The organism is Streptosporangium sp. NPDC002721, assembly GCF_042888905.1.
Lineage (GTDB): Bacteria > Actinomycetota > Actinomycetes > Streptosporangiales > Streptosporangiaceae > Streptosporangium.
In genome coordinates this window covers 192,665-385,130 of record NZ_JBIAQI010000004.1, presented here as the reverse complement: position 1 = coordinate 385,130, position 192,466 = coordinate 192,665, and the positions used below count along the sequence as shown (strand labels likewise).

Sequence of the window (192,466 nt, the reverse complement as noted above, 5' to 3'; positions counted from 1 at the left end):
GGCGCGGGGGGGTGGGGTGTGTTGGCGGGGTGGGTGTGTGGGGGGGGCCCCGCCGCGCCCGCCGGGTGCGGTGGCTGGTGGGGGGGGGGGGGGGGGGGGGGGGCGCCCCCCCCCCCCCCCCCCGCCTCCTGTGGCACGCTTCCCCGCTGTTTCGTGGTGCCGCCCGTCAGCTCGCGAAGACGATCACGTTGTCGCGGTAGCTGCGCCGCTTGCTGTCGAAGGACCCGCCGCAGGTGATGAGCCTCAGCTCGGCTCCCTTGGTGGAGCCGTACACCTGCCTGTCGGGGATCCGGCTCTTCGGGAAGCGGGCCAGGCGCCGGACGGTGAAGGTCACCGTGCTTCCGTCGGCCCTGTCGACGTGGACGCGGTGTCCGGGACGGAGTTTTCCGAGCCGGTAGAAGACGGCGGGCCCCGTCCTGGAGTCCACGTGCCCGGCGATGACCGCCGCACCGGCCTCGCCGGGCTCGGGACCGGCCTTGTTCCAGCCCACCCTGTCGAAGCGCACCGGGGCGACCAGCTTGTTCCTCGCGTCCAGCTTCAGCGCGATCACCGAGGTGGAGAGCCCGATCGCCGGGACGCGGAGCCGCACGGGGTTGGCGACCTCACCCCTGGCCGGGGGTCGTACGAACCGGGCGGCCGTGAAAGCCCCGGAGGCCGTGGCGGTCGTGGAAGTCGTGGAAGTCGTGAAGCTGGTGGAGGCTTCGGAGGCTGTGGAAACCGAGGGGGCGCTGTGCGCGGCCACCTCGGTGGAGCACGCGGTCATGGCCACGAGGGCGGAGAGAGCGGCCACGAGGGCACCGGGGGTCCGCACGGTCAGCTCCCCGAGGTGAATCGACGGCTGAACCAGAAGCCGCCACCCGCCAGCAGCCCGGCACCGGCCAATCCCACCGGCACCCAGAGCGGCACGCCCTCCTTCTCCGCCATCCCGCCGAACCCGGTCTCCACACCACCGGCGGGCGCCCGGTCATCGTCATCGTCGTCATCGTCACGCGACGCACCACCCTGACCGGTGTCCACACCACCGGCGGGCGCCCGGTCATCGTCGTCATCGTCGTCATCGCGCGACGTGCTGCCCTGGCCGGTTTCCACTCCGCCCCGGGGGAGGTCGTCGTCCCGGTCGTCACGGTCGTCACGGTCGTCACGGTCGTCGTCACGGTCGTCGTCACCGCCGTCGTCGTCGTCATCGTCACCCCCCTTGTCGTCGTCATCGTCGTCGTCCGCGACGTCGACCACCGACGTGGACGAAACCGGGAACGCGGACGCCTGGGCCGCCGGGACGCCGGCGAGGACGCCGGTGGTGCCGAGTCCGAGGGTGATCGCGATGGCGAGCAGGGTCCGCCGTAGTTCCAGGCTCATCTGGCCCTCCTGAAGGTCGTTCCTGAAGTCGTTCCGCACCTTCTGTGCGGATGACTCCAGATTTCCGGTGGCCGGTGGACCCACCATGAGCGCGGGATGAGAGGGCTCTCACTGAACCCGCAGGCGGTAGCCGGACCCCCTGACGGTCTCGATCCGCTGGTTTCCCAGCTTGCGGCGCAGGTAGCGGACGTAGACGTCCACCACGTTCGAGCCGGGGTCGAAGTCGAACCCCCACACGTGGCTGAGCAACTGCTGGCGGGTGAGAACCTGGTCCGGGTGGCGGCAGAAGATCTCCGCGAGGGCGAACTCGCGGGTGGACAGGTCGACGGAGCGCTCGCCCACGTGGGCCCGCCGGGTCCGCAGGTCCAGGGCGAGGTCGCCGACGCGCAGCACGGTCGTCTCCGGGACGCGTTCCGGACGCAGGCGAAGCCGTACGCGTGCCAGCAGTTCCTCGAAGGAGAAGGGCTTGGCGAGGTAGTCGTCGGCCCCGCCCTCAAGGCCCGCGACGGTGTCGGCGACGCTGTCCCGGGCGGTGAGGATGATCACTGGGATGGTCGCCATCTCCTGCCGGAGCCGTCGCAGGACCGTGAAGCCGTCGCTCAGCGGAAGCCCGATGTCCAGGATCATCAGGTCGAAGAGTCCGGCACGGGCGTACTCGTACGCCGCGAGCCCGTCCGCGACGACAGTCGTCGTGAACCCGTTGCCTCTCAGGCCCTTCTCCAGGAAGGACGCGATCCGGCCCTCGTCCTCGGCTATCAGGATGCGGTTCACCCTCGGCTCCTTCCTCGGGGATTGTCACGGTCGCGCCTTCTCCGCCGCGCGATATGGACTCGTACGGGATGTCAGTGCTCGTACGAGAGCGTCATGGGGATCTCCTCGTACGGGAAGGAGATCAGGAAGAGCGCCCCGCCCCCGTCGGCCGGGTGGACGCGCGCGGTGCCCCGGTGCGCCTCGGCGATGGAGCGGACGATGGCGAGGCCGAGTCCCGCGCCGTCGTGCGACCCGGTGCGGCCCGTGCCCCGGACGAAGCGGTTGAAGATGCGTTCGCGGTCCTGCTCGGGCACGCCGGGACCGGTGTCGCGCACCCACAGCTCCACCCGGCCGTCCCGTACGGCGGAACCGACCGCGATCAGGTCGCCGGGGCCGGTGTGCCGCACGGCGTTGGCCACGAGCTGGATCAGCGCCTGGGTGAGGCGCTGCCGGTCGGCCGTGACCCGTTCCTCGGCCACCTCGTCCACCCGCCAGCGGCGCTCCCCCAGGGCGCGGGCCTTGGCCACGACCTCGACGGTGAGGTCGGCGAGCTCGACCTCGCCGAGGGTGAGGAAGCCCGGTTGCTCCGACCTGGCGAGCATGATCAGGTCGTCGACGATCCGGTTCATCCGTCCCAGCTCGTCGGTGACCAGGGCCAGGGTGGCGGCTCGTTCCTCGGGGTCGTCCCCCATGAGTTCGAGGTGGCCTCGGACGACCGTGATCGGGGTGCGAAGCTCGTGCCCGGCGTCGTCGAGGAAGTCGCGCTGCACGGCGAAGGCGCGTTCCAGCCGGTCGAGCATGTGGTTGAAGGTCGCGGCCAGCGCGGAGACGTCGTCGTCGCCGGAGACGGTGAGGCGCCGGCTGAGGTCGCCGGAGCCGCCGATCCGTTCCGCCGTCTGGCGGACCAGCCGCACGGGGGCGAGGACCCGTCCCGCGACGAACCACCCGCCCGCCCCGGCCAGGAGCAGCGCCGCCAGCGCGGTGAGGCCCAGCACGCGCACCGCCTCGTCGACCTCACGGCGTTCGAGGTCGTAGAAGACGATGGCCACGAAGGCGCCCTCGACCTCACCGTCGGCGATCACCGGTGCGACCGCCCAGCGGACGAGCCCGGCGGTGCTGGGGGCCCAGTCCCAGGTGGGTTCGGTCGCGGCGGCCATCCGCGCGACCAGCGCCCGGTCGGTGTCCAGCACGGCCGGGGGTTCTGCGTACGTGCGCCAGCGGACCTTCCCGTCCAGGATCACGAAGAAGGTCTCGTGGCGGTCGGGGGCGTTGACCTTCAGGTACTCCTGGAGCAGCGCGGGCGGGGAGGCGGTCGAGTGCTTCGCGTACCAGTGGAGTTTCTCCACCTCGTTGGCGAGCTCGGCGTTCACCCGGTCCTCCAGCCTGACCAGCAGGATGGTCCAGGTGGCGAACACCGAGACGCTCAGGGCGAGGGCGACGACCGCGAGCGTCCACCCCACGATGCGGGTCCGTGCGCTCACCGCCAGGCCGTCGCCTCTGCCGCGGTCCCGGCCGTAGCCGTCGTCGCCGTCGCCGTCACCGTCATCGCGGTTTCAGTCGCCGTCATCGCCGTAGCCGTTGCCGCCGTCGTGCTCTCGGTCATCGCCGTCGTGGTCTTAGTCGTCGCCGTCATCGCCGCCGTCATCGTCATCGTCGTCGTCTCCCCCGCCTCGCGGCGGCGGTGGCGGTTGTACCCGTTCGGCCCGTTCCTTCCCGGTCAGGCTGGACGCGGCGGGCCCGCCCGAGGTCGCGGAGGCCGGTGGCGTCCGGTCGTCGTCCCGGCCCTTCGGATCGCCGGACGCCCCGGGATCGGCCGGTGCGGTGGAGCCCGTGGAGGGCCGTGGTTGCGCGGTGCCCGTCGTCGCGGCCGTCTCGCTCGCCCGGTCCCGGTCGACCACGACGGCCTCCCCGAGGCTGCCGGAGTTGCCCTGGACCAGCACCACGACCGCGAACATCGCGACCGCGGTGACGAGTATCCCGATCACCATGCTGACGGTTGACGTCCTGCGGCTCATGGCGTCCACGGTAGGCGCCGTCACAGGAGATCAGGCTGGGACGGAGATGAGAAGACTCTCATCATCGGGCGACACGGACATGTACTGTCAATAAACCGATCGCCTCCGCGCTCCGATCGGCCTCAGGCTAGGATCACCGAGTTAGGTTAGCCTTGCCTGATATCGGGGGTCCCTGCATTGCGGCTGTACCTCACCGCGCTCAAACCGACCGACTCGGTCACCGACGGATTCCTCCCGGCGGCACGCGCGCTCGGCTGTGAGGTCACGATCCTCACCGACCGCCCCGAGCGGCATCGCGACTCCGGGGCGGAGGTGCTCCACTGCGACGTACGCGACGCGCGGGCCGTGATCGACACCGTGGCGCACCACCACGTCCCGGACGCGATCTTCTCCAACTCCGACCACATCCAGGCGGAGACGGCGCTCGCCGCCGCCTACTTCGGCCTGCCCGGCAAGGACTGGCGGGCCTGCGTCGACACCAAGAACAAGGCGCTCACCCGGCGACGGCTCGCCGCCGCCGGGGTCGAGACCGTACGTTCCGCGCGGCTGGCACCGGCCGACCCGCCGCCCGCCGAGATGCCGTTCCCCGCGGTCGTGAAGCCGCGCGAGGGGGTGGCCAGCGAGGACGTCGTGCTGGTCCGCGACGCGGGCGAACTCGCGAGGGCCGTCGCGGCCATCCGGGACAGGCGGCCCGGAGAGACGCTGGTCGTGGAGGAGTATCTCGACGGCCCCCTGCACACGATGGAGACGCTCGGCGACGGCGAGCGGGTCAGGGTGCTCGGCGGGTTCCGCACCACCCTCGGGCCGCTGCCGCACTTCGTGGAGGAACGGCTCGACTGGGAGCCGCCACCGGGCCGTGAGCACGTGCTGCGGGCGCTGGAGGCGCTGCGGGTGGGGTTCGGGGCCTGCCACACCGAGTACGTGATGACCCCGGCCGGGCCTCGGATCGTCGAGGTCAACTACCGGGTGATCGGCGACCACTGCGACTTCCTGCTGGCGAGCGTGCTGGACGTGCCCCTGTTCGAGCTCATTCTGGGCGTGCATCTCGGGGCGGAGCCAAGACTCCCCGGCGTCGCGGAGGGGCACGCGACGGCGCTGAGCCTGGTCGCCGACCGCGCGGGGACCGTGGTGAGGTCTCCCGGGACGATCGTTCCCGAGCCCGGCGATCCGGTCCGGATCTGGCACCGGCCGCTGCGCGCGGTGGGTGACCGGATCGACCTGAGCAACACCAACCGCGACTACATGGGCGTCGTCCGCGCGATCGGGCCCGACCGGGCGCGCGTGGACGCGGCCGTCGCGGCGTTCACCGCGGAGAACCCGTGGGTGATCGCATGAGCCGCGAGTCCACGAACGAGCGCAGGGTCCGTGGACCCCGTGACCGCGCGAACCGGGGAACCATGAGCGACCGCGAGCGCGGGGAGTCCACGGGCGACCGTACGAACCGGGGAACCATGAGCGACCGCACGAACCGGAGACCCGCGGGTGACCGTACGAACCGGGGACCCGTGGGCGACCGCGCGCCCCTGGGAGCCGCAGGAGCCGCAGGAGCCGCAGGAGCCACGGGAGCCGCGGGTGACCGCGTGCGCGGTGGCGGTTCCGTGAGCGGGCGGGAGAGATACCTCGCCGGACGGGTGCTGAACGCGCTCCTGCGTGAGGACTACGGCGGCCTGGCCGGGCGGGTGACGCGCAGCAAGGACGGCGTCGCGCTCGTCCTGCCCGGGGGCAGGCGGGTCCGGCTGGTTCCCGGCTCGCTGTTCCAGGACTTCGTGGCGGCCCCTGAGGAGGCGCTCCGCCTGGAGGAGGTCCTGGGCGCCCTGCGGGAGATCTCCGCTCCCGCAGACGCCGCCGGGGTCGAGTCGTTCGTCACGGAGTGCCGCGAGGCGCTGCGCGCCCTCGACCTCCACGACGCCCACCGCGAGGAGGTGCTCGCCAGGCTGGACGCGACCGTCGCCCTCGGACGTGGGCGCGACGGCGTGTGGTACGAGACGCTGGCCGCGTTCGTCGACCACCCCGTCTACCCGACGGCCCGATCCCGGAGCGGCCTGTCCGACGAGGATCTGACCGCGTACGCGCCGGAGTTCGCGCCCGCCTTCGAGCTGCGCTGGGCCGCGGTGCCCCGGGAGCGGCTCGCCGGGGCGGAGCTGCCGGGGGCGCCCGGATTCCCCGCCGTCGGCCTGGCCGCGGACCTCGCGAAGACCCACACGCTGTTCCCCGTGCACCCGCTGACGGTCCCCGCGATCGAGGAGATCCCGTGGGCGGTCGTGGCCCCGATCGCGCGCCTGGAGGTAAGGCCCACGCTGTCGATGCGCACGGTCGAGATCGCCCCGGGCACCCACCTGAAGCTGCCGCTGACCACCAGCACCCTCGGGCTGCGCAACCGGAGGTCCCTCAAACCGGACACGCTCGCCGACGGGGCGCGGGCCGAGCTGCTGCTGCGAGCCATGCCCGACCCGGAGGTGCTCCTGGCCGACGAGCAGACGTACGGGCACGCCGGGCACGAGTACCTGGGCTGGCTCCTGCGCCGCCACCCGGTGGGTGAGGTCGTCCCGGTCGCGTCGTTGACGGCACCGCTGCCGGGGGGCGGGCTGGTCGTGGAGGGGCTCGCGGAGAGGTGGTCCGGCGGGGACGTCGCCCGGCTGCTCGGCCGGTACCTGCGGGTCCTGTTCCGCTTCCACGTGCGGCTCTTCGTCAGGTACGGCACGGCACTGGAGGCCCACCAGCAGAACCTCTCGCTGGCGTTCGGCACCGAGGCCGCCTTCGGGACCACCTTGAGTGACGGCGTCATGCGGCTGCTCGTCAAGGACAACGACGGCCTGCTGACCTCGCCCGACAGGTTGCGGGACGCCGGGCTCGCGGTGCCGGACTTCGCCGACGCGCGGATGTTCACCGACGACCCGCACGCGCTCGCCGACGTGTTCGTGACCATCACCCTGCACCTGGCCGCCGCCGCCGTGACGTTCGGCGCGCTGCCGCCGCCGACGGCCTTCGAGCTGGTCCGCGGCACGCTCGCCGAGGCGCTCGACGAGTACGGCGAGGACCCGATGGCCAGGCTCCTGCGGGCCAGGACCCTCGACGCCGCCCGGCTCGTCGGCAAGTCGATGATCACCGCTGGGACCCTGGTGGACAAGGCGCGCACCGGCGCGCGGGACGTGAACAAGTTCTACGGCACGAGCGGACCGAACTATCTCCGCCAGCCTCCCCAGATCACGCAAAGGACAACATGACGAGCCTCGCCCTCGACTCACCCTGCGCCGTCGCCATGGCCATCGCCGAGGAGGCCTCCGTGTCGGCGCTGCTGCGCTGCTGCGTGAGGGAGATCGCGGGACCTCGCGGACAGGTCAGGCACGAGGAGCCGTACGTGCTGCTGCGCCTCGGGGGTGCCCACCTGCGGGCGCGCACGCGCGGCGGGCTCGCGCTGCGCTTCGAGGGGCGGCCGGAGTGGCTGGAGGACGGCTCCTGGCAGCCGCTCTCGACGGACCTGCTCGTCCGGCTGGTGGAGGCCGAACTCGGCGACGGCGACGGCGACGGCGACGGCGACGGCGACAACGAGAGCGAGGGCAAGGGCGAGGGCAAGGGCGAGGGGAACGACGAGTTCGCCGCCCAGGTGGCCGCGAGCAGGGACGCCCTAGCGACGCTCGTCGCGGCCCGGCGGGAGGTCCCGCCGCCCGCCGACCCGTGGCTCGCCTCGGAGCAGGCGCTCGTCCTCGGGCACCCGTTCCATCCCAGCCCGAAGGCGCGCGGCGGCGAGGGCTGGCTGCGTTACGCGCCCGAGGCGCACGCGAGCTTCCCGCTGCGGCTGCTCGGGGTGAGGGACGACGTGCTGGCCGGGGCGGGTGACACCGGCGCGCTCGACGAGCTCGGCCAGGCGCCGCCCGGCTACTCGCTGCTGCCCGCGCACCCGTGGCAGCTGGAACTGCTCGCCTCGGACCTGGCCGCGCCGCTGGTCGACGGCCGCCTGATCGACCTGGGCGACAGCTCCCGGACGGCGGTTCCCACGTCGTCGGTCCGCACGGTCTACGAGCCGCTGACCGACCGGTGCCTGAAGTTCAGCCTGGATGTGCGGATCACCAACTGCGTGCGGAAGAACTCCTGGTACGAGCTGGCCGGCGCGGTCGAGCTGAGCCGTCGCCTCGAACCGGTGTTCCTCGACCTGGCCGCCGCCTTCCCCGGCACCCGCTGGCTGCCCGAACCGGGCTACCGCTCCGCGGAGCTGGGCACCCGGCTGCTGGAGGGGCTCGGCGTGATCGTCCGGATGAGCCCGTGGTCGGTCTGCAGGCCGGGGGTGACCCCCTTGCTGAGCGGCGCGCTCGCCGCCGGGCGGCAGGGTGCCGGGGCGGTGCCGGGCGATCTGCCGGACCTGGCGAATCCGGCACCGCGCCTGACGAATCCGGCACCGGGTTTGGCGGGTTCAGCTCCGGGTCGGGCGAATCCGGTGCCGGGGAGTGCGCCGCTCATGGCCGGGTGGCCGGTTGCCGATCCGGTGCGCTGGTGGCGGGCGTACGTGGAACGCGTGGCGCCGCCGGTGCTCGACGCCTACCTCGGCCACGGCGTGGTGCTGGAGCCCCACCTGCAGAACGTCCTGATCGGCGTGGACACGGAGGGGATGCCCGTGGAGGTCGTCTTCCGCGACCTGGAGGGCACGAAGCTCGTCGCCGGGCGGCACGACCTGTCCGGGCTGCCCGGCCGGGTCGCCGAGTCGCTCACCTACGACGCGGCCTCCGGCTGGAACCGGGTGGTCTACTGCCTGATGGTCAACCACCTCGCCGAGATCGCCGCCTCCCTGGCCGGGACCGGGTCCACCCGGGAGCTGTGGGCGGTGGCCGGGGAGGTCCTGGAGAAGTACGCGGCGTCGCGCGGATGGCCCCGGCCGCTGTCGGACCTGCTGTCGATGCCGTCGCTGCCCGCCAAGGCCAACCTGTCGGTCCGGTGGGCGCGCTCGGCGGACCGCTCCGCGGGGTACGTGACGGTCGCCAACCCGCTGGCCACGGCCTGACGTCCCTCGAAGTTCAGCTCCGACGTGACGACGGGAGACGAGAGACGAGAGACGGCGGCGATGGTGGGGCCGCCGTCTCCCGTCCGCTATGTCGAAGTGCTCGTCACCGGGGATAGACCTCCAGCTCGTAGAGGGAGTAGCCGTGCGACGTCCCGCGCGTTACACCCTGCATGCGGACGTAGCGCGCGCTGGTCGGGCTGAACCTCACGTTGTCCACACCCCCGTTCCCGGCGGTGGTGGAGTGGACGGTGGTCCAGGTGGAGCCGTTGGTCGAGGTCTGGATCGAGTACGCGGCCCCGTAGGCCGCCTCCCAGCGCAGCAGGACCCTGGACACGGTCGTGGCCGCCCCGAGATCGACCTGGAGATACTGGTTGTCGCTGGACGAGCTCCCCCACCGGGTGGTCGGGTCGCCGTCGACGGCCCTGCTCGCCGGGTAGAAGAGCTGGGTGCTCGACGCGCTGGCGCTCTTCCCCTGCGCCACGTTGGCGATCGCGTCCCCCCGGCGGGCGGGGAAGGACACGACCTGCTGGTAGGTGGGCCGGTTCTGCCAGGAGATCAGCGAGTGCTTGATCCCGCCGAGCGGCGACTGCTCGACGGCGTCGGAGCACCACTGGTCGCCCGCCGAGCACACGTCGTCGGCCGGGTAGGTCGTGGTCGCGGGCTCGGCGAGCGCCGCCGCCAGGCTCTCCAGCAGGACGGTACGGCAACCGGCCACCGTGCCGTTCCCGCAGTACTTGGCGGGCAGCGGCCCGGAGACCGGGTCGCCGAGGACGCTCCTGAGGTCCTTGCTCACGTAGCCCCACCAGCCGTACTGGAAGGCCGATCCCTTGTGCGCCTGGGCCTCGTTCGCGGAGGTGGGCAGGGTGGACTGGTCACCCTGCTGGTGGCCGGAGGGCGACTCGTTGATCTGGATGGCGTTCACCACCGACTGGTAGAGGCCGTCGCCCAGCCCCGGCCTGAACTGCGCGCGGACGAGCTTGGGCCACCACGCGTCGAACGCGCGGATCGCCTCGGCGTGGGCGTACGCCTTGCTGCCCGGCGTGGTCTCCAGCCTTCGCGAGCCCGCCGACGTCCAGGCCGACAGCTTGGCGACCGCCGAGGCGAGGGCCGGGTCGGTCACCGCCGCGCTGTTGATCACCCTGAGCAGGTCGGGCAGGACCTTCTTGCCGCGCAGGTCGGTCACCGCGGCGTCGGCCACGATCTTCGTGGTGCCCGCCCGGTCGAGCTTGCCGCTTCCCGACAGGGCCGCCTTGATCGGGGCGTCCAGCAGGTCGGCCCGGTGAACCGGCCCGAAGCTGAAGTTGCCGTCCGCCGAGCCGTAGTCCTTGGCCTGCTTGTTGTTCCAGCTGACGAAGTAGTCCTGGTTGACCGCCTGCGGGTGGGTGGCGGGGGCGGTGTAGGTCGCGGTGTTGGCGGCCGGGTCGTAACCCGCCCACTCGTGCGCTGCGTCGGCCGTCATCGGCAGGTTCGGGTCGGACACCGCGGACCTGACCGGGGTGTCGCCCGACATGAAGTACGCCGAGTCCCTGGAGTTGACGTAGAACCAGTTGAACGCGAAGCCGATGGTCGAGGCCGAGTTCGTGAACGCCGCCGGGTCGCCCATCGCCGACGGGTCGTTGAACATCTGGAAGCCGATCGCCGAGTCGACCTCGTGCCGGTACGTCGAGCGCAGCGTGGTGAAGGCGGTGGGCTGCCCGCCGACAGTGCCGCGCCAGCTCACCAGGCCGTACTTCGTGCGCTGGATGACGAGGTCGTACGAGCCGGCCGCGGTGGAGTCGGCGACGGTGGGCTTCCACCTGTTGGTCTTGCGCAGCGTCTCCATCTCCGTGCAGACGCCCCGGTAGAGGTAGTGGTTGGACGCGGTGGTCACCGCGCCGCCGCCGGGGGCGCAGAGCTGGAGGGCGTACGTGTCGGTGAGGTCCTGGCCGCTGGAGGTCGCGCTCCAGGCGTAGTCGGTGCCCCGGCCGAGCAGCACGTAGAGGTTGAGCCCGGCGAAGGCGGCGCCGCGCGCCCGGATGCCGGGTCCGGAGAGCTCCTGCAGCATGAGCAGCTGGGGAGCGAAGTAGCCCGTCTGCGGGCCGAACACCGCGACCGGGTTCCCGGTCGACGACTTGGCCGCCGACACCACCACGGCGTTGGACATGCCGGGCTTGGAGTTGTCGACGAGCAGTCCGTCGAGCACGCCCTTCTGGGCCGAGGCCGAGGCCGGGGAGGTGGCCGAGCCGGTCTCGTTCGCGGTGATGTCCACCGGCGCCGACGACGGGTCGGGCAGGACGACCCCGGTGGCCCCGGCGGGCGCGTTGCCGAACGGGAAGCTCTGGCCGTTGTGCAGGGTGAGCGTCGTCTCCGGGTCGTTCTGCGCCCGGAACGCCGACCAGACCTGGTCGCCGACCGCCGTGCCGTACTTGGCGCGGGCCGCGACCCGGACCAGGGCCGACTGCATCTCCGCCCCGCCACCGCCGCCGAACAGGCCGCCGATCACGCCGGAGATCGCCACCAGGTCGGTCATGGTGAAGTCCACCGGGCCGCCCGCGTTGGTGATCGCGTCGAGGTGGCCGGTCAGGACGTACTCGCCGGGGCAGTTGCGGTCCGCCATGCAGCGGTCGATGTAGGCGTTGACCCCGGCGATGTAGTTCTCCACGTCGGCGTAGAGCTGCGCGCCCCGGGGGCCTGAGTTCCTCACCCTGGTGATCTGCGCCTGGAGGTCCGCCTCGGTGTACGGGGAGTTGCGCCACGCGCTCTGCTCCAGCGCCCGGTTGCCCGGCGCGCCCCCGGCGAACGGGGTCAGCTCGCCGCGGCCCACGTGCCGCATCAGGTCCATCACCCACAGGCGGTCCTGCGCGCCCGCGTACCCGGCGCCGAACATCGTGCCCTCGCGGGTCGTCCCGGTGATGTGCGGGGTGCCGGTCGCCCGGTCGCGGACGATCGTCACGTCCGGGCGCGGGCTCGTGGTGCTCTCCACCTGTCCCGCGGGGACGCCGAACGAGGCGTCGTTGAAGAAGTCGGCGATCTGGTCGTTGGTCAGGCCGGTGTAGCCGGACAGGAGGTTGGCGTACCTGCCGAGCTGGTCGTCACTGTGTCTCGGCTTGGTGCCCAGGGTCTGGTGGGCGAGGATCCCGGCCAGGGTGGCGTTGCCGTTCTGCCCCGGGGGCAGGATGTCGGAGCACTCGCCGAGGCAGTAGTCGTCGGGAGGGAGAACGGCCGCCGCCGTGGTTCCAGACGTGGCTCTGGACGCGGTTTCGGACGCGGTCGCGGATGCGGGCACGACGGGGGATGCCAGCGCGAGGACCAGCGACAACCCGGAGGCCGCCGTGATCACCCGCCGGAGACGTGCATGCATTAGGAGGGTCCCCTAAACATGAGTCTTACTCGGATGGTGAGAGGAACATACGTTCCGGCCCACAACGAATCAATGGCCGCTGTGATAATCGCCCGTACCGCATGTGACTGCTTGTCAGAGTCGCCGGTCGACCCTCTCGTGAAGCCCGAGAGCCGGGATCGGGTCCGCACAACCGATAGCGACCCCGGAGCGGGAAACCTCCCACGCGGCCCACACCGTCTTGCCTTCACTGTTGGTACTGAGAGGAACGACACCCCACCGGTCGGCCAACGCCTCGACGATCGCGAGCCCCCTGCCGTGGGAGGCGTCCTCACCCAGGTCGAGCATGCGAGGCGCCCCGGACCCGTGATCGGTCACCCGCACGCAGACCCCCTGGGCCATGCCCCACAGCGACAGCCGGATCGGCTCCTCCCCGTACACCGTGGCGTTCGCCACCAGCTCGCCGACCACCAACACCGCGTCGTCGACGAACGCGGGCGGCAGGCCCCAGCCGGTGAGGGTGTCCCGCGTCACCCGACGAGCCTCACCGACGGCCGCCGGGTCACGGGGAATCCCGTAGCAGACGGTCCGGAGCCCGCTCATGCCGCCCTCCTTTGCCGCATCGCGCTCTGATACGGCCTTCGCCTGCTCAGGCCGTCCGGTGGTCGGCGCCCGTACGACGTGGACGGCTCGACGACCACCGGCTCCACAGGCCGGACGTGACGTCCGCGACCAAGAACCGCCCGCGTCTCCCCCTGCGGGCGTGCCTCCGCCACGCCGGACAACCGCCCCGCGAATCCCAGCCGCCACCACTCCGCCAGCCGCGCCCGGAACTGCGCGGGCGTCGGCCGCTCATAGGCGTGCGCCTGCCTATGGGGAAGGCATCGATCGTCATGCGCGTACGGCGAATACCCACACCACCGGCACCCCAACGGGGCCGGCGGCCGGTCACCACTGAAACGCATTCGAATGACTCGGATCGCTCTTGTAAGGTCAAGCACGGGATTGGACCTCCTACGTCCGATTCAAGAGGCCGTCACGGTGTTGCCGCACCGTGACGGCCTCGCCTTGTTTTCGGGCTTGCCAGGGATGCGATAACCATCCGGAACAGACATAAGGGGTGCAGTCGGCGCGAGGTAACACCAACTACCGGCTGATACTGCAATCCGGGTATATCTGCGCAGAGATTCAGGACAATAACCCTCATTGTCACATTGAGCTCACCGTTCACCCCTGAACCCATTAGCATGCTGGCACAGCAACACGGGAATCACAATGCACAGATAAAATCAAGATGAATTGTCCGATTAGACCTACCTGGCAATTCACAAAGGAGATTAAAAATGACAAGCAACAGCCCCACGGTCAAACGCCGGAAACTCTCCCAGACACTCCGGCAGCTCCGCAAAGAAGCCGGACTCTCGGTGACCGAGGCGGGCAGACGGCTGGAGTGGGACGCGTCAAAGGTCTCCCGGATGGAGCGCAACGAGTGGCGGCTCCCGAACGTCCACGACATTCGCCTGCTGCTCGACCTGTACGGCATCACCGACGATGACCAGCGCGAGGCGATGATCACCCTCGCCAGGGAGTCACGCCAGCGCGGCTGGTGGGAGAAGTACCAGGACGTCTTCCGGAGCAGCCTGCCCGACTTCGAGGCGGGCGCCAGTTCCATCCGCACCTGGGAGATCGTGCTGATCCCAGGGCTTCTCCAGACGGAAAGGTACGTGAGAGCGTTGTGGCGAGCCGCTCGAACGCTCGACGAGACGCTCGTCGATCGCCACGTCCAGGCGAGGCTCATGCGTCAGGAGATCCTCTTTCGGGAGAACCCGCCAACCCTGCTGGCACTCATCGACGAGGCCGCGCTACGCAAGTCGATCGGCGGCGCGGAGGTGATGCGCGAGCAGATCGGTCATCTCATCGAGATGGCCGCCAAGCCGAACATCACCGTCCAGGTGGTTCCCGATTCCGCCGGCGCGCATCCCGCCCTGGAAGGTTCGTTCGTCACTCTGGATTTCCCCAACGACCCGAGCCTCGTCTACACCGTGACCGCGACGGAAAGTCTCTGGCTTGAGCAGCCATTGGAATATCAGCGATACACCATTATTTTGGACTATGTGCTGAAATTGGCTCTGTCTCCGGATGAGTCGGTGCGGCACATGGCGAAGCTCGTGGAGCAGCTCAAGGAATAGGTGAAAACAGTGAACGAGAGCCCCTCGAATCTCACCTGGCGCAAGAGCACCCTCAGTGGGACCAACAATGACAACTGCGTTGAAGTAGCCACCCTGCCCAGCGGCGGCCGGGCCGTACGAGACAGCAAGGACCCCGACGGCCCCGTGCTGAGCTTCGCTCCCCGTGCGTGGTGGGCGTTCGTCGCCGAAGTGAAGGGCGGCGAGTTCGACCAGGGGCCGGAAGCGGGCGGAGACCTCAGGCGGACCCGCTGAGTGCCACGAAGACAGTCGGCGGCCTTGGCGAACATCTGTGCGGACATCCCACCCCATCCCGGGCGGATGACGGCCAGACAGGCATCGATCGCCCTATCTGGCTGCTAAAACGTGAAAGACTCTCTAAGATCAAACCCAGATGAACGCTGGAGAGTCTGGAGAGACCGTGGATGATCAGGCTTCGCCGGCCGGGGTTGACCCGAGCGTGCCCAACGTCGCCCGGATGTACGACTACTACCTGGACGGCAAGGACAACTTCGCCGCCGACCGGGACGCGGCCGAGCAGATTCTGAAGCTCTTTCCCGACACCCGCGACTCCGCGAAGGAGAACCGGGCGTTCCTCGCGCGTGCCGTACGCCACCTGGTCGAGTCGGGGGTGCGGCAGATCGTGGACCTGGGGTCCGGGCTGCCCACGCGGGGCAACACGCACGAGATCGCGCACGAGTTCGCGCCCGACACCCACGTGGTCTACGTGGACTACGACCCCGTCGTGTGCGCGCACAGCCGGGCGATCCTCGGCAAGGGCGACAACGTCACCGTCGTGCAGGCCGACGTGCGCAACCCGGAGGCGCTGCTGGCCGAGCTGCGCGAGCACGTCGACTTCGAGCGGCCCGTGGCGTTCCTGCTGCTCGCCATCCTGCACTTCGTCCCGGACGAGAACCCCGACGGCGCGGGCGCCTACGAGATCATCGAGCGGCTGCGCAAGGCGAGCGCGCCGGACAGTCACCTCGTCCTCAGTCACGCGATCGACGCCCGCCCCGACAGCACGCCGGAGGCGCTGGAGATCTACAAGCGGGCCACCGAGGCGCTGAGCCTGCGCACGCACGAGGAGATCGCCCGCTTCTTCGACGGCTACGAGCTGGCCGAGCCCGGCCTGGTGTTCCCCTCGGACTGGCGCCCCACCGACCCGCCCCTGTTCGAGCGGCGGAACGCCCCGATCGGTTACGTCGGGGTGGGGCGCAAGCTCTGACCGTCACCTCCCCCGGCAGCGGCGTGGTCAGCCCTTGACCGCGCCCGAGGTGAGGCCCTCCACGATGTAGCGGCGCGCGAAGGAGAACAGCACGAGCGTCGGGATGACCGAGACCACCGTCGCGGCCGCCATCGGGCCCCAGTCGATGTCGTACTGCGTGATGAACGAGTTCATCGCGACCGGGATGGTCTTGGTCTCCTCGCTGTCGATGAAGGCGATCGCGAGGAAGAGCTCGTTCCAGCACTGCACGAAGCCGAAGATGAAGGTCGCGGCGATCCCGGGCAGCATGACGGGCACGACCACCCGTACCATCGCCGTCAGCCGTGAGCAGCCGTCGACCATCGCGGCCTCCTCCAGCGCGGCGGGGACGCGTTCGTAGAAGCCGCGCATGATGATCGTCGAGAACGGGACGAGCATCGCGACGTAGACGACCATCAGCCCGCTCAGCCGGTTGAGCAGGTCGAACCCGGACATCATCAAATACAGCGGGCCCAGCGCGATGAACAGCGGGATCATCTGGGTGACCAGGTAGGCGAGCATGAGCGCCCCGCGCCCCGGGAAGTGGAAGCGCGCCAGCACGTAGCCGCCCAGCACGCCGGTCGCGGTGACCACCGCCGCCGAGACGAGCGAGACGACCAGGCTGTTGCCGAGGTACGTGCCGAACGAGGCGAAGGAGAACAGCTCGCGGTAGTGGTCCAGCGTGGCGTCGCCCGGGAGATAGCGCAGCGGCACCGCGAAGATCTCCGAGGTGGGCTTGAGCGAGGTGATGAGGATCCAGTAGAGCGGGAAGACGGTGATCAGCAGCCAGACGCCGAGGACCACGGCCTTCGCGATCCGGGCGGGCAGCGGGGCCGGACGGTTCACGGTTCAGTCCCTCGCCTTCTCGAACCGGGTCGCGTTGAGATAGAAGACGCTGAACGAGAGCAGGAGCCCGAGGACGAAGATCCCCACCGCCCCGGCCCTGCCGTAGTCGCCGTTCTGCACCTGCTCGATGAGGTAGGTCGTGGCGATGTGCGTGCTTCCCGCGGGGCCGCCACCGGTCATCGAGTAGATGAGGTCGGGGAAGTTCAGGATCCAGATGACCCGCAGCAGGACGATGAGCACCAGCGTCGTCCGGATGGACGGCAGCGTCACGTGGCGGAACTGCCGGAAGCGGGAGGCGCCGTCGACGTCGGCCGCCTCGTACAGCTCGCGGGGCACCGACTGGAGCGCGGCGATGATCATGATGGCGAAGAACGTCACGCCGTACCAGACGTTGGCGATGATGATCGAGGTCATCGCCCAGCCGGGTGAGGAGAGGAAGGGGATCGGCTCGTCGGCGAGGCCGGTCTTGATCAGCAGGTCGTTGACGACGCCGAACTCGCCGTTGAACATCCAGCGCCACAGCAGGCCGATGAGGAAGCCCGACATCGCCCAGGGGAAGAAGACCCACGCCTGGTAGAGCCCACGCCCCCGGAAGTATTTGCGCAGCAGCAGGGCGAGGCCGAAGCCGAGCACGAACTGGAACAGCACGGACACGAACACCCAGATCCCGGTGTTGGCCAGCGCGGTCCGGAACTGGTCGTCGCCGAGGACGGCCCGGAAGTTCTCCAGCCCGACGAACGGCGTGGAGGTCAGGTCGAACAGGTTGTAGCGCTGGAACGCGAGCACGCCGCCCCGGATCATCGGGTAGTACGTGAACACCGCGACGAACACGACTCCGGGCAGCAGGCAGAGCGCGATGAAGCGGGCCCGCCTCGCGTCGAAGACGGGCCGGGCCGCGCTGCCGGCGCCCGGCCCCGCCTTCCCGGCCACCGTCACGAGGGCTTCTTCGTCGCCTGGTCCGTCCAGAACGCGTCCCAGGCGCCCAGGACGTCCGCGGCCGTCTTGCCGCCGGTCAGCAGGGACTGGATGTCCTTGTCGGCGGCCTGCTGCCACTCGCTCCAGCCCGGGTAGTCGACCGGCCGGATCGTGATCACCTGCTTGTCGTCCCGCTGGGCGTCCAGGTACGCCTTCCAGGCCCCCTGGGAGAACTCGGGGTCCTGCTCGGCGGCCTTCGCGATCGGGATGAGCGAGTTGCCCTTGGCGAACCTGACGCTCTGCGCGCTCTCGCTGAGGAACTGGACCAGCTTGGTCGCCTCGTTCTTGTACGTGCTGAAGGACGTCACGCCCCAACCGGCGTACCCGACGGGCTGCAGGGCGTACCCGCCGGGGCCCTTCGGGATCGGGGCGGCGCTCCAGCCGTCCTTGGGAACGCCGCTCTCCTGGATCGTCTTGATCACTTCGGGGTCCTGGACGAGCATGCCGGTGACGTTGGAGGTGAAGCCCTGGACCATCTCCGGGAAGCTCCACGAGACCGAGTCGGCGGGGGAGGCGTCCTTGAACAGCCTGACGAACAGGTCCATGGCCTGCGCGGCCTCCGGCGTGGACCAGATCGTCTTACCGTCCTTGAGGAAGAACGACTTCTCCGTGTCCACCTTGTCGCCGTTGAAGGCGCTGACGATCAGGACGGCGTAGTCGAAGCCGCCCTTGCCGCCGCGGAAGGAGTATCCGTAGCGGCGCTTGCCCTTGTCGGTGAGCCGCTTGGCGGTGTCGTACAGCTCCTGCCAGGTGGCGGGCGGCTGCGCGACACCGGCCTCGCGCAGCCAGTCGGAGCGGTAGAAGAGCACCTTCTCGTAGAAGCCGTAGGGGATGAGGTACGGCTTGCCGCCCACCTCGACGGCCTTCTTCTGAGCGAGCTCGGTCAGCTCGTCCCAGCCGGGCCAGCCCTGCGTCGGGAGCTCGGCGAGCCAGCCGTTGTTGGAGAACGACTTGGCGGTGTGGTCGCGAACCTCCAGGACGTCGACGCCCTTCTTGGTCTGCAGCACCTGGGTGATCTTCTGGTCGGCGCTCTCCAGGGGCGGCGAGATCAGCTCGACCTTGACCCCCGGGTTCTGCCGCTCGAAGTCGGCGATCAGGCTTCGCAGGAGCTTGGTGCGGTCCGGGCTGGTCAGGCTCTCGATCATGCGCAGCCTCACCGTGCCCGCGGCGTCGTCGGCGCCGCAGGCGGCCAGCGTCACGGTCAGCACGCCGACCATCAGGGCGGCGAACCTGGGGGGTGTTTTCATGATTTCCCCAAAGGGGTCGGCTCAACGGAGGGCAGTGCCTTTGACAGCGCTGTCACAACTTTGGATGACGGGGATGCTACGGAGCCCCCAGTGGTCCGTCAAGACTTCTCCAGGGCGTTCGCGAGATCGGCGATCAGCGTGACGGGGTCCTCCAGGCCCACCGAGAGACGGACCAGTCCCACCGGGATCTCCATGGTCGCGCGCACGGAGTCGAGGGTGGTGAGCGCCGGGGCGTTGACCAGGCTCTCGTACCCGCCCCACGACACGCCGACGCGGAAGTGCCGCAGCGCGTCCACGAACCGGCCCACCTCGGCGACGTCCTCGGTGTCCAGCTCGACGCTGAAGACGCTGGAGAAGCCCGTCATCTGGGTGCTCGCGAGATCGTGCCCGGGGTGGTCGGGCAGGCCGGGGTGGTTGACCGCCCGGACCGCCGGGTGCCCGGCCAGGAACTCCGCCACCCGCAGCCCGCGCTCCTGGTGTGCCGCCATGCGGATCGGCAGGGTCCGCAGCCCCTTGATCGCCTTGCTCGCCTCGTGGGCGGACAGCGCGGCGCCGTACAGCTGGTACTCGGTCAGCGCCAGCGGCCTGACCAGGCGCGCGGGGCCCGCCACGACGCCGCCGACGAGGTCGCTGTGGCCGCCGATGTACTTCGACAGCGAGTGCACGACCAGGTCGACCCCCATCGTGAGGGGCTTCTGGAAGATCGGCGTCGCCCAGGTGTTGTCCATCACGGTGGTCAGCCCGCGACCGCGCGCCCACCCGGCGAAGGCGCGGATGTCGATGACCCCGTAGCGCATGTACGAGGGTGACTCCAGGTAGAGCACCCTGCTGTTCGGCTTGACAGCGCTATCAAGGGCGGCAGGATTACCGGTGTGCACAGTCGTATGCGACACCCCGAACTTCTCCAGATAGCGGAGGAACTGGGTGGTCGGCCCGTAGACCGCTCCGAGCACGATCACGTGGTCGCCCGCGGAGACCAGCGAGGAGATCGTCGCGGCGATGGCGCCCATGCCCGAGCCGAAGCACTTGGCCCGCTCCGCCCGCTCCAGCGCGGCGAGCTTGCGCTGGAGCAGGTCGACCGTGGGGTTGGTGCCGCGCGAGTAGACGTAGTTCTCGTCCTCGGCCGCCAGGCTCTCCGACAGCTTCCGCGCCGTGGGAAAGGTGAACAGGGAGCTCTCGAAGACCGGCGGGTTGACCGCGCCCAGCATCCAGGGCTCGTCCTCGCCGTACCGGCTGCAGATCCAGTTGTCGTCGATGTCTTCGTACATGACTGCGCAAGGTACAACATGTTCCGGAAGATCTGTCCGACCGCTCCGGGAAAAGGATGGGGATGAGTCCTCGCAGGACCACGATGGCCGACGTCGCGCGCCACGCGGGGGTGAGCCTCAAGACGGTCTCCCGGGTGGTGAACCAGGAGCCCCACGTGAAGCCGGACGTGGTACGGCGCGTCCAGGACTCGATCACGACGCTGGGCTTCCGGCGCAACGAGGCCGCCAGCCGGCTCGCCAGGGGCGGCTCGGTCCTCACCCTGGGCCTGGTGATCGAGAACATCTCCAACGAGTTCTACTCGCGGCTCGCCAAGGCCGTGGAGTCGGCCGCCTCCGCGCACGCGGCGCTGGTGGTGTTCGGCAGCTACGAGGAGCGCGCCGACCGCGAGGTCATGATCATCGAGACGATGTACGGGCGGGGCGTGGACGCGATGGTCGTCGTCCCGACCACCGGTGACCACACCTGGTTGGCGGAGTACGTCGCGAGCGGGCTCACCGCCGTCTTCGTCGACCGCGTGCCCGAAGGGCTGCCGGAGGTCGACGCCGTGCTCCTCGACGCCGACACGGGCGGCCGGATCGCCACCGAGCACCTGCTCGCGTACGGCCACCGGCGGATCGCCCTGATCTCGGACGACGACCCGCTGAGCTCGGTGCACGCCCGCGCCGAGGGGCACCGCGCGGCGATGCGCGCGGCCGGGGTCGCCGTGGACCCGGCGCTGTGCGTGACCGGCGTGTTCGACCCCTGGCGGGTCGAGCAGGAGGTGCGACGGCTGCTCGCGCTGCCCGACCCGCCGACCGCGTTCTTCGCGACCAACAACCGCGCCGCGCTCGGCATCGTACAGGCCCTGCGCGACCACACGGGTCCCCGCCCGGCCTTCGTCGGCTTCGACGACTTCGAGATGGCGGGGGTCCTCAACCCGGGGATCACCGTGGTCCGCTACGACGTCGGCCGCCTCGGCAGCGCGGCGGTGGAGCTCCTGCTCGCCCGGCTGTGTGATCCCGCGCGCCCGAAGCAGCGGGTGACCGTGCCGGTCGAGCTCGTCGTCCGGGGGTCGGGAGAGCTGCCACCGCCGGGGTGACGGCCGGGCGGGGGCCGAACCCCGGCGAGGGCCACGGTGAGGGCCACTGTGAGGGCCACGGTGAGGGCCGAGTCCCGGCGGGGGTCCCGGAGGCTCGGCGCGGCGGCCTCCGTCAGGCGCCGGAGGTGAGCAGCGGCAGTTTCCGTACGCCGGTCATGCTCGGGCTCGGGATGAAGCTCGGCGGCTCGTCGGGGTCGGTGCGCAGGTGGGGGAAGCGGTCGAGCAGCAGGTTGAGCGCGACCTTGCCCTCCAGGCGTGCCAGCGGCGCGCCGATGCAGAAGTGGACGCCCCGGCCGAAGCCGAGGTGGGGGTTGGGGTCACGGGAGGGATCGAAGACGTCGGGGTCGGCGAACTGCCTCGGGTCGCGGTTGGCCGCCGCGATCCACACCATGAGGAGCTGGTCGGCGGGGACGTGCTGCCCGCCGAGCTCGACGTCGGTGTTGGTGACCCGGCCGAGCGCCGCGAACGGGCTGAAGAAGCGCAGGGACTCCTCGATCGCGTCGGGGATGACCGACCGGTCCTCGCGAACCCGGGCGAGCTGCTCGGGATGGGCGTCCAGGCACACCACCGTGTTGCCCAGCAGCATGGTGGTGGTGATGTGCCCGGCCACGAGCAGGATGTTCGCGAAGTTCACCACCTCGGCCCGGGTGAGACGCTCGCCGTCGACCTCGGCCTCGACGAGTTTGGTGAGCAGGTCGGCGCGCGGGTGGCGCCTGCGCTCGTCGGCGTGCTCGCCGATGTAGTCGGCGAGGTTCTTGAACTGCTCCATGGCGACCGCGACGCTGCGCTCCTGCTCCTCGCTCTGGTCGACGAGCGAGAACTGCTGGGTGTTCACGAACATCTTGTCCACCCACTGCTTGAACAGGTGGCGGTCGCCGGGAGGCACGCCCAGGAGTTCCGCGATGACGATGACCGGCAGCGGGTAGGCGAGGTCGGTCACCAGCTCCAGGCGGTCGGGGTCGGCCACCTCGTCGAGCAGCTCGCCGGTCAGCGCGGCGATCCGCGGTTCGAGGTCGGCGACGACCTTCGGGGTGAAGGCGTGGCTGACGAGCTTGCGCAGCTTGCCGTGCTCGGGCGGGTCCATCTGCGTCAGCATGCCCTCGCTGCTCATCTCCAGGCTGGGCAGCACGCGGCCGGTGTCGGAGGAGAACGTTTTCGGATCACCCAGGATCCGCAGCGTCTCGGGGTAGCCGAAGACGTTCCACATGCCGGTGGCGGCGTCGAAGCTCACCGGCTGGTCCGGGTGGCGTCCGCGCAGCCAGAAGTGCCCCTCGTGCAGGCCCCATGTGTCGGCGATGGTGGTCATGGTCCGCCTTTCTCGTCGGGACGGGTCCGGCGTCAGCCGGGCTCGTGCGTGCGGTCGTACGCGTAGATCCAGATGCGGTAGGACGGGATCAAAGCCTCGAAGACGGCGATGACCTCCGAGGCCGCCTTGGCGAGCTCCTCCGGGCCCGGCGGCTCGGGCGTCTCGAAGGCGTACCGGACGACGTGCGCGAGCGCCTCCGCCTTGGCCCGCGTCCCCACCTCGATGCCCATCAGGTTCTCGGGCTCGTGGAGGTGGAACCCCGTCATCGTCGCGCTCAGCGTGTACGCCATGTTGGGCACGTCGTCGCGGAGCAGGCCGTGCCGGGTCATCAGGCCGTAGAACCGCTCGGAGGCGAGCAGCTCCTGGCTGTGCAGGAAGGCGTCGGTGAACCTGCTCTGCCTCCGCTCCAAGTACGCCTCGGACAGCGCCCGCAGCACCGGCTTGTCGCCGACGATGAGGAAGGACTCCGACACGAAACGGTGCGGCAGCAGCATCGCCGGATCCCGGCGCAGCCCGTCGAGGAGCTCCTCCACGTAGGCGATGGACTCGCGCAGCAGCACGGCCTCGAACAACTGCTGCTTGGTGCGCCAGTGCAGGTAGACCGTGCCCTTGCCGATCCCGGCCAGCTGGGCGATGTCGTCGATCGTCACCTTCCGGTAGCCGTGGCGCACGAGCAGCTCGGCCGCCGCGTCGAGGATCCGGTCGGCGCGCCCGTCGGCCTGCCCTGCTCGTTCCCGCACCTTACGTACCTTTCCTTCTGACTTCGTGACCAATTATGAAATCTGGTCAACAAGTCAGACGGTAGACCTCCGTACGGACACTGACAAGCCCGTTCTCCGGGGAATCTCGCGCGGGCCGTGGAGCCGGGTCAGCTGAGAGCCGGGACCGACTCGACGAGGGTGACGAGGCCGCGTTCGTCGAGGAGGTTGACGGGGCGGACCGTCTCGTTGAGCAGGACGTAGTGGAAGGCCGCGCTCACCCGGTCGAGGGGTACGCCGGCCAGGTGGGACCAGGCCAGCCGGTAGGCGGCGAGCTGGACGGAGGCCGCGGCCTCGGCCTTCTTGCCGTTCGGACGGCGGCCGGTCTTCCAGTCGACGACCTCGTAGCGGTCGTCGGAGACCTGGAAGACCGCGTCCATCCGGCCGCGGACCACCCGGTCGGCGATCATGGTTTCGAAGGGGACCTCGACGTCGAACGGTTCCCTGCCCGCCCACTCGCTCTCCTCGAAGCGGGCGCGCAGCTCGTCGAGGTGGGCGTCGGTCTCCTCGAAGTCGTCGGACGCGCCGGGCAACTCGAACTCGTCCATCAGCCGCTGCTGGCCCCAGCGCCCCTCCAGCCAGCGGTGGAAGGAGGTGCCCCTGCGCGCCAGGGGGGCGGGCTTCTTGGGCACCGGGCGGCGGATCTGCCGGGCCAGCGCCTTGGCGTCGGAGGCCAGCGTGACGAGGGAGGACACGGTCAGGTGGGTGGGCAGCTCCACCCGGCCGCTGCCGCGCCGCCGGTTCAGCTCCCGTTCCCTGAGCAGGAGCTCGATGTCGCGCTCCCACGCCTTCGCCCGCTCCCGGTCCCATCCCCGCAGGTCGGCCACGGGAGCCGTCCGCCGCGCGCCCTGCTCCTCGGCCCCGGACTCGAACCCGGCCCAGGGCTCGGCCTCGGCTTCCGTCCCTGTTCCTGTCGCCGCCTCGGACTCGGACTCGGACGCCGTCTCCGTTGCGGACACCGGCTCGGACACCGTTCCGGGCGTCGCCCCCGATTCGGGTACGGCCCTTGGAACGGGCACGGCCTCGGACCCTCCGGGAAAGGCACCCGCGTCCTCCGGGCCGGCGGGGAAGGGCACCTCCTCGTCCTCCGGGGCCTCGGGGAAGGGCTCGTCGTCCGGGAAGGACTCGTCCCACGGGTCACCGGGGAAGGGGACGTCCGCGTCTTCCGGGAAGGACGCGTTCGTTTGCTCGGGGGACTCCGGGAAGGGAACGTCCTCGTACGAGGACGAGGACGAGGACGAGGACGAGGACGAGGACGAGGACGCGGACGAGGAGCCGCTCCCGGGAGCCGTGGCACCTCCCGCCAGGGCCGCCAGAGCCGCCTCGACCATGGTGGCGCCGTCGAGGACCGCCGCGTAGCGGACGTCCTCCGGGGCGATCGGCCAGACGGACTCGGCGGGCTCGGCGAGGAGCGGGTTGGTCGCCCCCTCCTCCACCTCGGGGGCCCAAACGGCTACCCGGCCGCAGGTGTCGCGGATCTCCACCAGGAAGTCGGACGGCTCCAGCGGCTTGGCCGCGGTCCCCCAGCGGTAGCCGGAGGCGATCAGCAGGTAGTGGGCGCGGGTGACGGCGACGTACGCCAGGCGGCGCTCCTCCAGCAGGTCGCGGTCGCGGCAGCGCTCGTCGAAGTCGGCGAGTTCCTCCTTGGAGAGCCCGGTCAGCTCGGGCAGGTCCGAGGCGTCGCCGCGCAGCGGGTAGGGCAGCTTGCGAGGGTTCTCCGTCCACTTCGGGCTGGTCGTGGAGCGGGCGGGGAACATGGTGCCGACGGTGAGCGTCCCGGCCTTGGACAGCGCCTGGGACAGGCCGGGCACCACGACGACCGGCCACTCCAGGCCCTTGGAGGCGTGCACGGTCATCAGCTTCACGCTGTTGCTCTCGCCCACCCGCCCGGCGTCCAGCCCGTTCTCCTCCTCGTCGGCCGCCTTCAGGAACGCCAGGAAGGCACCCAGCGTCGGGTCCTCGGAGTCTCCGGCGAACCGGGCGGCGGCGTCCAGGAAGGCGTCGAGGTCGGCGCGGGCGGCGAACGGGCCGACGGCCGTCCCCCTGGCCGCCACCTCGATGTCCAGGCCGAGCCTGCGCTCGATCTCCAGGATCAGGTCGGGCAGCGGCTGGCCGGTGTGGGCACGCAGGAGGCGCAGCTCCTGGGCCATGGCCACCAGCCGCACCGCGGCCAGGGGGGAGAACAGGTCCTGCCACTCGGGGCGGTCGGGCAGCTCGTCGAGGGCGTCGATCAGGCTGCCGCGCTCCTCGGCCATGTCCGCCACGACCTGGTCCAGCGGGTCGGCCACCGGCGAGGAGCCCTCGCGGGTCTCCCGGTTCAGCTCGCGGGCCCGCTCGCCCAGCTCCTTGAGGTCGGCCGGGCCGATCCGCCAGCGGGGACCGGACAGCAGCCGCACCAGGGCGTCCCCGGCGCTCGGGTCGTAGACGACGCGCAGGGTGGAGACGATGTCGGCCACCTCGGGCACGGTGAGCAGCCCGCCCAGGCCGACGATCTCGACCGGGATGCCGCGCGCCTCCAGCGCCCTGCGCAGCGCGGGGAACTGCGAGCGCTTGCGCGCCAGGATCGCCACGTCGTGCGGCTGCAGGCACTGCGGGCCGCCCCAGGCGCTCTGCTTGGCCCGCTTGCGCTCGCCCTCGCCCCAGGGCATGCCGTCGGGCGCGCTCTCCGCGCCCAGCACCCTGGCGATCCCCGCGGCGACCCACTCCGCCTCGTCGTCGGCGGTCTCGTGGAAGGCGCACACCACCCGGCCGCGGTCGACCCGGTTGCCGCCGGGCACCAGGACGGGCACCTCCCTGGCCTCCATCCGCAGCGGCAGCTGGAGCCGGGCCGCGACGTCCAGCACGGCGTCGCCGTTGCGGAAGCTGACCGACAGGCGGTTGACCGGGGCGAGCTCCCCGGAGGCGGTCCTGAAGTCGCGGGGGAAGCGGGTCAGGTTGCCCGAGGAGGCACCGCGCCAGCCGTAGATGGACTGGCAGGGGTCGCCCACGGCCGTCACCGGGTGGCCCCCGCCGAACAGCGCGCGCAGCAGGACGAGCTGGGCGTGGCTGGTGTCCTGGTACTCGTCCAGGAGGACCACCGCGAACCGCCCGCGCTCGATCTCGCCGACGTCGGCGTGCTTGGCGGCGATCCGGGCCGCCAGCGCCATCTGGTCGCCGTGGTCGACGACCTCCCTGCCCCGCTTGAGCCGGGCGTACGACTCGACCAGCGGCAGCAGCTGCTCCCTGGCCCGCTGGACGGCGAGCGGCCTGCGCTGGTCCTTGATCGGCGTGCCGGGCAGCTCGGCGTACCGCTGGGCGAGCCAGGCGCCGACGTCGCGCACGTCCTGCGGGGTGCGCAGGTGCTCGGCCAGCTCACCGGACAGCTCCAGCACCGCCCGGGTGACGGTCGCCGGGCTCCACTCGACCTGCTCCATCGGCCCGTCGTACGCGCTGACCACCCGCCCCGCGAGCTGCCAGGAGACGGCCGGGGAGACCAGGCGCATGGTCGGCTCCAGCGCCTCGCGCAGGGCGTGGTCGGTGACCAGGCGGGCCGCGTAGGCGTGGTACGTCGAGATGGTCGGCTCGCCCTCCATCAGGTCGGCGGGCACCTGCTTGGTCTCCACCAGGCCGTTGAGCCGCTCGCGCACGCGCGCGGCCAGCTCCCCGGCGGCCTTCCTGGTGAAGGTGAGGCCGAGCACCTGCTCGGGGCGGACCAGCCCGTTGGCGACCAGCCAGACGACGCGCCCGGCCATGGTCTCGCTCTTGCCCGACCCGGCTCCGGCCATCACGACCATCGGTTCGAGACCGGCCTCGATCACGGCGGCCTGTTCGGGGGTCGGCGGCAGGATGCCCAGCTTGGCGGCCAGCTGGACCGGGCTCAGCACGTGGCGTTCCCCGGGATCGTGCGGCTCAGCACACCTGATCTCCGTTCTTGCTGACCGGGCAGCTCGTCCGCACGGCGCAGGTGCGGCAGCCGTCGTTCACCTTGGCCTGGAAGAACGGCCCCGACATGCCGACGGCGACGGTGCCGACCATGTCCTTGGCCCAGCCGGGGTCGGGGTCGTCCGCCAGGGGAGGTTGCGTCTGCTCCTTGGCGGCCTTCTTGCCCGCCGCGTCGCCCACCTGGACGAGGGCCGCGCCGCCCGGCTCGGTCATGCCGTGCCGCTGGAAGGCGCCCAGCAGCGCGGCGAGCTGGTAGACGCCGAGCTGGGGGTGGCGTTCGAGCTCACTGTCCTTGGCGCCGGTCTTGCCGGTCTTGATGTCGATGATCACGGCCCGGCCCTCGCCGTCGCGCTCGACCCGGTCGACCCTGCCCTTGATCTGCACTCCCTCGGAGACCATGGCCGTGAACGCCTCCTCCAGGCCGACCAGCTCCCGGGGGTTCTCCTCGTGCCAGCGGACGAACTTGGAGATCATCTCCTCGGCGACCCTGCGCTGCTTGCGGTTGTACCAGACGCCGCCGAAGTCGAGCTCGTGCCAGACGTCGTCCAGGCGCTTGCCGAGGGTCTCCTCGGTGGGCATGCCCGTCGCGGCGAGGACGGCGAGCGCGTGCACGACCGTGCCCAGGCCACGGGCCACGTCGGTGCCGCCCGCCCCCACGGAGGTCTCCAGCAGCCAGCGCAGGCCGCACTTGCTGAAGCTCTCCACCGCCGAGGGCGAGACGCGCACGATGTCGTCGGGCCAGCTCAGCGGGCGGTCGTCGGAGATGGGGGTGAGGGCGTACCACTCGTTGGGGTGGGCGCCGGGCACCCCGGAGGCGGCGAGCCTGGCCAGGTGCTCGGCCGCGGACCTGCGCAGCGGCTCCGGCCTGGTGGAGTCGGCGACCGCCGAGCGCAGGTCGGCCACGAGCGCGGACATGCTGAGCCAGCGGGACCGCTCGTCGACGCCCGCGGCGTCCTCGGCCGAGCCGGGGACCAGCTCGGTGAGGAAGCGGGAGGGCCGCTCCTCGGTGTCGTCGCCGCCCACGGCGGTGACGATGAGCCTCTTCCTCGCCCTGGTGGCGGCCACGTAGAACAGGCGGCGCTCCTCTGCCAGCAGCTGGGAGGCGAGGGCGGCGGAGACGGCCGCCGGGTTCTCGTGCTCGGAGCCCTCGGCCCTGGCGACCATGTCGTCGGTGCTCAGGATGGACCCGCGCAGCCGCAGGTCCGGCCAGGCGCCCTCCTGGACCCCCGCGACGACCACCACGTCCCACTCCAGGCCCTTGGAGCGGTGCGCGGTGAGGATGCGGACCGTGTCACCGTCGGGGGCCCGCTCGGCGAGGGAGTCGCCGGGGATCTCCTGGGCGACCAGGTCCTCGACGAACACGTCCACCCCGGCGTGCGGGAGCCGGTCGACGAACCTGGCCGTGTGGTCGAACAGCGCCACGACGGCGTCGAGGTCGCGGTCGGCCATGGTGCCCCTCACGCCGCCCCTGAGGCTGACGTCGGTCCACTTTTTGGCCAGGCCGGTGGCCTGCCAGACGGCCCACAGCACGTCCTCGGCGGTGCCGCCCTGGCGTACGGCCTCGGTGGCGGCGGTGATGAGACCGGCGAGCCGCTCGGCGGGCTTCGCGACGTGCTCGTCCACCCTCACCAGCTCCCGCGCGTCCTTCAGCGCCGCGACCATCAGCTCGCCCGAGGAACGCGGGCCGGGGCTCTCGCGCTCCACCACCTCGTCGGCGGCATCAGAGGCGTCGGCGGTGTTGTCCGTGTCGTGCTCGCCGGGAGCGGCGAGCGCCTCGTGCTCGGCGATCCGCAGGGCGCGGCGCAGGCGGCGCACCCCGATCATGTCGGTGCCGCCGAGCGCCCCGGTCAACAGCTCCTCCGCCACCCCCTCGTCGAGGGTCTCCGGGTGCAGCGCCACCTGGATGAGCCTGATCAGCGGCCGTACGCCCGGCTCCTGGAACAGCGGCACCTCGGCGCCGCCGACCACGACCGGCACCCCGGCGGTGACCAGGGCGCGGCGCAGCAGCGGCACCTGGCGCGTCGCCGACCGCACCAGGACGGCCATCCGCGACCAGGGGACGCCGTCCAGCAGGTGCGCCCTGCGGAGCGTGTCGGCCACGATCGCCGCCTCCTGGGTGGCGCCGTCGGCCACCAGCACCCGTACGTCACCGGGCTCGGCGTCCGGCAGGGCGCGCAGGTCGCGGTGCGCGGCGCCGCCGGGGGTGGCGGGCAGGCGGGCGGTGACGCGGCGGGTGGCCCTCAGCAGCTCCCGGCCGCTGCGGCGGCAGACGCGCAGCGCGACGACGGGGGCCTTCGCGCCGCCGGCGTCGCGGAACCGGTCGGGAAAGTTCATGATCCCCCGGACGTCGGCGCCGCGGAAACCGTAGATCGACTGGTCGGGGTCGCCGACCGCGACCAGGTCGCGGCCCTCCCCGGCCAGCTGCTGGAGCAGGAACTCCTGCGCGGGGTCGGTGTCCTGGTACTCGTCGACGAAGACGGCGTCGTACGCCGACCGCTCGCGGGTCCGCACCTCGGGGTCGGACAGCAGGGCCCCCGCCGCGCGGATCAGCTCCGCGTAGTCGAGCACCGGTTCGAGGTCGAGGTCGAACCTGGCCTGGTAGCGGTCGGCGAACCCCCCGGCGGCGACCCAGTCGGCGCGGCCGTGGCGGCGGCCCAGCTCCCGCAGCTCGGGCCCGTCGAGACCGCGCTCGGCGGCGCGGGCCAGGAAGTCGCGGAGCTCGGAGGCGAAACCGCGCGTCTTGAGCGCCTCGTGCATGTCGTCGGGCCAGTGCGTTGCGCCGTCCTCCAGTTCGCCGTGCAGCAGGCGGCGGATCTCCAGCAGCTGCTCGGGACCGGTCAGCAGGCGCGGCGGCAGCCCTCCGGCGAGCACGGCCTCGCGGCGCAGCAGCGCGTAGGCGTAGCTGTGGAAGGTGAGGGCGAGGGGAGTGCGGGTGGTGCGGCGCATCCGGGAGGTGATCCGCTCGCGCAGCTCCTCGGCGGCCTTGCGGCTGAAGGTGAGGACGAGCACCCGCTCGGGGTCGACGCCCCGGCGCTCGATCCTGTCGACGACGGTCTCGACGATCGTGGTGGTCTTGCCGGTGCCGGGCCCCGCGAGCACGAGGAGAGGGCCGCTCTCATGGGCCACCACCGCCCGCTGGTGCTCGTCGAGCACAGGGGCAACAGCCCTCCCCGCACCCTCACGACGTATCAGCCGCCAGTCCTGACCACTCACAACTCGCCATTCCACCAGATCCCGGACGATGATCGTGCCGAGTCGGCGGGTACGGCATGGCGGATTCTTCACCGGATACGGCGGGCGGCGCACGCTTTCCAGGAGATCGGAAGCCCGAAGCACCCTGCGGACCTGGGCGGGAACCCCGAAAGGGGCATCTGGGAAGAATTCACGGACGGGACGAGCATCACACGAACCACCGGAAACCGGCCGGATGTCACGGTTATCTGGGGCCCCCAGGCACGTCAGGCACGCGGGGGTTCAGGAACGTGCCTGAACAATATCCAGGGGTCCTCAGGCATGTCGGTCACGTCAGGCATGCTGCTTCCGGTGACGTTCGCGGGCTCAAACAGGAGTCCAGGAAACGTTTCGGCTCGAAACGTTTCCTGGTGCCCCGGGTCCGGGAAGGCTGCTCACGATCTGGGCGTCAGCATGCTCGCGCGACGTCGTCCAGAGGGGTTCGGTGAATCGATGCCGTGGGCCGACGAAGGAGGCCTGCGGCGCCGACCGCCCCGGTCCGTACGGCGTTCAGCCAACGCCGGCGATCGTCACGGCCTTCTTCCGTTCCCAGGGCGTTGCTCCCTGGACGAACCGCGAGGCGCGAACACGTAAGGTCCCGCCGTTGGTCTCCAGCCGTTGCCGTACGGCGACGGCTCCAGCTGTTTCGACCCGAAACAGCTGGACACATGTTCGAAGCAACACACCTACGAGCCTTACCAGATCGACAACGCGCTTACCTGCGGAGACCCCTCAACGGCCCCGGACAGGGCGCGGATCGGCGGCCAGGCCGGACATGTACCGGGGCGGAGGTCACGCCAGGCAACGGGCCTGCTCGGCGGCCTCCTGGCGTTCGCGGGCGGCCCAGGCGCGGGGCGCTCGGCCAACTCCGCGCGGGTGTCGGCCTCGGCCTGTTCACGGCGAGCCCGAGAGCCAGGCCGATCGGCCGGGCTCGCCGTTCCTCATGAGTGGCAGTAGATCCCGGACTGGATCCGGACCGGCTCCTGCGCGCTCCAGCCACGCAGACCCTCGCCGGGATGGAGCCACAAGTCCGAATACCGGTCCGGCAAGCCCAGGAGGTATCCGGCGATGATGTCCTGGTGGCCGTCACCGTCCCAGTCCGCGACCGCGCAGGGCCAGGGGAAGTCCGGCAACCAGTTCCAGCCGCCGCTGATCATGACGCCCGATTCTCGGCTCAGGCCGCGCACGCCTTCGCCGGGATAGAGCCACAGGAGCTTGGTGTCGTACTCCACGAGCAGCAGATCCTGGTGGCCGTCGCCGTCCCAGTCCGCGACGCCCCGCAGGTCGTGGTCCCCGAAGTTACGAGCGATCAGCACCCAGGGGGACGAGACCTCGTCGCGCTTGCCGTGCCCGGGGATCATGAAGATGTCGCCGGACTTCCTGTCGTAGACGATGAGATCCTGGAAGCCGTCGCGGTCCCAGTCGGCCGCGTCACGGACGTCGAAGTTGCCGCTACTGCTGCTGATCTTAATTGCGGCCGCCTGCGCCTTCACGCCGTCGCCTGGATGCAGATAGATGCCCCGCCCGTCCGCGGTGATCAGATCCTGGTGGCCGTCACGATCCCAGTCGGCCGCCGTGCGCACCTGGGCGTATTGCAACCAGCCTTCCACGATGGTGAACGGCGGCTTGTAGCTCCAGTCGCGGGCGCTGACGCCGGGGAACAGCCTCAGCGCGCCGCTGGAGTGCCACGTGAGGAGGTCCTGGTGGCCGTCGCCGTCCCAGTCCACGACCGCTTCGAGCCGGTCATTGCTCTCCGGCTGCGCCTGGGCGGCGGGTAAGGGAAAGGGAAAGGGAAAGGCTAGGGCGATGAGCGTCAGGAGCGCGGCGCCCATGACGCGGCGGCGATGCCACATGTGATCCTCCGATGCGTTGGCCCCATGATGATCCGGGGGCTGTGGGCGATCAAGGGCGGCGATCGCCCGCAGGAGTGGGGCACGGCTGCAGGGGCGGCCCGTTCCGGCAGTGCTCACACCCCACGGCCGGAACCCGAGGCCGGTCCGGGACCGCACACATCAGGTTCTGTCATGCCGAGCATGAGCGCTCCGGTCGCTCGCGAGCTGGACCAGGCGTCTTCTCCGGGAGGGTGGTCCGGGGCAGCACGCGGAAGGCCCGGTCACCGATCGGTCCGGGGCGTACAGGGCGGCCAGGATGACGGTCGCGGTCAGCGCCGCCTCCAGCGGGGTGAGGATGACCGCCACGGGTAACGAGCCCGCTGCGTCCGCCGAGCACCCCGGCAGGCAGGCGGTTCATGGACATCACCGCAGCCGGAGCACCTGACCACACGTTCGCCGCAATATGCCGTGAACACCAGCCCGTGCGCCTCACGTGCCCCGCAAGATCATATCCCTCTGACCTGCGGAAAGGTACCGACAACCCAAGATGACGGCAGGAGCGCCGAGACGGCCGGGAAAGGACCGGAAACGGCCGGAGCCCGCGAGAGGGACAGGAACGACCGGGAACCGCTCAGGGATCACGAGGCGACCGGGAGCCGGTCGAAGCCCCGAGACGGCTCCGGGGGCCGTTTCCCGTTGTGGGAAACGGCCCCCGGAGCCGGTCGGATCATCCTGACCCTCGCGAGGCGGTCAGGCGGGACGGTTCAAGCGGGACGGTTCAGGTCGGGAAGACGTGGTCGACGAGCCTCGCCGTCGCCTTGCCGTCGTCGCGGGGCGCGTAGGTGCGCTGGAAGAGGTCGTACTTCTCGGCGTGGGCGGCGACCACCTCGTCGATCGACCGCAGAGCCTTGATGACCTCGGCCCCGGTGGACAGCAGCGGCCCGGGGGCCTCGGCGGCCAGGTCGAGGTAGACGCCCCGCTTGGACGAGTAACGCTGCAGGTCGTGGGTGAAGAAGAGCATCGGCCTGCCGGTCGCCGCGAAGTCGAACATGACCGACGAGTAGTCCGTGATCAGCACGTCCGTGATCAGCAGCAGATCCGTAATATCCGGATATGTCGTGACGTCACGTCCGAACCCGGCGCGCACGTTCGGCGCCGCCTGCATCGAGTGGCCCCGGATCAGGAACTCATGGCCGGGACCGAGCACCCGGTGCGCCTCGGCCAGGTCCAGGCGGATCGAGGCGTTCTTGCGGTCGTAGTCGCGGTAGGTCGGCGCGTAGAGCACCACCCTGGCGTCCGCGGCGATGCCGAGCCGCGCGCGTACCGCCGCGGCCAGCTCGTCGCGGTCGGGGGCGACGAGCACGTCGTTGCGCGGGTAGCCGCTCTCCAGGACCTCGCCCTGGTAGCCGAACGCCTTGCGCAGCACGCGGGTCGCCCACGGGCTCTGGGAGACCAGCAGGTCCCAGCCGCGCACCTCGACGGCCTGCCGGTGCCAGGCCGGCGGCTTGGGGTCGCGGGACATGTGCGGCAGGTCGTTGCCCAGCCGCTTGACCGGGGTGCCGTGCCAGGTCTGCACGACGACCTGGTCCTCGCGGGAACGGAACCACGGCGGCAGGAAGCCGTTGGTCACCACGTAGCGCGAGCGGGCCAGCGCCGCGTAGTGCTCGCGGCTGCCCGCGCGCACCACGGTCGGGCCCGCGCCCGTGCCGAAACCGAGCGCCTCGGGACCCGGGGGCACGAACGCGCCGTCCTTGACCACCCAGATGTGCTCGCCGGCGTCGCCGCGCCGCACCCGCTCCTCGTAGACCGCGCGGACGCTGCCCTCGTACTGCCGCCCGTCGTAGGCGGCGTAGACGGTCGCGTCGTTCAGCTCGCGGGTCCGCTCGGCGGGGTAGAAGTGCCGGCGCAGGGCGAACAGGCTGCCGGCGCCCTTCTCGTCGTCGGGGAGGTGCTCGGCGACCGACAGCACCGGGATGTCGAAGCGGGTGGAGATCAGGCGGTACTCGCGGCCGTCGAGGATCTTCGTGTCCTCGTCCAGCCCGTCGAGGATGGCGTGGTCGACGCGGAACGGGACGATCTGCCCGGCCGCGTCGCGGACCGCCATGCTCCAGGTGCCGCTGCTCAGCGGGGCCGTGTCGCCGAAGCGGGGCATCGCGGCGGGCGCGACCCTGACCGTGAAGCGGGAGTCCTCGCGCTCCAGGGGGATGGCGTGGATCAGCCCGCTGCGGTGCTTGAGGGTGAGCGCGGCCTCCCCGGAGCCCGGGTAGGAGCCCTCCAGGGTGAGCACGCCCCGCTCGTCCCAGGTCGCCGCGTCGACGACCGGGCGGATCCGGTGCGCGGAGACGCTCACGCGGTCGCGCCGGTCGCGCAGCACGGTGATCTCCCGGTCGCCGACGACCGTACGGCTCTCCCGGGCCTTCCCGATCATGACGGAGGCCGCGGGGTCGCCCTTGGGCTCGATCCAGAGCCGTCCGCCGTCGCGCTCCTGCAGCAGGGACGCCGTCGCGAGCGGCACGACGACGGTGGTGCCGCCCTCGACGGGCGTGAAGTCGGCGGCGATCCGGTGGCCGTCCAGGCGGGCCTGACCCCTGGTCACGCCCTTGCCCGGCAGGAAGACCTCGACCTCCAGGCGCTCGCCCGCCAGCCGCACTCCGGCCAGCTCGGCCCGGGTGGGCTGCAGCACGATCTGCAGGGCGCGGTCGGAGGTCCAGACGGGACGGATCCACCAGCCCTTGCCGAGGTCCAGCCCGGCCGGGCGCTCGGTGCGGCCGGTGGAGGGGCCGCGCAGGAGACCGCCGGCGCGGGCGCCCCGGCTCCAGATCACGATCTCGGCCCGCCAGGTGGTCGTGTCCTGTACGGTCGCGCGGCGGCGCAGCAGCCGCTTGCCCCCGCGCACCACGGCCCGTACGGCCGAACGCCAGCGCAGCGGCCACGGGCTCATCTCGGCGGTGAAGCCGGACCAGTCGTAGTTGCAGCCCGCCTCCTCCGCGCCGTGGGTCGCCTCGGGGTGGAAGGTCCTGCGGGTGCGCAGCCGCACCGGCGGCAGCCAGCGCGGGCCGCGCAGCACCACGCTCGCCCTGTTGAAGCGGCGGCTTCGCACGGACAGCCCGGCCAGGTAGGCGTGGCCGCCGATGCGCAGCCGCCCGCCCGACCAGGAGATGTCCTCGATCTGGGTCACCGGGATGAGGTCGGCCGCCCGCAGGCGGTACAGGGCCTCGGGCAGCTCGTCCTGGAGCGGCAGGTCCGCGTACCAGCGGAGGCTCTTGCGGACGCGCTTGGACGGCTCGGCCGCGGCGGTCACGAGCTTCTGCAGCGCGTCGCCGTCGGCGAGGTCGTCGATCCCCCGATGCTCGATCAGGTGGAAGGCGATCCTGCGGGCGACCGGGAGGTCGCGCTTGACCTTCGCGTCGACACCGGTCACGTACGGCTTCAGGAGCGTGACGAACTCGCGGCGTTTGGCGGCACCCCGCTTGGCCGCGATCTCCAGCCGGGACCCCAGGGGGCCGGCCAGCGCGTCGGCGTCGAAGCGGCGCCGCTCAGCCGGTTTCAGCCCGTCCGCCAGCACCGCGGCCATGATCGAGTCGAGTGGTTCTCCCCGGTCGCAGAGATCCTGGACAGCCCGCAGACGATCAGCGACGGGGTCGCCGCTGGATCGTGCGGGAGTGGCGCCGGTGGCCATGGGGAAAGCACCGCCTTTCGGACAGAGCGCTGTCCTAGGCCATGGTAGTGCGCCGCGGCAGGGCCGGTTACGCCGCGATTTACGGGCTTGCGGGATTTACAGGCATTTGTGATCTGGCGGGTTTTCCGCGGGCCCGCCGCACGATCTACGGGTTCCCGTCCCATCTGGCCGCCCGCATGTCGGCTCGGGCGCCCCTCAGCGGGGTCCGCTCCTCGCGCCAGCTCACCAGGCAGCGCTGCTCGTGGCCGGGCGGCGGGGTGCCGTCGGCGTGCACGACGCGCCACCAGGGCACTCCCCCGCCCCAGGTGGACATCACCCGGCCGACCTGACGCGGACCGCCCTCGCCCAGGTACTCGGCGATGTCGCCGTAGGACATCACCATTCCCGGCGGGATGCGCTCGACCAGGTCGAGCACCCGCTCGGCGTACGGGGTGGGGTGGCCTACTGGCTCCATACGGTCGGTCCGGCGGAGAGGATCTCGTCGAGCTTGCCGAACTCGTAGGCCGCCGAGCCGTTCAGCTGCTCGACCAGGCCGCCGCGGATGGCGTAGGACTCGCCGTCCTCGCCCACCAGGCGCGCTCCCAGAAGGGCGGACACCCGCGCCAGCTGGGCGACCTGCCAGTCGGATCCGGGGGCGCCGGTGAGCCGGCCGTTCCACAGCGCTATGGCGTGGACCGCGCCGTTGTGGCGGGCCAGGATCTCCCCCGACTCCTGCGAGCCCCTGAATTCGAACCCCGCCTGCCCCAGCACAGTCGCGAGTTCCGCGAAGGCGAGAGGCGCAGGGCGCTCCACGCGCAACTCGTACCCCATAACGCGCGAGACTAGCGAACGTTCCAGGTTTTCCGTGGGGTGAATCCAGACATCCGGGCTACCGCATCCGAACGGTGTCCAAAACGCGTTCGAATCGCAGTCGAATTACGGTTACCTTCGCGATCTCCCGCGCCGGACCGGTTCGAAGACCGTCGTCATCGGCCCCTCCCTGCCGGAGTGCCGGTTGAGCATCGCCACGGCCCCCGCGAACGCCAGCAGGCCGCCCGCGAGGCCCACGCCGTACAGCCAGAGGCGCGCGGGCTCCGGGCCCGGCCTGCTGGGCTCGGTGGGCAGGGTGCCGTCGCCGAAGTGCTTGCCGTCGGGCACCGGGACCTCCGCGGCGCCTGACATCAGCCTGCCCGCCTCGGCCAGGGCCGCCGCGGCGTCGACGACACCGAACCCGAGGTGGTCGTCGTAGCCGGTGGCGGGCCCCGCCGTCGCCGTGGAGGTGAGGGCCTGCGACACCATCTGCGGCGATATATCGGGATATTTGGCTTTTATGAGGGCGGCGACCCCGGCCACCAGCGCGGTCGCCGAGCTCGTCCCCTCCGAGGATCCGTACTTCCCGCCGGGAACGACCACCGGCACGTCGACGCCCGGCGCCGAGACCAGGACCGACAGGTTGTCGCTGCTGAACATGGCCGGCTTGCCCAGCTCGTCCACCGCGCCCACCCCGATGACCCCGGAGTATCCGGCGGGGAAGTTCCAGAAGGAGGTGGCGTTGTCCATGGCGTACTGGGAGTCGCCGTCGTTGCCCACGGCGGCGACGAGCACCACGCCCCTGGACAGCGCGTAGGAGACCGCCTCCCGCTCGCTCTTGTGCGGCCCGTAGGCGCCCAGCGACATGCTGACGACCTTGGCCCCGTGGTCGGCGGCGTAACGGATCGCGCGGGCCAGCGGGCTGTCGTCGCGCGAGCGCAGGTCCTCCTGGGGCAGGGCGGTCCCGTCCTCGGGGCGCTCCTCGACGATCAGCGGCAGCGAGAGGATCCTGGCCTCGGGCGCGACGCCGAGAAGGCCTTCCTCGCCCCTGCCCGCCCCGGCGATGAGCGAGGCCATCGCGGTGCCGTGCCGCCCGGCGTCCGGGGTCTCCCTGTCGAACCTGATCGACCCCATGTCGGGCCCGGAGATCACCCGTCCCCGCAGCTCGGCGACCTGGTCGTCCACCCCGCTGTCGACCAGCGCCACGATGACGCCCGACCCCTTGGTGACCTTCCACGCCTCCTCGGCGTTGAGCATCTCCAGCACCCAGCGCTGGCCCTCGCGCACGTCCGCGGCACCCTCGGGAGGCGCCGACCCGGGCGGCGCCGACTCCGACGGCGCGGCCGACACGGCCGGCTCGGGCGGCGCGGTCGATTCCGGCGGCACGGCCTCCGGCGGCGCGATCCCGGGCGGCATGGCCGTCGGCGGCACGACCTCCGGCCGCGCGACCCCGGGCGGCGCGATCCCAGGTGGTGTGGCCACCGGTGGCGTGATCCCAGGTGGTACGGCCTCCGGTGGTACGGCCTCCGGTGGTACGGCCTCCCGTGGTGTGGCCTCCCGTGGCGTGGCCTCCCGTGGCGTGGTCGACGCGGGTCCCGCGAGTGTGTGGGCGGCCGTCGCCGGAGCGGCGACCGGGACCGGACCCGCCACCGAGAGCGCGACCAGCGCCCCCGCCGCCCAGAACCGCCGCCTCAGCACACGTTCCCCTGGGTGCACTGGGGCACGGCGCTGGGCTCGTCGCCCAGGGCGCGGGCGATGCGCCCCGCGACCGCCTGGGCCGCGGGCCACAGCTCGCTGTGCAGGATCTCCTCGGGGGCGACCGACTGCCGGGTGCGGCCGTCGGTGTATCCGGCGGTGGAGAAGACGATGTAGGGGCCGACGCCCACCCAGGCGTTGCGCTGGCGTTGCGCGGCCCCGAACAGCTCGGTCGCCGTGCCGGGGAAGGCCACCGGGCGCACTCCCACCCGGTCGTCCACGGCCAGCTGCGCGGAGGCGGCGATCCGCCGCTCCTCGTCGGCGAGCACGGCGATGCCCACGGTGAAGACGAACGAGGACGTCTGGTCGACGTAGGTGGCCCGCAGCAGGGTGCGGCAGCCGTACTCGGAGAGCACCGACCCCACCGACGCGTCCGTTCCCGCCGCGCAGGCCACCTCGGGGGCGAGACCGACCCTGCGGGCGTACTGCTGGACCCTGCCGAGGCCGATGTACTGCAGCTCGACGGGGAAGACCAGGTCGGCGGTCCAGGTGTGCCAGCGGCCGGCGATGTCGTCCTGGATGTAGCGGGCCTGCTCGGCGGAGGTCAGCGGGCGCGAGCTCGTCTCGCGCACCAGCCCGACCGTACCGGTCAGCACGTTGGTGGCGGCGATGGCGAGGATCGTGCCCATCAGGATGAGGAAGATCGTACGGAAGCGGATGCCCTGTTCCAAGGTCGCGATCTCGGCCCGCTTGACCGCCGCGCGGTCGCGGCCCGCCGCCGGCCAGGCTCGCACCCTGGACCGCCTGCCGGAGGATCCCGGCACGGGCGTCCGCCGGACCCGGCCTGCGCCGGACCCGCCGATGCCGCCCACCCGGGAACCTGACGGCGGCCAGCCACCGCGAGCGCGGGGGGCGGGGGTTCCCAGGGGCCGCTCCGGCTCCTGGGACCGCCCTTGCTGCGACATACTCCGATGCTACGTCGAAGGACCCCTCCGCCCTATCGGCGGCGGGCATTTTCGCGACACTCCCCAGGTCGAACCGGAGGTCGGGGCCGAGCTCGGGGGCCCACCCGGCACCGGGCGCTCACGACCAGGCTCACGGCCGGGATGCAGCGGCCGGGCTCACGGCCGGGCTAAGGCCAGGGTGACGCGACCGGGTCGGGCCCGGGTTTCTCGAAGGCCCCCGGCGAGCGCGTACGGCCGACGAACACCGCGAGCGCGATCAGGGAGACGACCGCGCCGAGCCCCGCGGCCACGGCCACGCCGCCGTACAGGGTGATCCGGTCCCGGTCGCGGTGGACGACCCGCACCGGCTCGACCGCCAGGCCCAGCGGGCGGGCGGGGTCGTGCCCACCGGCGCCCCCCGCCCCCTCGGCGGTGAGGGTGTGCCGGGAGATCCTGGCGGCGGCGGCGAGGGCCCGGGTCGCGTTGACGACGCCGAAGCCCGTGCCGGTGTCGTAGCCGCCGGTGGGCCGCCTGGTGGCTCCCACGGTGATCGCCTGCACGACCAGCGCGGGCGACATTTTCGGATATTTGGCTTTAATGAGGGCGACGACCCCCGACACCAGGGCGGTCGCCTGGGAGGTGCCCCGGCCGACCCAGTACTCGTCCCCCGGGCCGGCGCCGAGGATGTCCACCCCCGGCGCGGCCACCAGGACCGAGGGGTTGCGGTTGGAGAACGAGGCCCGGCGCAGCCCGCGGTCCGTCGCGGCGACCGAGACCACCCCGGGGAAGGCCGCCGGGTAGGAGTAGGGGGCGTAACCGCTGGCGTCCGTCTCCTCGGCGCCCTCGTTGCCCGCCGCCGCGACGAGCACGACCCCCTTGGAGATCGCGTAGCGGATCGCCGACCGCTCCTCCCTGGTCGCCAGCTCCTTGGAGATCGACATGTTGATCACGTCCGCGCCGCGGTCCACCGCGTGCCTGATGCCCCTGGCCACCACGTTCTCGTAGCGCTCGGCGGTGTTGAACTCCCGGAACCCCGGCTCCTCGTCCTCCAGGATGACCCGTACCGACAGCACCCTCGCGCGGGGCGCGACGCCGATCACCCCGTCGGCCCCGCCGGGCCCGTGCCCGTGCCCGGCGATCAGCGACGCCATGTACGTGCCGTGCAGCCTCAGGGGGCTCACCCCCGGCGGGTTGGCCCCGGCCGTGAAGTCCTTGCCCTCGGTCACCGAACCGACCAGGTCGCGGTGGTCGCGGTCCACCCCGGAGTCGAGCACGGCCACGGTCACCCCCCTGCCCTCGGAGATCCGCCAGGCGGCGGGCAGGTCGAGGGTGCGCAGCACCTCCCGCTGGCTGTCCCTGACGTCGTCGGCCCGCGCGGCCGGGACCGGGGCCAGGACCGCCGGTACCGCCACCGCCGCCAGCAGCACCGGCATCGCCCGCGCCACCGCGTCTCCCAGCGCCCTCAGTGCTCTGGATCCCCTCAGCGACACCGGCGCCCTCAGTGTCACCAGTGCCCTCAGTGTCACCAGGAGTCTCAGGGCCGCCAAGAGTCTCGGGGCCGTCGGCACCACCGGGGCCACCGGCCTCCTCGGCTCCGCCCTCGCGAGCGGTCCGGTGGCCGCGGGGAGACGCCTCGGCGTGGTCAGCATCGCCACTCCGTGGAGACGCAGTCGGGGCGGGCGGGCATGGACAGGTCGGCGAGGATGCGGTCGGCGATGTCCCCGGTGAACGCGAACAGGGTCGGCCGCTGCTCGCCGACCGCCCTGGCGGGCCGTCCGTCGATCTGCCCGACCGTGGCCATCACCACGTACGGGCCCGCCTGCCGGACGAGGCCCGCCTGGCGCCCGGCGGAGACGAACCGGTCGGTGACGGTGCCGCGGAAGGCCAGCGCCCGGAGCCCGGGTGAGGGGGCGCCCCCCTTGGGCAGCGCCGCCCTGGCCCTGGTGGCGCCGAGCTCGTCCGCGAAGGCCGCGACGCCGACGGTGACCACGATCCCCTGGAGCGCGTCGATGTAGGTGGCCCGCAGTACGCCCAGGCAGCCCGCCCGCCGCAGCGCCTTGCGCAACCTGGCGTCGACCGCGCCGTCACAGCGGGTCTCCGGCGAGATGCCCACCCGGCGGGCCTTCTCCTCGCCACCCTGCTCCGCCGCGTAGGGGACGGTCGCGGGGAAGACACGCCCGGCGGGCCAGGCCTGCCAGCGCCTGGCGACCTCGTCGAGGGCGGCCCGGTCGAGCTCCGCCTGGGTCGGCCCCCTGGTGAGTTCCGTCGCCGCGGCGCTGCTCGCCACCCCCGCCACGATGGCGCAGAGCAGCGTCAGGGCGGAGGCCACGACCAGCGTCGGCCACGGAGGCCGCCGCTGACGTGGGACTTCATTCACGATCCCGACCTTAATGCGGTGCGGCGGGTGTCATCCGCCGTTCCGTCCAGATCCGTCAGTGTGGAGAGCACTTGGTGACCTCGGCGGAACCCTTTAAGCCCATCGGCAGACCCCTTGTGGAATCCCTCCGAACGGCGAGCGCCCCGCGGAGCGGGTGCTCCACGGGGCGCAGGTCGCGCGGGGCCTTCGGGCCTGCCTCAGCAGGCCCTTGGCAGGCCCCTGGCAGGCCTCAGCAGGCCTTGGCAGACCTCAGTAGGCGGGCAGGCTCGGGTCGACCGTCTTGATCCAGCTGAGCACGCCGCCGCCCACGTGGACGGCGTCGGAGAAGCCGGCGCTCTTGACGACCGCCAGGACCTCGGCGGAACGGGCGCCGGACTTGCAGTGCAGGACGATCTTCTTGTCCTGCGGCAGCTTCTCCAGGGCGGAGCCGTTGAGGAACTCGCCCTTGGGGATGAGCACGGCGCCGGGGATGGAGACGATCTCGTACTCGTTCGGCTCGCGGACGTCGATCACGTAGATGTTCTCACCCTTGTCCTGCCAGGACTTGAGCTCGGCGGCGGTGATCGTGGAACCGGAGGCGGCCTCCTGGGCCTCTTCGGAGACCGCGCCGCAGAACGCCTCGTAGTCGTCGAGCAGCTGGGTGACCGTCGGGTTCTTGCCGCACAGCACGCACTCGGGGTCCCTGCGGACCTTGACCGAGCGGTAGTTCATCTCCAGGGCGTCGTAGATCATCAGACGGCCGACCAGCGGCTCGCCGATGCCCGCGAGGAGCTTGATGGCCTCGTTGACCTGGATGGAGCCGATCGACGCGCACAGCACGCCGAGCACGCCGCCCTCGGCGCACGAGGGGACCATGCCGGGCGGCGGGGGCTCGGGGTAGAGGCAGCGGTAGCAGGGGCCGTGCTCGGCCCAGAAGACGCTGGCCTGGCCGTCGAAGCGGTAGATCGAACCCCAGACGTAAGGCTTGCCGAGGAGGACGGCCGCGTCGTTGACCATGTAGCGGGTGGCGAAGTTGTCGGTGCCGTCGACGATCAGGTCGTAGGCGGCGAAGATCTCCATCACGTTGTCGGTGGTGAGCGCCTCGTTGTGGACGACCACCTTGACCAGCGGGTTGATCTCCTTGACGCTGTCGGCGGCGCTCTCGGCCTTGGGGCGCCCGACGTCGGACTGGCCGTGGATGACCTGCCGTTGCAGGTTGGACTCGTCGACCACGTCGAAGTCGATGACGCCGAGCGTGCCCACTCCCGCGGCCGCGAGATAGAGCAGCGCGGGGGAACCCAGGCCTCCGGCGCCCACACAGAGCACCTTGGCGTTCTTCAGGCGCTTCTGCCCGGCCATGCCGACGTCCGGGATGATCAGGTGGCGCGAGTAACGGCGCACCTCGTCGACGGTCAGTTCGGCTGCCGGCTCTACCAGCGGTGGCAACGACACAGTTCTGCTCCCGTTTCAGGGGTTCTCGATGCGGCTGGGCACAGCACGCTCCCCTCACAACCTAACCCGGTGCCCCCGTCATTCCCCAACCGGCGCGAGGACCGTCTCGGCGATCAGGAGCCGGGCCGCGCGGGCCACCCGCTCGGGGAACTCCATCTGGGCCACGTGCCCGGCGTCGGGCAGCAGCATCAGCCGCACGTTCTGGAACGTACGAACGGCGCGGGCGGCCATCCGGGGGTTGACGAGACGGTCGTGGCGGCCGTGGACGACCAGCGTGGGCGCGGTCACCATGGCCGCCTGCCGCCACAGGTTCGTCTCCCCGCGCCTGAAGTACTCGGCGACGATGCCCCGGGCCGAGTTGATCAGCGCGTCCACCGCGTACGGCAGGCCGTCCCTGCGGCGCAGCTCGTCGGCCGCCTCCCTGAGCCGGTCCGGGTGGATCCGCCCCGTGTCGGCGTAGCACATGGCGAGCGTGACGCCGAGCCTGCGCTCGGCGGGCACGAGGGTGAGCCGGCCCGCCGCCCACTCGCCGATCCGGGGCACGGTGGACAGCGCCACCCGCGCCGGGCCGTACCGGGGCAGGAGGTCGGGCAGGGCCGGTGAGATCAGGGTCAGCGAGCGGACCAGGTCGGGGCGGGTGGCGGCGACCCGCACCGAGACGGCGCCGCCCAGGGAGTTGCCGAACAGATGCACGGGGGTGTCGGAGACCCGCTCGATCAGGGCGGTGACGGTCCGGGCGTGGGCGTCGACGGAGTAGTCGCCACCGGGCGGCTCGGGCGAGTATCCGGCGCCGGGCAGGTCGACGGCGTGTCCGGTCACCACTCCGGACAGCTCGCTCATCAGGTCGGTCCAGTTGGTCGCCGAACCCGCGAGACCGTGCACGTAGACGGCGGTCTCGGCGGGCCCTCGCGGCGTCGACCGCACGTGGACCCGCCGGTCGCCGAGGTCGATCATCTCGCCCTGCCAGTTGGGGATTGGGCTGTTCACCACGCGTCCTCCTGTCATTCCACTGCCCTTCCACGATAGTTCGGCCCGTGCCGTGCCGGGGAGACAGCCTCCGGTTACCACAAAAGACACATAAGGTCGCTTTCCCCAGATGTCTTTTATTACACGATTTATCGGCATTAATTCGACGGCGCTTTCGACGGCACCCCGGCCTCGTCCGCGGCCGCCGGGCGCCGCTCCGGCGGCCGGATCCCGCTCGCCCCGCCGAACAAATACGACATTAGAGACATTTCACTTCAAAACAACTAATAAGAGTTCAACACCAGTCATAAATAGATAATAGGAGGGCAAAACCCCTCGATTCTCGTTTCTCACCAGACATGGGCGGAAATCATGACAAGCAGGGATGGCTCATCACCCGCCATCTCCGGCAATTCCGTCTTATACGGGAAACGCCGAAAAATCGGGGAACCGATCCTTTCAAGGGGGAAACGCAATGCCCAAGTTCAAGAGCGTCATCGCAGGGCTCGCGATCAGCACGGCGCTGACCGGTGGAGTCGTCGGCATGGGCGCGGCGACCACCGTCACGAGTGCCACCGCGATGACGACCGCGATCACCACCGCGGCCTTCCCGACCTGGGGCGGCGGCTGTGGCTGGCGTCGCGGTTGCGGACGCTGCTGCGGAGGCCACCGCCACCACCGCCGTAGCCACCACCGCTTCAGGCTGATCATCAACAACCACAACAACAACGACAACTACCTGCGGAACGACAGCCGCAGCGACCGCGTCCGTCCCCTGACCTTCGGCGCCGAATAGTTCGCCGAACCAGGGCCGCGCGTCCCCTGCGGAGGCGCGGTAACGCCAGAGGACGGAACCACTCACGGCTCGACCCGCGATTCCCGCGGCCTCGAAACCGTGATGGAGGGACAGGACCCCCGCATTCGCCGCAGCGGCGCTTCCCACCCAGGCGAGCCGGCCGAACGGTGACGGCGGAAACCTGACCCTCACCACAGTGCGAGTTCTCAATTCACGAAGTCACGGCGAGGCCCCGCGGTTTCCGGACCGCGGGGCCTTCGCGCGTCCCCGGCCCTCGTGCACCGCCTTTCCCGCCACCGTCCCACACTCCTCTGTCACCCCGCCCCGGTTCCCGCCCACCCCGGCACCGGCACGCGAGGACCGCACCGGCCCACCGGCCGGAGACGTCCCGTTCCATACTCCCGCTCCCTGAGAACAAATCCGACATTAAATACATTTCACTTCAAAGCGACCAATAAGCATCCAACATCGACGATAAATAGCTAAGAGGAGTGCAAAAGCCGTCGATCTCTGTTTGTCCGCAGACATGCGAGGAAACTATGACAACCAGGGATCGCCCATCACCGGCAATCTCTGACAATTTCCGGTTTATACGGAAGATGTCAAAAACAGGGGTAATTAGTCCTTTCAAGGGGGAAACGCAATGCCCAAGTTCAAGAGCGTCATCGCAGGGCTCGCGATCAGCACGGCAGTGGCCGGCGGGGTCGTCACCATGGGCGCGGCGACCACTGTCATGAGCGCCAACGCGATGACCACCACGGTCACCGCCGCCGCCTTCCCGACCTGCGGTGGCGGCGGCTACGGACGTCGCTGCTGCTGCTGCGGCGGCGGCGGCCACTGCCACCGTCACCACAGCCGCAAGCGCTTCAGGCTGATCATCAACAACCACAACAACAACGACAACGAGCTGATCAACGACAACCGCAGCGACCGCATCGTGCCGCTCCTCGGCGGAGGCCTCGCCGCTGCCGGCTAGTCGCCCGGCCGGGACCGCACGCCCTTGAAAGGGCGCGGCGCGGTCGAAGGATCAGATCACTCACGGCCGGATCCGCGATTTCCCGCGGCTTCGGGACCGTGACGGAGGTATCAGGATCCGCGCGTCCGCCACGGCCGGATTTCCCACCCGGAAACACCGGCGGAACGGCGACGGCGGGAACCCGATCCTCGACACAGTGCGAGTTCTCAATTCACGAAGTCACAGCGGGGCCCCGCGGCTTTCGAGCCGCGGGGCCCTCGTGTGTCGCACCCCGCTTCCGGCACACGGCCCTTCCCCGGGGCCGAAGTACGGCGGCGGGCCGCCTCCGGGAGACCCCTCGGAACCCCTGGACCACGACACCCGGCGCCGGGACCGCGGCGACACCGGCCGCGGCACCGGCCCGCCCCTCCAATACCCGTGCCCCTTTCGCCCTCGAAGACAAATCAGACATTAAATACATTTCACTTTAAAGCCATCAATAAGCATCCAACATCGACGATAAATAGCTAAGAGTAGAGTAAAAGCCCCCGATCTCCGTTTGTCGGCAGACATACAAGGAAACTATGACAACCAGGGATGGCTCAACACCGGTCATCTCTAGCCATCTCTGGCAATTTCCGACTCATACGGGAAATGCCAAAAATTGGTAAATCGATCCTTTCAAGGGGGAAACGCAATGCCCGAGTTCAAGAGTGTCCTCGCAGGGCTCGCGATCAGCACGGCACTGGCCGGCGGGATCGTCGCCATGGGCGCGGCGACCACCGTCACCAGCGCCAACGCGATGACCACCGCGGTCACCGCCGGCACCTTCACGACCTGGGGCGGCGGCGGCTGCTGCGGTCGCCGCCACCACTACCGTCGCACTCACCACCGCTTCAGGCTCACGCTCAACCAGGACAACTGCAACCGCAACCGCCTGGACAACAGGACCCGTTCCGACCGCCTCGTGCCGCTCTACGGCGGCCTCGGTGCCGCGGACGACGGCGCCGCGGGCGGTGGCGTGGTTCCGCCCGCGACCGCCGCTTCCTGATCCCCGCTTGACACGGGATCGGAATACGAGGCCGACAACGGCTGGGGCCGCTTTTCAGATCGGTTCCGGAACCGTTACGGAGAAGTAGGAATCCCGCGTTCGCCAGGACGGCGTCATTCCACGGAGAAACGCCTGTCCGGACGGTGAGCACGGAAAGCCGGGGGCAGATTCCCGGGATTCCGACTCTCAACACAGTGCGAATCATCATTTCTCACGAATCACGGGCGGGGGCTCCGCGGTTTTCCGACCGCGGGCCCCCGCCCCGTGATTTCCGGCCCCCGCCCCGTGATTTCCGGCGCCCGGCGCGAGAGCCCCCCGCCCGCACCGGCATCCCCCTCAGGCCCCTCGCCCCCCTCTCGCCCCGGCCTTCCCGCGCGGCCCCTCCACCGGGCTTCCACTCCGCATGTCGTACTCGTATCGGTGAACACCACCGGGCGGCCGCGAAACACCGTCGACGCGGCAGGTGCCGCCACACGTGATCCGACGCCGCGTCTTTCTCAGCGCGCGGCACCCGAGGTCGTACGCTGGGCCATGCCCGACGTTTGCAGGAACCGGGTCAGGAGAGGGAACGTGCCGAAGCCCGGATGACGACAGGGGATGTCACACATGAACGCGCGCGGCGACAGATCGTACGGGGAAACGGTCGACGACCTTCCCGAGGAGCTCTCCATCGAGACGCCCGAGGCCGACGCGGCCGAGCAACACCGGCCGGTGCGCGACAACGGCCCTGACGCGCCCGTCGACCTCCCGATCGAGGTCGACCCCGCCGACGCCGCCGAGCAGAGCCGCGCGGCGCGCGAGGAGGGGTCGGAGTGGCCCGACTCCATCCCCCTGGAGGCCGATCCCGCGGACGCCTTCGAGCAGCGGCGCACCGTCGAGCTCGACGAGGACGATTATCGCTGACCTCGGTTACCCACGCGTAGGATGGCCCCAGACGCCAGGAGCTTGACCCGAGGAGACCACGTGACCGCAACCCCGGACGCCAAGCCCCGGGGCACCCGGCTGCCCCGGACGGCCCGCCGCCGCCAGCTGCTCAGCGCGGCGCAGGAGGTGTTCGTGGAGAACGGCTACCACGCGGCCGCGATGGACGAGATCGCCGAGCGGGCGGGGGTCAGCAAGCCCGTCCTCTACCAGCACTTCCCCGGCAAGCAGGAGCTCTACCTTGCCCTGCTCGACCTGCACGTGGACGACATGATCGCCCGCTGTCGCGACGCCCTCGCCTCCACCACGGACAACAAGCAGCGCGTCCAGGCCGCGATCGGCGCCTTCTTCGACTTCGTCTCCAGCCAGGGTGAGGCGTTCCGGCTGGTGTTCGAGTCCGATCTCCGTAACGTCGCCCCGGTGCGCCAGCGCATGGAGCGCAACCTCCGCGAGAGCGCCGAGATGATCAGCCAGGTCATACAAGAGGACACCGGCTGCTCCAGCGACGAGGCGCGCCTGCTCGGTGTCGGGCTCGTCGGCATGGCCGAGGTGAGCGCCCGCTACTGGATCAGCAGCAACGGCTCCATCCCCAAGGACGCGGCCACCCAGCTCATCGCCCGCCTGTCGTGGCGCGGCATCTCCGGCTTCCCCCGCACCGTCACCGACCACTGAGCGGCTTCCGGGCCGCTCCCGGGCTCCCGCACCGGCTCGGGCCTGTTTCCCTCCCGCCCGTTCGCCCGCGATCACCTGTTCGCTTGGCGCGATCAACCGGCGCGTCGGATCCCCGTTGGGGTGACCATGGGACGAGCAACCCTCATCGAAAAGGGAGCACGATGGAAATCAAGATCGGCGTACGTTCCGTACACCGTGAACTCGTAGTGGAGACCGATCTCACGGCCGAGCAGCTCGAGAGCGAGGTCAGTGCCGCTCTCGCGTCCAGCAGCGGTGTTCTCACCATCACCGACGTCAACGGCCGCAAGATCATCGTTCCGGTCGCCTCACTCGGCTTCATCGAGATCGGCGAGGAGGAGGCGCGCCCCGTCGGCTTCGGCGGCACGCTCTGAGGGATTCCGGGCTCGCGCCAGGCCGTCTCTCACGGCATGGCGCGGTCCGTGGATCCCGCGCGAGCGCCCTCGGGCTCCCCGCGCCCGTCCGGCCGGAGGAGCACCGGCCCCGGGAACACCGGCCCCGGAAAACGCCGAGCTCACGAACGTCGAGCTCACGAACGCCGAGCGAAAACACCAGGCTCACGAACGCCGGTCCCACGAACACCGGTCTCATCGACACCGGGCGGGGACCCCGACCCCGGGTCACCTGACCCGATAACCCGAGCCATGGGAACGCCCGCGTCTCAGGTGCCCGAGCACTCGTCCCGCTCGCCGAGCCCGCAGCAGCGCGGGCGTCTGACACGGCGGAGATGCTCCCGCCCCCGGCTGATGGCCGGGCAGCCCGCGCCTCCCCTGCGCAGCACGGGACGCGAAGTCCAGCGGTTCGGCCCACATCTCGTCAAGGAACTGCCATAGCGGCGCGAGGCCCTCATGTCTCGCACGCTACCGGATTCGTCCGCACTGCTCCGGCGTTCACGCCAAAGGCGAAGCGGACCCTCCCACGCCGCGGGGCGGAGAACCCCGCTTCGCCGCCTCGGTGGACCGACCCTCGCCAGAGCGCCCACGCCGGACGCCACCCGGCAAAACCCGGGCAGGAACAAGGGGGGACGAGGCTGGAACCGGATTCGCGAGGGCCGGAGAGCCGGTGGAGACGATCACCCGTCATGGGCCCGGGGTCAGCCCCAGAAGAACCGATGAAGACAGCCCCCGGGAAGAGCCGGTGGGGATGGCCGCCCCGTCACGGCCCCGGGGTCAGCCCCAGGGCGGCCATCCGCAGGCCGTGCTTCTCGGTCAGGCGGGCGAACATCCGGCTGATGTCCTCCCCGGCCGCCTCCACCAGCAGGGCCGCGAGCTCGGGCCTGGCGGCGGCCACGTGCTGTCCCTGGCTCAACGCCTCCCCCACCAGGCGCCTGGCCCACAGCGCCAGCCGCCCGGCCTGCTTGGGGTCCTCCTGGAGCGCCGCGCGGACCCGCTCGACGGCGAACTGCGACCGCCCCTCGTCCGCGAGGACCTCGTCGACGAGGGCCCGCGTCCGGTCGTCCACGCCGATGGCCGCCTCGCGGTAGAAGTCGAGCGCGATCCCCGTACCGACGTACGCCTTGACCAGAGCCTCCAGCCAGTCTCCGGGGAAGGTGAGGGCGTGCCAGTCGTCCAGCGCCCCGGTGAACGGCTCCATCGCCTTCTCGGGGTCCACCCCGAGGGAGGCGATCCGGTCGCGGAGCAACTCGAAGTGGGCGTACTCGACCGCCGCGAGGCCGCCGAGAGCCGCCTGATCGGTCAGCGAGGGGGCGTACCGGGTGGCGTCCTCGGCGAGTCTGAGGAAGGCGGTCAGCTCGGCGTAGGCGAGGACGCCGAGCAGGTCGGAGACGCCGGGAGGGGAATCGTTCATGGACGCAGCCTACGAGCTGAGGGGCCTCGCGATTCACCGGGAATACGAAGAAATCGGTTCTCCGTTGTGGTATCGAGTACACTGCTCTGTGAAAGTGCGACCGCACCGTGTTAATCCGGGATATCCACGCCCGGACGCCCCCAAACTTTGCTCGGCGTGACGCCGCAGCGGTCGCTGATGACATGAGAGGGCTGGACCTTCCGCGAGGACCCGGCACGGGGAACACGTTTTCTGCCCGTGGTCCCGGCAGGCCTGCCTTCAACGGAGATTTAGGCAGGCCAAGCTGACGACGTTCCGAGACCTCGGAGTCACCCCAGAGATCGCCGATGCCCTTGAGACCGAGGGCATCATCGCGCCGTTCCCGATTCAGGAAATGGCACTCCCCCTGGCCCTCAACGGCCAGGACATCATCGGTCAGGCGCGCACCGGCACCGGCAAGACCTACGCCTTCGGCGTGGCGATGCTGCAGCGTGTCGGCAAGCCGAGGAAGAACCGCAAGAAGCCCCGCGGGCTGGTCGTCGTGCCGACCCGCGAGCTCGCCGTCCAGGTCACCGAGGACCTCGTGACGGCGGCCGGCAAGCTCGGCTCGCGGATCCTCACCGTGTACGGCGGGCGCGCCTACGAACCCCAGATCGAGGCGCTCAAGCAGGGCGTCGACGTCATCGTCGGCACCCCGGGCCGCCTGCTCGACCTGGTCAAGCAGAAGCACCTCGACCTCAGCCAGATCGGGACCCTCGTCCTGGACGAGGCCGACCGGATGCTCGACCTGGGCTTCCTGCCCGACATCGAGCGCATCATCAAGCTCATCCCCGCGGAGCGGCAGACGATGCTGTTCTCCGCGACCCTGCCGGGCGAGATCGTCGCCCTGTCCAGGCGTTACCTCACCCGCCCCACCCACGTGCGGGCCGAGAACAACGACGTCGAGGCCGAGGCGACCCCGCAGACGACGCAGTTCGTCTGGCGCACGCACCGGATGGACAAGATCGAGATCGTCGGCCGCCTGCTGCAGTGCGAGGGCCGCGGGCTCACGATGATCTTCTGTGAGACCAAGCGCGCCTGCGACATGGTCGTCGAGCAGCTCAAGGAGCGCGGCTTCGCCGCCGCGGCCGTGCACGGCGACCTCGGTCAGGGCCAGCGCGAGCAGGCCCTGCGGGCCTTCCGCAACGGCAAGATCGACGTGCTGGTCGCGACCGACGTCGCGGCGCGCGGCATCGACGTCGACGACGTCACCCACGTCGTCAACTACGACTGCCCGCAGGACGAGAAGGCGTACGTCCACCGGATCGGCCGCACCGGCCGGGCCGGCAAGACGGGCGTGGCGGTGACCTTCGTCGAGTGGGAGGACCTCACCCGCTGGAAGGTCATCAACAACGCGCTCTCGCTCCCCTTCCCCGAGCCGGTCGAGACCTACTCGACCTCCCCGCACGTCTTCAGCGACCTGGGCATCCCCGAGGGCACCAAGGGCGTGCTGCCGCGCGCCAACCGCTCCCGGGCGGGCCTGGCCGCCGAGGAGGTCGAGGATCTCGGCGAGACGGGCCGCATCCGCTCCCGCTCTCCCCGCAGGGGACGTGACGACGACTCCCGCAGGGGACGCGACGACGATCGCGAGGAGCGCCGCGAGCGCCCCGCGCGCACGTCCCGCGAGCGTCGCCGCACCCGCGGAGGCCGTACCGGCGAGGAGATCACCGCGCCGGTCGTGGCCGAGGAGGTCCAGCCCCCTGTCGTCGAGATCGCCGAGGTGGAGACGAACGTGGCACCCCGCAGGGACACCCGTGACGAGCAGCCCGCCGAGACCGCGCCCCGCAGGGGACGGGCTCGCAAGGCCGGTCTGAACCCCGAGGTGAGCCTCGTCGGCACGGCGGAGACCCCGGCGGCCCCGGTGGCCCCGGTTGACGCCGAGCCCCCGGCGGAGGAGCCGGTCCGCCGGCAGCGCCGTGGCAGGCGCGAGCAGGCGGCGGGCATCCCGGCGACCTCGGTGACCCCCGTGACCCCCGCGGTCCCGGAGGCTCCCGCGGCCCCGTCGTGGGCCGAGGAGCGGGTGTCGGAGTTCACGGATCACGGAGAGGACGACGACACCATGGCGGAGCGCTGGGACGACGAGCCCGTGGCGGAGGCTCCCAGGCCCCGGCCGCAGCCCGAGAAGATCATCCCGCCGAGTCCGTTCGCGGTGATCTTCCAGTCGCCGGACCTGGCGTCGGACGACGACGAGATCGCCCCCTCGGCGGCCTCGGAACGCGTACAGAGCCGCCGCCGCCCGCCGGTGCGCGGCGGCCAGCAGCAGCGGGGAACGCGTCGCCCCAACTAGCAAGTGTCACCATGAGAAGGGGCGCGACCATGTCGGTGGCGCCCCTTTTCACGCTCCCGGCCCCTCCCGGACGCACGGAGCGATGTCACCAAGAGAGGTATCGTGGGGCCACGTGAGTACGCCGCGTTTTCTGACCCTGCCTCCTGGCGTCCGCTCTCGCCAGGTCGAGACGGCGGTGGGCACCTTCGCCGTACTGGAGGCCCTGCCCGTCAGCGGCATCCCCGAGCGGTGGCCCGCCCTGCTGGTTCCCGGCCTGACCGGCAGCAAGGAGGACTTCATCGCGGTCCTGCAGACGCTCGCGCAGTCGGGCCGGCAGGTCGTCGCGGTCGACATGCGCGGCCAGTTCGAGACGAGCGGGCCTGACGACCGGAGCGCCTACACCTGCGCCGCGCTCGGCAACGACGTCGACGTGCTGGCCCAGGTGATCGGCCACGGCGGCCCGATCCACCTGGTCGGCCACTCGTTCGGCGGCCTGGTCACCCGGGAGGCGGTCATCGACGGCCGCACCCGGTTCGTGTCCTACACGCTCATGAGCTCCGGGCCCGCCGCGATCGTCGGGCCCCGCGAGCGCGCGGGCCGCTTCATGATCTCGGAGTTGCCCGGCGTCGGCCTGGAGCACCTGTGGCACACCCGGATGGAGCCCGAGGCCCTGGCCTCGGGGGTGTCCGACGAGATCATCGCCTTCCTGCGCAAGCGGCTGTTCGCCAACTCGCCGATCGGCATGGTCACCATGACCGAGGAGGTGCTCTCCGCGCCGGACCGGTGCGACGAGCTCACCCAGGTCGAGATCGACACCCTGGTCCTGTACGGCGAGCACGACGACGGCTGGCCGCCGCGCATGCAGTCGGAGATGGCCCACCGCCTGAACGCCGACTGCGTGGTCGTCCCCGGCGCGGCCCACTCCCCGGCGGTGGAGGCCCCGGAGACCACGGCCGCGGCCCTCATCCGCTTCTGGAACGCCGCCGAGAGCCGTCTGAGGAGCTGACCGTGGGAGGGGGTCCCGTTTGATGTCCGGGGCTCCCGGCTCGTCCGACGCCGGGGCGCCTCGTTGGACGGGTCCTCCACACCCGTGCGACCATGTGCCGACCATGGCGAGCATCGAGGAGATCGTCGTCCAGCCTCCGCACACCGCGACGTGGCTGGTGCACATCGACCGCTCCATGTGGGTCGGCGGGGTCGGCGGCCTCATGCTCCAGGCCCTGCACCCGCTCGCGATGCGCGGGGTCTGGCAGAACTCCGACTTCCGGCGGGATCCGTTCGGGAGGCTCCGCCGTACGGCGGACTTCGTGGGCAGGGTCACCTTCGGCAGTCCCGCCGAGGCCGACGAGGTCGGCCGCCGCGTCCGGGACATCCATCGGCGGCTGCGCTTCGACGACCCCGGCACCGGCCGGGTCCGCCGGGTGGACGAGCCGGAGCTGCTGCTCTGGGTGCACTGCGCGGAGGTCTCCTCCTACCTTTCCGTGGCGCGGCGGTCGGGCCTGGGGCTCGACGACCGCCAGGCCGACCGCTACCTGGCCGAGCAGCGCCGCAGCGCCACCTACGTCGGCCTGCACGCCGAGGACGTGCCCGGCTCCGTGGCGGAGCTGGACGACTACTTCGCCTCGGTCCGCCCGCTGCTGAGGGCCACCCCCGAGGCCGTGTCCACGGTCCGCTTCCTGATGTGGCCGCGCCTGCCCGCCGGGCTGCGCGCCCTCACCCCCGGCAAACCCGCCTACTTCCCCTTCGGGGCGCTCTGCTACTACTCGCTGCCGGGCTGGGCCAGGCGCATGTACGGCGTGCTGCCCGAGGTGCCGCCGGGTGCGGTGACCGCGGGGCTGAGGGCGTTCCGGCTGCTCATGGACACGCTTCCCGAACCCGTCCACGACCGGGCGTTCATGCCCGCCACCCGCCGGATGCTCGCCGCCTCGCGCGAGCGGCTCGGCGCGGCGGGCTACGACATGGCGGAGGGGCTCAGGGGGCTGACCGACCCGCGCCGCTGGCCGTCCCACCGCTCCTGACGACACCGGCGGCACGTGCCCCCGGCGGGTGCCGTACGTTCCCGCGGGCCGGTCCGTACGGCCCGGAGCGGGCCGGAGCGGCTCAGTCAGCGAGGGCGGCCCAGGGCTCGCGGTCCTCGCCGGCGGCCTGGCCCTCGGGGCAGTGGCGGCGGAAGTCGCACCACGAGCACAGCGGGCCCGTACGGGGCGGGAAGACCTCGTCGATCTCGGCGGGCACCTCGGGCGGGGTGCGGTCACCGCCACCGCGAGCCTTGGGCGGGGCGGCCCCCTCGGGCCGGGTGGTGGCCGACCACTCCCTGTAGCGCTCGTCGGCCTCGGAGGCCTCGACGGCGATCTCCTCGGCGTGGCCCAGGTGGCGGGCCAGCGACTCGTCGGTGTGCTCCCACTCCACGATCGAGGCGGTCGGCAGGTGGTGCAGCTCGACCCGGTGGCAGGGGCGGCGCATCATCCGGGAGGAGGCGATGGCGTAGACCGCCAGCGCGAGCGAGGAGCGGGCGTCGTCGGTGCTCAGCGGGCGGCGGCCGGTCTTGTAGTCGACCACGACCAGCTCCTCGCCGCGCCGGTCGAGCCGGTCCACCCGGCCGGAGAGCGCCACGACGGAGGTGCGGGTGGCGACCGTGCGCTCGACGCCGACCGGCTCGGCGGACGGGTCGAGGCTCGCCACGTATCCGGAGACCATCTGCCCGGCCCGGTCACGCCAGGTCCGCGACTGGTCGGCGTCGCGGAACCCCTCGTTGATCCATCCCCTGGCGAGCAGGCCGACCGCTACCTCGGGCGTGCGTCGCTCGTACGGCTCGCGCCACCAGGCGGCCAGGGCGTTGTGCACGCTGGCCCCCACGCTGTTGTGGGCCCAGGGCGGGCCCTTCTGCGGCGTGGGCCGGTCCATGTAGGTGAACCGGTAGCGGCGGGGGCAGTCGAGCCAGTTGTTCAGCCGCGACGGCGTGCAGGAGTAGAGCCGCCGCGGCATGCCCTCCAGGGGAAGCTGATCCATTTACAGCAGATCGTTCCGGGGGTTCAGCCGGATTCCCGCCGCGCGGGTGCCGTCGGTGAGCGGGCCCTCCTCTTCCGGCGCGCCGGCGGGGTCGCGGGTCAGCGAGCCGGAGAGCCAGGCGTCGAACTGGGGCTCCAGGTCGCCGACGGTCGTCTCCTCACCGTGCGCGGGCAGCACCCGGGTGCGGTGGGGCAGGGTGAACAGCCGCCCGCCGATGGCGGTCAGCTGGTCGGCCAGCGCGGGATACTCCCCGCCGATCCTGCCGGGGCCGTCGGCCTGGAGGGTCTTGCCGGTGAAGACCGCGTCCAGGGCCTCGCAGTACAGCGAGACGCCACCGTGGGAGATGCCCGGGGTGGACATGACCTCCAGCTGGACACCGCCGACCTCGAACAGGCCCTCGTCCTCCATGTCGATGTCCGGCCAGGTGTCGGGCCAGGTCAGCCGCCACAGCGGCCGGTCCTTCGGGTGGAGTGCGACCACCGCCTCGTCTCTGGCCGCGACCTCGATGGCCGCGCCCACGTGGTCGGGCAGGCCGTGGGTGCAGATGATCGCCAGCACCTCCCGGTCGCCGACCTTCTCCAGGATCTTCTCCGCGTCGCGCGCGGCGTCGATGACGATGACATCCTCGTCGTCACCCAGGATCCACGTGTTGTTCTCGACCTTGTGCTCGACGCCGTCGACATCGACGACGCCCTCGGTCACCACTCGCTCGATACGCGCTGTCACGCTTCCGAACTTTACTGCCTCCCCCCGCCCCCCGGTCCGGACAGAAGGGTCAAGGCTCCGGAGAAGGAGGGGGCGGGAAGGGCGATGAGGGCCCGGACGGGGACGCGGGCGCGCGGGCGGTGTCAGGGGGCCGGAACGTCCAGACGCGGGGAGAACGCCCCGAAGGGCAGGTCGAGGGCCTGGTCGTGGTCGCGCAGGTCGCGCAGGGACAGCTCGGCCAGGGTGATCAGGTAACCGGCCTCGGCGGGCCACACGACCGCCCAGAGCCAGTTTCCCAGCGCCTCGCCCGCGTAGACGGCCCGGTCGGGGGCGGCGGTGACGCACCACAGGGCGGCCGGATGGCCCCTGACGTCGATCTTGGCGTGCGGCGGGCCCTTGTCGAACCCGGTCCCGGGATCGGTGCCCTCCACCCCCGCGAACGCCGCGCCGAGCCCCACCCCGGGCTCCTCGGCGATGATCAGCAGGTCGGCGGGGCCGTGGGTCAGCGAGGGACCGGAGACCGCGACCACGGTGGCCCGCACGTCGCTGCGCTCGTCGCCCACCTCGCCGAACCCCGTGACCAGCCACCCCGTGGGCAGCGGCCAGGGAACCCAGACGGGCACGCGGGAATCTCGGGTGACGGCCTCCACGGCGGCGGCGGAGGGAGGTCTGGGTGGCTGGAACGGCAGGACATCGCCGTGCGGACCGCATCTCCAGGAGCTTGACCAAGCACTCGGCGGACGAAGCGGGCCGAAACACCGTGGGCACTTAGGGGCGGCTTTCACGCCTACCCACGCTGCTTCTTCGGCGGCCCATCCGTCAAGAGGCTCGGTCGTTATCACAACGTAATATTGTTCAGGTGCGCGTAAATTGTGTCGGGGCGATCATCCTCGACGGCTCGGGGCGGATGCTTCTGGTCCGCCGTGGCCGGCCGCCCGGCAAGGGGCTGTGGTCCATTCCCGGCGGGCGGGTCGAGCCCGGGGAGTCCGACCCCGAGGCGGTCGCCAGGGAGGTCCTGGAGGAGACCGGGCTGACGGTCGTCCCCGGGCCCCTGGCCGGGACCGTCGACCGCCCCGGTCCCGGCGGCGCCGTCTACGAGATCCGCGACTATCTCGCCGAGGTCTCCGGCGGCACGCTCGCCGCCGGGGACGACGCCGCGGACGCCCGCTGGTTCGCCCCCGAGGAGCTTCCGTGCCTCCCCCTCACCCCCGGCCTGCTGGACGCGCTGGTCGAGTGGGCGGTCATCGCGCCCGGGGAGCCTCATGAGACCTCGGCGGTGGAGTTCCCGCCGTAAGGAGACCGGCTGTGAGACCCCGGCAGCGAGGTCCCGGCCGCAGAACCCATGCCTCAGGCCCCCGCCGCGAGATCCCGGTTGTGAGACCCCGGCCGTGGAACCCACGCTGCGGGACCCCGGCAGAGGGGTCCCGGCCGCAGGGCCGGGGCGCGGCCCCGGTCAGCGTGAGGAGGGCGGCCCCGGTCAGCGTAAGGAGGGCGGCCCCGGTCAGCGTGAGGAGGGCGGCCCCGGTCAGCGTGAGGAGGGCGGTGACGATCAGCGTGAGGAGGTGAGCGTGGAGCGCCACAGGGTGAGGTGGTCCGCGCTGTAGGTGGTGGAGCGGCCCAGGGCCACGACCTGGTCGCCGGAGACCGCCACCGCGCCGAGCCACTGGGCGCCGTCGCCGTCCAGGCTGCCCTGGCTCGGGGCGTGGCGCTGCCACTTCAGCCCGTCCTCGGAGGTCCAGGCCGCGCTGTCGCCGGCCCCCGGCGCCCCGTGCCAGCCGACGGCCACCACGCCCTCCGGCGTCGCGGCGAGGTCCTGGACGGCGGACGCCCCGTCCGCGGGGAACCAGGAGAACTCCCAGCTCGCCCCGTTGTCGTCCGACACCGCGCCGAAGGCCCTCGTGCCGTCCTCGGTCCTGGCCGTGCCCGCCGCGACGACGTAGCCGCCGTACAGGACCACGTGCCGCAGGCCCGCGGACGTCGCCCCCGGGGGCAGGACCGGCTTGCGCGCGGTCCAGTTGACCCCGTCGGCCGACACCCAGACCACCCCGGTCTCGCGCTCGGCCGTGCCGGTGCCGCCGACCGCCACGTACCCGGACGAGGTCGCCGAGACGTCGTGCAGCCGCACCCCCGTACCGCCCGCGGGAAGCTTGGCCGCCCTGGAGTAGCGCTTGAGGTCGGCGGAGAACCACAGGACGGGCACGGTGGCGGCGGGCCCGCGGTCCTCGCCCGCGACGACGTAGCCGGACGGCCCCGCCGCCACCGCGTGCGGGGCGAGGAAGTCGTGGTCGCCCGCCGGGGCGAGGGGGCCGAGCACCGGCACCCTGCGCCAGCTCTGGCCGTCGGAGGAGGTGAGCATCAGCGGCTCGGTGGAGGAGGCGTCGGTCATCGTGCTGCCCGCGGCGAGCCAGCCCCGCCTGCCGTGCGCGACGTCGGCGAGCGCCTGCCGCCTGGGGCCGCCGAGGAGCTGCGCCGGGCCGCCGGCCTTCCAGCTCTCGCCGCTCGCGCTGCTCCAGATCCCGGCGTCGCCGGAGACGGCGCCCACCGCGACGAACCTGCCGTCGCCGGCGGCCACCCTGGCCGTCTCGCGGGCGGCCCTGGCGAGGCCCTGGATGCCTCCCAGGGACACCGGCTTCGGCTCGCCGCCCTTGGGCGCGGTGATGAGGACCACCCGGTTGTCCACGTCGGCCGCGCGCTCGTCGCCGCCGACGACGAGCGTGCCGTCGTCGGACAGCGCGAGGGCCCGCAGCGAGCCCGGTACCTCGCCGAGGTCGGTGGTCTTGCTCCAGTCGCGGCCGTCCTCGCTGGTGTGGACGGTGTAGCGCTCGAAGCCCGACTCGACGACCGCGGCCACCCCCGCCGAGGAGGAGGCGAGGCGCTTGACGCCCGTGCCCTCGGGCCCCAGGCCGGTGATGGCGCCGCAGGCCTTCCAGTCGGCGCCCTCGGGCGAGCAGTAGACGCGGACCTCGCCCTTGTCGCTGCGCTGCTGGGTCGGTACGAGCACGAAACCTCCGGCGGCCACGGCCAGCGCGCCCGGCTCCGGGACGACGTCGTTGAGCGCGGCGCCGGTCCGCTGCCAGCTCCTGCCCCCGTCGGCCGAGCGCAGGATGACCGAGGTGGACTGGCCCTGGGCCGGGTCGGCCAGCGCGACGACGGCGTCGCCCCTGGCGACGACGGCCTTGATGCCGCGCACCTTGTCCGGCATACCGATCTCCCGGGTCTCCACCCGGTCCCAGGCGCGCCCGTCCGCGGAGACCCAGGCGACCGCCCCGGTGGTGCCGTCGTCCAGGACGGCCGCGCCGACCGCGACGAACCCGGAGTCGGTCCTGGCCAGATCCATGATCTTGTCCCCGCGCGCGAAGGCGCCCAGCTCGCCGGGGTCGGCGGCGGTCCAGCCGTAGCCGTCGGAGCTGGTCCACAGACCGTGCCCGGAGCCGAGGGGGTCGTTCCCCGCGGCCAGCCAGAGGCCGTCGCCGCCCGCCACCCGGCCCACTGTGGTCGGCCCCGTCTCGTACCCCGCCGGGCCGGTCACCTTGCCCAGCTGCCAGGTCGTGCCGCCGTCGGGAGAGACCAGGAACAGCGGCCTGGGGACCGGGCTGGTGGTGTCGCTGCCGACCGCGACCATGACGGAGCCCACCGAGGCAACCGCGTTGAGCACCTGGTTGGACCCGTTGCCGCCGACACCGGCCTGCGGCACGAAGTTGTCGTCGCCCGAGACCACCTCGTCGCCGACCAGCCGGAGACCGGTGGCGAACGGGCTGCTCACCCAGCCCCACAGGACCAGGCCGCCGCCGACCGCGACGGTGAGGACCACGACCATCAGGAACGGGATCACCAGGCCCCGGCCGCGCCTGCGCCGGGTCGGGGTGGAGCGGCGCACGGCGGAGGGCGCGGTGGCCGTGCGGTGGTGCCGCCCGCCGTTCGGCCCGCGCCTGCCGGGCGGGCCCTGTGCGACGAGCAGGTCGGGCCTGGCGGGCCTGCCGCCGGGCGGGCGCCCCACCCGGCGTACGGGCTCGAAGTCGTCCTCGACCGGCACGGAGGACCGCTCGTACTCGGGGGACCGCTCGTACCCCGAAGGCCGCTCGTACTCAGGGGACCGCTCGTGCTCAGCGGGCCACTCGTGCTCGGAGGGCCGATCGGGTTCGGAGCCGGACGCACGTCCGGGTCCCTGACCGGCGTCCGGCCCGGGCGCGGGTCCGGGTTCCGGTTCGGGTGCCGGCTCCGGTGTCGCCACGATGCTCGGCTCGACCCTGATCCGGTCCTCGGTGGCGGGCTCCGCCCGCCCGTCCCTTCCCGGCTCGCGGGGCGGCGCCGCGGCGACCAGGAGGTCGGGGCGCTCGGCCCGCCTCCTGCCCCTGCGCTCGGGGGCCGGGCCTGAGGCGACGAGGAGGTCCGGACGGTCCACCAGGCGCGGCCGTCCCCGTTCGGGGGTGGCGTGGCGCCCCTGTCCCGTGGGTCTCTCCTCCTCGGGCGGGGGAGTCGCGGCGACGGGGTCTGTGGGAGGCCCCTGCGGGGGCGGGGGCCCCTGCGGAGGCGGGGGTCCCTGCGGGGGCGGGGGTCCCTGCGGGGGCGGGGGTCCCTGCGGGGGCGGGGGTCCCTGCGGGGGCGGGGGTCCCGCGGGCCGGGCCTCGGGGGGCTGGGGCGCGGGGCCGTAGGGGCGGGCGTACGGGCGGCGGCGCTCGCCTCCGAGGCCCTCGGGGCGGGCCTGGGGCGGCTCGCTGTCGTCGGGGGTGGGCGCCGCGAACGGCGGGAGCATCCACGGGGAGGCCATGGGGAGCCCTCGTGGCCCGTCGTCAGAAGGGCCCGGCGGTGAGTGCTGGATCGTCGGCGGGGACGGGTGGGACTCGTGGGACCTGCCCTCGCGGGCAGCATCGCCGTCAACGCCGTCGTCGTCCGCCGGCCACTCTCGCGAGCGCGGGTCGTGAGGGCCCGAGGCCACGCTCAGCACCTCCTCGCAGGAAGCCCGTTCCAGCCCGGGGTCACCACCCCGGACCGTTCCAGTCGTCTCCGTAACAGCAGGCCGCAACCCCTATGGATGCGGCAAATCGCACGCGACCCTACTACTACCCCGTTCTCCGGAAACGATCACCTCCCACGGCCGGATACCCGGCCGCCGTCCGTACACAGTCAAGAGCAACACGTCCGGGCCGCGATGACGAGACCTCTCTAGTCAGATTTATCAACTGAGCGCCGGAATTGTCAGCTTTTATCCTTTAAATTTCAAAAACATCAGCCACGGGAAGGTTCCCCTGAATCCCCAGTCGCGAGGACCCGGGGACCCGGGGACCGGCGAGCCGTGATCTTCACCTCGGCGCCGTCCGCTCGGCGTGCGGCCGCCCCGCCTCCACCCCCACCCCCGCCCTCGTCCCCGGAGGGTCGTTCACCCCCAGGTGATCTTCGTGACCTCGGACGATCATCAGCGGCGAGGGACGTTCCCCCTCTGCGTCACGTTCGCGCCACGCCGGTGTCGCGGGACGTCCCCGACATCGCCGGGCACCCCGTCTCCGGCTGGCGGTCACGGCTTTTCTCCTGCATTCTCCATGGATGACGCCCCGCTCCGCCTAGAGTCGCGAATCACCACGGTCGGCAGCGGCCCGCCTCCGGCGGGAATCCGGGTTCGTTCGCCCGTGTGCGGATTAGTTCACAGACTCCCGGAACGACGGCATGTACACCTGACTTCACAACCCACCACCCCAGGGAGCAGATATGACACGGCTGGGGCCCGTATACACACTGGCGGCGGGAGCGGTGATGGCCGTCGCCCTCGGCGTGGCCAGCGCCACCACCTCGCCCGCCACACAGACCGTCAACGCGCAGGACGACGTACCCGCCCCGGTGGCCCGGGCCACCACGGAGACGACGCCGGAACCCGAACCCGAGCCCGAGGCCGTCAAGACGGCCAGGCCCACCCCCGCCAAGGCCGACTACGCGGGACGGGTCACCGGTAACGGCGGGCTGATCGCCATCTCCATCAGGAACGGCAAGGCGGTCGGCTACTTCTGCGACGGCAAGATCGAAGCCTGGATGAAGGGCAAGGCGGCCGACGGCAAGGTCACCCTGTCCGGGCGTCACGGCGCCTCGCTCACCGCCCGGCTCGCCGGCGGCCGGGCCACGGGAGACCTCGGTTTCGACGGCAAGAAGTGGACCTTCAAGGCTCCGACCGTGAAGAAGCCCTCCGGCCTCTACCGGGCGACCGCGCTCGTGCGCGGCGCGAACGTCCGCGCCGGATGGATCTACCTCGACGACGGCACCAGGGTCGGCCTGACCCTCGTGGGCGACAAGGTCGCCGAGGTGCCGATCCCCGAGCCGGGCGAGAACGCCGTCGTGGACGGCGTGGAAGTCGATCCGCAGGACGTCGACGAGTTCATCGAGGGGTTCTGATGAGTGACACGCAGATCACGCCGGTCCAGCACCGGCAGCCGAACAACGTCGCGCCGCTCCTCGTCCCGCTCGTCGTCGGCGGGCTGGTCGCGGTCGGGCTGGGCGTCTACGGGCGGGTGCACGCGCCCACCGGGTACGCGATCGGCCTGGCCGGGTTCTCCGGCGCGCTGGCCATGAAGGCCTGGCTCACCACCGGCGCGTTCCTGCTGGCACTGGTCCAGCTCTTCTCGGCCCTGGTCATGTGGGGCCGGATCAAGCTGGACGTGCCGTGGATCGGGACCCTGCACCGCTGGTCGGGGCGGGTGGCGTTCCTGCTGACGATCCCGGTGGCGCTGCACTGCCTGTACGCGCTGGGCACCCAGTTCGACGTGCCGCGCGTGATGATCCACTCGCTGCTCGGCTGCTTCTTCTACGGTGTCTTCACCGCGAAGATGCTGTCGCTGCCCAAGCGGGGCCTGCCCGGCTGGACCCTCCCGGTCCTCGGCGGGCTCACCTTCGTCGCCCTCACCGGGCTCTGGCTGACCTCGTCGTTCTGGTTCTTCACCACCATCGGGATCAAGCTGTAGGCGGGGTGAAGGCCGTGGCGCGCCGCAGCCCGGCGGCCCGGCCCTTCGCCGCGACCACCAGCGCCATCTTCCTGGACGCCTCGTCGATCATCTCGTCGCCGAGCATGACCGCGCCGCGCCGCTCGACCGTCGTGTAGTACTCGTACGCGTCGAGGATCAGCTCGGCGTGGTCGTAGTCCTCCTGCGACGGCGAGAACACCTCGTTCGCGGCCTCGATCTGGGAGGGGTGCAGCACCCACTTCCCGTCGAACCCGAGCGCCGCGGCCCGCCCCGCCACGCGGCGGAACCCGTCGAGGTCCTTGATCGCGAGGTACGGACCGTCGACGGCCTGCAGGTCGTGCGTCCTGGCGGCCATCAGGATCCGCATCAGGATGTAGTGGTAGGCGTCGCCCTCGGTGTAGCCGGGCGGCTGCTCCCCGACCACCAGGGTCCGCATGTTGATCGAGGCCATGAAGTCGGCCGGGCCGAACACGAGTGTTTCCAACCGTGGGGACGCGCCGCCGATGGCGTCCACGTTGACCAGGCCCTTCGCGTTCTCGATCTGGGCCTCGATGCCGATCCGGCCGACCGGGAGGCCGTTCGCCCTCTCGATCTGGGTGAGCAGCGTGTCGAGCCACATCACCTGGGCCGCGTCCTCCACCTTGGGCAGCATCAGGCAGTCGACGAACTCCCCCGCGCCCTCCACGACCTCGATGACGTCCCGGTAGGTCCACTGGGTGCCGAGGTCGTTGACCCGGACGACCCTCGTCCTGCCCGACCAGTCGCCCTCGCGCAGGGCGGCCACGATGTTCTTGCGCGCGCCCTCCTTGGCGAGCGGCGCGACGGAGTCCTCCAGGTCGAGGAAGACCTCGTCCGCGGGGAGCCCCTGTGCCTTCTCCAGGAATCTGGGGTTGCTGCCGGGCACCGCGAGGCACGATCGTCGGGAACGCATGGGGACACGCTAACGCCCGCCGGGGGACGGGTGACAGACCGGACGGACGTTATGGCGTCCACACAAAGACCCCGCCGTGTTCTTGGCGGTGATCTCGTAGGACCCTTGCCGGAGATGTCAGAAGAATGGACATCAAGAATCTGCCAAAGGAGACACCCATCATGGCAAACGCTTCTTCGGTGGCCAGGCCCGCCGTGCTGTCGGACCTCATCCCGGCCTCCCGCGTCCGCGACGTCGCGCTCGTGGTCGGCGGCGCCGCCCTGACGGGCCTCGCGGCGCAGCTCAGCTTCCCGCTGCCCGGCTCGCCGGTGCCGGTCAGCGGCCAGACCTTCGCGGTCGTGCTGGTCGGCGCCGCCCTCGGCATGAACCGCGCGACGCTGAGCATGGCGCTCTACCTGCTGGCCGGTGTCGCGGGCGTGCCGTGGTTCGCCGACGGCGCCTCCGGCTTCGGCGGGGCGTCCTTCGGGTACGTCATCGGTTTCATCGCCGCGGCGGCCGTCGTCGGCAAGCTCGCCGAGCGCGGCGGCGACCGCACCGTCCCGCGCACGATCGGCACGATGATCCTCGGCAACCTGGTGATCTACTCCTTCGGCCTGCCGGTCCTCGTCGCCGTCGCCCAGGTGGATCTCGCCACCGGCCTGGCCCTGGGCGTGCTGCCCTTCCTGCTGGGCGACGCGCTCAAGATCGTCGTCGCGGCGGGGCTGCTCCCGGCGGCCTGGAAGATCTCGCGACGCTGACGCGACGGCGGCGTGTACGGCCTGTATCGCCATTCGGGGAGGCACAGGCCGTACATTCGTCTCATGGGCGTGATCGAGGAGGGCGCGAAGAAGTCGAGCGTCCTGTGGCTGTCGCTGGACCGGCCCCGGCTGGCCTGGCACACCTGGCACGACGGCGCGATCTACCTGGTCACCGGCGGGGGCGAGCAGCCGCTGCCGGGGCTGGCCGAGGCGGGGGAGGTACGGGTGACGCTGCGCAGCAAGGACAACGGCGGGCGCCTGGTGGCCTTCGAGGCCTCCGTGGAGGTGGTGGACCAGGCGAAGGCCCCCGACGCGGTGGCCGCGCTCGCCAAGGAGCGGCTCAACGCTCCCGACGGCACGAGGCTCCTGGAACGCTGGGCGGCGGCTTCCAAGGTGATACGCCTCGTCCCACGCGAACCCGCCTGACCGTGGGCCTGCCCGACCGTGAGCCTGCCCGAACCCGAGCCCGCTTGACCGTGAGCCTCCCTGACCACGGGCCCACCTGACCGCAAGCCCGCCGGAACCGCGAGCCCGCCTGACCGTGGGCCTGCCCGACCGTGAGCCTGCCTGAACCGCGAGCCCGCCTGACCACGGGCCGCCAGGCCTCGGGCCGCCCGGCACGGCTCCACCGGTCACCGGGACCGTCCGGTGGCACCCGCCCCGGTTCACTCGGGCCGGTTACTCGGGTTCACCCGTTCAGGCCCGGCCCGGCTCACCCGTTCAGGCTCGGCTCACCCCACGGGAGCCGGTTCCCCCGTTCAGGCTCGGCTCACCCCACGGGAGCCGGTTCCCCCGTCTCGCGCGCGGATGCGGGTGCGGGCAGCGCGGACGTCGCCCGCTGGGCCAGGTAGGCGCCGACCAGGACGATCGCGCCGCCCGCGATCTGGAAGGGCCCGAGCGCCTCGCCCAGCAGGATCCAGGCGACCACCGCCCCGGCGATCACCTCCAGCGAGGCGACCGTGGCGCCGATGGCGGCCGACAGGCGGCGGATCGCGAGGACGCCGAGGATGTAGGCGGCGGCCGTGGCGACCACGATCAGCCAGACCAGCGCCCCGACGACCGGCAGCGTGAGGCCGCCCTCGGGGGTGGCCGTCCCGCCGATCGCCCCCCAGGGGATGTTCCACGGCCGGGAGATCGGCAGGAGCACCGTGGCAGCGCCGAGCAGGCCCCAGGCGATCAGGCCGAGCGGGTCGATGTCGTCGCCGAAGCTGTCGCTGAGCAGGAAGTATCCGGCGCAGCCCGTCATCGCGGCGAAGGCGAGCAGCAGGCCGATCGGGTCGAGGGCGAGCCCCGACCAGACCTCCACCACGATGCCGAGCCCGACCACGGCGACGACGGCACCGGTGAAGGCCGCCCGGGGCAGCCGTACCCGCCTGACGAACCGCACCCAGAGCACCACCACCACCGGCGAGGTGTACTCGATCAGCAGGGTGACGCCGACCGGCAGCCGGGTGATCGCCGCGAAGAACAGCGCCTGCACACCGGCGACCGCGATCACCGCGTACGCCAGCAGGAACGGCAGCCGCGAGCGGGGGATGCGCAGGGCCGAGGGCCGGGCGACCGCGAGGATGCCGACGAGCAGCAGCCCGGCGCCCGCCATGCGGATCCAGACCGCCTCCAGCGGGGCCAGCCCGGCCGCGCCCAGATATTTGGCCATGGGCCCCGAGAAGGCGAAGCACAGGGACGACGCGAGCGCGATCAGCAGTCCTGCACGTCTCATGACCCACCGTTTCCGTAATTACCGTTAAGCACGTTTGATGCTGGCATGTCGGGATATCGGACAGCAACCCGGTTCCGGATCGTGAGCCGGGGAGCGTGGCAGGGGCCGGTCAGCCCGAGACGCGGCCTACGCTTCGGATGTGAGGATCTTCATCGCGCGTCTCGCCGGGACCCCGGTCTTCGACCCCGCCGGGGACCAGATCGGCCGGGTCCGCGACGTGGTGGTGGCCATCGCCGGCAGCGCGCCGCCGCACGTGCACGGGCTGGTCGTCGAGGTGCAGCCCCGGCGCAGGGTCTTCCTGCCGATCACCCGGATACGGTCCGTCAAGGCCGGTGCCGTCGTCTTCAGCGGCCAGCTCAACATGCGCAGGTTCGAGCAGCGGGCGACCGAGACCCTGGCCATCGCCGAGCTGCTCGACCTCCGCGTGGAGGTCGACGGCGAGCGGATGACGGTCCTGGACCTGGCCATGGAGGAGACGAGAGGCTCCGAGTGGCTGATCACCAAGGTGGCGGTGGTCGGGAGTCCCCCCGGCATCGGGCTGCGCCGACGCGGCGCGACCAAGATCGTCGACTGGGACGAGGTACGCGGCTTCGGCGCCGTCCAGAAGGACCAGGGCGCGGCCAACCTGCTGGTCGCCTTCGAGTCGATGCGCGCCGCCGACCTGGCCGGGGCCCTGCACGAGCTGCCCGACAAGCGGCGGGTCGAGGTGGCCGCGGCCCTCGACGACGTGCGGCTCGCGGACGTGCTGGAGGAGCTTCCCGAACGGGACCAGATCGGCATCCTGAGCAGGCTCGCCCCCGAGCGGGCCGCGGACGTGCTGGAGGAGATGAACCCCGACGACGCGGCCGACCTGCTCCAGGACCTCCCCGCCGAGCAGGCCGAGGCGCTGATGGCGCTGATGGAGCCCGAGGAGGCCGCGCCGGTCAGGCGGCTGCTGATCTACCCGGAGAACACCGCGGGCGGCATCATGACGAGCGAGCCGGTGGTCCTGCCCCCGAACGCGACGGTCGCCGAGGCGCTGGCCAGCATCCGCCAGCGCGACCTCACCCCGGCGGTGGCCGCGCAGGTCTACGTGGCCCGGCCGCCCGTCGAGACGCCCACCGGCCGCTTCCTCGGCCTGGCCCACTTCCAGCGGCTGCTGCGCGAGCCGCCCTCGACCCTGCTCGGCGGAATCCTGGACACCTCCCTGGACCCGATCAGGCCGGGGTTCAGCCTGAACCAGGTCACCTCCTACCTGGCCAACTACAACCTCGTCGCGGCCCCCGTGGTGAACGAGGCCGGCCGCCTGGTCGGCGCCGTCACCGTGGACGACGTGCTCGACCACCTGCTGCCGGACGACTGGCGCGAGCGCGACGACCACCCGCCCGTCGAGCGCGACGACCATCCGTCCAGCGAGCGCGACGTCCACCGATCCGGAGAGGGCGAGCGCGAGAGCGACCATCGGCCAGGAAAGGGAGAGAATGCCTGACCGTCTCGACCAGCCCAGGCAGCCCGGCCCGCGGTTGCGTCCCCACTACGACCCCGAGGCGTTCGGGCGGCTGTCGGAGCGGATCGCCCGCTTCCTCGGCACCGCGAGGTTCCTGGTCTACATGACGGGTTTCGTCGCCCTGTGGGTCCTGTGGAACGTCCTCGCCCCCCAGTCGCTGAAGTTCGACCCCTACCCGTTCATCTTCCTGACGCTGATCCTGTCGCTCCAGGCCTCGTACGCGGCACCGCTCATCCTGCTCGCCCAGAACCGGCAGGACGACCGCGACCGGGTCCAGAACGAGCACGACCGCAGGGCGGCCGAGCGCAACCAGGCCGACCTGGACTACCTCACCCGGGAGATCGCCGCCCTGCGGATGGCGCTCGGCGAGGTGGCGACTCGCGACTACATCCGCTCGGAGCTGCAACGCCTGCAGGAGGACCTCCAGGAGCCCCAGGAGTCCACGGAGGTGTGAGCCGGGTGTCCACAGACCCCCCGCCTCCCGTCCGGCGGACGCGCGGGCTGAGCGGCACCGCCGGTGAACGCGGAACGGGGTGTGAGCCGGGCGTCCGCCCCGCTCACACCCCGCGGACCCGCTGGGGGTCAGGGGCCTTCGGAGATCAGAAGAACGTGTTCTCCGGCTCCGGCAGGTCCAGCTGCTGCGGGCCCCTCCACCGGGTCGTGTCCTTCGGCACGTCGCCGCTCCGCAGTGTGCTGATCGCCAGCGGGAGGAGCACCTTGCTCCCGGCCAGGTCGACGGTGACGTTCGCGCCGGTGGCCGTCTCGTCGCTGTAGGTCGAGTCGGTGCCCGCGATCACGAGGGCCAGCCTGTGTCCCTTCTTGAAGACGTAGTCCTGCGGCAGCGTCTCCCAGCTGACCCTGCCGTAGGTGCCGGCGGGCAGCGGCGAGGGCGTCCTGAGCGAGTCGCGGTTCTGCACGTCGATCCAGCCCCGGGCGACGATCTCCAACGGGCGGGTGGCCCGGTTGGTGACGACCTGCCGGTAGCAGGCGTCGTCGGAGGCCGTGCTCTCGCCGTGGCAGCTCTCCTCGGTGACCGTGGTGATGCCCTGGCCGCGCCGCCAGTCGATCCGGGTGTCCTCGCCGAAGTCGACGAGGAGCGCGGTCAGGTTCGAGGTGGGCCTGTCGAGCGCGACGCGCAGGTCCACCACGGGCGTGCCGGACAGGCGCAGGTCCAGCGGCAGCTCGCCGGTGGTGAACGCCACCCTCCCCGGCTTGGCCGTGCCGACGTCGGCCACCATCGCCTCCTCCGACTGGCGGATGTCGGTGAACGTGGCGGTCTGCCCCTTCCGCGCCGGTACGAGGCCGAACGAGCCGTCGGCCGCGGGACGGAAGGGGATCTTCAGGGCGAGCGGGGCGGGCCAGTCGTACTGGGTGGTCCATCGGTCGAGGCTGCTCTGCACGTCGGCGCGGGGCTCGTACATGATGCCGTTGCGCACGCCGAGCAGCCAGTAGTCGAACCAGCGGTGCAGCGTGTCGACCCAGAGGTCGCGGCGTCCCTCGAAATCGAAGGGGTCCACGTGCTGGTACTGCCCGACCCAGATCTTGCGGGGCACGTTCCGGTCGGCGAGGGCCTTCCACCACTTGGAGAAGTTGTCGGGCATGACGTTGAGGTCGTTCACCGTGTGCACGGCGAAGACGCTGGCACGCACCTTGGAGACGTCGGCCAGCGAGCCCGCGATGTAGTCACGCTCGGCCCAGAAGTCGTTGTAGTCGCCGGTGTCGTCACCGTCCTGGGCGTCCAGGCGCGCCCAGGTGGCCGCGCACTTGGCCGTGGGGTCGGTGTCGACGTAGTTGCCCAGCCACGACATGTAGTCGTAGTTGTAGATCACCCCGTTGGAGCGCTGGTACTTGTACCAGGAGCTGATCGCCGAGATCGGGACGATCGTCTCCAGCCCCCGCACGCCGGTCGCCGCCACGGCGTTGGCCAGCGTGCCGTCGTACGACTTGCCGATCATCGCGGACTTGCCGGTGGTCCAGTCCGCGACCGCGGGCGTGCCGTCGGGGCGGTAGGCGGTGGCGCGGCCGTTCAGCCAGTCGATGACGGCCTTGCCGCCCAGCACGTCGGCCCGCCCGCCCACGTCGGGGCAGCCGTCGGACCTGGTGGTCCCGATCATGTCGACGTTGAGGACGGCGTAGCCGCGCGGCACGAAGTAGTTGTCGTAGTACAGCGGGAACTTCGTGACGTTCCCGGCCGCGTCGTAGACCTTTCGCTCGGCCTCGTTCCCCCGGCCGGAGTTGTCGTAGTACGGGCTCTCGTCGATGATCACCGGCACCTTGAGCCCGGGGCCGGACTCCTTCGGCCTGATGATGTCCACCCGGACCCGGTCCGGCTTCCCGTCGGAGTCGCTGTCGATGCTCGACTCGACGTAGACGTGCTCGCGGACGGCGTCGGCGTACGAGAAGACCGGCTGGGTCCGCCCCCGCTCGACGGTGAGAGAGGGTTGGGCGGCCGCGTGGGCCGGGGTGACACCCGCCGCGACCACGATGAGGGCGGTGAGGGCTGCTCGTAATTTCGGCATCGAGCCTCCGCACTAGTGGGGGAATATCCGCAATCTCAATGAATGTCCGTATCTCCGGCAAGATCCTTTATGCGTTCGACATCACTCTGGCGCTGGCATGTGACATGGCGCCCGACAGCTTTGTCCGAAAAGGCGTCAGAACGGGCCGGAGCGCGTCACGGCGCATCACGGCAAGACAGGGACAGCCTGCGGTACGGGACTCAGTACGGGTCGGTGTCCGTGCGAGGGTCGGGGAAGAGTTTGTCGAGCATCGCCGCGCACCGCCGCAGCTCGTCGGCGTCGAGCATGTCCAGGAACTGGGCGCGGACCCCGCGCAGGTAGGTGGGACCGGCCTCGGCCAGCCGCGCGGCGCCCGCGTCCGTCAGGACCGCGAACAGGCCGCGCGCGTCGCTGGCGCAGGCCTCGCGCTCGACCAGGCCGTCGCGCTGGAGGCGGTCGATGAGCCGGGTCAGGCCGCTGCGCGAGAGCAGCACCCGGTCGGCCAGGTCGTTCATCCTCAGCCGCCGCTCGGGCGCCTCGGACAGCTGCGACAGGACCTCGTACGAGGCCAGGGCCAGGTCGTGCTCGACCAGCAGGTCGGCCTCCAGCGCCCGGGTGATGCGAACCTGGGCCCGCTGGAGCATGCGCCAGACCATCAGCTCCGCCGAGCCGACGCTCTCTCTTGACTCGCCCGCCGTGAGGGTCACGGAGTAACCTTAGAACGTTGCACGCGCATCTACACAGCGAATTGTCCGAATTCAGTGATCGTCGCCGGATTCGGAATTCCTCCCGGTGTCCTCGGGTTTCATACCATGGGCTCCCGACTCCGACCGTTCCCTGACGGGATCGGCCTCCTGCCAAGCCACGACGGCGCCACGACGGGCAGGTCCCGCCGGTGAGACGCCTCATCGATAACAGACAAGGAGGGACGGCATCCCCCGTCGCCCCAGGGTGGCGTGATTGCCGACACTTCGATGGCACCTACCCCGGAACTGGTGATGGCCGCCCTCGCGACCGTCAACGACCCTGAGATCCGTCGGCCGATCACCGAACTCGACATGGTCAAGAGCGTCGACATCTCCCCCGAGGGGGCCGTACGTGTCGCGATCTTCCTGACGGTGTCGGGCTGTCCGATGAAGGACACCATCACCCGCGACGTCACCGGCGCGGTCTCCAAGGTCGGCGGTGTGACCGGCGTCTCCGTCGAGATGGACGTCATGAGCACCGAGCAGCGCAAGACGCTGCAGACCAAGCTGCGCGGCAACAAGGGACCCGAGAAGGAGATCCCCTTCGCCCAGCCCGGCTCGCTGACCCGCGTCTTCGCGGTCGCCTCCGGCAAGGGCGGCGTCGGCAAGTCGTCCGTCACCGTCAACCTCGCCGCCGCGATGGCCGCGAGCGGCCTGAAGGTCGGCGTGGTCGACGCCGACATCTACGGTCACAGCGTGCCCCGCATGCTCGGCGTCTCCGAGCGTCCCACCAAGGTCGAGGACATGATCATGCCCCCGGTGGCGCATGACATCAAGGTCATCTCGGTCGGCATGTTCAAGCCGGAGGGCAACACCCCGGTCGTGTGGCGCGGTCCGATGCTCGACCGGGCCCTGCACCAGTTCCTGGCCGACGTCTACTGGGGCGACCTGGACGTGCTGCTGATGGACCTGCCCCCGGGCACCGGCGACATCGCCATCTCCGTGGCGCAGCGGATGCCGTCGGCGGAGCTCCTGGTGGTGACCACCCCGCAGCAGGCCGCCGCCGAGGTCGCCGAGCGGGCCGGATCGATCGCCGTCCAGACCCACCAGCAGATCGCCGGTGTCATCGAGAACATGTCGTGGCTGCCCTGCCCGCACTGCGACGAGCGGATCTCGGTCTTCGGCGAGGGCGGCGGCCAGACCGTGGCCGACGCGCTGACCCGCACCCTCGGCGCACGCGTGCCGCTCCTGGGCCAGGTGCCCATCGACATGCGCCTGCGCGAGGGTGGCGACGAGGGCAAGCCGCTGGTGCTGACCGACCCGGACGCCCCCGCGGCGACCGAGCTGAGCCGCATCGCCGCCTCCCTGGGCAAGAGGTCGAGCAGCATCAAGGGCCTCCAGCTCGGCATCTCGCCCACCCGGCGCGGCTGAGCCCACCTCGGCGTGGACCCGAGCCCACCCGGCACGGCGACCCGCCTTGGCGCGGCTGAGCCCACCCGGCACGGTGAGCCCACCTTGGCAGGTGGGCTCACCCGGCACGGCTGAGGGCCCACCCGCACGACACGACGGCGGCGCCCCCTTCACCGGGGCGCCGCCGTCGTCGTGCGTGGCCTCTGTCAGCCGCAGGGAGCGTAAAAACTACACAAAACCCGAGATCAGGTCGCGTCGGAGTCGTACGGGGGAATCTCGCCGTAGCCCAGCTCGTCGACGCCGCTCCTCGTGTGGACGGCCGGCTCGGCGGTGGCGGTGGTGGCCGAGGTGGCGTTCCAGTCGTCCTCGAGGTCGGCGGTGAGGTGCTTGCGGACGAAGTTCTTCGGGTTGAGGTCGGCCGGGTCGAAGTCGGCGAACTCGGGCCCGAGGCCCGTCCGCAGGTCGTCCCTCGCGTTGTTGGCCATCCGGCGCAGGTTGCGCAGCGTCTTGCCCGCCTGCGAGGCGGCCTGGGGAAGCTTCTCCGGGCCGAAGACGAGAAGGGCGATCACCACCAGCGCCACGATCTCAGGCCAGCCGAGTCCGAACACGGTGATCTCCTACCGGGAGGATGTCAGAAGCTCCTCTCCGGCCGTACACCGGAGAGGTTCCACACTAACGCCCCCGCTCGTGAGCACGCGCCCCGCCCTCACGCTCAGGAGGGTTTGGGAGAGGGCAGGTCGGGGGCGGCGCCGACGGTCACCATCGCGGTGTTCTCCTGGCCGCCGCGCTGGTACTTGATCGAGAGCTTCTCGCCGGGGGCCCGGTTGCGGATCATGGCGATCAGCTCGTTGCCGTCCTGGAGCACGACGCCCTCGACCTCCAGGATGACGTCCCCGGGCTTGAGGCCCGCCTGGGCGGCCGGGCCGTTCGGCTCGACCGGCTGGGTGCCCTGCCTGGACTCGGTGGCGATGCGCACCCCGACGCCCTGGTAGGTCGGGTCGATGGCGACGCCGATCCGCGACTTCTTGGCCTTGCCCGTGGTGATCAGCTCCTGGGCGACCCGCCGGGCGTGGTTCACCGGGATGGCGAACCCGAGCCCGATGCTGCCGCTCTGGCCGCCGACCGACCTGCCGAGCGTGGCGATCGCCGAGTTGACGCCGATGACCTCGCCGTTCACGTTGACCAGCGGGCCCCCCGAGTTGCCGGGGTTGATGGCGGCGTCGGTCTGCACGGCGCTGAGCCAGGTCGCCTCGGAGCTGTTCTCCTCGCCCGCCTGGACGGGCCGGTTGAGCGAGCTGACGATGCCGGAGGTGACGGTGCCGGTCAGGCCCAGCGGGGACCCGATGGCGATCACCGGGTCGCCCACGACCACGTTGTCGGAGTTGCCGAGGGTGATCTCGGGGGCGCCGAAGGTCTCGGCCGGCTTGACCACGGCCAGGTCGGACTCGGGGTCGGTGCCCACGACGGTGGCCGAGGTGGACTTGCGGTTGTTGAACTGGATCTGGATCTGGCCGCTCGGCTCGGCGTTGGCCACCACGTGGTTGTTGGTCACCACGTAGCCGCCCTTGATCAGGAAGCCGGAGCCGGTGCTGGAACTCGCCCCGCCCTCGACGGCCAGCGACACCACGCTGGGCAGGACCTTGGAGGCCACGCCCGCGACGGAGTCGGGGGGCCGGACGTTGGAGCCCGTCGGCGCCCCGCCCAGGCTGAAGGAGGGGTCGCGCCCCGTGCCCGAGGGCTTGGTGAGGAGGTAGGTGCCGACGCTGCCCAGCCCGGAGGCGAGCAGCGCGATCACCAGGGCGAGGATCACCAGCGTCGGGGTGCGCGGCCCGCGCCGGGGGGGCGCGGGTGCGGGCGGCGGGCCGCCGAAGGTCCCCGGCCCCGCCAGGCCGCCGGGAGGCGGCGCCCAGCCCGGCCCCATGCCGAACGCCTGGGCGGGCGGCGGGGGCGGAGCGGGCTGGGAGGCGAAGACCGCCGTGTCGTGCCTGGGCCTGCCCGAGGGGTCGCCCCAGTGCTCGCCCGTGGGGCCGGGATCCTGGCCGCCCTCGCCGGGCGGCACGTCCCTGCCGCCGTATCCGCCGCCGTATCTGTCGTCGTGGCTGATCAGCTCGGGCTGGTCCTGGCGCCCGCCCCACCGGGCGGGCGGGGCGCCCAGCTGGCTCCAGCCGTCGTCGCGGGGCCGCTCAGCCGGGAGGGGCCCCTCACCGGCGGGCAGGAACTCCGGACGGGAGAACTCGGGGCCTGAGGAGTCGGCGCGACGAGACTCGGGAGTGCCGTGTCCGCCGTCGGTGAAGTCCGACGGCGTACGCCCCTCAGCATCGTTCGCCTCATGGGAAGTACGGGCATCGTCGGTCATCGAATACTCACTACTCCTTGCCTCGCGGGCGGCCGCTCACCGAGTCAACCCGGCAATCTTCCCCTGAGCGGCATACGAGATGTGTAAAGCACGCCCTATCCGAAGGGATTGACCCAGGAGAGCAGGCGGCTCGCGCCTCGGCCGAGCCGCGTCCAGAGATCGGGAACGGGCTCGTGCGGCAACGCCGCGACAGCGGCGTCGACCATGTCCGCCGGCGCGTCGGCAAAGACGGTGTAGACATGACCCCCACTCGCCCAGATCGTCTCCTGCCCAGCTGGGTCTCGAACCCAGATCGTATGCCCCTTACGTTGCTCCGCATGCCAACCACGGAGACGTTCTTCGTCAAGCATCCCAGACTGGACAAAAACCGACACGACCGACAGGCCGTCTGAGTAGCCCAGATACAAGTATCCGGGAGGGGTGTCGTGGGCGGCGAACAGTTCCAGACGCCCCGGCAGGGCCCGGGGGAACCGCCAGCCCTCGGCCTCCAGCCGGGGGGTCTCGGCCAGGTCGAAGCCTCCGGCGGCCATCACGGGCATCGCCCCCCTCACCACCGGGTCGAGCGTCAGGTCGACGAAGGCCCCGGCGCTGACGACCCGGCCCCCCGCGTCCATGAGCTCTCGGCGCAGCACCGGCCCCCCGGACTCGTCGAGCCAGTATCGGGCGGCGGCCGTGCCGTCGGCCCGCAGGACGTCCACGAGGCGGGCGGGGCGCCCGCAGGCGAACCCCTCCCCCGCGGCCACCACCCGGTAGTTGCGGGCCAGGACCTCCAGCATCACCTCCGACGGGCTGGACATGCCCCCCGCCGGGGTGCCGGGATCCGCGTGCCGTACGGAGCCCGAGGGCTCGGAACGGACCGTCAGCCCCCTCCCCGGGACGTTGCGCACCTCCAGCACCGAGGAGGAGGCGCCGGAGGCGCCCCAGGCGGTGACGTACTGGGTGCCGGAGTATCCGCGGGAGCGGCCCGCGACCGCCGCCTCGCGGAGCAGCTGCAGGCCGGTGTCCTCGCTCTCGACGTCGTCCGGCGGCACGGTGTGCGAGGACCGGACGGCGTGCGCCGGACCGCCCGCCACCAGCCCCAGCAGCAACATGGCGGCCAGGATGACCGTGGCGGGCAGCCGGATCACGGAGAGGGGGAGAGAATCGGCGTCGCCGAACCGCCGTAGGGCACGGTGTTCCTGTGCTGGTTGGCGAACATGTCGACCGGCGGCACGACGCGGGGGTTGGGGTCGGTCCCGCCTACCACGAACAGGGTCCCGATCGCCACGGCCGCCGAGGCGACGCCCACCGCGACATATCCAGCCCTCCGGGCGCGGCGGGGGCCCCCGGCACGGCCCCGGGGCCGGTTGTCGGGGGGAGCGACGCTGTGCATGCTCGGAATGGGTGCGCCGCCGAAGGTGCGTGAGGCCGGAAAGGGGCGCTCACGCGGGGGCAGCGGGCCGCCGGGCTCCGCCATCCGCAGCAGGGACATGGTCAGGTCCGTCGGCATCGCGGGACCGTCGAGGGAGCGCAACCGGCTCTTCAACGCCCGCATGGCGTCGACCTCGGCCCTGCAGGGGGCGCAGAAGGTCAGATGCGACAGGGCACGGTCGCGCTCGTGGTGGTTCAGCTCACCGTCGACCAGTGCGGAAACGCGTTCTCCAAGGTGACTCATGCGCACTCCTTGCCAAGTGGCTCGTCGTGACATTCGTCATGACTGTGGTTTCTCATGCGAATTCCTCCCCGTGGGTAACGCTCGGGGGGAATTGATCGTTCCGCGGCGCGCGATGCTCCAGCGCCTCACGCAGCTGCGCCCGCCCGCGATGGATGCGGCTGCGCACCGTGCCGAGCTTCACGCCCAGCGTCGCCGCGATCTCCTCGTAGGACAGCCCCTCGATGTCACACAGAACGACGGCCGCGCGGAACTCGGGCGCCAGGGCGTCGAGCGCCGCCTGGATGTCGGGCTCCAGGTGGGTGTCGTCGTACACCTGTGCGGGCGAAGGCTCGCGGCCGCGCAGCCTCTCGGCGGCGTCGTCGGCGAGCCCCTCGAACCTGATGCGCTGCTTGCGCCGCGCCATGTCGAGGAACAGGTTGGTGGTGATGCGGTGCAGCCAGCCCTCGAAAGTGCCTGGCGTGTAGTTCGACAACGACCTGAAGACCCGGACGAAGACCTCCTGTGTGAGATCTTCCGCATCGTGCACGTTGCCGGTCAGCCGATAGGCCAGCCGGTAGACGCGCGCCGAGTGCGTCCGGACCACCTCCTCCCATGTAGGAGGTGTCCAATCAGACACGGGAGCTTCGGCCTGGTGGTCGGACTCCTCCACCAGCACTCCTCTCTCCGGGACCACCGCTATCGCCATAGTGCCTGGTTTCGTCCCTTCGTGCGCACTGACTACCTTCAGGACCGGCAAAGGCCGCTTAAACCGTGCAACGCACCGGGGGTGACATGAGTTCCCGATCGGGCCTGCCTCCCTTAGGCTGCGACCCAGCGCCTATATGACTGTGTACGGAGAAAGCGGGAGGAGAGGCCGATGGCAGAGACGCCGACAAGTCCGTTGGAGGCCACTCTGGCCTATGCCGACGAGTTCCACAGGGAGGACGACATCCTGCGGGCCGCGCGCATGCGCGGCGCGGAGGTGGGGGCGCCCCCGATCCTGCCCGGTGGCGGCGCCGCCCTCTGCTTCCTCGCCACCGCCATCAACGCCCGCGCCGTCGTGGAGATCGGCACCGGCTGCGGCGTCTCGGGGCTGTGGCTGCTGCGCGGGATGCGCCAGGACGGCACGCTCACCAGCGTGGACGTGGAGCCGGAGCACCAGCGCCTGGCCAGGCAGAGCTTCGCCCAGGCCGGGTTCTCCGGCGGCCGGATCCGCCTCATCACCGGCCGCGCCCTCGACGTGCTCCCCCGCCTCTCCGACGGCGGCTACGACCTCGTCTTCTGCGACGGCGCCATGCACGAGTACGCCGACTATCTGGCCGAGTCCGTCCGGCTGCTGCGGGTCGGCGGCATCGTCGTCTTCGACAACGCCCTCTGGGGCAACAGGGTGGCCGACCCCGTGCAGCGGGACCCCGACACGGTCGCCATCAGGGAGCTGGGCAAGCTGGTCCGCTCCGACGAGCGGCTCCGCCCGCTGATGATGCCCCTGGGGGACGGCATCCTGGCGGCCGTCAAGCTCGCCGACTGAAACCGACTGAAACCGGCCGGCACCGGCTGACATCGGCTGACACCGTCCCCCGCCCGGCGTTCCCGGTCAGCGCTTCTGGAACCCCGACAGCCATTCGAGCAGCAGGCGCACGCCGTACCCGGTGGCCCCCTTGCTGAAGACGCCCTCGTCCGCGCCGCTGCGGCCGACACCCGCGATGTCCAGGTGCGCCCACGGCCGCTTGCCGGTGAACTCGCGCAGGAACAGCGCCGCGGTGACGGAGCCCGCGCCGTAGGTCGATCCGGTCTCGACGTTGGCCAGGTCGGCCACGGACGAGTGGAGCGCCGGGACGTAGTCGTCGATCAGCGGCATCCGCCAGAGCCGCTCCCCGCTGCTCCGCCCCGCCTCTATCAGCGCGCCGGCCAGCTCGTCGTCGGAGGCGAAGACCGCGCCGAGGTCCTTGCCCAGGGCGACGCCGATCGCCCCGGTCAGCGTGGCGACGTCGACCATGACGTCCGGGTCCAGCTCCGCGTCGGCGTAGGCCAGCGCGTCGGCCAGGACCAGGCGCCCCTCGGCGTCGGTGTTGAGCACCTCCACGGTCCGGCCGCCGTACTGCGTGATCACGTCCGAGGGGCGCTGGGCCGTGCCGGAGAAGGCGTTCTCCGCGGCGGCGACGAGGCCGGTGACCCGCACCCGCACGCCGAGCGCGGCCAGCGCGCCCAGGACCGCGATGACGACGGCCCCGCCGGCCATGTCGGTCTTCATGAACACCATGTTGCTCGTGGGCTTGAGCGAGATGCCGCCGGTGTCGTACGTGATGCCCTTGCCGACCAGGACCACGTGGCCGGTCGCGTCCTCGGGCTCGTAGGAGAGCTGGATCAGCCGGGGCGGGCTCGCCGAACCCTGCCCGACGGCGAGGATGCCGCCGAACCCGCCGGCCCGCAGCTCCTGCTCGTCCCACACCCGCACCGCGACCCCCTGCTCGGCGGCGCGCTCGGCGAGCCAGGCGGGGGTCTTCACCGAGGCGGGGGTGTTGGCCAGGTCCCTGGCGAGCGCCACGGCCCGGGCGACGACCCCGGCCTCGGCGACCTCCGCCTCGACCCCCTCGCCGACGAACTCCAGCGTCACCGGGGCGGACTTCGCCTCGCCGACCCTGAAGGTGTACGTGGCCAGCAGCGCGCCCTCCACGAGCGCGGCCACCGGCCCGTCCGGGAGCACGATCCTGATGGCGTCCCTGCCCTTGCCGCGCCGCGCCACCGCCGCGCCCGCCCTGCGCAGGGCGGTCGCCGAGCCGTCGCCGACCCCGTAGAGGAGCACCCGGCCGACGGCGTCGCCGTTCGCGACGGGAACCTCGACGATCTCGCCCGCCTCGCCCTTGGCCTTGTGGTGGGCGAGCAGCGCCGCCGCGGGCACCGGCAGCTCGATGTCGGGCGCGAGGTCCCCGTCGAAGGGGACGGCCAGCAGCTCGGCGTCGCCGGGGGGCACCGCCCCGGCCTCCTCCCCGGCGGCGGGCTCCGCGCCCCCGGGGGACGCGGCGGAGAGCCCCCGCGCGTACGGGACGCGAGGCAGGAGCAGGTAGGGGGAGATGGACATAGGGACAACTCCAGTCATCAGGCCCGGCCCAGTGGAGAGAACCGGGGAGAACACCGCGGCCCTGGCGCGAGCCGCCGTGAGGCGGTCCGGCGGCCAGGGCCGTGTTCGTCGTCGGTCGCGCGGGCCATCGCAGGTGTCATGCTCCCCGAGCAAGCTCAAATAGGGCCCGGCTCCACCACTTCTGTCTTAGATCGGGGTCAACCGACGATTTTCTTCAGTTCCTCACCGAGGGCGCTTGCCTCGTCCGCCGAGAGCTCGACGACAAGGCGGCCGCCACCCTCCAGAGGAACCCGCATGACGATCCCCCTGCCTTCCTTGACGACCTCCAGCGGACCATCACCGGTCCTCGGCTTCATAGCCGCCATGCGTGTATCCCTTCCTGCTTCGGGCTCCGGATCTCCGACTGACCCGAGGGTGGCCGACGCATTCACGTCTTCTGTGATGTCCTATTATCCCGCCTCCGCACGGAGAATGGGAACGATCAGTCTCAGCGTCGGCTCATCCGGCGATCAAGACCGTTGTCCGAGCCCCCTCGGACGACCAAACTTGTCCTCGTGAACGCCCGCGCCGCTCTCTTCGATCTGTACGGGGACCACCTCAGGTCCCGAGGCGGTCGCGCGTCCGTGGCCGCCCTCGTCCGGCTGCTCGCCCCGCTGGACATCGCGGCTCCCGCCGTGCGCACCGCCGTCTCGCGGATGGTGCGGCAGGGCTGGCTCGCGCCCGCCAGGCTCCCCAGGGGCCCCGGCTACGAGGTCACCCCCAAATGCGTGCACCGCCTCGACGAGGCCGCGCTGAGAATTTACCGAGTCGGAACGATCACCTGGAACGGCCGGTGGCACATCCTCGTGGTGGAACCCGTACGCGAGCGGTCCAGGCGGGAGCGCCTGCGCTCCGATCTGGCCTTCATCGGATACGCGCCGATGTCGGAGACGACCTGGATAGGGCCGCGCCCCTCCCCCGGGCTGGACGCGATCCTCGACGGCGAGGGCCTGTCCGCCGACCGGTTCGACGCGGTGCTCGACGGTGACCCCGCGGCGCTGGTCGCCAGGACATGGGACCTGGACGGCATCGGGGCCGCCTACGAGGAATGGACGGCCCAGGCGATGGACCTGGTCGGCGGCCTGCCCGACAACGCGAGCGGCGATCAGGTGTTCGCCACCCGGAGCAGGCTGCTGCACGGCTGGCGCAACTTCCTGTTTCGCGACCCCGGCCTCCCCGCCGAACTCCTGCCCAGGGGCTGGCCCGGGGAGAAGGCCAGGATCTACTTCGAGCGCGAGGCCGGGCGGCTGCTCCCGGCCGCCGCCGCCTTCGTCGACCGCCACCTCGCCGAGGCGTAGCCGACGCCGTGGCGAGCGCCTGCTGCGGCCACGAGCCTCGAATCCGCCGACAGAGCCACACAGAGAGCTACAGAACCGGCAGGGCAGCACAGACAGCCATAGACAGCCGCAGAGAGCCGCAGCCTCGGCAAGGCCGCACAGACAGGGTCTCGGTGAGCCCTCGGGCGAAGCCGGGAGTCCCGGAAGGAGCATCCGTTGAACGACGTTCTCTACTCCGTCGACGACGCCGTCGCCACCATCGTCATCAACCGGCCGGAGGCGATGAACGCGCTGACGGTCCGGGCGAAGACCGCCCTGCTGGAGGCGCTGGCCTCGGCGGCGCACGCCCCCTCCGTGCGGGCGGTGCTGCTGACCGGGTCGGGACGGGCCTTCTGCGCCGGCCAGGACCTGGCGGAACACGCCGCGAACCTGGAGGCGGGCCGGGGGCTGGACGGGACCATGCGCACCCACTACAACCCGATCGTCCAGACGATCACCGAGATGGGCAAGCCGGTCGTCGCGGCGGTGAACGGCGTCGCCGCGGGCGCGGGGGCCTCCCTGGCCCTCGCGTGCGACCTGCGGATCGCCTCGGAGAGGGCGAGGTTCGCGATGGCCTTCTCCGGGATCGCCCTGGCCCCCGACTCCGGCGCCTCCTGGACCCTCCAGCGGCTGGTCGGCACGGCCCGCGCGGCCGAGCTCCTGCTGCTCGGCGAGCCCTTCGGCGCGGACCGCGCGCTCGAACTCGGCCTCGTCTCGCGGGTCGTCCCGGCCGGCGAGCTGGACACCGAGGCCCGCGCCCTGGCCGTACGGCTGGCGCAGGGCCCCACGAGCGCCTACGCGGCGACCAAACGCGCCCTGCGCTTCGCCGCGACCGGCTCGCTGGCCGAGGCCCTGGAGCTGGAGGCCGACCTCCAGGACACCTGCGTCAAGACCGGCGACCACCTGAACGCGACCCGCGCCTTCCTCGCCAAGGAACGCCCCGTCTTCGAGGGGCACTGACCTCGCCGGGGGGCTTGAGGACCGCGGAGCCTGAGGGCACGGGCCCCGGGATCGCGGACCGCGCGAGACACCAGTTTTGGGGCCGCGAGTCGCCGAGGGCACCGGCCGGGGGGTCGCGGGCTTCCGGGAGCGGGATCGCGGGGTTCGCCGGGTTTGGAGGTCGTCGGCGGCTTCGGGGGCCGCCCCGGGCCGCTTTCCAGGTGAAGGCGTCAGGCCCGGCGGGTCCAGCAGTCGGCCAGGTGGTCGTTGACCAGGCCGATGGCCTGCATCAGCGCGTAGGCGGTGGTCGGGCCGATGAAGCGGAAGCCGTGCGCCTTGAGCTCCTTGGCCAGGGCCTTGGAACCGGCGGTCTGGGCGGGGACGTCCGCCGGGGTCGCCGGGACGGGCGCGTCGGGGTCCGCGTGCTTCCAGACGAGGTCGGACAGGCCGACGCCGAGCGCGGCCCGCGCGTTGGCGATCGTCGCCTCGATCTTGGCCCGGTTCCTGACGATGCCCGCGTCGCCGAGCAGCCGGGCGACGTCCGCGTCGCCGAACTCGGCCACGGCCGGGATGGAGAACCCCGCGAAGGCCGTCCGGAAGTTCTCCCGCTTGCGCAGGATGGTGATCCACGACAGGCCGGACTGGAACGACTCCAGCGCGATCCGTTCGAACACCCGGTCGTCACCGGTGACCGGACGGCCCCACTCCTCGTCGTGGTAGGCGACGTAGTCGGGGGCGGAGGTGGCCCAGCCGCAGCGCACGAGCTCCACGGACTCCACCGGCGTCACGGGGGTCACCGGGGTCACCGGGGTCACGGTCGTCGGGGTTTCGGTCATCGGGGATCCTCCGTCTCCCGGCGCTCCCCCGTGCGGAGGCCGACGGAGCCGGGAGACGGCTCCTTCGCGTCCGAGGCCCCGGAATCCGGGGCTCCCGAAGAGGACGGCGGCGAATCCGGCGCCGAGGAAGGCTCCGGCTTCTCGGACGGCCCGGCGAACCGCGACACGCCGGACACCGTGGCGCCCCCGGCCGTCCCGGTGGCCTCGGACCCGGTCGTCCCAGCGGCCCCGGTGACCTCAGTGCTCCCAGATGCTTCAGCGGGCCCGCTCGTCCCAGTGGTCCCGATGGACTCGGCGTCTTCGGCGGACTTGGCGGGCCCGGTCGGCCCGGTGCCCTCGGGGAGGCTGTCCGGCCCAGGACGCTCGTCGGACCCCTCGGGCTCGCGCGCGGCCCGCGACCAGCCGGAGGGTTCCCGGGACGCCTCCGAGGACCGGCCGGAGAGCTCCTCGGGCGTCCCCGGGCCGTCCTCGCCCGGGAGGCCGGGCGCCGTTCCGCGCTCGGCGCGTGAGACGGCCGGTGAACCGTTGGACAACTCCTCGGACGCCCCGAAGCCGTCCCCGCCGGGAAGCTCGTACGGCGCCTCGAGGCCGCGCGAGGGGGGCTGGGAGCCGGGGGTGAGCTCGTGGCGGGCCTGGAGCCTGCCGGCGAGCAGCTCCGACACCCGCTGCTCCAGCACGGCGATCCTGGTGTCGCGCTCGCTCAGGGCTCCGGCGACCCGGTTCAGGGTCTCGTCCACGCTCTGCGTGTTGTAGCCGACGAGGCTCACCGGGAGCTGGAGGGCCATGAAGTCGACCGCGCCGAGCTGCCCCGCCTGCGGCAGGTTCAGCGGAGGCACGTCGGGGGCGAACTCGCTCAGCTCGCCTCCCCGGCCCATGGCGACCACCGTGACACCGGCGATGACGGCTACGGCAGCGAAAGCTAATACGACCAGCACATACGAATCGTGCCACATCTCCGCTGGCCTAGGATCGGATCATGACGTTCGTCGTGCTCGGACCCGGTGACCGGAGCGAACCCGGCTGGGTCGAGGCCCGCTCGGTCAGTGAGGTCGAGGAGCTCGTCCGGGCCGGGCACACCGTGGTCGTCACCCCCGCCCGGCTCGCCGCCGCGTATCTCGAAGGCGCCGGGCACATCGCGGACACCGGAAACACCACGGACGACGGAAACACCACGGACGACGGGAGCGCCACGGACGACGGGAGCGCCACGGACGACGGGAGCGCCACGGACGACGGCGACGCCGTCGCGAGGGAGCGGGACGCCGAGGCCGCGGAGCTCACCGCGGCCTCGATCTGCGCCTGGGCCGGGGCCCGCGTCTTCCGTACGGACCGCGCCGAGCAGGTGCGGCTCGCGGTCGAGATGACCGACTCCCTCGCCGGGCGGCGCCCGCCCGCGCTAACCCGCCGTGGCCTCGCCTAGCTCCTCCGGGCTCGGCTCCAGGTGCCGGGTCGACTTCTCCAGCAGCCGGAACGCCTCGTCGACGGTGGTGGTCCAGGAGATGGCGTCGAAGACGTTCGGACGGGTGAAGCCCGCCGCGTCCATGCCCTCGACCAGTTCCCGCAGCGGCGCGTAGATCCCCCAGGGGTCGAGGACCACCAGCGGCTTGTCGTGCAGGCCGAGCGTGCGGGCCGTCCAGATCTCGAACAGCTCCTCCAGCGTCCCGATGCCGCCGGGCAGCACCAGGAAGGCGTCGGAGCGGGCGTCCATGATCCCCTTGCGCTCGCGCATGTCGTTGGTGACCACCAGCTCGTCGGCCTCCTCGTCCGCGAGCTCGATGTCCACCAGCGACTGGGGGATCACCCCGATGGTGCGGGCACCACCGGCGCGGGCCGCGCGGGCCACGGCTCCCATGCAGGAGACCCTGGCCCCGCCGCTCACCAGGGCGTGCCCGCGGCCGGCGAGCTCGGTCCCGACCTGCTCCGCCAGCTCCAGATACTTCTTGTCGATCTTCTGACTCGATGCGAGGAATACACAAATGAACACGTGCTGACCTTATTCGGCATCGCCGACCGTGGTCATGGCCGCCTTCCGTTCGTCCTCCAGCCGCCCGCCCCTGTTGCTGTCGGCCTCCACGATGATCCGGACCGCCTCGTCCACGTCGTCGGTGACGTGAATGAGATCCACGTCGGCCGGGGAGATCTTGCCCGTTCCCACGAGGGTGTTCTTGATCCAGTCGAGCAGGCCGCCCCAGAACTCCGTTCCCATGAGCACCACGGGAAAGGAGGTGACCTTCTGGGTCTGGACCAGGGTGAGCGCCTCGAAAAGCTCGTCCATGGTGCCGAAACCGCCGGGCAGCGTGACGAATCCGCAGGAGTACTTCACGAACATGGTCTTGCGGACGAAGAAGTAGCGGAACTCGATGCCGAGGTCGACGTACTCGTTCATGCTCTGCTCGAAGGGCAGCTCGATGCCCAGGCCCACCGAGACGCCCTCGGCCTCCACCGCCCCCTTGTTGGCGGCCTCCATGCAGCCGGGGCCGCCACCGGTGATCACGGCGTAGCCCGCCTCCGACAGCTTCCGGCCCAGCTGGATCCCCATCTCGTACTCGGGGCTGTCCACCGGGGTACGCGCGGAGCCGAAGACGGTGACCGCCTGGGGCAGCTCCGCGAGCTGGCCGAAGCCCTCGACGAACTCGGACTGGATGCGCATCACCCGCCACGGGTCCATGTGCAGCCAGTCGGCCGGGCCTCTTCGATCAAGAAGCCGCTGGTCGTGGGTGGAGTCGGAGAGCAGGTCGCCGCGAACCACCGCGGCTCCCTGGCGACGTTCCGGACGTTTTTTCTTCATGCGGGTCACCGTAGCGCCGTCCCAGAAAAATCTTGAAAAATCTCCATGAAAACATGGAACCGGACTTTGAACAGGGTGCGTCTAACTGCACGAGGGTGCTGCTCGGGACTGAAAGTGGCTTTCCCCGCCAAATGGCCGGCGAGGAAAGCCACTTTCATTTGTACCGGGTCTCTCCCGGTCCCCGCGCGCCGAGAACCTCGCGAACGGCGCGCGGACCCCGATGGGCCCGGCCTTTCAGGACAGCCAGCCGAGCATTCCGCGCTCGCAGTCGGCGATCTTCCGCAACGAGACGAACTCGTCCTTCTGGTGCGCCAGATTCGGGTCTCCCGGGCCGTAGTTGACCGCGGGCACGCCCAGGCCGGAGAAGAGCGAGACGTCGGTCCAGCCGAGCTTGGCCCGCGGCGTGCCGCCGACGGCGTCGACGAAGGCCGCCGCCACCGGGTGGGTCAGGCCGGGCCGCGCGGCGGCGGCGGCGTCGGTGAAGCGGACCTCGTACCCCTCGAACACCTCGCTCACGTGGGCGCGCGCGTCGTCCAGCGACAGGTCGGGGGCGAAGCGGTAGTTCACGGTCACCACGCACTCGTCGGGGATCACGTTGCCCGCGACGCCGCCGCCGATGCCCACCGCGTTCAGGCCCTCGTGGTACTCCAGCCCGTCCACGACGGGAAGCCTGGCCTCGTAGGCGTTCAGGATCGCGAGCACCGGCTGGGCCGCGTGGATGGCGTTCACCCCGAGCCAGGACCTGGCGCTGTGCGACCGCTTGCCCCGGGTGACGACCTGGGCCCTGAGCGTGCCCTGGCAGCCGCCCTCGATCACGCCGTCGGTGGGTTCCATGAGAACGGCGAAGTCGCCCGCGAGCCAGTCTGGATGGCTGCGGCTGAGCCGGAGCAGCCCGTTGCGCTCGGCCTCGATCTCCTCGCAGTCGTAGAAGACGTAGGTCACGTCCCTGCTGGGCTCGGGGAGCCCGGCCGCCAGTTTCAGGGCGACCGCGACGCCGGCCTTCATGTCCGAGGTGCCGCAGCCGTACAGCCGGTCGCCCTCGACCCGGCTGGGCAGGTTGCCGACGACGGGGACGGTGTCGAGGTGCCCGGCGATCACCACCCGCTCGCCCCGGCCCAGGTGGGTGCGGGCCACGACCGACTCGCCGTCGCGCTCGACGGTCAGGTGCCCGAGCGGCCGCAGTGCCTCCTCCACGGCGTCGGCCAGGGCCTTCTCGCCGCCGCTGACCGACTCGACGTCCACGATCGTGGCGGTGAGCTCCCCGACATCCTGCGTGAGGTCCAGACGCGTACTCATGCCCGCGACCCTAGTACTCGTACGGGAGGCGGCCCTACGCGCGGGAGCCGGCCCTACGCGCGGGAGCCGGTCTCACTCGGGCAGGAGGCGGTCTCACTCGTGCAGGAGGCGGTCGAGTTCGGCCCGGCCGGGCCGGTGGCCCTCGGCCAGGCGTTCGAGCACCAGGACGCAGCGCAGGCCGAAGCCGCCGCCGGGAAAGTCGCGCCACCGGGTGCCCCCGGTCGCCACGCACCAGTCGGGGACGCGCCCGCGGTCCAGTTCCTCGCCCGTCCGCACGTCGAAGACCGGGGTCGAGCCCGACAGGACCGTCCCGGCCCCGAGCACGGCGCCCCGGCCCACCCGGGCCCCGTCGACGATCACGGCCCGGCCGCCGATCAGCGCGCCGTCCTCGACGACCACGGGCGCCGTCCCCGGTGGCTCCCCGGCCGTGTGGGGGTCCTCCGCGCCGTCCCGGCCGCCGGTCTCGCCGACACCGGCTCCCCCGGACAGGACGACGTTCCTGCCGATCTGGACGCCCGCGCCGATCGAGACCCAGGTGCCCACCGTGCTTCCCTCGTCCACGTGGGCGCCGATGTCGACGAACGAGGGCATCAGCACGACGCCCGGCGCCAGGTAGGAGCCCCAGCGGGCGATCGCCCCCGGCACGACGCGCACCCCCTCGACGGAGGTCTTCAGCGGGACGCGGTCGTGGTGGTGGAAGTCGCCCACCTGGGACCTGGCCATGCCGAGCACCCGGAACGCGAGCATGACGGCCCGCCGGGCGCGCTCGTCCACGACCACCTCGCCGGTGCGGGAGACCTCGGCCACCCTGGCCTTGCCGCTGTCGAGCATGTCCACCGCGCCCACCACGACGGCACGGGCCTCGGTGTCGGCGGGGCTCAGCTCGGCCCTGCGCCACCACAGCTCGTCGACGGCCGCGGGCAACGGGCTGGCATCGCTCTGGGTCATGGCCCGGAGCCTACGATCGCCGGGTTCTACCAGACCGCGCAATCGCGGGGGACCTGTAGGTTCTTGACCGTGCGACGGCGCTTCTCAAAAGGGGTCATCGCGATCATCGTGATCGTGACCGTGCTCGCGGTGGCCATCACCGTGGGTCTCTTCACCCTGCTCCGGCGGGTGACACCACTCGTCGACTTCGGCGAGGGCTGCAAGATCACGACACCGGAGGGCTCGGTCGAGCTGGATCTCGAACAGGCCAAGGTGGCCGCGGTGATCGCGGCCGTGGCGGCCCGCAGGAAGCTGCCCGAGCGGGCCGTGGTGATCGCCTACGCCACCGCCATCCAGGAGTCCAAGCTGGAGAACCTGGTGGGCGGCGACCGCGACTCGGTCGGAGCGTTCCAGCAGCGCCCCTCCCAGGGGTGGGGGACTCCCAAGCAGCTCGTCGACCCCGTCTACGCCTCGGGCAGGTTCTTCGCCGCGCTGGTGAAGGTGAAGGGGTACCGGAAGATGCCGCTGCACGAGGCGGCCCAGGAGGTGCAGCGCTCGGCCGACGGATCGGCGTACGCCCAGCACGAGGACGACGGGAAGATCCTCGCCGCGGGGTTCACCGGGCGGGTGCCCGGGGCCGTGCACTGCTGGTTCCCCGCCCCGACGGGCAAGACCCCCCTCCCCGACGAGCCGGGGGCCGAGCGCGTGCTCGCCAGGGCCCTGGGTCCGGGGAAGTCGTTCGAGGCCCCCTCGCGCAGGCGCGGCTGGCTGGTGGCCGCCTGGTCGATCGCCCACGCCAAGACGTTCGGGCTCACCGGGATCCGCTACGACGGCCGGACGTGGGTCTCCGCGAAGGGCCACGACGGCTGGAAGGCCGACCCCGCCTCGTCCGCCAGGAGGGTCGAGATCTCCTGATCCCTCTTCCCCACGATCAGCCGCCCTTCGTCTCGATCCTGATCGTGCCGGGGGCCAGGGGCTGGGCGTGGAAGGAGGTCCAGCGCTTGCCCTGGAGGCGTTCGAAGCTGAGCAGGCGGCCGTCGGAGGCCCGGTAGTCGGCGAAGTCGAGCAGGCCCCGCTCGGGCATCGAGGTGACGCCCTCCCCGCGGAAGGCCGCGGTGCCCCGGTCGACGGGGAAGAAGTCGACCCCCTCGACGCTCAGCGTGGCCTTGGCGGGGATCATGCCCTCGGTGGGCACCGACGTCCACAGCAGCACCTCCAGGTGCGGCGGCTCACCGGCCGTCAGGCCCTCGCGCATCTGGATCGACAGCCACTGGTAGCGCCGGGTGCCGTCGTCGAGGAGGTACTCGGTCCACTGGGTGCCCTGCCACGACAGGTACAGGGCGCCGAGGACGCGGCTGCGCACGCCCTGGCACTCGATCGTGTCACCGACCTTGATCGTGCGCGGGTCGGGGTAGTCGATGCCGACACGGCCCATGGACGGTTGGGCCGGCGGCTGCGCGGCCTCAACCGAGGAGAGGGGGGTCTCGCCGGAACGCTCGGAATCGCCGGCCTTCCTGTCCTGACGCGTCGTCGCGAAGAACGCGCCGAGCAACAGGACGAGCGTGGCCACACTCAATCCGAGTATCACGGCGACCTCGGGGGTCATGCCGCGCGATCCTACTGGAGGCGGCGCACCGCCGCACTGATGCGTTCGTCACCGGCCGTCACGGCGATCCTGACGTGCCGCTCGCCCGCGGTGCCGTAGAAGTCGCCGGGCGCGACCAGGATTCCCCGGTCGGCCAGGGCGCGGACCTGGTCCCAGCAGCCCGCCCCGTTGGACGCCCACAGATACAGGCCCGCGGTGGAGTGCTCGATCTTCCAGCCGGCCGCCTCCAGGGCGGGACGGAGCGCCGCGCGGCGGGCGGCGTAGCGGGCCCGCTGCTCCTCGGCGTGCTCGTCGTCGTCCAGGGCCACGGCCATCGCCGCCTGGACCGGCGCGGGCATGATCATGCCCGCGTGCTTGCGTATCTCCAGCAGCCGCTTGATCAGCACGGGGTCGCCCGCGACGAACCCGGCCCGGTAGCCGGCCAGGTTGGAGCGCTTGGACAGCGAGTGCACCGCGAGCAGGCCCTCGTGCGAGCCGCCGCAGACGTCCGGGTGCAGGATCGAGACCGGCCGCTCCTCCCAGCCCAGCTCGATGTAGCACTCGTCGGAGGCCACGACCGCGCCGTGCTCGCGCGCCCACGCGACGACCTTGCGCAGGTGCTCGGCGGGCAGGACCCTGCCGGTCGGGTTGGACGGGGAGTTCACCCAGACCAGCGGCACCCGCTCGGGCCCGAGGGTGAGCAGCCCGTCGGTGGCGTACGGTTCGGCGCCCGCGAGCCGCGCCCCCACGTCGTAGGTGGGGTAGGCGAGCTCGGGGAGGATCACCCGCTGCCCCGGTCCGGCGCCGAGCAGCGTCGGCAGCCAGGCCACGAACTCCTTGGAACCGATCAGCGGCAGCACGTCCGCCTGGTCGACGATCACGCCGTGCCTGCGCCGCAGCCACCCCGCGGCGGCCGAGCGAAGGCGCTCGGTGCCGTACGTCAGCGGGTATCCGGGGCTGTCCGAGGCGTCCGCGAGAGCCTGGCGCACGACGGCGGGCACCGGGTCGACGGGAGTGCCCACCGACAGGTCGACGATCCCGTCGGGGTGCGACGCCGCCAGCTCCTTCAGCGGCGTGAGCCGGTCCCACGGGAAGTCGGGCAGCCCGTTCACGGGGGCCTCCGGCCGGTCGGGTGTGACGTTCATGGTGATCAGCCGTCGTCCTTCGCTGAAGCGGGTCCGCCGGGGGCGGTCACCGGGTCTGTGCCGGAGGCGGTCACCGGAGAGGAACGGCCGTCGTGACCGTCCCCTCCGGCACCTGCTCCTAGTGGCTCTCGGCCTGCGGGGGCAGGGCCGCGACGACCGGGTGGTCCTTCTCGATCTTGCCGACCTTGGAGGCGCCGCCGGGCGACCCCATGTCCTCGAAGAAGTCCACGTTCGCCTTGTAGAAGTCCTTCCACTGCTCGGGCAGGTCGTCCTCGTAGAAGATGGCCTCCACCGGGCAGACGGGTTCGCAGGCGCCGCAGTCGACGCATTCGTCGGGGTGAATGTAGAGCATTCGCTCACCCTCGTAGATGCAATCGACGGGGCACTCCTCGATGCACGCCTTGTCCAGGACGTCCACGCAAGGCTGCGCGATGACGTAGGTCACCTCGGGCTCCTTCTTCTTTACGCACCTAGGCACGACTTCGACCGCGAGTTGCTAAGCCCTAGTATTGCCGTGCCTGCCATGTGTCTGAAACAGGAGGGGGCAAAAGCCGATGGCCCTTGGTTTCAGCGCTCGCCTGAACATCACCATAACCCCTTCCGACGTGGGCAAAAGAGTCACCACCCGGAGACGTGTCCCCGAGGGGTTCCGCGACGCGGTGGGTGAGCTGGAGTTCTGGCGGGACGGCGTGCTCGGCGTACGCAGGCGGAACGGCGTCCTGGTCGAGATCGACGAGGAGACGCTCGCCGCGGCGAAGGTCGTCCCTGAGTCGCCGCGCCCCCGCCCCTGAAAAAGGGAGCCGGACCCTCTGGGACGAGAGCCGGAGCCTCGCCGGGTAAGCCGCTCGCCAAGACACGTGTAAGCCGTTCGCTAAGAAGGGTCGCGCCTGCTCGACCAGGCGGATGACAGCGGCGAGTATGCGGCTCGTGACCGTACGTACCAGCGCCGCAGCCGCCGTGATCCTCACGGCCACGATCGCCGGATGTGGCGCCCCGGCTCCTCAGAATGTCCAATTCCCGCCCCTCAACACGCAGGCCGCCTCCCTGAAGGAGGGCTTCTCGACAATGGAGCGCCTCGTCGAGGCGGCCAGGAAGGAGGGGGCGCTCACGGTGATCGCGCTGCCGCGCGACTGGGTGAACTACGGCGAGATCATCGACACCTTCTCGGAGGAGTACGGGATCAAGGTCCACCAGCTGGAGCCCGACGCCAGCAGCGCCAGGGAGATCGCCGCCGCGGCCGAGCTCAAGCCGGACGTGTTCGACCTGAGCATGGACGTCGCCGCGGCCAGGTCCGCCCTCTTCGCGCCGTACCGGGTCCAGGGCTGGCAGGACATCCCCGACCGCCTGAAGGACCACAGGGGGCTCTGGTACGCCGGGTACGGCGGGTACATGTCCATCGGCTACGACCCGAGCAAGGTCGCGGCCCCGGCGTCCTTCTCCGACCTGCTCAAGCCGGGGCACAGCGTCGCGCTGCCCGGCGACCCCCGGGAGGTCTCCGCGGCCTTCAACGGGGTGATGGCCGCCTCCCTCAGGGGCGGCGAGGTGAAGGCCGAGCGGGGCGTGGAGTTCTTCCACCGACTCAAGGGCGAGGGCAACCTCGCGGCCACCCCCAAGGCGGCCTCGGTGCTCGTCGACTGGGACTACCACAACGCCGAGCGGGCCGCCGTCGACAAGGCGTGGCGGGTAGCGATCCCCGGTGACGCCGTGCTCGGCGCGTACTACGTCCAGGCCGTCAGCAAGCGGGCCCCGCACCCGGCCGCGGCCCGGCTCTGGCAGGAGTTCCTGTTCTCCGACCGGGGCCAGAACCTGTTCCTGAAGGGTTACGCCCGCCCGGCCAGGATGGAGGCCCTCCAGATGCGCGGCACCCTCGACCGCGAGCTGGCCGCGAAACTGCCCGCGACCAGCGCGAAGCCGGTGATCCTCTCCATCCCGGAGATCGACAGGGCCAGGGCCTACGTCCAGCGTGAATGGGCCAGGAAGGTGAGATGAACCTGAGGCTGCCGAGACTGATATGTCGTGACTTCCCAGAGGCTCTAAAGTGTCTGGAGAGACCGACAAGAGGTCTCGCGTCTCAGAATGTGAGCTGATCGTCTTGCGATACGACACCCCGAGCTCGATGAGGTGGAACGCTCGCGCCTATGACAGCAGCTTTGGGTACGTCTCAGCGCACGGCGCCCCCCTGGTCGACCTCCTCGACCCGCAACCGGGGGAGCGCATCGTGGATCTCGGCTGCGGCACGGGGGTGCTGACGGCCGAGATCACCTCCCGCGGCGCCCGCGTCCTGGGCATCGACGGGTCGCAGGCGATGATCGAGAAGGCCCTGGCCCAGCATCCGGGACTCGACTTCATCGTCGGCGACGGCCGCAACTTCACGGTGGCCCAGCCCTACGACGCGGTCTTCTCCAACGCCGCCCTGCACTGGATGGGCCGGGAGGCGGACGCGGTGATCACCAGCGTCCGCGAGGCCCTCACCCCCGGCGGGCGGTTCGTGGCCGAGATGGGCGGCGCGGGCAACTGCGCCGCGCTGACGGCGGCGCTCTCCACCGCCTGGCGGGAGTACGGGCTGCGCGAGCCCGACCTGCCGTGGTACTTCCCCACGCCCGCCGAATACGCCACCCGGCTGGAGAAGGGCGGCTTCACCGTCCGCCTGCTGGAATACTTCGACCGGCCGACCCCGCTCGACGAGTGCCCCGGCGGGGCGGCCGACTGGGTCCGCATGTTCGCGGGTTCGCTGCTCAAGGAGGTGCCCGCGGAGATGGTCGACCCGCTGCTCCGCAGGGTGAACGAGCTGGCCGCGCCCGCCCTGCGGCGGGAGAGCGGTTGGATGGCCGACTATGTTCGACTGCGGTTCGCGGCCGTACGCCGCTGAACCGACCCTATGCGCCGGGGCGATTTGCCAGACTATGGTCTGTTCCATGAGTCTCGTTCCCCGGCCACATGGAGTGACTCGGGCGGCTTGAGGGGCTGGTGAAGGGAACGGATGAACTTCTGTCTGAGTGACCTCGTGCCGCCGCTGCGCTGGAGCGACGCGGCCACGATCCCACTTCTGCGCGAACAGCCCGACCTACCGGACGCTTGGTGGCGGAGCCTGCCGATGGCCCGCGTGCTCGCGGTGCTGGGCCCGGAGAGGCTGGCCGACATCCTCGCCTCGGTCGCCCTGAATCACTGGCCGGCCGCCGCCGTGGGTGACGTGCTCCCCGCCCTGCACGTCCTGGACCCGGACGACGCGGACGAGCCCTACACGGCCATCGCCCTCGACCGGGCCGGGTCCTGGCCCGGCCTGCTCTCGCTGACCGGCCACGATCTGCGCGACCAGCCGTTCATCCAGCCGGTACCGCTGCTGCAGGCCCTCTTCACGGCGGTCTTCACCCGCCTGGCGGCCCCGGCCCACCTGGTTCCGGCGTCACACGCGGCCGGGTCCTCCCGGGCGGCGGTCTCCTCCCCCGGACCGGTGGCCCCCCTCGCGCCCGCCGCGAGCGAGCCCGTCACGAGCGAGCCTGTTTCGAGTGGCCCTGTTTCGAACGGCCCTGTTTCGAACGGCTCTGTTTCGAGTGAGCCCGCCGTCGGTGGACTCGTCGCGGGCGAGCCCGCCGGGGACCTCCCGGCTCCGGACGCTCCGCCCGCCGCCGTGACCTCCCACCCCGAGGAGGCGCCGGAGCCGGGCCCCGAGGCCGTCGCCGAGCCCATCGTCCTGCCGAAGCGCAGGCCGCCCCGGGAGCGCGACGCCCAGCCCGCGTCCGGAGCCCTCGGCGCGCGGGACGCGGACACCGGGCCCCGGGAGGCCCCCGGCTCGCTCTTCCAGCCCGCCTCCGCGAGGAGGAACCCGCGGGAGGAGCGGTTCGCGGCCGACCCCGAGGACGCGAGGTCTCCCGAGGACCTGAGACTCGCCGAGGCCATCAGGCTCGCCGAAGCCGCCAGGCTCGCCGAGGCCGCCGAGGCCGGACCCGCCGGGGCGGGGGTCGTCGCCGGGACCGGCTCCGCGAAGGCGGACGCGGATGTGGACGCGGATGTGGACTCCGCCGTCGCCGAAGTCGAAGCCGAACCCGTCCCCGCGCCCGATTCCGGTCCCGCCTCCGAACCGGCCTCCGAGTTCGAGCCCGGACGAGCCCCCGACTCCGAACGGGCCCCCGAGTCCGAACAAGCCCCCCGGTTCGAGGGCGAATCACGGGACGACTCCCAGGACAGCCCCGAGGACGCACAGGCGGACGACCGCGCACCCGCCGTTGCCCCCGAGGCCCCCGAGGCCCCAGGGGCGGAGGACGCCCCCCGGCCGGTCGCGGAAGGCGACGAGAGCCACGAGGACGACAAGGACCACGAGGACCACGAGGACCACGAGAGCCACAGGGCGGCGCAGCCCGGACGCAAGAGCCTGCACGCGCTGGTGGACGGCGTCTTCGCCAACGCCGAGGACAAGCGCTGGGCGGTGGCGCAGAACAGGCTGTTCAGCGACGCCCCGGCGACCGTGGAGGCGCTGGCCAAGCTCTTCGCGGTGTCCCCGGAGGTCATCGGCGGCATCGAGGCCGACCTGCGCCGGGAGCTCGCCGAGTGGACCGCCTCCGACGAGGCCGCCCCGTACCGGGAGCACCTGGAGGAGGTGAAGGGGATCCTCGGCAAGGCCGCGCCCAGGGAGCGGCTGATCGACGCGGCCCCCTGGCACACCCTGGAGCTGCACTCCCTCGACGTACCGGCCTGGCAGTTCGTGCTGGCCGGCCTGCCCGAGTACCACCTGGTCGACGAGTGGCTGGTGGAGGGCGACATCACCGAGCTGCGCCACCGCACCCGCGACATGATCAGCGGCGCCAAGCCGCCGCTCACCATCAACAAGGCCCTCGACATGGTCTCCTCGCTGGGCATCCACCCCGAGGTGTCCAAGGAGTGGCTGGAGAACGTCCCGCAGCTGCGCATCCTCGGCGCGGGCGAGCGGCCTCCCCAGCGCTCGAACGGCGCCCCGGCCCTGACGGTGGAGAAGCCCTCCGAGGGGGCCGGCGGCCCGCAGAACGGCGGGGAGCCGAAGAAGGCCCCGTTCCGCCCGCTGAAGGACGTCTCGCTGACCAGGCGCTGCTTCCGGCAGCCCGACGGCCGCTGGTGGCTGAGGATCGACGTCACCCCTGAGCACCTGGAGGGCGCCGAGTGCCCGCTGCCCAGCGGGTTCGCCGCCTACCTCGGGATGTCGCCCGGTGACGGCCGTACGGTCAGCAGCGCGGTCGGGGAGCTCGTCCTCAGCTGGCAGGACCGGCCCGTGCTGGAGTCGCTCATGACGCTCCTGGAGGACGTGGGCGCCAGGGAGGGCAGCCACCTGTTCCTCACCCTGTCGGACGAGGGCGTGCTGCGGGCCAGGCACCTGCCGGCCGCCGGCGAGGAGGTGGAGGCGACGGCGCGGGCGCTGCGGCTGGTCGGCTACACCGCGACGGGCGGCACCCCCGAGCAGGCCGGGCGGGTCATCGCCACCCGGGTCGGCATGACGGGCCCGGTGGCCACCCCCGAACTCCTCACCCGGCTGCGGGAACGCGGGGACCGCGATCTCCTGTCACTGTTGGCCTGACCCATGCCCCGCCTCGCCATCTCCCCCGACTTCCCCGTCGAACTCGGCGCCCTGGCCCAGCCGGTGCGCCGGGACGTCGTGGTCTCGGCACGCAGGTTCCTGCAGAACGTGGCGGGCGCCCCGCACCCCGAGCGGGTCAGGGGGGCGAGGGACCCCCGGGTGGCCACCCTGAGGCTCGCCGACCGGCACCGGGGCGTCGTGGTCAAGCAGCGGGACGTCTACTGGCTGCTGACCGTGCTGCCGGACGCGGAGGCGTGGGCGTACGCGCAGCGCTACCGGTTCGGCGTCAACACCGCGCTGGGCGTGGTCGAGATGTGGGACGCCGAGGCGCTGGACCGGGTGCGGCCCGCGGTGCGCAGGGCGGCCGAGGCCTCCGCGACGCGCCTGTTCGCCGACTTCTGCGACAGCGACCTGGCCGAGCTGGGAGTCGACGGCCGGTTCCTGCCGCTGGTCAGGCAGATCACCGACCAGCTCACCCTGGAGGCGCTCGAACCGCTGCTGCCCCCCACGCAGTACGAGCCGCTGGCGGCGCTCGCCAGGGGCGAGTCGATGGCCGGGGCCTGGCGGGAGCTGGAGAACTGCCGCGCCGTCGCCGCGGACACCGAGCCGATCAACCCCGAGGACTTCGGCGCCGCGCTCCAGCGCAGCCCGGACCGCGCCGTCTTCACCGACGACCCGGGCGAGCTGAACCGCGTGCTCGACGCGCCGGGCTGGTGCGTGTTCCTGTACCCGCCGCAGCACCGGCTGGCGTACTGGGACTCCTACCAGCAGCCGACGCTGGTCACCGGCGGCGCCGGCACCGGCAAGACGCTCGTCGCCCTGCACAGGGCGGCCCACCTGGCCGGGCGCGCGAGCGGGCAGATCCTGCTCGTCACCTTCTCCCAGGGGCTGAGCGCCGAGCTCGCGGCCAGGCTGGACCTGCTCGTCGAGGACGAGGTGGTCCGCAAGCGGATCGAGGTCGGCAACGTGGACCGGCTCGCCCACCGCATCGTCGCCGAGGCCGAGGGGCGCCCGCCCGCCCTGGTCGGCGCCGGCGAGCTGACCGCGCTCTGGGAGGAGACGCGGAGCGGCCACAGCCCGGCGTTCCTGCTGCGCGAGTGGGAGCAGGTGGTCCTGGCGCAGAACCTGCGGACCCTGGAGGAGTACCTGGAGGCCCCCCGTCCGGGCCGCAGCGTCGAGCTGGCGGCCGAGGAGCGCGTCTCCGTGTGGAAGGCCGTCGAGCACGTCACCGGGCGGCTGCGGGAGCGCGGCAAGCGGACCCTGCTGCAGCTGGCCTCCGAGGCGTCGGTGCTGCTCGGCCAGACGACCGGGGACCTGCTGGAGGAGGCGGAACCGGCGCGGGAGCCGTACCGGCACATCGTGGTGGACGAGGCGCAGGACCTGCACCCGGCGCAGTGGCGGCTGCTGCGGGCGGCGGTGCCGCACGCCCGCGACGACATGTTCATAGTGGGCGACCCGCACCAGCGGATCTTCGACACGCGGGTGACGCTCGGCGCCGTCGGGATCGACGCGATCCAGCAGCGCCTGAGAGTGTCGTACCGGCTGCCCCGGGAGATCCTGTCCTGGGGGGTGCGGTTACGCGGGGGCGGTCCGGCCGACGGTCTCGTCAACGGTGTGCAGGAGCTCTACCGTTTCCGGGGCACCCGGCACGGGGTCCGCCCGATGGTCCGCGCCTACCGTTCGGCGCAGGATGAGCTGACGGGTCTGGTGGCACAGGTGGGACAGTGGGTGAATGAGGGCGTGACGCCCGAGGAGATAGCGGTGGCCGCCAGGACCGCCGGCCTCGTGCGTGACGCGCGGGCCGCTCTGCGTGATCTGGGGGTACGGGTGACGACGCTGCACGGCATGAAGGGGCTGGAGTTCCGGCGGGTGGCGGTGATCGGCGTGGCCGACGGGATCGTGCCCGACCCCGACTCCCTCACCCCGGTCGGCGAGGATCCCGCGGCCAGGGCGCACGATCTCCAGCGCGAGCGCGGCCTGCTCTACGTGGCCTGCACCCGGGCGAGGGAACTCCTCTACGTTTCTCATCACGGACGGGCAAGTCCCTTCCTTCCTACCTGACCACATAGTCTGAACTGCGGATATATTCCCCTTTGCCGGTTGGACCTCAATGAACCTCAGCCTGAGCGACATCGCGCCACCCTTGCGCTGGACCTCTCCCGGCCAGGTAGCGCCGATCGCGACCGACCCCCGCCTCCCCGAGGCGTGGTGGCAGGCGCTCCCGCTCGACACCGCCTGCTCGACCATCGGGACGTCCGAGGTCGCCGGTCGCCTGACCGACCTCGCCCTGGCGTGCTGGGGTCACCTGATGCTCGGTGACGTTCTCCCCCTGCTCAGGTTCGCCGACCCCGCCGCGAGCGTCCGCACGCCCGAGGGGCTCGGCCGCGAGGTGGTGCACAAGCTGTTCACCGGCGTGCTGGAGCGGCTGCTCGAACCCGTCACCGAGGAGAGCGTCGCCAGGATCCGCCCCTCCCGGCCCGACCGGCCGCTGCCCGAGCTGATCGACGAGGTCTTCGCCACGCTGGACGAGCGCCAGCGGGCCATCGCCAGGGACCGGCTGTACGCCTCCCAGCGGGCCACGCTCGACGATCTCGCCCAGCGGTTCTCGGTCACCAGGGAGCGCATCCGGCAGATCGAGCGCGACCTGCGCGACCACGTCGAGGCCTGGCTCGCCAAGGACGACGCGGCGCCGCTGATCGCCCACGTGTCGTGGCTGCGGGGCCGGCTGGGCTCCGCCGTGCCCGCCGACGACCTCGCCGCCGCCGTACCGTGGCACCGCACCGACCTGGCCACGCTGGGCATCCCCTCCTGGCGGTTCGTACGGACCCTGCTGACCGGCTACGAGCAGGTGGACGGCTGGCTGGTCGCCGGGGGGGCCGACGAGCTCAGGGAGAAGACCCGGCAGCTGTTCACCGACGGCCCGCGCCCGCTGGACGAGGCCGTGACGCTGGCCAGCCAGCTCGGCATCCGCGAGGACGTGGCCGAGCGCTGGCTCATCGCGGTGCCCCAGCTGCGGGTGCTGGAGAACCACGTGGTCCCCTGGCCGCGCAGCGTCAACGACAAGGCCGAGGCCGTGCTGGCGGTGGCGGGCGGCCCGCTGACGCCCGAGGAGATCCAGGAGCGCATCGGCGAGGACTACAGCCTCGTCGGCATCCGCAACCAGCTCACCGCCGACGACCGCTTCCTGCGGGTCGACCGGAACAAGTACGGGCTGTCGCGCTGGGGCGGCGAGCAGTACCTGGGCATCCGGGAGATGATCGTCAGGGAGATCGAGCGGTCCAACGGCGAGGCGTCGGTCAACACGATCGTCACCAACCTCACCGGGCGCTACGACGTGAGCGAGAGCTCGGTCCGCGCGTACGCGGGCGGGCCCGGCTTCGAGCGCACGCAGCGCGGGTGGATCAGGGTGGCCGGGTCCGAGCAGGCCGACTACCAGCCGCGCCGGGACGTCTCGGAGACCCGGCGCTGCTTCCGCAGCCGCGACGGGCGCTGGTGGCACCGGGTGGACGTCAACGCCGAGCACCTGCGCGGCTCGGGCTCCCCGCTGCCGACCGGCTTCGCCGCGCACCTGGGCATGGCCCCCGGCGGCCAGCTCACCGCCTCCACCCCCTCGGGCGACGTGGTGATCAGCTGGCACAACCAGCCGACCATGGGGTCCATCCGCCCCGTCCTGATCGCCGCCAACGCCTCCGAGGGCGACCACGTCTTCCTCACGGTCTCCGACGGCGGCGAGCTGCTCACCCGCTACCTGCCCGCGGCCTCACCGGCGCTGCCCGCGCTGAACCGGGCGCTGCACCTGATCGGCTACACGGCGCCGGTGGCCTCGGAGGCCGAGGGTGTCCGCCTCATCGGCGCCCGCATCGGCCTGCCGGACGGCTGCACCCGCGAGGAGGTGATCGCCCGCCTGCGCGACCGGGGCGACCGCGAGATCCTCGCCTTCCTCGAAGGCTGAGGCGTCGCGCCCCGGGCCCGGACACGACCGGGCCCGGGGCCATGTGGGCTCGTACGCTGTGGGGCCGGGCGTGATTGCGTAGGCTCGGCACATGCTGAGCCTGTATGACACACGGAATCGCCGGGTTGAGCGGATCGTTCCCGAGGGGACGCGCTCCCTGCGGATGTACACCTGCGGCCCGACCGTCTACAGGTCGGCCCACGTGGGCAACCTCCGGTCCTACCTGCTGGCGGACCTGATCAGGCGGGTCAGCGAGCGGCAGCGGGTCCGGGTGGTGGCCTGCCGCAACATCACCGACGTCGGGCACCTGGTGGACGACACCGAGATCGACCCCACGGGCGAGGACAAGGTGCTCGCCCAGGCCAGGGCCGAGGGGCGCGGCGTCCTGGAGCTCGCGCGGTTCTACGAGGACGCCTTCGTGGCCGACACGACCGCGCTGAACATCCGCCCGCCCGAGCACTCGCCCCGGGCGAGCGAGACGATCGACCTGATGATCGAGATGATCGCGAAGCTGATCGAGAAGGGTCACGCGTACGCGGTGCCCGACGGGTCGGTCTTCTTCGACGCGGCCTCCTTCCCGACGTACGGGGAGATCTCCGGCAACCGGCTCGACCAGCTGAGGCCGGGCCACCGGATCGAGGCCGTCGACCCGCGCAAGCGGTTCCACGCCGACTGGGCGCTGTGGAAGCCCTCCGAGACGGGGCTGACCTGGGAGACCCCGTGGGGCCGGGGCTTCCCCGGCTGGCACATCGAGTGCTCGGCGATGTCGCTGCGCTTCCTCGGCGAGAACATCGACCTGCACACCGGCGGGATCGACCTGCGCTTCCCGCACCACGACGACGAGCGCGCCCAGTCCGACGCCGCCGCCGGGCACGAGGTGGTACGGCACTGGGTCCACGGCGAGCACCTGCTCTTCGACGGGCGCAAGATGTCGAAGTCCACCGGCAACGTGGTCCTGCTCAAGGACGTGGCGGACGCGGGCCTCGACCCGCTGGCCGTGCGGCTGGCGCTGCTGGAGCACCGCCACCGCCAGCAGATGAATCTCACCTGGGACACCCTGCGGGCCGCCGACAAGACCCTGCGGCGCTGGCGCGGCCAGGTGGCCGAGTGGTCGGAGTCGCCCAGCGGCCCGATGCCCGCCGACCGGGTCTCCCGGATCGAGGCCGCCTTCGACGACGACCTCGACACCCCGCTGGCGCTGCGGCTCCTGCGCGAGCTGGAGCGCGACGACTCGATCTCCCCGGGGTCCCGCTTCGAGGCGTTCCTGCACCTCGACCAGATCCTCGCCCTGGACCTCTCCCTCGACATCGGCAGGTCGGCCAGGCCGGTGAGCCTGCCCGAGGGCGCCGCCGAGCTGCTGGAGCGGCGCGCGCGGGCCCGCGAGGTCAAGGACTGGGCCGCCTCCGACAGCCTCCGCGACGAGCTGGCCGCCCTCGGCGTGAAGGTCGTCGACACCCCGGAGGGCCAGACCTGGTCCTGACGGCCGCTCCGCCCGGGACCGGTAAAGCCTTCCGGTCCCGGACAAGCCCCGGACCGCCCTCGGACCGGCCCTGGACCGGCCTCGGACCGGCCCCGGACCGGCCCTGGACCGGGTTCCCGTTCCACTCGGCGGGACGAAAGCGGCGGATCACCAGGAATGTCGGTCGCGACCGATAGCGTCGCGATCATGAGTGAGATCGTCGTCGCCGTACGACCCGGCACGATCGCGGACCTGGACGGGATCGTCGCCTGCAGTTCCGCGCTGTTCGCCGAGGACGCCGGGACCCGCGACCCGGCCCTGAACGTGAAGTGGCCCCAGGAGCACGGGCGGGCCCGTTTCGTGGACGCGCTGGACGACCCGGGCCGCCTGGTGATGGTCGCCGAGGACGGCGACCGGATCGTCGGCCACCTGACCGGGGCCCTGTCCGGGCCCACCGCGATGCGGCCGGTCACCGTGGCGACCCTGGGCAGCATGTACGTCGAGCCGTCCTACCGCGGCCGGGGGATCGGGGCCAGGCTGGTGGAGGAGTTCAGGCAGTGGGCCCGCCACCGCGGCGCCCGCTACGCCGGGGTGACCGCCTACGCGAGCAACGAGGCGGCCGTCCGCTTCTACCGGACCAACGGCTTCGCCGAGCGGTCCACGGTCCTGGAGACGGTGCTGTAGGACCGGAGGAACGTGCCAGGGCGGCCCGGGAGACCGGCGTGGATGGGGAGCGGGAGGCAATAGGTGTTGAATTGCCGGGTGACAACTATCGCGCCCACCGGGACCCAGCACACCATCGCGGCCGGCGGTTTCCAGGCCGTCATCACCGAGCTCGGGGCGGGGCTGAGAAGCCTCACCCTGGACGGCAGGCCGCTCGTCGTCGACTTCCCCGAGGACCAGCCCCCGCTCGGCGGGGCGGGGCTGCCGCTGCTCCCCTGGCCGAACAGGGTCGAGGACGGCCGCTACACGTTCGACGGCGAGGACCGGCAGCTCGCGCTGAGCGAGCCCAAGACCGGCAACGCGATCCACGGCTTCTCCCGGTCGTTCCCCTGGCGGGTCCTGTCCCGCGACGACTCCTCGATCCGGCTGGGGCTGCGGCTCTTCCCCCAGCTCGGCTACCCGCACGTCCTCGACCTCTCCCTCCGGTACGCCCTGGGCGCCGCCGGTCTGGAGGTCGAGGTGGGCGCGGAGAACGTCGGCGCCACCGACGCGCCGTACGGCTTCGGGGCCCATCCCTACCTGTCCCTCGGCGCCCTCTGCGCCCTTGACGACGCCCTCCTGGAGCTGCCCGCCGCTCAGTGGATCGCGGTGAACGAGCGGAAGATCCCCACCGGCCGCCACGACGTCGAGGGCACCGAGTACGACTTCAGGACCGCCCGCCCGATCGGCGGGACGGAGCTCGACACCGCGTTCACCGGCCTGGAGCGCGGCCCCGACGGCCGGGTGCGGGTCACGCTGACCGGCCCGGACGGGACCGGCGGGGTCGAGCTGTGGGCGGGCGAGGGCATCGAGTGGCTCCAGCTCTACACCGGCGACACCCTGCCGGAGGGCCACCGCCGCCAGGGGCTCGCGGTGGAGCCGATGACCTGCCCGCCGAACGCCTTCCGCACCGGCGAGGACGTCATCCGGCTCGCCCCCGGCGAGCGCGCCGTCCACCACTGGGGAATCGGCCCGGTCTGACGGCCGGCGTCCCGCCGAAGGCGTGGGAACGCCTTCGGGAACTCGGGAACGAGGAGAAGGCCCCTTGTCAGGGAGGGGCCGACCACGTCGCGGAAAGATCCTCAGGGAAGCCGGGCAGGGCTGACGAGGATGCCGTCCTCGTCGCTGTAGAGCCAGGCGCCGGGGGTGAAGACGACCTCGCCGAAGGTGACCGGCACGTCGAGCTCGCCGGTGCCCTCCTTGGCGCTCTTGGCCGGGTTCGAGCCGAGCGCCTTGACCCCCAGGTCCAGCCCGCCGAGGGCGGCCGTGTCGCGTACGGCGCCGTTGACGACGACGCCGGACCAGCCGTGCGAGACGGCGGAGGCGGCGATGACGTCGCCCATCAGGGCGGTGCGCAGGGATCCCGCGCCGTCCACGACCAGCACGTGCCCCTCGCCCGGGGTGGCCAGGACCCGCTTGACGAGAGCGTTGTCCTCCAGGCACCGGACGGTCGCGATCGGCCCGGCGAACCGAGGGCTCGGGCCGTACGAGCGGAACTGGGTCAGGCAGCTCGCGACCGCCGAGCCGTGGGCGTCGACCAGGTCGGCCGTGGAAAGTCTCATGCGTGCATCTTCGCCCTGACCCCGACGCCGACACCACGGGGGTACTGCCACACTTGCGGGAGCACGTCGCGTAGGAGGTTTTTGTGAGGTTTCGCCCGTATGCCTGGATGCCCCGCCCGCTCAAGTGGCTGGCACGGGTGCTCACCGTCTTCCTGGTGCTCGGGCTGCTGCTCGCCGGAGCGGGCGTGTGGAGCGTGCGGGCGTCCTTCCCGCAGCTCGAAGGCGAGCTCAAGGTGAGCGGCCTGAAGGGCAAAGTCACCGTATATCGCGATAAGACGGGTATCCCGCACATCTACGCGGACTCCCCCGACGACCTGTTCCTGGCACAGGGCTACGTGCACGCCCAGGACCGCTTCTTCGAGATGGACTTCCGCCGCCACGTGACCGCCGGGCGGCTGTCGGAGATGTTCGGCTCGGCGACCCTGACCGAGGACAGGGTCATCCGGACCATGGGCTGGCGGAAGGTGGCCGAGAAGGAGCTGCCCCTGCTCGACGAGCGGACCCGGCGCTACCTGGACGCCTACGCCGCCGGGGTGAACGCCTGGATGGGGCGGAACGACGGCTTCGCCGACAGGAGCCTGGAGTACGTGCTCCTGCGGGCGACCAGCCCCGACTACCGGCCCGAGCCGTGGACGCCGGTCGACTCGCTGGCCTGGCTCAAGGCGATGGCCTGGGACCTGCGCTCCAACATGTCCGACGAGATCGGCCGGGCGCTCGCGGCGAGCAAGCTGCCGCGCGGCCGGGTGGAGCAGCTCTGGCCCGGCTACCCGTACGACACCCACCAGCCGATCGTCACCCGGGGCTCGGTCGGCGAGCGCGGGTTCGACCAGGGCCAGGAGCCCAAGAAGGTCGAGACCGAGCGGTCCGGGGTGGCTCCGGCCACGGGGGCGCTGACCCGGGCGGCCGAGGCGATCCGCGCGGTGCCGAGCCTGATGGGCGACCCCGCGGGCGGCCACGGCATCGGCTCGAACTCGTGGGTCGTCGGTGGCAGGCACACCGCGTCGGGCAAGCCGCTGCTCTCCAACGACCCCCACCTGGGGCCGGGCATGCCCTCGGTCTGGTACCAGGCCGGGCTGCACTGCCGCGTCAAGAGCCCCGAGTGCCCGTTCGACGTCACCGGGTTCACCTTCTCCGGCGTGCCGGGGGTGGTCATCGGCCGCAACGACAAGATCGCCTGGGGCTTCACCAACCTGGGCCCGGACGTCGCCGACCTCTATCTGGAACGGGTCAAGGACGACTCGTACCTGTTCATGGGCGAATGGAAGCCGCTGGCCACCAGGACCGAGACGATCAAGGTGGCCGGAGGCGCCGACGTGCGGCTCAAGGTGCGCGACACCATGCACGGGCCGATCATCTCCGACGTCATGGAGAACGTGAAGAACACCCTTCCGGGCATGGACACGGTCTTCGAGGAGCGGGCCGACGCGGTCGCGCTCAAGTGGACGGCCCTGGAGCCGGGCAGGACCGCTGACGCGATCTTCGCGCTGAACACCGCGCAGGACTGGCAGCAGTTCAGGAGCGCGGCCGCCAAGTTCGAGGTGCCCGCGCAGAACCTGATCTACGCCGACACCTCGGGCAACATCGGCTACCAGGCCCCCGGGCGCATCCCGGTGCGGACCCGCGGCGACGGCACCTGGCCGGTGCCCGGCTGGACCGGTGAGTACGGCTGGCAGTCGACGATCCCCTTCAACGAGCTGCCCAGCCTCTACAACCCGCCGGAGGGCTACATCGTGACCGCCAACAACGCGGTCGTCGACCCCGCCCGCTACCCGTACACCCTCACCAAGGACTGGGCGTACGGCTACCGTTCCCAGCGCGTCCTGGACCGTCTCCGCGAGGCGGTGAAGGACGGCGGCAAGGTGGACGTGGCCGCGATGAGCGAGCTGCAGCAGGACAGCGACAACGGCCTCGCCCGGTTCCTGGTGCCCAGGCTGCTGGACGTCGAGATGGCCGGGCCCGCCAAGGACGCCCGCGAGCTGCTGCGCGAGTGGGACCGCGGGCAGGACATGGACTCGGGCCCCGCGATGTACTTCAACGCCGTCTGGCGGCACCTGCTCGTCGAGACCTTCAACGACGACCTCCCCGAGGGCGCCAGGTCCCAGGGCGGAGACCGCTGGTTCGAGGTCGTCCGGGTCATGCTCGACAGGCCGGACGACGCGTTCTGGAACGACACGGCCACCCCGGGCGCCGAGACCCGCGACGACATGCTGCGGCGGGCGATGGCGCTCGCCTACGACGAGCTGAACGACCTGCTCGGCCCGGACGTCAAGGCCTGGCGCTGGGGTGACCTGCACTCCCTGGAGCTCGTCCACCAGACCTTCGGCACCTCGGGCATCGGCCCGGTCGAGTGGCTGTTCAACCGGGGCCCGTTCCCGGTGTCCGGCAGCGACGACGCGGTCAACGCCGCCGGGTGGGACGCGCAGGACGGCTACGCGGTGAGCTGGCTGCCGTCCATGCGGATGGTGGTGGACCTGGCGGACCCGGACAAGTCCCGGTGGATCAACCTGACCGGCGCCTCCGGCCACGCGTTCCACGCCAACTACTGGGACCAGGCGCCGCTGTGGGCGGGCGGCGAGACCACTCCCATGCTCGCCCGCCGTGAGTCCGTCGAGAAGGCCGCCACCCACACCCTGACGCTCAGCCCCTGAGGCTCCTGACGCCCCGCGGCCCGGCCGCTCCCCTTCGGGCCGCGGGGCGTCAGGACGCCTGAGCGTCAGGACGCCTGAGCATCAGGACGCCTGAGCGTCAGGAGGTCAGGACGCGGGACTCACCGACGGCGAGGTCCCACAGGTCGGCGCGGTCCCGCCCGGCCTCCGCCCAGGCCACCCTGGCCTCCTCCACCGGCGCGAGGAGCGACTCGCCGGACAGCACGAACGTGCCCCAGTGCATGGTCGCCATCCGGCGGGCCCCCACGTCCTGGCACGCCCGCACGGCCTGGGCGGGATCGACGTGCGCGGCCTGCATGAACCAGCGGGGCTCGAAGGCCCCCACCGGCATCAGGGCCAGGTCGATGCCGCCCGGATAGCGGGCCCCGATCTGGGCGAAGCGCTCACCGTACCCGGTGTCCCCGGCGAAGTAGATCGTCTGGTCGCCGGAGGCGATCACCCAGCCGCCCCACAGGGACTTGCAGGTGTCCCAGACCGACCGGCGGCTCCAGTGGTGGGCCGGGACGAAGTCGAAGCGGACCCCGCCCACCCAGGTGCTCTCCCACCAGTCGAGCTCGGTGACGTCGCGAAACCCGCGCCGGGTGAACCAGGACCTGAGCCCCGCGGGCACCAGGACGGGCGTGCCTCGCGGCAGCCGCCGCACGGTCCGCGCGTCCAGGTGGTCGTAGTGGTTGTGGCTGATCACCACGGCGTCGATCCTGGGCAGGTCCGCCCACGCGACCCCGGGCGGGGTGAGCCGGGGCCGGTGGATACCGGCGATCTTCCTCGCCCAGACCGGGTCCGTGAGGATGGTGAGCCCGCCGATCTGCACCACGTACGTCGCGTGTCCCACCCAGGTGACGATCGCGTCGGTGCCCGTCGCCAGGGGAAGCCCGTCCCGGTGGACCGGGATGCGGTCCTCGTCCCCGACGCCGGGCCGGAGCGTGCCGTGCCAGGCGACCGCCAGCAGTTCCTGGAACGTCGGGATCGGCGAGGTCAGCCGGTCCTTGAAGCCCCCCGGCCACGACCGTCTCGGCAGGGGCTCGGGCCGCCTCGGCGGCGCCGGTCGCACGCTCGGTGACGCCGTTCGCACGGGGGGCACCGGCAGTGCGGATCGATCGGAAAGTTCCGGGAGTCCGGGGAGTCCCGGGAGCTCGGGAGGGCGGAGTGCCGCCTCGGGCCCGGTGGCCCGCCGCTCGGCGGACCGGTCCCTGACCGCCCGGCCGGCGGTCCGGCCCAGTTGCCTGAGCGCGCGCACCGGTCGCGTGTTGAAGCGGGCCGACCACCCGGAACGCCGCGGGGGCTCTTCGAGGAGGCCGTCGGGTTCCGCGGGCGCGTGGGAGGTGAGTTCTCGGTGGGACGTCTGTGACATGGGCGGCCCCCTTCGGTCATCAACAGCTCACCCCTTGTAGATCCCCCCACAGAGAGATTCATTCCTTTTGCGGGGGTCTAGTGTGAAACCACCAGGGGGATTTACGGCTGTAGTTACCGTCCTCCAGGTTCGCGAGCCGCTCGAAAAGGTTCCACGAGGCCTGGTTGCCGCAGATCATCATGGAGACGACCACCGCGACGAGATAGAGCGGGAGCATCGGCAGTCCCACGCAGCACATGTACTGCGAGGCGTGCCGGTCCTCATGCTTGAGCAGGGGACCGGTGAGGAAGCCCTCCGGGTGCTTGGTCAGCACCACGTTGCCCACGGTGAACGCCGAGGCGATCGGGAACCGGAAGCGGTACCCGTACGCCAGGAGCAGCCCGTCGGGGCCCACGGTCACCCGGGCACGGCCGACGCGTGCCAGGAGCAGCCCCAGTGGGGTGGACAGGTTGACGTAGTTGAGAGTCCGCCGTACCCGATGCAACCGCCGCATACCGGGATTGTGCGTCATCCCGGGGACGGGCGACAGTGGCTTTCCCGGCTCCCCGGCCTTCCCCACGTCCGACAAGGGGCGTCAGGGAGCGGACGGCCCCGGCGGACCGGACGGACCGGACGGGAACTGCGGGCCGGACGGGAACTGCGGACCGGGCGGACCGGGCGGCATGTACGGGCCTGGCGGCATGGGAGGGGATCCCGGACCGGGACCGGGACCGGGTCCGTATCCGTGCGGGGTGAGCAGCCACGACCCGGCCACGGAGGCCGACGGCGAGAGCATGACCCCCGCGGCGATCGCCGCCAGCCCTCCGTAGAGGTAGAGGTAACCGGACAGGTCGTTGGCGATGACCAGGTCGCCCTCCGAGCGTCCGGAGATCCAGAGCATGGTGATCAGCGCCCAGCCCGCCGCGAACGACAGGGGCGCCGCCTTGCCGCGCGTCATCCGGCCGGCCCCGTAGGTCACCGCGAACAGCAGGGCGAGGCAGCCGACGGCGGAGACCGGGACGGGCCTGACGTACCAGGAGTGCTGGAACCCGCCGAGGACGCCCAGCAGGAGCCCGAGCACGACGAGCACGGCGTTGGCCGCCACGGTGACGACCGTCTCCGAGGGTTCACGCACGGCTGGTACCTGCTCCATCACAAGCACCGAGGCTAGTGGATCCCGGCGAAGAGGTCGTCCTCGCGGTCGTACGGCTCGCCGAGCCCTCCCACCTCGATCGGCGCCCCGGGACCGGCGGGCCCCGGCACGCCGGAGCGGAGGATGAAGTGCTCGACCCCGAGCACCTCCTGGCCGACGTCGTTGGACAGGGCGAACCAGGGCGGGTCCACGCTGATCTGGGTGGCGTGCGCCCGCATCGCGTCGATCTTCCGGCCGACGTGGGCGCGGGCGTCGATCTCGGTGGTGACGTCCTTGTCCGCGCAGCCGAACGGCAGGTCGTCGACCGGCTCGGCGAGGAAGGGCGCGCCGCTCTCGCGCATCGCCTCCTCGGTCCGGTACATCACGGACCTGGGCATGGCGGTGTGGTAGACCTTCGCGACCCGCCACACCCCGCCCCCGCCCTCACCCGGCACCGGCTCGAACGCCGGGTCGGCGGCCAGCTCGACGGCCCGCCAGGCCACGCGGTGGGCCTGGATGTGGTCGGGGTGGCCGTAGAAACCGTTCTCGTCGTAGGTGACGAGCACCTGGGGCCGTACCTCGCGGATGATCCTCACGAGCTCGCCCGCCGCCTCGTCCAGGTCGGCCCGCCAGAAGGCGTTCGCCCGGTGGTTGGAGGCGACGCCCATCATGCCGGAGTCCCTCCAGCGGCCGGGACCGCCCAGGAACCGGTGGTCGGTGACGCCGAGCGCCGCGCAGGCCGCGGCGAGCTCCCCGACGCGGTGCTCACCCAGGGTGTCGTCGCGGTCGGCGGCCAGGTGGGCGAGCTCCGGGGGGATGACCTCCCCCTCCTCCCCCAGGGTGCAGGTCACCAGCGTGACGTGCGCGCCCTCGGCGGCGTATTTGGCCATGGTGGCCCCGCTGCCGATCGTCTCGTCGTCCGGGTGGGCGTGCACGAGCATCAGGCGCCGATCAGTCATGCGTCCGAGGGTATCGATGCCGGACATCATGCGAAACGTCGCATTCCCCGGTCCCTCCGCACCTCGAAAACAAGACACTCGATGCGGAACTGGCAAGATGGCTCGTATGAGTGAGAGCTTCCCTCGCCTGCACGCCAGAACCCGTCGATTCACCCTCGGAGTGCCGCGCGGCTTCACGATCGCCCCGGGCGGTGACCGCGTCGTGTTCCTCAGGACCAGGAGCGGCTTCGACCCGGTGACCTGCCTGTGGGAGTACGACGTCCTCAGCGGCACGGAACGGCTGGTCGTCGACCCGCGCGCCCTGGCGGCCGACGACGAGGACCTGCCGCCCGAGGAGCGGGCGCGCCGCGAGCGGAGCCGCGAGCAGGCCGGGGGCATCGTCGGGTACAGCACCGACGCGGCGGTGACCGTCGCGGCGTTCGCGCTCTCCGGCGGCCTCTACGTCGTCGACCTGCGCACCGGGCAGGTGCGGCGGCTGAAGACCTCCGGCCCGGTGATCGACCCCCGGATGTCCCCCACCGGCGTCCACGTCGGCTACGTGACCGGCGGCGCGTTCCACATCCAGGACCTTGAGGACGAGGTCGACCACGCGCTGGCCCGCCCCGAGTCCCCGGAGGTGACGTACGGCCTGGCCGAGTTCGTCGCCGCCGAGGAGATGGACCGCATGCGGGGCTACTGGTGGTCCCCGTCCGGCGACGCGATCCTGGTCGAGCGGGCCGACGACTCGCCGGTGCAGCGCTGGCACATCGCCGACCCGGCCAACCCGGCCCGGCCCGCCACCGAGCAGCGCTACCCCGCCGCCGGTACGGCCAACGCCGGGGTCGAGCTCTTCGTCCTCACCCTCGGCGGGGCCCGCGTCGCCGTGCCCTTCGACGACGAATACCTGGTCAACGCCGCCTGGGACGCCCACGGCCTGTCGATCGTCACCATGACGCGCGACCAGCGGACCATGCGGCTGCTCGACGTCGACCCGGCCACCGGCGCCTCCACGGTCGTCCGCGAGGACACCGACCCCGCCTGGGTCGACGTCGTCACCGGCGTCCCCGGCCACCTGTCCGACGGCAGCCTCGTCTGGGCCGCCACCTCGGAGGGCGGCCACCGCCTGGTCGTCGGCGACTCCCCCGTCACGCCGCCCACCCTCCAGGTCCGCGAGATCCTCGACATCGACGGCGAGACCGTGCTCTTCCGGGCGAGCGGGGAGCCCACCGAGATCGCCGTCTGGGCCTACCGGAGGGGTCAGATCACCCTCGTCAGCCCGACCGAGGGCGGCGTCTACAGCGGCCACACCGCGGGCGGCACCCTGGTGATCACCGGCCAGACCCTGGGCAGCGAGGGCTCGGCCACCCGCGTCCTGCACAACGGCACGCCCCGCGGCCACATCGCCTCGCACGCCGAGCGCCCCAGCCTGGACCTGCGGGTCTCCCTGATCAGGGCGGGCGAGCGCGACCTCGCCACCGCCGTGCTCCTGCCCTCAGGACACGTGCCCGGCTCGGCGAAGCTGCCGGTCCTCATGGATCCGTACGGCGGACCGCACGCCCAGCGCGTGCTGGCCGCGGCCGGAGCTCACCTGACCAGCCAGTGGTTCGCCGACCAGGGCTTCGCGGTGGTCGTGGCCGACGGCCGGGGCACCCCGGGGCGCGGCCCGGAGTTCGAGCGGGCCGTCCTGCACGACCTGGCCACCCCGGTCCTGGAGGACCAGATCGACGCCCTGCACGGCGCCGCCGCGCGGTTCCCCGACGACCTGGACCTGTCGCGGGTCGGCATCAGGGGCTGGTCGTTCGGCGGCTACCTGGCCGCCCTCGCCGTGCTCCGCCGCCCCGACGTGTTCCACGCGGCCGTCGCCGGGGCCCCGGTGACCGACTGGCGCCTGTACGACACCTGCTACACCGAGCGCTACCTCGGCCACCCGGACGAGGGCCACTACGACTCCTCGTCGCTGTTCGCCGACGCGGGGAAGCTGGACCGGCCCCTCCTGCTGATCCACGGCCTGGCCGACGACAACGTGGTCGCCGCGCACACCCTGCGCCTGTCCTCGGCCCTGCTGGCCGAGGGCCGCCCGCACAACGTGCTGCCGCTGTCGGGGGTCACCCACATGACCCCGCAGGAGACAGTGGCGGAGAACCTGCTGCTGCTCCAGGTCGACTTCCTGAAGAAGGCGCTGTCCTCCTGAGACCGTTCTCTCGAAGCGTTCTTCTGAGACGTTCCCCCGAGACGTTCTCCCGAGGATTGAACGGCCCGTACCCGGTAGCGGGTGCGGGCCGCGCCGGGCGCGGCGCGGGAGGGCGGGCGGGCGGAAGGGTGGGCCCGTCAGGAGCGGGAAGTAGCGGTTCCGGCCGCTCCCACCGCGCATCGGTGAGGTCGAACCGCCGCGTCACCGTTAAGTATGAGGTTCTTTTTCGTCGACGAACCCTTTGTCGGAGACCTTTCCACTTACCCGGCTACGACACGCCACTGATTCACGGGCCGCTCGCCCTGTTCACCCAAGCCTTGCGCCAAAACGTCAGCGTGGACGGGCACCGAGGAAATGAGTAATGTGACGCCCGTGCCTCGAACCTCCCTGCTGGCCGCCGCCCTCGCGGTGTCGGTCTGCCTTGCGAATGCCTCAGCGGTAAGCGCGGCCTCATCGTCGCCAACCCGGATATCGATGGGTGCCACCCACGCGTCGATGTCAGCCGAACCGAGCCTGCTACAGAGGCCGCAAACCCTGGTCACGTCCAAGCAGAAGGCCGTCATCAAGATCAGAACCCTGCTGACAACGTTCTTCACCGATCAGCAGCTGTCCAAGATCCTTGACAAACTGGCGGAAGACATCTACGCCAACAAACCTTTCAAAGAATCCTTCGCCACTCTCATCACCCCGAATATTCTCACCGCAAGTCAAGCGGCGAACCTAGCAAACTTAGGGCTTCCGCTGACAAAGGCTCTCGCAGTCCTTTCCCGCAGGTTCGAACCTTATTACCTCAGTATAAGCAAGAAGATTCTCGCGATGAAAAGCAGTGGGAGGACGAAAGCGGACTGCTTCGATCAAGTTTACGTGATGGCCGCTGGATACCTCATCAAAGTCCGTATCAAGCCGGTTCTGACCGATATCAAAAGCAGCCTGACGTCGAAAGAATGGCAGACCGTGAGAACTCGCGGCGCGGCACTGTTCCTCTGGAGTGGTTACGGCTTGTAGGGCCGCCTGGTCCGCGCCGGAGGAGTCGGCGAGCCGGTTCGGTGCTCCGTTCCCGAACCGGCCGATCGGGTCGCCGCCCGGCAGCGGCGTGGCGACCACGGTGGCCGGCCTTCGACCCGGTCGACCCCCGCGCCCGCCCGACCTCGGAAGACGGCATCAATCGACTCAAGCGCCACCGTGACCCGCTTCGACAAACTCGCCGTCCGCCGCGAAACAACCACCCACCCCGCCGCCTTCGAGACAGGTTCTAGGCGGAGGGATAGGGAGAGGTGTAACCCTGCTGGGGGTTGTAACCCTGCGGGACGGTGTAACCCTGCTGGCCATAGCCCTGCGGGGCGGTGTGGCCGTGATGGAGGTTGTGACCCTGCGGAGGATAGTGCTGCGGGGGCGCGAGAGGCGGTGCCGGAGGAGACTGCGGAGGCTGCGGGGGGTGAGCGCTCCGGCGCTCGGCGGCGCCGCAGGCGGCGCCGGCGATCATCAACCCGATCGCCCCCAGCGCGAAGACATGTGCCCGTTGCATGTTCTCGGGGTCCCCCTCGTACGCGGCCAACACCATGGCGACGAACAGCACCATGCAGCCAAAGGTGAGATAGAGGATGCGGCCTATACCCATGGGGCGAGAGTGTAGCTTCCCGGCCTGAGGGACATTCGTCCACGAAGGGGTCCTGAATACCAGGAGCACCGCCGCGAGACGGCACCTCACCCAGGAAATCACCCGCCCGCGCGAACGGCCCCCGCGAGTGGTCCCCCGACCACGCGGCCGATTCCCCGCCCCGCGAGTGGTCCCCGGCCCGCACGGGACGGACAGCCTCAGCAGCCGACCGGCGCGGCGCAGAGCGCACCGGATGCGCCTCCTCCGACCATTACGGACGGCCCGCTATACCGAATCCATCTCCCGTCAAGATTTCTGTGACGTGACGACCGTAATATCGGTCCTCAAATCAGTGTGAATGGCAACAAAACCGGCGGCGTTCTCCGCCTTCCAGACCATGGACGCACCGGCACGAATTCACGCTCGGCAAAGGCACGGTTCACACGGGAAGCGCCAGGGGGCAGGGCATTTCTCACCGCCGTGGCCCTCATCGTCTTCACGGGAGGATCCAGCACCGATGGTCACTCGCACAAGAATCGGCGTGGGCCTCGCGGCCCTCGTCCTGGCCGCCGGGACCACGGCGGGCACGGCGATCCCCGCCGCCGCGGTGGCGGCCGGTGTCACACCGTCCTTCGACGTGGTGGCGCTGGGCGACTCCTACGCGTCCGGCACCGGGGCCGGAGACTACGAGCCCGGCACCGAGGGGACCTGCTACCGCAGCCGCGGCTCCGCCTCCACGATCCTCGTCGAGGAGCTACGGCGGCGCGGCGCGAACGTGAGGTTCGTCAACGTCACGTGCAGCGGCGCGACCATCCAGGATCTGCGGCAGACGTTCAAGGGCGAGCCCCCGCAACTCGGCGCGCTCCGCCGGAACACCGATCTGGTGACGCTGAACATCGGTGGCAACGACATCGACTTCGCCGGATACGGCAACGTCTGCGTCCAGGCCGACTGCACGGGCGCGCCCACCACGGCGATCCTCGACCGCATGCCCGCCCTGAAGCGGTCCTTGAGCGGCCTCCTCACCGAGATCAGGCGCCGCAGCCCCCACGCCCGGATCGTCATGACCGGGTACGGCAGGGCGGTCACCCGTGGCCAGAACGCCACCGGCGTACCGCTCGACCCGATCTGCGACGCCGGTGTCCTCAGCGCCGGGGAGCGCCTGGCGGGAGCACGGGTCTCCGGCACCCTGGACGCCACCCTCTCCCAGACCGCGCGAGCCGCCAGGACGCGTGGGATCGACGTCCGCTTCGTCAGCCCGCACCGGAGCTCGACCACCCTCCACCCCGAGTTCGCCGGGCACTCACTGTGCGAGTCGACCGCCCCGTTCTACCGGGGATTCGACGCCCTCGCCCCCGGCCAGGAGGGCGGCGTCGCGGTCCTGCACCTCAACCGCCAGGGCCACGCCGCCCTCGCCACCCTCATCCAGCGCAAGGTCCCGCTCCGCGTCGCCCTCTGACCCGCGTCCCGGACAACCGGGCGGACCAGAACAAAGGTGAGCACGCGGAAGCCGCTCACGTCCTTCGGCAGGCGTTGGCAGCACCACCTACGGCAGTCACAGTCTGGAGAAGTGCCTCGTTCGCGGCGAGAAAGCCCTCTCTTGAACGTGGATGCCGACAACAGGTCTGAACAGCCTTGGACAACCGTCGCCTCATTCGCAGGCAGGAGTTCGCGGCACCGCGAGAGCGGGACGGCGTCCGAGATCACGCGGCTGTCGACACGCCGAACTCGCCGGCCCGAACGCCGCGCCTGAAGGCGATCCATTCCGCACAGGTGTAGCGCAGGGCCGTCTCCGCCATCGGATGGCGCAGCGCGATCGCTCCGTCGGGCAAGTGAGCCATCTCAACGCGGTCGACGGGACTGCTTCCGGCGGCACTCAGCCACGTCACGTCAGAAAGATCAAGGCCGTACAGTTCCGTCTTGTTCTGCGGAGATGCCACGGGCTCGTGCTCTGCGATTTCGGCCTTCACGACATCGAGGAACCGCGACCAGGCCGTGACGGAGAACATGATGGTCGGCACGTCCGTGGCCTTGGAATCGCGCACGCCCACAACACCGGCGGTTCCCCTGCCGACCATGACACAGTTGGCTCCACCGTCGCTGAAGCTGCTCGTGACCCAGACCAGGGGCTCGGGGGTGGGGCAAGCGCTCATTTCGCTCCCAATTCCTTGATCACTTTATTCAGCGTCGCGATTGTGTCGCGAGGTGACTGAGCGGCCGCGCGAAGATGGTCGGCGGCCATCGCATACCGGGCCACTTCGTCTTCATCCTCAAGGTACTGCGCCGAGGTCAGCGCCTCCAGACAGATGACCTCCGGGCCGGAGTCGAAGCGCATCCAGGTGAAAGCACCTTCAAGTCCCGCGTGCTCACCCGCCGAATAAGGCAGAAGCACGATCTGAACATGAGAGCGACCCCGGTCGGCGGCCACCTCTTTCAGGTGCTCCAACTGCTCTTTCATGACCCGTATGTCCGGAGCACCGACGCGCTGGCGGATGGTCATCTCCGACAGCACCACCCAGACCTGCGGGGGCTCCTCACGGTCCAGAACCGTGGTCTTGCGCCTCATGCGCAGGGCCACGAACTTGTCGATCTCCTCCTCGGTCTGCCACATGCGACTGGCCGCCACCACATGACGGGCGTAGGCCTCGGTCTGCAGCCATCCCGGAATGAGAAGCGGCGACCACTTGAAGATCAATGTTGCCGACTCCTCAAGGCTGAGGTAGTCGGCGAAGGGGTCGCGTACGACTCCCTGGAACTTTTGCCACCAGTCACGTTCGGCGGCCTTGCTCGCCAACGTCATGATCTCTTCACGGCGAGCCGGATCGTCGAGTTCGTACTTGTCGAGGATGAAGGGCACGTCTCTGACGCGAAGTTGCTGCCTACCATTCTCGATCTTGCTCAGAGACGTCTTGGGGCGCATGAGGAGGATGGCGGCATCCTCCAGCGTGAGCTTGCGAGCGTGGCGCAACGTCTCCAGCTCACGTCCCAGGCGTCGACGGCGGACTGTGGCCCTGACCTCTGGCATGAACACCTCTTTACGACAAAACCAGCCTGATCCAGCATCCTGACGCACCCAGATTTTCACTGGAGCAACTTTCTCCAAAACGAGGTTGCGCAGGTATCAGATTTCACAGCATCATCTTTCAGGAACACGCATCGTATCTGCAGAACAACGAAGAGTGATGCGATCGCCCTACGCGCATGGAGGGGCAATGAACGACGCCATGACAACGGAGAAGACCCGGGCTTCGCACCGACGGCTCTCCCTGGCGCAGCGGTACAGCCCGGAGACGATGGAGCCGATCCGGCGCATCGTGACGATCCAGCTGGTCCTCTGGAAAACGCAGGAGGTCGTCGTGGACCGCTGCATGGTGATCCTCACCGAGCTGTGCAGCAACGTCAGACACACCGGCGACGAGCGGTTCGAGCTCACGGTGAGCGCCCCCGGCTCCAGCGTGCGCCTGAGCGTGCGTGACTTCTCCCCCGCCTTGCCGGTCGTCCCCCGGGAGGCGCCGGGTTTCGAAGCCTGCGACGGACGCGGCCTGTATCTCGCGGCGCACTACGCCGACGGGTTCGGCATGGTCCCCCTGGTGGACGGAAAGGTGATCTGGGCGGAGATCACGTCCACCGGCGGGTCAGGAACGGGTTGACGGTCACTTTCCGCCGCTTCCGGCAGCGCGCGCCCGCACGTCCCGGTGAAAGTCTCGGAACTCTCATCGGGACGTGCCGTGCCAGCTGCTCCACAGTGCCGCGTACGAGCCCCCCGCCGCGACCAGCTCGTCGTGGGAGCCGAGCTCGCTGATGCGGCCGTCCTCCACCACCGCGACGCGGTCGGCGTCGTGGGCCGTGTAGAGGCGGTGGGCGATGGCGATGACCGTACGGCCGTCGAGGACGGCGGCCAGCGAGCGTTCCAGGTTGCGGGCGGCGCGGGGGTCGATCAGCGAGGTGGCCTCGTCGAGGACGAGGGTGTGCGGGTCGGCCAGGACGAGCCGGGCGAGGGCGAGCTGCTGCGCCTGGGCGGCGGGGACGGGCTCGCCGCCGGAGCCGACGGCCGTGTCGAGCCCCTCGGGCAGGGCCTCGACCCACTCCCAGACGTCGACGGCCTCCAGCACCTCGCGGACCCGCGCGTCGTCGGCGTCGGGCCGGGCGATGAGCACGTTGTCGCGTACGGTGCCCCGGAAGATGTGGTGCTCCTGGGTCACCAGGGCGACGTGGCCGCGCAGGTCCTCCAGGGGGAGCTCGACCAGCGGGGTGCCGCCGACCGTGACCACGCCGGTGCGGGGGCCGTGGACGCCCGCGAGCAGGCGGCCCAGCGTGGACTTGCCGGCCCCCGACGGGCCGACCATGGCGAGCCGCTCGCCCGGCCTCACCGTCAGGTCGATGCCGTGCAGCACGTCGTGGCCCTCGCGATAGGCGTAACGGACGTCGTCGGCCCTCAGCTCGCTGCCCTCGGGGACGGTGGAGCCGGCCTCGCGGTCGTCGGGCACCTCGGCGACGCCCAGCAGGCGGGCCATGGAGGCGCCGCCGACCTGGAGCTCGTCGATCCACATGAGCAGCCGGTCGAGCGGGTCGATGAGCTGCTGGACGTAGAGCGTGGCGGTGGTGACCTGCTCCAGGGTGGCCCAGCCCCGAACGTAGAAGAGGCCGCCGATGACCAGCGTCGCCACGATCGGGATCACGTAGCCGAGCTCGACCGAGGGGAACCAGACCGTGCGCAGCCCCAGCGTGTAGCGCTCGGCCGCCCACGACTCGGCGATGTCGGCGTCGGTGCGCTGATGGCGCCGCCGCTGCAGGCCCAGGGCCTCCACGGCGCGGGCGCCGTTGACCGTCTCGGCCAGGCCGTCGGTCATGTCGGCGTACGCCGCGCTCTCGCGCAGGTAGCCGTCCCTGGCCCGCTTGAGGTACCAGCGGGTGGAGATCCACAGGATGGGGACGGCGAGCAGCGAGGGCAGCATGAGCAGCGGCCCGACCAGCAGCAGCGCGCCGACGGTGATGGCGCAGGTGACCAGCGCGATCAGCGTCTCGGGCACGGCGTGCCGCACGGTGCGCGACAGCGAGTCGACGTCGCGCGAGGTCCGCGAGATGAGGTCTCCGGACCCGGCGCGCTCGACCGTGGACAGCGGCAGGCCGAGCACCCGGCCGACGAACTCCTCGCGCAGCTCGGCGAGGACCTTCTCGCCGAGCCTGGAGGAGGCGTAGACGGCGAACCTGACCAGCACCGCCTGGGCGACCACGAAACCGCCGATGGCGAGCGCCACCTTGGTGACGTCGACCCCGGAGCCGGTGTGGACGCCCTGCACGAGGCCGCCGAGCAGCCACGGCACCGCCAGGCCCGCGACGGCGGCCAGGGCGTGCAGGAGCAGGGCCACGGTCAGGTCGCGGGGGTACTTCAGGGTGAGCCTGCGGGCGTACGCCCGGACCTGCGCCTGGTCGGCGACGGGCAGGATCTGCCTGCTCACGACGCCTCCCCACGGGTGACGACGGCGGTGTAACCCGGGTGGGCGGCGAGCAGCTCCCGGTGCGTGCCCTCGGCGCGCACGACGCCTCCTTCGACGTAGACGACGTGGTCGGTGCGGTCGAGCACCAGCGGGCTGGTCGTGCAGACCAGCGTGGTCTTGCCGGCGCGCGCCTTGGCGAGCCGGTCGGCGATGCGCGCCTCGCTGTGGGCGTCGACCGCGCTGGTGGGCTCGATGAGGATGAGCACCTCCGGGTCGAGGGTGAGCGCCCTGGCGAGCCGGAGCCGCTGCTGCTGGCCGCCGGAGAACTCCCGGCCCGCCTCCGCGACGCGCCCGTCGAGACCGCCGGGCAGCGCCTCGACGATGTCGTCGGCGCACGCGGCGCTCAGCGCCTGGGCGAGCTCCTCGTCCGTGGCCCGGCCGGTGACGTCGAGCTCGTCCCTCAGCACCCCGGCGAACAGCTTGGCGTCGTTGTCGGCGACGAGGATCCGGCGGCGCACCTCGGAGATCGGCAGGGTCGCCAGCGCCACGTCGCCGAAGTCGACGTCGCCCTCGCTGTAACGGCCGAGCCGGTCGGCGATGGCCACCGCCTCCTCTGGGGCGGCCGCCGCGACGGCGGTGAGCACGCCGGGGCGCACGGCGACCCCGGAGGCCACGTCGCGCAGCAGGCCGCCCTCGGAGCGGCCGGTGCCGCCCTCCACCTCGGGCTGCAGCGCGAGGATGCGCACCACCCTGCGGGCGGCGACGTGCCCCTTGGTCAGCTTGTCGGCGGCCTCGGTGAGGGTGCGCACGGGGGCGATCAGGAAGGCGGCGTAGCCGTAGAAGGCGACGAGCTGGCCGGCGCTGATCTCGCCGCGCATCGCGAAGGTCGCGCCGAGCCAGATCACGCCGGTGATCAGCAGCCCCGGCAGCAGGACCTGCGCGCCCTCCAGCATGGACTCGACGGAGGCCACCCGCACGCCCGCGTGCCGCACCCGCTGGGACTCGGCGCCGTAACGGTCGGCGAAGACCCGCTCGCCGCCGATGCCGCGCAGCACCCGCAGGCCGGTGACGATGTCGGCGGCGCGGGTGGAGAGGTCGCCCTGCAGGTCGCGGTGGGCGTTCTGGCGGCGGTGCAGCGGCTTGAGCATGGGGGCGACGGCGACCGCCATGAGGGGCAGGCCCACCAGGACCGCCAGGCCCAGCGGCGGCGAGCTGTTCATCAGGATGGCGGTCACGACGGCGATGGCGACGAGCGCGCCGCTGCCCCGGAGCAGGATGTCGATCGCGTTGCCGATGTGGGCGATGTCGGAGTTGCCGACGCTCACCACCTCGCCGGTGGACATGCGCTTGGGCAGGGTCGCGCCCAGCCGGGTCGACTGCCTGACGGTGACCTGGACGGTCCGGTAGGCGGCGGCCAGCCAGTTGTAGACGGCCAGCCGGTGACGCAGGACGCCCGTGACGGCCTGCGCGATCCCCAGGGCGAGCACCACCCCGCCCCAGGTCGTCAGGGCCGGCACGTCCTCGGCCCTGATGGCGTCGATGCCCTCGCCCATGGCGTACGGCACGAGCGCCATCGCGAGCCACCACAGGACGGCGTAGACGACGCCGAGGAGCAGCGGCCCTCTCTGCATGCGGGCCACCCACCGCAGGTATCTGATCGGGCTGCGGGCATCGGGAACGCCGGGGTCGGCGGCAGGTAAGGAGCGCATGTCCCAGCAAGGGTTACAAACTCCGCCCTGACCAGGCAAATCATTTTCGCCCTTCCCGGCGTGTCGCCGTCAATCAGAGTTGACAAACGGTTCGCGTCAACCTAGATTGACGTCATGAGTGATACGGCGCAACTGGCATCCGACGCCGGTAGCCGCGATCCGGCCGTGGGCCTGCGGGCCGTGCGGGCACTGCGGACGCTGGTCGACCGGCTGGAGGCCCTCCAGGTGGAGAACGCACGCGAGCAGGGCTGGTCCTGGCAGGAGATCGCGCACTGCCTGGAGGTCACCCGGCAGGCGGTGCACAAGAAGTACGCGGGCGGCCGAGGTTTGCTGAGACGGGAGAGATAGCCATGTTCGAACGGTTCCATCGCGAGGCCCGCCAGGCGGTGATCCTCGCGCAGGAGAACGCCCGCAAACTGCGGCACGACATCATCGGCACCGAGCACATCCTGCTCGGCCTTCTCGCCCAGCCGGAGAGCCTGTCGGCACGGGTGCTGGGCCGTCACGGCCTCGACCACGACGGCGCCTACCGGTCGGTCGTCCGCCTCACCCCGCAGAAGCCGGGCGACGCGCTCGACGCCGAGGCGCTGGAGTCGATCGGCATCGACCTGTCGGCCATCAGGGAGAAGGTCGAGGCGGCCTTCGGGCCCGGCGCCCTGGACCGCAAGCCCCGCACCGATCGGCGGGGCCGCCTGTTCGGCGACTTCCACATCCCCTTCAGCCCCCGGGCGAAGAAGACCCTGGAGCTGGCCCTGCGCGAGGCCGTCAGCCTCAAGCACAACTACATCGGCGACGGCCACATCCTGCTGGGCATCCTGCGCGAGGGACAGGGGCTGGGCAGCAGGGTGCTGGCCGACGCGAAGCTCGACGCCGCGACCCTGCGGCGGGAGATCGTCACCGAGCTGGGATGACCCCGCCGGGATGCCCCCGCAGGAAGTCCCGGCGGCCCGGAACGGGGAAGCGGGAGCCACGCCCGGCACGGGGGCGGCTCCCACTTCCGGGGCCTCAAGGGGACCCCACGTGGACTCACGTGGACTCACGTGGACTCACGTGGACTCACGTGGACTCACGTGGACTCACGGGGACTCACGGGGACCTGCAAGGACCCACGAAGACCTACGGGGACTGCGAGGACCCACGAAGACCCACGAGGACCTACTTGGAGGCCCGCAGGTAGTCGCGGTTCATCTGGGCGATGGTGTCCAGCGGGATGCCCTTGGGGCAGACCGCCGTGCACTCGCCGGTGTTGGTGCAGCCGCCGAAGCCCTCCGCGTCCATCTGCTCGACCATGGCCAGGGCGCGGGAGTCGCGCTCGGGCTGGCCCTGCGGCAGCAGGCTCAGGTGGGTGATCTTGGCGGCGGTGAAGAGGGAGGCCGAGCCGTTCGGGCAGGCGGCGACGCACGCGCCGCAGCCGATGCAGGTGGCCGCGTCGAACGCCGAGTCGGCGTCGACCTTCTTCACCGGGATGCTGTGCGCGTCGGGGGCCGACCCCGCGGGGACGGAGACGAAGCCGCCCGCCTGGATGATGCGGTCGAACGCCGAGCGGTCCACGACCAGGTCCTTCACCACTGGGAAGGGCGCGGCGCGCCACGGCTCGATGGTGATGACCGCGTTGTCCTCGAAGTGCCGCATGTGCAGCTGGCAGGTGGTGGTGGCCACCTGCTCGCCGTGCGCGACACCGTTGATGACCATGCCGCACATGCCGCAGATGCCCTCGCGGCAGTCGTGGTCGAAGGCAACCGGGTCGTCGCCCTCCAGGATCAGCCGCTCGTTGAGGACGTCGAGCATCTCCAGGAAGGACATGTCCGGCGACACGTCCTCGACGCGGTAGGTGACCATGCGGCCCTTGTCCTCGGGGCCCCTCTGCCGCCAGACCTTGAGTGTCAGGTTCACTTGTAACTCCGCTGGCTCATCTTGACGTACTCGTAGTCGAGATCTTCCTTGTGCAGGATCGGGCCCTGCTCCCCGTACTCCCAGGCGGCGACGTAGGCGAAGTGCTCGTCGTCGCGCAGGGCCTCGCCGTCGGCGTCCTGCGACTCGGCGCGGAAGTGGCCGCCGCACGACTCGGTGCGGTGCAGCGCGTCGACGCACATCAGCTCGGCCAGGTCGAAGAAGTCGGCCACCCGACCGGCCCGCTCCAGCGCCTGGTTGAGCTCCCCGGCCTCGCCGGAGACCTTCACGTTCCGCCAGAACTCCTCGCGCAGCTCGGGGATACGCTCCAGGGCCTTGCGCAGCGACTCCTCGGTGCGCTCCATGCCGCAGTAGTCCCACATGAGCTTGCCCAGCTCGCGGTGGTAGGAGTCGGCGGTGCGGTCGCCGTCGTTCGACAGCAGCCTGGCGATCTTCTCGCGCACCGCGACCTCGGCCTCGGCCACGGCCTCCTCGTCGACCTCGCCGTACGGGCCGTTCGCGAGATAGTCGCCGATCGTGGTCGGCAGCACGAAGTAGCCGTCGGCCAGGCCCTGCATCAGCGCGGACGCGCCGAGGCGGTTGGCGCCGTGGTCGGAGAAGTTGGCCTCGCCGATCACGAACAGGCCCGGGATCGTGGACTGCAGGTCGTAGTCCACCCACAGGCCGCCCATCGTGTAGTGGACGGCCGGGTAGATGCGCATCGGCTGGGCGTAGGGGTCCTCGCCGGTGATGCGCTCGTACATCTCGAAGAGGTTGCCGTACTTCTTCTCCACCGCGTCGCGGCCCAGGCGGCGGATCGCGTCGGCGAAGTCGAGATAGACGCCCAGGCCGCCGGGACCGACGCCGCGGCCCTCGTCGCAGACGTTCTTGGCGGCGCGGGAGGCGATGTCACGCGGGACCAGGTTGCCGAACGCCGGGTAGATGCGCTCCAGGTAGTAGTCGCGCTCCTCCTCGGGGATCTCCGCGGCCGGACGGGCGTCGCCCCGCTCCAGCGGCACCCACACCCGGCCGTCGTTGCGCAGCGACTCCGACATCAGGGTCAGCTTCGACTGGTAGTCGCCGCTGACCGGGATGCAGGTCGGGTGGATCTGGGTGTAGCAGGGGTTGGCGAACATCGCGCCGCGCCGGTGCGCCCGCCAGATCGCCGTGGTGTTGCAGCCCTTGGCGTTGGTCGACAGGAAGAACACGTTGCCGTACCCGCCGCTGGCCAGCACGACCGCGTCGGCCAGGTGACGCTCGATCTCGCCGGTGACCATGTCGCGGACGATGACGCCGCGCGCCCGGCCGTCGGAGACGATCAGGTCGAGCATCTCGTGGCGGGTGTGCATCTCGACGGTCCCGGCCGCGATCTGCCGCTCCAGCGCCTGGTACGCGCCGAGCAGCAGCTGCTGGCCCGTCTGGCCGCGCGCGTAGAAGGTGCGGGAGACCTGCGCGCCGCCGAAGGAGCGGGTGTCGAGCAGGCCGCCGTACTCGCGGGCGAACGGCACGCCCTGGGCCACGGCCTGGTCGATGATGTTCACGCTGACCTGGGCGAGCCGGTAGACGTTGGACTCGCGGGCGCGGAAGTCGCCGCCCTTGACCGTGTCGTAGAACAGCCGGTAGATCGAGTCGCCGTCGCCCCGGTAGTTCTTGGCCGCGTTGATGCCGCCCTGGGCCGCGATGGAGTGCGCGCGCCGGGGCGTGTCCTGGTAACAGAAGGACTTGACGTTGTAGCCCAGCTCGCCGAGGGTCGCGGCGGCCGAGCCGCCCGCCAGGCCGGTGCCCACGACGATGACGTTGAGCTTGCGCTTGTTGGCCGGGTTGACCAGCTTGGCGCCGAACTTGCGCTTCTCCCAGCGGTCCTCGATCGGGCCGTCGGGGGCCTTGGTGTCGCGGATCGGCGCGCCCTCTGTGTATCCCGTGGTCATGACCCGCTCACCGCTCCTCGCTCACCACGCGGAAGATCCGCTTCTTGTACGCCGTACGGAAGACCCGCCCTTTGACCGGTACTCACTTGATGACTCCGAACGCGACCGAGACCGGGACCGCGAGGAAGCCGACGACCAGCAGCGCCGACAGGCCCGTGGCGGCGGCCTTCAGCGCGCGGTAGCTGCGGCGGCCCGCCATGCCGAGCGTCTGCAGGGCGCTCCACAGGCCGTGGCGCAGGTGCAGGCCGACCATGACGACCGCGAGCACGTAGAACAGGGTCACCCACCAGCGGGACGGCGCGAAGTTCGCGACCAGGCGCTCGTACGGGGTGGAGCTCGCACCCGCCGGGTTGACCACGCCGAACGTCAGGTCCAGCAGGTGGTAGACCACGAACAGCACGATGATGACGCCGCCGTAGCGCATGGTGCGGACCGCGTAGCCGTCCGCCCGGGACCTGCGCCTGGCCGCGTACTTGACGGGACGGGCCTTGCGCGCCCGCCGGGCCAGGGAGATCGCCGCCCACATGTGCAGCCCGACCGAGACGACCAGTCCGATCTCCATGATGGTCAGCAGTGCCCGGTACGGGAGGATCGGCTCGCCCAGGGTCCGCAGGAAGGCCGCGTAGGAGTTGAAGGACTCGGCGCCGAAGAAGCTCTTGAGGTTCCCGGCCATGTGGCCGACGAGGAAGAGCACCATCGCGGCACCCGTGACGGCCATCACGGCCTTCTTGCCGTTGGAGGAGCTCAGGAAGCCGCCCCGCCGCCTGTGCCGTGCGGGCTTCGCGGGAACGTCCGCCTGGGGTTTCACCGACGCGGTGGCGGATCCGCGCTCAATCGTGGCAGTCACACTCGTCACGCTAGGTAGGAGGATTTATCGCGTCCAAGTCATCGTGGATGTGGTTTCCATAGCCTGTGGCTATTAGCTCTGCGTCCCTGCGGGTTCCAGCGGCACGAACCGGACATGGTGCGAGCAATCTCACAACTTCCTTATGCGAATCTCGTATCGTCCCCCACCTCTGCGTCCGCCCCGGATCCGAGGCCGGAGGACCCGTGCGCTATGAATCCCGGGCCCGGGACCCCGACGACCCGCGCGCCAGGGGACCGTACGCGAGGGACCCCCTACGCTAGGGAAACGTGCAGCTCCAGCAACTCGCCTACTTCGTGGCGGTCGCCGAGTCCCGGCACTTCACCCAGGCCGCCGAGGGGATGCGCGTCGCCCAGCCCTCGCTGAGCAAGCAGATCAAGGCCCTGGAGGCCGAGCTCGGCGCGCCGCTGTTCAGCCGCGCCCGGGGGAACGTCACCTTGACCCCGGCGGGCGAGGCGCTGCTGCCGCTGGCCCGCAGGATGCTGGCCGACGCCGAGACCGCCAGGAGCGAGGTCGGCGAGCTCGCGGGGCTGCGCCGGGGACGGGTCCGGCTGGGCGCGACCCCCTCGCTCTGCGCCGGGCTGCTCGCCGACGCGCTGGCCAGGTTCCACCACGCCTACCCCGGCATCGAGCTGTTCGTGGAGGAGGGCGGCTCCCGCGACCTGGTCCGCACCCTCGCCCGCGGCCAGCTCGACCTGGCGTTGATCATCATGCCGCTGCACAGCGACGACCCCGCCCTCGTCACCGAGGAGATCCTGCGGGAGAACCTCGTCGTCGCCTCCCCCTCGAACGATCACACCCGCCGGCCGTACGTGCGCATCGACGAGTTGCGACGGCGGCCGATGGTGATGTTCAGGCGCGGGTACGACCTGCGGGAGGCGACGCTCAGCGCCTGCAGGCAGGCCGGGTTCGAGCCCAGGTTCGCGGTGGAGGGGGGCGAGATGGACGCCGTGCTGCGCTTCGTGGAGGCCGGGCTGGGGGTCGCGCTGGTCCCCTCGATGGTGCTGGACGGCCGCCCGGGACTGGCCGGGACGCCCCTGGCGCCTCCGGGGCTGCGCCGCACCATAGCCATCGCGCATCGCAAGGACGTCCAGCCCACCCGCGCCGCCCAGGCCTTCCGCTCGACCCTGCTCCTCTTCCTCACCGAGGCCGCCCGCGACGGCAGCCTCCCCCAGGGACTCGACCTGATCACCGAGAGCTGAGCCGGCGCGACGGGTCCGAAGGTCCGGCACGGTACGCGATGTGGGCGCCGGTCCCGCGCGACGGGCGGAGGTTTGCGGACCACCGCGCCGGGCAGGGGCGGTGGGCGCTCCCGACGGGCCTGCGGGCGTGCGCCGCGGCGCGTTCCTGACGTGCGGAGGGTCACGATATCGACCGCGTGGATCACAGGGACTGATCAACACCCTCTAAGTCCCGGTGTCACACTATTCTACGTAGCGTCGACAGGTTCTCCCGATCCAACGAAGAGGCGTCAGTGACCGCCCCCGCCAATGAAACGCTCACGCTCCTCCTCATCGAGGACGACGCGGGCGACGCCTTCCTCGTGGAGGAACTGCTCAGCGAGGCGGACAACCCACCCAAGATCATTTGGGTGCGGAGCATGGCCGAGAGCCGGGAGCGCCTCACCGAGGACGTGCGGTGCGTGCTCGTCGACCTCTCCCTGCCCGACGCGACCGGCCTGGAGGCGCTGGAGCAGGTGCTGTCGATGGCGCCGCACGCCGCCGTGCTCGTGCTGACCGGCCTGAACGACACCCACGTCGGCGTGGAGGCCGTCGCCGCCGGAGCCCAGGACTTCCTGGTCAAGCAGGACGTGGAGGCCCGCCTGCTGGCGCGGGCGATCCGCTACTCGATAGAGCGCAAGCGCGCCGACCTGGCCCAGCGCAGGCTGGTCGAGGCCGAGCTGCTCACCAAGGAGAACTCCCGCCTCGAACGCGGGCTCCTGCCGGTCCCGCTGCTGGCCCCGGGAGTCCTGGAGCACCAGGCCCGCTACCTGCCGGGGCGCAGGCGCGCCCTCCTCGCCGGCGACTTCTGGGACACCGTGCAGAGCCCCGACGGCGCCGTCCACGTGGTGGTCGGCGACGTGTGCGGGCACGGCCCCGACGAGGCCGCGCTGGGGGTCGCGCTCAGGATCGCCTGGCGGACCCTGGTCCTGGCCGGGCACACCGGCAACGACCTGCTCGGCACCCTGGAGTCGGTGCTCCGCCTGGAGCGCAAGTCCGTGGAGATCTTCACCACCCTGTGCATCGTCACGATCGACCCCGCCCTCGACCGGGCGCGGATGCACGTGGTCGGCCACCCGCCGCCGCTGCTGATCCGCGACGGCGTGATCGACGTGGTGCCCGGCACCCCCTCCGGCCCCCCGCTCGGGATCTTCCAGGACGTCCGGTGGTCGGCGATCGACGTCCCGCTCGGCGACGACTGGTCGCTGCTGCTCTACACCGACGGGCTGATCGAGGCCACCGTGGGCGGCGGGCCCGACCTGCTCGGCACCGAGGGCCTGCTCAACCTCGTCCAGGAGCAGGGCGGGATCGAGCTCGACCGGCTCATCGAACGCGTCATCGAGCTGAACCGCGACGCGCTCAGCGACGACCTGGCGACCGTGCTCATCTCTCGAAACGGGAAACGATGACCGATCGTCCGGACCGTCCGGATCACTCGGACCATTCAGATCACTCGGGCCACGGCCTCAGCCCGCGCCCCCTGCCCGCGCCCGCCCCCGCGAAGGGGTTCGGGAACCTCCCGGTGGGCCGCTGGTTCACGCTCGCCGGGGTGGGCATCGCGCTGGTCTTCATGATCTCCGCCGTCGTCACGATCAAGTCGATCGAGGAGACGCGGGAGGCCAGGGAGACGCTGGTCGACGTCGTCGACCCGGCGGCGCTGCGCCTCCTGGAGGTCTCCAACGCGATCACCTCGCAGGAGAGCTCGGTCCGGGCGTACGGCAGGACCAACGAGGAGATCTCCCTCCAGGACTACCGCACCGCGATCATCGCGGAGAACACCGCGCTGGGCACGCTCGCCGCGCTGCTCCCCCGGATGCCGGAACGGGAGGTGGTCACCGCCGAGGTGGCCCGGCTGAGGGCGGCGGGAGAGGCCTGGCGGCGCGACTACGCGGAGAAGGTCATCGCCTCCGTACCGACCCTGAAGACCGACGCGGCCCGGCAGAACGCCCCCATCAACGCCACCCGGTTCAACGAGGTCCGCCAGTCCCTGACCGGCCTCCAGAGCCACCTGAACCGGCTGCACGAGGCCGGTGTCGTCCGGCTCGACCTCGGCTGGCGGGCCTTCTACATCGCGCTCATCGGGGTGGCCTCGGCGCTCGTCGTGGCCGGGATCGTCGCGGTGCTCATCGTGCGGTACGCGGTGCTCCGCCCGCTGGCCGAGCTGAACCAGCAGGTCCGCGCGGTCGCCCAGGGGGACTTCGACCACAAGCTCAGGGTCGAGCGCCCGGCCGAGCTGTCCGAGCTGTCGGGCCACGTCGACGCGATGCGCCGCCGCATCCTCGCCGAGTGGCGGCGGTCCTCCGAGACGCAGCGCAAGCTGGAGGACCAGACGGCGGAGCTGAAGCGCTCCAACGGCGAGCTGGAGCAGTTCGCCTACGTGGCCAGCCACGACCTGCAGGAGCCGCTGCGCAAGGTGGCCAGCTTCACCCAGATGCTGGAGCAGCGCTACGGCGACCAGCTCGACGAGCGCGCCAAGCAGTACATCTCCTTCTCCGTCGACGGCGCCAAGCGCATGCAGATGCTGATCAACGACCTGCTCGACTTCTCCCGGGTCGGCAGGATGGGCGGCGAGCGCACCAGGATCGACGCCACCGTGCCGTTCAAGGCCGCGCTGAACAACCTCGGCGCGACCATCGAGGACGCCGGGGCGACGGTGACCCACGACGAGCTGCCCGAGGTGTACGGCAACCGGGCGCAGCTGACCCAGCTCTTCCAGAACCTCGTCGGCAACGCGATCAAGTTCCACTCGCAGGAGCCGCCGGTGATCCACATCGGGGCGCGGCGCGACGGCGACATGTGGGAGTTCTCCTGCACCGACAACGGCATCGGCATCGACAGCAAATACACTGACCGCATCTTCCTGATTTTCCAGCGCCTGCACGGGCGGGACGTGTACGCGGGCACGGGCATCGGGCTGGCACTCTGCAAGAAGATCGTCGAATACCACGGTGGCCGCATCTGGGTGGACAACGGGAACGACGAGAACAACGGGGCTCCCGAGGTCACCGGGGCCACCGAGAACACCGAGAACACTGAGAACACCGAGAACACCGGCAACGCCGAGAACATCGCGATCACCGAGAACAGCGAGAACGTCGAGAAAACCGCCAAATCGGGCACGACCTTCCGCTGGACCCTTCCCACAGGAGACATCGATGAATGACCTGCGCTGGATAGACGTCCTTCTGGTCGAGGACGATCCGGGCGACGTCTTACTGACGCGGGAGGCGTTCGAGCTCAACAAGGTCCGCAACAAGCTGCACGTGGTCAACGACGGCGAGCAGGCCATGGCCTTCCTGCGCAAGGAGGGCGGCTACGCAGGCGTGCCCCGGCCCGACCTGATCCTGCTCGACCTCAACCTGCCCCGCAAGGACGGCCGGGAGGTGCTCCAGGACATAAAGGCCGACGAGAAGCTCCGCGGGATCCCGGTGGTCGTGCTGACCACGTCGGAGTCCGAGGAGGACATCCTGCGCAGCTACAACCTGCACGCCAACGCCTACGTCTCCAAGCCGGTCGACTTCGACCAGTTCATCAGCGTGGTCCGGCGGATCGACGACTTCTTCGTGACCGTCGTCAAGCTGCCCAACTCCGGCCAGCACTACTGACGGCCCGCCGGGATCACGAACCGGCACCCCCGGCGGCCCGCCGGGGACCGCGGCCGTGCCGGGCCGCGGACGAGCGGGGTCACGGCCGGGCGGGACCGCGGACAGACGGGGTCCCGAACAGGCGGGACCGCGGACGGGCCGGGCCGCGGACGAGCAGGGCCGCGGACGAGCAGGGCCGCGGACGAACAGGGTCACGGCCGGGCGGGATGGCGGCCGGGCGAGGTCATGAGCGGGTGGCGAAAATCAGGGGTTGCCCATCTGTCGCATCCGTGCCTGCAGCCTCCCGAGACCTCCCCGTGATCGTCCACCTCGTGAGATGCCGCAGGCGGGACGCCTTGGCTCGCGAACGTGACAGGAATCACACCGGGTCGGTGAAATTGTGAGAGACCCCTTACACACAACCCCTAGGCGCCGTCGTAACGTATCCCCCACCAACATGCGCGCGCACGTGTGAGCCGGCGCGACGAGGCCCGGACGCGCGGCACAACTGAAACAACCCGGACCCCTGGGCGAGCGGGGTCCGTGGGAGGTGGAGAGGTCTCGATGACCCAGACAACGGCCGAGAGCCCGGCCAGAAGGCAACGTGCGCAGATCAAGGAGCGCACTCTGCGGACCGACCAGTGGTGGCGCTATCCGCTGGTCACTTTCATCATTTTCACGGCATTCCTCGTCTACGCCACGTGGGCGATCTTTGATACAAGCTACTTCGTATCGCCGTACCACGCGCCGTTCGCGTCGCCCTGTCTGGCGACGAGCTGTCCGCCGGACGCGCGGCTGTTCGGCCTCGCCCCCTTCGGCGACTGGTACACCCTGCCCCCCGGCCTGCTGATCCTCGGCCTGCCCGCGGGGTTCCGCTTCACGTGTTACTACTACCGCAAGGCCTACTACCGGGGGTTCTGGCTCTCGCCCCCGGCCTGCGGGGTGAACGAGCCCCACAAGAAGTACTCCGGTGAGTCGCGGTTCCCGCTGATCCTGCAGAACGTCCACCGCTACTTCTTCTACGCGGCGATCCTCGTCGGGCTCGTCCTGGCGTACGACGCGGTGAAGGCGCTGATCGAGAACCCGGCCGGCCTGGGCACCTGGATCCTGATCGCCAACGCGGTCCTGATCAACCTGTACACGCTGTCGTGCCACTCCTGCAGGCACATCACGGCCGGGCGCCTGAACCACTTCTCCAAGCACCCGATCCGCTACCGGGCGTGGGGATTCGTCTCCAAGCTCAACGCCAAGCACTCGCAGCTCGCGCTGATCTCCATGTTCTCCGTCATGGGCGCCGACCTGTACGTGCGCCTGGTCGCCAAGGGCATCATCGCCTTCTCGTTCGCATAAGGATCTCCTGTGGAAATCGAGCGTCACGAATACGACGTCGTCGTCATCGGCGCCGGCGGTGCGGGTCTGCGGGCGGCCATCGAAGCCCGCCAGCAGGGCAAGCGGACGGCGATCGTCTGCAAGTCGCTGTTCGGCAAGGCGCACACGGTCATGGCCGAGGGCGGCGCGGCCGCCGCCATGGGCAACGTCAACAGCGACGACAACTGGATGGTGCACTTCCGCGACACCATGCGCGGCGGCAAGTTCCTCAACAACTGGAGGATGGCCGAGCTGCACGCCAAGGAGGCCCCCGACCGGGTCTGGGAGCTGGAGGCGTGGGGCGCGCTGTTCGACCGCACCAAGGACGGCAAGATCAGCCAGCGCAACTTCGGCGGGCACGAGTACCCCCGGCTGGCCCACGTCGGTGACCGCACCGGCCTGGAGCTGATCCGCACCCTGCAGCAGCGGGTGGTCGCGCTCCAGCAGGAGGACGAGAAGCTCCACGGCGACGCCGAGGCGTACATCAAGGTCTTCCAGGAGTGCACGGTGACCCGCCTGCTCAAGGAGACGGGTCCCGGCGGGAGCGGCGCGATCTCCGGGGCCTTCGGCTACTGGCGGGAGAACGGCAAGCTCATCCTGTTCGACGCCCCCGCGATCGTGCTGGCCACCGGCGGCATCGGCAAGTCGTACGTGGTCACGTCCAACTCGTGGGAGTACACCGGCGACGGCCACGCGCTGGCCCTGCTGGCCGGCGCGAAGCTGATCAACATGGAGTTCATCCAGTTCCATCCCACCGGGATGGTCTGGCCGCCCTCCGTGCGGGGCATCCTCGTCACCGAGTCCGTCCGCGGCGACGGCGGGGTGCTGAGAAACTCCGAGGGCAAGCGCTTCATGTTCGACTACATCCCCGAGGTGTTCAAGGACAAGTACGCCACCACCGAGGAGGAGGGCGACCGCTGGTACACCGACCAGGCCAACAACCGCCGTCCTCCGGAGCTGCTCCCCCGTGACGAGGTCGCGCGGGCGATCAACTCCGAGGTGAAGGCGGGCCGCGGATCACCCCAGGGCGGCGTCTACCTGGACGTCTCCACCCGCCTCCCGGCCGCTGAGATCATCAAGCGGCTGCCGTCGATGCACCACCAGTTCAAGGAGCTGGCCGACGTCGATATCACCAAGGAGGCGATGCAGGTCGGCCCGACCTGCCACTACATCATGGGCGGCGTCGAGGTCGACGCCGACACCGGCGCGGCGGGCGTGCCCGGCCTGTTCGCGGCCGGTGAGGTCTCCGGCGGCATGCACGGCTCCAACCGGCTCGGCGGCAACTCGCTGTCCGACCTGCTGGTGTTCGGCCGCCGCGCGGGAGCCGGAGCGGCCTCGTACGTGGACGGTCTCGCGGCCCGGCCGAAGATCTCCGAGGAGGTCGTGGCCGAGGCGAGCGCGGAGGCGCTGGCCCCGCTGGAGCGCGCGGGCGAGAACCCCTACGAGGTCCACCACGAGCTGCAGCGGACGATGAACGAGCTGGTCGGCATCATCCGCAAGGCCGAGGAGGTCTCCGAGGCGCTGGAGGCGGTGGAGAAGCTCAAGGAGCGGGCCCAGGGCGTCGGCGCGGCCGGCAGCCGCATCTACAACCCGGGCTGGCACCTCGCCCTCGACCTGCGCAACATGCTCCTGGTCTCGGAGTGCGTGGCGAAGGCGGCGCTGCTGCGCCAGGAGAGCCGCGGCGGTCACACGCGCGACGACTTCCCCGGCATGTCCGCCGAGTGGCGGACCAAGATCCTGCTCTGCTCCCTCGACGCGGACGGCTCCGGCGTCACGGTCCAGGAGCAGGTGCAGCAGCCGATGCGAGACGACCTCATCCAACTCTTCGACCGCGACGAGCTGAAGAAGTACATCACCGAGGAAGAGCTGGCCGCCTTTGACGCGCTGGCCAAGGAGTAACCATGAGTTACAAGGCGAAGTTCCGCGTGTGGCGGGGCGAGGGCGGCGAGGGCAAGCTCGAGGACTTCACGGTCGAGGTGAACGAGGGTGAGGTCGTCCTCGACATCATCCACAGGCTCCAGGCCACCCAGGCCCCCGACCTCGCCGTTCGCTGGAACTGCAAGGCCGGCAAGTGCGGCTCGTGCTCGATGGAGATCAACGGCAGGCCGAAGCTCGGGTGCATGACCCGGATGTCCACCTTCACCGAGGAGGAGACGATCACCGTGACGCCCATGCGGACGTTCCCGGTGATCAAGGACCTGGTCACGGACGTGTCGTTCAACTACCAGAAGGCCAGGGAGATCCCGTCCTTCACCCCTCCGGCCGACGTGAAGCCGGGCGAGTTCCGCATGCAGCAGATCGACGTCGAGCGGTCCCAGGAGTTCCGCAAGTGCATCGAGTGCTTCATGTGCAACAACGTCTGTCACGTCATCCGTGACCACGAGGAGAACAAGACCAACTTCGCCGGTCCGCGCTTCCTGATGCGGATCGCCGAGCTGGACATGCACCCGTACGACGTGGCCGACCGCAAGGACTCCGCCCAGGAGGAGCACGGTCTGGGCTACTGCAACATCACCAAGTGCTGCACCGAGGTCTGCCCCGAGCACATCAAGATCACTGACAACGCGCTGATCCCCATGAAGGAGCGCGTCGTCGACCGGAAGTACGACCCGCTGGTCTGGCTGGGCAACAAGATCTTCAAGCGTTCCAGCTCGAAGGGCTGACCTTCCCGCCTCTCACGACGGCGCCGCCCACGGGCTCTCCCGGGGCGGCGCCGTCATGTTTCCCCTTTGTTTCCCCGGGCCGCTTTCCCCTTTGTTTCCCCGGGCCGCCCCGACCTGTCCCGGCAGGCCGTGGAGATCGCTCAGGGACGTGCGGGGTCGCTCGCGGACGTGCGCGACGACGATCGTCCGGGCAGAGGGAACGGCGGAGGAGGCCGGCTCAGGTGGAGGCCGGCTCAGGTGGAGGCCGGCTCAGGTGGAACGGCGGAAGAGGCCGCGCTTCTTCTTGCCGGTGTCCTGGCCGGGGAGCGGGTAGACCGCCGTCGGGGTCGGCTCTACGGGAGGCCGCTCGCCTCCGGCCGGCCCGTCGCCGGGACCCGTCTCACCGGAGCCCCGGGCGGGACCGCCCTGCGGCTCGGGTCCGAAGGGCCTGCCCTCGGGACGCTCCTGGCCGGACGGCGTGAAGCCGTCCGGGAGACCGCCCTGGAGGGTCCGATCCTGTGAGAGCCCTTGACCGGGGGCGTCCTTGGAGTCGGGGCCGGAGATGAGATCGGGACCCGCGCCGGAACCGAACGTCCGGAAGTCGTCCCGCGGGCCGCCGACTCCCAGATCGCCCCGGGCGGGCTCCTGCGGGAACGGCGCGCCGGGGAACTCCGGCGCCCCCTGCGGGAGGCGCCCCTCGCCGGAATCGGGGCCGAAGCGCGGGGTGCCCTGGAAGGCGGCCGCCGGGCCGTCCTGAAGCGTCGGGCCGTCCTGAAGCGTCGGGCCGTAGGGCGCCTGTCCGGGCTGCGCGGGCTGCACGGCCTGCCCCGGCTGCGCGTGGCCGGTCTGCGGGTCGTACGGGGCACCGTGGCCGGCGACCGGCTGCTGCTCGTAGCCGGGCGCGGGCAGGTACGCCGTCGTCTGGTCGTACCCCTGGGGGTACTGCTCGGGGGCGTATCCCTCCGGATAGACGGGGGCGTACATCTGCATGGGCACGAAGCTGATGATCGGCGCGTAGGCCGTACCGCCCTGGTAGGGGCCGGGGCCGTAACCGGGGCCGGCGGGGTAGGCCATCGGGTCCATCGGGTCGCGGCCCATCCCGCGCGGGCCCGCCCTGCGGACGGCCGCGGCGTGCGCCAGGCGGCGCAGCCTGCCCTCGAAGATCAGGACGGCGAACAGCACCAGCAGCACCAGGATCAGCGCCGGGATGCCGAGCTGGCGGCTCAGCGTGGCCCCGTCGAACTCGGAACCCGCGTTGCGGATCTCGTACACGGAGGTGCCCGAGGCGCTCTCGTCGAGCGTCGCGGTGTCGGACGGCGTGGACCCGACGGTGGGGAGCTGCTGGTTCGGCTCGGGGTTGGTCGACGGGAACTGGGGTTCGTCGTTCTCCGTCGGGGTCTCGGCGGGCGGGGTCACCGGGGGCGCCGCGGTGTTCTGGACCGGCGGCGGAGGCTGCACGGCCTCGGTCTCCTGGGGAGGAGGCGGCGGGGCCGGCGTGGTCTTGGTGGGCTTCGGCGACGCCGGGACGGTGATCGTGGTGGTCACGGTCTTCTGCGGCACCGGGTTCTCCTCGGAGCCGCCGCCCTGCGGGTCCTCGGTGACCGTGACGGTGACGATCGGCGTGGCCTCCTCGCAGGGGCCCGAGGGATCGACGTCACACCCCTCGACCTGCGAGGGATTGACACCCATCACCCTGACGGTCGCCCCGGCCGCGGAGGATCCGGTGAGCGGCGCCAGGGCGAGCAGGACGACGCCGCTGAGTCCCACGGACATCACAACGGCGGAGACAGCTGCCCTGTGCCGTGCTCGCGTCACCGGTGCCCTCCGCGCAATCAACCATGAACACGTCAAAGAAATACTAGTTGGGCAAAAGTAACAGTAAACCGCGTTTTACAAAACGTGTCGCGATCGGCGACGGCGCTGGATCCTCCGCTGCAACCAGAGGAGACCGAGCAGCGCCCCCACCGCCGCTCCAACCGCGGGGAGACCGCGGACCCCTGTCAGCAGCGGGCTTGACTCGGCGACCGGCTGGACCTGGCCGCTCGAACCGTCGAGGTCCTGCGGGAGAGGCGCGCCCTGCGGGCGCGGATCCTGCGGGAGAGGCACCTGCGCGGCGGGGAAGGCGCCCGCCTGCGGCAGCTGGAGGCCGTTCGCGAGACCGGGCATCTGGCCCGCCCCCGCCATTCCCATCGAGACCGGCGGCATCATGGGCCCCGGAGCGCCCGGCATCCCCGCCCCGCCCGGCTGCGCGCCCGGCATCTGCACCCCACCCGGCTGCGCGTTCGGCATCTGCACCCCACCCGGCACCGGCATCTGCACCCCGCCGGGCATCGGCATCTGCGGCCCGCCCGGCTGCCGGCCCATCGCCGGGTAACCCGCTCCGGGGTGGCCGGGAGGCAGCGGCCCGCCCATCGGCCCGCCCACCCCTCGCGGCGGCACGCCCGGCTGTCCCATCCCCGGCGCCATGCCCCCGATCCCCGGATAGCCCTGGATCATCGGCTGACCCATGCCCTGTCCCGGCATGGCGGGCTGCCCCGCGGATCTCCCGCCGACCCCCGGATAGCCGGGGACCATCGGCCCGACCACGGGCCGGCGCGCTCCGGACCGGCCGGCGATCTTCCGCCCGCCTCCCGGCTGGACGGGACCGAGCGCCTGGAGGTTCAACCCCGGCTGCGGCACCCCGGGCAGGCCGGTCATCGGCTGACCGATTCCGGGCCGGCCCACCCCTGGCTGACCTGTCATCGGCTGGCCGATCCCAGGCCGGCCTGGGCCCGCGTGCCGGAGAGCCGACCGGCCCACCCCCTGCCCGCGCGCACCGGACCGGCCTGCCGCCTTCCGCCCGGCCGCCTTGCGACCCGCCTGGGAGCCCACGGCCGAATGGTTCCTACCGTTCTGTCCCTGAAGCGTGGGGGCCGCGGGCACTCCCGCCGGCGGTACGGCGGCCTGCCCCTGGCCGGGCACGCCGGTCCCGGCCTCGGGCACGACGCCCGGAGCCGCGGCGCCGTTCGAAAGCCGGTTCCCCTCCAGAAGCCGGGTCCCTTCCGGAAGCCGTGTTCCCCCGGCCGGAAGTCGCGTTCCCCCGGGAAGGCTCGTCCCGTCCGGCGCGAGACCGGGGACGCCCGGACCCGCGGGACGGTCGGGAGCGGCAGCCGCGCCCGGAACCCGTACGGGGGCCGGAGCGGCCCCGGAGGACCCGGCCTCCTGGCGCCCGCCCGGCGCGGCGACCCGCGTCTCGTGGGAGGCCGCCGGGCCTCCCGTCGCTCCCGCGCCCCCGGGCAGCGCACGCGTCTGCGGGCTCACCGGAGCGCCGGCCCTCGGCGGAGCGCCCGGCCCGGCGGGAAGCGCGGAGGCCGCCGGGCCCGGAAGCGCGGCGGTGCCGCTCGCCTCCGTACCGGCCGCGCCCGCCCGTGGAGCCGGGGCGACGAACGCCTTTCCGAGAAGGTCGAGCAGGAACTCCGACGTACGCCGCTCGGCCCTGCGCGCCGCCACGGTCTCCGGGGTCTCCGGTGCGACCTGAGGAGCACCGCCGGCGTTCGGGTTGCCCGGTACGGCCTGAGGAGCACTCCCGGCGTCCGGGCTGCCCGGGGCGGCCTCAGGAGCACCCTCGGCCTCCGGATCGCCCGGTGCGGCCCGGGGAACATCCTCGACCTCCGGGCTGCCCGGTACGCCCTGAGACGCACCCTCACCCTCCGGGCTGCCCGGTGCGGCCTCGGGTGCGCCCTCGGCGTCCTCGGCCGCCTGGGGCACCCTGAGGACCATGCTGGCGGCACCTGGTGCCCCGACTCCGAGGGCGTCCGCGGACCTGTCCTCCCTCGCGGCGCGGGCGTGCTCCAGCGTCTCCGGACCTCCGACGACGCCCCCGTCCGGCCCCATCGCCGCGTCCGTGCTCCTGATCGTGCTCTGAGCCTGCTGTCTCACCGTCTCGCCGCCGGGCCCGCTCATCCGGGCCACGGCGGTCACCGTGACGTCCTGCGGGCGCTCGGGCGCGGCGAGCAGCACGTCGACGGTGCCGCCCTGGGCGGGCAGGGCGCCGATCACGCACACCCCCGCCCCCTTGGGAACGGGCGCCGAGGACCTGGTCTCCTCAGGGCACTCGATGCCCGCGAGCGCCTCGGCGGGAGTCGTCAGGACCGCCAGCCGCGCGTCGGAGCCCGGCCCCTGCAGGCGGATGCGGAAGCGGATCGCCCGGTCGTCCCGGCTTCCCGGCGCCCACGCGCCGGGGTCGGCCGCGGCCAGGTCGAGAGGCAGCGCGGCCGGCTCGTCCATCTGGACGGCGTACACCCCCGAGGCTCCGAGGATGAGCACCCCCGCTCCAACAGCGGACACTAACCCAGTACCACGCCACCATACGGTCACCGCAAATCTCCGTTCCCCGGGTACGGACACGCGACATCGCCACGTCCAGTAGCAGTTATGTCACGTTGCGGAGTCGATCAATCCTTATTGAACCGACCTTGCCCATCGTTGAGGCGACCTTGTACCGCCCGGACGATTGGAAGGTCCGCGGGGAGCCACGCCACGTCGTAGAGCTCGTCCTCGGTCAGCCAGCGCAGGTCCAGATGCTCCCTCGCCTCGGGCTTGCCCTCGGCGACCACCGCGAGCCAGACCCGCAGGACGTAGCCTCCGGCGAGCGCCCAGTCCCCGCCGACGCGCTCGCCCACCTCGATCAGCACGCCGAGCTCCTCCTGGCACTCCCTGACCAGTGCCGTGTGCTCGTCCTCGCCGGGATCGACCTTCCCCCCGGGAAGCTCCCATCCTCCGGCCAGCTCGGGAGGGTCGGCACGCTGGGCGGCGAGCAGTCTCCCGTCGCCGTCGACGATGGCGGCGCCCACAACGACCTTTTCCATGGCTCCCGATTCTGTCAGCCCTGCTCCCGCGCCTTGAGCTGCGCGAGGATCTGGGGGTGTTGCAGCGGCCGGGTGAACCCCACGATCCCGGTGCGTTCCCGGTAGGTGGTGACCTTGATCGGCCCGCACAGCCGGCATCTCGCCTCGACCATCTTGCCCGGAGAGACCACCATTCCCACGTGCCCGGGACGGTCTGGGCCGGTTCCTGGACCGGAGTTGAAGAAGACGAGGTCCCCCGCCCGCTCCTCCCCCTCGGGAACCTCGATGCCGAACGGCCACTGTCCGAACGTGGTGCGCGGGATGGTGAGGCCGACGCTGCGGTAGGCCATGTAGATGATCCCCGAGCAGTCGTAGCCGGCGGGGCCCGTACCGCCCCAGATGTAGGGCTTGCCGCGCTGGGCGAGCGCGTACTGGAGGATCGCGGCCACCGTGCTCGTCGGCGCCGCCTCCAGCATGGGCTCGTCGCAGCTCTCGTCCGCCTCGGGCGGGGTGGTGACCTCGCCGTCCTTGGCGTACTTCCCGGCGATCTCCATGACCTGGTCGACGTACCACCAGGCACGGTTGTAGACGAACAGCGAACGTCGCACCTCCTCCGGCGCGCCGTTCCGCTTCAGCATCTTCGCCGCGCCTAGGATGGCGTCCGCCGGGTTGTACACGTCGGCCCAGCCGTCTCCGTCGCCGTCGGAGGCGTAACCGTTGAACCTGGACGGGATCTTGATCTTGGCCTTGCCGCCCCACGTGCTGATGAGAAACTGCATCGGCCCGGCGGCGCCCGCGTAGTTGGTGCCGCTCCGCACACCGGGGAGCGTGGAGCGGCCGTGGTTGGTCTCGCGCTTGCCGACCCCGGCGAGCACGTTCCACTGCACGCCGACCTTGCGGCCGTGCTCGCGGTACAGCTTCAGATACTCCTCGGGGATGTCGGACGTCGCGGTCTCCGACTGGTCGTCCGCCTGCCCGCCCTCCTCGCAGTCGGGCTGCGCCTCCCCGGTGACCGTGGGGAACGACGGGAAACCGCTGATCATCATCATCGGCGCCATGATCAGCGTGATCAGGCAGAGCGCGGCGACTCCGAGGATCAGCGCGAGCCGGAGGTTCTTGTTATCCCTCATCCACCCTCGCCGTCCGTCCCTCCGAGCCCCTGCACGACCCCGCCGACCACCCCGCCACGCCCGTACGCGGCCCCGCCGCCCGTCCCGCCACAGCCGTGCGCGATCCCGTCACGCCCGTACGCGGCCCCGCCGCCCGTCCCGGCACGCGCGTACGCGGCCCCGCCGACCGCTCCGCCGCAGCCGTGAGCGATCCCGTCACGCCCGTCACGCCGGTACGCGGCCCCGCCGCCCGTCCGCTCCCGCCCGCGCGCGAACCCGCGCCCCGTCCGCTCCCGCCGCTCATCCGGTCGCGCCGGTCTCGAAGGGCTGGTCGTCCCCCTCCTGGCCGGAGTCGGCGGGCTGGAGGTCGTGGACCCGCCATTCGGCGCCGACCTGGATGAGGGTGACGGCGTACTCCGCGGTCCGCTCGTTCACCCCGCTCCTGGCCGTGACGTTCTGGGTGCCGACGACCACGAAGACCACCGAGGCGCTGTCGATCTGCCGGATCTCCCTCACCCGCGCCGCCCCGACGGAGACGACCTCGTCGGCCTTGTTCGCCTCGACGGTGCCCGGCGAGGTGACGGTCCGCAGCAGCGCCCCCGAGAACTCCTCCGTGACGTATCCCTTGAGGCGGTCGCCGTAGACCGCCGGGTCCTCGTCGTAGCTGAAGGTGCCGTACTCGGCGGTGAACCGCTGCGCGTAGTCGGCGGCCGCGGCCAGTTCCTGCTTGGTCATCGGCAGGTAGGAGTAGACGTCGAAGGGCGCGTTGCTCGCCGTCGCCGCCGGGCGCGCCGGCTCCGCGGCCGGTTCCTGCCCTGACGCCACGGTGCGGGTGACGCCCGCCGGCTCCGCCCGGGTCTCCGGCCCCGTGCCGGTGTCGGGCCACATGGTCAGGTAGACGCCGACGGCGGCGAGTATCACGACCAGCACCGCGAAGACGGTCCCCCGCCGGCTGCCTCCCTCGGTCATCGTCAGTCCTTGTCGCGGTTGGACGGGCGCAGCCAGAACGGCGGCGGCTCACCGGCCTCCCCGCCGCGCTCCACCCGCCTGGTGATCCAGAGCGGGGGCGCCTCGGACGACCTGCCCCCGGAGTCGCGGTTCCGCGAACCACCGGAACCTGAGGAGCTCCGGGAGGAGCCACCGCCACCGAAGATGCTCCCGCCGGAACCGCCGGAACCCGAGGAACCTGAAGAACCCGAGGAGCCCCGGGAGGATCCGCCGCTACGCGACCCCGAGCCGGAGCCGCCCCGCGAGGAGCCGCCGCCGAAGATACTCGTGCCCGAGCGACCGCCCCCCGACGAACCCGAGGAGCCCGAGGACCTGCCCGACGAGGGCGCCGAGGGCCTGACCGCCGGGGCGCCGGACGACCTGCCCGCCGAGGAGCCGCCGCCCGAACCGCCTTGCGGGGCCCAGCCACCGGAACGGCCGCCGAACCAGCCGCCCGAAGCACCCGATCCCCCCGACCCCGAACCACCCGAACCGCCCGAGCCGCGCCCGGAGGAGCCTCCGGACCTGGTGGGGGGCGCGCCGCCGCCCGTACCGGCCCCGGAGAGGTTGAGCGGCGGCGCCGCGCCGGTGCGGGCCGCGGTGACCGGCCTGCCGGTGCCCCTGCGCCGTCCGGCCGCCTGGGGGTCGGTGTCGAGCGGCGCCGGTTGCGCGCCGACCGGGACCCGGGTGCCCGACGGCGTGCCCGGCGTGCCACCGCCGTCCTCGCCGCGGACCTTGCCCTGGGCGACCGCCGCCGCGGCCGCGCCGACGGAGGCCCCACCGGCCATCGCGGCCGCCTGCAGCATCGGCTCGGCCTTGCGCATGCCCCACCGGCCCGCCCTCGCCGCCGCGACCGGCGGCAGCACGGACGCGGCCCGCTGCAGGGTCGGCGCGGTCGCCGCGTCGCCGAGCATCCGGGTGGTGAGCGTGTGCCCGTCCATGGACGAGAACAGGTGCTGGAACGGCCGCCGGTAGAAGAACACCGCGATCGTGAGGATCGCCATGAACATGACCTGCATGCCCCACGGCATCGCCGTGGAGATGATCAGGGCGTAGCCGTACACGAGCACGCCGAGGACGAGGGCGAGCACGGCCTGTCTCAGCAGGGTGCCTATCAGCATCTCCACCCAGCGCATGGCGATGATCCGCCCGGAGCCCGGATGGACGCCGATCAGCAGGAAGACCGGCGCGAGGATCAGCAGCAGCAGGAACCCGACCTTGAGGACCAGCAGCGAGACCGCCACCAGGAAGATCAGCAGCCCCGCGACCACCGCGGCCATGAAGGCCCCGATCGCGACCCCCAGGCGGCTCGTCCAGTCCTTGCCCTGGAACAGGGGGAAGACCGGCGTGTTCTGCAGCTTGTCGGCGACCTCCGTCTCGTACCGCGCCTGGTGGGAGCCCGCCACCGGTGTCTGCTCGGCCTTCATCTCGGCCGCGTCGATCGTCTGGATCTCCAGGAGCTTGGCGCCGAACACCTTGATGATGGGGGCGTCGGCGTCGGCCGTGCCGAACTGGCCCATCAGCCACGGCTTGCAGACCAGGGTGGACCAGAGCGCGTCGGAGTTCTGCTCGACGCCGGGCACGCCGCTCTGGCCGTACCCACCGCCCTTGACCTGCGGGTTGGTGTCACCCTTGGCGGGCAGACAGGAGGTCCCGCCCGCGCCGGGCAGGCCGGAGAAGGCGGAGTTGACCACCTCGCCGGTCTTGTCGGTGACGACCTTGCCCAGCCCGGTGAGGTCGCCGGGGCGGCTGAAGAACCAGACCGCCACCGTGACCGCGAGGACCATCCAGATGACGCCCTCGGCGGTGGTGGTGGCGCGCTTGCGGATCAGCCCGTACCAGGCCAGCCAGATGGCGCCCAGGATCACCAGCGGCCGCAGGTACGGCCAGTACATGGCGTCGGCCAGGCGGACCACCATGTCGTCGACGACGTTCTTGATCGACTCCAGCGGGCCCTCGGTGGCCGCCGCCTGGTAGGTCGTGATGGTCAGCCGGTCCAGCGCCTTGGCCCACAGGAAGACCGTGTTGGCCATCGCGTTGCCCATCACCGCCGCGATGTCGTCGCAGCCGAGCAGGTGGGTGTGCCAGAACTGGCCGCTCATGCCGTACGTCGCGTAGTTGCCCTGAACCGCCGGGGGCTGCCCGGGGGCCTGCGCCGCCGGGGCGCCCGGTTGGGCGGCGTCGGGGAGCGGCGGCTGGATCAGGCCGTCGACGCCTCCGGCGACCATGTCCGGGGACAGGTCGGGCGACATGTCACAGGGAGCCGCGGCGACGGCCGTGGACGTGTCGTCGGGGAACACCAGCGGCAGCGCGAGGAAGGCGGCCAGCGCCACCAGCCCGATGGCGACCCGCCTGCCGAGCCGTCCCCTGCGGGAGGCCCGCTCGCGGGAGCCTCGCGTCTCGCGCGGCCCGCGAAGGCCACCGACGCCACGCGGCCCGCGCAGACCGACCAGCCCACGCAGACCACTCAGCCCACACAGGCCACTCAGCCCACGCAGACCAACCAGCCCGTACAGCCCGCGAAGACCCTTCGGCCCCTTGGGGGACCGTCTCTCGCGGGAGCCCTCAAATCCCTTGCGGGAGCCTTTCATGACCGCACCTCCAGCGCCGCAGCCCCCGGCCTACCGACTCTGTCGCCCCCAGGAAGATCATGCACTTTCTCGTCGGGTTTGTCGTGGGTCGGGTTCGTGTCCAGCCAGCGCAGCAGCTCGTCCGAGATCAGGTCCACCCCGATACGGCCCGCGCGACCGTCCAGATCCCGGAAGACGCATTCGCCGTTACCGAGCGAGCGCAGCACCGCCTTGTGCTCCTCGGACGGTTCGACCCCGAGCAGCGCCATCACGTGCTCCACCTCGACCCGTTCCGTGGAGCGGAACGCGAAGACCGACGACAGGCAGTTGGTCACCTGCTCGCTCAGCAGGTCCCCGGCGTTCTGCGAGACCAGGACCAGCGCCGTGTTGCGGGAACGGCCCATCCGGCTCACCTCGGGCACCAGCTTGGCGCCCTCGGGGGTGGAGGTGATCGCCCACGCCTCGTCCAGGAAGATCGCCTTGGGTGTCCGCCGGTCCAGGCCGTTCATCAGACCTCGCGCGAACTGCGCGACGAGATAGAGCAGCGCCACCGACAGCCTCTGCTCGTACGAGTAGTCGTCGCGGCCGGTGGAGGCGTCGGGCAGCGTCAGGCCGCCCAGGGTGAAGACCGTGGTCCAGCCCTCGGTGTCGATCTGGTCGCCGCCCGAGGGGTCGAAGCAGAGCCTGGCCAGATGCATGTCCGACATGGAGCGGAGCACCGCGCCCAGGTTCTTGGAGGCGGCGTCCTCGGTGCGCTCCAGGTAGTCGACGACCTTGCCCAGCGACGGGTCCTCGGCGTTGGACACCGCCGCGACCGCCTGGATCATCGCCGACTCGCGCTCCTCCGACATGCGGGGCAGCAGCAGGCGCAGGGTCTCGGTGGCCATCGTCTTCTTCGCCGCGAGGTCGTCGCCGAACGAGAACGGGTCGAGCAGGCCGGGGGCCGCCGAGCCCAGCGGGATGATCCGCGCCTTCCTGCCCCGCTTCTTCAGCAGCTGCACCAGCGAGTCGGCGTCGCCCTTGGGGTCGATGACCGCGACCGTCACCCCGCGCAGCGCCATCTGGTAGATCATCAGCAGCGCCAGCGTGGTCTTGCCGCCCCCGGGCTCGCCGGTGATGGCGATGGCCGTCGGCCGGTTGCGCGTCGCCGCCACCAGCGGGTCGAAGTGCACGATGCTGCGGGCCCGGCCCAGGGTCTCCCCGACGTACGGGCCCATCCAGCCCGAGGCGCTCTCGTCGACCCGGTCACCCAGGTCGACGGTGGCGGTGGCCATCCCACCCGCGATGGTGCGCAGCGGCTGCCGCTGCGCGTAGGCGTTGACCCGGACCCGCTCCCCCGGCAGCGTCTCGCAGAACAGCGAGAACTGGTCGCCGGTGGAGTTGACGATGTCGATGCCCATGTCGCGGTAGTGCTCCACGACCGCCTCGACCCGCTGCACGCAGATCTCCTCGGTCGGGGCCGACACGATGAGGCGGTGCCAGCCGTACACGAACGGCAGGCGCTCCTTGGTGATGCCGTGCTCCAGCATCCGGGCCGCGTCGATCTGCTCGGCGAGGGCGAGCGGCGCCTCCGCGCCCGCCTCCCGGATGTGGATGTCCATGTCACGGGCGTGGGCGAGCTTGCGCGCCACGTCCTTGCTCGCCTTGACCGGCGGGATCAGCCGCATCCGCGAACTGATCTCCACGGGGAAGGGCAGCTGGTCGGCGAAGTGCATCCAGGGCTCGCCGTCGGGGAAGGGCATGAGGTCGGGGAAGCGGGCGAAGGACATGTGGGCCACGTAGGAGTCGCCCTGCGGCTGCTCGATCCGCAGCAGCGCCCTGCCGTTGTGGATCTGCCCTTCGACGAGGGACTCGATCTCGCCCTGCCCCCACCTGCGCTTGGGGCTCGCCGAGGCAGGGGGGTCGCCGAGCGATCCGGTCGTGGCGTGCTGGAAGAGCCAGGCGAGCTCGACGGAGGTGGCGTGCCTGGCGTACAGCGCGCTGGCCGACAGCGCCCGGCCCAGCCGTTCCGCCTGCTCGGACCACTTGGCGATCTCCGCCTTGGGGACGTGGTCGTCCTCGATGCCCAGGGCCTTCTCGCTGCGCTGGTAGAAGCCGAAGAGCTGCGAGAGGACCCCGGTGCCCAGCTGCCGCCCACGCGTGCCGAGCCGCACGCCGAGGTAGACCTCCTTGGTCCAGAAGTCCTTGGCCCAGACGTGGCGGTACATGTCCTCCAGGTAGTCGCGCCAGCCCGGCCCCTCGTCGGAGGTGGCGTTCAGCGCCATCGCCCACTCGGCGGCGGGGTAGGTGCGGTGCGCCACGCGCAGGTGCACCTCGGCGTCGGGCATGCGGATGGCGGCCAGCGCGATCGTGATGTTGGTGGCCAGCGCCTCCCGCTCCTCGGGAGTGATGAACTCGTAGCTCACGGTGGGAAGCCTGAAATAGGCCCAGACCGACGACTCGGTCAGCAGGATCCGGTCGTCGAAGTATCGGACGGCCAGGCGGCTGCGGGTCCGGGAGGCGCGGCTCACAGCCCCTCCCCCACCGCTCGCGCGGCCCGGCGCCCACGATCTCCGGACCCCTCGCCGGCCCGGATCCCGCCACACCCGTCCACCCGCGCCCCGCCCGGCACACCCGCGCGAATCCTCTCGAAGCGGACCATGTCGACCCGGTCCGGCCCGCTCACCCGCGCCCGGCCCGACCCGCTCGCCCACACCTCGCACGCCCCGCTCACCCGCGCCCGGTCCGGCCGGCTCGCCCGGACTCCGGCCTGCCCGCTCACCACCTGCACCTCGTCTCGCCCGTTCACCACATCTCCTCGCGCCCGGGGGATCACTGGGCTAGTTCCTCCTCGCTGGGTCGACCCGCCTGAACCGTTCCGAAGCCCGCCACGACGACACCGGCCAGGGCGAGGTACGCCCGGCGGCCCGGTGCCCTCAGGTGGGAGGGTTCCACCCGATCGGCCCTGCCGGGGGCCAGCGCGTCCTCCCAGGGGACCCGGACGATCGCCCGGCACCTGCCCCGCGCGACCGCCTCCGCCTGCTCCACGTCGGCCATGCTGCGGCGGCTCACCCCGTTGACGACCATGACCGCCCGATGGCGCAGGTCGGCGCAGCCGTGCCCGTCGAGCCACTCGTAGGTCATGGCCACCGCGTCCGGCCCGTCCTCGCTGGCCGGGACGACGAGGACGAGCTGATCGGCGTAGGGGAGGACCCGCGCGGCCAGGGCCGCGGCGGGGTCCACGACGATCGTCTTGTAGTGCCGGTCGAGCATGTCCATCGCCTGCCCGAGCCGCCGGTCGGAGAAGAGCGTGCGGTCGGACAGGCGCTGCTCGGCCCCGGCGTCGCTGTCTCCGGCGAGGACCTCCAGCCCCGAGGCGCAGCGGCTGGTGTAGGCGCGCATGCCCAGGTATCCCTGGACGTTGTCGAGCCCGGAGAGCAGGGAGCTCAGGGTCTCGGGCGACTCGCCCTGGACCCGGCTGGACAGCGCGTGGGAGCCGGTGCTGGCGTCGACCGCGAGGACCCGGTCCTCGCGGTAACGGGCGAGGGTGTGGCCGAGCATGAGCGCGGTCGTGGTCTGGCCGGCGCCGCCGGTGCATCCCAGGACCACCACCCGGCGGCTGCCGCTGAACACCGCCCTGGCCCGCGCCTCGTCGATCTCCGAGCCGTCCGTACGGCCACCGCCGCCGGGTCCGATCACCACCTGGGCCAGCCGCCGCCAGCCGCCCGAGGAGTCACGGCCGACCACCGACTCCACCCGGCGGACCCTGGTCTCGGCCTCGCCGCGCGAGGAACCGGTCACCGGCACCGCGGGGGTGACCGGATCCGCCGTGGCCGGTCCCGACGGGACCGCGCGGATCGACATGCCGCCTCCCTGCGCGCCCGCCTGGGCGCCGGTGCCCGCCGGAGTGCCGGGCCCCGCCTGCGTGCCCGGGTTCCGCTCCGGCGGCCACGCCTGCGAGGTGCCGGCCGGCCGCCCGATCGGCGCGGGCTGCCCCTTGCGGTGCTGGCGCCGCGCGCTCTCCTCGTCCTGCCTGTCCTGTCTGTCCCGCTTGTCCTGTGGGAGCTCGGCCGCCTCCGCTGCGCGGTGCCCGATCGGCGCCGGTCCGACGAACCTCGGCACGAAGGACGGGACGGCCGGGACGGCGGGCTTCCGGGCGGGGTCGGGCACGACGGCCGGCTGCTCGGCGGGTACCGCACGGGCCGCGGCGGGCCTCTCCACCCGGGGCGGCTCGGGAGTCGAGGGCTGCGGCACGGCCGGCGCCTCGGGCCGCTGCCGTACGGGAGACTCCGGGACGGGGGCGACGGGCGCGGAGGGCTCGATCACCTCCGGGAGCACGGGAGGCACGGAGGTGGCGGCCGGCGTGTCCGCCGCGGCCGGGGTGACGGCGGCGCGCTGGGCCTCGGCGGAGGCCGCGAGCCTGCGCAGGCGCCGCAGCGCCTCCGTGTCGATGGGAGCGGCCGGAGCCGCTGCCGCCGGGGTCTCGTCCCTCGAATCGCCCGCGCGCCCCGCGTCCGCGGGTCCGGCCGCCGGGGCACGCTCCGCCCGTCCTCCGGACCGCCCGGCGGAGCGGTCGGCGGGCGGTCGCGAGACCGGCCCCGCGACCGGCGTACCGGGCACGGATCCGGTGTCCTCGGCGGACGTGGAGGCGGAGGCGGGACTGGGAACCGAGGCGGGATCGGAGGCCGGGGTCGCGGCGGGCACCGAGAGGGACGGCACCACGGACCGGGGCACGCGCGGCGTGGAAGGCGCGGAGGACGTGGAAAGCGCGGAAGGCGTAGAGGACGCGGAAGACTCGGAGTGCACCGGGAAAACGGCGGGGACGATGACCCGGGGCGTCTCGACGGCCCGGGACGCCTCGACGGCCCGGGACGCCTCGACGGCCGAGGTCTGGCCGAGGGCCGGGGCGGTGCCCTGGCGCGGGGCGTGGACCTCGGACCAGGCGACGCGCTCGCGGGCCACCGGGGCGGTGGCGGCCGCCGCCGCCGCGGCGGCCACGGCGGGACGCACCTCGCGCGAGCGGGCGGCGGCGCGCTTGGACTGGGCGTGCCTGGCCTTGCGCGACGCCTTGACCCGCACGGCCGCGCGCTGCGGCGCGGCCCGCCAGATCCGGCCGTTCAGGGTGACCTCGGCGGGCTCGGACAGAGGGGCCATCCGGCACCAGGTACGCGGCTCCCCCACGTAGCGGGCCTGTGACTGGAGCAGCTCGGTGAGCCTCTTGCTCTCGATCACCGGCCGGGTGGAGAGCCAGGTGACGATACCGGGCGGAACCAGGTAGATAACGTGCCAGGGGGCGGCGAAGGGCAGGCCGAGCAGGTAGAGCAGCAGCGACCACGGGGCCAGCACTCCCACGAACCCACCGATCCAGACGATCGGGAGCGGCATCGGCAGCCGTAGGTCGTACAGCTTGTAGAGCCGCTTCTCGATCCTCCAGATATTGGTGTACGTGGGCAGATCCACGTGATCCTCCTCTCCGCCTCTCCTTGTTTGACCGTTCGGAGCCGGTCTCAACCCCCCGAGATGCCCAGCGCGCCCGCGATCGCCTTGGCAGTCACCTCGATGATGTTCGGCACGTAGAAGATCACTCCGATGGCGATCGCCAGGATGATGAACTGGACGAACCTGGTGATCTCACGGGTGAAGAGGAAGAAGAGGGCCACCACCGAGACGATGACCAGGAAGAGTGGCGCGAAGAAGCTGCGGAGGAAGTCAGCGAGGCCCTCGGTGTTGACGCCCGCCGGAGGAGCTGTGGGCTGAGCGAGCTCGATGGCGCTCAGCAGCATGGTCTTGAGAATCACTTCTTGTCCTCCGTACTCACGATCGTGCCCGCCGGGCGGCGACGGGCCCGCGGCGCGTAAGCGCGGGAACCCGGACCGGCGGCTCATCGATCAGGGGGGGTCTGCTCACCGTGGACCGGCACCATTCGATCATGCGCTACCCCGCCACGGATCGGTATGCGCCGCGAATGTCCTTGACGAACCACTTGTCGCCTTGCTTGACCATGGTGAGCAAGTAGGACTGTTCCAGCTTGCCTCCTGTTTGGCCGGGGTCGGCGGGCTCCGGCTCGACGGACGGGGCCGCCTTCGACGGCACGCCCCACGTGACCGTCGCGGTCACCTCACGGGCCGCTCCCCCACCGGCGGGCACGGCGAGGTCCTTGAGCTGCAGGAAGGTGAACGCGCCGCCGAACCCCTGCAGGGTGACCCCCGCGTCGGCGTACTGCTGCAGCGAGGTGGTGTCACCCGCGTACGCCTTGAAGAAGTCTTCCAGCGTGGTGCGGAGCTCCTGCTCGGCGGCGCGGTCGCGCTCGGGGGCGGCCTTGGGCGGCAGATCGGCCGCCCTGGGCGCGGGCAGGATGCCCGGACGCCCGGCGACGACGAACCTCCCCGCGAGACGGTCGCGGTAGACGGGCACCGACAGGAGCTGGCGGCGGTTCTCCGACTGGTAGGCGACGGTGACGACGGCGTTGTCGGCGTCGACGACCTCGATCCCGTACGGTTGCACCGCTCCAGCGCTCATCCTGCCGAAACCGTCCCAGCCGAACTGGGCCTCGGCGCCCTCGGGCAGGTAGGGGGCGAGCCTCGACTCCCGCTCCGCGAGGCGGGCGCCGTCGAAGTTCAGGTAGACCTCGGCGAACTGGGCCGCGAAGGCGGAGGCCTGGACCCTGGGGAATCCGTCGTCGGGCGCGGCCACCGCGCCCGAGGGGGCGTTCTGCTGGGTGAAGCGCTCGAAGGGCGCGCGGACCCCGTTCACCACGATGACGACGATCAGCGCCCAGAGCACGGCACGGCCGGTCCACACCAGCCAGCGACCGCCTCCACCGGACCAGCGCCCGCGCGACGCGCCCCGCCCGCGCGCCGGAGCGCGATCAAGGTCAGGATCGTCGGGAAAGTCCGGGTATGCCGACAGCTCAGGGTCGCCAGCGATCCGGGGATCTCGCTGGACCGTCGACCTTCGAGCCATCACGCCTCCGCTCGCGTCAATCCTCGGCCGGCAGGGGTCATATTCGCCGCCGATCCCGTTGGCCATGGTGACGCACTTACTCTAGCCGCCCCGCCGATTCTTCCAGGAAAGCCACGCCTATGCTGCAGGCATCGCGATGACTGAGCAAACCGGGTCTGGATCGCCGACGAGGCCGCCGATGCCGCCGATGACCCGCGAAAGGCGTATTACCCCTGGCCAGCGCGTGGGCTGATTACTCAAACGCCACCCATTGCTAACTGGACGGCCCCCGGACTGTCGCGACCTGCGCATTTACCACTAAATACGTCACCCAGGGTCACATACCCCAAAATGCCATTGCTCGGCAGGCCCGGTCAGGGGTGAATCCTCCACAGTGGTGGGCAAGTCTCCCGATCTGTCCGGGAGTACCCCTCAGAAGCCGGTCACCCGCGAGTCTTGAGAGACATACACGATGTGCGGGACGGGCACAGGGCAGGAATGCGCGAGTCTTGGGAGGGGGCTCCCGCCCGCTCCTCGTGGCGGGCCGGGAAACCTCCCTCGCGTGACACGCGACCGGTCAGACGTTGAAGCGGAACTCCACCACGTCGCCGTCGCGCATGACGTAGTCCTTGCCCTCGATGCGGGCCTTGCCCGCCTGGCGGGCGGAGGCGATGGAGCCGGCCTCCACGAGCTCGTCGAAGGAGACGATCTCGGCCTTGATGAAGCCGCGCTGGAAGTCGGTGTGGATGACCCCGGCCGCCTCGGGGGCGGTGGCGCCCTTGCGGATCGTCCAGGCCCTGGTCTCCTTGGGACCGGCGGTCAGGTAGGTCTGCAGTCCCAGGGTCTCGAAGCCCACCCTGGCCAGCTGGGTGAGGCCCGACTCCTCCTGGCCGACGGACTGCAGGAGCTCCAGCGCCTCGACGTCGTCGAGCTCGACGAGCTCGGACTCGATCTTCGCGTCGAGGAAGACGGCCTCGGCGGGCGCGACGAGCTCCGACAGCTGGGCCCGGAGCTTCTCGTCCACCAGCTCGTCGGCGTCGAGGTTGAAGACGTACAGGAACGGCTTGGCCGTCAGCAGGTGCAGCTCGCGCAGCTCCTTGGGGTCGATGCCCGCGCCCTTGGCCCCGGCGTACAGGGTGGTGCCGCCATCGAGGAGCTTGAACGCCGCCTCCGCCGCGTCGAGCGCGGCCTTGCGGTCCTTGTTGGTCCTGGACTCCTTCTGCAGGCGGGGGATCGCCTTCTCCAGCGTCTGCAGGTCGGCCAGGATCAGCTCGGTGTTGATCGTCTCGATGTCGCGCCCGGGGGCGACGCCGCCGTCCACGTGGGTCACGTCGGGGTCGTTGAAGACCCGGATGACCTGGCAGATCGCGTCGGTGTCACGGATGTTGGCGAGGAACTGGTTGCCCCGCCCCTGCCCCTCCGAGGCGCCGCGGACCAGACCGGCGATGTCGACGAACTCGACCTTCGCCGGCAGGATCTTGGCGGATCCGAAGATCTCGGCCAGCTTCTCAAGACGCGGGTCGGGAACGCCGACGATGCCCACGTTGGGCTCGATGGTGGCGAACGGGTAGTTCGCCGCCAGGGCGTTGGCGGTCTTCGTCAGCGCGTTGAAAAGCGTTGACTTGCCGACGTTGGGCAATCCGACGATGCCGATGCTCAGGCTCACGTGAGCCGAGTTTACGCGGAATGACCCACTGCTACCCGCCACGGGTGGGTCACAGGTAGGAGTCACGGGCCGCGAGGTGTGTCGGCACGGAGCCGACACGGAGCCGACACAGAGCCGGGAGCGGTCCGGGAGCGGTCCGGGAGCGTGTCGGCGCGCCAGGAGTGGCCGGGCCTGGAATCATGCCGGGGTGGATGTCATGGCTCTCTCCTTCCAGCTCGCGGTGGGCCTCGCCGCGGGACTCGCGATCGGGTTCCTGCTGGGCCGGGCGCGAGCCGCCTCGGGAGCCGCCGACGTCACCGCGCGCCTGGCCGACGCCGAGGCCCGAGCGAAGATCGCCGAAGAGAAGGTCGCCTACGTCGAGGGCCAGCTCTCCGAGCGGTTCCAGGCCCTGTCGAGCCGGGCGCTCGACGTCAACAACCTGCGGTTCCTGGAGCTGGCGGAGACGAGGCTGGCCGCCGGCCGGGCCGAGGCGTCCGGCGAGCTGGAGCAGCGCAAGCAGGCCGTCGAGCACCTGATCGAGCCGCTGAAGGACACCCTGGCCCGCGTCGAGACGCAGCTGCGCGACACCCAGACGGGCCAGCGGGCCGCCCACGCCGAGCTGGCCAAGCACATCGACGTCGTACGCGAGAGCAACGAGCAGCTCCGCGCCCAGACGAGCTCGCTGGTACGGGCCCTGCAGCGCCCCGAGGCCAGGGGCCGGTGGGGGGAGCTCCAGCTCCGCAGGGTCGCCGAGATCGCCGGCATGCAGCGCTACTGCGACTTCGACGAGCAGGTGAGCGTCACCACGCCGGACGGCGTGCTGCGGCCCGACATGATCGTGCGGCTGGCGGGCGGCAAGAACATCGTGGTCGACTCCAAGGTCTCGCTGTCCGCCTACCTGGAGGCCGCCGAGTCGGCCGATCCCGACCACCAGTCGGTCCGGCTCGACGCCCACGCCCGGCACGTGCGCGACCACGTCGACCGGCTGGCCTCCAAGCCCTACTGGCAGGCGTTCAGCCCGGCGCCGGAGTTCATGGTCCTGTTCATCCCCGGCGAGGCGTTCCTCGCCCCGGCGCTGGAACGCGACCCCGCCCTGCTGGAGTACGCCATGCGGCGCCGGGTCCACATCGCCACCCCCACCACGCTGATCACCATGCTCCGCACCGCGCAGTACGCCTGGCAGCAGGCCGCGCTCGGCGAGAACGCGCGGGCGATCTTCGAGGTCGGCAAGGAGCTGTACGAGCGGCTGAGCAGCATGGGACGCAACGTCGACGCCCTGGGACGCTCGCTGAGCCGGGCCGTGGAGTCGTACAACAGGACGGTCGGCTCGCTGGAGACCCGGGTGCTGGTGAGCGCCCGCAAGCTGAACGACCTGGGGCTGGTCGAGACCGAGCTGGACACACCGCAGGCGGTCGAGGACCTGCCGCGCGCCCTGACCTCGCCGGAACTGCTCGCGCGAGAGGAGACAAGCTCACCTCTCGTATCCCGCATGAACGGTAGGTTGACCAACGACCTGCCCTAGAAACTGTTCCCTGAAGGCTCCGGCGGCCGGACACTGGAGACAGTGGGGCCGACGACGCGGGGATCCGCGAGGGCCCAAGGTCAAGGGGGCGAGTGGTGGACGAGCGAGGCGGCGTGCAGCCGGCCTGCGGGGTGATCGCATGAGTGAGCTTGACCGGACCGCGGGCATCCGGCTGACCGTCCGGGGCGCGCTGGCCTTCGTACTGGCGTCCACGCTGGTGGGCAGCGTGCTGCAGGCGCTGCTGGGGGTGGCCGCGCTGACCGGGGCGGCGTTCGTGGCCGGTTGCGTGGCCGCCGCGTCGCTCGTGAACCGCCGGGACCTGCTGTCGCTGGTGGTGTCCCCGCCCCTGGTCTTCTTCGTGACCACCGCGCTCATCGAGGCGGTCCGCTCCCTGTTCGCGGCCACGCCCGTCCAGGCCTTCGGCCTGGGGATGTACACGGCGCTGTCGCAGGGAGCCCCGTGGCTGTTCGGCGGCTCGTTCCTGGTGCTGGTCATCGCCTGGCGCCGCGGCCTCACCCGCTGCGTCCGCGAGCTGCGCGAGGAGCTCAGGGCGACCAAGGCCTCGGTCCCCCGCCCCAGGAGCGGCGGCGACGGCGGCACCGCCTTCGCCCCCGAACCCGAGGGGTACTTCGAGCCCAAGGTGTACGGCACCCCGCGCGAGGGCCAATAGCCGCCGGACGCGGGGCCTCACCCGTGACGAAGGTCCTTCGGGTGAGGCGGTTTCCCGCGCGGGAGGCGGCCTGCCGGGGCGGCGCCGGTGTGGTCAGACCGTGGCGCGCAGGTCCTTGCGCAGCTCGTGCGGGAGCGCGAAGCGCACGCTCTCGTGGACCGACTCGACCTCCTCGACGTCCGCGAAGCCGTTCCGCGCCAGGCGGGCCAGGACCTTGGTGACGAGCTCCTCGGGCACCGAGGCGCCGCTCGTCACGCCGACCGTGGTGACGCCGTCGAACCAGGCGTCGTCGATGAGCGAGGCGTCGTCGACCAGGTAGGAGGCGTCGGCCCCGTGGTCGAGGGCGACCTCGACGAGCCGCTTGGAGTTGGAGGAGTTCTCCGAGCCGACGACGATGACCAGCTGGGCCTGGGCGGCGATCTCCTTGACCGCGACCTGGCGGTTCTGGGTGGCGTAGCAGATGTCGTCGCTCGGGGGGTCGATCAGGTTGGGGAAGCGCTCCTTGAGCCGGGAGACCGTCTCGGTCGTCTCGTCCACCGACAGCGTGGTCTGCGATAGCCAGACCAGCCGCTCGGGGTCCTTGACCCGCACGGTGTCGACCGAGTTCAGGCCGTCGACGAGCTGGACGTGGTCGGGCGCCTCGCCCGCGGTGCCCTCGACCTCCTCGTGGCCCTCGTGGCCGATCAGGAGGATGTCGTAGTCCTGGGAGGCGAAACGCTTGGCCTCGTTGTGCACCTTGGTCACCAGGGGGCAGGTGGCGTCGATCGTCTTGAGGCTGCGCAGGGCGGCCTCCTTGTGGACCGCCGGGGAGACCCCGTGGGCGGAGAAGACGACGATGGCGCCCTCGGGCACCTCCTCGGTCTCCTCGACGAAGATCGCCCCGCGTGTCTCCAGCGTCTTGACCACGTGGGTGTTGTGGACGATCTGCTTACGAACGTAGATCGGGGCGCCGTACTGCTCCAGCGCCTTCTCCACGGCCTGGACCGCGCGATCGACCCCGGCACAGTAACCACGGGGCTTCGCCACTAGTACGCGTCGGGTCGCGGGGGTGTCTGAAGTCATGCTCTTATGCTACGTGGACACGTCCGCGAGACAGCCCATACGTCCCACGAGCTCATGCGGCACACGTCTTGCCACACTAGCCTTCTCGATACAGACCTCCCAGGGAGACGATATGTCAGTCCCCGACATGATCCGCAATGCCACGCAAAAGGCGAAAGACCTGCCGCTGCACATGCTGCAGAGCGCGCTGAGCGGGGTCGGCCAGGCCCTGCTTCTCGGTGACCGCGTCCGTAACAAGTTCAAGGGCACCTCCGGCCAGACCGAGACCGAGAAGCCCCTCGGGACGGCCGGCGACAAGCCCTCGGAGACCGGCGGGAAGACCGCGGACCAGGCGGAGAAGCCCGCCCGCCGCGAGCCCGTCATCTTCGCGCCGCGCTCGGACAAGCCCGCGAGCAAGCCCGCGGCCGAGAGCAACGGGGCCAGGACCGCTCCCGACCCGGTCATCTTCAGCCCCACCAAGCCCGACACCGCGTCGCCCTCCACCCCCGAGGTCAAGGCCCCCGAGGCCAGGGCCGAGACCGTCGAGGCCCCGGCGAAGCCCGCCGAGACCGCCACGGAGACCGCCACCACCGGAACCACCGGAACCACCGAGGCCCCCGCCGACGCTCCGGGGTCCCGGACCGCCCCGGCGAAGCCCGCCGAGGCCACCACGAAGCCCCTGGTCACGGAGGCCCCGGCCGCGGAGACCCCCGCCGACGCGAAGACGGAAGCCCCGGTCGCCGCGGAGACCTCGGCCACCCCGAAGACGGAGACCCCGGAGGCGAGGACCCCGGAGGTCCCGGCCACCGTCGAAGCCACCGAAGTCACTGAAGCCGTCGAAGCCAAGGTCACGGAGACCCCGGCCGCAGAAGCCACGAAGCCCGAGGCCGCCGGCAACGCCACCACCGAGGCCGAGAGGACCGCCGAGACCGCCGAGACCACGGAGGCCGTCACCCCCGAGACCACCGCCCCCGAGGCGCCCGCCACCGAGGTCAAGGCCCCCGCCAAGCGGGCCAGGGCCACCAGGGCCAAGGCTCCCGCCGCGAAGCCCGAGGCCGCCGAGCCCCAGGCCACCGAGGAGAGCGCGGGCACCGAGGCCCCCGCCAGGAAGCCCAGGGCCACCCGGGCCAAGGCCAAGGCCCCGGCCACCGAGGCCGCCGCGCCCGAAACCGCGGACTCCAAGGCCGCGGACTCCGAGACCGTGAGCCCCAAGACCACGAAGTCCAGGGCCGCGGGTTCAAAGGCCGCGGGTGCCAAGACCACGGGTGCCAAGGCCGCGAAGTCCGAGACCGCGGAGTCCGCAGCCGCGGAGTCCGGGACCGCCGCGCCCGAGGCCGCCCAGGCCGCTCCGAAGGCCAGGGCCACCAGGACCCGCAGGACCACCAAGGCCGCCCCCGTGGAGACCGCGACCGAGAGCGCGGAGAACGGCGCCCTGACGAGCGCCACGGAGAACAGCACGGCGAACGCCCCGGCGGAGACCGTACTGGAGACCCCCTCCGCGGTGAAGGTCGAGGTGACGAGGGTCGAGACCGCGAAGCCCGAGACCGCGGACGCCGCGGTGGTCGAGGTGACGGCGACCAGGGCCTCGGCCCCCGAGACGGCCGACGCGTCTGACGCGTCCGACGCGGCGGGGTCCTCCGGGACGACCGGGCCCTCCTCGGAGGCGACCACCCTCGCCGAGCCGCTGCCCGGTTACGCCGAGCTGACGGTCGCGTCCCTGCGGGCGCGGATGCGCGGCAGGACGGCCGGGCAGATCCTGGAACTGATCACCTACGAGCGGGCGAACGCCAACCGCGAGGCCGTCGTGCGGATGTACGAGAACCGCCTGGCCAAGCTGGAGACCGCCGAATAGTCACGCCCGGCGCGTAGGCTCCCGGCCATGAGCTCGAAGACCACCCCTGAGCAGCCCCTCCCGGTTCGCACGGTGTTGCAGATGGTCGGCGGCTGGATCGGCAAGCTCGGCACCGTCTGGGTCGAGGGGCAGATCACCGAGCTGACCGCCCGCGGCGGCACGGTGTTCCTGACCTTGCGTGACCCGGTGGCCAACGTGTCGGCCCGGGTCACCTGCCCGCGCGGCGTGTACGAGGCGACCCTCCCCCGGCCGGTCGACGGCGCCAGGATCGTGGCCCATCTGAAGCCCGATTTCTGGGTCAACAAGGGCTCCTTCGCGTTCACCGCGCTGGAGTTGCGGCCGGTGGGGGTCGGTGAGCTGCTGGCGCGGCTGGAACGGCTGCGCCAGCTGCTCGCGTCCGAGGGGCTCTTCGGTGTCGACAGGAAGCGGCGGCTGCCGTTCCTGCCGGGCACGGTCGGGCTGATCTGCGGTCGCGACTCGGCCGCCGAGCGCGACGTGCTGGAGAACTCGCGGCGCCGCTGGCCCGCCGTGCGGTTCAAGGTCGAGCCGGTGGCCGTGCAGGGGCCGTACGCGGTCGGCGAGGTCACCGAGGCGCTGCGGAAGTTCGACGCCGACGGCGAGGTCGACGTCATCGTGGTCGCGCGGGGCGGCGGGTCGATGGAGGACCTGCTGCCCTTCTCCGACGAGGCCCTCGTGCGGGCGGTGGCGGCGTGCCGCACGCCCGTGGTCAGCGCGATCGGCCACGAGCAGGACAACCCGCTGCTCGACCTGGTCGCCGACGTGCGCGCGTCCACGCCGACGGACGCGGCGAAGAAGGTCGTGCCGGACGTCGGCGAGCAGATGACGCTGATCCGCCAGCTCCGCGACCGGGGCCGCAGGGTGGCGGGCGGCTGGCTCGACCGCGAGACGGCCTGGCTGGCGGCGGCCCGCTCCCGTCCCTCCCTCGCCGACCCGGTGCGCGAGGTCGAGCGCAGGGCCGAACAGGCCGAGCAGCTCAGGGACCGGGCGAGACGCTCCCTCACCGCCTCCCTGGACCGCGCCCAGGACTCGCTGCAGCACCTGCGCGCCCGCCTGGTCTCGCTGTCCCCGGCCGCCACGCTGGAGCGCGGCTACGCGATCGTGCAGCGCCCCTCGGGCGATGTCGTACGTCTCGCGAGCGAGGTCTCCCCCGGCGAGGAGCTGACCGTGCGCTTCCCCGACGACCGGGTGACGGTCAGGAGCGAGGGCGCCACGTGAGCGAGGGGTAGCCGTCGTCGACGAAGCCGAGCTGCCGGTAGAGGGACTCGGCGTCGGAGGTCGAGTGCAGGTCGACCCTGCGGACCCCGCTGTCGCGGTACCACTCCAGGAGGGCTCCCATGATGGCCCGGCCGTGCCCCCGGCGCCGGTGGCGGGGGTCGGTGGCCATGCCCTGGACGTAGCCGTAGCGGCCGTCGGGGAGGCTCGGCCCGGGGAAACGGTCGAAGATGAGGCCGATCCCGCAGGCCGCCAGCCCCGAGCCGGGGGCGTCCACCACGTAGACGGCCGTGTCGGAGCTGCCCAGCCGCTCCCCGAGGCTCTCCGCGTAGGCCCTCTGCCACTCCTCCTCGACCGGATAGTTGCCGTCCTGGGCCATCCGGTCGGCCAGGACCTCACGAAGACGCACCAGCTCGGGGATGTCCTCCGTGGTCGCGTCGCGAACGTTCATCCGAGCATCCTCCCAGCCGTACGCCGCGGCGGAGCGACCGGGGAGGCGCCTTGTGGATCACCCGCGGGCGGCCGGTACTGCGAACCGGGGGACGTCACCGGCGAGACCGCGTCGAAACCACGCCGGGCGGACGTCGCGGGCCGAAGATCCCCGGGACACGACCTAAGGTGGGATGCGTGGCCGATGAGAAGACACCGTCGTACGAGCAGGCGCGCGAGGAGCTGACCGAGGTGGTCCGCAGTCTTGAGGCGGGCGGGCTCACCCTGGAACAGTCGATCGAGCTCTGGGAGCGCGGCGAGAGGCTGGCCGCGATCTGCGAGGAGTGGCTCCAGGGGGCCAGGGTGAAGCTCGCGGCGGCCATGGCGCAGCGGCGGCAGCCCGACCCCGCCGGAGACGCCCCCTTCTGAACCTTTCCCGCCCGGATCCGCCGACCGGCGGATCCGGGCGGGAGCCGTCACCCCTGCCTGGCGCCGATCACGGTCAGGGCGGGGTGGCGAAGGTTGTACCACCCGGTGACGCGGAGCACACCCTTCTTGATCAACGCGACCGGGCGACCGGTGCGTACCTTCCCGTGCGGGTTGCCGTCGAGGTCGGTGGGCTGGAGGAGGCCGTCCCACTCGCCGAGGCTGACGCACAGGGCGTCGGCCTTGACGCGCAGCGGCTTCGGGCTACGTCCCGCCATGCGGGCGGTGATCGCGTGGAAGGCGCACGCGGCCGCCAGCCCGCCGGGGCCGCAGCCCATGCGCAGCACCTGCCCGTCCTGGGTGTGCGCGGCCGCGGCGTCCCCGATGCCGTAGACCTCCGGGTGCGACCGCGAGCGCAGGGTTCCGTCCACGAGCATGCGGCCGCGGTCGTCCACGGCCAGGCCGGCCTCGCGCGCCAGCTCCGGGACCGTGAAGCCGGTGGTCCACACAACCGTGTCGGCGGCGACGTGCTCGCCCCCCTCCAGCAGCACGCCGTCCGCGCCGACCTTGGCGACCCTGGCGTGCTCCCATACCTGGACGCCGAGGCGGCCCAGGGCGCGGTGCAGGTGGTCACGGCCCTGCTCGGACAGCTCCTGGCCCAGCGAGCCGCCGGTGACCAGCCGCACCGTGCGGTCGGGGTAGGTCTCGGCCAGCGCGGTGGCCGTCTCCAGGCCGGTCGGCCCGGCGCCGACCACGGCGACCGTGTCGGCGGTGCGCATCCGGTCGCGCAGCCGCTCGGCCTGCTCCCCGCCGGCGACGGTGTAGGCGTGCTCGGCCACCCCGGGGACGGTGTCCAGGTCGGCGCGGCTGCCCAGCGCGTACACCAGCAGGTCGTAGCCGATCGGCTCGGCGCCGCCGGCCAGTTCCACCCGCCTGTCCTCCGTGTCGACGCGCGTGACCCGGTCGACGATCAGCCGGACGCCGGTGCCCTCGAACAGCCCGCGCAGTGGCAGGTGCCGCACCCTCCGGCCGGAGGCGAGCTGGTGGTTGCGCATCCGCTCCACGAACCGGTCACGGTCGTTGATGATCGTGACGTTCGCGCCGGTGCGCCCGGCGAGCAGCTTGGCGGTCGTGACGCCGGTGTATCCGGCGCCCAGGACCGCGATGTTCGGTGTCGTCGTCATGAGCGTTCTCCATCCGTCGTTCGACGCTGGATGAACGGGATACGGCGGCGATTCGTGACACCTCGGCCCGGGAAACGATTACATCTTTTGCTTCGCGACGAAGGCGAGCTTGTCCGGGTTGGCGATGGTACGGAGGGTGACGACGCGGTCGCCGTCGAACTCAAGGGCGGTGACTCCGGACAACCGGCCGTCCAGGTACACCATGAGGGCGGGCTCCCCGTTCACCACGTCCGGTACGAGGCGGATGCGCTGGGCGTACTCGGCGAGGAGGCGCAGGTAACGCAGGACCTGTTCCCGGCCGACCAGCGGATGCCGCACCGCTCGCGCCTTGCCGCCACCGTCGGCCCAGGCGACGACGTCCTCGGCCAGCATCCGCTCCAGCGCCGGCACGTCGCCGGCCAGCGTGGCCTCCAGGAACCGCTCCAGGAGTTTCCGGCGCTGCCCGGGCGAGGCGGTGAACCGCTTGCGCGCCTCGGCGACGTGCCGTCGCGCCCGGCGGTACAGCTGCCGTGCGTGCGGCTCGCTCACCTCCAGGATCTCCGCGACCTCGCGGTGGCTGTGACCGAACGCCTCGCGCAGCACGAACACCGCCCGCTCCGGCGGGGTGAGCCGCTCCAGCAGCACCAGCATCCCCAGCGACAGCGACTCCCGCTGCTCCACCGTCTCCAGCGGGCCGAGCGCGCCGCCGCCGGTGACGACCGGCTCGGGCAGCCACGTCCCGACATAGCTCTCCCGCCGCGCCCGCGCCGAGGTGAGCCGGTCCAGGCACAGGTTGGTGACCACCTTGGTCAGCCACGCCTCCGGCGAGACCGCCGTGTCGCTGCGCTCCCAGCGCAGGTAGGCGTCCTGCACCACGTCCTCGGCCCCGGAGGCCTCCCCGAGCAGCCGGTAGGCCACCCCGAACAGACGCCCGCGGTTGGCCTCGAACCGCTCCAGCCGCTCCTCGGTCACGCCCATGACCGGCTCACGCTCGCGTGCGGCGGGATCTGGGCCGCCATGACCGGGCTCGCGCCACGGCCGGGCGTGTCGGGAACGAAGGACATCACGGACGCGCTTCCGCTCGGCTCCCGCAAGGATCGGACACCCGATCAGCGTAACCAGCGGTCGGGTCGCCCTCTTTTTCCCCGTCCCCGCACGGGTCCGGGACGAGCGCGATCCCCGTCCTTCGGGGAACTGGTCTCAGGAGGTGACCTTCGGCTGCTGCTTGAGGGACCCGGCCAGGGTCGACAGCTCGTCCCACGGGGCGGTGCCGGTGACGACGATCGTGACGTCCGGCAGGAGCCGTACGAGGGAACGCTGGTCCTTGTCCTCGCGGACGCGCTGCTCCCAGGTCACGCCGTTGATCTGGACGGTCCCGGTGACCGTGGAGGTGTTGGAGAGCCGGTTGGCGAACTCTGCGGGGGGCTTCTCGTTGCTCTGGGCGAGCATCGCGTGGAAGCGCTTGGCCGTGGCGAAACCGAGCCTCCAGGTCGTGACGCCGTTGGTGTTCGTGTTCCGGGAGCTGTTCGGGACCCACCCGGCGGCGACGGGCTCGGGGGCCCACACCTGGAAGGGCGCCGTGCGGCGCAGGTCGGCCAGGGCGATCGAGTAGTCGACCCTGGGGATGTGCTCGGTCCTGCTCTGCGGCGTGACCAGCAGGAACAGGCCGACGGCGCCCAGACAGACCGCCATCGCGAACACATAGCCGTAGAAGCCCTGAGTGAACTTTTGCACGACTGTCGACACTATCCGTTCGGGAGGGCGGTCCGGAGTCAGGGGCGGTGGAACTGGGCGATGATCGTCAGCACGTCCTCGGCCAGGGCACGGGAGGCGTCCTCGTCGTCGGACAGGGCGACCTCGGAGACCGCGGCGGCGAGCGCGCCGGTGAGGACCACGACCAGCGCCCCCTCGTCGCCCTCGAACAGGGCCGCGTTGCGCTTGGCCCACTGCCGGAGCCGGTCGCGCATGATGAGCTCGAACCCGGGCGGCCCGTCCCCGCGCAGGAACAGCGCGGAGATCTCCCGCTCGGCCAGGCATCCCTCCAGGTAGGCGCGGGCCCCGGCGATGAACAGCCGCATCGGGTCGTTCTCGCCGTCGGCCCTGGAGTCCTGGACCGCCTGCTTGGTCCGCTGGGTCTGACGGGTCTGGAACTCCTCGAAAAGGGTGAGGTAGAGGTCGGCCTTGCCGGAGAAGTGGTGGTAAAGGCTTCCGACACTCGCTCCCGCGCGGGCCACCACGTCGGTGACCCCGGTCTCGGCGAAACCACTCGTGACGAAGATCTCCCTCGCGGCGGACAGGAGCGCGACGCGCGTGGCGGCACCTCGCTCGGAGGTCCGCGCACCCACGCCTTTCACCAGTCGTTCCGTGTCGCTGCTCATGGTGGGCACATTATCCTCCGCCGACCGGTCAGAGGGGTGCCAACTACGATCGTTGCATTGACCACGAGAGGGGTTTCCCACCATGTCCGATGAGACGTCCGTTCCCGACGCCCTCGCCGCGGGAGAGCACGCACCCGATCGCAACCTCGCTCTGGAACTGGTCCGGGTCACGGAGGCCGCCGCCATGGCCGGTGCCCGCTGGGTCGGGCGGGGTGACAAGAACGGCGCCGACGGCGCCGCGGTCAACGCCATGCGCCAGCTGATCAACACGGTGTCCATGAGCGGCGTGGTGGTGATCGGCGAGGGCGAGAAGGACAACGCGCCGATGCTCTACAACGGCGAGCTCGTGGGCGACGGCAGCGGTGCGGCGTGCGACGTGGCCGTGGACCCGATCGACGGCACCCGGCTCACCGCGCTCGGCATGCCCAACGGCATCTCGGTGATCGCGGTCAGCGAGCGCGGCTCGATGTACGACCCTTCGGCCGTCTTCTACATGGACAAGCTGGTCACCGGCCCAGAGGCCGCCTCGTCGGTCGACATCAACGCGCCGGTGGCCGACAACATCGCCGCGGTGGCCCGCGCCAAGGGCGGCGAGCCCTCGGACGTGACCGTGGTCGTCCTCGACCGCCCCCGCCACGAGAAGCTCATCCGGGAGATCCGGGACGCCGGCGCCCGGATCAGGCTCATCACCGACGGCGACGTGGCCGGTGCGATCATGGCGGCCCGGGTGGGTACGGGCGTCGACCTGATGCTCGGCATCGGCGGCACCCCGGAGGGCATCATCGCCGCGTGCGCGCTCAAGTGCCTGGGCGGCGTCATCCAGGGCAGGCTCTGGCCGCAGGACGACGCCGAGCGCCGCCGGGCGCTGGACGCGGGCCTCGACCTCGACGCCACGCTGAGCACCGACGACCTGGTCAGGTCCGACGACGTGTTCTTCGCGGCCACCGGGATCACCGACGGCGAGCTCATGCAGGGCGTCCGCTACCGGGCGGGAAGGGCCATCACCAACTCCCTGGTCATGCGCGGCCGCTCGGGGACGATACGGAAGATCGAGAGCGAGCACCAGCTCTGGAAGCTGCGGGCCTACAGCGCGATCAACTTCGACAGCGCCAGCTGAGAACCGGGTTCCGGCCGCTGACCCGGAGACGGCGTCAGCGGCGGAACCAGGGGCGGCGGGGGCGCTTGGGGGACTTGGCGACGATGTTCCCGAGCGTGACGACGCCGGTGATCTCGATGACCGGCCCGTCCGGTGAGGCCGGGACCTGGTTCCTCCTTCCCCCCATGAACGCCGAGACGGGCATCTCGATCCGTACGCCCTCGGGGACGATCAGGGTGAGGGTGCCGCCCATCACGGTGACGTGCAGGGTCACGTGGCTGGACTGGAGCAGCGCGTCGCACAGGTCGAGCCTGACGTTGGCGCAGATCGCGGTGGCCGTGAACCGGGTCGGCACGACCCAGCGGCCCGAGCGCTCCTCGGAGCCGAAGAACGCCGTCACCGGGCGGACGTCGGTGCGGAGCGGCTGTGCCTCGGGCGGCAGCAGGTCGGCGGTGAGCGCGGAGAGCTCTCCCAGCGTGCGGGCGCGGTACAGGGCCTCGGTGCGCTCGTCGTGCTCCTCGTGGTCGAGGCGCCCGTCGGCGAGCGCGTCGCCCAGCACGGCGGCCACCCTCTCGCGGTCGGTGTCTCCGGCCCTCAGGTCGGCGGGACGTGGCTCGGGGGCGTGGCGGCGGACGGCGGGGGGACGGGGACTCTCCACCCTTCGACCATAATCCCTGCCGGGACTCCGGCAGCGGAGCGAGCACCCCGACATGCCCCGGAGGCGGATGACAGGCCATTGACCCCCGGGTACCCCGCCCATAACCTGACGGGAACTTGAATCCCCCTCACGTTCCCCCCGGAGGTCGTCATGCCGACCCCACGTGACAGGCAGGCGCGCGTGGCGACCTGGGCGGCGTTCTTCGTCCAGGGCCTGTGCCTCTCCACCCTGCTCACCCATGTGGCCGACCTTCAGCGCAGGTTCGGGCTCAGCGACGGCGACCTCACCCTGGTCCTGCTGCTCGTGCCGGTGATCGCCGGGGTCGGCAGCGCGGTCGCGGGCCTCCTGGCGAGCCGCTACGGCAGCGGCCCGGTCCTGCGGATCTCCCAGGTCGGCGTCTGCACCGCGGTGGTCCTGTCGGGCTGGAACGACCAGCTCGCCGGCCTGTACGCGCTCAGCGCCGTGTTCGGCCTGTTCCTCGGCGCGGTGGACGCGACGATGAACATGCAGGCGGTCGCGGTCGAGCGCCGGTACGGCATGAGCGTGCTGACCGGCTTCCACGCCGTGTGGAGCGTCGGCTCGTTGCTCGGGGCCGGGTTCACCTCGGTCTTCAGCGAGCTCGGCGTGGAGCTGCGCTGGTCCTTCTCCGTCCCGGTGCTGATCGGCGCGGCGGTCTCGGTGATCATGCTTCCCCGCCTCTACGGGCGGGAGGAGGAGAGGTCCACCGAGCGGGCCGCGCACGCGGCGGCGGCCCGGGTGCCGTGGCGGCCGATCATCCCGCTCTGCCTGGCGATGGCGTTCCTGTACGTCGGCGACGCGGCGGTCTCCAACTACAGCACCATCTACATGGAGAAGGCGCTGGCGGCGAGCGGCTGGCTGGTGCCGTTCGCCTACTTCGTCTACCAGGCGACCATGCTCCTGGCCCGGGTCCCCGGCGACCTCGCCGTGCGCAGGTACGGGCCCGCGCCGGTGGTCCGGGCGGGCGCGGTGATCGCGGCCGTGGGCACGCTGGGGATCGTCGTGGCGCCCGGCGTCGCGGTGGCCGTCGTGTCGTTCGGCCTGGTCGGCATCGGCCTGTCCGTCATCGCCCCGCAGTCGTTCTCGGCCGCGGGGCGGCTGGGCGCCGGGGCGGAGACCGCGATCGCGCGGGTCAACATGTTCAACTACGTCGGCTTCCTCGTCGGCGCCGCCGTGGTCGGGACGCTCAACGACACGGTGGACATCCGGGTCGCGTTCGTGCCCGCCGCCGTCCTGGTGGCCCTGATCGTGTTCCTCGCCAGGGGCTTCCAGCCGGACCCGGAGCCCGCCGCGCGGCCCTAGCCACGCAACCCGCCGCACGCCCCTGGCCACGCAAGACCCCGCGCGGCCCTGGCCACGCCAAGACCTCACGGGCACCTCGGCCGTGGCCACGAAGGACTTCACAGCCTCACCGCGGCCGTGACCACCCGAGACCTCACAGGTAGTGGCGCTGGTCCCGTTTGGCCTGTTCGTACGCGGCGCGGGCCCGCCGCGCCTCCGGCAGCCCCGACACCTCCGCCACCGGGACGTCCCACCAGGCCGTGGTCCGGGGACCGGGGCCCGGCACCGTCTCGACGTACACGACGGTGGTGCCGACGGCCTCCCTCGCCTTGGTGAGCGCCACCCGCAGGGACTCCGGGCCGTCGGCGCGGATCACGTCGGCGCCCAGGCTGGCCGCGTTGGCGGCCAGGTCCACCGGGAGGAGGGCGCCGTCCAGCGCGCCCCCGGCCCCGCGCATCCGGTAGGCGGTGCCCAGGCGCCCCGCGCCGACCGCCTCCGACAGGCCGCCGATGGAGGCGAAGCCACGGTTGTCGACCAGCACGACGACGAGCTTGACGCCCTCCTGCACGGCGGTGGCGATCTCCTGGGCCATCATCAGGTAGGACCCGTCGCCGACCAGCACGAACACCTCGCGCTCCGGCGCGGCCAGCTTCACCCCGAGCCCTCCGGCGATCTCGTAGCCCATGCAGGAGTAGCCGTACTCGACGTGGTAGGACTTCGGGTCGGTCGCGCGCCACAGCTTGTGCAGGTCGCCGGGCATCGACCCGGCCGCGTTGACCACCACGTCCGAGGGCCGGGCCACCTCGTTCACCGTGCCGAGCACCACCGGCTGGGTCAGCGCGTCCCCGGTCGTCAGCAGGGAGACCTGCTCCTGCCAGTCGTGGGTCAGGCGCGTCGCCCTGGCGGTCCAGCCGGGGTCGGCGCTCCAGTCGCCGAGGTCCAGGGCGCGCAGCGCCTCGCGGGCGTCGGCGACGAGCATCTCGCCGGAGTGCTTGGCGGCGTCGAAGGCCGTGACGTTGACATTCAGGAACGCGGCCTCGCCGAACAGGGTGCGCGAGGCGGTGGTGAAGTCGCTGTAGCGGGTGCCGACCCCGATGACCAGGTCGGCGTCGCGGGCCAGGTCGTTGGCGGCGGCGGTGCCGGTGTGCCCGATCGCGCCGACCGCGCAGGGGTGGTCGTACGGCAGCGCCCCCTTGCCCGCCTGCGTCTCCCCCACCGGGACGCCGTGGTCGGCGGCGAACGCGGCCAGCGTCTGCCACGCCTCGCTGTAGACCACCCCGCCCCCCGCCACGACCAGCGGCCGCCTCGACCGCCTGACCAGCTCCGCCGCCCGCGCCAGCGCGGCGGGTTCGGGGACGGGCCGCGCCACGTGCCACACCCGGCGGGCGAACAGCTCCTCCGGCCAGTCGTACGCCTCCACCTGCACGTCCTGCGGCAGCGCCAGCGTGACCGCGCCCGTCTCGGCCGGGTCGGCCAGCACCCGCATCGCGGCCGGGAGGGCCGCGAGAAGCTGCTCGGGCCGGTTGATCCTGTCGAAGAACCGGGAGACGGGGCGCAGCGCGTCGTTGACGGTCACGTCGGGGAAGCGGGGGTCCTCCAGCTGCTGCAGGACCGGGTCGGCGGCGCGGGTGGCGAAGACGTCGCCGGGCAGCAGCAGCACCGGGATCCGGTTGATCGTGGCCAGCGCCGCCCCGGTGACCATGTTGGTGGCGCCGGGGCCGATCGAGGAGGTGCAGGCGAAGGCGGACAGCCGGTTGCGGGCCCGCGCGTAGCCGACGGCGGTGTGCACCATGGCCTGTTCGTTGCGCGCGAGGTAGTACGGGAGGTCGCCGTCGGTGCCCGCCCCCCGCTCGGCGAGGGCCTGCCCGATCCCGGCGACGTTGCCGTGGCCGAAGATGCCCAGGCATCCGGCCACCAGCCGGTGTTCCACCCCGTCGCGCTCCGACCACTGGTTCGCGAGGAACCGCAGGAGTGCCTGTGCCACGGTGAGTCTCATCCCGTCACCTCACAACGCCTTCGTCATCGGAAGCCTCGGGTCGATCTGCTGCTCCGCCCACGAGGAGCGGATCCAGGCGTGCCGGGGGTCGTCGCAGAAGGCCATCGACCGCTCGGGCGCGGGCCCGGCCAGCACGTTCAGGTAGTAGAGGTCGTAGCCGGGGGCCGCCATCGACGGGCCGTGGTAGCCGCTGGGGACGAGCACCACGTCGCCGCCCGACACCTCGGCCAGGGTCTCGTGGGTGCCGTACACCCGCTGGTAGCCGGGGCCGCCCTCGAAGTAGTAGATCTCCTCCAGCACGGCCTCGTGCTCGGAGGCCGTGTCGTGCTTGTGCGGCGGGTACGACGACCAGTTGCCGCCGGGGGTGAGCACCTCCACCGCGACGAGCCTGTCGCAGTCGAAGGCGTCGGGGGCGCAGAAGTTGTTCACCTGGCGGCTGGCCGACCCCGTCCCGCGCACCTCGACGGGGACCTCGTGCGCGGGGCCGTACCGCACGGGCAGGCGCCTGGTCGCGCGGGCGGCGGGGAGGGCGAAGCGGCCCTCGCCGGTGACGCGCGCGGTCGCGCCGACGGGCAGGTACGCGAAGTCGGTGACCGCGTGGAAGACCGAGGTCCTGCCCTCCAGGGTGAGCCGCTCCCCCTCGCACTCGACCACGCACGCGCCCGACAGCGGCAGGACCAGCATCTCCTCGTCGCCGGTGTCGAACTCCACGCCCTCCCCGGACAGGCAGAGCACGCGGAGCCCGGCGTACGTCCACCCGGCCGCCTCCGGGGTGATCGACAGGGCCCACGGCGCCCGCGCGGTGCTTCCCGCGGGAACGAAGGTCATGGCCGCTCCTCGCCGTCGCCGTAGCCGTCCTGGTCCGGTATCTCGTTCATGTCACCTCCAGCATCGCCGCGGCGGTGTCGACGGCCGCGGCCACGTCGTCATCGGAGGGATACAGCAACGCACGGCCCACCACCAGACCCCGCACGCCGGGAAGCCGCAGAGCCGCGCGCCAGGCCGCGTAGGTGAGCTCCGGCGCGCCGCCCGGGTCGCCGCCCAGGAGCAGCGTCGGCAGCGTGGTGGCCCGCACCACCCGTTCCATGCCGTCCACGACCGGGATCTTCAGCCAGGTGCGCGCGGAGGTCGCGCCGAGCGCCTGGGCGACGTGCATGGAGCGGATGACCCCCTCGGGGGACAGGTCGTGGGTGAGCGCGCCGCCCGCCCGGCGCGACCAGAACGGCTCGACCAGGGCGACCAGGTGGTGCGCGGCCAGTTCGGTGACGGCCCGGCCGCACGACTCCAGGGTGCGGGCGGTGGACGGGTCGTCCACGCCGATCCGGCAGAGCATCTTGCCCCCGTCGAGGCGTGCCCCGGCGATCGAGGGGACGTCGTAGGCGGTGAAGCGGTCGTCGAACTCGAAGGCCGACCCGTGTAGGCCGCCCCGGTTCATCGACCCGATGACGACCTTGCCCTCCAGCGCGCCGAGCAGCAGGAGGTCCTCGACGATGTCGGGGGTGCCGAGCAGGCCGTCCACGCCGGGCCTGGCCAGCGCCACGCACAGGCGTTCCAGCAGCTCGACGCGGCTCTCCATCGCCCCGGGACGGCCTCCGACGCCGACGACGCCCCTGGCCGTGTGGTCGGCGGCGATGATCAGAAGCCGGTCGCGCTCCGCCAGCGGCCTCCCGCGCCGCCGGGCCGCCGCCGCCTCGGCGATCCGCCAGGGATACCGCGCCCGCGTGTCGATGAGCGTCCGGTGCTCTCGCTCGTTCATGTGCCTCCCACCCCTGTCGGGCCGCCGCCGCTCGTGCCGAGCACGTCCATCACCTCGTCGAGCCGTGGCATCGCCGGGGCGCAGGCCAGCCGTCCCGCGACGATGGACCCGGCCGCGTTGGCGAACCGCAGCGTGGCCTCCAGCGGCCAGCGTTCGAGGAGACCGTGGCAGAGGGCACCGCCGAAGGCGTCTCCCGCGCCGAGGCCGTTGACCACCTCCACCGGCACCGGCGGCACCCGAACCGTCTCGGCCGCGGTCATGCCGAGCACACCTTCCGCGCCCAGCTTCACGATCGCGAGTTCGGCGCCCGCGTCGAGCAGCGCCTCGGCGGCCTCGTGCGGCTCGCGAAGGCCGGTCGCCACCTCGGCCTCCTCCAGGTTCCCCACCGCCACCGTGACGTGGCGCAGGGCCTCGCGCACCTGCTCGCGGGCCTCGCTCACGTCCGGCCAGAACATCGGGCGGTAGTCGAGGTCGAGGACGGTGTGCGGCGCGCGTCCCCTGGCCCGCCAGGCCGCGAGGTGCGCGCTCCTGGAGGGCTCCTGGGACAGGCCGGTGACGGTCGCCCAGAACAGCCGGGCCTCCGCGACGGCCGCCAGGTCCAGCTCCTCGGGGAGGATCTCCAGGTCGGGGGCCTTGGGGAAGCGGTAGAAGTAGAGCGGGAAGTCGTCCGGCGGCCGGATCTCGCAGAACGTCACCGGGGTGGGCAGGTGCGCGACCGGGGTGACGAAGCTGTCGTCGACCCCGTACTCACGCAGCGCGTCGTGCACGAAGAGCCCGAACGGGTCGTCGCCGGTCCTGGTGATCACCGAGCTGAAGTGGCCCAGCCGGGCGGCGGCCACGGCCACGTTGGTGGGACTGCCGCCCAGATACTTGCCGAAGGTCTCGACCTCGCGCAGCGACACCCCCACCTGCAGCGGGTAGACGTCGACCCCGGCCCGGCCCATGGTCAGGACCTCGATCATGCGCGCCCCTCGCCGGGCGGCCCGCCGGAGGACACCTGGCCGGAAGACACCTCGCCGGAAGGCACTCCGCCCCCCGCCCCGCCGCTCCCCGGCTCGCCGCCTCCGGGAGGCTCGGTCTCGTCGCCGGTGAGCCCCCTCAGATACGCCAGGCTCTCGCGGACGTTCTCCTTGGGGTCGTTGGAGTCGTCCTCGGCGGAACCCAGCACGACGTCCTGCTCCAGGACGTACCAGCCGTCGTACCCGGCCCCGGTCAGGCCGCCGACGATGGCGGGGAGGTCGACGTCGCCCCGGCCCAGCGGCCGGTAGAGGCCCTCCTTCACCGCCCGGGTGTAGGTGAGCTCGCCCGCCCTGACCCGTTCGGCCATGGCGGCGTCCACGTCCTTGAGGTGGACGTGCGCGACCCGTCTCGCGGCCCGGGAGACCAGTTCGGCGGGGTCGGTGCCGCCCGCGAGGAGGTGGCCGGTGTCGAGGCAGAGCGGCATCGCGCTGTCGTCGAGCACCCGCTGGACCTCCTCCCGGTTCTCCACCACGGTCCCGACGTGCGGGTGCAGGGTGACGGTCCTGCCGAACTCCTTGGCGTTCTTGAGGATCCGGCGCAGGTTGCCGGTGAGGGTCTTCCAGGCGGCCGCGTCCAGCTCCGGCCTGGCGTCGTAGCTCTCGCCGCCGGTGGAGGCGGCCAGCACGACCACGTCCACCTCGCCGTCCATGAAGGCGCGCATCGCGGCCCGGACGACCGGGAGCGGGTCGTGGTCGGCCTCGTGCAGGACGACGGGGACGAACCCGCCCACCGCCCGCAGCCCGTACCCCGCGAGGAGGGAGCGGCAGCGCGTCGGCGAGGGGGGCAGGAACCCGTCGGGGCCGAGCTCGGTGGCCGTCAGGCCCAGCTCCCTCATCTCGGCGAGCACCCGGGAGCGATCCAGCTGCCGCCCCCAGCCGGGGACCTCGCAGACGCCCCAGGAGATGGGCGCTCCGGCCGTCCTCACCGGACCACCGCCACCGACGGCACCGGTCTCTCGTACAGGGTCGCCTCTTCTCACACGATCACCTCCGTGACGCGCACCGGACGCCCCTCGCGACGGGAGAGCTCAGCGGCCTCGGCGAGGTAGAGCGCGGCGAGGGCGTCCTCGACGGTGCAGGGACTCTCCGTCTCCCCCCGCGCCGCACCGAGAAACGCGCCGAGCTCGGCGGCGTAGGCGGGCTCGAACCTGGCCGTGAAGTCGGGCCAGGGCTCGCCCGGCGGCTGAAGGCCCTCGGCGCTGGTCAGCGGCACGCGCGGATCGAGGCCGACCGCCAGCGTCCGCCGGGTGCCCGCCAGCTCCATCCGCACGTCGTACCCGGCGCCGTTGTAGCGCGAGCCCTGCAGGGTGACGAGCGTGCCGTCGTCCATGGTGAGCAGCGCGGCGCTGTTGTCGACGTCCCCCGCCTCGGCGAAGAACGCCTCCCCCCGGTTGGCGCCGGTCGCGTAGACGGTGTCGGCCTCCCTGCCGGTGACCCAGCGCAGGATGTCGAAGTCGTGGATGTGGCAGTCGCGGTAGATGCCCCCCGAGCGCGGGATGTATCCGGGGTCGGGCGGGTGGGGGTCGGCGCTCACCATGTGCACCCGTTGCAGCGTGCCCAGCTCGCCTCCGGCCAGCGCCTTCCGCGCGGTGGCGTACCCGGCGTCGAAGCGCCGCTGGAAGCCGATGTGCACGAGCGTGCCGCTCCGCCTGACCGCGTCGAGCACCCGCAGGGTCTCCCGTACGCCGGCCGCCACCGGTTTCTCGCAGAACACCGGCACCCCCTCGGCGCAGGCGCGCAACAGCAGCTCGGCGTGGGTGGCCGTGGGGGTGGCGACCACCACCGCGTCGCTGTCGAACGCGTCCCCCACCCGGGCTCCCAGCCTGGCGGCCACCTCCGCCGCCCGCCCGCCGTCCGCGTCGCTCACCACCAGCTCGCCGACCCCGGGATGCGCCGCCAGGGTCGCGGCGTGGAACGCCCCGATCCGGCCGAGTCCCAGCAGCCCAACACGCATCGTGCCTCCGGAGGAGAAGAAAGCGGTCGATCTCCAGTTCTAGGCGACGAGGCAGGAGCCGTCAAGAATTTGTCAGGACATAAGGACGATTCCCCGGACCGCCCTTGACACGTGTTCGCAGGTGGGGGGCTTAACCACCAGGTGAAAGGGCGTCCGCGAGGGCGCGGATCGTCGCGTCGGCGCGGCGGGCGGGCAGGCGGGCGAAGCCCATCACCAGCGCGGGCGGGCCCGGGGCGTGCCGCATCGGGCCCACCGGCTCGACCGCGAGCCCGCAGTCCTGGGCCGTCTCCGCCACCGCCTCCTCGTCCCAGCCGTACGGCAGCTCGGCGAGCAGGTGGAGCCCGGCGGAGACGCCCCGCACGGTGATCTCGGGAAGGTGCTCGCCGAGGGCGAGCGCGAAGGCGTCGCGGCGGGCACGGTACTCGCGGCGCATCCTTCTCAGGTGCCGGTCGTAGCCGCCGGTCGTGACGAAGTCGGCCAGGACGTACTGCTCCAGGACCGGTGAGCCCAGGTCCAGCTCGCCGCGGGCCAGCCGCAGCGACTCGGCGATCTCCGGCGGGGCGGCCACCCAGCCCAGGCGGAGCCCGGGGGCGAGGGACTTGCTGACGCTCCCGATCAGGATCACCCGGTCGGCGGCCAGCCCCTGCAGGCAGCCCACCGGGTCGCGGTCGAAGCGGAACTCCGCGTCGTAGTCGTCCTCCAGGATCGCCGCCCCGGTCGCGGCGGCCCACCCGATCAGCTCGGCGCGGCGGCGGGGCGAGAGCACGACGCCCGTCGGGTACTGGTGCGCGGGGGTGAGCAGCACCGCGTCCGCCCCGGACGCGGCCAGGGCCCCGACGTCGACGCCCTCGCCGTCCACCGGGACGGCGACCAGGTCGGCGCCCGCGGCGCGCAGCAGCGGGAGCTGGCGTCCCCCGGCCGGGTCCTCGACCGCCAGCCGGATCCGCCCGGGGGCCGGCACCGGCCGCGCGGCCCGCCGGACGTACCAGCCGAGGTCGTGGGGCGAGCGGCCCCGGGGGAGCCTCCCCGCGAGCGCCTGGATCGTGAGGCTGATCCCCTGGGCCACCCCGCCCACGACCACCAGGTTGTCCGGGCTCACGTCGGCCGCCCTCACCCTCCTGAGGTAGGCGGCCAGCTCCTCGCGCAGCACCTGGACGCCGCCGGGGTCGCCGTAGTCCAGGGCATCGGCGGGCAGCGCGGCGAGCGTCCTGCGCATCGAGGCCAGCCACCGCTCCCTGGGGAAGGCCCCCAGGTCGGGCGCGGTGGAGCGGCGCCCGAGGTGCGCCTCGCGCTCCTCTTCCCCGCCTCGGTTCTCCGGAGTACCGCCTCGGTTCTCCGGAGTACGGGAAGTGCCGCCGGGGAGGGCGGGACGGCTCGCCACCGGGGCCACGACGGTCCCGGCCCCGACCCTGGAGATCAGGAAACCCTCGGCGACCAGCTGCTCGTACGCCTCGACCACCACGCCCCGGGAGAGCCCGAGGTCCCTGGCCAGCTCGCGGCTGGCGGGCAGCCTGACCCCCGCGGCCAGGCGCCCGCGCCGTACGGCCTCGCGGAGCTCGCGGGCGATCTGGGCGGCGACGCCGCCCGCCGCCCGGTCGACGACGAGGTGCAGATCGGCCAATTGGTCCTCTGTTTCACCGTCACATTGGACCCGACAGGGGCACCATTGGCTTCCTAGCATTCCGCACATGAACGTGGATGTCAGCACTCCTCCCCGTCCCGCCACCCGGCTGGAGCCACGCGGCCCGGTCCAGGCCGCGACGGCGATGTTCCTGGTGGGCACCCTGGCGGCGGTCGCCGGCGTGATCGGGGGCTACCCGATCTACGGCGGCCAGACCCTGCGCCACCTGCTGGCGGCCGCGGTCCTGCTCACCGTCGCCCGCGTCATGGGCCTGCGGTTCGTACGGCTCACGCCCCGCGAGACGGCGCTGCTGGCGACGCTCTCCCTGACGGGGCTGGTGATCTTCAACGTATGCGTGATCGAGGCGACCCGGCACGGCGGCCCGGCCCTGGTCGGGACCGTCCTCGGCACCGTTCCGCTGGCGCTCGCCCTGCTCGGCGGGCGCCCCTCGCCCCGGCTCCTCGGGGCGGCGGCACTGGTGGCCACCGGGGCGACGGTGGCCGCCGGGCTGGGCACCGGCGACCTGCCCGGACTGCTCTGGTCGCTGGGCGCGCTGGGATGCGAGCTCTGCTTCTCCCTGCTGGCCATCCCGCTGCTGCCGAAGCTGGGCGCGGTACGCGTCTCGGCGTACTCGGTGACGCTGGCCGTGCCGATGTTCGTGGCCGCCGGTCTGCTCACGGACGGCACCGCGATGTTCCGCGTGCCGACGGTGCCCGAGGCCGCGGGGCTGGGCTACCAGGCGCTGGTCGTGACGGCCCTGGCGTTCTTCCTCTGGTACGACGCCCTGCCCCGGCTCGGCCCGGGAAGGGCGGGGCTGTTCGCCGGGCTGATCCCGGTCGGCGCCATCGTCACCGGCGCCGCCCTCGGCCTGGGCACGCCCTCGGTGCCCGACCTGGCCGGCGCCGCGCTGGTGGTCACCGGCATCGTCGTCGGCCTCAGTACCTCGGGCTCACCCGCTGCGGGGGCACGCCGGCCGGCTGGGGCGGAGCGGCCGGCTGGGGCGGGGCGGTCCGCTGCCGGGGGATCTCGACCTGCTGGGGCAGGTTGACCTGTCGCGCGGGCTCGCTCGCCCGCTGCAGGGGCAGAACCACCCGTTGCGAGGGCAGGCTCGCCTTCCCCGAGGCGACGTCAAGCCGCTGCCGGGAGATGGTCAGCGGGGGCTCCGGCCAGCTCACCGGCCATTCGGGGGTGCGGCCGTTGGATTCCTTGATGCTCGTCAGCGTGATGGCTATCAGTGACACGCCGAGACCGGCCACCACGAAGACGCCCATGATCACGAGCAGGACGATGTTCCCGGCCAGGACGGTGTTTCCGATGTTCATGATGCCCCCAGCTTCCCCGGACGCTCGGCCCGGCTCTTCCAGCTTCTCTCGTACATTCGGACACACCCCCTTAAAAGCCGCATAACCAACTAATATTTGTCCTAAATATGCCGATTTAATGTCATATATCTGCTCACTTGCGCGCGGCCTCGGAGCGGCGAGGACCGCGCGGATGGAGCGTGAACGCGAGGCCGTACCCTCTAGGGAAAACACGCCCGCACGGAGGATCGACGACGATGCCCGAGTTCGACTACACCGACCTGCTTCCCATGGGACCGGACGAGACGGAGTACCGTCTGATCACCGCCGAGGGGGTACGGGTCGTCGAGGCCGCGGGCCGCAGGTTCCTGGAGGTCGAGCCCGAGGCGCTGCGACTCCTCACCGAGAACGCGATCCACGACATCTCCCACTACCTGCGGTCGTCCCACCTCGCCCAGCTCCGCAAGATCATCGAGGACCCCGAGTCGAGCGGCAACGACCGCTTCGTCGCCCTCGACCTGCTGAAGAACGCGTCGATCTCGGCGGGCGGCGTGCTCCCGATGTGCCAGGACACCGGCACCGCGATCGTGATGGGCAAGCGCGGGCGCCACGTGCTCACCGACGGCGCCGACGCCGAGCACATCTCCCGGGGGGTCTACGACGCCTACACCCGGCTGAACCTGCGCTACTCCCAGATGGCCCCCCTCACCATGTGGGAGGAGAAGAACACCGGCTCCAACCTCCCCGCGCAGATCGAGCTCTACGCCGAGGACCCGGGCGGCCACCCCGACGAGTACAAGCTGCTGTTCATGGCCAAGGGCGGCGGCAGCGCCAACAAGTCGTTCCTGTACCAGGAGACGAAGGCGGTGCTGAACGAGAAGCGGATGCTCCAGTTCCTGGAGGAGAAGATCCGCTCGCTCGGGACCGCCGCCTGCCCGCCGTACCACCTGGCGATCGTCGTCGGTGGCACGTCCGCCGAGTTCGCCCTGAAGACCGCGAAGTACGCCAGCGCCCGCTACCTGGACTCCATCCCCACCGAGGGCTCCCCCTCGGGCCACGGCTTCCGCGACACCGAGCTGGAGGCCAAGGTCTTCGAGCTCACCCAGAAGCTCGGCATCGGCGCGCAGTTCGGCGGCAAGTACTTCTGCCACGACGTCCGCGTCATCCGCCTCCCCCGCCACGGCGCCTCCTGCCCCGTCGCCATCGCGGTCTCCTGCAGCGCCGACCGCCAGGCCCTGGCGAAGATCACCCCCGAGGGGGTCTTCCTTGAGCGGCTGGAGACCGACCCGGCGCGGTTCCTGCCGGAGACCACGGACGACCACCTCTCGGACGACGTCGTCAAGATCGACCTCAACCGCCCGATGCCGGAGATCCTCGCCGAACTGACCAGATACCCGGTCAAGACCCGCCTGTCGCTCACCGGGCCGCTGGTGGTCGCCCGCGACATCGCCCACGCCAAGATCGGCGAGCTGCTGGACGCGGGCGGCGAGATGCCCGAGTACCTCAAAAACCACGCGGTCTACTACGCGGGCCCCGCCAAGACCCCCGAGGGCTACGCCTCCGGCTCCTTCGGCCCCACCACCGCCGGGCGCATGGACTCCTACGTCGAACGCTTCCAGGCGGCCGGGGGCTCCAAGGTCATGCTCGCCAAGGGCAACCGCTCCAAGCAGGTCACCGACGCGTGCAAGGCCCACGGCGGCTTCTACCTCGGCTCCATCGGCGGCCCCGCCGCCCGGCTCGCCCAGGACTGCATCAAGAAGGTGGAGGTCCTCGAATACCCCGAGCTGGGCATGGAGGCCGTCTGGAAGATCGAGGTCGAGGACTTCCCCGCCTTCATCGTCGTCGACGACAAGGGCGAGGACTTCTTCACCGACTCCACCGGCCCCGTCCTCACCATCGGCCGCCGCTGACCGCCCCCGGCGTCAGGATCCGCCGTACAGGCGCCCGAGGTCGACCAGCTCGACGTCGGAGCGCCGTGCGGCGGTGTGCGCGAGGTCGGCGGTGAACCCCGCCCGCGAGAACAACAGGATCTTGGGCAACGCGACGACCTTCGCGCTGGGCAGCAGCCCCCGGAGGTGTTCGAGACGCTGGAGTTCGGCGAGGGAGACGGGGGTGATGGTCGACTTGGCCTCCCCGATCGCGGTGATCCTGTCGGCCGCGAAGGGATTCGTCTCGGTCACCACGATGTCCAGCTCGTGGCCCTGCCGGTGCTCCCTGCAGGGGATCCGCGTGGGCCGGACGGCCGCCGCGACACCCCCGAGGGTCTCGGCGGCGGCGTGTTCGAAGCACCACTCCCTGGAGAGGTCCTCGAAGTGCGGACCGTAGATCTTCCCTGACACCGTGTCCGCGTTGGCGGCCCAGACCTGGGCCGCCCGCCGTACGACCAGCTCGGGCTCATGCCGCTGGACGATCAGCTGATGGAAGCGGACGATGGGTTCCGCGACGCGGAACAGGGCGCGCTTCTCCCGCAGGGCGTCGTCGACCTGCTCGATCAGGCCGATGTCCTGAAGTCCCGACAGCAGATGTGCCAGGGCACCGCTCGGGCGGCCGAGCGCCGAGGCGATCTCCGAACGCCGGTGGTTGCCGGCGCTGAGAGCGCTCAGCGTCGCGGCGTAGGAGGTCGGATCGGCGATCGAGGGTTCCTCCCTGAGCAGGAGCGCGCCCTCGCGGAACATGGCCGAAGCCGGGTTGAGGAGGCGCCGCTCCACCCATCCGTCGAACTTCGCCAGGTCGGCCGGCCCGGATCCACCGCACATCTCAAGGTAGGCCGGGGTCCCGCCGACCAGGGCGTTCAGCCGGAACGCGAGTTCGGGGTCGTGGCCGACCTCCCAGAAGGCGGCGGCGTCGCGGAACCGAGGGCGTCCGCGATGGGGCGGTAGAGGCGGTCGGCGGGCCATGGGTCGGGGCCGTCGAAGCCGTAGGCGGAACCGGCGGGCTCGCCGCCGACGCGGGCTGTCACGCAACGGAAGCCCGGCCTGCCCGTCTGCGACGGCAGGCGCGCGACGAAGGCCTCGACCTGGTCGGGGGTCTCGTGCCACGGCGGCGGCGCGAACGCCGCCGCGTAGATCGGCCTCAACGCCGCGGCGCTCGGCACCGCGTCGTCGAAGACCGGCGGCACGAGACCTCCTGGACCAAATCGACACTCGCCATCATGCTGCAACTGCAACCTCTTCGCATAGACGGAGACCTAGGTCGCAAGACTGATGCAGATGCGAATCACTTGCAATAGTGTCCGAAGGAAAGGTGATCAACGAGGAGGTAGCCCGCATGGGTGAGTACGTCCTGCCCGACATGCCCTACGACTACGCGGCCCTGGAGCCCGCGATCACCGGGGAGATCCTGGAGCTGCACCACTCCAAGCACCACGCCGCGTACGTCAAGGGCGCCAACGACACCCTGGAGCGGCTGGCCGAGGCGCGCGACAGGGGCGAGTTCGGCGGGCTGGTCGGACTGGAGAAGACCTTCGCCTTCAACCTGTCCGGGCACGTGCTGCACTCGATCTTCTGGGAGAACCTCTCCCCGGACGGCGGCGACCGCCCCGACGGCGAGCTGGCCGCGGCTATCGACGAGCACTTCGGCTCCTTCGAGGCCTTCCAGAGGCAGCTGAGCGCCGCCACCGCCGGGGTGCAGGGCTCCGGCTGGGGCATCCTGGCCTGGGAACCGCTGGGCCGCCGCCTGGTCGTCGAGCAGGTCTACGACCACCACGGCAATGTCGGGATGAACTCCACCCCGCTGCTCGTGTTCGACGCCTGGGAGCACGCCTATTACCTGCAGTACCGCAACGTGCGGCCCGACTATGTCGAGAAGCTGTGGAGTCTGGTCAACTGGGCAGATGTCACGCAACGTTTCTCAACAGTTACTAGCGCGAAAATCTGACCCAAGTTGGCAAGAAGAATCGGCCCGGTCTCTACTGGTCGCATTACGCAAATCGGTAAGCTGCACCACATGCGTGCGCCGCCCGGATACCTTCTCGCAGCGCGCTACCGGCTGTCGGAACCGGTGGGGCGCGGCGGCATGGGCACCGTCTGGCGGGCACACGACGAGTTGCTCAACCGCGAAGTGGCCGTCAAGGAGGTGCGCCTGCCCCTGGTCCTCGACGAGGAGCTGCGCGCCGAGCTGTGCGCCAGGACCGAGCGCGAGGGACGCGCGACCGCGATGGTCGCCCATCCCTCCGTCATCACCGTCTTCGACGTCGTCACCGAGGACGAGCGCCCCTGGATCGTGATGGAGCTGCTCCGCGCCCGTTCGCTGGAGCAACTTCTCCAGGACCACGGGCCGCTGCCGCCGCGCCAGGTGGCGGAGATCGGCCGGCAGGTCCTGGGCGCGCTGCGCGCCGTGCACGCCAAGGGGATCCTGCACCGCGACGTGAAGCCGAGCAACGTCCTGGTGACCGACGACCGGGCCGTGCTCACCGACTTCGGCCTGGCCGCGCTCGAAGGCGACGTGTCGATCACCCAGGCGGGCATCGTGCTGGGTTCGGCCGGATACATCGCCCCCGAGCGCGTGCTGGGGGCCAAGGCCAGCCCGGCCGGCGACCTGTGGTCGCTCGGCGCGACCCTCTACACCGCCGTCGAGGGCCGGGGCCTGCACGGGCGCCGTACGGCCGCGGCCGCGCTCGCCGCGCTGACCAGTGGCGAGCCGATTCCCATGGAGCGGGCCGGACCGCTCACCCCGGTGCTGCGCGGCCTGCTCACGATCGACCCCAACTCCCGGCTCGACGCGGGACGGGCCTCGATGATGCTCGCCCGGGTGGCGGCCGGCGGGATGGTCGAGGAGCACTTCTCCAGGCCGCCAGGGAGACCCGACGGCAGGCCGTCCACGAGCGGGTCCGACGGGGCGTCGGCCCCGCCGTTCAGCCGCCGCTCGCAGCACCGCGGGATGCACCGGGTCGGCTCCGCGCCGCCACCGGCGCCCCGGCCCTCGTCGCCCGGCACACCCCCGCCGCCCTCGGGGCCCGCCTCGGGGCCGACACCCCAGCTTCGCGCGCACCGGCGGCCCGGCGAGGGCGTCCACCGGAAGCCTGCGGAGTTTTCGCCAACCTATCGCCCATTTGTCCGTTTTATGACACCCTTCATAAGGTTGGTCCTCCCGCGTCTTCTCTGGCCGAGGGAACTCCGTAAGCGCGGGTAAAGCGCTTCTCAAGGTTGAATGGCTATCTTCTTCTCATGCCGGAACAGCAGACGCGTGTGCTCGCGGACCGTTACGAGCTGATCGCGCCGCTCGGCCGGGGCACGATGGGCACCGTTTGGAAAGCCCACGACCGTTCCCTCGGCCGTGAGGTCGCCATCAAGGAGATCCGCCAGGAGCCCGGCCTCAGCGAGGCGCAGCGCACCGAACTTCGGGAACGGATGATCCGCGAGGGTCGTACGGCCGCCCGCATCAGCCACCCCTCGGTGGCCACCGTCCACGACGCCATCGTCGAGGACGGCAGCCCCTGGATCATCATGGAGCTCGTACAGGCGCGTTCCCTGGAGCAGGTGATCGAGGAGGAGGGGCCTCTCCCACCCCGGCTCGTCGCCGAGATCGGGGCCGACCTGCTGGGGGCGCTCCGCGCGGCCCACGCCCAGGGGGTCCTGCACCGCGACGTGAAACCCGGCAACGTGCTGATCACCGAGAGCGGCCGGGTGGTCCTCACCGACTTCGGCATCGCCAAGGCCGAGGGCGACACGAGCCTCACCAAGACCGGCATGGTGATCGGCTCTCCCGGATACACCGCGCCCGAGCGGGCCCGTGGCGAGCACACCGGGCCCGAGTCGGACCTGTGGTCCCTCGGCGCCACGCTGTACTTCGCGGTCGAGGGCCGTCCCGCCTACGAGCGGTCGTCGGTGGCGGAGACGCTGGCCGCGCTGATGAGCGAGCAGGTCGACCCGCCGACCCAGGCGGGGCCGCTGCGCCCGGTGCTCGAACAGCTGCTGGAGAAGGACCACACGGCGCGGCTGACGGCCGGTCAGGCGGGCGCGCTGCTCCGGGCGGTGGCCGACACCCCCTCGCACCTCGCGGACTCCCTGCCGCCGCCCCCGGCGCCCGCCGCCCCCACCTTCGCGCCGTCTCCCCCGGCCGCCGAGATCCCCCTCGTGGAGGACGCCGGGGACGCCGGGGACGCCGGGGACACTAGGGACGCTGGAGACACCGACACCGGAGACGCTGACGCCGAGCGGGAGCCTGAGGGGCCCGACGACACCGGTGAGCCTGACGCCCCTGACGCTCCCGACGACACCGACGGTTTCGACGCCGACCGCACCATGATGGTCATCCGCCCCAAGGACGGCCTGCGCATCCCCGGCGGGACGGCGCCCGCCGAGCCCTCCCCGTCCCCGGCGTCCTCCTCCGGCCGCCCGAAGACCTCGCCCTACCCCGACCGGCCGCCCCTCGCGGAGCCTGGCAGGCCGGTCGCGGGACGGCAGGGCCCTCCCGGCCTCGGCACCCCCGTCGCGGGAGGTTCCGTGATCCGCGGCGCCTTCGGGAGGCAGGGTGATTCCGGGCCGGGTACGTCCGGGCGGGGCACGTCCGGGCGGGGCACGTCCGGGCCGGGCACGTCAGGGCGGGGTGCCTTCGAGGAGACGGCCGAGGAGACGGCGGCCTTCGGAGGGCCGGGGAGCGAGTCGGCGGCCACGCCGCCCCACGGGTTCCCGGTGAGCGGCAGGCCCGACCTCTCCGTCACCCCGCCGCACGGCTTCCCCCCGGTCGATCCGGATCTCGCGGGGGCTCCCGGCTCCGAAGCCCTTCCCCCACCGCTGAGGCTCTTCCCCGACAACCGGCCCGGTCCCGACAACCGGCCCCCCGGCACCGGAGGCCCGCCCGGCCAGGAGGGGCCGGTGTCCTCACAGCCCTGGCGCCCGCCGGGTCCCGAGGCGTCCGACGGCGCCTACCGCTCCCCGGGCCTGGGCACCGACCTGTTCGCGATCGCGGGCCAGAACGCCCAGCCCGACCCCGGCCGCCCCGGGCCGAGGAAGCCGCCGTCGCAGAAGGCCCGGATCGGCGTCCTCGTGCTCATGGGCGTGGCGGCGATCGCCCTCGTGGTGATCATGATCCTGACAGTGGCCGCCTTCTTCTGACGGCTTCCTTCTGACGGCTTCCTTCTGACGGCTTTCTTCTGACGGCTTCCGACGAGCACGGCCCGGAGTACGACTCCGGGCCGTGCTCCGGGCCGTGTCCCGGGCACGGCACGCGACGAGGAACCCCGTACCCACCACACCCCGCCCCGGTTTGATTCCCTCCTCAGGACGCAGACTGGGTTCATGAGCGAGTATCGGATCGAGCATGACTCGATGGGTGAGGTACGGGTTCCCGCGGGCGCGAAGTGGCGGGCGCAGACCCAGCGGGCGGTGGAGAACTTCCCCGTCTCCGGGCGAGGGCTGGAGGTACCGCACATCGCGGCGCTCGGCCTGATCAAGGCACTCGCCGCCGAGGTCAACGCGGAGCTGGGGGTGCTCGACAAGGAGCTGGCGCAGGCGATCGCCGAGGCCGCCACCGACGTCGCGGAGAACGAGTGGGACGGCGAGTTCCCCGTCGACGTCTTCCAGACCGGCTCCGGCACCTCCTCCAACATGAACGCCAACGAGGTGATCGCCACCCTCGCCGAGGAGCGGCTGGGCCGTCCCGTCCACCCCAACGACCACGTGAACGCCTCGCAGTCGTCCAACGACGTCTTCCCCACCTCCATCCACGTCGCCGCCACGACCGAGGTCTCGTACCACCTGATCCCCTCGCTGCGGCACCTGGCCACCGCGCTGCGGGACAAGTCGCTGGAGTTCGACGGCGTGGTCAAGGCGGGGCGCACGCACCTGATGGACGCCACCCCGGTCACGCTGGGACAGGAGTTCGGCGGGTACGCCACGCAGATCGACAACGGCATCGCGCGGGTGCGGAGCGCGCTGCCTCGCCTCGCCCAGCTGCCCCTGGGCGGCACTGCGGTCGGCACCGGGGTCAACACCCCGCCCGGCTTCGCGGCCAAGGTCATCGAGAGGCTGCGCGAGGCCACCGGACTGCCGTTCTCGGAGGCTCCCGACCACTTCGAGGCCCAGGGTGCCCGGGACGCGGTCGTGGAGCTCTCCGGCCAGCTCCGCACGGTCGCGATCTCGCTCAACAAGATCGCCAACGACCTGCGCTGGATGGGGTCCGGCCCGCGGGCGGGACTGGGCGAGATCAACCTGCCCGACCTGCAGCCCGGCTCCTCGATCATGCCCGGCAAGGTCAACCCGGTCGTCCCCGAGGCGGTGACCATGGTCGCCGCCCAGGTCATCGGGAACGACGCGGCCATCGCCTTCTCCGGCGCCTCGGGCACGTTCGAGCTCAACGTGATGCTCCCGGTCATCGCGCGCAACGTCCTGGAGTCGGTGCGGCTGCTCGCCAACGCCTCCCGCCTGCTGGCCGACCGGTGCGTGCACGGCATCACCGCCAACGTCGACCGCATGCGCGAGTACGCGGAGTCGTCGCCGTCGATCGTCACCCCGCTCAACCCGTACGTGGGGTACGAGGAGGCCGCGAAGATAGCGAAGCAGGCCCTGGCGGAGCGCAAGACCATCCGCGAGGTCGTGATCGAGCGCGGCCACACCACCAACGGCACCCTCACCGAGGAACGGCTCGACGAGCTGCTGGACGTCCTGTCCATGACCCGGCCGCCCTCGTAGCCCGCGTCCCGGCCGCCGTCGCGGGCCGGTGACCGGACCGGCGTGACGGACCGGCGGATCCAGATGCCAGCCCTACCGGCGCCGTAGACCGGCCGCCTGGGAGACTGGGGCATGACCCAGATCAAGTTCTACGGCCGCGGGGACGTGTGGGCCGACCGGCGCCGGGAGATCTCCGACACCGTCCACGGCTGCCTGGTGGACGTGTGGAAACTCCCCGAGGACAAGCGGTTCCACCGGTTCCTGCTGCTGGACGCCGAGGACATGATCTGCCCGCAGCGGAGCGAGCGGTACCTCATCGTGGAGATCATCTGCTTCGGCGGCCGGTCGGACGAGGCCAAGCGCTCGCTGATCCGTACCCTGTTCGCCAGGGTCGGGGAAGCGTTCGACCTCCCCGCCGAGGACCTGGAAATCGTGATCATGGAGTCCCCCAAGGTCAACTGGGGCATCCGCGGCCTCCCCGGCGACGAACTCACGCTCATGTACCCGGTCACCATCTGAGCCACGCGCGGCCCCGGCCGCCGTCACCGCGCCCCTCGGCGGCGACCGGCTCCGGGCGTTCGTCCCTCGGAAGTCCCTCCCAAGTCCCTCCCGAGCCCCTGGGAACGGGTACGGATACGGCGAAGGCGGCGCCCCGCCGGAGCGGAGGATCGCCACATAAGCACGCGGCGGAGTGTGGGGGTGGGCGACATGGGCCGGGATTCGGGTCATTGCCTAGATTCGGCAGCATGATTGACCTAGCGGGTCGGCGAGCCGTAGTGACCGGGGCGGGTAGCGGGATCGGGCGCGCCTGCGCGCACCGGCTGGCCGTGGCGGGCGCACACGTGGTGGTGGTCGACATCGACGCCGAGGCGGCGGCGAAGGTCGCCGCGGAGATCTCGGGGACGCCCGTCGTCGCGGACCTGTCGGAACCGGACTTCGTCCGGGCGATCCCGCCCGGTGCGGACATCGTGGTGAACAACGCCGGGTTCCAGCACGTCGCCCCGATCGAGGAGTTCCCCCCGGAGGTGTTCTCCAAGATCCTCAAAGTGATGGTCGAGGCGCCCTTCCTGCTGGTCAGGGAGACCCTGCCCGGCATGTACGAACGCGGCTGGGGCCGGATCGTCAACATCTCCTCGGTCCACGGGCTCCGTGCCTCGCCCTACAAGTCGGCGTACGTCACCGCCAAGCACGCCCTCGAAGGGCTGTCCAAGACGATCGCGCTGGAGGGCGCCCCGCACGGCGTCACCTCCAACTGCGTGAACCCCGCCTACGTCCGCACGCCCCTGGTGGAGAACCAGATCGGCGCGCAGGCCGGCACCCACGGCATCGGCAGGGACGAGGTGGTCGAGCAGATCATGCTCGCCCCCGCCGCCGTCAAGCGGCTGATCGAACCCGAGGAGGTCGCCGAGCTCGTCGCCTACCTCTGCGGCCCGCACGGCTCCTTCATGACCGGCACCTCCCTCCCCATAGACGGCGGCTGGACCGCCCGCTGACCTCCATGAGACCGCGCTGGAGACTGGACCGACGAGAGAAGGAGCCCGGTAAGAGCGGCCGAACCGCGACGCGAAGCGTCGCCGTGAACACAGCGTCGCCATGAACGGAGAATGGTCGCCATGAGCACACGGGTCTTTCTCGAACTGCTGGCCAGGGAGGCGTCGGCGGTCGAGTTCGAGGGGCCCGTTCTCGCGGCGAGGAGCGGCGGGGCCGACGCGGAGGCGCTGGCGGAGCTGGAGGAGGCCAAGCTCGCCGCGCTGAAGGTGCGGGCGCTGCTGCGGCGCAGGGCGAAGCGCGAGGCGGAGCTGTCGGCGCTGTTCGACACGGCGGGGGACCTGGCCGGGCTGCGGGACCTGGACGCCGTCCTGGAGGCCATCGTGCACCGGGCCAGGCAGCTGCTCGGCACCGACGCCGCCTACATGACGCTGCACGACCCCGAGCGGGGCGACACCTGGATGCGGGTGACCGACGGCTCGGTGTCGGCGAAGTTCCGGGCGCTGCGGCTGGCCATGGGCGCCGGGCTCGGCGGCCTGGTCGCCCAGACCGCCACCCCGTACTCCACCGCCGACTACTTCGCCGACGAGCGCTTCCGCCACAAGACCGACATCGACGACGCGGTGCTCGAAGAGGGGCTGGTCGCCATCCTCGGCGTACCGCTCAAGCTGGGCGCCCGGGTGATCGGCGTGCTGTTCGCCGCCAACCGGAGCGTGCGGCCCTTCACCCAGGACGAGGTGGTGCTGCTGGGCTCGCTGGCGGCGCACGCGGCGGTGGCGATCGACAACGCCCGGCTGCTGCAGGAGACCAGGAACGCGCTGGAGGAGCTCAGCGAGGCCAACCGGCAGGTGAACGCGCACAGCCAGGCCGTGGAGCGCGCCGCGCTCGCGCACGACCGGATGACCGGCCTGGTGTTGCGCGGCGGCGGGGTCGAGGACGTGGCGGCGGTGGTGACGGAGGTGCTCGGCGGCTCGCTGACGGTGCTCGACGACGCCGGGCGCCCGATCGCCGGGGACGCGGGCGTGCTGGAGGAGGACGCGCCGGTCGAGACGGCGTCCGACCAGCCGGCGTCAGGCCCGGGAACGAGCCGGAGAGCGGGCTCGAAGCCCGGCGCCAGGCAGAGGACGCGCAAGGCCACGGAGGTGATCGCGGACGCCGCGCGGTCGTCGAGGGCGCTGGGGCGGACCGTGCGGCAGGGAGACCTGCTGGTCGCGTCGGTGGACGTGGGCGCGGAGCCGCTGTGCACGCTGGTGCTGCGCAACGGCGGTCAGGTGTCGGACGCCGACCAGCGCATCCTGGAGCGGGCCGCTCTGGTGACCGCGCTGCTCCTTCTGTTCAGGCGTACGGTGGCCGAGGCCGAGGGCCGGGTCAGGGGCGAGCTCCTCGACGACCTGATCTCGCGGCCCGCCCTCGACGGCCTGGCCGACCGCGCCCGGCGGGTGGGGGTGAACCTCGACCGCGACCACGTGGTGGTCGTGGTCCGCCACGGCGGCGGCCGGGAGCGGGCCGCGTTCTGGGCGTCCTCCCAGGCGACGCTGCACCACGGCCTCGCCGCGCAGCGCGGCGACGAGGTGGTCCTGTTGCTTCCCGGCGACCGGCCGGGCCCGCTGGCCAAGCGGGTGGCGGCCGAGCTGAGCGCCTCGCTCGGCCACCCGGCCACCGCGGGCGCGGGAGGGCCCGTGCGCGGCGCCGCGGAGGTGGCCGCCGCGCACCGGGAGGCCCAGCGCTGCGCCGACGCCCTGGTGGCGCTGGGCAGGGCCGGGGAGGGCGCCGGGGCCAGGGAGCTGGGCTTCGTCGGCCTGCTGGTCGGCGACGGGCGCGACATCGGGGCCTTCCTCGCCTCGGTGCTCGGCCCGGTGATCGACTACGACGCCCGCAGGGGCACCGCGCTGGTCCAGACGCTCACCGCGTACTTCGGCATGGGCGGCTCGCTGTCGCGGACGAGCGAGACCCTGCACATTCACGTCAACACGGTCACCCAGCGTCTGGACCGGATCGGCCAGCTGCTCGGCGACGACTGGCAGGTCCCGGAGCGGGCCCTGGAGATCCAGCTCGCCCTGCGCCTGCACCGCCTCAGCGGCTGATCCGGCCGCCCGAAGGCCGCCCGAAGGCCGCCCGAAGCTGCCTGAAGGTCATCGGACAGCTGCCGGACGGCCTCGCGGCGAGGCGATCTCACACACCCACATAGGGCGCCCGTCGGCTATGGCGGTCGCACCCATAGGAGTGACGCCGGTCACTACGTACGGTAGCCGGAATCCCCCCCAACAGCGATTCCCCTTGGTGAGTGAGATGGCAGAGAAAACCCGTACCCCCATCGGAAAGATCGTGGGTGCCAGCCTCGTCGGCACCACGATCGAGTGGTATGACTTCTTCCTGTACGGCTCCGCCGCCGCGCTGGTCTTCCCGCAGCTGTTCTTCCCCCAGTCGGAGCCGCTGACCGGCACCCTGCTGGCGTTCCTGACCTACGCGGTGGGCTTCGTGGCCCGCCCGCTGGGCGCGCTGGTGTTCGGGCACTTCGGCGACCGGCTCGGACGCAAGAAGCTGCTGGTGGTCAGTCTGCTGATGATGGGCGGGGCGACCTTCCTGATCGGCTGCCTGCCGACCCACGCGGCGATCGGCATGGCGGCACCGCTGCTGCTGACCCTGCTCCGGCTCGTCCAGGGCTTCGCCCTCGGCGGCGAGTGGGGCGGCGCGGTGCTGATCGTCTCCGAGCACGGCGACCCCGCGCGCCGGGGCTTCTGGGCCTCCTGGCCGCAGGCGGGCGCCCCCGGCGGCAACCTGCTGGCCACCGCCGTGCTCGCGGTGCTGGCCGCGGTCCAGACGGAGGAGGCGTTCCAGAGCTGGGGCTGGCGGATCCCGTTCCTGCTGTCCGGCGTACTGGTGCTGGTCGGCATGTGGATCCGGCTCTCCATCAGCGAGTCGCCGGTCTTCCAGCAGGCGGTCGCGAACGCCAAGCCCTCGAAGTCCCTGCCGATCGTGGAGGTCTTCAGGTACCACTGGCGCGACGTCCTCATCGCGATCGGCGCCCGTTTCGCGGAGAACGTCTCCTACTACGTGATCACCGCGTTCGTGCTGGTCTACGCGACGCAGCAGGCGGGACTGTCGAAGCCCCTCGTGCTCAACGCGGTGCTGATCGGGTCGGCCATCCACTTCGTCTCGATCCCGATGTGGGGCGCGCTCTCCGACCGGCTCGGCCGCCGGCCCGTCTACCTGCTCGGCGCCGCCGGGGTGGGTCTGTGGGCCTTCGCGTTCTTCCCGCTGATCGACACGAAGAACTTCGCCGCCGTCACCCTGGCGGTGACCGTCGGCCTGATCCTGCACGGCGCGATGTACGGCCCGCAGGCCGCGTTCTTCTCCGAGCTGTTCGCCACGAGGATGCGCTACTCGGGCGTCTCGATCGGCTCGCAGCTCGCCTCGATCGTCGCGGGCGCCCTCGCCCCGCTGATCGCGGTCGCCCTGCTGGACAGCTACAAGTCGTCGTTCCCCATCATGCTGTACGTGGCCGGGGCCGCCGTGCTCACCCTGATCACCGTGTACGTCTCGCGCGAGACCAAGGGGCGTGACCTCGTCACCATCGGCGACACCCACGACGAGGCCAAGATCACCCGCTGAACCGTACGGAGAGACATCTGATGCGCATCGAGAACCGGCCGGTGCCCACCGGCCGGATCACCCAGAACGTCCTGTCGGTGACGGGGAACGCCCCGGAGGGCGGCGAGACCGTGCTGTTCGTGCACGGGAACGTGTCGAGCTCCGCCTTCTGGCGGGGCACGATGCTCGCCCTGGCCGAGCAGGGCCACCGGCCGCTCGCCGTGGACCTGCGGGGCTTCGGCGACACCGAGCCCGCCCCGGTCGACGCCACCCGTGGCCTGCGGGACTACTCCGACGACGTGCTCGCCCTCATCGAGGCCCTCGGGCTGGACGGCGTGCACCTGGTCGGCTGGAGCATGGGCGGCGGGGTCGTGCTGCAGGCGCTGCGCGACCGGCCCTCCGCCGTGCGGAGCGTGACCCTGGTCAACCCGATCTCCCCGTACGGCTTCGGCGGCACGCACGGCGCCGACGGCGCGCTGAACCACCCCGACGGCACGGGCGGCGGGGCGGGGGCGGCCAACGCCGACTTCGTGAGGCTGCTCGCGGCGGGCGACACCTCCGACAGCTCCCCGGCCTCGCCGAGGAACGTGATGCGGACCACGTACGTGAAGCCCGGCACGGTGATCGAGGACGAGGACGCCCTGGTCGCGTCGATGCTGTCCACGAAGGTCGGCGAGGACCACTACCCGGGTGACGCGGCGACGTCGGAGGAGTGGCCGGGGGTGCGTCCCGGCACGCGGGGCGTGCTCAACTCGTTCGCCCCGACGTACTTCCGGATCGACGACCTGCACACGATCGAGCCCAAGCCGCCGATCCTGTGGATCAGGGGCGAGGCCGACGTGATCGTCTCCGACACCTCGCTGTTCGACCTGGCCCACCTGGGCGCCCTGGGGGCCGTCCCCGGCTCGCCCGGCACCCCCGCGCAGCCGATGGTCACCCAGACCCGTGCCGCGCTGGAGCTGTACGGCCCCTACACCGAGGTCGTCCTGGACGCCGGCCACAGCCCGCACATCGAGCGGCCCGCCGAGTTCCGCGCCGCCCTCTCCGACCACCTGAAGCGGAGCTGAAATGCGTAGTACCAAAATCGCCGCCGTCGGGCTCGCCGTCCTGACGGTCCTGGCCGGGGCGCCCGTGGCGAGCGCGGAGACCTCGGCGGCGCACTGCGCCCGGCTGGACCGGGTGAAGGTGCCGGGTGCCGAGCACCAGGTGAAGGCCTGTCTGGACGACCTCACGACGGCGGGCACGGCCGTCTCCGGGCACACCGACCCGGCCGACTGGGCGGGACTGCACCCGGCCGGGGCGGTCAACCCCAAGGGCGTGCCCGGCATCCAGGTCGACGGCTACTTCCCCGACACCTCGACCTCCAACACGACGCACGGCTGGAACCACGACTCGCAGTTCGTCCTGCGACTGCCCGACAACTGGAACGGCGGCCTGGTCGTCACCGGCACCCCCGGCAACCGGGAGCAGTACGCCAACGACTTCACCGTCTCCGACTGGGCGCTGGCCAAGGGCTACGCCTACGCGGTGACGGACAAGGGCAACGTCGGCGTCAACTTCTACAAGGACGGCCGCAAGCCCGGTGACGCGGTCGCCGAGTGGAACGACCGGGTCACGCAGGTCGCGATCGCGGCCAAGGCCGTCGTCGCCCAGCGCTACGGCACGCTTCCCAAGCGGACCTACGCCGCGGGCATCTCCAACGGCGGATACCTGGTCCGCTGGCAGCTGGAGAACCGGGCCTGGCTGTACGACGGCGGGATCGACTGGGAGGGCACGCTCTGGCGGGTCAAGGGCGACAACCTGGTCAACTACCTGCCCCCGGCGCTGCGGGCCTACCCGGCCGGCGACACCCAGGCGATGTACGACGCGGGATTCGCCCGGGGCTCGGAGTTCCTTTGGCCGTTCCACTACCAGTACTACTGGGACCTGACCCAGCGCCTCTACCGTGAGGAGCTCGACCCCTCCTACGACGGCGACACCGACGCGGGCACCCCCTTCTGCGCCTCGGGCACCCCGGCCTGCGACGCCGACTACGACTACGACGCGCGCAAGCCGTACGCCGCGGTGAAGAAGATCGGGCTCACCGGCCGGATCGGCAAGCCGCTGATCACGATCCACGGCACGCTGGACACACTGCTGCCGATCTCCCGCTCCAGCGACGTCTACGCGGACATGGTCGGCGGGCACCGGCCGTTCCGCTACTACCGGCTCACCGACGGCACCCACGTCGACAGCCTCTACGCCTCCTACCCCGACAAGCTGCGCCCGCTGCTGCCGTGCTTCCGCAGCGCGTTCGAGACCCTGGAGGGCTGGGTGGAGCGCAGGCAGAGCCCGCCGCCGAGCGCGACCCTGCCGAGGCCCGCGAGCGGCGACCTGGCCAACGAGTGCCACCTGGGCGCCTGACACCGCCACCAAGCCGACACCAAGCCGACACCGCCCCAGACCGACACCGCCACCAGGCCGATACCACCGCACGCCGCGGACACCGCCGCACGGCGCCACACCGCCCCGACGGGCCGTGTGGCGCCGTCGGGCGTCCAGGGGGTCCAGGATGTCCAGGAGAGGTCCAAGGAGGTCCAGGAGCCCGGAAAAGGTACCGAGGGCTCTCAGTTGAGCATGTAGCGCCGCTGGACGGTCCTGGTCACCCGGACCGCGTTCCTGACCAGCGGTATCCGCAGCGCGACCCGCTTCAGCAGCGGGTACCAGGGGTCGGAGGTCCCGGAGGCCGCGGACCTGTGGATCTCCACCCGGCCGCCGCGGTTCATCTCCACCTTGAAGCGCAGCCCGGTCTCCACGCCGTCCACCCGCAGGAACGGC

At 71.6% G+C, this 192,466-nt stretch carries 164 protein-coding genes (1 of these 164 only partly in view); 71 read left to right on the top strand and 93 right to left on the bottom strand.

Annotated elements, in window-relative coordinates; all coding sequences use genetic code 11:
- Positions 1 to 166 precede the first annotated feature (166 nt).
- The 5 genes from ACFYWM_RS07815 to ACFYWM_RS07795 form a co-directional block, all read right to left on the bottom strand.
- A complete protein-coding gene (locus ACFYWM_RS07815; RefSeq protein WP_389910247.1) occupies positions 167 to 811 on the bottom strand; it encodes a class F sortase in 645 nt (214 codons plus the stop codon).
- A 2-nt stretch (positions 812 to 813) separates the two neighbouring features.
- Positions 814 to 1,356, bottom strand: a complete 543-nt coding sequence (locus ACFYWM_RS07810; RefSeq protein WP_389910244.1) for a hypothetical protein — start codon at positions 1,354 to 1,356, stop codon at positions 814 to 816.
- Between the two features lie 108 nt (positions 1,357 to 1,464).
- A complete protein-coding gene (locus ACFYWM_RS07805) occupies positions 1,465 to 2,127 on the bottom strand; it encodes a response regulator transcription factor (RefSeq protein ID WP_389910241.1) in 663 nt (220 codons plus the stop codon).
- A 71-nt stretch (positions 2,128 to 2,198) separates the two neighbouring features.
- Positions 2,199 to 3,587 (bottom strand): sensor histidine kinase, encoded by a 1,389-nt coding sequence (locus ACFYWM_RS07800; RefSeq protein ID WP_389910238.1) that lies wholly within the window; start codon positions 3,585 to 3,587, stop codon positions 2,199 to 2,201.
- Positions 3,588 to 3,722: 135 nt separating this feature from the next.
- Positions 3,723 to 4,121, bottom strand: a complete 399-nt coding sequence (locus ACFYWM_RS07795) for a hypothetical protein (RefSeq protein WP_389910235.1) — start codon at positions 4,119 to 4,121, stop codon at positions 3,723 to 3,725.
- Between the two features lie 177 nt (positions 4,122 to 4,298).
- Here ACFYWM_RS07795 and ACFYWM_RS07790 point away from each other — a divergent pair, with 177 nt between their 5' ends.
- The 3 genes from ACFYWM_RS07790 to ACFYWM_RS07780 all read left to right on the top strand — a co-directional run bounded on the left by ACFYWM_RS07790 (position 4,299) and on the right by ACFYWM_RS07780 (position 9,114).
- On the top strand, positions 4,299 to 5,456 hold the full coding sequence (locus ACFYWM_RS07790; protein ID WP_389910231.1) for an acetyl-CoA carboxylase biotin carboxylase subunit family protein: 1,158 nt from the start codon (positions 4,299 to 4,301) through the stop codon (positions 5,454 to 5,456).
- A 263-nt stretch (positions 5,457 to 5,719) separates the two neighbouring features.
- Positions 5,720 to 7,345 carry an IucA/IucC family protein gene (locus ACFYWM_RS07785; protein WP_389910228.1) on the top strand — a complete coding sequence of 542 codons (1,626 nt, stop codon included), beginning with the start codon at positions 5,720 to 5,722 and terminating at the stop codon, positions 7,343 to 7,345.
- Complete coding sequence (locus ACFYWM_RS07780; RefSeq protein ID WP_389910225.1) at positions 7,342 to 9,114, top strand: IucA/IucC family protein; 1,773 nt, start codon at positions 7,342 to 7,344, stop codon at positions 9,112 to 9,114. The genes ACFYWM_RS07785 and ACFYWM_RS07780 overlap by 4 nt, the downstream gene beginning before the upstream one ends.
- Before the next feature lie 103 nt (positions 9,115 to 9,217).
- Here the strand turns inward: ACFYWM_RS07780 and ACFYWM_RS07775 are convergent, their stop codons facing one another.
- Positions 9,218 to 12,454, bottom strand: coding sequence for a penicillin acylase family protein (locus ACFYWM_RS07775; protein WP_389910222.1), 3,237 nt, complete (start codon positions 12,452 to 12,454; stop codon positions 9,218 to 9,220).
- Between the two features lie 114 nt (positions 12,455 to 12,568).
- Entirely contained in the window at positions 12,569 to 13,036 is a 468-nt protein-coding gene (locus ACFYWM_RS07770) for an ATP-binding protein (protein ID WP_389910219.1), read from the bottom strand.
- 740 nt (positions 13,037 to 13,776) lie between these two features.
- Here ACFYWM_RS07770 and ACFYWM_RS07765 point away from each other — a divergent pair.
- From ACFYWM_RS07765 to ACFYWM_RS07755, 3 genes are all read left to right on the top strand, one after another.
- Positions 13,777 to 14,622, top strand: a complete 846-nt coding sequence (locus ACFYWM_RS07765) for a helix-turn-helix domain-containing protein (protein ID WP_389910216.1) — start codon at positions 13,777 to 13,779, stop codon at positions 14,620 to 14,622.
- A 9-nt stretch (positions 14,623 to 14,631) separates the two neighbouring features.
- Positions 14,632 to 14,874 carry a DUF397 domain-containing protein gene (locus ACFYWM_RS07760; protein WP_389910213.1) on the top strand — a complete coding sequence of 81 codons (243 nt, stop codon included), beginning with the start codon at positions 14,632 to 14,634 and terminating at the stop codon, positions 14,872 to 14,874.
- A 166-nt stretch (positions 14,875 to 15,040) separates the two neighbouring features.
- Positions 15,041 to 15,844, top strand: a complete 804-nt coding sequence (locus tag ACFYWM_RS07755) for an SAM-dependent methyltransferase (RefSeq protein WP_389910210.1) — start codon at positions 15,041 to 15,043, stop codon at positions 15,842 to 15,844.
- A gap of 27 nt (positions 15,845 to 15,871) precedes the next feature.
- Here the strand turns inward: ACFYWM_RS07755 and ACFYWM_RS07750 are convergent, their stop codons facing one another.
- From ACFYWM_RS07750 to ACFYWM_RS07735, 4 genes are all read right to left on the bottom strand, one after another.
- Complete coding sequence (locus ACFYWM_RS07750; RefSeq protein ID WP_389910207.1) at positions 15,872 to 16,708, bottom strand: carbohydrate ABC transporter permease; 837 nt, start codon at positions 16,706 to 16,708, stop codon at positions 15,872 to 15,874.
- 3 nt (positions 16,709 to 16,711) lie between these two features.
- The gene (locus tag ACFYWM_RS07745) at positions 16,712 to 17,644 is read right to left on the bottom strand and encodes a carbohydrate ABC transporter permease (RefSeq protein WP_389910204.1); all 933 of its coding nucleotides are present in this window, start codon (positions 17,642 to 17,644) and stop codon (positions 16,712 to 16,714) included.
- Positions 17,641 to 18,930 carry an ABC transporter substrate-binding protein gene (locus tag ACFYWM_RS07740; RefSeq protein ID WP_389910201.1) on the bottom strand — a complete coding sequence of 430 codons (1,290 nt, stop codon included), beginning with the start codon at positions 18,928 to 18,930 and terminating at the stop codon, positions 17,641 to 17,643. Before ACFYWM_RS07740 ends, ACFYWM_RS07745 begins: the two co-directional genes overlap by 4 nt.
- A gap of 98 nt (positions 18,931 to 19,028) precedes the next feature.
- Positions 19,029 to 20,198, bottom strand: coding sequence for a trans-sulfuration enzyme family protein (locus ACFYWM_RS07735; RefSeq protein ID WP_389910198.1), 1,170 nt, complete (start codon positions 20,196 to 20,198; stop codon positions 19,029 to 19,031).
- Positions 20,199 to 20,260: 62 nt separating this feature from the next.
- On the opposite strand from ACFYWM_RS07735, the gene ACFYWM_RS07730 reads away from it, so the two are divergent.
- Positions 20,261 to 21,277, top strand: a complete 1,017-nt coding sequence (locus ACFYWM_RS07730) for a LacI family DNA-binding transcriptional regulator (protein WP_389910195.1) — start codon at positions 20,261 to 20,263, stop codon at positions 21,275 to 21,277.
- Between the two features lie 112 nt (positions 21,278 to 21,389).
- Here the strand turns inward: ACFYWM_RS07730 and ACFYWM_RS07725 are convergent, their stop codons facing one another.
- From ACFYWM_RS07725 to ACFYWM_RS07660, 14 genes are all read right to left on the bottom strand, one after another.
- Positions 21,390 to 22,583, bottom strand: a complete 1,194-nt coding sequence (locus ACFYWM_RS07725; protein ID WP_389910192.1) for a cytochrome P450 — start codon at positions 22,581 to 22,583, stop codon at positions 21,390 to 21,392.
- Between the two features lie 32 nt (positions 22,584 to 22,615).
- The gene (locus ACFYWM_RS07720) at positions 22,616 to 23,323 is read right to left on the bottom strand and encodes a TetR/AcrR family transcriptional regulator (RefSeq protein WP_389910189.1); all 708 of its coding nucleotides are present in this window, start codon (positions 23,321 to 23,323) and stop codon (positions 22,616 to 22,618) included.
- 128 nt (positions 23,324 to 23,451) lie between these two features.
- On the bottom strand, positions 23,452 to 27,204 hold the full coding sequence (locus ACFYWM_RS07715) for an ATP-dependent helicase (RefSeq protein WP_389910186.1): 3,753 nt from the start codon (positions 27,202 to 27,204) through the stop codon (positions 23,452 to 23,454).
- Between the two features lie 25 nt (positions 27,205 to 27,229).
- Positions 27,230 to 30,415, bottom strand: a complete 3,186-nt coding sequence (locus ACFYWM_RS07710) for an ATP-dependent helicase (protein WP_389910183.1) — start codon at positions 30,413 to 30,415, stop codon at positions 27,230 to 27,232.
- Between the two features lie 1,019 nt (positions 30,416 to 31,434).
- On the bottom strand, positions 31,435 to 32,346 hold the full coding sequence (locus ACFYWM_RS07705) for an FG-GAP repeat domain-containing protein (protein WP_389910180.1): 912 nt from the start codon (positions 32,344 to 32,346) through the stop codon (positions 31,435 to 31,437).
- Positions 32,347 to 33,103: 757 nt separating this feature from the next.
- Positions 33,104 to 36,004, bottom strand: coding sequence for a CDP-glycerol glycerophosphotransferase family protein (locus tag ACFYWM_RS07700; protein ID WP_389910178.1), 2,901 nt, complete (start codon positions 36,002 to 36,004; stop codon positions 33,104 to 33,106).
- A 145-nt stretch (positions 36,005 to 36,149) separates the two neighbouring features.
- Complete coding sequence (locus tag ACFYWM_RS07695) at positions 36,150 to 36,458, bottom strand: MGMT family protein (RefSeq protein ID WP_389910175.1); 309 nt, start codon at positions 36,456 to 36,458, stop codon at positions 36,150 to 36,152.
- The gene (locus tag ACFYWM_RS07690; protein ID WP_389910172.1) at positions 36,446 to 36,796 is read right to left on the bottom strand and encodes a hypothetical protein; all 351 of its coding nucleotides are present in this window, start codon (positions 36,794 to 36,796) and stop codon (positions 36,446 to 36,448) included. The genes ACFYWM_RS07695 and ACFYWM_RS07690 overlap by 13 nt, the downstream gene beginning before the upstream one ends.
- Positions 36,797 to 36,925: 129 nt before the next feature.
- Entirely contained in the window at positions 36,926 to 38,491 is a 1,566-nt protein-coding gene (locus ACFYWM_RS07685) for a S8 family serine peptidase (RefSeq protein ID WP_389910169.1), read from the bottom strand.
- The gene (locus tag ACFYWM_RS07680; RefSeq protein WP_389910166.1) at positions 38,485 to 39,282 is read right to left on the bottom strand and encodes a hypothetical protein; all 798 of its coding nucleotides are present in this window, start codon (positions 39,280 to 39,282) and stop codon (positions 38,485 to 38,487) included. Before ACFYWM_RS07680 ends, ACFYWM_RS07685 begins: the two co-directional genes overlap by 7 nt.
- Positions 39,283 to 39,620: 338 nt before the next feature.
- A complete protein-coding gene (locus ACFYWM_RS07675) occupies positions 39,621 to 40,940 on the bottom strand; it encodes a S8 family serine peptidase (protein ID WP_389910164.1) in 1,320 nt (439 codons plus the stop codon).
- Positions 40,941 to 41,074: 134 nt separating this feature from the next.
- Positions 41,075 to 41,809: a hypothetical protein gene (locus ACFYWM_RS07670; RefSeq protein ID WP_389910161.1), complete on the bottom strand. Its 735-nt coding sequence runs from the start codon at positions 41,807 to 41,809 to the stop codon at positions 41,075 to 41,077.
- A 249-nt stretch (positions 41,810 to 42,058) separates the two neighbouring features.
- A complete protein-coding gene (moeZ, locus tag ACFYWM_RS07665; RefSeq protein WP_389910159.1) occupies positions 42,059 to 43,240 on the bottom strand; it encodes an adenylyltransferase/sulfurtransferase MoeZ in 1,182 nt (393 codons plus the stop codon).
- A 78-nt stretch (positions 43,241 to 43,318) separates the two neighbouring features.
- Complete coding sequence (locus ACFYWM_RS07660; RefSeq protein WP_389910157.1) at positions 43,319 to 44,230, bottom strand: alpha/beta fold hydrolase; 912 nt, start codon at positions 44,228 to 44,230, stop codon at positions 43,319 to 43,321.
- Between the two features lie 451 nt (positions 44,231 to 44,681).
- Between ACFYWM_RS07660 and ACFYWM_RS07655 the strand changes: the two genes are divergently transcribed.
- From ACFYWM_RS07655 to ACFYWM_RS07630, 6 genes are all read left to right on the top strand, one after another.
- Positions 44,682 to 45,002 (top strand): hypothetical protein, encoded by a 321-nt coding sequence (locus ACFYWM_RS07655; protein ID WP_389910154.1) that lies wholly within the window; start codon positions 44,682 to 44,684, stop codon positions 45,000 to 45,002.
- A 643-nt stretch (positions 45,003 to 45,645) separates the two neighbouring features.
- Positions 45,646 to 45,978 (top strand): hypothetical protein, encoded by a 333-nt coding sequence (locus ACFYWM_RS07650; RefSeq protein WP_389910151.1) that lies wholly within the window; start codon positions 45,646 to 45,648, stop codon positions 45,976 to 45,978.
- A gap of 676 nt (positions 45,979 to 46,654) precedes the next feature.
- Positions 46,655 to 47,008 (top strand): hypothetical protein, encoded by a 354-nt coding sequence (locus ACFYWM_RS07645; protein WP_389910149.1) that lies wholly within the window; start codon positions 46,655 to 46,657, stop codon positions 47,006 to 47,008.
- A 606-nt stretch (positions 47,009 to 47,614) separates the two neighbouring features.
- Positions 47,615 to 47,911, top strand: coding sequence for a hypothetical protein (locus ACFYWM_RS07640; protein WP_389910146.1), 297 nt, complete (start codon positions 47,615 to 47,617; stop codon positions 47,909 to 47,911).
- Positions 47,912 to 47,971: 60 nt separating this feature from the next.
- Positions 47,972 to 48,601 carry a TetR/AcrR family transcriptional regulator gene (locus ACFYWM_RS07635; RefSeq protein WP_362871581.1) on the top strand — a complete coding sequence of 210 codons (630 nt, stop codon included), beginning with the start codon at positions 47,972 to 47,974 and terminating at the stop codon, positions 48,599 to 48,601.
- Positions 48,602 to 48,762: 161 nt separating this feature from the next.
- A complete protein-coding gene (locus ACFYWM_RS07630) occupies positions 48,763 to 48,993 on the top strand; it encodes a DUF3107 domain-containing protein (protein ID WP_389910143.1) in 231 nt (76 codons plus the stop codon).
- Positions 48,994 to 49,774: 781 nt separating this feature from the next.
- Here ACFYWM_RS07630 and ACFYWM_RS07625 read toward each other — a convergent pair.
- On the bottom strand, positions 49,775 to 50,425 hold the full coding sequence (locus ACFYWM_RS07625; protein WP_389910140.1) for a ferritin-like fold-containing protein: 651 nt from the start codon (positions 50,423 to 50,425) through the stop codon (positions 49,775 to 49,777).
- Positions 50,426 to 50,798: 373 nt separating this feature from the next.
- Here ACFYWM_RS07625 and ACFYWM_RS07620 point away from each other — a divergent pair, with 373 nt between their 5' ends.
- The 3 genes from ACFYWM_RS07620 (at position 50,799) to ACFYWM_RS07610 (ending at position 54,727) form a co-directional block, all read left to right on the top strand.
- Positions 50,799 to 52,730, top strand: a complete 1,932-nt coding sequence (locus ACFYWM_RS07620; protein WP_389910136.1) for a DEAD/DEAH box helicase — start codon at positions 50,799 to 50,801, stop codon at positions 52,728 to 52,730.
- Positions 52,731 to 52,842: 112 nt separating this feature from the next.
- The gene (locus ACFYWM_RS07615; protein WP_389910133.1) at positions 52,843 to 53,715 is read left to right on the top strand and encodes an alpha/beta fold hydrolase; all 873 of its coding nucleotides are present in this window, start codon (positions 52,843 to 52,845) and stop codon (positions 53,713 to 53,715) included.
- Positions 53,716 to 53,818: 103 nt separating this feature from the next.
- A complete protein-coding gene (locus ACFYWM_RS07610) occupies positions 53,819 to 54,727 on the top strand; it encodes an oxygenase MpaB family protein (protein ID WP_389910130.1) in 909 nt (302 codons plus the stop codon).
- Positions 54,728 to 54,809: 82 nt separating this feature from the next.
- Here the strand turns inward: ACFYWM_RS07610 and ACFYWM_RS07605 are convergent, their stop codons facing one another.
- The 3 genes from ACFYWM_RS07605 to ACFYWM_RS07595 all read right to left on the bottom strand — a co-directional run bounded on the left by ACFYWM_RS07605 (position 54,810) and on the right by ACFYWM_RS07595 (position 57,208).
- Entirely contained in the window at positions 54,810 to 55,718 is a 909-nt protein-coding gene (locus ACFYWM_RS07605; RefSeq protein ID WP_389910127.1) for a RecB family exonuclease, read from the bottom strand.
- Positions 55,719 to 56,444 (bottom strand): MBL fold metallo-hydrolase, encoded by a 726-nt coding sequence (locus ACFYWM_RS07600; protein WP_389910123.1) that lies wholly within the window; start codon positions 56,442 to 56,444, stop codon positions 55,719 to 55,721.
- A 122-nt stretch (positions 56,445 to 56,566) separates the two neighbouring features.
- Positions 56,567 to 57,208, bottom strand: a complete 642-nt coding sequence (locus tag ACFYWM_RS07595; protein ID WP_389910120.1) for a DUF6758 family protein — start codon at positions 57,206 to 57,208, stop codon at positions 56,567 to 56,569.
- A gap of 74 nt (positions 57,209 to 57,282) precedes the next feature.
- Here ACFYWM_RS07595 and ACFYWM_RS07590 point away from each other — a divergent pair, with 74 nt between their 5' ends.
- Complete coding sequence (locus tag ACFYWM_RS07590) at positions 57,283 to 57,717, top strand: NUDIX hydrolase (protein WP_389910117.1); 435 nt, start codon at positions 57,283 to 57,285, stop codon at positions 57,715 to 57,717.
- Positions 57,718 to 57,972: 255 nt separating this feature from the next.
- Here ACFYWM_RS07590 and ACFYWM_RS07585 read toward each other — a convergent pair whose 3' ends face one another.
- Positions 57,973 to 61,191 carry a hypothetical protein gene (locus tag ACFYWM_RS07585; protein WP_389910114.1) on the bottom strand — a complete coding sequence of 1,073 codons (3,219 nt, stop codon included), beginning with the start codon at positions 61,189 to 61,191 and terminating at the stop codon, positions 57,973 to 57,975.
- A gap of 935 nt (positions 61,192 to 62,126) precedes the next feature.
- On the opposite strand from ACFYWM_RS07585, the gene ACFYWM_RS07580 reads away from it, so the two are divergent.
- Together ACFYWM_RS07580 and ACFYWM_RS07575 are read left to right on the top strand one after the other, a co-directional pair.
- The gene (locus ACFYWM_RS07580; RefSeq protein WP_389910111.1) at positions 62,127 to 62,801 is read left to right on the top strand and encodes a hypothetical protein; all 675 of its coding nucleotides are present in this window, start codon (positions 62,127 to 62,129) and stop codon (positions 62,799 to 62,801) included.
- Entirely contained in the window at positions 62,801 to 63,367 is a 567-nt protein-coding gene (locus ACFYWM_RS07575; RefSeq protein WP_389910108.1) for a DUF6529 family protein, read from the top strand. Before ACFYWM_RS07580 ends, ACFYWM_RS07575 begins: the two co-directional genes overlap by 1 nt.
- Here the strand turns inward: ACFYWM_RS07575 and ACFYWM_RS07570 are convergent.
- Complete coding sequence (locus ACFYWM_RS07570; RefSeq protein ID WP_389910105.1) at positions 63,357 to 64,298, bottom strand: HpcH/HpaI aldolase/citrate lyase family protein; 942 nt, start codon at positions 64,296 to 64,298, stop codon at positions 63,357 to 63,359. The two genes, ACFYWM_RS07575 and ACFYWM_RS07570, sit on opposite strands and share 11 nt — an antisense overlap.
- A 161-nt stretch (positions 64,299 to 64,459) precedes the next feature.
- Between ACFYWM_RS07570 and ACFYWM_RS07565 the strand changes: the two genes are divergently transcribed.
- Together ACFYWM_RS07565 and ACFYWM_RS07560 are read left to right on the top strand one after the other, a co-directional pair.
- Positions 64,460 to 65,035, top strand: a complete 576-nt coding sequence (locus ACFYWM_RS07565; RefSeq protein WP_389910102.1) for a biotin transporter BioY — start codon at positions 64,460 to 64,462, stop codon at positions 65,033 to 65,035.
- Between the two features lie 63 nt (positions 65,036 to 65,098).
- Complete coding sequence (locus ACFYWM_RS07560; protein WP_389910099.1) at positions 65,099 to 65,461, top strand: hypothetical protein; 363 nt, start codon at positions 65,099 to 65,101, stop codon at positions 65,459 to 65,461.
- Between the two features lie 343 nt (positions 65,462 to 65,804).
- On the opposite strand, the gene ACFYWM_RS07555 is transcribed toward ACFYWM_RS07560, so the two are convergent.
- A complete protein-coding gene (locus ACFYWM_RS07555) occupies positions 65,805 to 66,755 on the bottom strand; it encodes a DMT family transporter (protein ID WP_389910096.1) in 951 nt (316 codons plus the stop codon).
- 139 nt (positions 66,756 to 66,894) lie between these two features.
- Here ACFYWM_RS07555 and ACFYWM_RS07550 point away from each other — a divergent pair, with 139 nt between their 5' ends.
- Positions 66,895 to 68,223, top strand: a complete 1,329-nt coding sequence (locus ACFYWM_RS07550; protein ID WP_389910093.1) for a magnesium transporter MgtE N-terminal domain-containing protein — start codon at positions 66,895 to 66,897, stop codon at positions 68,221 to 68,223.
- Positions 68,216 to 68,695 carry a DUF1003 domain-containing protein gene (locus ACFYWM_RS07545; protein WP_389910091.1) on the top strand — a complete coding sequence of 160 codons (480 nt, stop codon included), beginning with the start codon at positions 68,216 to 68,218 and terminating at the stop codon, positions 68,693 to 68,695. Before ACFYWM_RS07550 ends, ACFYWM_RS07545 begins: the two co-directional genes overlap by 8 nt.
- Positions 68,696 to 68,840: 145 nt before the next feature.
- Here the strand turns inward: ACFYWM_RS07545 and ACFYWM_RS07540 are convergent, their stop codons facing one another.
- Positions 68,841 to 70,760, bottom strand: coding sequence for a Xaa-Pro dipeptidyl-peptidase (locus tag ACFYWM_RS07540; RefSeq protein WP_389910088.1), 1,920 nt, complete (start codon positions 70,758 to 70,760; stop codon positions 68,841 to 68,843).
- A 200-nt stretch (positions 70,761 to 70,960) separates the two neighbouring features.
- Positions 70,961 to 71,446 (bottom strand): MarR family winged helix-turn-helix transcriptional regulator, encoded by a 486-nt coding sequence (locus ACFYWM_RS07535; protein WP_389910085.1) that lies wholly within the window; start codon positions 71,444 to 71,446, stop codon positions 70,961 to 70,963.
- Between the two features lie 267 nt (positions 71,447 to 71,713).
- Between ACFYWM_RS07535 and ACFYWM_RS07530 the strand changes: the two genes are divergently transcribed.
- Positions 71,714 to 72,856, top strand: coding sequence for an Mrp/NBP35 family ATP-binding protein (locus tag ACFYWM_RS07530; RefSeq protein ID WP_389910081.1), 1,143 nt, complete (start codon positions 71,714 to 71,716; stop codon positions 72,854 to 72,856).
- 224 nt (positions 72,857 to 73,080) lie between these two features.
- Here ACFYWM_RS07530 and ACFYWM_RS07525 read toward each other — a convergent pair whose 3' ends face one another.
- The 5 genes from ACFYWM_RS07525 to sigE all read right to left on the bottom strand — a co-directional run bounded on the left by ACFYWM_RS07525 (position 73,081) and on the right by sigE (position 77,530).
- Entirely contained in the window at positions 73,081 to 73,443 is a 363-nt protein-coding gene (locus ACFYWM_RS07525) for a sec-independent translocase (RefSeq protein ID WP_389910077.1), read from the bottom strand.
- A gap of 104 nt (positions 73,444 to 73,547) precedes the next feature.
- A complete protein-coding gene (locus tag ACFYWM_RS07520; RefSeq protein ID WP_389910074.1) occupies positions 73,548 to 75,191 on the bottom strand; it encodes a S1C family serine protease in 1,644 nt (547 codons plus the stop codon).
- A 95-nt stretch (positions 75,192 to 75,286) separates the two neighbouring features.
- On the bottom strand, positions 75,287 to 76,318 hold the full coding sequence (locus ACFYWM_RS07515) for a sigma-E factor regulatory protein RseB domain-containing protein (protein WP_389910071.1): 1,032 nt from the start codon (positions 76,316 to 76,318) through the stop codon (positions 75,287 to 75,289).
- Positions 76,315 to 76,845, bottom strand: coding sequence for a zf-HC2 domain-containing protein (locus ACFYWM_RS07510; RefSeq protein ID WP_350972032.1), 531 nt, complete (start codon positions 76,843 to 76,845; stop codon positions 76,315 to 76,317). Before ACFYWM_RS07510 ends, ACFYWM_RS07515 begins: the two co-directional genes overlap by 4 nt.
- Positions 76,846 to 76,897: 52 nt before the next feature.
- Positions 76,898 to 77,530, bottom strand: a complete 633-nt coding sequence (sigE, locus tag ACFYWM_RS07505; protein ID WP_329085768.1) for an RNA polymerase sigma factor SigE — start codon at positions 77,528 to 77,530, stop codon at positions 76,898 to 76,900.
- Positions 77,531 to 77,701: 171 nt separating this feature from the next.
- Here sigE and ACFYWM_RS07500 point away from each other — a divergent pair, with 171 nt between their 5' ends.
- Positions 77,702 to 78,352, top strand: a complete 651-nt coding sequence (locus ACFYWM_RS07500) for an O-methyltransferase (protein ID WP_362685333.1) — start codon at positions 77,702 to 77,704, stop codon at positions 78,350 to 78,352.
- Positions 78,353 to 78,418: 66 nt separating this feature from the next.
- On the opposite strand, the gene ACFYWM_RS07495 is transcribed toward ACFYWM_RS07500, so the two are convergent.
- Both ACFYWM_RS07495 and ACFYWM_RS07490 read right to left on the bottom strand, forming a co-directional pair.
- The gene (locus tag ACFYWM_RS07495) at positions 78,419 to 79,903 is read right to left on the bottom strand and encodes a leucyl aminopeptidase (RefSeq protein ID WP_389910065.1); all 1,485 of its coding nucleotides are present in this window, start codon (positions 79,901 to 79,903) and stop codon (positions 78,419 to 78,421) included.
- A 197-nt stretch (positions 79,904 to 80,100) separates the two neighbouring features.
- Entirely contained in the window at positions 80,101 to 80,268 is a 168-nt protein-coding gene (locus tag ACFYWM_RS07490; RefSeq protein ID WP_084195322.1) for a DUF3117 domain-containing protein, read from the bottom strand.
- Positions 80,269 to 80,457: 189 nt separating this feature from the next.
- Here ACFYWM_RS07490 and ACFYWM_RS07485 point away from each other — a divergent pair, with 189 nt between their 5' ends.
- Entirely contained in the window at positions 80,458 to 81,240 is a 783-nt protein-coding gene (locus tag ACFYWM_RS07485) for a PaaX family transcriptional regulator C-terminal domain-containing protein (protein WP_389910062.1), read from the top strand.
- A 195-nt stretch (positions 81,241 to 81,435) separates the two neighbouring features.
- The gene (locus tag ACFYWM_RS07480) at positions 81,436 to 82,218 is read left to right on the top strand and encodes an enoyl-CoA hydratase-related protein (protein ID WP_389910059.1); all 783 of its coding nucleotides are present in this window, start codon (positions 81,436 to 81,438) and stop codon (positions 82,216 to 82,218) included.
- 209 nt (positions 82,219 to 82,427) lie between these two features.
- On the opposite strand, the gene ACFYWM_RS07475 is transcribed toward ACFYWM_RS07480, so the two are convergent.
- The gene (locus ACFYWM_RS07475) at positions 82,428 to 83,033 is read right to left on the bottom strand and encodes a DNA-3-methyladenine glycosylase I (protein WP_389910056.1); all 606 of its coding nucleotides are present in this window, start codon (positions 83,031 to 83,033) and stop codon (positions 82,428 to 82,430) included.
- Positions 83,030 to 83,968 carry a hypothetical protein gene (locus ACFYWM_RS07470; RefSeq protein ID WP_389910053.1) on the bottom strand — a complete coding sequence of 313 codons (939 nt, stop codon included), beginning with the start codon at positions 83,966 to 83,968 and terminating at the stop codon, positions 83,030 to 83,032. Before ACFYWM_RS07470 ends, ACFYWM_RS07475 begins: the two co-directional genes overlap by 4 nt.
- 41 nt (positions 83,969 to 84,009) lie before the next feature.
- Between ACFYWM_RS07470 and ACFYWM_RS07465 the strand changes: the two genes are divergently transcribed.
- Positions 84,010 to 84,453, top strand: coding sequence for a hypothetical protein (locus ACFYWM_RS07465; protein WP_389910051.1), 444 nt, complete (start codon positions 84,010 to 84,012; stop codon positions 84,451 to 84,453).
- Here the strand turns inward: ACFYWM_RS07465 and ACFYWM_RS07460 are convergent.
- The 4 genes from ACFYWM_RS07460 to ACFYWM_RS07445 form a co-directional block, all read right to left on the bottom strand.
- On the bottom strand, positions 84,430 to 85,017 hold the full coding sequence (locus tag ACFYWM_RS07460; RefSeq protein ID WP_389910048.1) for a TIGR00730 family Rossman fold protein: 588 nt from the start codon (positions 85,015 to 85,017) through the stop codon (positions 84,430 to 84,432). The two genes, ACFYWM_RS07465 and ACFYWM_RS07460, sit on opposite strands and share 24 nt — an antisense overlap.
- Before the next feature lie 9 nt (positions 85,018 to 85,026).
- Positions 85,027 to 85,821 carry a TIGR00730 family Rossman fold protein gene (locus tag ACFYWM_RS07455; protein ID WP_389910045.1) on the bottom strand — a complete coding sequence of 265 codons (795 nt, stop codon included), beginning with the start codon at positions 85,819 to 85,821 and terminating at the stop codon, positions 85,027 to 85,029.
- Positions 85,822 to 86,055: 234 nt separating this feature from the next.
- Positions 86,056 to 87,117: a succinyl-diaminopimelate desuccinylase gene (gene dapE / locus ACFYWM_RS07450; RefSeq protein WP_389910042.1), complete on the bottom strand. Its 1,062-nt coding sequence runs from the start codon at positions 87,115 to 87,117 to the stop codon at positions 86,056 to 86,058.
- Positions 87,118 to 87,210: 93 nt separating this feature from the next.
- Entirely contained in the window at positions 87,211 to 88,065 is an 855-nt protein-coding gene (locus ACFYWM_RS07445) for a 2,3,4,5-tetrahydropyridine-2,6-dicarboxylate N-succinyltransferase (protein WP_389910038.1), read from the bottom strand.
- Between the two features lie 69 nt (positions 88,066 to 88,134).
- Here ACFYWM_RS07445 and ACFYWM_RS07440 point away from each other — a divergent pair, with 69 nt between their 5' ends.
- The gene (locus ACFYWM_RS07440; protein ID WP_389910035.1) at positions 88,135 to 88,959 is read left to right on the top strand and encodes a hypothetical protein; all 825 of its coding nucleotides are present in this window, start codon (positions 88,135 to 88,137) and stop codon (positions 88,957 to 88,959) included.
- Between the two features lie 16 nt (positions 88,960 to 88,975).
- Here ACFYWM_RS07440 and ACFYWM_RS07435 read toward each other — a convergent pair whose 3' ends face one another.
- The 3 genes from ACFYWM_RS07435 to fdxA all read right to left on the bottom strand — a co-directional run bounded on the left by ACFYWM_RS07435 (position 88,976) and on the right by fdxA (position 91,219).
- On the bottom strand, positions 88,976 to 89,650 hold the full coding sequence (locus ACFYWM_RS07435) for a DUF4178 domain-containing protein (protein WP_389910032.1): 675 nt from the start codon (positions 89,648 to 89,650) through the stop codon (positions 88,976 to 88,978).
- Between the two features lie 11 nt (positions 89,651 to 89,661).
- Positions 89,662 to 90,774, bottom strand: a complete 1,113-nt coding sequence (gene dapC / locus ACFYWM_RS07430) for a succinyldiaminopimelate transaminase (RefSeq protein WP_389910029.1) — start codon at positions 90,772 to 90,774, stop codon at positions 89,662 to 89,664.
- Positions 90,775 to 90,892: 118 nt separating this feature from the next.
- A complete protein-coding gene (gene fdxA / locus ACFYWM_RS07425) occupies positions 90,893 to 91,219 on the bottom strand; it encodes a ferredoxin (protein WP_386244006.1) in 327 nt (108 codons plus the stop codon).
- A 160-nt stretch (positions 91,220 to 91,379) separates the two neighbouring features.
- On the opposite strand from fdxA, the gene ACFYWM_RS07420 reads away from it, so the two are divergent.
- The 9 genes from ACFYWM_RS07420 (at position 91,380) to ACFYWM_RS07380 (ending at position 103,410) form a co-directional block, all read left to right on the top strand.
- Positions 91,380 to 91,565, top strand: a complete 186-nt coding sequence (locus ACFYWM_RS07420) for a hypothetical protein (protein ID WP_389910025.1) — start codon at positions 91,380 to 91,382, stop codon at positions 91,563 to 91,565.
- A gap of 274 nt (positions 91,566 to 91,839) precedes the next feature.
- Positions 91,840 to 92,763 carry an ABC transporter substrate-binding protein gene (locus tag ACFYWM_RS07415; protein ID WP_389910022.1) on the top strand — a complete coding sequence of 308 codons (924 nt, stop codon included), beginning with the start codon at positions 91,840 to 91,842 and terminating at the stop codon, positions 92,761 to 92,763.
- Between the two features lie 127 nt (positions 92,764 to 92,890).
- The gene (locus tag ACFYWM_RS07410) at positions 92,891 to 93,643 is read left to right on the top strand and encodes a class I SAM-dependent methyltransferase (RefSeq protein WP_389910019.1); all 753 of its coding nucleotides are present in this window, start codon (positions 92,891 to 92,893) and stop codon (positions 93,641 to 93,643) included.
- Positions 93,644 to 93,754: 111 nt separating this feature from the next.
- Entirely contained in the window at positions 93,755 to 96,316 is a 2,562-nt protein-coding gene (locus ACFYWM_RS07405) for a hypothetical protein (protein ID WP_389910016.1), read from the top strand.
- A 3-nt stretch (positions 96,317 to 96,319) separates the two neighbouring features.
- The gene (locus ACFYWM_RS07400) at positions 96,320 to 98,377 is read left to right on the top strand and encodes a UvrD-helicase domain-containing protein (protein WP_389910013.1); all 2,058 of its coding nucleotides are present in this window, start codon (positions 96,320 to 96,322) and stop codon (positions 98,375 to 98,377) included.
- A gap of 49 nt (positions 98,378 to 98,426) precedes the next feature.
- The gene (locus ACFYWM_RS07395; RefSeq protein ID WP_389910010.1) at positions 98,427 to 100,268 is read left to right on the top strand and encodes a sigma factor-like helix-turn-helix DNA-binding protein; all 1,842 of its coding nucleotides are present in this window, start codon (positions 98,427 to 98,429) and stop codon (positions 100,266 to 100,268) included.
- 91 nt (positions 100,269 to 100,359) lie between these two features.
- Complete coding sequence (gene cysS, locus ACFYWM_RS07390) at positions 100,360 to 101,748, top strand: cysteine--tRNA ligase (RefSeq protein ID WP_389910008.1); 1,389 nt, start codon at positions 100,360 to 100,362, stop codon at positions 101,746 to 101,748.
- A 186-nt stretch (positions 101,749 to 101,934) separates the two neighbouring features.
- Positions 101,935 to 102,411 carry a GNAT family N-acetyltransferase gene (locus tag ACFYWM_RS07385; RefSeq protein ID WP_389910006.1) on the top strand — a complete coding sequence of 159 codons (477 nt, stop codon included), beginning with the start codon at positions 101,935 to 101,937 and terminating at the stop codon, positions 102,409 to 102,411.
- 78 nt (positions 102,412 to 102,489) lie between these two features.
- Positions 102,490 to 103,410 (top strand): aldose 1-epimerase family protein, encoded by a 921-nt coding sequence (locus tag ACFYWM_RS07380; protein ID WP_389910004.1) that lies wholly within the window; start codon positions 102,490 to 102,492, stop codon positions 103,408 to 103,410.
- 101 nt (positions 103,411 to 103,511) lie between these two features.
- On the opposite strand, the gene rraA is transcribed toward ACFYWM_RS07380, so the two are convergent.
- Positions 103,512 to 103,991 (bottom strand): ribonuclease E activity regulator RraA, encoded by a 480-nt coding sequence (rraA, locus tag ACFYWM_RS07375; RefSeq protein ID WP_389910002.1) that lies wholly within the window; start codon positions 103,989 to 103,991, stop codon positions 103,512 to 103,514.
- A 107-nt stretch (positions 103,992 to 104,098) separates the two neighbouring features.
- On the opposite strand from rraA, the gene ACFYWM_RS07370 reads away from it, so the two are divergent.
- Positions 104,099 to 106,639 carry a penicillin acylase family protein gene (locus ACFYWM_RS07370; RefSeq protein ID WP_389910277.1) on the top strand — a complete coding sequence of 847 codons (2,541 nt, stop codon included), beginning with the start codon at positions 104,099 to 104,101 and terminating at the stop codon, positions 106,637 to 106,639.
- Between the two features lie 97 nt (positions 106,640 to 106,736).
- Here ACFYWM_RS07370 and ACFYWM_RS07365 read toward each other — a convergent pair whose 3' ends face one another.
- The 4 genes from ACFYWM_RS07365 to mshB all read right to left on the bottom strand — a co-directional run bounded on the left by ACFYWM_RS07365 (position 106,737) and on the right by mshB (position 110,078).
- A complete protein-coding gene (locus ACFYWM_RS07365; RefSeq protein WP_389910000.1) occupies positions 106,737 to 107,729 on the bottom strand; it encodes an MBL fold metallo-hydrolase in 993 nt (330 codons plus the stop codon).
- Between the two features lie 337 nt (positions 107,730 to 108,066).
- Positions 108,067 to 108,501: a hypothetical protein gene (locus ACFYWM_RS07360; protein WP_389909997.1), complete on the bottom strand. Its 435-nt coding sequence runs from the start codon at positions 108,499 to 108,501 to the stop codon at positions 108,067 to 108,069.
- Positions 108,502 to 108,582: 81 nt separating this feature from the next.
- Entirely contained in the window at positions 108,583 to 109,122 is a 540-nt protein-coding gene (locus tag ACFYWM_RS07355; protein ID WP_389909994.1) for a DUF6113 family protein, read from the bottom strand.
- Between the two features lie 32 nt (positions 109,123 to 109,154).
- Positions 109,155 to 110,078: an N-acetyl-1-D-myo-inositol-2-amino-2-deoxy-alpha-D-glucopyranoside deacetylase gene (gene mshB, locus ACFYWM_RS07350; RefSeq protein WP_389909991.1), complete on the bottom strand. Its 924-nt coding sequence runs from the start codon at positions 110,076 to 110,078 to the stop codon at positions 109,155 to 109,157.
- Positions 110,079 to 110,184: 106 nt separating this feature from the next.
- On the opposite strand from mshB, the gene ACFYWM_RS07345 reads away from it, so the two are divergent.
- Both ACFYWM_RS07345 and ACFYWM_RS07340 read left to right on the top strand, forming a co-directional pair.
- Complete coding sequence (locus ACFYWM_RS07345; RefSeq protein WP_389909989.1) at positions 110,185 to 112,248, top strand: prolyl oligopeptidase family serine peptidase; 2,064 nt, start codon at positions 110,185 to 110,187, stop codon at positions 112,246 to 112,248.
- Between the two features lie 372 nt (positions 112,249 to 112,620).
- Complete coding sequence (locus ACFYWM_RS07340; protein ID WP_389909986.1) at positions 112,621 to 113,253, top strand: hypothetical protein; 633 nt, start codon at positions 112,621 to 112,623, stop codon at positions 113,251 to 113,253.
- A gap of 247 nt (positions 113,254 to 113,500) precedes the next feature.
- On the opposite strand, the gene ACFYWM_RS07335 is transcribed toward ACFYWM_RS07340, so the two are convergent.
- A complete protein-coding gene (locus ACFYWM_RS07335) occupies positions 113,501 to 113,866 on the bottom strand; it encodes a hypothetical protein (protein ID WP_389909984.1) in 366 nt (121 codons plus the stop codon).
- 496 nt (positions 113,867 to 114,362) lie between these two features.
- Here ACFYWM_RS07335 and ACFYWM_RS07330 point away from each other — a divergent pair, with 496 nt between their 5' ends.
- The gene (locus tag ACFYWM_RS07330) at positions 114,363 to 115,304 is read left to right on the top strand and encodes an SGNH/GDSL hydrolase family protein (RefSeq protein ID WP_389909981.1); all 942 of its coding nucleotides are present in this window, start codon (positions 114,363 to 114,365) and stop codon (positions 115,302 to 115,304) included.
- A 244-nt stretch (positions 115,305 to 115,548) separates the two neighbouring features.
- On the opposite strand, the gene ACFYWM_RS07325 is transcribed toward ACFYWM_RS07330, so the two are convergent.
- The gene (locus ACFYWM_RS07325; protein WP_389909979.1) at positions 115,549 to 115,998 is read right to left on the bottom strand and encodes a DUF397 domain-containing protein; all 450 of its coding nucleotides are present in this window, start codon (positions 115,996 to 115,998) and stop codon (positions 115,549 to 115,551) included.
- Positions 115,995 to 116,930, bottom strand: coding sequence for a helix-turn-helix domain-containing protein (locus tag ACFYWM_RS07320; RefSeq protein WP_389909977.1), 936 nt, complete (start codon positions 116,928 to 116,930; stop codon positions 115,995 to 115,997). Before ACFYWM_RS07320 ends, ACFYWM_RS07325 begins: the two co-directional genes overlap by 4 nt.
- A 127-nt stretch (positions 116,931 to 117,057) precedes the next feature.
- Here ACFYWM_RS07320 and ACFYWM_RS07315 point away from each other — a divergent pair, with 127 nt between their 5' ends.
- Positions 117,058 to 117,495 carry an ATP-binding protein gene (locus ACFYWM_RS07315; RefSeq protein WP_389909974.1) on the top strand — a complete coding sequence of 146 codons (438 nt, stop codon included), beginning with the start codon at positions 117,058 to 117,060 and terminating at the stop codon, positions 117,493 to 117,495.
- Positions 117,496 to 117,558: 63 nt separating this feature from the next.
- Here the strand turns inward: ACFYWM_RS07315 and ACFYWM_RS07310 are convergent, their stop codons facing one another.
- Positions 117,559 to 119,304: an ABC transporter ATP-binding protein gene (locus tag ACFYWM_RS07310; protein ID WP_389909971.1), complete on the bottom strand. Its 1,746-nt coding sequence runs from the start codon at positions 119,302 to 119,304 to the stop codon at positions 117,559 to 117,561.
- Complete coding sequence (locus tag ACFYWM_RS07305) at positions 119,301 to 120,992, bottom strand: ABC transporter ATP-binding protein (protein WP_389909968.1); 1,692 nt, start codon at positions 120,990 to 120,992, stop codon at positions 119,301 to 119,303. Before ACFYWM_RS07305 ends, ACFYWM_RS07310 begins: the two co-directional genes overlap by 4 nt.
- Positions 120,993 to 121,106: 114 nt before the next feature.
- Between ACFYWM_RS07305 and ACFYWM_RS07300 the strand changes: the two genes are divergently transcribed.
- Both ACFYWM_RS07300 and ACFYWM_RS07295 read left to right on the top strand, forming a co-directional pair.
- Positions 121,107 to 121,340 (top strand): RNA polymerase subunit sigma-70, encoded by a 234-nt coding sequence (locus ACFYWM_RS07300; protein WP_329085846.1) that lies wholly within the window; start codon positions 121,107 to 121,109, stop codon positions 121,338 to 121,340.
- Positions 121,341 to 121,342: 2 nt separating this feature from the next.
- Positions 121,343 to 121,903 (top strand): Clp protease N-terminal domain-containing protein, encoded by a 561-nt coding sequence (locus ACFYWM_RS07295; protein ID WP_389909966.1) that lies wholly within the window; start codon positions 121,343 to 121,345, stop codon positions 121,901 to 121,903.
- 244 nt (positions 121,904 to 122,147) lie between these two features.
- Here ACFYWM_RS07295 and ACFYWM_RS07290 read toward each other — a convergent pair whose 3' ends face one another.
- The 3 genes from ACFYWM_RS07290 to ACFYWM_RS07280 all read right to left on the bottom strand — a co-directional run bounded on the left by ACFYWM_RS07290 (position 122,148) and on the right by ACFYWM_RS07280 (position 125,528).
- The gene (locus ACFYWM_RS07290; protein ID WP_389909963.1) at positions 122,148 to 122,885 is read right to left on the bottom strand and encodes a succinate dehydrogenase/fumarate reductase iron-sulfur subunit; all 738 of its coding nucleotides are present in this window, start codon (positions 122,883 to 122,885) and stop codon (positions 122,148 to 122,150) included.
- Positions 122,882 to 124,810: a fumarate reductase/succinate dehydrogenase flavoprotein subunit gene (locus ACFYWM_RS07285; protein WP_389909960.1), complete on the bottom strand. Its 1,929-nt coding sequence runs from the start codon at positions 124,808 to 124,810 to the stop codon at positions 122,882 to 122,884. Before ACFYWM_RS07285 ends, ACFYWM_RS07290 begins: the two co-directional genes overlap by 4 nt.
- Before the next feature lie 82 nt (positions 124,811 to 124,892).
- Positions 124,893 to 125,528, bottom strand: a complete 636-nt coding sequence (locus ACFYWM_RS07280) for a succinate dehydrogenase cytochrome b subunit (protein ID WP_389910275.1) — start codon at positions 125,526 to 125,528, stop codon at positions 124,893 to 124,895.
- Between the two features lie 416 nt (positions 125,529 to 125,944).
- Between ACFYWM_RS07280 and ACFYWM_RS07275 the strand changes: the two genes are divergently transcribed.
- The 7 genes from ACFYWM_RS07275 to ACFYWM_RS07245 all read left to right on the top strand — a co-directional run bounded on the left by ACFYWM_RS07275 (position 125,945) and on the right by ACFYWM_RS07245 (position 134,510).
- Positions 125,945 to 126,877: a LysR family transcriptional regulator gene (locus ACFYWM_RS07275; protein ID WP_389909957.1), complete on the top strand. Its 933-nt coding sequence runs from the start codon at positions 125,945 to 125,947 to the stop codon at positions 126,875 to 126,877.
- Between the two features lie 272 nt (positions 126,878 to 127,149).
- Complete coding sequence (locus ACFYWM_RS07270; protein WP_389909954.1) at positions 127,150 to 128,304, top strand: PP2C family protein-serine/threonine phosphatase; 1,155 nt, start codon at positions 127,150 to 127,152, stop codon at positions 128,302 to 128,304.
- A 113-nt stretch (positions 128,305 to 128,417) separates the two neighbouring features.
- Positions 128,418 to 130,058 carry an ATP-binding protein gene (locus tag ACFYWM_RS07265; RefSeq protein ID WP_389909951.1) on the top strand — a complete coding sequence of 547 codons (1,641 nt, stop codon included), beginning with the start codon at positions 128,418 to 128,420 and terminating at the stop codon, positions 130,056 to 130,058.
- On the top strand, positions 130,051 to 130,500 hold the full coding sequence (locus ACFYWM_RS07260; protein WP_389909948.1) for a response regulator: 450 nt from the start codon (positions 130,051 to 130,053) through the stop codon (positions 130,498 to 130,500). Before ACFYWM_RS07265 ends, ACFYWM_RS07260 begins: the two co-directional genes overlap by 8 nt.
- A gap of 543 nt (positions 130,501 to 131,043) precedes the next feature.
- Positions 131,044 to 131,829 carry a hypothetical protein gene (locus ACFYWM_RS07255; RefSeq protein WP_389909945.1) on the top strand — a complete coding sequence of 262 codons (786 nt, stop codon included), beginning with the start codon at positions 131,044 to 131,046 and terminating at the stop codon, positions 131,827 to 131,829.
- A gap of 9 nt (positions 131,830 to 131,838) precedes the next feature.
- A complete protein-coding gene (locus tag ACFYWM_RS07250; RefSeq protein ID WP_389909942.1) occupies positions 131,839 to 133,746 on the top strand; it encodes a fumarate reductase/succinate dehydrogenase flavoprotein subunit in 1,908 nt (635 codons plus the stop codon).
- 2 nt (positions 133,747 to 133,748) lie between these two features.
- A complete protein-coding gene (locus ACFYWM_RS07245; protein WP_389909939.1) occupies positions 133,749 to 134,510 on the top strand; it encodes a succinate dehydrogenase/fumarate reductase iron-sulfur subunit in 762 nt (253 codons plus the stop codon).
- Between the two features lie 249 nt (positions 134,511 to 134,759).
- On the opposite strand, the gene ACFYWM_RS07240 is transcribed toward ACFYWM_RS07245, so the two are convergent.
- The 12 genes from ACFYWM_RS07240 to ychF all read right to left on the bottom strand — a co-directional run bounded on the left by ACFYWM_RS07240 (position 134,760) and on the right by ychF (position 152,568).
- On the bottom strand, positions 134,760 to 136,262 hold the full coding sequence (locus tag ACFYWM_RS07240) for a hypothetical protein (protein WP_389909937.1): 1,503 nt from the start codon (positions 136,260 to 136,262) through the stop codon (positions 134,760 to 134,762).
- Between the two features lie 117 nt (positions 136,263 to 136,379).
- Positions 136,380 to 138,794: a hypothetical protein gene (locus ACFYWM_RS07235; RefSeq protein WP_389909934.1), complete on the bottom strand. Its 2,415-nt coding sequence runs from the start codon at positions 138,792 to 138,794 to the stop codon at positions 136,380 to 136,382.
- A gap of 128 nt (positions 138,795 to 138,922) precedes the next feature.
- Entirely contained in the window at positions 138,923 to 139,336 is a 414-nt protein-coding gene (locus ACFYWM_RS07230; protein WP_386266051.1) for a (deoxy)nucleoside triphosphate pyrophosphohydrolase, read from the bottom strand.
- Between the two features lie 14 nt (positions 139,337 to 139,350).
- The gene (locus tag ACFYWM_RS07225) at positions 139,351 to 140,445 is read right to left on the bottom strand and encodes a C40 family peptidase (protein WP_389909930.1); all 1,095 of its coding nucleotides are present in this window, start codon (positions 140,443 to 140,445) and stop codon (positions 139,351 to 139,353) included.
- Positions 140,446 to 140,724: 279 nt separating this feature from the next.
- Entirely contained in the window at positions 140,725 to 141,393 is a 669-nt protein-coding gene (locus ACFYWM_RS07220; RefSeq protein ID WP_389909927.1) for a hypothetical protein, read from the bottom strand.
- 2 nt (positions 141,394 to 141,395) lie between these two features.
- Positions 141,396 to 144,002, bottom strand: coding sequence for a type IV secretion system protein (locus tag ACFYWM_RS07215; protein ID WP_389909925.1), 2,607 nt, complete (start codon positions 144,000 to 144,002; stop codon positions 141,396 to 141,398).
- Positions 143,999 to 146,491: an ATP-binding protein gene (locus tag ACFYWM_RS07210; RefSeq protein WP_389909922.1), complete on the bottom strand. Its 2,493-nt coding sequence runs from the start codon at positions 146,489 to 146,491 to the stop codon at positions 143,999 to 144,001. The genes ACFYWM_RS07215 and ACFYWM_RS07210 overlap by 4 nt, the downstream gene beginning before the upstream one ends.
- The gene (locus ACFYWM_RS07205; RefSeq protein WP_389909919.1) at positions 146,488 to 146,769 is read right to left on the bottom strand and encodes a hypothetical protein; all 282 of its coding nucleotides are present in this window, start codon (positions 146,767 to 146,769) and stop codon (positions 146,488 to 146,490) included. Before ACFYWM_RS07205 ends, ACFYWM_RS07210 begins: the two co-directional genes overlap by 4 nt.
- 23 nt (positions 146,770 to 146,792) lie before the next feature.
- Positions 146,793 to 149,420 carry a TcpE family conjugal transfer membrane protein gene (locus ACFYWM_RS07200; protein ID WP_389909916.1) on the bottom strand — a complete coding sequence of 876 codons (2,628 nt, stop codon included), beginning with the start codon at positions 149,418 to 149,420 and terminating at the stop codon, positions 146,793 to 146,795.
- A gap of 47 nt (positions 149,421 to 149,467) precedes the next feature.
- Positions 149,468 to 149,743 (bottom strand): hypothetical protein, encoded by a 276-nt coding sequence (locus ACFYWM_RS07195; protein ID WP_329093688.1) that lies wholly within the window; start codon positions 149,741 to 149,743, stop codon positions 149,468 to 149,470.
- A 151-nt stretch (positions 149,744 to 149,894) separates the two neighbouring features.
- The gene (locus ACFYWM_RS07190; RefSeq protein ID WP_389909913.1) at positions 149,895 to 150,761 is read right to left on the bottom strand and encodes a conjugal transfer protein; all 867 of its coding nucleotides are present in this window, start codon (positions 150,759 to 150,761) and stop codon (positions 149,895 to 149,897) included.
- A gap of 718 nt (positions 150,762 to 151,479) precedes the next feature.
- The gene (gene ychF, locus ACFYWM_RS07185) at positions 151,480 to 152,568 is read right to left on the bottom strand and encodes a redox-regulated ATPase YchF (protein WP_389909909.1); all 1,089 of its coding nucleotides are present in this window, start codon (positions 152,566 to 152,568) and stop codon (positions 151,480 to 151,482) included.
- Between the two features lie 196 nt (positions 152,569 to 152,764).
- Between ychF and ACFYWM_RS07180 the strand changes: the two genes are divergently transcribed.
- Complete coding sequence (locus ACFYWM_RS07180; RefSeq protein ID WP_389910272.1) at positions 152,765 to 154,069, top strand: DNA recombination protein RmuC; 1,305 nt, start codon at positions 152,765 to 152,767, stop codon at positions 154,067 to 154,069.
- A 139-nt stretch (positions 154,070 to 154,208) separates the two neighbouring features.
- Positions 154,209 to 154,739: a DUF6542 domain-containing protein gene (locus tag ACFYWM_RS07175; protein WP_389909906.1), complete on the top strand. Its 531-nt coding sequence runs from the start codon at positions 154,209 to 154,211 to the stop codon at positions 154,737 to 154,739.
- Positions 154,740 to 154,832: 93 nt separating this feature from the next.
- On the opposite strand, the gene ACFYWM_RS07170 is transcribed toward ACFYWM_RS07175, so the two are convergent.
- Entirely contained in the window at positions 154,833 to 155,801 is a 969-nt protein-coding gene (locus ACFYWM_RS07170; RefSeq protein ID WP_389909903.1) for a 4-hydroxy-3-methylbut-2-enyl diphosphate reductase, read from the bottom strand.
- A gap of 112 nt (positions 155,802 to 155,913) precedes the next feature.
- Here ACFYWM_RS07170 and ACFYWM_RS07165 point away from each other — a divergent pair, with 112 nt between their 5' ends.
- Both ACFYWM_RS07165 and xseA read left to right on the top strand, forming a co-directional pair.
- Complete coding sequence (locus tag ACFYWM_RS07165) at positions 155,914 to 157,632, top strand: hypothetical protein (protein WP_389909900.1); 1,719 nt, start codon at positions 155,914 to 155,916, stop codon at positions 157,630 to 157,632.
- A gap of 27 nt (positions 157,633 to 157,659) precedes the next feature.
- Positions 157,660 to 158,868, top strand: coding sequence for an exodeoxyribonuclease VII large subunit (xseA, locus tag ACFYWM_RS07160; protein WP_389909896.1), 1,209 nt, complete (start codon positions 157,660 to 157,662; stop codon positions 158,866 to 158,868).
- Here the strand turns inward: xseA and ACFYWM_RS07155 are convergent.
- On the bottom strand, positions 158,846 to 159,316 hold the full coding sequence (locus ACFYWM_RS07155; protein ID WP_389909893.1) for a GNAT family N-acetyltransferase: 471 nt from the start codon (positions 159,314 to 159,316) through the stop codon (positions 158,846 to 158,848). The two genes, xseA and ACFYWM_RS07155, sit on opposite strands and share 23 nt — an antisense overlap.
- A gap of 176 nt (positions 159,317 to 159,492) precedes the next feature.
- Between ACFYWM_RS07155 and ACFYWM_RS07150 the strand changes: the two genes are divergently transcribed.
- On the top strand, positions 159,493 to 159,723 hold the full coding sequence (locus tag ACFYWM_RS07150) for an exodeoxyribonuclease VII small subunit (protein WP_389909890.1): 231 nt from the start codon (positions 159,493 to 159,495) through the stop codon (positions 159,721 to 159,723).
- A 47-nt stretch (positions 159,724 to 159,770) separates the two neighbouring features.
- Here the strand turns inward: ACFYWM_RS07150 and ACFYWM_RS07145 are convergent, their stop codons facing one another.
- The 4 genes from ACFYWM_RS07145 to ACFYWM_RS07130 all read right to left on the bottom strand — a co-directional run bounded on the left by ACFYWM_RS07145 (position 159,771) and on the right by ACFYWM_RS07130 (position 163,261).
- Positions 159,771 to 160,904, bottom strand: coding sequence for an NAD(P)/FAD-dependent oxidoreductase (locus ACFYWM_RS07145; protein ID WP_389909888.1), 1,134 nt, complete (start codon positions 160,902 to 160,904; stop codon positions 159,771 to 159,773).
- A 78-nt stretch (positions 160,905 to 160,982) separates the two neighbouring features.
- On the bottom strand, positions 160,983 to 161,861 hold the full coding sequence (locus ACFYWM_RS07140) for an RNA polymerase sigma-70 factor (RefSeq protein ID WP_389909885.1): 879 nt from the start codon (positions 161,859 to 161,861) through the stop codon (positions 160,983 to 160,985).
- Positions 161,862 to 162,083: 222 nt separating this feature from the next.
- Positions 162,084 to 162,617 (bottom strand): DUF4245 domain-containing protein, encoded by a 534-nt coding sequence (locus ACFYWM_RS07135; protein ID WP_389909882.1) that lies wholly within the window; start codon positions 162,615 to 162,617, stop codon positions 162,084 to 162,086.
- 38 nt (positions 162,618 to 162,655) lie between these two features.
- Complete coding sequence (locus tag ACFYWM_RS07130; RefSeq protein WP_389909879.1) at positions 162,656 to 163,261, bottom strand: TetR/AcrR family transcriptional regulator; 606 nt, start codon at positions 163,259 to 163,261, stop codon at positions 162,656 to 162,658.
- A gap of 82 nt (positions 163,262 to 163,343) precedes the next feature.
- On the opposite strand from ACFYWM_RS07130, the gene glpX reads away from it, so the two are divergent.
- Positions 163,344 to 164,378 carry a class II fructose-bisphosphatase gene (gene glpX / locus ACFYWM_RS07125; RefSeq protein ID WP_389909876.1) on the top strand — a complete coding sequence of 345 codons (1,035 nt, stop codon included), beginning with the start codon at positions 163,344 to 163,346 and terminating at the stop codon, positions 164,376 to 164,378.
- A 34-nt stretch (positions 164,379 to 164,412) separates the two neighbouring features.
- Here the strand turns inward: glpX and ACFYWM_RS07120 are convergent, their stop codons facing one another.
- Positions 164,413 to 165,015 carry a DUF1707 domain-containing protein gene (locus tag ACFYWM_RS07120; protein WP_389909873.1) on the bottom strand — a complete coding sequence of 201 codons (603 nt, stop codon included), beginning with the start codon at positions 165,013 to 165,015 and terminating at the stop codon, positions 164,413 to 164,415.
- A gap of 150 nt (positions 165,016 to 165,165) precedes the next feature.
- Between ACFYWM_RS07120 and ACFYWM_RS07115 the strand changes: the two genes are divergently transcribed.
- Positions 165,166 to 166,335: an MFS transporter gene (locus tag ACFYWM_RS07115; RefSeq protein WP_389909871.1), complete on the top strand. Its 1,170-nt coding sequence runs from the start codon at positions 165,166 to 165,168 to the stop codon at positions 166,333 to 166,335.
- A 133-nt stretch (positions 166,336 to 166,468) separates the two neighbouring features.
- Here ACFYWM_RS07115 and iolD read toward each other — a convergent pair whose 3' ends face one another.
- The 7 genes from iolD to ACFYWM_RS07080 form a co-directional block, all read right to left on the bottom strand.
- Positions 166,469 to 168,310 carry a 3D-(3,5/4)-trihydroxycyclohexane-1,2-dione acylhydrolase (decyclizing) gene (gene iolD, locus ACFYWM_RS07110; protein ID WP_389909868.1) on the bottom strand — a complete coding sequence of 614 codons (1,842 nt, stop codon included), beginning with the start codon at positions 168,308 to 168,310 and terminating at the stop codon, positions 166,469 to 166,471.
- A 9-nt stretch (positions 168,311 to 168,319) separates the two neighbouring features.
- Positions 168,320 to 169,138 carry a 5-deoxy-glucuronate isomerase gene (iolB, locus tag ACFYWM_RS07105; protein ID WP_389909865.1) on the bottom strand — a complete coding sequence of 273 codons (819 nt, stop codon included), beginning with the start codon at positions 169,136 to 169,138 and terminating at the stop codon, positions 168,320 to 168,322.
- A gap of 46 nt (positions 169,139 to 169,184) precedes the next feature.
- A complete protein-coding gene (locus ACFYWM_RS07100; protein WP_389909862.1) occupies positions 169,185 to 170,066 on the bottom strand; it encodes a deoxyribose-phosphate aldolase in 882 nt (293 codons plus the stop codon).
- Entirely contained in the window at positions 170,063 to 171,028 is a 966-nt protein-coding gene (gene iolC, locus ACFYWM_RS07095; RefSeq protein WP_389909859.1) for a 5-dehydro-2-deoxygluconokinase, read from the bottom strand. Before iolC ends, ACFYWM_RS07100 begins: the two co-directional genes overlap by 4 nt.
- Entirely contained in the window at positions 171,025 to 172,011 is a 987-nt protein-coding gene (locus ACFYWM_RS07090) for a TIM barrel protein (protein WP_389909856.1), read from the bottom strand. The genes iolC and ACFYWM_RS07090 overlap by 4 nt, the downstream gene beginning before the upstream one ends.
- A 50-nt stretch (positions 172,012 to 172,061) precedes the next feature.
- On the bottom strand, positions 172,062 to 173,039 hold the full coding sequence (locus tag ACFYWM_RS07085; protein WP_389909854.1) for a Gfo/Idh/MocA family oxidoreductase: 978 nt from the start codon (positions 173,037 to 173,039) through the stop codon (positions 172,062 to 172,064).
- Between the two features lie 130 nt (positions 173,040 to 173,169).
- On the bottom strand, positions 173,170 to 174,660 hold the full coding sequence (locus tag ACFYWM_RS07080; RefSeq protein ID WP_389909851.1) for a PLP-dependent aminotransferase family protein: 1,491 nt from the start codon (positions 174,658 to 174,660) through the stop codon (positions 173,170 to 173,172).
- Between the two features lie 67 nt (positions 174,661 to 174,727).
- On the opposite strand from ACFYWM_RS07080, the gene ACFYWM_RS07075 reads away from it, so the two are divergent.
- A complete protein-coding gene (locus ACFYWM_RS07075; protein ID WP_389909849.1) occupies positions 174,728 to 175,708 on the top strand; it encodes a DMT family transporter in 981 nt (326 codons plus the stop codon).
- Here the strand turns inward: ACFYWM_RS07075 and ACFYWM_RS07070 are convergent.
- Complete coding sequence (locus tag ACFYWM_RS07070; RefSeq protein ID WP_389909846.1) at positions 175,596 to 175,982, bottom strand: hypothetical protein; 387 nt, start codon at positions 175,980 to 175,982, stop codon at positions 175,596 to 175,598. The genes ACFYWM_RS07075 and ACFYWM_RS07070 overlap by 113 nt on opposite strands.
- A gap of 236 nt (positions 175,983 to 176,218) precedes the next feature.
- Here ACFYWM_RS07070 and ACFYWM_RS07065 point away from each other — a divergent pair, with 236 nt between their 5' ends.
- Positions 176,219 to 177,871, top strand: a complete 1,653-nt coding sequence (locus ACFYWM_RS07065) for a fumarate hydratase (RefSeq protein WP_389909844.1) — start codon at positions 176,219 to 176,221, stop codon at positions 177,869 to 177,871.
- Between the two features lie 12 nt (positions 177,872 to 177,883).
- Here the strand turns inward: ACFYWM_RS07065 and ACFYWM_RS07060 are convergent, their stop codons facing one another.
- Entirely contained in the window at positions 177,884 to 178,717 is an 834-nt protein-coding gene (locus ACFYWM_RS07060; RefSeq protein ID WP_389909842.1) for a hypothetical protein, read from the bottom strand.
- A gap of 35 nt (positions 178,718 to 178,752) precedes the next feature.
- A complete protein-coding gene (locus tag ACFYWM_RS07055) occupies positions 178,753 to 179,079 on the bottom strand; it encodes a hypothetical protein (protein ID WP_389909839.1) in 327 nt (108 codons plus the stop codon).
- Positions 179,080 to 179,228: 149 nt separating this feature from the next.
- Here ACFYWM_RS07055 and ACFYWM_RS07050 point away from each other — a divergent pair, with 149 nt between their 5' ends.
- The 10 genes from ACFYWM_RS07050 (at position 179,229) to ACFYWM_RS07005 (ending at position 192,052) form a co-directional block, all read left to right on the top strand.
- Positions 179,229 to 179,837: a superoxide dismutase gene (locus ACFYWM_RS07050; protein ID WP_389909836.1), complete on the top strand. Its 609-nt coding sequence runs from the start codon at positions 179,229 to 179,231 to the stop codon at positions 179,835 to 179,837.
- A 69-nt stretch (positions 179,838 to 179,906) separates the two neighbouring features.
- Complete coding sequence (locus ACFYWM_RS07045) at positions 179,907 to 181,091, top strand: serine/threonine-protein kinase (protein WP_389909834.1); 1,185 nt, start codon at positions 179,907 to 179,909, stop codon at positions 181,089 to 181,091.
- A gap of 35 nt (positions 181,092 to 181,126) precedes the next feature.
- Positions 181,127 to 183,016, top strand: a complete 1,890-nt coding sequence (locus ACFYWM_RS07040; protein ID WP_389909831.1) for a protein kinase — start codon at positions 181,127 to 181,129, stop codon at positions 183,014 to 183,016.
- Between the two features lie 183 nt (positions 183,017 to 183,199).
- Positions 183,200 to 184,591, top strand: a complete 1,392-nt coding sequence (locus ACFYWM_RS07035) for a class II fumarate hydratase (protein ID WP_389909828.1) — start codon at positions 183,200 to 183,202, stop codon at positions 184,589 to 184,591.
- 111 nt (positions 184,592 to 184,702) lie between these two features.
- Positions 184,703 to 185,089 (top strand): tautomerase family protein, encoded by a 387-nt coding sequence (locus tag ACFYWM_RS07030; protein WP_389909826.1) that lies wholly within the window; start codon positions 184,703 to 184,705, stop codon positions 185,087 to 185,089.
- Positions 185,090 to 185,316: 227 nt separating this feature from the next.
- A complete protein-coding gene (locus ACFYWM_RS07025) occupies positions 185,317 to 186,063 on the top strand; it encodes a 3-hydroxybutyrate dehydrogenase (protein WP_389909823.1) in 747 nt (248 codons plus the stop codon).
- Positions 186,064 to 186,183: 120 nt separating this feature from the next.
- Entirely contained in the window at positions 186,184 to 188,142 is a 1,959-nt protein-coding gene (locus ACFYWM_RS07020; RefSeq protein WP_389909820.1) for a helix-turn-helix domain-containing protein, read from the top strand.
- A 205-nt stretch (positions 188,143 to 188,347) separates the two neighbouring features.
- Positions 188,348 to 189,670, top strand: coding sequence for an MFS transporter (locus ACFYWM_RS07015; RefSeq protein ID WP_389909816.1), 1,323 nt, complete (start codon positions 188,348 to 188,350; stop codon positions 189,668 to 189,670).
- 20 nt (positions 189,671 to 189,690) lie between these two features.
- Positions 189,691 to 190,716 (top strand): alpha/beta fold hydrolase, encoded by a 1,026-nt coding sequence (locus ACFYWM_RS07010; protein WP_389909813.1) that lies wholly within the window; start codon positions 189,691 to 189,693, stop codon positions 190,714 to 190,716.
- A 1-nt stretch (position 190,717) separates the two neighbouring features.
- Entirely contained in the window at positions 190,718 to 192,052 is a 1,335-nt protein-coding gene (locus tag ACFYWM_RS07005) for a tannase/feruloyl esterase family alpha/beta hydrolase (protein ID WP_389909810.1), read from the top strand.
- Positions 192,053 to 192,255: 203 nt separating this feature from the next.
- Here the strand turns inward: ACFYWM_RS07005 and ACFYWM_RS07000 are convergent, their stop codons facing one another.
- Positions 192,256 to 192,466 carry the end of a glycosyltransferase family 2 protein gene (locus tag ACFYWM_RS07000; RefSeq protein ID WP_389909807.1) on the bottom strand. The gene runs 1,766 nt beyond the window's last position, so only the last 211 of its 1,977 coding nucleotides appear in the window; its start codon lies beyond the right edge, outside the window — the gene reads right to left on this strand; the stop codon is at positions 192,256 to 192,258.

Coding starts and splice junctions, on each gene's coding strand:
- ACFYWM_RS07810 (WP_389910244.1), bottom strand. CDS start 1,356: ATGAGCCTGGAACTACGGCGGACCCTGCTCGCCATCGCGATCACCCTC.
- ACFYWM_RS07795 (WP_389910235.1), bottom strand. CDS start 4,121: ATGAGCCGCAGGACGTCAACCGTCAGCATGGTGATCGGGATACTCGTC.
- ACFYWM_RS07780 (WP_389910225.1), top strand. CDS start 7,342: ATGACGAGCCTCGCCCTCGACTCACCCTGCGCCGTCGCCATGGCCATC.
- ACFYWM_RS07775 (WP_389910222.1), bottom strand. CDS start 12,454: ATGCATGCACGTCTCCGGCGGGTGATCACGGCGGCCTCCGGGTTGTCG.
- ACFYWM_RS07770 (WP_389910219.1), bottom strand. CDS start 13,036: ATGAGCGGGCTCCGGACCGTCTGCTACGGGATTCCCCGTGACCCGGCG.
- ACFYWM_RS07765 (WP_389910216.1), top strand. CDS start 13,777: ATGACAAGCAACAGCCCCACGGTCAAACGCCGGAAACTCTCCCAGACA.
- ACFYWM_RS07740 (WP_389910201.1), bottom strand. CDS start 18,930: ATGAAAACACCCCCCAGGTTCGCCGCCCTGATGGTCGGCGTGCTGACC.
- ACFYWM_RS07735 (WP_389910198.1), bottom strand. CDS start 20,198: ATGTACGAAGACATCGACGACAACTGGATCTGCAGCCGGTACGGCGAG.
- ACFYWM_RS07730 (WP_389910195.1), top strand. CDS start 20,261: ATGAGTCCTCGCAGGACCACGATGGCCGACGTCGCGCGCCACGCGGGG.
- ACFYWM_RS07725 (WP_389910192.1), bottom strand. CDS start 22,583: ATGACCACCATCGCCGACACATGGGGCCTGCACGAGGGGCACTTCTGG.
- ACFYWM_RS07705 (WP_389910180.1), bottom strand. CDS start 32,346: ATGTGGCATCGCCGCCGCGTCATGGGCGCCGCGCTCCTGACGCTCATC.
- ACFYWM_RS07700 (WP_389910178.1), bottom strand. CDS start 36,004: ATGGCCACCGGCGCCACTCCCGCACGATCCAGCGGCGACCCCGTCGCT.
- ACFYWM_RS07695 (WP_389910175.1), bottom strand. CDS start 36,458: ATGGAGCCAGTAGGCCACCCCACCCCGTACGCCGAGCGGGTGCTCGAC.
- ACFYWM_RS07655 (WP_389910154.1), top strand. CDS start 44,682: ATGCCCAAGTTCAAGAGCGTCATCGCAGGGCTCGCGATCAGCACGGCG.
- ACFYWM_RS07650 (WP_389910151.1), top strand. CDS start 45,646: ATGCCCAAGTTCAAGAGCGTCATCGCAGGGCTCGCGATCAGCACGGCA.
- ACFYWM_RS07645 (WP_389910149.1), top strand. CDS start 46,655: ATGCCCGAGTTCAAGAGTGTCCTCGCAGGGCTCGCGATCAGCACGGCA.
- ACFYWM_RS07640 (WP_389910146.1), top strand. CDS start 47,615: ATGAACGCGCGCGGCGACAGATCGTACGGGGAAACGGTCGACGACCTT.
- ACFYWM_RS07630 (WP_389910143.1), top strand. CDS start 48,763: ATGGAAATCAAGATCGGCGTACGTTCCGTACACCGTGAACTCGTAGTG.
- ACFYWM_RS07625 (WP_389910140.1), bottom strand. CDS start 50,425: ATGAACGATTCCCCTCCCGGCGTCTCCGACCTGCTCGGCGTCCTCGCC.
- ACFYWM_RS07620 (WP_389910136.1), top strand. CDS start 50,799: ATGGCACTCCCCCTGGCCCTCAACGGCCAGGACATCATCGGTCAGGCG.
- ACFYWM_RS07610 (WP_389910130.1), top strand. CDS start 53,819: ATGGCGAGCATCGAGGAGATCGTCGTCCAGCCTCCGCACACCGCGACG.
- ACFYWM_RS07605 (WP_389910127.1), bottom strand. CDS start 55,718: ATGGATCAGCTTCCCCTGGAGGGCATGCCGCGGCGGCTCTACTCCTGC.
- ACFYWM_RS07585 (WP_389910114.1), bottom strand. CDS start 61,191: ATGGCCTCCCCGTGGATGCTCCCGCCGTTCGCGGCGCCCACCCCCGAC.
- ACFYWM_RS07580 (WP_389910111.1), top strand. CDS start 62,127: ATGACACGGCTGGGGCCCGTATACACACTGGCGGCGGGAGCGGTGATG.
- ACFYWM_RS07575 (WP_389910108.1), top strand. CDS start 62,801: ATGAGTGACACGCAGATCACGCCGGTCCAGCACCGGCAGCCGAACAAC.
- ACFYWM_RS07570 (WP_389910105.1), bottom strand. CDS start 64,298: ATGCGTTCCCGACGATCGTGCCTCGCGGTGCCCGGCAGCAACCCCAGA.
- ACFYWM_RS07565 (WP_389910102.1), top strand. CDS start 64,460: ATGGCAAACGCTTCTTCGGTGGCCAGGCCCGCCGTGCTGTCGGACCTC.
- ACFYWM_RS07560 (WP_389910099.1), top strand. CDS start 65,099: ATGGGCGTGATCGAGGAGGGCGCGAAGAAGTCGAGCGTCCTGTGGCTG.
- ACFYWM_RS07555 (WP_389910096.1), bottom strand. CDS start 66,755: ATGAGACGTGCAGGACTGCTGATCGCGCTCGCGTCGTCCCTGTGCTTC.
- ACFYWM_RS07545 (WP_389910091.1), top strand. CDS start 68,216: ATGCCTGACCGTCTCGACCAGCCCAGGCAGCCCGGCCCGCGGTTGCGT.
- ACFYWM_RS07540 (WP_389910088.1), bottom strand. CDS start 70,760: ATGCCGAAATTACGAGCAGCCCTCACCGCCCTCATCGTGGTCGCGGCG.
- ACFYWM_RS07530 (WP_389910081.1), top strand. CDS start 71,714: ATGGCACCTACCCCGGAACTGGTGATGGCCGCCCTCGCGACCGTCAAC.
- ACFYWM_RS07520 (WP_389910074.1), bottom strand. CDS start 75,191: ATGACCGACGATGCCCGTACTTCCCATGAGGCGAACGATGCTGAGGGG.
- ACFYWM_RS07510 (WP_350972032.1), bottom strand. CDS start 76,845: ATGAGTCACCTTGGAGAACGCGTTTCCGCACTGGTCGACGGTGAGCTG.
- sigE (WP_329085768.1), bottom strand. CDS start 77,530: ATGGCGATAGCGGTGGTCCCGGAGAGAGGAGTGCTGGTGGAGGAGTCC.
- ACFYWM_RS07500 (WP_362685333.1), top strand. CDS start 77,702: ATGGCAGAGACGCCGACAAGTCCGTTGGAGGCCACTCTGGCCTATGCC.
- ACFYWM_RS07495 (WP_389910065.1), bottom strand. CDS start 79,903: ATGTCCATCTCCCCCTACCTGCTCCTGCCTCGCGTCCCGTACGCGCGG.
- ACFYWM_RS07490 (WP_084195322.1), bottom strand. CDS start 80,268: ATGGCGGCTATGAAGCCGAGGACCGGTGATGGTCCGCTGGAGGTCGTC.
- ACFYWM_RS07475 (WP_389910056.1), bottom strand. CDS start 83,033: ATGACCGAAACCCCGACGACCGTGACCCCGGTGACCCCGGTGACCCCC.
- ACFYWM_RS07465 (WP_389910051.1), top strand. CDS start 84,010: ATGACGTTCGTCGTGCTCGGACCCGGTGACCGGAGCGAACCCGGCTGG.
- ACFYWM_RS07455 (WP_389910045.1), bottom strand. CDS start 85,821: ATGAAGAAAAAACGTCCGGAACGTCGCCAGGGAGCCGCGGTGGTTCGC.
- dapE (WP_389910042.1), bottom strand. CDS start 87,117: ATGAGTACGCGTCTGGACCTCACGCAGGATGTCGGGGAGCTCACCGCC.
- ACFYWM_RS07445 (WP_389910038.1), bottom strand. CDS start 88,065: ATGACCCAGAGCGATGCCAGCCCGTTGCCCGCGGCCGTCGACGAGCTG.
- ACFYWM_RS07435 (WP_389910032.1), bottom strand. CDS start 89,650: ATGACCCCCGAGGTCGCCGTGATACTCGGATTGAGTGTGGCCACGCTC.
- dapC (WP_389910029.1), bottom strand. CDS start 90,774: ATGAACGTCACACCCGACCGGCCGGAGGCCCCCGTGAACGGGCTGCCC.
- ACFYWM_RS07415 (WP_389910022.1), top strand. CDS start 91,840: ATGGAGCGCCTCGTCGAGGCGGCCAGGAAGGAGGGGGCGCTCACGGTG.
- ACFYWM_RS07410 (WP_389910019.1), top strand. CDS start 92,891: ATGAGGTGGAACGCTCGCGCCTATGACAGCAGCTTTGGGTACGTCTCA.
- ACFYWM_RS07405 (WP_389910016.1), top strand. CDS start 93,755: ATGAACTTCTGTCTGAGTGACCTCGTGCCGCCGCTGCGCTGGAGCGAC.
- ACFYWM_RS07400 (WP_389910013.1), top strand. CDS start 96,320: ATGCCCCGCCTCGCCATCTCCCCCGACTTCCCCGTCGAACTCGGCGCC.
- ACFYWM_RS07395 (WP_389910010.1), top strand. CDS start 98,427: ATGAACCTCAGCCTGAGCGACATCGCGCCACCCTTGCGCTGGACCTCT.
- cysS (WP_389910008.1), top strand. CDS start 100,360: ATGCTGAGCCTGTATGACACACGGAATCGCCGGGTTGAGCGGATCGTT.
- ACFYWM_RS07385 (WP_389910006.1), top strand. CDS start 101,935: ATGAGTGAGATCGTCGTCGCCGTACGACCCGGCACGATCGCGGACCTG.
- rraA (WP_389910002.1), bottom strand. CDS start 103,991: ATGAGACTTTCCACGGCCGACCTGGTCGACGCCCACGGCTCGGCGGTC.
- ACFYWM_RS07370 (WP_389910277.1), top strand. CDS start 104,099: ATGCCCCGCCCGCTCAAGTGGCTGGCACGGGTGCTCACCGTCTTCCTG.
- ACFYWM_RS07360 (WP_389909997.1), bottom strand. CDS start 108,501: ATGCGGCGGTTGCATCGGGTACGGCGGACTCTCAACTACGTCAACCTG.
- mshB (WP_389909991.1), bottom strand. CDS start 110,078: ATGACTGATCGGCGCCTGATGCTCGTGCACGCCCACCCGGACGACGAG.
- ACFYWM_RS07345 (WP_389909989.1), top strand. CDS start 110,185: ATGAGTGAGAGCTTCCCTCGCCTGCACGCCAGAACCCGTCGATTCACC.
- ACFYWM_RS07335 (WP_389909984.1), bottom strand. CDS start 113,866: ATGGGTATAGGCCGCATCCTCTATCTCACCTTTGGCTGCATGGTGCTG.
- ACFYWM_RS07330 (WP_389909981.1), top strand. CDS start 114,363: ATGGTCACTCGCACAAGAATCGGCGTGGGCCTCGCGGCCCTCGTCCTG.
- ACFYWM_RS07325 (WP_389909979.1), bottom strand. CDS start 115,998: ATGAGCGCTTGCCCCACCCCCGAGCCCCTGGTCTGGGTCACGAGCAGC.
- ACFYWM_RS07315 (WP_389909974.1), top strand. CDS start 117,058: ATGAACGACGCCATGACAACGGAGAAGACCCGGGCTTCGCACCGACGG.
- ACFYWM_RS07305 (WP_389909968.1), bottom strand. CDS start 120,992: ATGCGCTCCTTACCTGCCGCCGACCCCGGCGTTCCCGATGCCCGCAGC.
- ACFYWM_RS07300 (WP_329085846.1), top strand. CDS start 121,107: ATGAGTGATACGGCGCAACTGGCATCCGACGCCGGTAGCCGCGATCCG.
- ACFYWM_RS07295 (WP_389909966.1), top strand. CDS start 121,343: ATGTTCGAACGGTTCCATCGCGAGGCCCGCCAGGCGGTGATCCTCGCG.
- ACFYWM_RS07285 (WP_389909960.1), bottom strand. CDS start 124,810: ATGACCACGGGATACACAGAGGGCGCGCCGATCCGCGACACCAAGGCC.
- ACFYWM_RS07280 (WP_389910275.1), bottom strand. CDS start 125,528: ATGGCCGTCACGGGTGCCGCGATGGTGCTCTTCCTCGTCGGCCACATG.
- ACFYWM_RS07260 (WP_389909948.1), top strand. CDS start 130,051: ATGAATGACCTGCGCTGGATAGACGTCCTTCTGGTCGAGGACGATCCG.
- ACFYWM_RS07255 (WP_389909945.1), top strand. CDS start 131,044: ATGACCCAGACAACGGCCGAGAGCCCGGCCAGAAGGCAACGTGCGCAG.
- ACFYWM_RS07245 (WP_389909939.1), top strand. CDS start 133,749: ATGAGTTACAAGGCGAAGTTCCGCGTGTGGCGGGGCGAGGGCGGCGAG.
- ACFYWM_RS07240 (WP_389909937.1), bottom strand. CDS start 136,262: ATGTCCGTGGGACTCAGCGGCGTCGTCCTGCTCGCCCTGGCGCCGCTC.
- ACFYWM_RS07230 (WP_386266051.1), bottom strand. CDS start 139,336: ATGGAAAAGGTCGTTGTGGGCGCCGCCATCGTCGACGGCGACGGGAGA.
- ACFYWM_RS07225 (WP_389909930.1), bottom strand. CDS start 140,445: ATGAGGGATAACAAGAACCTCCGGCTCGCGCTGATCCTCGGAGTCGCC.
- ACFYWM_RS07220 (WP_389909927.1), bottom strand. CDS start 141,393: ATGACCGAGGGAGGCAGCCGGCGGGGGACCGTCTTCGCGGTGCTGGTC.
- ACFYWM_RS07215 (WP_389909925.1), bottom strand. CDS start 144,002: ATGAAAGGCTCCCGCAAGGGATTTGAGGGCTCCCGCGAGAGACGGTCC.
- ACFYWM_RS07195 (WP_329093688.1), bottom strand. CDS start 149,743: ATGCTGCTGAGCGCCATCGAGCTCGCTCAGCCCACAGCTCCTCCGGCG.
- ACFYWM_RS07180 (WP_389910272.1), top strand. CDS start 152,765: ATGGCTCTCTCCTTCCAGCTCGCGGTGGGCCTCGCCGCGGGACTCGCG.
- ACFYWM_RS07175 (WP_389909906.1), top strand. CDS start 154,209: ATGAGTGAGCTTGACCGGACCGCGGGCATCCGGCTGACCGTCCGGGGC.
- ACFYWM_RS07170 (WP_389909903.1), bottom strand. CDS start 155,801: ATGACTTCAGACACCCCCGCGACCCGACGCGTACTAGTGGCGAAGCCC.
- ACFYWM_RS07165 (WP_389909900.1), top strand. CDS start 155,914: ATGTCAGTCCCCGACATGATCCGCAATGCCACGCAAAAGGCGAAAGAC.
- xseA (WP_389909896.1), top strand. CDS start 157,660: ATGAGCTCGAAGACCACCCCTGAGCAGCCCCTCCCGGTTCGCACGGTG.
- ACFYWM_RS07155 (WP_389909893.1), bottom strand. CDS start 159,316: ATGAACGTTCGCGACGCGACCACGGAGGACATCCCCGAGCTGGTGCGT.
- ACFYWM_RS07145 (WP_389909888.1), bottom strand. CDS start 160,904: ATGACGACGACACCGAACATCGCGGTCCTGGGCGCCGGATACACCGGC.
- ACFYWM_RS07140 (WP_389909885.1), bottom strand. CDS start 161,861: ATGGGCGTGACCGAGGAGCGGCTGGAGCGGTTCGAGGCCAACCGCGGG.
- ACFYWM_RS07130 (WP_389909879.1), bottom strand. CDS start 163,261: ATGAGCAGCGACACGGAACGACTGGTGAAAGGCGTGGGTGCGCGGACC.
- glpX (WP_389909876.1), top strand. CDS start 163,344: ATGTCCGATGAGACGTCCGTTCCCGACGCCCTCGCCGCGGGAGAGCAC.
- ACFYWM_RS07115 (WP_389909871.1), top strand. CDS start 165,166: ATGCCGACCCCACGTGACAGGCAGGCGCGCGTGGCGACCTGGGCGGCG.
- iolD (WP_389909868.1), bottom strand. CDS start 168,310: ATGAGACTCACCGTGGCACAGGCACTCCTGCGGTTCCTCGCGAACCAG.
- iolB (WP_389909865.1), bottom strand. CDS start 169,138: ATGACCTTCGTTCCCGCGGGAAGCACCGCGCGGGCGCCGTGGGCCCTG.
- ACFYWM_RS07100 (WP_389909862.1), bottom strand. CDS start 170,066: ATGAACGAGCGAGAGCACCGGACGCTCATCGACACGCGGGCGCGGTAT.
- iolC (WP_389909859.1), bottom strand. CDS start 171,028: ATGATCGAGGTCCTGACCATGGGCCGGGCCGGGGTCGACGTCTACCCG.
- ACFYWM_RS07085 (WP_389909854.1), bottom strand. CDS start 173,039: ATGCGTGTTGGGCTGCTGGGACTCGGCCGGATCGGGGCGTTCCACGCC.
- ACFYWM_RS07075 (WP_389909849.1), top strand. CDS start 174,728: ATGAACGTGGATGTCAGCACTCCTCCCCGTCCCGCCACCCGGCTGGAG.
- ACFYWM_RS07070 (WP_389909846.1), bottom strand. CDS start 175,982: ATGAACATCGGAAACACCGTCCTGGCCGGGAACATCGTCCTGCTCGTG.
- ACFYWM_RS07065 (WP_389909844.1), top strand. CDS start 176,219: ATGCCCGAGTTCGACTACACCGACCTGCTTCCCATGGGACCGGACGAG.
- ACFYWM_RS07060 (WP_389909842.1), bottom strand. CDS start 178,717: ATGTGCGGTGGATCCGGGCCGGCCGACCTGGCGAAGTTCGACGGATGG.
- ACFYWM_RS07050 (WP_389909836.1), top strand. CDS start 179,229: ATGGGTGAGTACGTCCTGCCCGACATGCCCTACGACTACGCGGCCCTG.
- ACFYWM_RS07045 (WP_389909834.1), top strand. CDS start 179,907: ATGCGTGCGCCGCCCGGATACCTTCTCGCAGCGCGCTACCGGCTGTCG.
- ACFYWM_RS07040 (WP_389909831.1), top strand. CDS start 181,127: ATGCCGGAACAGCAGACGCGTGTGCTCGCGGACCGTTACGAGCTGATC.
- ACFYWM_RS07035 (WP_389909828.1), top strand. CDS start 183,200: ATGAGCGAGTATCGGATCGAGCATGACTCGATGGGTGAGGTACGGGTT.
- ACFYWM_RS07030 (WP_389909826.1), top strand. CDS start 184,703: ATGACCCAGATCAAGTTCTACGGCCGCGGGGACGTGTGGGCCGACCGG.
- ACFYWM_RS07025 (WP_389909823.1), top strand. CDS start 185,317: ATGATTGACCTAGCGGGTCGGCGAGCCGTAGTGACCGGGGCGGGTAGC.
- ACFYWM_RS07020 (WP_389909820.1), top strand. CDS start 186,184: ATGAGCACACGGGTCTTTCTCGAACTGCTGGCCAGGGAGGCGTCGGCG.
- ACFYWM_RS07015 (WP_389909816.1), top strand. CDS start 188,348: ATGGCAGAGAAAACCCGTACCCCCATCGGAAAGATCGTGGGTGCCAGC.
- ACFYWM_RS07010 (WP_389909813.1), top strand. CDS start 189,691: ATGCGCATCGAGAACCGGCCGGTGCCCACCGGCCGGATCACCCAGAAC.
- ACFYWM_RS07005 (WP_389909810.1), top strand. CDS start 190,718: ATGCGTAGTACCAAAATCGCCGCCGTCGGGCTCGCCGTCCTGACGGTC.